Source organism: Herbaspirillum sp. GW821-FHT09A12 (genome assembly GCF_059418325.1).
On record NZ_JBWKPR010000002.1, the window covers coordinates 115,343 to 344,253 of the forward strand.

Sequence of the window (228,911 nt, forward strand, 5' to 3'; positions counted from 1 at the left end):
GGCAGAAGCTGTGGCTGGCAATCAAGTCCGGGGCCCAGGCCCAGTACATCATCACGCTCGGCCTGGTGCCGCTGACGGTATTGCTGTTTGGCCAATATTCGCTGGTCAGCCCGATCGCCAACGCCGTCGCCATCCCGCTGGTGGGGCTGGTGGTCACGCCCTTGTCGCTGCTGGGCAGCATCTTGCCGGCATTTGCCGCCGAATGGGTGCTGCAGGTGCCGCACCAGTTGCTGGTGTGGCTGGCCGGCTTCCTGGGCTGGCTGGAGGCGATGCCGTTCGCGGTATGGGAAGCGCCGTTGCCGAGCTGGTGGATGTTCCTGCTGGCGCTGGGCGGCACGCTGCTGGTGCTGGCGCCGCGCGGCTGGCCGGTCCGCTGGCTGGGGGTGTTCGGCTGGCTGCCGCTGATCCTGAACGCGCCCGGCGCGCCGGCGGACGGCACCATGCGCGTCACCGCCTTCGACATCGGCCAGGGCATGGGGCTGCTGGTGGAAACCCCGGGCCACCGCTTGCTGTATGACACCGGCCCGTACTACACGCCGCAATCCGACGGCGCCACCCGGGTGCTCCTGCCTTACCTGCGCGCGCGCGGCATCGACCGGATCGACCGCATGGTCATCTCGCATAGCGATATCGACCATTCCGGTGGCGCCTTGTCCCTGCTCAAGGGCGTGCGTATCGACAGCGTTTATTCATCGCTGGCCGAGGGCAGCCCCATCGTCAAGGCTTCGCCGTCGCACCAGCGCTGCGTGGCGGGGCAATCGTGGAATTGGGACGGCATCGGTTTCACCATGCTGCATCCGGTGCCTGCCATCTATGAGAGCACCAAGTGGCGGCCCAATGCGCTCAGTTGCGTGCTGAAGGTGCAGATCGGGCGCCAATCGATTCTGCTGGCCGGCGATGCCGAGGCGATACAGGAAGATCAGATGCTCAATGGCGCCATGGCCGAGCAGTTGCCGTCGACCGTGCTGCTGGCGCCGCATCACGGCAGCAAGACTTCCTCGACCGAGCCGTTCCTGCGCGCCGTGCGGCCGGAGGTGGCGATCTTCCAGGTCGGTTACCGCAACCGCTTCAACCATCCCAATCCGGAAGTCTTCGAGCGCTACCAGCGCCTGGGCATCCGCCGTTTGCGTACCGATGAATCGGGGGCGGTGACGCTCACCTTCGGCGACCAGTTGAATGTGGAGGAGTACCGCAAGACGCATGCGCGCTATTGGTATGGGCGTTAGTCCAATATTTCGCGATCCGGGAAAATAGCACGCTCAGGGTGATTGCGGTTTTGCTATGCTGCCATTACCTTTCTCCTATTCCGTTCCATGAGCTTGCCGATCTTGCATTTCGCGCATGCCAACAGTTACCCGGCCGGTACCTATGGCATGTTCTTCGAACAACTGCGCCAGCACTACGACGTGCGCGCGCTGGCCATGCATGCGCACAACCCGCGTTATCCGGTCGATGACGGCTGGCGCAAGCTGGGGCGCGAGCTGGTCGAGGAGCTGGAAAGCAATTACCGCGAACCGGCGATCCTGGTAGGGCATTCGATGGGCGGCATCCTGTCGCTGATGGCCGCGCGCAAGCGTCCCGACCTGGCGCGCTGCGTGGTGCTGCTGGATTCGCCCATCGTGGCGGGCTGGCGCGCGCAGGCCTTGCGCGTGGCCAAATTGCTCAAGCTGGAGGGCAAGCGTTCGCCGGCGGTGGCGTCGGTCAAGCGCCGCAATGTCTGGCCCGACATGGAGAGCGCCTACCAGCATTACGCCGCCAAGGCCATGTTCGCCGCCTGGCCGCAGCGCGTGCTGCGCGACTACGTGGAACATGGCCTGGCGCCGCAGGAGGACGGCAGCGTACGCCTGCGCTTCACGCGCGAGGCGGAAACCGCGGTCTATCGCACCATTCCCCATCACCTTGGATGCCTGACGCGCCGGCCTTATCCGGTGCCGATCGGATTTGTCGGCGGCGTCGATTCGGTCGAATGCCGGCTGGCCGGGCTGGATGCCACCCGGCGCCTGGTGGGCCGCCACTTCCGGCAGATCCCCGGCGGCCACCTGTTTCCCATGGAGTCGCCGCTGCTGGCGGCCCAGGCCACGCACGAGATGATCCAGGCGCTGCTGCAAGCGGGCGGAACGAAGAACTAAGCGGATTCGCGGTTGTCAAGACGGGAGGCCTCGCGGGCCGTGTTTTCTCCACGCAAGTTTCGCTGCGGTGAGACAGATATCGGCGCAAGGGGATTAAAAATACGAGCGCTTTGGGGTATAATTTGAATTTCCCGCATGTGCCGTTCGGCACTCATCTGTAATGACCAAGTTTGTATTTGTCACTGGCGGCGTCGTGTCTTCCCTGGGTAAAGGGATTGCCGCCGCGTCCCTGGCTGCGATCCTCGAATCGCGTGGCCTCAAAGTCACCCTCCTCAAGCTCGATCCCTATATCAACGTCGACCCCGGCACGATGAGCCCGCTGCAGCACGGCGAAGTGTTCGTCACCGACGACGGCGCCGAGACCGACCTCGACCTCGGCCACTACGAGCGTTTCATCTCGGCCAAGATGAAGAAGGTCAACAACTTCACCACCGGGCAGGTGTATGAGTCGGTGATCCGGAAGGAGCGCCGCGGCGAGTACCTGGGCAAGACCGTGCAGGTGATCCCGCACATCACCAACGAGATCCAGGAATTCATCCATCGCGGCGCCGAAGGCTATGAAGTTGCGCTGGTGGAAATCGGCGGCACCGTCGGCGACATCGAGTCGCTGCCTTTCCTCGAAGCCGCGCGCCAATTGAGCCTGCGCTCGGGCCGCAATGCCACCGCCTTCGTCCACCTGACGCTGGTGCCGTTCCTGGCATCGGCCGGCGAACTCAAGACCAAGCCGACCCAGCACAGCGTGCAAAAGCTGCGCGAAATCGGCATTTCGCCGGACGCCTTGCTGTGCCGCGCCGACCGCCGCATCCCGGACGACGAGCGCGACAAGATCTCGCTGTTCTCCAACGTCGCCGTCGACGCCGTCATTTCGGTGTGGGATGCCGATAGCATCTATAAGATTCCGCAGATGCTGCACGACCAGGGTTTGGATACCATCATCTGCGAAAAGCTGGGCCTGTCGCCCAAGCCGGCCGACCTGTCGATGTGGGACAAGCTGATCGACGCGCAGAACAATCCTTCGCACGAAGTGACCATCGGCATGGTCGGCAAGTATGTCGACCTCACCGAGTCGTACAAGTCGCTGACCGAAGCGCTGCGCCACGCCGGCATCCATACCGGCAGCCGCGTGAACATCGAATACCTGGATTCGGAAGAAATCGAAGCCAACGGCACCGGCAGCCTCGCCAAGTACGATGCGATCCTGGTGCCGGGCGGTTTCGGCAAGCGCGGCGTGGAAGGCAAGATCGCCGCGGCCCGCTATGCCCGCGAGAACCAGGTGCCTTACCTGGGCATCTGCCTGGGCATGCAGGTGGCGCTGCTGGAATACGCGCGCAACAAGGCCGGCCTGGCCAAGGCCAACTCGACCGAGTTCGATCCGGATACCGAGCAGCCGGTGGTGGCGCTGATCGACGAGTGGCAAAACCACGACGGTCGTGTCGAGCGCCGCGACGAGAATTCCGACCTGGGCGGCACCATGCGCCTGGGCGCGCAGACTTGCAGCATCAAGCCGGGCACGCTGGCGGCTGAAATTTATGGGGAAACGGTGACCGAGCGTCACCGCCACCGTTACGAAGCAAACAATTTCTATCTCGGCCGGGTGGAAGAGGCCGGCATGGTCGTGTCGGCGCGTACGCCGACCGAAGACCTGTGCGAAATCATGGAGTTGCCGCGCACCGGCGAGAACGCCCACCCGTTCTACATCGGCGTGCAATATCACCCGGAGTTCAAGTCGACCCCGCGTGACGGCCACCCGCTGTTCATTTCGTATATTCGCGCAGCATTGGCCCATCATGCGCTGGTTCACCACGATGCGGCCGCAAAAGGAAAAGCATGAAACTCTGCGGTTTTGAGGTCGGCCTCGACCAGCCGTTCTTCCTGATTGCCGGTACCTGTGTCATCGAGTCCGAACAGATGGCGCTCGATACGGCCGGCGCCTTGAAGCAAATCACCGGCGAACTGGGCATCCCGTTCATCTACAAGTCGTCCTTCGACAAGGCCAACCGCTCGTCGGGCAGTTCGTTCCGCGGGCTGGGCATGGAGAAGGGGCTGGAGATCCTGGCCAAGGTCAGGAAAGAGATCGGCGTGCCGGTGCTGACCGACATCCACGAGATCGACGAGATCAAGCCGGTCGCCGCCGTGGTCGACGTGCTGCAGACGCCGGCCTTCCTGTGCCGCCAGACCGATTTCATCCGCGCCTGCGCGCAGTCGGGCAAGCCGGTCAATATCAAGAAGGGCCAGTTCCTGGCGCCGCACGACATGGTCAACGTGATCGACAAGGCGCGCGCCGCGGCCAAGGAGGCCGGCCTGCCGACCGATAATTTCATGGCCTGCGAGCGCGGCGTGTCCTTCGGTTACAACAACCTGGTCTCGGACATGCGCAGCCTGGCGATCATGCGCGAGACCGGCGCCCCGGTGGTGTTCGACGCCACCCACTCGGTGCAGCTGCCGGGCGGGCAGGGCACGTCTTCGGGCGGCCAGCGCGAGTTTGTTCCCGTGCTGGCGCGCGCGGCGATCGCCACTGGCGTCTCGGGCGTGTTCATGGAAACCCACCCGAACCCGGCCGAAGCCATGTCGGACGGCCCCAATGCCGTGCCGCTGGCGCGCATGAAGGATTTGCTGGGCACGATGATCGAGCTGGACCGCATCGTGAAGAAAGCGGGCTTTTTGGAAAACAACTTTTCCTGATCGCACGTCAAGCGGCCGCCGTCCGGCGGCCGCTTCGTTGTGTGCGCACGCCGGGTTGCAGCAGCCTCCCCGGCAGGCCCGCGCCACCGCCTACAATTTTTAAAACCTTGATGGAGATTTGGAATGAGTGCAATCGTTGATATCATCGGCCGCGAAGTGATCGACTCCCGCGGTAATCCCACCGTTGAATGCGACGTGCTGCTGGAGTCCGGCGTGCTGGGCCGCGCCGCTGTCCCCTCGGGCGCGTCCACCGGTTCGCGCGAGGCGATCGAGCTGCGCGACGGCGACAAGAGCCGCTATTTCGGCAAGGGCGTGCTGCAAGCCTGCGAAAACATCAACACCGAAATCTCCGAAGCCATCATGGGCCTGGACGCCAATGAGCAGGCTTTCCTGGACCGCACCCTGATCGACCTGGACGGCACCGAGAACAAGAGCCGCCTGGGCGCCAACGCCATGCTGGCGGTCTCGATGGCCGTGGCCAAGGCCGCCGCTGAAGAGTCGGGCCTGCCGCTGTACCGTTATTTCGGCGGCAGCGGTTCGATGCAGATGCCGGTGCCGATGATGAACGTCATCAACGGCGGCGCGCACGCCGACAACAACCTGGACCTGCAGGAGTTCATGATCATCCCGGTGGGCGCACCGAGCTTCCGTGAAGCGCTGCGCTACGGCGCCGAAGTGTTCCACACCCTGAAGAAGATCCTGCACGACCGCGGCCTGGCTACTTCGGTCGGTGACGAAGGCGGCTTCGCCCCCAACGTCTCCAGCCACGAAGAAGCCATCAAGCTGATCATCGAAGCCATCGAAAAGGCCGGCTACGAGCCGGGCACCCAGATCGCCCTGGGCCTGGACTGCGCCGCTTCCGAGTACTACAAGGACGGCAACTACCACCTGGCCGGCGAAAACATGGTGCTGACCCCGGCGCAGAAGGTGGGCCTGCTGGCGTCGTGGTGCGACAAGTACCCGATCATCAGCATCGAAGACGGCATGGCCGAGAACGACTGGGCCGGCTGGAAGCTGCTGACCGAAACCCTGGGCAAGAAGGTGCAACTGGTGGGCGACGACCTGTTCGTCACCAACACCAAGATCCTGAAGGAAGGCATCGACAAGGGCATCGCCAACTCGATCCTGATCAAGATCAACCAGATCGGCACCCTGACCGAAACCTTCGCCGCCATCGAAATGGCCAAGCGCGCCGGCTACACCGCCGTGATCTCGCACCGTTCGGGCGAAACCGAAGACTCGACCATCGCCGACATCGCCGTGGGCATGAACGCGCTGCAGATCAAGACCGGCTCGATGTCGCGTTCGGACCGCATGGCCAAGTACAACCAGCTGCTGCGCATCGAAGAGGATCTGGGCGATATCGCCACCTATCCGGGCCGCACTGCGTTCTACAACCTGAAGTAAAAGCGTAGCGGCGCGTGCCTCGCAACCCGAGGCACGCGCCGCGCTGAGAGCTCGCGGCCATGCGCCTGATCATCCTTTGCCTGTCACTGTTGCTGGTGCTGATCCAATACCCGCTTTGGCTGGGCAAGGGCGGCTGGTTCAAGGTCTGGGAGCTCGACCGCCAGGTCCAGCAGGCGCGCAAGAAGAACGATGAGCTCAAGGAGCGCAATGCCAAGCTGGCTTCCGAAGTCGACGACCTGAAGCAGAGCAAGGGCGCGGTCGAAGAGCGCGCGCGTTTCGAACTGGGGATGATCAAGCAGAACGAGGTCTTCATCCAGGTGATCGATGGCGCATCGGGCAAGCCATTCGCGTCGGCCAATCCGAATCCCTACATGCCAGGCTCAGGCCAGCCCAACAGCGTTTCCGTTCCTGTCACGGCGCCGTCGTCGGGCGGGGCGGCCGAAGCGCCCAGGGCCGCGCGCTAGCCGTGCGCTCGGGCAGGCTGAGACGGGGATAAGCCGAAATAAGCCGAACGCAGGCAGGCCTGTCCGACCCTCCCGACCTCCAACCATTTTCCTACCATCCCGGATCCACGCGAATGTCGATCGATACGCCGCTGTCGTTGTCCGGCCTGTCCACCACGCCGCTGGAGCTGGTGTCCTTCCTGCTGGCGCTGCTCACCGTCTGGCTCAACATCCGCCAGAACCATTGGGCCTGGCTGTTTTCCATCCTGTCTTCGCTGCTGTATGCGGCGGTGTTCGTCGATGCCCGCTTGTACGGCGACTCCGGCTTGCAGTTCGTTTTTGTCGCGGTGTCCATCTGGGGCTGGTACCAATGGCTGCGCGGCGGCCAGCAGCACCAGCCGTTGCCGGTGTCGCGCCTGGACCGCGCCGGCTGGGCGTTGATGCTGGCCGCATGGGGCGCCGGCTTTGCGCTGCTGTCCTGGTTCCTGCGCCGCTATACCGATACCGACGTGCCGCACATGGATGCCTTCCTTACCGCCGGCAGCCTGGTGGGGCAACTCCTGCTGTCGCGCAAGAAAATCGAGAACTGGCTGGTGTGGATCCTGGTGGACGTGCTGTATGTCGGCCTCTATCTCTACAAGCATCTGACGCTGACGGCGATACTGTACGGCCTGTTCGTGATCATGGCGATGGCGGGCTGGCGCAGCTGGCGGCGTTCGGAAAAACAAGGCCGGGAAACTGTCCCGGCCTGAGCCGGATGCGGCGGCCTATGCCGCCGGCAGGGCGTCGGGCGCCGGCGGATCGGCGAAGACGATGCGGTTCTTGCCCGCGTTCTTGGCTTTGTAGAGGGCCACGTCGGCGCGCTTGATCAGTTGCGCCTGGCTTTCGCCCTTGTGGTGTTCGGCGACGCCGGCGCTGAAGGTGATCAGCAGGCGCTGGCTGTCATGCATGAAGAGGCGTTTGGTCAGCTCGCGCTGGACCCGGGTGATGATCTGGACGGCGTCCTGCGGTTCGGTTTCCGGCATCATCACGATGAATTCCTCGCCGCCGAAGCGCGCGATCACATCCAGCTTGCGCAAGGTTTCCTTGATGACCTTGACCATGTGGACCAGCACTTCGTCGCCGGTGTCGTGGCCGTGGGTGTCGTTGATGCGCTTGAAGTCGTCCAGGTCCAGCAAGGCGATGCACAACGGCGTATCGCGCCGTTCGGCATTGGCCATTTCGCGGTCCAGCGACTCGTCCATGCCGCGCCGGTTCAGGCTGCCGGTCAGCTGGTCTTCGCGCACCAGTTCGCCCATTTGCACCAGTTGGTTTTCCAGCGCATGGATGCGGGCTTCGGCTTTTTCCACTTCCTGCTGCGCGTCTTCCATGGCATCGCGCGAACGGGTGGTTTCTTCCTGCGCGTTCTGGGTTTCGCGCATGATGTCGCTCAGTACCGAGTTGAGGTCGCTGATGTTGCCGGCCTGGCTGATTTGCTGCGAGAAGCCGCTGATGGTTTTCTGGTAGTTGCTGGTGGTGGAGAGCATCGCCGAGAGGCGGTCGACGAAGGTCAGCATCATGTTCTTGACCACCACTTTTTCCTCGGCCAGCGTGTTCTTCAGCAAGCCTTGCTTGTAGATCACTTCCTTGAGGTTCTTGGTCGCATCGGCCAGCGAGGTCTTGCTGATCGGGCCGGCGATCAGGGCTTGCACGGTTTCGATCTGGCTGGAAAGCCAGGAGCCCTGTTCCAGCAAACCGTTGATGTTTTCCAGCAGCAGCTGGAACAGGCGCATCAGCAACTCCTGCTGCTGCGCCATGTCGTCGGTCTTGAGCTCGATCTGGAAACTCAGTTGCTTGATGCGCGTGATGATCTCGGTGATCGCCTGTTCGGAGAACGCCGTCTTCAGGTCCTGGCCGCTGGATTTCGATTCGTTGGCCAGTTCCGGGGCGCTTTCCAGCAGCGAGGGCAGGTTGAACACCAGCACCCGCGCCAGCACTTCGCGCAGCATTTTTTCCTTCTTGCTGTCGCGGATGAACTGCCGCTCCAGATCCACCGGCATCAGTTCGCCGTGCGGGACGGTAGGGCGTGCGCTCCAGCTCTCTTCGACGAATTCGCCGAGCTGCCGCGCGTATTCGCCCCAATCGCTGTTTTCCTGGGCGCGCACCAGGCGCATTCCCAGGAGGCCGTTTTCACCCGGCTGCCTGGCCAGGTTGGCGGCCAGGTCGATCAGTACCGTTTCTGCGCGTATCTCGGGCTGGCCACCCAGGATTTCCTCATAGGCGATGCGATAGGCTTCCGGGGTGGGGGCGATGCGGCGGGTGCCGAGGCGCTGGAAAGCCTCGCGGGCGATTTCGACGGGACTTAACGTGGACGTTTTCTTGGACATGTCGGCTGACAATATTGTTGGCCGCTTTATATCACTGCGACAAGGAGTACTGTGTCCGCTGGTAACGGCTCATCCGGCCTTTTCCTTTAGGGCCCGTTTCAGGGTCCGTTTGCAATCGCGCCTTGCATGCGCGCGACGGTCGCAATGCTTGCCAACGGTTCGGAAAATGTCGATCCATTTTACGTCAAGCGTTTTGGCTTTGAAGGTTTTTTGTGAGGGCCAAACGGCCAGCCGGAGCCCGGCGGCGGGAATGTCTCTTTTATTCCACCAGGTCGTTTTTCAGGGCGTAGTGGGTGAGTTCGGCGTTGTGGCGCATCTTCATCTTGGCCAGTACCCGGGAGCGGTACATGCTGATGGTTTTTACCGAGAGCGAGAGTTCGGCGGCGATATCGCCGACCGTCTTGCCGGAAGCGATCATGACCATGGTCTGGTATTCGCGGTCCGACAGCGTCTCGTGCAATGGCGTCTCATGGTCGAAGCCGATCTGGTTGGCCAGTTCCTGTGCCAGCGACGGGCTGATGTATTTGCGCCCGGCCGCGGCCTGGCGGATGGCGGCCAGCAGTTCGGACGGCGCCACCTGCTTGTTGAGAAAGCCGGCCGCGCCGGCGCGCAGCGCACGGATCGCATATTGGTCTTCGCGATGGATGGACAGCATCAATACCGGCAACTGGGGATGCTCCTTGCGGATCTGCTTGAGGATGTCGATGCCATTGCGGTCGGGCATGACGATGTCGAGCAGCATCACGTCGCCATTGCCCACGCGCGCCAGCTTGACCGCTTCCAGCCCGTTGGCGGCATTGCCGGCCACGACGATATCCTTGGTGCCGGCGCATATCTGGCGCAAGCCTTCCCGCACGATGGCATGGTCGTCGGCAATGAGGACTTTAATGGCGGCGGTGTTTTTTTTGCTCATGGGCGGGATGCGTCGATCCTCTTTGTGTGGCGAGCCGGTATTCTATAGCGTTCGCTCAGCGCGCGACAGGGATCTCCACCCGGATCGCAGCGCCTTTGCCCGGCGCGCTATCGAGTTGCAGCGTTCCTCCCAGCGCCTGCGCGCGGCGCCGCATGTTGCCCAGCCCGTGGCCGTTGCGCAGGGCGGCGGAGGGATCGAAGCCGCATCCGTCGTCCTCGATGCGCAGCGACAGCACATCGCCTGCGCGCCCGACCGTGACCAGGACATTGTCGGCCTGCGCATACTTGGCGACGTTATTGAGGGCTTCCCGCACGATGCGAAACAGCGTGATCACCGCGAATTCCTCAAGCCCTTCCAGGCCGTCGCCGCAGCGCTGGCGGCAGACGATGCCGGTCTGGCGGGTGAACATGCGGCTCTGCCATTCGAGCGCCTCGGCCAGGCCGAATTCAACGATGGGCGGACACAGGTCATCGATGATGCCGTGCATGGCGTCGCCCGCCTCGTCGACCAGCTTCTCGGCGTAATGCGCCTGCTCATGCTGGTGCGCCATTCCCGCCGCCTGGGCCAGCGATTCGCGCAATTGCCCCAGGGCCATCTTGATGCCGGTCAGGTGGGCGCCAAGCTCATCGTGCAGATCGCGGGCGATGCGCGCACGCTCTTGTTCGCGGATTTTCTCGGTGAGGGACAGGGCTTCCTGGGAACGGTCGCCGGAAATGATTTCCTGGGGCATGTCGGGCGTAGTCGGAATTGAAAACGCCAATCATATCCGGCATGCGCAGCGCGGTCATCAGGCCGGCGCGCAGAATTTTGACGCAGGGCAAGGTGGGCGTCCTGCGTCGAAAAGCCTTGTCGGCATGTCATTGAGACATGAAAAAGAGAAATTTCAGGGAGGGGCTTCCCATTAATGCAAGGCTGGTGCTATAATTTTGTTTTTCGCGGCTGTAGCTCAGCTGGATAGAGTACTTGGCTACGAACCAAGGGGTCGTGGGTTCGATTCCTGCCAGCCGCACCAGATATGAAGGGTCCATCGCAAGATGGGCCCTTTTTTCTTTCTCGCCGTCTTTCTTGCGCCGGCTCTCTTGCCGGAAAAAAGACGGCAGGCCGTATCGAATGGCCTGCCGCTCTTCCTTCCATCGCGTGCGTATTGATATTGGGTATTGATGATGTCCGGGCATGCCGGACATCGGATCACATCCCTGTCAGAACTGTTCCCAGGCATCGCCATCGTCGCCGGCCGTCAATTTCGCATTGGCGCCGGCGGCTGGTTTGGCGGGCAGCACCGCCTTCTTCGGCGTGATGTCTACCGTGTGCTTGCGGGCTGCCGGCGCGGCCGGCCGTGCCGCGCCGGTTTTCAGCGCAGGCGCCGTCCTGGCCGCGCGGGATGGGGACGACACGGCATGCTGGTCGAGCTTGAAGATGCTCACGGTGCCGGTCAGTTTCTCGGCTTGTTCCTGCAATGACTGGGCCGCCGCCGCGGCCTGTTCCACCAGCGCCGCGTTTTGTTGCGTCACTTCATCCATTTGGGAAATGGCGATGTTGACCTGCTCGATGCCGTCGCTCTGTTCCTGGCTGGCCGAGCTGATCTCGGCCACGATGTCGGTCACGCGGCGCACGCTGTTGACCACTTCGTTCATGGTATTGCCGGCTTCCGCAACCAGTTTGCTGCCCAGGTCGACCTGCGCCACCGAGCCTTCGATGAGCCCCTTGATTTCCTTGGCGGCGGCGGCCGAACGTTGCGCCAGGCTGCGCACTTCGGAAGCGACTACCGCGAAGCCGCGGCCCTGCTCGCCGGCGCGCGCGGCTTCCACCGCGGCGTTCAAGGCCAGGATATTGGTTTGGAACGCGATGCCGTCGATGACGCCGATGATGTCGGAAATCTTGCGCGAGGATTCATTGATCGATCCCATGGTGTCGACCACCTTGCCGACCACGTTGCCGCCGGCGACCGCCACTTCCGAGGCGGACGCCGCCAACTGGTTGGCCTGGCGCGCATTGTCGGCGTTCTGCTTGACGGTGGAGGTCAGTTCTTCCATGGCCGAGGCGGTTTCTTCCAGCGAGCTGGCCTGCTGTTCGGTGCGGGAAGAGAGGTCGAGGTTGCCGCTGGCGATTTCAGTCGATGCGACGGTGATGGTGGAGGTGCCCTGGCGCACTTCGGTGACGATGCCCAGCAGGCTGTCGTTCATGCTCCTCAAGGCATCCAGCAACTGGCCGGCTTCATCCTTGCTGGAAGACTGGATGTCCGCGGTCAGGTCGCCGCCGGCTACGCGCCGGGCCACTGAAACGGCTTGCTCCAGCGGCCGGGCGATCAGGCGCGAAACCCAGGTCGCCAGCAGCATGGCCAGCGCGATGCAGATTGTGACGGTGCCCAGGATCATCAGGCGCGCCTCGCTATATATGTTATCCGCCTGCACATTGGAAGAATCCGCGCCCTTGTCGTTGACGGCGATCAGCTTGCCCAGGCCTTGCAGCGCGTTGCGATAGGCGAGCGTGGCATCGCCGCGCTGCAGGTTGCGCGCCTCTTCGCTCTTGCCTTGCCTTGAAATGGCAACGATTTTGTCATGCTCGGACAGAAGGGCGGCGATCTGCTTGTCGACCTCGGGATAGATCGCTTTTTCTTCCGGCTCGGAAATTTGCGTGAGGTATGCGGCCTGCTCTTTCTTCAGGGCGGCGATCTGCGTATTGGTGCTTTGCTCGATTTCATCATATTCCTTGGCCTCCTTGGCGAGGAGGTGCTGCATCTCGAAGCTGCGGATGCGCGACAGGGTCAACTGGATGGTGGACAAGGTGCGGATGCTGGGCAGCCAGTTGGTGGTGATTTCGGTCGAAGCGCTGTTGACCTTGTCCAGTTCGCGTATCGAGAAGGCGCCGAGGGCGGCCACCATGGCCACGATGACCAGGAAAGTAGCGATCAGCTTTTTGGAAATTTTCAGATCATAGAACCATTTCATTTTTATTCTCCTTGTAGGATTGCCTGAGGCCGGCAATGCACTATCACTACGATAAGTATTGTAAAAAAATCAATAAGACTCAAGGGCCAACCGATATAGGCGAGAGTGCAAGAATGGGGATGTCGACGGGGATGATGGTTGATCTGCTTTTTCCGATGTTGTCGTGTTGCTGTAAGTGTAAGTGTAAGGAGACCGCGCGAGAATCAGGATTTTCCCGGTGAAGGGGAAAGTACTTATAATTTTATTGAAATTGCTTGGTGGAAATTTTCAGCGCAAGTCGCGTCTTTGCATAAAAATACTTCCCGCATGGTTAAGCGATGGCCGCTTGTCGCGGGCCCAGCACTTTGTGGCGGGTAAAGATTTTGTAAATCGCGCCTGACCAGCGTCCTTCCTGTCTGCCTGCAGAACCCGGTCCGTCATCAATCGATAATCTGATCGGGGCCAGGCATTACACGTTCGGACGGTAACGCGAAGCCGGCTTCAATGCTCAGTCTTTCGATGGAATACACGCTCTTATGATGCCGGGCGAAACCCCTGACGGAAGGTGGCCGGACTAATGCCGATCTTCCGGCAAAGTCGGACGGCGGTGGCAAGCGGGGCAAATGGAAAGAGGAAAATTCTGCGAGAAAATTATGATAGAGTTTCGCTGCCAAATAAAAATGTGAATAGGGAAGTATGTGCTTTCGACATGGAAGCGCATAAAGGGAAATAAAAAGAAACATCCGCAGTCATCGCTGAATCATCTCAAAAAGAATAGTTTCATCGCGAAAGGTGTCGGGGGAACATGATCAACGCTGCCATAAGTCATCTGGCCATTCAGCTCAACCAGTTTCTCAAGCAGACCTATGCGCTGACCGAAGACATCGTGCTGATGTCCGGTCTGGTGGACGCCGAAGGACACGCAGCCCCCAACACAAACAACAAGCTGGTCGTGTTCCTGACCAATCTGGAAAAAGACACGGTGCCTTACCGCCAGCAGTCTTCAGGCGAAGCCGGCGCCCTGCGCACAGTGGTCAACAGCGCGCCGCTCTACCTCAATCTCTATGTGATGATCGCCGCCAATTTCAATGGCGCCAATTACTCCGAAGCCTTGAAACTTATTTCCGGCGCGATTGCATATTTCCAGCGATTCCCGGTGTTCGACCATCAGGTCACGCCGGAGCTGGATCCCCGCATCGAGAAGCTGGTGCTCGATATCGAGAACCTGAAAATACATGAATTGAGCAATATCTGGACGTTGTTGGGCGGTAAGTATCTGCCGTCGGTGCTGTACAAGGTGCGGATGGTGGCATTCGACGCTGACGACATCGTGGCCCGTGTACCCAACATACGTTCGCCTGCATCGGCCGCCAATCACTAAAAGCCTGATCGAGAATTCGTCTGTCGCCATCGGAGTGCGTCATGTCTCTCTATTCGCCGTTGTTCAGCATTGATGTCGAGCATGACTTTCTGCAGCTGCAAGCGACGGCGTTTATTTGCGTGCCGACGCCCGAGACAGCCGACTGGATTCGCCGTCGCGATTTGCTGGTGCGTGCGCAGCGCAATGGCGTAGCGGTATTTTGCGAAGCTGCGCGGCGCAACGTGTTGCTTGAAGATTGCACGCCAGGCGCGGCGTTGCTGACGTTTAAGTGGTTTGCACAGGATCCGCTGTTTTCTCGATACACGCTGCCGCTGGCGCCAACACCGGAAAGCCTGCTGTATTTGCGCAGCGGCGCCAGCGTGGCCGAAGACAGCGGCCGGCGCCGTCTGCACGCAGGCGAAACGGTTGATGCCGGGATGATGCAGGCGATGACGGCGCCGCCGCTGGCGCGTCATCTCGATCGTCGCGATGTCTTGCGCAAACCTGCTCTGGTGGCGGAAATCGATCTTGCCGACCAGGTCGCGAAGGAGGATGCCGCGGATGCGCATGGCGTGAACTATTACTTGCGATTTTCCGTTCGCAAGAGCATTTGGAAGTACTACTTCATCAGCGATGCCGACGTCGATGCCGTCAATCTGGCCATCGTCGATCTTGATGAAACGATGCGCTTCGTCAACGTGGAACCTGAGCAACTGCCGGGAAACCGGCGCGCGCTGGTGTTCATGAGCGAGGGCGAAATCGAGATGCAGCAAAAATATCCGCAGCGCTTCCAGTTGCGGGAACAAGGCGGGATGGGCGAACGTGTATTGATCCGGCGGCTGCCCAATGCCGATGTGAGCAAGGTAACGCAGGAAATGGCAGGTGGCAGGGCAGTGTTGGTTTCAGAGATTTATATCAATTGAACAATAACTGAGGGTGAAATTATGGCGCAATACAAAACACCGGGTGTTTATGTCGTCGAGAAAAACGCCTTTCCAAACTCTGTCGTAGAAGTCGCGACGGCGGTGCCTGCCTTTATCGGCTATACCGAGTTTTCCGACAACAAGGGAACCTCGCTGGCCCAGAAAGCCTGGCGCATCACCTCCATGGCAGAGTTCATTGCCTACTACGGCGGGCCGCCGCAGAGCAAGTTTTCGATCAATCCGTTGCCGGCTGCCGATCCGAAGGCCGCTCCAGTGACCGGAGATTTCTCGATTACCGATAGCGCCGCCAAGCAGCGCACGGAATACGAACTCAAGGCCGAAGGCACATCTTATATTTTGTATTACAGCATGCTGCTGTTCTTCATGAACGGCGGCGGCCCGTGCTACATCGTTTCGGTCGGCCACTACGGCGACGATCTCGACGCCGACAAGATTTCCGCCGGCATCGATACGCTGCTCAAGGAACAGGAGCCCACCATGGTGCTGGTTCCCGACGCGGTGCGCCTGTCGGCGCAGGATTGCACGACCGTGCAGACCAATGCGCTGATGCACTGCGGATTCAAGATGCGTAACCGCATTGCCTTGCTGGACGTGTATGACGGCTACAAGGATCGCCAGGATCCGGGCGGCGATTGCGTCGGCGCTTTCCGCGAGTCGGTCGGCACCAATTTCCTGGATTTCGGCACCGCTTACTATCCTTGGGTCAATACCTCGATCGTCAAAGAGAAGGACCTGGATTTCACGGCGATCAGCAACCTCGACGTACTGACCGATTTGCTGAAAAAAGAGCTGTCGCCGATCACCGATGCCGCAAATCCGACGCCGGCGGCCAAAGTCAAGATCGACCAGCTCAATGCGGCGTTGGCCGCCATTACTTCCGACTGGACCAAATCGCCGGATCCGGCGACCGACAAGCAGACGCTGAACAAGACGCTGCTGGCGGTCAGCAGCCTGTACCCGCAAATCATCCTGGCAATCCAGAAAAAGCTCAACCTGCTGCCGCCTGCTGCCGGCATGGCCGGTTTGTACACCATGGTGGACAACACGCGCGGCGTCTGGAAAGCGCCGGCCAACATCAGCATGAACGGCGTGGTGTCGCCAACGGTGGCGATCTCCAACGATGAGCAGGAAGATCTCAACGTGACCACCCAGGGCAAATCGATCAATGCGATCCGCTCGTTCATCGGCGAGGGCGTATTGGTCTGGGGCGCGCGCACGCTCGACGGCAACAGCCTCGACTGGCGTTATGTCAGCGTTCGCCGCACCATGATCATGATCGAAGAATCGCTCAAGCAAGCCTGCAAGGCGTATGTCTTCGAACCCAACACGGCCAACACCTGGGTCACGATCAAGAGCATGGCCCGCAATTTCCTGACCAGCGTCTGGAAGCGCGGCGGCCTGGCCGGCGCCAGCCCCGACGATGCCTTCAGCGTATTCGTCGGCCTCGGCGAGACCATGACCGCCGACGATATTCTGGAAGGCTTGCTGAAAGTGTCGATACTGGTCGCCGTCAGCCGTCCCGCCGAGTTCATTGAAATCACGTTCCAGCAGCAAATGCAGAAATCCTGATGCCGACAGCATCGCCCGAACGGTTTTTTAACATTCAATCTTTAGACGAGGTTTGCAATGGCAGATGACGGATCGAAACAATCAACCACCGTGTGGCCGCTTCCGAAATTTTATTTCCAGGTGAAATGGGATTCGCAAGTCATGTCCTTCCAGGAAGTCAGCGGTCTGGACGTGCAATCGGAAGAAATCAAATACCGCCACGGCGACAGCCCGGAATTCTCGGTCATCAAGATGCCGGGCATGAAGAAGGTCGGCAATGTGACCATGAAGAAGGGCACCTTCAAAGGGGATAACAAGTTCTGGGACTGGTTCAACCAGATCAAGATGAACACCATCAAGCGCGTGCCGGTCACCATCAGTTTGCTGGACGAAGCCGGCAAGCCGACCATGGTCTGGACCCTGGCCAACGCATGGCCGACCAAGATCACCGGCACCGATCTCAAGGCCGAAGGCAATGAAGTCGCCATCGAAACCATTGAAATCGTGCACGAGGGCCTGACGATCGCCAATAGCTGACGATTGCCGGGTACGAACGCAGCATTTTCGTGGGTTAAGCGGATGTCTTCTTTGTTTTCGAATGTTTATCCGCCATCGGCGTTTTATTTCAAGGTGGTATTTGGCGCCACGCTGGGCTTGACCGACACCTCCTTTCAGGAGGTGTCGGGCATGTCCGCGGAAATCGAGACCGAAACCGTCGTCGAAGGCGGCGAGAATCGTTACGTCCATACCTTGCCCAAAGGCGTCAAGCATCCGTTCCTCGAACTCAAGCGCGGCATTGCGCCGCTGACCTCGCCCCTGGTGGTCTGGTGCAAGTCGGTGTTTGAACTCGGTTTCATTGCGCCGGTGGTGGCTCAGCCTATCGTCGTGCAATTGCTGGACGAAAAGCAGTTGCCGTTGCGCGTATGGTCGTTCGCCAATGCCTATCCGGTGAAGTGGGAAGTGGAAAACTTCGGTTCCACCAAGAACGAAGTGGCGATCGAGAAAATTGTCTTGAGCTACACGTATTCAAACAGGCTGATATAAGAACCATGTCGATCGAAATAAGACAGTTGAGCATCAAGTCCAATGTGACGCAGCAAGCCGACGGCGGCAGCGGCGCCGGCACAACCGTTGGCCGGCCTCGCGCTGGAGGTTGCGGCGGGTGCGGCGATTCGGAAGACAGCGAGGAAGCCCGCAACGATATGCTGGCCGCATGCAGGGAGATGGTGCTGGACTTGCTGAGCCGTTCGCGGGAGCGGTGAATGGGCATCTCTACCGGCCTGAAGAAAAAATTGAGCATCGCCGCGTGCAAGGTCAGCGATGAGGCCATCACCGTCGATGCCAGCCAGCCGATGTTTGAAGCCCTGATTAATCCGGCAGGCTATAAACGTCAGCTAAGCATCGCTTACAACAAGAAAAAGACGCTGGGCCAATATGGCGCCTTGCCCAAATTCAGCGCCATGTGCGAAGAGAACCTGACGCTGGAAAACCTGGTGCTCGACGGCACCGGCGTGGTCGAGTTGATCGGCATGAAAAGCGTCAAGGAAATGATCAACACCTTGTTCGCCGTGACCAAGTACGATGGGCAGAAGCATGAGCCGAGCTATGTGCGCGTGTTGTGGGGCACGTTCATCTTTTTCGGGCGCATCGAAACGATTTCCATCGACTACACCATGTTCAAGCCCAGCGGCGAGCCGCTGCGCGCCAAGCTCACCCTGGCTTTCGTCGGCTGGATGAGCAACAAGGAAAGCAGCCTGCGCGCCAACCAGAGTTCACCCGACCTGAGCCACCTGGTGGAGGTGACGATGGGCGATACGTTGCCGCTGTTGTGCAGCCGCATCTATAACGATCCGTCGTATTACCGCGAAGTCGCCCGCATCAACAATCTCACCAACTTCCGCAATCTCGAGCCGGGTCTGGTACTCCGCTTTCCTCCGCTGGTCTGACGCCATGGCTGACTCTCCCAAGCTCAACACCAGCGAGGTGCTGAAGATCACCATTACCAGTGACGGCAGCCTCATCGCGGACACCATCAGGATTATTTCCGTGGAGGTGAACAAGGCCGTCAATCGCATTCCGACCGCGCGCATCAGCATCCTCGACGGCGACATGCCCAAGGACGATTTCCCGGTCAGCAACCTTGATGTCTTTGCTCCCGGCAAGGCGATCGTGATCAGCGCCGGCTACGGCAGCAAGGTCGCGGTGGTATTTCAGGGCGTGGTGGTCAGGCACGGCATCAAGATCAGCAACAATAACGAGGCCCGCCTGCAGATCGAATGCAAGCACAAGGCGGTGGCGCTGACCATCGGCAAGAAGAATGCCAATTACGTCGATCTCAAGGACAGCGACATCATCAGCAAGCTGATATCGCCGTGCGGCGCCAGCGCCGATGTCGCGGCGTCCGCCACCCAGCATAAAGAGATTGTCCAGTACTACAGCAGCGATTGGGATTTCCTGGTGTCGCGCGCCGAGGCCAATGGTTTCCTTGTGATTCCCGACGACACCAGCGTAATCGTCAAGCCGCCGCAGACCAGTGCCGCGGCCGTGCTGAAAGTGACTTACGGTATCGACCTGATGGCGTTCCAGGCCGATATCGATGCGCGCACCCAGTTGCAAAGCGTGGTTGGCGCCGCCTGGGACCCGGGCACCCAGGCCGTGGTGCAGCAGACGGCCAAGCCGGCAAGCCTGTATGAACAAGGCAACCTGAAGGCCGACGACCTGGCTAAAGTGGCGGGGCCGGCGACATACCGGCTGCAGACCGCGGCGCCGCTGGAGAGCGACGAGATCAAGGCGTGGACGGCGGCGCGGCAAATGAAGGCGGCGCTGGCCAAGATCCGCGGCAAGATGAAATTCCAGGGCAATGCAAACGCCAAGCCCGGCGCCATGATCGAACTGGTCGGCGTGGGCAAGCGTTTCAGCGGCAAGGTGTTCGTCAGTGCGGTCAATCATGAGATCAGCGACGGCAACTGGATCACCGAGGTGGAATTCGGCATGGCGCCGGAATGGTTCAGCGAGCAACACGGCGGCGATGCCTTGGCTTCGGGCCTGTTGCCCGGCGCCGGAGGATTGCAGATCGGCGTGGTGCAAAAGCTCGACGCCGATCCCGAAGGGCAATACAAGATACAGGTGGCCATTTCAGTGCTCCAAACGGAAACGGCGGGAGTCTGGGCCCGGCTGGCCAGTTTTTACGGTTCGTCCGGGGTCGGGGCTTTTTTTATCCCGGAGATCGGCGATGAAGTGGTGATCGGCTATTTCAACAATGACCCATCGCATCCGGTGGTATTGGGCAGCCTGTATAGCAGCCAGCACAAAATGCCGTATGAGCTCACCGCCGACAACTACACCAAGGCGTTGTGGACCAAGGGCTTGCTCAAGGTGGTGTTCGACGACGAAAAAAAGGTCATCACCATCGTCACGCCGCAAAACAACACCATCGTCCTGAGCGACGACGCCAAATCGATCTGCCTGACCGATCAGAACAGCAACAAGATCGAAATGAACCCCAGCGGCATCTTGCTCGACAGCCCCAAGGACATCGTCATCAACGCCAAGGGCAAGGTCAGCATTTCAGCGGTCGCCAATATCGAAAGCAGCGCACAAGCCGATATCAAAAGCGAAGCCCTCAACATCAACAACACCGCCAAGGTCGGTTTTGTCGCCAAGGGCTCGGCCACGGCGGAACTATCCGCCAGCGGACAGACGACCGTCAAGGGCGCCATGGTGATGATCAATTGATGCCGACGTTGTCCGCCATGAATGGAATTTTCAGGAGTTTTTCATGCCGCTAGCAGCAAGAATTACCGACATGCACGTCTGCCCGATGCAAACGCCGGCATTTCCGGCGCCGATTCCGCACGTCGGCGGGCCGATCATCGGTCCCGGCGTGCCGACTGTCCTGGTCGGGAAATTGCCGGCGTCGGTGGTGACCGACAATTGCGTTTGCGTCGGTCCTCCGGACTCCATCGTGATGGGCTCGAGCACGGTCATGATCGGCGGCAAACCGGCCGCCAGGATGGGCGACAGTTGCGCGCACGGCGGCCAGATTGCGATCGGTTGCCCGACGGTCATGATCGGCGGATGAGGAGCCGGACGTGAACCTCAACAAATCCTTTCTCGGCACCGGCTGGAGCTTTCCGCCGCGCTTCGGCAACCGCGGCGAAGTGGCCATGGTCGAGGAAGAGCGCGACATCCACGAGAGCCTTTTCATCATCCTCTCCACCACCCCCGGCGAACGCATCATGCAGCCGACCTTCGGATGCGGCCTCAAGTCGTATGTGTTCACCGAGCTCAACGAAAGCGTGGCGACCGAGATGCGCGACGCCATCGAACGCGCGATCCTGTTTTTCGAGCCGAGGATCACGGTCGATGCCATTGCCATGGACGAGAGCGCTATCTCTGAAGGGCGGCTGGATATCCTGATCGACTACACGGTGCGCGGGACCAATACCCGCAGCAACATGGTCTATCCCTTCTATTTTCTGGAGGGCAGCAATGTGCCCGACAAATAAGCCGGCGCCAGGGCGCTTCGGGCCGTCGATGGTGGGTCGATGAGAAACCTCATCATCAGGGATGGAACCAGCCAGACGATGCGCGCTTTGCCGGCATTGCAGGACGGCTATTTCAATCTCGATGAAATGTCGTTCCACGACTTGTTGACGATGGTGGCCGAATTCGCCTCCCTGGTGCGCTTCTACAATGCGGAAAACCAGCCGGACGGCGACTGGAAACCATTTTTTCACGCCGACGAAACGGTGGTGATGAGCCGGATCCTGGCGTTTAATCTGGCCAGCGCCGTGGCGCATTTCGACGACTGGTGGCGCGGTACGCCGGAACATACCGGCATCGGCGCAAACGGCCGCAGTCATGCACGGGATATCCAGGCCTTGCCGGTGACGTATCTGGCAACGACGATCGACGGCTGGTACGTGGCGCTGCTGGAAGCGCAAAGCGAAAACGGCCTGGCCCTGCGCATGCTCATCGAGAGCGTCATCGTGCAACTGCGCTCCGACAAGTCCGGTTTTCTGGATTCGTTGCGGCAGGAGGGCGTCAGGCTGCCGCTTGCGCCTCTGTGGTGGGCCGACGCCGATGCCGATGCGGCCATCGTGCCGGACGACGGGCGGCGTCCGCAGGCCTTGCTTACCAAAACGATGGTGCGCACCGACTTCCATGCGTATCTCAAGGCGATCGAGATGATCCGCAAGGAAGCGCTGGCGCGATTGCCGGCGTCGCTGCTGAGCCAGCAACACGATCCGGCGATCGGCATGCTGATCGCCTTTGTCCGGCAATTCCAGAAACTCAAGGTCAAACTGAACCGCTTTACCCAAAACTACCTGGATTTTTATTACGACAAAATGCTCGGCAGCGCGCCGCTGCCGGTCGTGCCGGACCGCACCTGGGTCGTATTGACAAAAAGCCCGGCCGTGCGTGAAGTGCTGGTGCCGGCGCAGACCGGGTTTCTGGCGGGGCTGGATGAGGCCAGCCGCGACATCGTCTATGCCTCGGCCAACGATCTGGTGGTCAACGATGCGCGCGTGATTGCGTTGCAGACCGTGTATTTCGATCACAACCGCTATAGCGCGCCGGAAAACCGTCTCAGCGACGATCGGCCGGCGGCAGCCGCAACGAATGCAACAGCTGCAACCACCGCAACCACCGCCGCCCGTACCTGGTCGACCGCCGCCTGGTTCAACTCGCCGATGATCGAAGGCGTCACGGCCGACCTGCAGCAAGCCTATCCGATCCTGGGCGCGCCCAAGAACAGCAGCGTGCAAAATACCTTCGCCGACGCCCGTATCGGTTTTGCGCTGGCAAGCAAGGTGTTGCTGCTCAAGGAGGGGCTGCGCAAAATCAGCGTCACGATCGCATTCGAGGATGACATGCTGGCGCAGCGCCTCGCGCGCCTGGCGCCTGTCATGAGCGAGGACGACGGCAGCGGCGACGCCGCGCTGGACGAGATCCGCCGGCAAGACGTCTTCCTGAAGGTGTTCCGGCGCATCTTCCAGGTCGCCGTGACCGGCGAACACGGCTGGCTGGAGATACCCGACTACTTGCCGGCCTACGGCGACCGGGCGCTGACGCTGAGCTTTGAGCTGCCGCCTCAGGAGCCGTCGGTGGTGGCCTACGATCCCGCATTGCACGGCGAACAGTATGCCGTCGCGACGCCCATGATACGGTTCATCATCAATCCCGGCGCCTACCTGTACCCTTACGGCATGTTGCGCGACCTGACCATCAGCGGCGCGCATATCGACGTGCAGGTCAACGGTTGCCGCGACCTGGTGCTGCAAAACAATATCGGACAATTGAGCGCGGCGGCGCCGTTCGCGCCATTCGGTCCCTTGCCGAAACTCGGCAGCTATCTGGTGGTCGGCAATACCGAAATGGCGGGCAAGCAGATTTCGGAATTCAGCGTGGAAGTCGAGTGGGCCGACCTGACCAGGCTCAACGGCGGTTTTGCCACTTATTACGATGGTTATGAGGTCGAGGTCGCCAACGACGACTTCCTGGCGACCGTAGGCGTGCTGGCCAAAGGAAGCTGGACGCCGGCCGCCGAACAGACACGGCCGACGGTGCAATTGTTTCGCGCCGATGTGCAACCGGGGCAGGGCGAACGCCTCCACAACCGGGTGACCTGGAACTGCAATCGGGTCGCCCATCTGTTCGAGCCCGACAGCGGGGTATCCATTAAAAAACCGCTGACCTACGGCCCGGGCGCAAAAAACGGTTTTTTCAAGTTCACGCTGGCGGCGCCTGCATTCGGCTTCGGCCATGAGACATACCCGCATCTCCTGTCCGCGACGCTGGTGGCGAATGCCCGCACCAAACGGTTGCGGCGCCAGCGTCCGGTGCCGCGTACTCCCTACACGCCGCAGATCAATTCGATCTCGATCAGCTATCGCGCCGACAGCGCCATTCATATCGACCGCAAGACAGTCGACGGTCCCGAGCACGACGACCAGTTCATCCATCTCTACCCGAGCGGTTGGGAAGCGCTCGGCGTGGCCAGCTATCCGGCTGCGGCCTTGCTGCCGCGCTTCGATTTTGCGGGCAATTTGTATATTGGCATCGCCGCGCAGGCGCTGAGCGGCCAGCTCACGCTGTTTTTCCAGTTGCGGGAAGACTCGCTGCCTTTGCCGTCCGATGCGCCGTTGCTGCGGCAGCCGGGCGGCGTCGAAGCCGGATTGCACTGGTTTTATCTGGCCGGCAATGAATGGAAACCCTTGCCAAAAAACGCGCTGATTTCCGACGGCACGCAGAATTTCATGACCTCGGGCATCGTCACGCTGCTGCTGCCGGCCGATATCAGCGCCGACAACAGCGTCATGCCGGCCGGTTCGTACTGGCTGCGCGTCAGCGCCGATCACGATCTGGAAAAGTATTGCAGCCTGTATGCCGTTCACGCCCAGGCGGTAGAAGTGCGACGCGGCGCCGATGTATCGCCGCAGGTGCCGATGGTATTGCCGGCAACAGCCATCACCCGCAGCCTTAGACCTTTGCCGGGCATCACCGGAATCGGGCAACCGGTTGCATCGACCGGCGGCCGCGCTGCGGAGACGCGCGCACAGTTGCGCACGCGCGTGAGCGAACGGCTGCGCCACAAGGATCGGGCCGTCTCGGCGGCGGACTACGAGGCCTTGATCCTGCAGTATTTTCCAGAGGTCTACAAAGTCAAATGTTTCGCCAATCTGGCAACCGACCGCGGCCCAGATAATTGCATCCGTCCCGGCCATGCGCTGGTGGTGCCGTTGCCGTATTGGCCGGCGGTGACGCACCAGGATCAGATGCCCATGCTCAACGGCAATCTGATGCAGGAGATCCGTCAATTCCTGCAAGAGCTGGCTTCGCCGTGGAGCAGTATTTCGGTGGAAAACCCGGTCTACGAAAAAATACAGGTGCGCTGCAAGGTCAGGTTTGTCGGCGGCATGAGTAACGGCCATCACATCAATCAACTCAACCGGGAAATTTCGGACTTCCTCACGCCCTGGCAGGATGGGCGCGGTTATCGGACGCATTTCGGCTGGCGCATCAGGCAGCACGATCTTGAGGCCTTCATCGGCGACTTGCCTTATGTCGAGAGCCTCTCCGGATTTTCCATGTTGCGTATCGCTTCTTCCGATACGGTGACTTACTCATTGTTCGATACGGCCGCCGCGCCGGATGTCGCTGACGACCATTGCGCCGACATCACGCCGCTGTGTCCATGGAGTATCGCCATTCCGGCGGTGCGGCACGCCATTGAGGCGATCGACGATAGCCTGCTGCACGATCCGGTGCGTACTGCGCTCAGCAATCTGGAAATCGGTTCAACCTTCATCATTCCAAAAAACGAAAATGACCAGCAAATCAATGGCGCGGCGTAATCGCGATACGCTAAGAAGCAAGTTCAAGGATGGCGAAATGCCATCGGCATCGGCTTTTTCGGAATTGATCGATTCCATGCTCAATATTGTCGATGAAGGCTTCGACAAGACGGCGGCGGACGGCTTGAAGGTGTCCCAGCTGAACCAGGGCAAGCTGTTGAGTTTTTACCAGAATATCGATATCAAGAGCCCGATCTGGTCGATCCAGCTCGATGGACCGGAGGGCGGCCTGACTTTCGGCAATGCCGCCAACGCCAACGTACTGACCTTGCGCCAGCTCAAAGTCGAGCGCGACGGCGAGATGGGCGACGGCGATTTCGAATTGGAGATGGCCGGGCGCATCGTCGCCGACGGCCGGCGTGGTCGCGCCGGCCGCCTGAGCGTGCCGGCCGATGGCCGCTGGCACAATATCACCGATACGCTCAAGGGCTGCAATGCCTTTGAAATCACCGCCGGCGTGGGCAAGCCTAACAGCGGCAAATATGCCCTGATGCATGCCTTCGCGATCATGACGTTCAACGGCAAGAGCGAAATCGACTACCGGCAGGCGCATTTCGGCAGCAAATGCAATCGCCTGCAACTGCAATGGGTGCCCGACCCCGATGGCGCGCGCCATGCCTATATCCTGCAAATGCGGGTGGGATGCCCGTACGACAACAGCCGCAACGCCAAGGAAAAGACCTGGGTGTCGTACTACCTGACCAATCTGTGGTTCGATCCATTGATGGAAGACTGCGCCCGCGATCCGGAGCCGAAGGTGAAAGCATGAGCAGGATCGCGGCGCCGGCGGCGCCTGAAACGATGCAAATTGTCCTGACGGCGGAGCAGGGCAATCTGGTGATCGCCGCGCTGGCGGAGTGCCCGTTCAAGCTGGTCTATGAATTGATCGGCAAGCTCAATCGCCAGGCCAACGATGCCGGCGGCCGGGCCGCTGCAGGCAAGTACGCCTGTCTGCTGACGGCGGACGAACTGAAGCTGGTCCTCAATGCGCTGGGCAAGCTGCCGTACCAGCAGGTGCATGCGCTGGTGCATGCCCTGCAATTGCAATTGCAGGTGGGGCAGGAGCGTGTTGCCGGGGCGCTTAAAAAGCGTTCGAAGGGAACTCGCTGAGCGATGAAGACGCCCGACTACATCGATAAGCTGGGACCGGATCCGGACGGTCTCGATTTCGATGCCTTGAGAAAGGCGGGCATTGCCATGCTGCAGGAGTTATGCGGCGAACGCTGGACCGATTACAATCTGCACGACCCCGGCGTCACCATCCTGGAACAGTTCTGCTACGGGCTGACCGATCTCGCATACCGCTCCGAGTTCGCGCCGGAAGATTATCTCGCCGGGCCGTTCGGAAAAATCGATTTCACGCGCCACGGCCTGCATCAGGCCGACAGCATCTTGCCCAGCCAGGTGCTGACCGCGGACGACTACCGCAAGATCATTTACGACCGCATTCCGGAAATAGAAGATGTATGGCTGGCTTCGGCCGATGGCGACGGCAACGATGCCGGGCCGGCCGGCGCCGGACTGTACCGGATATCGCTCAAGATCAGGGAAAGCCTGCAAACCGAGCTCGGATCGGACGAACAGGCCCGCCTGGAGGCGAGCGTGAAGCAGCGCGTCATCGACGTATTCAATGCGCACCGCAACCTCGGCGAGGATTTCGGCGAGATCGTCATCATCGGCACCCAGCCGGTGTTTCTGTGCGGCGATATCCAGATTCACAGCCTGCGCGATCCTGCGGCGATCTTTGCGGATATTTTCTTCCGCTGCGCGCAACAAGTCGTTTCCGGATTCCGTACCGAACGCTACCTCGACGCCCGCGATGGCGGCGCTTCTCTGGAAACCCTGTTTTCCGGACCGAAGACGGTGCACGGCCGCATCCTCAGTACCGGATCCGATACGCCCGGCGCACCGACTCCCATTGCCAGGCTGATTTCGCTGGTGCAGTCGGTCGACGGCGTCACGCACGTCCAGCGACTGGCGCTGTGCGATGAGAGCGGCCGGTTGGTCGCGGGCGAAAGCGCCGACGGCAAGGTCTTGCGCTTGCGGTTTCCGGATAAAGAGCAGAGCACTTTCCTGCGCCTGCATTTCGCCAGCGGCGGAATCGGCCACTATGACATGCCATCGGCCGCGAAGAGTACGCAATTACAGGCGGAAAAAGCGCAGATCGTGCTGGACGACGCGCGCATTGCATTGCGCAAGGCGCGTTTTGAATTCGATACCGTGCGCAATACCGTGCAACCGCTGGAACAGATCGTTCCGGCGCCGCAAGGCGTACATCGGCCCCTGCACGAGTATTACTCGATCCAGCATCAATTTCCCGCCATCTATGGCATCAACCGCTACGGCGTGCCGTCGTCGGCGCCGCTGGCGAACAAGGTCAGCGCCCATCAGTTGAAAGCCTATCTGTTCATGGCCGAGCAATTGATGGCCAATTACCTGGAGAACCTGCAGGCGATTCCCCAGGTGTTTTCCATCGACGATCTCGGACAGACGTATTTTTCCCAGGTCATCGACAACCAGGCCTTGCCGGATATAGAAAAGCTGTACGTCGATGCGCCGCCGCAGATCGGCGCCATGCTGGCGCGCATCGTGGCCCGCATGGACAAGCCGGAAGACCGCCGCAGCCGCCTCATCGATCTGCTGCTGGCCATGTACGGCGAAGAGTTTTCGCAAAAATCCCTGCGCCGCTTCAACTACTACGAAGAACGTCATACGGCGCGCTGGCTGGTCGACAACAAGCTGGCGTTCCTGAAAAATATCGCCGTCCTGAGCCGCGACCGCGCCACTGCTTTCGATTACACCAGAGGCGCGACCCGCGCGGACGGCAGCCCCAATCGTCCCGGCCTTCATGCCAAGATCGCGATTCTGCTGGGCTTGCCGCCGACGCCGGAGAACGATCAATTGAGCGGGCAGTTGTTGCACTACAAACTGCGCCTGAGCGCTGCCGGGCTGTCGCCGGCGGAATATGAGCGCGCCGCCGCCCATCTGGCCTTGCTGGCGCGCAGCGAAGGCGACGGACGCCGCGCCGCGCCGCCGTCGCATGGGGAAATCCTGCCCGTATCCTTGCTGACACAGGGCGTGCGCCTGGAGAACTATATCCTTGAACAGAACGGCGATACGGTTCACGTGCATTTTCAGACGCACGACAGTCGCCTGGGTATCGTCAAGCTGGGCAGTTATGACGACATGGCCGACGCCGATCTCCAGATGCAGCAATTGCGAGGTTTCATCCGCCATCTCAACATGGCGTCGGAAGGGCTGTTCCTGGTGGAGCACCTGCTGCTGCGTCCGCGCGCGCATGAGGCCAATGCTGCCAGTGACGCCAATGACGCCAATGACGCAGGCAAGCCGGCAGATGATGTCGCACCAGATTTTTATGCCAGCCGCATCAGCGTGATCTTCCCCGGCTGGTCCGCGCGTTTCAGCGATCCGGATTTCCGCAGCCTGGCGCAAGAAACGGTGTGCCGCAATTTGCCGGCGCATTTGTATCCGGAATTCTATTGGCTCGATTTCGTTTCGATGCGCGATTTCGAGCAACGCCATCGGATCTGGCTGGACAGCTTGCGCAAAGTCGCCGGCGATGCCCGACTTGGGCCGGAACGCCTGAATACGGCCTCGGCCAGCCTGACGAAATTCCTCCAGCGCCATCGCGGCGCCGGCGACTTGACGTACTGGGTGTAACGGGATGAGCGCCAGACACCGCATTGACGAGCTGCTGTTCGATATCGCGTTTGCCTCGCCGACGCTGGAGATGACGCAGGCCGACGCATTGCGCGCCCTGGTGGTGGAGAAGTTGCTGCCGGTGATGGATCAGGTGTTTGATGAGTATGCCGACAGCGATGCCGTCTGGCAGATCGACGCGCTGGAGATCGATGTCGGCAACGTGAACGAAGCCGATTTTCCGGCGGCGTTGGCGGAAAATCTCAGGATGGCGCTGGAAAAAGTCTTGCAGGGAGATGCCGCGAAACCGCCTGCGGCGCGCCGTATCCCGCGCAGCCGGGCGGATGTGGAAATGCTGCTGGCTTTTCTTGCCGACGGCACGTTGCCATGGCAACTGGAGAACGCTGCTTCCGATGGCGCCGCTTCGGCCGGCGACGCCGCAGCGATCCATCAAAGCTTGCTGCAACGGGTATTGCAGCATAGCGCCGACGTATTGTTGCCGGCCTTGCGCGCATCGTCCCGGCGCAGCGTGCAAGTGGCGCGGTTGGCGCGCCAGTTTCCTGCGGCGCAATTGCAGGCTTTGTTGCAGCATCTGGCGCCTGCCGGCGCCGATGTTCTGGTACGGCGCGTCGCCGCGTTGCAGGCGTTGCTGCAAGAGGCGGGGCTGGAACGCTCCGTGTGGAGCGAGGCCATGTACGCTGTGTGGGAAGAGATTTTCGCCGTGTGCCTGGAACCGCAGGGGGCAACGCCGTCGGCGGCTGCCATCCTGCAGGCGGCGCTGGCCAAGATGGCGGCGCAACGACAACATGCCGTTTTGCAGGTGGCGCGCGAATTGATTCAGCGCATCGAGGCGCGCCGTGGCGGCTTCCCTCAAAATGAGATGGATCGTGCGCTGGCTGTCGTGGCCGATGGCGCTGGCATGGCACGGACGACGGCCGCTTCGGCCGTGTCGGCCAACCTGCCGTCGGACGACGGATTGCCGGCGATGTGGCGCACGCTGGCGGCGCAATGGCCTGACCTCGGCTTATTGAGACATCTGATCGGTCAATCGTCCCCGGACATGTTGCAGGCGTCTTTGCAGCACTTCAACCCGCGCCATGCCGACGCCGCGATCAAACAGCTCGATACTCTGGAACGCCTGCTGGGCCGAACCGGCCTTGCCCGCCAGGCAGTGGCGCAGGCGCTGTCCACGGCCTGGGAGCACGTTTTTGGCGTCAGTCTGACGTCGTCGCCGCAGCCGCCTCGCCTGGCGCAGCTTCTGGAATATGTGGTCGCGACCCTGGTCTTTGCACTGCCGGAACCGGAGCGGCAAACGCGTTCGGCCATCTTGTCGCAACTGCATCAGGCCGCCGTATCGGACGGCCGGATGCAGGAGTTGGCCGCTGCGCTGTCGGCATTGCAGGATATGGGTAACGTCCGAACCGATGCCGCGGCACATGTGAACGGCAGCGCCGGCAATGCCGGCGCCGCATTGATGACGGCAAAATCGGCGAACGTCGCGATTCCTCCGGAGGAACGAGCCGGAATGGCGTACCAGCCGCCGTCTACCGCGGTCACGCTCAGGAACCAGGTGATCGCCGCGCTGATGGGCGGCAATGCGGGCGATATTTATGACGACTGGGGTACGTTTCGTGATAGCCGGCCGGAGATGTTGCGTTCCGCGATGTTGCACTACAGCGGCTACAGCGAAATCCGGGAAAAAATCGCTTCGACTTTTCCGCTTTCCTTGCTGGCCGATATGCTGGCCTTGCTGGCGCCGCAGGCTGCGGAATTGACGGCGCATGTCTGGGCCGATCCTCAACTGCGCGCATGGCTGGATGACGAAGGCCAGGACGGCGCGGCGCGCTGGAACGACTGGCGGCGAAACTGGTGGCGCGGTGCGATTGCGTATCTGCTGCAGGCGGCGCGTGCGCAGGAGCAAACTGCAACGGCTGCATTTGATGCCACGGCGGCGCCATCGGCGTTCGACATGTCGGCATATCTTGCCGCAGGCATGGAACGTGCCGCGCCTGCCGATAAGCATCTGGCAGATTATCTGGCGCAACTGCGACTGCCGGAGAGCGCGGCTGGCATGCCGGCGCAACATGGGCAAAGACATGAACAAGTAAAAGACGGGGAGGACAACGCCAGGCACCCCGGGCATCATCCGCATGATGCTGTCGGCAAGCCTTTCTTGAATGAGCGGCGCAAGGCCGGCGAGGCGCAGCCGTTGCAAGCGTGGACGTTAAGCGTAGCGCAACTGAAACAACTGCTGCATGAGGCGGTGAGCGAGCCGTCCTTCTTCCGGGCCATTGTCGACCATGCGAGCGTTGCGCGCGATCCGCATACCTATTACGTTCAGGTTTTGCATGCGCTGGCGCAGAACCGGATCGTCGATCTTGAAGCGTTTGCCGCAATCGAAGGGGATGCATCGCCGTCGCCGGAGACCCCGCTGGCGCCGATCGGATCGGCCGTATTAGCCGGATCGGATGGGGCCAAGGCCGTTTCCATACCGCATGAACCGGAACATATCGACGAGCGGGACAAGGCGAAATTGATCGGCCGTCTTGCCAAAGCCTTGATGAAGGGGGACCCGGCCCCGCTCTATGCCGACTGGGATGTTCTGCTGCGCAAACATGCGCCGCTGCTGCGCGAGGCATTGCAGCATTACGGTATCCGCGACGATATCCTTGAACGCATCGCCTTGTCTTTTCCGGAAAGCATACTCTACGACATGATCGCGCTGCTGGCGCCGGCAGCGGCGCCGATATGGGCGCTGTTGCGCGATCCGGAGGCCTGGGCTGCGGCGGAGGGTGCGGGAGGAGGGCAGAATTCCGCAGTCGATATGATCGCCACGGATAAAGCGCTCGCAAATAATGCCGCCGTGTCCAACGCAGAACAAACCGGGACCGGAGAAACACCGGGCGCGGCCATGCCGGCCGAGTTCTCCGCCTGGAAGCGCAAATTGTGGCAAGCCGGCTTGCGCCATGTATTGATCCGGGCGCAGGAAGAGAACGATCCGGAGAATCCAGAGAATCCGGCAGCCGGGGAAAATACTTTGCCGGCATTGCTGAAGGATGCAGAAAAAGATGCGATGGCCGAGCCGCCTTATGAGCGTCAGGCAGAAACCTTTTTTGCCATGCTCGCACGCGATGCGGCGCTAAACCAACAGGCTTGGCAACGCCGTTATCTGGCCAACTGGCAGCAGCTGTCGGCTAAGGCACAGGCATCGGCATCGGCCATCATCGCAGCTGTTCCAGGAAATGAAGAAAATGCGGTACACGCAACTGTCATCGGCATAGCTGTAGAGCCGGGCTATCCATCCGCGACAACGGAAAAAACGGCGACTATCTCCGACAATCTTGACGATTTGCGAGAGATTCTGCTGCATCACCGCCGGCTGACGATATCCGGCGAGTCTTCCCTATTGATGTCGCGAGAGAGCATTCCCGACGAGATCGGTATCGATCTTCGGCAACGCTTTGCGCGCCTGAAAAATGTCTCCCTTGGCATAGGCATGCCGATGGCGGCGGCCGACCTGGCGCGCGTGGTGGAAGCGTTCATTGCCGTTCATGGCGAAGCCGCAATTGAGCAGCAACAGACATTCATGCAGGCGATTGCTGCGCAGGCCCCGCAAGCTGCCGGGCACAGCCGCGAACGCTATTTCCGTTCGGTATTGCATGCGCTGCTGCATGAACAGGAACTGGATCTGGATCTGGAGGCGATGGCGGAGCGGAGCGTCGATGGAGAAATCCTTTCGGAAGATGAAGACGGCGCCGGGCCGCATGCTGCGGCATCCACGGAAGCGGCAGCAGCGTCCGGTGTCGCCGAACCACGGAGCGTAGTCGAAACCGTCGTCGATAAAAGCCAGGCATACATTGATTTTTTGCTTTCTCCAGGGTTCGGCTCCGGTACAGGCGCCGCCCCGGACGGTCTGGTCAACTGGCTGTCGCAGGTTCTCGAAACGGGAGCGCCGATGTTTGTACCGGTTCTGGCGAAGTTGTCCGGCAATCCGGCCGCGGTCGAGCGTTTTCTGGCGTTGCTGCCGACCGCTTCGCTTCCTTCATGGTCATCGTGGTCGCGTTTGTTCGCCCTGACGCCGCATTCGCCGACGCAACTGCAACGCATGCGACGCTACGCCGGGGATGTTGCCGACATGTTTGCCGAATTCAACCGGCAATTGACGGCCACGCATCTGGCGCGCCTGGAGTGGGCTTTTCTGTTGCCATACCTGTTTGCGGTCGAGCGCGTGTTTGAGCCTTCGCGCTTTGCCGGCGAATTGCTCGACTTCCTGGCGCATCGGACCGGTACGCCGGTTTCATCCGCATTGACCGCCCGTCTACGCAGTCAGATGGGCATCGCCGTCGATGCGCCGCCGACAGGCGCCGGCCGTGGAGCTGCGACTCATGTCGCCGAGGTTGCCGTCAGCACCGGTGCAGGCAAGCCTGGCGAGGCTGCGCATGTGCCGGCGCCTGCCGCCGGAGAAACCGCTTCAGCTACCCATGCGGAAACGTTTGTGCCCAATGCCGGCGTGGTGCTTTGCTGGCCGTTCCTGTCGCGGGTATGGGAGACGCTGGGATTGACGCAGGCCGATGCCTTCGTCGATGAGGCGGCGGCCCAACGGGCGGCGCTGTTGCTGCAATTCATCGCATACGAGCAAACAGCCGCGCCGGAGTATCAGTTGACGCTCAATAAATTGCTCTGCGGTGTGCATTCGAAAACGCCGATGATATGCGAAATCGAGATCACGGCAGCGGAGAGCGAACTGATCGAGCAAATGCTGTCGGCCATGATTGCGCACTGGAAGATGCTGGGCAATACCTCGATTCGCGGCTTGCGCGAGACCTTTCTGCAACGGCCCGGTTATTTGTCGCTGAAGGAGGATGGCTGGCACTTGCGGGTGCGCAGTGGACCTTTTGACATGTTGATGGAAAAACTTCCCTGGAGCATTTCCACGATCCGCTATCCGTGGATGGAAAAGCTGCTGTGGGTGCAATGGATGTCGTGAATGAAATGGCCGGCAATGGCGGCGTTGAAACGAAGCGGGAACGACGCTGAATGCGCCGGGGCGAGATAAAAAAAGGGAACGGGATGGATGCGTTGACGGCGAATGCAAAGAGTCTGGAGCGAGAAATCGCCTGGTTCAGCGAAGTGCTGGCCACGCGCTTCCACGGCTATTTCATGCACGAAGGCGGCCCTCACGAAATCGAACGGCACCAGCCGCCGGATGTGAGCGATGATCCGTCGATGTTTGCGGGAGCGGTGCGCGAATACGGCATGAATTTCGACGAACGCATGGTCCTGATCCTCACGCTGCTGCCGCATATCCGTCCGCAGGCGCTGGATTTGCTGTTTACCGCCAACAAGAATACCGAGCGCAGCTATACCGAATTCGGCGGCTGGAAGGGAAAGAACCACGCCGGGCTGTTGCCGACTTGCGAAACCGCCGCGTTCATCCTGGCCGGAGACGATCTGGCGCGGCGTTTTGAAGTACTCAAGCTGTTTGACGCCGATCATTTCTTTACCCGCCAGTCCATCCTGAAACTGGAGCAACGTCCCGATGGCGAGCCGTTCCTGAGCGCTTCGCTCAACGTCGAGAACGACTTCCTGGATCGCTGCACGTCCGGGCTCCAGCACAAGCCCGACTATAGCGCCGGCTTTCCGGCCAGGCGCATCACTACGCAACTGGATTGGTCCGACCTGGTGCTGGCGCCCGAAGTGCTGGAAGAAATCGAACACATCAAGATCTGGCTCAAAGGCGGCGCCGCCGTGATGCGGCGCTGGCATCTGGACAAGAGCGTCAAGCCCGGTTATCGCAGCCTGTTTTACGGACCGCCGGGCACCGGCAAGACCTTGACGGCGACCTTGCTGGGCAAGGCGGCGGATGTCGATGTCTATCGCATCGACTTGTCCAAGATCGTCTCCAAGTACATCGGCGAGACTGAAAAGAACATGGCGAATGTGTTCGACCAGGCGCAGAACAAGAACTGGATACTGTTCTTCGACGAAGCCGATGCCCTGTTCGGAAAACGGACGGACGGCAGCAGTTCCAACGACCGCCATGCCAACCAGGAAATCGCCTACCTGCTGCAACGGATAGAGGATTTTCCGGGTGTGGTGATCCTGGCCAGCAATCTCAAGAGCAATATCGACGATGCATTTGCGCGCCGCTTCCAGAGCGCCATTTACTTTCCGATCCCGGACGGTTTGCAGCGCCTGCGTTTATGGCAAAACATTTTTCCGCAGCGGCGCCATCTGGCTGATGACGTCAACCTGGAGAATCTGGCCGAAGAGAACACCCTGTCCGGCGGCGCGTTGCTCAACGTGGTGCGTTATGCCGCCATGCGCGCGGAGCGGCAAGGGCGCGACAAGGTGAGCAAGGATGATCTGCTGCGCGGCGTCAAGAAAGAATTTATCAAGGAAGGGCGGACGATCTGACATGAGGACTTCTTCGATAGCTTGGGACGCCATGACGGCGGCCATTGCGCGCTTGATCGTCGTTGCCGGCTGCACGCTGCTGCCGGCTGCGGCCGGCAACGCCGCTCCGGCTGCGGATGATGCCGCCGTTGCGCCAGGCATGCCAAGTGCGCCTGATGCCCCGGTTGCCCCGGTTACGCCGGTTACGCCGGTTACGGCCACAACCCCCGCCAAGGCCCAAACGAAAGCATCCGCAAGCGTCAAGCAGGAAACGACGCGCCCTCCGTCATGGATGGACAGCAAGCAGATGACGCCGGAGGCGGCCCGGCTGATCGTCAGCAAAGTGGCCTTGCAGCCCGTCGGGCGAGACGGGGCGGCGGTGCAGTTGTTGTCGCAGGATGTCCTGAAAAAATTTACGCCCGCATTGCGCAAGCAGATACAGCAGGCCTTGCTGGAAATCTATGCCGAAGATCCCGCCTACATGCTGGCGTATCGTGAAAGCACGATGCCGCTCTCGGACAATATCGTCGGCCCGATCACCTTGTCATGGCTGAATCGCTTCTGGTTCGAATTCAAGATGGAACCGTCCGGCAACCTGACCAATGCCTCGGTGGCCGCGCTGTTGCACTTTGCCGCCACGGTCAAGGCGCATCCGGAATGGAAAACCGACCTGATCAGCAGCGACCTGGGGCATTGGATCGACGGCTTCGATACCGAGGACCGGGCGCGTTATTACCAGATTCGCCTGGCCGGCACCGACGAGCAAATCGTCGCCATGCTGCGGCTCTATCACTACGAAACCGACAATACCCGGCAACCGGCGCCGGATCCGGACCGGGCCTTGCTGACCATTTACAGTTACAGCCTGACCGAGGGCGACTTCAAACTGCTGGCCTCGAAGTCGCAGGTGATCGCAAAATTGTCGGCGTTGCAGGACGTGGTTTATCTGAACGAACCCTTGTTCGACGCCGCCGTGCTCGATGCGCTCAAGGATCTCGGCGCGCAGGCGGAGTCCTATCTGCCTGCCGCCAGGCTGGCCGCGCATGAGCAAAGTTACCGTCTGACCCTGGGCTCGCTGCAATTGCTCAGGGACGGCAAGCTCGTGCCGGATGCGATCATCAACGAACTGGAGACATTGTCCGGCACTTATCCCAACGAGGCGTTTTTCACCGAGGCGATCCTCGACGCGACGGCAAAAGTCAATGAACCCATCGACCAGTACATGCCGGAGATCGTCAAGGCGGCCGAGACCAGCACCACGTATATCCTGACGGCGCGCGCGCTGGCCGAGCTGAGCGCCAACCGCAAGAACGAGCCGGTGCCGCAAGTGATCCTGGACATGCTCAAGGGATTGCAGGGCCTCGACTATCCGCAGCAATGGCTGTTCGACAAAGCCGTGATGGCGCGCTTGCGCAACGGCGTGGGCGCTTGTCCGAGCGGCACACCGGGCAATGCAAGCTATCGCCGCAAGGTGTCGGCGGAGCAGATGAAGCAGCTTGAGACGGCGATCAGGGATCCCAATCTGTTCGAGCAACTCGACAAGCTGTGGCAAGACAAGGCATGCAGCCCGGCCGAGGCGCTGGCCATGCCGCAGCAGATCGAAGCCTTGTACATCAAGTATCGCGCCTCGATCCGGGAGACCGCGCGCAAGAAACCGGCCTATGATCCCAAAAAACGCGTGCTGTGGGACGGCGACGGTTGCGGTTGCGTGCTCGACGAACTGGACGGGGAAGTTTACGGTTTTTATCCATTCTGGTTGGCCGGCGCCCGGCAAAAGGTGGATTTCAGCACCTTGTCGCGCATTGCCTACTATGGCCCGACCTTCGATGACGGCGGCGAGCTCCGGCAAGCCAACGACGGGCGCGATTTTGTCGCCGCGACAGAGAACGGCGACCTCACGCAGAACGATTTCGTCAACATCGCGCAACGTCACCAGACTGCCGTCGACTGGGTGATTCAGCGCAATGACTGGCGCTCCTGGAGCAAGATGGACAAGGACCGCAAAGAACTGGTATTCCAGCGCCTGACGAACAGCATCGTCAAGCTGATGTCAATCAAGCTCAATAGCTGGAGCGCAACCGTATCGAGCCACTTGCCGTTCGGCGACCGTTTTGTGCCGACCAATGGCGCGGGCGTCACCTTGTTCTTTGACGGCTATCCAGACGACGAAGTCTCGGTCGGCGTGTTCAACAGGTTCGTCGACACATTGCGCACCCGGTTGCGCCAGGCCCGGGCCGGCGACATCATCAACGTGATGATGCGGCACTCGGCGCTGGGCAAAGGCGTCTACGACTATTCCAATCTCTATGGATTGATCACCACCGCCGCGGCCAATCGCAGTGTCGATTTTCTCAAAGCGGTGGAGCGCGATCAGGACCGGCGGCCGCATTTCCTGGTGTTGCTGGAAGAGGAGACCAGCGACTCGAAAAAGCAACTGCGCCTGCGCATGGAGAATTCCCTGCATGGCGAGCAGCGCGCGCTGGTGCTGCGTCAGGTGGTGCCGGTGATTACCTTCGACCATGACAATTGGCAGCAACTGCAAGACGACATCATCTATTTCAAGGACAACTTCGGCGGCATCGGTTTCTGGCCGATGTCGATGACGTTGCCGCCCGCCGCAGGCGACAAAGCCGCGCCGATTGACGAAGTCCTGTCGACCACGGCCGGCGTGCAACAGTGCGACCTCACCCGCGACATCAGCCAGTGCATTGCCGATTTTTACCAGTACGTGCCCGGTGCGCAGGCCTCCCCGGTATGCAAGACCGTATGCGAAAACCTCTACGCTTTCCGCATGGCGACCAAGCTGGCGTTCATGCTGCTGGTCGCCTGCGCGGCGCTGTATTACTGGTCGTGCCTGTGGCGCGAAACCATGGCGCGCTACCGCCACGCCCCGGCGCTGATCGTCGCGGCAGTGTGGATCTTGCTGGCCATGGCCTTGCTGTTCTGCGACCCGTTCCTGCGCTGGCTGGCGCGGGGATACATGATTCCGATTTTTTTGGTGCTGTTTATTATCGGCTTGATTTCCTGGTACCAGTATCTGTTGAAGGCGCGGGATGAGCAGCCTTGAGATGTGACTGAGCGGTTGAGCGTATTCGCAATAAGGACGAAAAACCTGAAAAGGAGTCGTGATGAAAACGAATGCATTGACAAAAAAGAAAGAAATCGCTGCTGTAACGCAGAAGCATGCGATCCGGCCGGTCGGTTTCGTCGACCGTCGCCCCTCCGCCGCCGTGCAGCGCAAGCTGGCGGAGGCTGCCGCCGGGAGCGACAGAAGCATGCCGTTGAGTGCGACTGAAATGGACGTTGCCCAGCGCTGGGAAAATTCGGAGGAAGATGAGTCGACCAAACAGGCCAAATCCATTCATGCCTCTGATAGCTCGGGGACGGCTCAAACAGTGGAGGACGGAGCAGGGGGCGTCAACAATACGGGACTTCCAGATCAGCTCAAGGCAGGTGTCGAATCGATCTCCGGCATGTCGATGGATCACGTCAAGGTCCACTACAACTCGGACAAGCCGGCTCAACTCAACGCACATGCTTATGCGCAAGGCAGCGACATTCATATTGCATCCGGGCAGGAGCGGCATCTTCCGCATGAGGCGTGGCATGTGGTGCAGCAGATGCAGGGACGAGTGAAGCCGACTTTGCAGATGAAAAGCGGTGCGCCGGTCAACGATGACAAGGCACTGGAAAATGAGGCTGACGTCATGGGGAAAAAGGCGTTTACGTCGCCGATACGGAACTCAGGCAGCGGTGCCGTTACTGGCTTTGTCGACAATCGTGCAACTGCCCCGCAAATGCGCGCGATTCAGATAATGATGCACGACGACAGGAGTGCCGGGGTAAAGGATACAAGATTGTTTCAGCGGCAATCCAATCTTGCCACTACCGGCTCGGTATTCTCCGGTGGCATAATTCAACGAGCTGGCTGGGGAAAATGGATCGGCGGCGCAGTATTAGGGGTTGCGGGCGGTATTTTGGGAAGTCTTGGCGGTCCGGCCGGTATTGCGGCAGGCGCGGTATTGGGGGCTGGTGCAGGAGCAGCGATGGGACACTACGCCGAGAAATATTTCGGCGGCGGAAATCAAATCCAAGTCCAGCCTCAGATATTTCGTCATGCCCCGGACCAAGGATCTTTTTTGGCGAATCTTCAGAACCGGATCGCTTATCACCAGGAATTGGAGAATCACGTCAATCAGGGCAGTAATTACGATGCACAGAATCAAACTTTACATGTCTCCAACGCTCGCTTGCAAGAGGCCGCTACCCATCTGAATTTGAGGCATCATGCCCAGACTGGGTATATACAGAATGCACTCCTGGCTGGAGGTGCGCTTGATATATATGATGCGGCCGATCCGCAACGTGCGGCAAAAAATGCATTATGGGGAGGCATGCTTCCTGCCGTGGATGCTGGGTTGAATTTACAGGGCCAGCCGATGAGCGCACCGGTCAAACTGAAAACGAAAACCGCTCTGGCGCAAATAATTTCCACGGCGGAAGGCCTCGACCTCATGAACCAAATTGAGCAGTTGAGTGCTCAGTTGAACGTACCAATCCGTTACGTGGAAGAAGAGACTCAACAAAACTTCAATCTGTACGCATCTCCTCACTATGGTGGAGCTGCCAACGATCAACTGCAATCCTTGACGGTCACGCTACCTCCTGATCATTTGTTTGATGATGCACAATCGTTCAAGCGCGTGAGCAGTCCCAATGGTCTTGGAAATTCCGATTTAAGCCAACTTGGAACACGTATTTCCGTGTCTCCAGTGGATACGGATTTGTTTCATGAAATGGCGCATGCCCTGCATTACCTCATTATGGAGCAACGTCGACAGCAACAAGCCCAACACCATGGCCATGATAGAGCGGACTATGACACACCGCTTCATGGTACGGAGGTGATGGGGTATCAGGACGAAGTTTCGGAGGCCAGAACCATTCATCGGAATCAAAGTTTTGGCGATCTTCACGGCATTGCAGTAGCTTTGCAGGATCAGGGGCAGCAGGATGCATTAGGCCGAACGTCTGCATTTACTCAAAATGCGCCATCCGAAAACGATTACAGGAATCGGCTTGGACTTTCAGCCCGACAAGACCACAGAGCGATGCGCCTGGTTCAGAATGGTTCTTTTCAACAGCAGGGATTCTTTCCTATTACATCCGCATAAAGGAGGATGCAAGATCTGAGTCTTACAGCCCTAGTATCGAACTTTGAAAAAGCTTTTTACGCGGATGACCATTGTTTCCCGGAGCGCATAACTTGTCATGAAAACCAGCGTACCGCATCCGACTCGGAAAGCCAGCGAATCCACCGGCGGTGAGACGGGGCAGGCGCTGAAACTGACAGGGGAGTCCGGCTTCACGGATAACCGGCCTCAGGCGGTTGCCCAGCGTCAGGCCGCCGACATGGCCGGCAACAGTTCTCGCATGCGGCATCAGCAAATGCTGATGAGCTCCCTCGGTCATGGGCCGCGCATGGTTGCGCAGCGGCAGCAGATCAATCAGCTCGGCGCGGCGCGCGGGCTTCAGGATGATGCCGGCATCGAAGAACCGGAAGTCTACGCACCAGCCATACAACGAAAAGCGTCCGCGCCGATCTTGCCCGGCGCCAGCCCATCCGCGCCGGTCGTGCAGCGGATGATTTCCCTGGATGCCCAACGCAGGATGCAATTCACTACGGAGCAGATCATCGCCCAGCTTTCGGCGCAAAAAATTGTGCTCAACGATGAAGGCCGGATGTGTCTGGATATGTGGGATATGGACAATGTCGTCTTCCCGGAAGGCTTGGATGAGTTGATCCGCATGCTTCGGCACAACAAGGGGATTGTCGGCGCGCCGGCGGCGGTATCGGAAAGTCCCTCCGGCAGCGCCGCGGCAACGACCGGCGCCAGTCGCAAGCGCTCCCGTTTTCCGATAGACGGCGACAAAAACAGGGGGGCCATGTACGACCCGGCCGATGCCGATCTGAGTGCGGATAAGCGCTCATCCGATCGGCCTGTGCCTCCTGCTAGCGTGCTCAAATCGATGATTTCGAAGGAGGATGAGGTTCATCGTGGAAGCATCGAAGAACTGGCGCAGTCCAACCAGCAACTGAGCGCTTCCGCGACCAGCGCATGGAGCGGCTATATTGCGCGTCTGGCTGCCGATCTGCATGGTGATCTGCTGTCGGGGGATTCGGATGAGAATGCCGACGTGATTGCCGCGGTCTTGCTCAACCATGCTCACCTGGCTTCGTTTCGGGATTTGCAGCCGTCCATGCATGACGATCGCCCGCGCCGCCAGGTTTCGCCTCTTGATCGCGATGATCCAATGGTTTACTACCGTTCGCAGGACAAGAATCACGGCCAGATCGATCTGTACAAAAGCTTGATGGCGTTGGGTGAATTCCCCAAAAAAAACCTGCTGGCTCCGCATGAACCGGTACTGTACGATTTATATGGCCTCAGCACAAAGGGGACATCTTCCCAAAGCACCGAATCAAGAAAAAAGATTGTCACCAGGCGCCGCGGGCCTCAAGGACGCGCCGGCGATACTTCCGGGCCGACGGGAACGTATCGTGTGTCGGGCAAACATAGTGAAATCTATTCCGCTCATCTGGGCCTGCGCAAAAGCAATGCCACTGCGCTGCCTTCGGCGGTCCAGATAGCGCTGGAGAAAGACCGGGACGGTCTGGAAGCGCTGCTGGCGGAACAATACCGGGCTACCGGAGATGCTGTAGAGATTCCCAAGACGATTCCCTTTACGACCGATGCGCATCTTGATGTGCTCATGAACCGGTTGATCGATCTGCAAGAGCGCTCTGGCGTGCTTAGCCAGCCGCCGGGTCTTGGCCTCGCTCCATCCGCCGCCGCCGCATCGGCAAGTGAGCCGTCAGGCGCGCCGCTCGCCATCGGCGCCGCATCGTCGAAAGAAGGGTTGGTCAGCCGGGATCCTCTGGAGGAGGCGGTCGATCCGTTGATCAGTTCCAGTGTGGAGTTGCGCAAGATCGGCCAGGCCAATACCCGCGGCAGGCGCATGCTGGTCGATTTGCCCAAATTGACGCATCTCAGGGTGGCCGGCCAGCGCGGCAATCCGCAGATCACTGTCGAAGTGGTCCGGCCACTGCCCATTGAAGAACTCACCAATAAAGACTTTTATGTCTTTGTGGATGTCTTGCGCACGTTCTTTGCCGCGCGCGTTGCGGTACATGCGGCGCAAAACGGTATGGAGCTTGGCATTCAACTGCGTCAAAGTTTTGGATTCATGGATGCTTCGGTGACTGACACCGAAGCATCGTTCCGCCTTTCATGGGGAACCGAGCCGCCGGAATATCGCCATGTCATCTGTCTGGCGTTGCAAGATCTTGATCAGCAACTTGTCCTTGAATATACAAAGGCCGCCAGTGAATCCAAGCCCACGCTTGCGGCAAAGACGCTGCTGGGCGTGAGCCATCGCAGCGAGCGGCCCATGCAAGCGATGGCGGGCGGCTCGCATCCGCGCCTGGTGGCCTACCACAAGGCGGTCGTGGCTTCTGCCGGCAGTACGGGCCTTTCACTTGCCGACTATCTGGCATACGCCCGCAGCGAACGGGCATTGCCCGATCCGGCCGCTGCCGGGGTGCGAAGGGGCGGTACCGGTAGCGGCCTGCAAGGTGATATCGCTGCATATCAATCGCGCGACAATTATCTCTCCGCCCTCGAAGCAGGGACCAAGGCAGCGCTCAAGCGCATTGCCGGCAGCAAGATCTCCATTGCGGCGCCATCGGCCGCCAGGGGAGACTTGTTCGATTGGGAGATGCCCATCGTGGAGCCGATGAATAATGCGTTCACCATGCTGATGGCGCTGCTGCATCAGGCGATGGCGCCAGGCGCGTATGATCCAAGAACCTGGATCATTACCCGTCTTGGCGCGTTGGGACAGATCAGCCTGGCGATGACTGCCGCCGATGACGGCTTCACCCGTCTTGAGGCCTTGCATAAGGTCGACGCCGCAAAACCCGAGGGCGTTCGGCAAATTCTTTCGACCCGGTCGCAAGTCCATAATATCCTGCGCAATGCGACGGAAGAGTTATGCGAAGCCATGCTGGTGTTTCTGGTCACGACCAATGTCCACGCCGGCGAACGCACCGAGGATCGTACCCAGGCATTCCTGGGCGAAGCCTTGGGGTTGCCGGTCCAGGTGGCGCGCACCGATAGCGGGGAACAAGCCTCGGCCTATGCGATGGGCTTGCTCAAGGAAGAGCAGCAAAAAGCAGAGGCGCAAGGGAAGGGAAAGAAGAAGGCCAAGGAAACGAAAAGCGACTTTCATCTTTCCTACAGTTCGGCCGAGGCGTATTTCGAGATCGAGAACAATGTCAAGGAGGGCGGTTTGTCGCATACCGATACCGCCCCGCCGAAAGTCAAGGCCAAGGCACCAGCCAAGGCTAAAACCGGATCCAAGGAAGCGCCGCCAGCCCCGCCAACGCCGTCGACTTATCTGGTTGATCCAAGCCCTTATCTCACCACGGTTGAGCCGGCTGAGGACGCGCATATGGTGCATGCGGTGTTCGCGCAGCGGATTGAGGAAGTGCGCAAACGCTTGTCTGCCTCAGCCTCTCCGGCAACCGCGCCGGCGACTGCCACCGGAACTTCGGTGTCAGCATCAACTGCGGCTGCAACGCCGAAGACGCCGGCCGGCACCGGAGCGATGCCGGCGCTATCGACGGCGCCTGCTACGGAATCCGACGCCATCGTGCCCAGGCATCCGATCACCATCATGGCGGACTTGACCAATACCGATATCATGCACCCGCAAATTATGCTCGGCATCAAGAGCATGGAACGCGAGGCTGCTCTGGGCCTGGTGCGCTTTGTCTTGTTCAACAGCGGCGCCAAGCATGCGCAGTCGGGACTCGACAAGCTGCAATTCGGCCATGTGATTGTCGTCGGTAAAGCGCTTGAAGGCTTGATGAGTCTGAATGACAGCATTCTGTGCAACCAATTCCTGGGCCTGTTCGAAGATCTGCGCGCAGCCGAAAGCGATACCTTCGGGGATGGCGATAGCATCACCGGCGCCGCCAATGAAGAATGGGCGCGGCAATTTTTCAAGGCGGCGCCTGACTACAACCTCTTCATGGCCGAACGCGGCAAGACCAAGGAGTGGCTGGAAATGCAGAAGACCCTGGCGGAAACGGGCAAGGCCACCCCTGGCACGAGCGGCGGTGGCAGTGCGGTAAAGGGGGAACTCACAAGGAATGCAAACGCTGCCTATGTCTTGCTCAATAGCGAGATCGATGTCGTTGTCGGTGGACTGGCGAAGGAGTATGGCGATGACAAGGCGAAGGCGGATCCGGCGATCCGAATCGCGCTCAATGCGCTGCCGAAAGCGGAGCAGGCCGACATCCAGGGGCGCGCTCTGGCAAGGGGCGTCAGCGGGCGGGACTCCGCTGGGTCGACCGGCTCGACGGCGTCGAAATCCGCCGGAAAAAGACAGGCAGGCGCCTATCCGCATCAGGCTTCGGTCAATACGGGCGTGATGCGGGTCGGCAACAGTTGTTATCTGGGCGTCGGCCTGACGATGCTGGCGTTTGTCGATACTTATTACAACATTTTTGCGCCCAAGGCGGCCGATACGCCGGCAGACGATGCACCGGAACTGCAACGTGCCGCCGCGCAACGCAGGCGGACGCTGCGCGCGGCGGTCCATGCCATTTTGACCCTCGTGCGCGCGGGCACCCTGGTGGAGGGGCAGGCCATTGCGCAATTACGTCTTCTGCTGGATGAGCGCGGTTTGTTGCCGCAGCCATCGGTGCAAGCGATAGACGCCGGCCAGACCAGCGTGACTGCCCAGCAAGATCCCAGCGAAGCGATCTTCCGCCGGTTGCTTGACTACTTCGAAGCCGATACGGCCGCGGCGCAGATCAGGCAGACCGTGGTAACCGATTTTACCGGCGCCGTCAGAACGGCTGCGGTACATGCCACTCCGGACAGGATCGGACAAATTACCGATCAGGCGATGACCTGGCGCAAGCATGAAAATGAATTGCTGCTTGAATTGCCGATGCCGGCGCCGGCGCCGCAGGGCGCCGCCCTGAGCTTGCAAGGCCTGATCAACCGGCATATGGGCAATGAGCAAATTCCCGGCATTTACGCACGCTATAACGGCGGCATGTACACCGCTACGGCAACGCGCCATATAGAAATCACCAACGTCCCGAGCGTGGTCACGATCACATTAAAACGGGCGCAATTCGGTTTCAAGGATGAGCGGCCGGTCGATACGCCCGAATATTTGCGCATCGGCGATAACTGGTATCGGTTGAAGGTAGTTATTCATCATGTGGGCAAGAACATGAATAGCGGTCACTACACGGCCAGCACACGTCATCCGGTCACCGGCAACTGGCAGTACCGCGACGACCATGCCGTGGTCGCGGCAGACCAGTATTTTGCCGAGCGCAAGAATGAGGGGGTAATGTATACCTACGAATTGGTGCCCGCAAGAAATGACAATCCTGCTGCCGCCAGACTGCCTGTTCCAGCAGGATGACGATCTGTCCGATATCAATGTGCGCATCTGGAAAGAGGCAATTGCCGAAACCGAGAGGCCTCGGCATCATTGAACTCGTACAAGCATGGAAATTGAAACTGGAGCCGCCCTCTCTGTCCAGGAAGGCGGCTCCGGCCGGAGTCCGGATGGCGTGATGCAAGCAGATGGAGAAGAACATGAAGGCACCACAACAAAAAGAAGCAAGGCAAGCCAAACAAGATACCGCGACGGCCAACATTCCGACACGGCGGATCGACGGCAATGCCGTTTTTTCGGATAACCGCCCCGAAGCGATGGGACTGCAAAGGCTTCAGAGTCTGGCTCATGACAGTTCCCGCTCGACAGCACAGCGCAAAACGGGACCGGCCCCCGGAAACCCCGTATCCACGCCAATGCAACTGGCAGGCGCGACGTTGCAAGGGAAAGCCGAACCAAGCGAGGCCAAGCAAGCGCCGTTGGCTTTCGCCAGCAACGACACCGGCCTGCCGGACGGCCTGAAGTCAGGCATCGAGTCGCTGTCCGGCATGTCGATGGATCATGTCAAGGTTCATTACAACTCGGCGCAACCGGCGCAATTGAACGCCCATGCCTACGCTCAGGGCAGTGAAATCCACGTGGGGCCGGGGCAGGAACGGCATTTGCCGCATGAAGCCTGGCATGTGGTGCAACAGGCGCAGGGCCGCGTGGCGCCGACCATGCAGATGAAGGCCGGAACGCCAGTCAACGATGATCGTTCTCTGGAGCAAGAAGCGGATCTTATGGGGGCAAAGGCCCTTCAAGCCAGCGAGCAATTGCATCCGTTGCACGCGACCGAAGACAGCAGCCAACGTGCTGTTTTGCAACGCGACACCGGCGGCATGACGCATGGCGCTCTTGCACCCGTTCAGCGCGTCATTATCGGAACCAACGGCCTCGATATCTGGACGACGGAAATCGCCGGCGCGGTATCAGAAGAACCCGATGAAAGCATCAAAAATGCGGTGCTAAGGTTGCACAAGATAAATGCCGAGATAACGGTAACGAGCTATGCCGAGCTGGTTGAACGCATCCGCGCCGGTCATTATGCGAAAGAACTGGAACAAGCTCCAACGAAAACCCATGTTCCTTCTCTTTCTATCCCTATCCCAAGTCCTATTCCCAGCCTATCGCTCCCCTCCGGTGAAGCGAAATCTACCCGTTTTCTGGATGACATGGAGCCGAATACCAATACCGGTGGATGGAGCAAAGGCCATGACATGGTGAAAGACGCGCATCACAAACTGGGGAAGAACGTGTTGGCCTGGTTGTTCGAGCACATGACAGAAGAACAGCAGAGACGCCTGCAAGATGCACTGCATCTGGATTGGTCTTCAAGAGCATTGGCATTGACCCGCCTGGGTTCCAATCTCATCTCTCCGGACTATATGGGCAGCGGCGGCCGGAGTTCTCGCATTGCGAAGTCCGACAGCCGTACCGACGATCCGATGAATAACCGGGATCAGTCGACTGGCGGCGAAGAATTCATGGACTTGATGCATCACGATGATGGCTCGCTGACGCCGCGCAGCCAGATCTATTCCGATATGGCGCAAGGGGTTGTCAGAGGCATCTATGGCAGATATCTGGTCTGGAGCGCCGAGTCTGCGCAGATGGCCACCACGTCGACCGCCGAGCCACTCCATTTCTTTCTCACGGACGACGAGGTCGAGCAACTCATCGCGCAACTGAGAAGCGCCGAGGCGTTTAACGTCAAGCTGGAGGGGCCTGAACACTTCGGGCGACCGTCGCACTATGCCAACGCCGATGCGTTTGATCTTGTATCCGGCACAGAATCATCAGAAGCAAAAAAGAAATTTACCAAGCGCAGAGGTAAGCCGCTCAATACGAAGTTGACTGAAGGCGACATGGAGAAATACGACATCGTTGGCAGCGAAAACCTCAAGGAAAAACTGGCGTCAAAGAAAGAACAGGCTTCTATAAGACTTCCAAGTTTCGGATACTGGATGGATTTCATTGCAGATCTTGATCCAAAGGTACATATTTCCGAGGATATTTACAGCATGTATGACGAATACGACGCATGGTGCGAACGAGAAAGGAAGCGCAGAGCCGAGCAATAGCCGCTACGTCGGGTGTCGGACAATTCATCGGAATCTACCCGGAAAATACATTCGCGATTATCCAGGCTTGGGCAACCTGTTTCGGCTTGAAATTTCATCTGAAGGGGCAAGAGCGTGATGGAAGGGAATTGTTTAGGATGTAGGCGCGCGGCTGTCCGCCAATGGCAAACGCCCCGATACCGCTAATTTGAAATTCATACAGATGCAGAATAACGACCGTTTCGATGGGATATATGATTTTGTAGCTGCCGTGCGGCTTGGCAGTTTCGCCGCCGTGGCTGTTGAGCGAGGGGTAACTGCATCCGGAGTGGGCAAGAGCGTATCAAGGTTGGAGGCGCGCCTCGGCACCAAGCTTTTGCATCGCACGACCAGACGCTTGACGTTGACCCAGGAGGGCACGGCGTATTACGCAGTGTGTCTTCAAGTGCTGGACGATTTGGGCGAGGCCGAAGATGGAATGGCGACCGGCCAGCATTCTCCCGCAGGCCGGCTTCGGGTAGACCTGCCCGCATTCTTCGGCCGCCGGCACCTTTTGCCCATTTTGATCGCGCTGACGGAAAAGTATCCAAGGATCGATTTATCGGTCACCTTCACTGAACGCAAGGTCGACCTGGTCGATGAGGGGATCGATCTGGCCGTCCGTATCGGAGAGTTGGAAAATGACGCCGACTTGGTGGCGCGGCGCTTGGGAACGCAAAGCCTGGTCATCTGCGCTGCGCCATCCTATCTGGAGAGGAAGGGGACGCCAGCCGCCAAGGATGACTTGCTGCAGTGGGACTGCATTGTGGGGGTGAGGGCCCGGAAGCGCGCTGCCTGGCTGCTGCGTGGGGACGATGGCGCTGTCAGTGAGCAAGCGGTGGCGGGACGCCATGAATTCGGCGATGGCGAGGCGATGCTTGGCGCCGTGCTTGCCGGTTGCGGGCTTTGCCAACTGCCGACCTGGTTGGTGCGCGACCATTTGTTGTCCGGTTCATTGGTCACGGTGCTGAGCCAATTCGAGGGCGCCGAGATGCCAATCAATCTGATTTGGCCTGTCACCCGTTACATCAAACCGAAAATGCGGGTTGCGATCGAAGCGTTTGCTGCCGTTGCCGCGGAACCGGGGTCCATCTTCCAGCCATGATGGCGCATGCCCGGGCGGGGCAGCTTGAACACGCCTTCTGCTCCCTGGCGCCGGAGGCGTGTTCAAGCTGCCGTATGAAACAAATCGAATTCAGGCACTTCGCTTTCTGAAAACCAGCCGGCTCGATAATCGCTCCAGCAGAAGCGCCATTGGCCGTCGTTTTCAAGGCGTGCCCGCAGCTGATAGTGAGCGCCATAGACCGCCCGCCCCGCATCGTCAACGGGTCTTTCAGGAATGATGCGCGCCATGATCATCCTGGCGTGGCGGCCGTCATCCTCGATTTCCACCCGAACCGCATCGGCAAAATGCTGCATCCAGGGCCAATGGCGACGGAAGCTCTTGAGCTGGCCGACAATGGCATGGCGTCCTTGCAGCTGGCCCATGGGCGAGAACCCGCCTGCCGCATCTTCGGTATAACAGTCGCTCAATAAAGCGATATCGCCTTGGTCAATCGCCCATGAATACTTGCTGTATAGCTCCGCTACCGAATCTTCCGGGTTTCCCGCCAGTGTCGACGCTTTCAACTGCGCCCAGGGGGAATCCAGTTCGCTCACCAGAACGGGAGGGGCATCACCCAACTGCCAGCCTTGATTGGCCGGTGGATTTCGCCACGGACCGACAAGCCGGCTATCCCCGCGCTGCCAGTTAATTGAAATCCGGGCCAATGTGAGAAGCCATGCGCCTTCCCTGGACTTTGAGAGCGTCATGACGACGGTCGCGCCGAATAGCAAAGCCGATGTCCCGCGGTTTTTAAGCCCAATGAAATAGGCGCTGGCGACGGCCTTTTCTTCGTGGCCGCCGATATAGTGGTTGCTCGTTCGATGCTGGATACCGCCCGGTTCGATATCGGACGCGAGCGATTGCCTAAATCCCTCGGGGCCGATGCCGTCGGGATGCTGATTGCTGATCAGCCTGCCATGCGGCGCAATGGAGTCGCTTATATCCTTCCAATCCCCTTGAGCCCATCCGAGAAAGAAACCGTCAACGACACGGCGAATGGCTGCCCGTTGTTCCATATTGTTTTTCATGCATCGTCCCCAGTGCCGGCCGGAGCGCCGCCAAACAGCGGAAGTACGTGCTCTCCCATCTCGGCGATGACTTCCTCGGCGGGGCGTTGCGAAGGCTTCATGTTCAGCGTGACGTGCGTGACGCCCAATTCCTGTTGTGCATGCCAACTCTCGATCAGCGCCTTGCGGCCAATACGCACCACATTGTAGAAGCGCCGCGGCGGCGCATCAGGATTCTTGTCCAGGTCAAAGAAGGTAGCGTAGCCATACGACGGCGGCCGTTTGTTGCCGGCATGGGCTTTCAAGCGAGCGACGATATCGGTGATTGCCTGCGCATCGTCAACCGACCATATCCAGGCATCGACATTATTTGCCAGCCATTCGATGGGCTGGCGCGAGCGGCCCACGGCAATCATGGGCAGGGACTTGCGCACCGGCTTGGGCACCAAATCCAAATCCCCGCTCAGCGCTCCATAGTAGGCGGTGTGCGCTTGCGGAAATTTGTTTTCGTGGAGATTGCGGATCAGCTTGAACGCCTCCCGATATCGCGCGTCCCGGTTATCAAAATCGGCGCCGAATGCCGGATATTCCGATGGCCGGTCGCCAGTTGATAGACCCAGGATAAAGCGGCCGCCTGTCAATTGGTCAACGGAGGCCGCCTGCTTGGCCACGATAACGGGGTCCCTGAGGGGGAGGATTATGCCGGTCGTGCCGATGGCAATGCGCTTGGTAACCGATGCCAGAAAACCTGCATAGACAAACGGGTCGATCATCTGCGCGGCGTCGCCAAAGGTCGGATCGAAGAAGGGGACGTCCCGGAGCCAGATGCTGGCGAAGCCCGCATCATCGACCAGCCTGGCCATCCGCTCATGCTCTTTTAACGTCGGGAACGGGGAGTCGGGATAGGCTTCCAGCGGTGTGATAAGGCCGAAGGTCAATTTCCCCGGCGTGAAAACACGATGGAATGGGGCGTGCTCATGCAATGACGAGCCTGATGATTGTTCATTGACGGTTGGTGAGGATTGCATCTTTTGAATTCCCGGATGATTTGGATAGCGTGCTGCGTGAGAGGGCCTGCTCAGGCGTCCGGCAGAACCAGTCCCCGAGCGGGATGCCCGCCGCCGATGTTGCGTGCCGGCCATGCGATATCCAGGCGGGAGCGCGTGATGCGCCAGCGTCCATCGATGCGGCGATATTCATCTGCGTACATCCCGAGCAGAATCCATTGGTCCCGTTGCGGGTTGGCGACGGTGTGCAGGTCAAGCAAATAGCAGCGCCCCTGGGCGGTGTCGGCATCAATGAATTCGACCCATTGGTTAGTCACGGAATGCAAGAACGGGTAGCTGCCGCGTTGTTCGCGGTCGTATTCCGCGAATGCCCGGGCGAGCCCGGCACAGATCGCTTCGCGTCCATGCAAGCTTCCTTGTCCAACGTCGACAACCGCGTCGACCGAGAACAGCTCTCCCAGGTCGGCGATGCTGTTGCTATCCAAGAGGTGGCCATATTTGATGCGGAGGTTTTTGATTTCCTCGATATCGAGGAGCTGTTGCAGTTTGTCGTTCATCTTTTGCCTATGCGTTGAAGTGAGGGAGCGCATGCCGCTCCGTAGTGGCAGCCTCTTGCCGAGGTGCGTATGGGGGATAGTCCGTGTATCCCTTGGCGCCGTGAAGTCCGTAGAAAGTGGCGCGTTCCGCCTCCGCCAGGGGCCATTCGTTTTTCATGCGCTCAACCAGGTCCGGATTGGCGATGAAGGGCCGGCCAAAGGCGACCAGGTCAAGAACGTGATTTTCCAGCGCAGCTTCGGCGCTGGCGCGTTTGAAACCACCGGCCGCAATGAGTGTGCCGTGGAACGCTTGACGGAAGTCGACCCCGAAATCAGGGGGAATGGGTTTTTCGCCTAATGCAAACTGATCGCTCTGGTGTACATAAGCGACACTTCGCGCATTAAGCGCTTTGGCTGCGGTGAGCCATGTTTCAGCCTCATCGGCGAAGGCCTGCATGTCGTACAAACGGCCGAAGGGAGAAATCCTTACTCCCAGGCGATTGGCGCCCACTTCGGAAATGAGGGCGTCGATCGTGTCCAGCATCAGCCGCAGGCGATTATCAATCGAGCCGCCATAAGCATCCGTGCGGGTGTTCAGCTCTGCGTTGATGAACTGCTCGAACAGATATCCATTGGCGCCATGCAGTTCGATGCCGTCGAAGCCGGCGCGTATTGCCATCCGCGCCGCGCGAACGAAGTCGTCGATGATCCTGGAAATTTCGCCCACGGTGAGTTGCCGCGGCTGGCTTGCGGGAACCATGCCGGCGACGCCTGGTTGCGTCCATCCGTAAGCGAATGAGGTTTCTGCCGCGCGCGCGACGGGGCCGACGGGGAGGGCGCCATCCTTTTGCAAGGATGTATGGGAGAGGCGGCCGACGTGCCATAACTGCGCAAAGATGCGCCCGCCCGCATCGTGCACGGCATCGGTGACCTGTCGCCAGCCGGCTGCTTGTTCGTCGGTATAAAGACCCGGATTGAAAAGGAACCCCGTTGCTTCTTGGGAAACAGGGATTCCCTCGCTGATGATCAGGCCCGCCGTGGCGCGTTGTCTGTAATACAGCGCTGTCTGTTCGTTCGGTATGCCATTGGGCGAACGCGCACGCGTCATGGGCGCCATTACCGTACGGTTGGGAAGATGCAGTCCGGCGAGATTGAAGGTGGAAAATAGGATGCTCATTTGAGATTCAAATCGGTTGATGATTTTTAAAATGCCTCGTCGTAGTCTTCTGACTTCTGGTAAAGAGCGACAGCGGGAAAGACCTTCTCGACCAGTTCGGTCATCACGTCTATGTATGGACGCCGGCTGATCTTGGGATTCAATGCGACATGCTCCACGCCAGCTTCAGCGGCCTGGTTGAGAAAGGTGGCCAGCGCCTCGCTTCCGGTGCGAAATCCGCCTCTGATACGTTCGAAGGGGTGGCGTCTGTCCTCAACGAGGTCGAGAAATCCGGCCACGCCTATCGGCTTGTGGATGTTGGCCCCGCATTCCTCTGCCACCGCAACGGCCCAATCCGCGACGAGTCCGCGCAAGTCGCCGGAGGCCGGCGCCGGGACTATCAATCCGTTGGCATGTCTTGCCAGCCAGCTAGCCGACTGGCTGGCGCGTCCAATCGATATGAATGGAATGGGGGCCGCGTATGCCTTGGGAATCAAGTCGTGCGTGCCGGCAGCGCGCCCAAAGCGCGACGATGAGAAGGCGGGAAAGCGTTCCGATGAGACCGCATGAAAGACCTGGTACGCATCCCGGAAGCGTTCGCCCCGCGTTTCGAAGTCGATATCGAATAGCGGATACTCGGCGGGCCTGTCGCCGGAAGAGAGGCCCATCAGCAGGCGGCCGCTGGAGAGCTGGTCGATGGATGTGGCCTGTTTGGCGAGAATCTTTGGCTCGCGCAATGGCAATACGATTCCTGCCGTGCCCAGGGCGATGTATGTTGTCGCCGCTGCCAGGTGAGCCATATAAACCATAGGCTCAAAGACCTGCCCAACGTCTCCATATTTGGGATCGTAGAAGGGCACATCGCGCAGCCACAGCGAGGCAAAGCCCATTTCTTCGGCAAGCCGCGCCATGGCCGCGTGTTGCGCAATGCTGGGCGCGGGCTTGCCAGGGTGCGTTTCTAACGGAAGGATCAGGCCGACGGCAAGTCCGTTCCGAGGAAAGACGCGACGCATGACATCGCGCGATTCTCCAGCGGCATCGGTGCGGACGACGAATGGAAACGAATTTTCGGGGAGGGACACGTCTAGCTCCATGTGTGAGGCATGGGCTAAGTTTATTCACTTCCTGGTCGAAGATAATCGCTTGGCGGGGATGTTGACTCAATCCTGATGGGATTGAATTGGTGCTCTTGGGCAAAGGCTGGAGGGCTCCAGTTAAAAAATCACATCGGCTCCCGCCTGTGGATAAGCCTTGATGTTGACGCCCGTTCCGCCTTCGCAAGACGGCACGGTGTTGTAAACATGGCCGACTGGCTTATCTTAGTTTCCTTACGGCATGATTACAAATGGCTGGTCTTACCGCTGAACGCTCGTTCACTTTTCCTTGTTGGCTATGCCAGGCCAAGCTTATTAAATTTCTGAATGCCTGATATGCGGGAATAAAATCGCGCAGCCTGGGAATCGGAAGTTGCTTTGCGGCTATATTCAGGACGTACGCGATAGTTACGTCGGGAGGCCATGCCTCCCTGAGCAACTTCATGCAGCGCGATGGTGGGGAAACCTGGCGGGCAAACGCGCATACGGGGGAATTTCATGGGTAATTCGCAAGGGCAGGGGAAAAAGGCGCTGGTGATCGGGGGCGGTGCGCCGAATTCGACGCTGATCGCGGGGGCATTGGCGGCATTCCTGTCAGAGGGTGTCGAGTTCGACGTCATTTCGGCGTCCGGCGCCGGGGTCCTGATGGGCTTGCTGTACACCGCGCCGCGCGACGCATCGCCGCGCGAGGCGCTCATGCGTTGGGCCGAGGTCGGCGTGGCCGACAGCATCTACAAGCTGTTCCCGGTCAATTACAAGGTGTTCAAGAAACCCGGATCGCAAGCCGAAAGCTACCGCGATTCGATGATGGCGCAGCTCAAGAGCCTGCCCAGCATGGGGGTGAACCCGTTCGCCGAGATGTTCACCCACCATTTCGCCGAAGCCTCGGCCAAATGGAACGACTGGATGCATCTGCTGATGTCGGCCTTGTCGCCCTCCGATCTCAATTCCGGCAGCCTGGGCTTGTGCGCGCACCTGCCGTTCCTGGAGCAATCCATCGACTTCGACGCCGTCGCCAGGATGGGGCCGGAGTTCTACATCAACGCCTACAACATCGATCGCCATCGCATGCAGGTCTGGGGCAAGCGCGACATTACCGCGGCCCATGTGCGGGCGTCGCTGTCGTTTCCCTTCCTCTATGCGCCGACCGAGATCGACGGCGAGAACTACATCGAAGGCGCGGCGCTCGATACCCTCAACTTCAATCCATTCATCCCGGGCGCCAACGGCGAGCCACCGCTGCACGGCGATGTCGACACGCTGGTGGTGCTGGACATCCTGGGCGAGGATCGCCTGATCCGCAAGCCGCGCAATCTCTACGATGCCTGGGTGCGTTCCATCATCACGCCGCTGGTCAAGATTTCCAAGGCCGAGCAACGCCTGTTCGAACTCGAACACAACACCGATCCGGCCACCGGCAAGCCGCGCCGCAAGATGCTCAAGGTCGACCTGATGAGGGATGTGCCGCAGCAGCATTGGCCGGAGATATTGGACTGGTCATCTTCCAACATGCAATTGCTGTTCGATGTCGGCTACCGCGCCGGCCTCGAATTCTGCCGCACGCATGGCGATGCGCTGGGCGTGCCGGAACGGGCGGCGCCGCTGGCGGCATAAGAACCTGCCGGCGCCCCAGGCATCGCGGAGGCGGAGACAACAACGGCGCCGGGACATGTTCCCGGTTTTGCTCACTCATTTCATGGACTTTTCATCATGACGATCACCAAGCGCCTGATCATTACTTTATCGACCGCCTTGCTGGCGCTGCTGTTCGTCGGCGTCGACGGCCTGTGGCAATTGCAGCGTGCCCAGCAACGGCTGGACACGATCCAGAACCGCATCATTCCCGGCATCGAAAGCCTCAATGCCCTGAAGGGCTATATTGCCGATTCGCGCCTGGCCGGCTATCGCCTGTCGGTGTTTGCCAACCTGCCCGACAAGACCACCCTGCAAAAGGCGGTCGATGCCGCCAATAAATCCCTGGATGACGAATTTGCGCGCTATGACCGCGAGCGCGTGTTCAACGACGATGACCGCAAGCTGATGGAGATCGACAAGGCCAACGTCGAGGCCTACCGCAAGGCGCTGGTGCCGTTCTTCGCCGCCGCTTACGCCAACGACATGGACGCCGTGCGCGCCACCCTGGAAGCCGGCACGCCGCTGGCCGTCACCGCCGCTGCCGCCAAGAAGGGCATCGACGACCACATCGTCGCCAGCGGCAAGCTGATTGCCGCGATACGCGCCGAGAGCGACGAGGCTTACGCCTTCGCCTTTCGCACCATGGTGGCGGTGATCGTCGTTGCGGTGCTGCTGACCGCGTTGCTGGGCTTCCAGACGCTGCGCCATGTGAGCGGCAGCCTGTCCAAGATCCAGCGCACCTTCGAGCATGTCAGCCAGACGCTGGATCTGTCGCGTCCGGTGCCGGTCGAGCGCATGGATGAGATCGGCCGTACCGCCACTGCCTTCAACAAGCTGCTGGCGCGCATCGTGGAAGTCGTGACCACTACCCGCAGCTCGACCGATTCCGTGACCGTCGCCGCACGCCAGATCGCCGCCGGCAATGCCGACCTCTCTTCCCGTACCGAGCAACAGGCGGCGGCGCTGGAAGAAAGCGCGTCGAGCCTGGAGCAGTTGACCTCGGTGGTGCAGCAAAACACCGAGAATGCGCGCGAAGCCAACAAGCTGGCGCTGTCGGCATCGCATATCGCCTCGCAAGGCGGCGATGTGGTGCGCCAGGTGGTCGAGACGATGAACTCGATCAACGACTCCTCGCGCAAGATCGTCGACATCATCGCCGTGATCGACGGCATCGCTTTCCAGACCAACATCCTGGCGCTGAATGCGGCGGTGGAAGCGGCCCGTGCCGGCGAGCAGGGCCGCGGCTTCGCGGTGGTGGCCTCCGAGGTACGTTCGCTGGCGCAGCGTTCGGCGGCGGCCGCCAAGGAAATCAAGATGCTCATCGACGACTCGGTCGACAAAGTGGGCACCGGCAGCAAGCTGGTCGAGCGGGCCGGCGTCACCATGAGCGAGATCGTCGACAGCGTCGAGCGCGTCACCCAGATCGTGGGCGATATCGCGTCAGCCAGCGAAGAGCAGAGTTCGGGCATTGCGCAAGTCAACCAGGCCGTTTCGCAGATGGACCAGACCACGCAGCAAAATGCCGCGCTGGTGGAAGAGGCGGCCGCTGCGGCGCAGGCATTGCAGCAGCAGGCGGAGACGCTGGAACGGGTGGTCGGCGTCTTCAAGCTGGACGCCAACCGCCTGGCCAACCCGGCCGCCGCGGCGCCGTCCATTGCGCGCGGCTCGATCGACATCACCCCGCAAAGTGCGCGCCTCAAGAGCAATGCTTCCACGATGAAGAAGCTGGAAATGGAGTTGGAGGAATTCTGATCCCTCCAGTTGGGCAGCGCGGGGATTGAAACAATCCGTTGTCCCTGCAGCAAGAGAAAGCTCCTCGATGAGGATAATGCCGTTCAGTTAAGCGCTGAACGGCATTTTTGTTTATGGAGTTCAGACTCCGTTCGCCCTGAGTAGCTGCGCAGCAGCGTATCGAAGGGCAGGCAAGACCGCTGACGCTGACACGCTGGCTTCGATACGGCCCTGGCGGGCCTACTCAGCCCGAACGGGCTTCTGTGATGGGTGCCTCAGAATGAGCCTTAACTGAACGGCACTACCTCGATGAGGAGCTTTTTTTATGCCCGGAAGGGCATGGGGCAATCGCGTCGCCTGGTTTCCATCCGGACATGCAGCCGCTATTTATAAATGATACAATTAATGCTAATCATTATCATTTGATTGACCAGGAGAACACTAAGATGATTGGTATCAAGAAACTCGCTGTTGCCGCCGCCTTGATGGCATGTACCGCAGGTGTGGCCATGGCCGCCGAATACCCGATCGGCAAGCCGCAGATCCAGAACGGTTTCGAAGTCAATGCCGTTTACCTGCAGCCGGTCAAGATGGAACCGGACGGCATGATGCGCAAGGCCGAAGAGTCCGATATCCACCTGGAAGCCGACATCCGCGCCGTGGCCAAGAACCCCAACGGCTTCGCCGAAGGCGACTGGATGCCTTACCTGGTGATCAAGTACGAACTGACCAAGGCCGGCTCCACCAAGACCATCAAGGGCGACATGATGCCGATGGTGGCCAACGACGGTCCGCACTATGGCGACAACGTCAAGCTGGAAGGCCCGGGCAAGTACAAGCTGAAGCTGACCATCTCCTCGCCGGCCGCCAACGAGCATGCCCACTTCGGCCGCCACGTCGACAAGGAAACCGGTGTCGGCCCCTGGTTCAAGACGTTCGAATTGACTTACGACTTCACCTTCGCCGGTATCGGCAAGAAGGGCGGTTACTGATCCGTGCCGGTTCCGTGGCGGGAGGGGAGCCTCCTGCCACAGAACCGCGCAGTGCCGCCATTGTGCAGTGTTGAATACCGGCTGCCTGATCGCCAGAGCAGCCGGCTTCCATTGTGAACCTGTTCAAGGTCTCGGCGAGAGTTGAACCGGTTCCCAGAGTTCTGGAGCGCCCATGTTTTTACGCAAAGCCCGGCTGATGCTCGGCGCAGTGCTGCTGTTGGCAGGAGCCTCGCTGGCGTCGGCCTCCGAGTTGCCGACCTTCAAGCTGGAAATGCAGGACGGCAAGCTGATCCCGCCGCGCATCGAAGTGCCGTCCGGCCAGCGCATCAAGATCGAGATCCACAACATCGGCAAATCCGCCGCCGAGTTCGAAAGCATCGAACTGCGCAAGGAAAAGGTATTGGCGCCCGGCGCCCAGTCCTTCGTGGTGATCGCCCCGTTGCGTCCCGGCGAGTACAAGTTCTTCGACGATTTTCACCTGAACATGCCGCAAGGCGTGATCGTCGCCAAATAAACCGGGCGACCTGGAAACCGCACCGGAGCGCGCCCGGATGCGGGGTTGAAAAAAAAGGCGGTGGTATGCCGCCCAAAACAAAGGGCGGTACACCGCCCCAAGCGCGAGACGCGGGGAGCAACGGCGTCGCCCCGGCTGCCATGCGGCCGGGCGCAATGGATTGAACGAAGCAAGTTTTGCAAGGGATGGGTTTCAATGGGACAGGTCATGTTCATCGTCTGGCGCGAAAGCGTCGAGGCGCTTCTGGTGGTCGGCATCCTGTATGCCTGGCTGAAGAACGGCGATATCTCCGCGCGCCGCGGCTTGCCGTACCTGTGGAGCGGCGTGGCGGCAGGCGTGCTGCTGGCGCTGGCGCTGGGCGCGGCGCTGCTGGGCTTTTCCGAATTGCTGGCGGGCGACGCCCAGACGTACTTCCAGATCGCCATCGTGCTGATCGCCTCGGCGCTGATCGTGCAGATGGTGTTCTGGATGCGCAAGCACGGCCGCACGCTCAAGAAGGACATGGAAAGCTCCATGCAGTCCAGCGTGCAGAGCGGCAACTGGTGGGGCGTGTTCGTGCTGGTGGCGCTGGCCATCGCGCGCGAGGGCAGTGAAACCGCGGTGTTCCTGTACGGCATCGGCCTGGGCCAGCAGGATGCCAGCACGGCCTCGCTGGTGCTGGCCGGCATCATCGGTTTCGGCCTGGCCTTCCTGACCTTCTACATCCTGCAACTGGGCGGCAAGATCTTCTCCTGGCGCCGTTTCTTCCAGGTCACCGAAGTGATCCTGCTGCTGCTGGCGGCCGGGCTCCTGGTCACCGGCGTGGAAAAGCTGTTCGACGTGCTGCTGGAAAGTTCCGACGCGCTGGCCTCGGCCGACTGGACCATGACATTGACGGCGCAGGTGTGGGACACCTCCCGCCTGCTGGACGACTCTTCCACCATCGGCAGCCTGCTGTCGACGCTGACCGGCTACCGCGCACGCCCGGCGCTGCTCTCGGTGATCGTCTATGTGGTTTATTGGCTTGTGGTATGCTCGGCGCTTTACCGCAAACCAAAGCCTCAGCCGACGAGGCAAGAAGCCGTCTGAGCCCGCTATGAATACCTGTGCGCAATCGCCGACCCTGCTCTCGCGTACGGGCGATTGGATGCGCCGCAACGGCGCATTCATCCGCGGCTTGCAGTGGATCGTGGTGGCGGTGTACGCCATCCTGATCCTGGTGCCGGTGTTCCTGCCGCTGCCTGACGAAACCGCCCACCTCTGGTCCAACATGACGCTCATCGCCCAGTTCGCCTTCTGGGGCATCTGGTGGCCGTTCGTGCTGGTCAGCATGGTGCTGATGGGGCGCGTATGGTGCGGCGTGCTGTGCCCGGAAGGCGCGCTGACCGAATTCGCCAGCAAGCACGGCCGCGGCCGCGCCATTCCCAAATGGATGCGCTGGGGCGGCTGGCCTTTCGCCGCGTTCGCGCTGACCACGGTCTACGGCCAGATGGTCAGCGTCTACCAATATCCCAAGGCGGTGCTGCTGGTGCTGGGCGGCTCCACCGTCGGCGCCATGATCGTCGGCTACCTGTACGGCCGCGACAAGCGCGTCTGGTGCAAGTACCTGTGCCCGGTCAATGGCGTGTTCGGCCTGCTGGCCAAGCTGGCGCCGCTGCACTACAAGGTCAACGAGGATGCCTGGCGCGCCTCCTATCATCCCCGGCACAAGATCATCCCGATCAATTGCGCGCCGCTGGTGCCGTTGCGCAACATGAAGGGCGCCTCGGACTGCCATATGTGCGGACGCTGCAGCGGCCATCGCGACGCCATCGAACTGAGCTTCCGGGCGCCGACGATCGAAGTGGTCAAGTTCGGCAAGACCCAGAACAACCTGTGGGAAAGCGCCCTGGTGCTCTACGGCCTGCTGGGCATCGCCATCGGCGCCTTTCACTGGACCGCCAGCCCCTGGTTCATCGCCATCAAGCAGGGCATCGCCACCTGGCTGATCGAGCGCGACATCATGTGGCCCTTCGGCACCCAGGCCCCCTGGTGGCTGCTGACCAATTACCCGCAGCAAAGCGACGTCTTCACCTGGCTGGACGGCGCCATGGTGGTGGGTTACATCATGGCGACCGCGCTGGTGCTGGGCACCGGGGTGTCGCTGTTGTTCGCCCTTGGCACGCGCCTCCTGGGCAAGTGGGAATGGAGCCGCTTCAACCACCTGGTGCAGTCGCTGATCCCGCTGGCAGGCTGCGGCGTGTTCGTCGGCTTGTCGGCGACCACCATCAGCCTGCTGCGCGCCGAGCACTGGCCGGTGTACTGGGCCAACGACGTGCGCGCCGCGCTGCTGTCGGCGATGACGCTGTGGAGCCTGGTGCTGGCCTGGAAGGTGGTGGCGCGCTACGCCACGTCCTGGCCGCAGCGCCTGGTCGCCATGGCGCCGCTGGTCGGCGGCCTGGCCCTGGTCAACTATGCCTGGCTGCTGATGTTCTGGCTCTGGTGAGATTGCGGCACTGAATGGCTTGGCAAAACGGCAAATTCTGATCAAGGAATTTGCCGTTTTTTATTGCCCGCCTGAGCTTGCGCAAGGCCCGCCCGGGCCCGGCGCGGTACAATCCCGCCTTTCCATTTTCCGTACAGGAATCCGCCATGAGTACCTTGCCTGCCTGCCCCCAATGCCAATCCGAATTCACGTATGAGGATGGCGGCATGCTGGTCTGCCCGGAATGCGCGCATGAATGGTCGGCGCAGCCAGCCGCGCTTGCCGTCGAAGCCGCCAAGGTCTGGCGCGATGCCGCCGGCAACGTCCTGCAGGATGGCGACACCGTGACCGTGATCAAGGACCTGAAGCTCAAGGGCGGAGGCGGCGTGGTCAAGATGGGCACCAAGGTGAAGAACATTCGCCTGGTCGACGGCGACCATGACATCGATTGCAAGATCGACGGTTTCGGCTCGATGGGACTCAAGACCGAGTTCGTCAAGAAGGTCTGAACCATCCCCGGGCGGCTTTTCGCAAGCCGCCTTCCCGCATCCAGAGCAAGCACCGAGAACCCCGAAACAGTCAACCGAAAAAGTCAACCACAACGCCATGGCCCGCCCGCGCTTCCTACCCGACAACATGACCTTGCTGCTGATCGCCGTGGTGGCGACGGCGTCCATTTTTCCCTGCACGGGCGATGTCGCCGTCGGTTTCGACTGGCTGACCACGTTCATGATCGGGCTGCTGTTTTTCATGCATGGCGCCAAGCTCTCGCGCGAGGCGGTGGTGGCCGGCATGACGCACTGGCGCTTGCATGTCACGGTGCTGCTGTGCACCTTCGCCATCTTCCCGCTGATCGGCCTGGCCGCCAAGCCGCTGCTCGCTTACTTCATCACCCCCGAGCTCTATCTCGGCCTGCTGTTCCTGTGCGTGCTGCCGTCCACCGTGCAGTCGTCCATCGCTTTTACGGCCGTCGCGCGCGGCAATGTGCCGGCGGCGATCTGCGCGGCTTCCGCCTCCAACCTGCTGGGCATTTTCCTCACGCCGCTGCTGGTGGGCATACTGGTGGTGGCGCACAACGGCGACGGCCATGCTTCGCTGGGCTCGATCCTCAAGATCGTCTACCAGCTATTGCTGCCTTTCGTCGCCGGCCAGGTGCTGCGTCCCTGGATCGGCGCCTGGATCGAGCGCAACAAGTCCTGGCTCAAGTTCGTCGACCAGAGCTCCATCCTGCTGGTGGTCTACGTCGCCTTCAGCGAGGCGGTAGCGCAGGGCCTGTGGCGCCAGGTGCCGCCTGCCATGCTGGTGTCGGTGCTGGTGATCAATGTGCTGCTGCTGGCCGCCATCATGCTGATCACCACCTACGGCAGCCGCCGCCTGGGCTTCAACAAGGAAGATGAAATCACCATCGTCTTTTGCGGCTCCAAGAAGAGCCTGGCCAGCGGCGTGCCGATGGCCAAGGTGCTGTTTTCCAGCGGCGCCATCGGCATGGTGCTGCTGCCGCTGATGCTGTTCCATCAATTGCAGCTGATGGTGTGCGCGGTGCTGGCGCAACGCTACGGCGCGCGCAGGGAAGAGGCGCAAGCGGCCGCCGCGACGGAAAGCGGCGGCGATTGAAATGGATGCAATGCCAATGTCATGAGAACAAAACCGGCCATCAGGCCGGTTTTGTTTTTGGTGCGAAGAGTGTGCATCAAGGCATCCGCATCAGGGCGCCGGATTCGGCTGTTCCTTGTGGATGGCTTCGATGCCGGCGATCACTTCATCGCTCAGTTGCACTTGCAGGCTATCCAGGTTGCTGCGCAACTGCTCCAGGGTGGTGGCGCCGATGATGTTGGAGCTCAGGAACGGACGGCTGTTGACGTAGGCCAGCGCCATCTGCGCCGGATCCAGCCCGTGCCGCTCGGCCAGCGCCGCGTATTGGGCGGTGGCGCGTTCGGCTTGCGGGTTGGCATAGCGTACGAAACGCTCGAACAGCGTCAGGCGGCCGGCGGCGGGGCGCGCGCCATTACGGTATTTGCCGCTCAACATGCCGAAGGCCAGCGGCGAGTAGGCCAGCAGGCCGACCTGTTCGCGGTGCGCGAATTCGGCCAGGTTGATCTCGAACGTGCGGTTGAGCAGGTTGTACGGATTCTGGATGGTGACCACGCGTTCCAGCCCATGCTGCTCGGCCGCGCGCAGGAATTGCGCCACGCCCCATGAGGTTTCGTTGGACAGGCCGATATGGCGGATCTTGCCGGCCTGCACGAATTCGGAGAGCACCTTCAGCGTCTCTTCGATCGGCACCGTCTTTTCGTCGGCCACGTGCTGGTAATCGAGTTGGCCGAAGCTGTTGACGCTGCGGTCGGGCCAGTGCAATTGGTAAAGGTCGACGTGCTCCAGTTGCAGCCGTTCCAGGCTGCCGTGCAGCGCATCGGTCAGGCCCTTGCGGTCGAGGTCGTTGACGCCGCCGCGGATGTGGCGCGGGTTGTGCGGCTTGCGCGCGGGGCCGGTGCATTTGGTGGCGATGAGCAGCTTGTCGCGCAGGCCGGATTTCTTCAGCCAGGTGCCCAGGTAGCGTTCGGACAGGCCCTGGGTTTCCGCCTTGGGCGGCACCGGATACATTTCCGCCACGTCGATCAGGTTGACGCCGCGTTCCACCGCCAGGTCGAGCTGGGAATGGGCTTCGGCTTCGGTGTTCTGCTGGCCCCAGGTCATGGTGCCCAGGGTGATCAGGCTGACCTTGGCATCGGTGCGGCCAAGTTGGCGATACTGCATGCATTTCTCCTTGTCATTGTCGGCGCAGGCGCGACGCGCCGGATCGGGTAGTATATCTGCGCCGCTTCTTCATTGCAGGACGCGGCCGGGCCGGCGCCAAGACCGGTCACCGGATACGCCGAAACCCGGCGCCTGCTTCCTGCCGTGAGCAATGCATGGGCAAGGAAAAAGGCTGCCGGCCACAAGAAAATCATTTTCGCCTGCCAGCGCGTTGATCGCTTCATGTCATCCACATCCACTCCCACTTCGGGCCAGGCCGAGGCCGGCCAGCTCTTGCGCCACCATACCGCCTTCAAACTGTTCTGGGGCGCCAGCGTGGCGTCCACCATCGCCTTGCAGATGCAGATCGTCGCCGTCGGTTGGCAGGTCTACCAGCTCACGCACAGCGCCTTCGACCTGGGTATCGTCGGCCTGGTGCAATTCATTCCTTCGCTGATCCTGGTGTTCGTGGTCGGCCATGTGGCCGACAAGCACGATCGCCGCAACGTCGCCCGCCTGAGCGCGCTGGTGGAGGCGCTGGCGGCGGCCACGCTGGCGCTGGGCAGCATCGGCGGCTGGCTCAATCGCGACATCATCTTTTGCATCGTCTTCGTGATCGGCGCCGGGCGCGCCTTTTCCAAGCCCACCATGTCGGCCATGCTGCCCGGCCTGATGCCGCCGTCGCTGTTGCCGCGCGCGGTGGCGGGATCGGCTTCGGCCACCCAGTTCGCCATCATCATCGGCCCGGCGCTGGGCGGTTTCCTTTATGTGGCCGGCCCGGCCGTGGTGTATGCCAGCAGCTGCGTGTTGTTCGCGCTGTGCAGCCTGATGCTGTCGCTGATCAGGCGGCCGCCATCGGCCGCTTCCGCGCCGGCGGCCAAGCCGGCCGGCGCCAGCCTGTCCTCGGTGTTCGCGGGACTGGCCTTCATCCGCAGCAAGCCGGCCATCTTCGGCGCCATCTCGCTGGACATGTTCGCCGTGTTGCTGGGCGGCGCCACCGCGCTGCTGCCGGTGTACGCGCACGACATCCTGCAGACCGGCTCGGCCGGCTTGGGCCTGCTGCGCTCGGCGCCCGCGGTGGGGGCCTTGGCGGTGGCGCTGTTCCTGGCGCGCAATCCCTTGCGCGGGCGGGTGGGGCGCACCATGTTCATCGCGGTGGGCGTGTTCGGCCTGGCGACCGTCGCCTTCGGCCTGTCGCGTTCGTTCGCCTTGTCCTTGCTGGCGCTGGCGGTGCTGGGCGCATCCGACATGATCAGCGTGGTGGTGCGCTCTTCCTTCGTCCAGCTGGAAACGCCGGACAACATGCGCGGGCGCGTGAGCGCGGTCAACTCGGTCTTCATCGGCACCTCCAACCAGTTGGGCGAGTTCGAATCGGGCCTGACGGCGGCCTGGTTCGGCGCGGTGCCGGCGGTGCTGATCGGCGGCATCGGCACCCTCCTGATCGTGCTGTTGTGGATACGCCTGTTCCCGGCGCTCTACCAGGTGGACCGGCTGGCCTCGAAGTAGCCAGGCAAGCGCGCAGCGTTGCTTACAACGGCATCTCCTCCTGCGTGGCAGTCGGTTGCTGCGCCAGCAGCAACTGCAGGAACTGGGCATAGGGGACGGGCTTGCTGAAGTAATAGCCCTGATAGTCGTCCGAGCCGAATTCGCGCAGCGCATTCAACTGTTTTTCGGTTTCCACGCCTTCGGTCACCACCTTCAGGTTCAAGGCATGGCCCATGGCAATGATGGCCTGCACGATGGCGCTGTCGTTGGGGTCGTCCGGGATGTCGCTGATGAAGGACTTGTCGATCTTCAGGGTATTGACCGGAAAGCGCTTCAGGTACGCCAGCGAGGAATAGCCGGTGCCGAAATCGTCGATCGAGATGGTGAAGCCTTCGGCGCGGATGCCGTCCATGATCGCAATGGCCTGGTCGCGGTTGTGCATGACCATGCTCTCGGTGATCTCGAACTCCAGGCAGGAGGGCGGCGTGCCGTGGCGCTCGACCACCCGCTTGATGTCTTCCAGCAGGTTGGCGTCGCCGAACTGGCTGCCGGCCAGGTTGATCGAGATGCGGCCGAATTCCAGCCGGCGCGCCAGCAACTGGCCGACATCGCGGCAGGTGGCGTCCAGCACCGCCAGGCCGATCTGGTCGATCAGGCGGGTTTCTTCGGCCAGCATGATGAATTCCCCCGGCGGCAGCAGGCCGCGCACCGGATGTTGCCAGCGCACCAGCGCTTCGGCGCCGACGATGTGCGCGCCCGCCAGGTTGACCTTGGGCTGGTAATGGACCACGAACTCGCCGCGTTCGATGGCGCGCCGCAGTTCCGATTCCAGGGCGATGCGTTCGACCGTGTTGGTGTTGACCTCGTCGGAGAAGAAGCGGTAGTCGTCCTTGCCGTGGTGCTTGGCGCGGTACATGGCGATGTCGGCGTTCTTGATCAGCGCTTGCGCGTTGTTGCCGTCGCCGGGATAGGTGGCGATGCCGATGCTGGCCGAGAGCGTCGCTTCCTGGCCGGCGATGATGAAAGGCTTGCGCGCTTCGGCCAGCAGTTTTTGCGCGATCTCGCCCAGTTGCAGCGGATCGTCGAAGTCATCCACCAGCACGATGAATTCGTCGCCGCCCACGCGCGCCAGGATATCCAGCTCGCGCAGGCTGTCGCGGAAGCGCTGGGCGATTTCCTGCAACACCGCCTCGCCGGTCTCGTGGCCGAAGGTGTCGTTGATGTTCTTGAAGCGGTCCAGGTCGAGCAGCAGCACCGCCACCATGCCGTCGCGGTGTTCGGCGTGGGTGATCGCATTGCTTACGTGCTGGGTGCACAGGAAGCGGTTGGGCAACCCGGTCAGTTCGTCATAGTGCGCCAGGTGGCGGATGCGCTCGTCGGCGCGGCGGCTTTCGATGGCCACGCAGGCCAGGTCGGCGGCGATGTTGGCCAATTGCAGGTATTCGCTGCTGGGCGCCTGGTTTTCCTTGAGCAGGGCGGAAAACACGCCGAGCAGCTGGCCTTCCTTGCCGATGATGGGCCAGGCGCCGCAGGAAGGATAGGCCGCGGTGTCGATCAACGGACGCAGATGCTCCATCATCGGGTCGCGCGCGATGTCGGTGACGATGCTGGGCGCGCGCCGCAGCGCCGCCTCCGCGGCCACGCCGTTGCCGTGGCGGATGGCCATGCCCTGCAGCATGCGCACGATGCGTTCCGGATGGCGGTGGCTCAGCATCGAGGTGAAATGCGAGGCATGTTCGTTCACCAGCAGGATGCAGCATGCGCTGTAGGGGATCTGCGAATCGGCGAAGCTGACGATCCCGGAGAGGATGGCATCCAGGTCCTCGTCGGCCATCACCATATGCAGCACGCGGTTTTGCTCGTTTTGCAGCAGTTCGGCGCGCTTGCGGGCGGTGATGTCGCGCAGGATGGTGAAGATCGCGTAGCTGCGGTCGAGCTCGGCGCGGTGCAGCGTGACGTCGGTATAGATGATCTTGTTGCGGCGTACCGTCACCCATTCGAACTGCTGGGGTTGGCCGGACAGCGTTTTGGCGACCAGGTCGTCGATGTCCGGCTGGGCGATGTGCAGCGACTTGTGGCGCGAAAACAGCCCGACCTTGCGGCCGATGATGCGTTGCTTGTCCAGCACGCCGAAAAAACGCACCGCGGCCGCGTTGCAATCGAGATAGCGCAGGTCGGCCGAGATCAGCACGATAGGGTCGTTGCCGTCTTCGTACAGCTTGCGGTAGCGATATTCGCTGACCGAGAGCGCATTGTCGATGCGGCGCTGGTAGCGATAGTAGAGCAGGAAGGAAATCAGCGCGATCAGGATGAAGCCGAGGATGCCGGTAGCCAGCAGGATGCGGTTTGCGGTGCGGCTGCGCCACGGGGCCAGCACATCGTCCATGCGGCGCGCGTACACCACCAGCATCGGCCAGTCCTGCAGGCGCTTGTAGGTGAACAGCAGCTGTTCGCCGGTCAGGTAGGAGATTTCCTCGAAACCGCCTTCTTCCGGGCCGCTGCTGATCCTGGCCATGCTCCTGGCGTCCCGCATGCTGGTGTTGAGCCAGCGCTCTTCGAAGGGGGAACGGATCATCATCGCGCCGTCGTCGCTGCGCAGCGAGACGATCGCTTGATAGTTGGTGATGTGCTTGTAGAAGTCGAAGAAGTAGGCCGCGCGCAGTTCGGCCACCAGCATGCCGGCCGGGCGGGCGGCGCTGTCGTACAGGTTCATCGCCACCGGCAGCACCAGTTCCCGGTTGTAATGGCTGCGGGTGAGCTGGCCGACGAACAGGCGCGGACGCGCCGGATCGAGGTCGGCATACTTCAGCTTGAGGTCGTCGGCGACGTTTTCCTGTTCCAGCGGCAACAGGGAGCTGGCGCGGCTGAGCCCGTCGAGGGCGACATAGCGCAGCGCCAGCACCGGCTGCAGCGGCTGCTTTTGCTCGGTAAGCAGGCGGTGCAGGCCGGAGCTGTCGTCGAGCAGGTTGTGGTCGGCGCGATGGATGGCCTCGGAAGTCGCCCGCAGCATGGCGTCGATGTCGCGGAAGGCGCGCTCGGCGTGTTCTTGCACGCTGCGCACGGCGACCATCGAGCTGCTCTTTTCCGCTTCGATGGTCAGAAGGCGATCCTGGCGGATCTCCCACCATGTCTGGATGACGATAAACGAGCCGACGAAGGCGACGAAGATCAACAGGGTCCTGAGGGTGCTGCCGGCTCGTCCGGCGGTCTTTTTCTGTTTTCCCATGTAGACGAATATTGATAACACCTGTGGTCATGCAGCTTCCCGCCGCCAAGCGCCCACTGCCAAGCGTTTGCCGTGCCTGTCGCGACAGGTTGTACCAGCAAGCCCGGAATGCGTCAGCGCGCCCCCATGGCGCGCCGTACGTGCGCATCGGCTGGCGCGCATCTCATGCCCGGGGGCGAAATGCGTTCCGTGCTGATGCCATCAGTTGGCGTAATCGGCCAGGCAGTGTGCCGCTCCCTGTTTCACCCGCCGGATGTTTTGTTGCTGTTGGTTTTGCAGTTCAGTGCGTCTTCCCGTTTGCACCCCTATCCGCTTTTTTCTTTGCATACGGTTTGGTGCTTTTATTTGTTTGAACCTTACCGCATGCGAGAGCCTTTGTCATTATCGCCGCCGGGGAGAATGCGTTCCCGGGGCCATTTCATGGCCGGCGGAAAGTTTTCGCCCAAGAGGGCCGCGCCCCATTTCGGTTGGCGATGCGATAATACCGCCCTGGTTTCGCGCGAACATCCGAAATTCCCCGCCGTTTCCGGCCATCGCGGATCTGGCGCGGAGTTATTTCACCATCATTGACAAAGGACAACATCCCCATGAAAACAAGAGCAGCGGTAGCATGGCAGGCAGGCAAGCCCTTGACCATCGAGGAAGTCGAGCTGGGCGGCCCCAAGGCCGGCGAAGTGCTGGTCGAGATCAAGGCTACCGGCATTTGCCACACCGACTACTACACGCTGTCGGGCGCCGACCCGGAAGGGATCTTTCCCGCCATCCTGGGCCATGAAGGCGCCGGCGTGGTGGTCGATGTCGGCCCCGGCGTGAAGTCGCTGAAGAAGGATGACCACGTCATTCCGCTGTACACCCCGGAATGCCGCGAATGCAAGTTCTGCCTCTCGCAAAAGACCAACCTGTGCCAGGCGATCCGCGCCACCCAGGGCCGCGGCCTGATGCCGGACGCGACCAGCCGCTTCTCGCTGGACGGCAAGCCGCTGTTCCACTACATGGGCACCTCCACCTTCTCCAACTACATCGTGGTGCCCGAGATCGCCCTGGCCAAGATCCGTTCCGACGCCCCTTTCGACAAGGTTTGCTACATCGGCTGCGGCGTCACCACCGGGGTGGGCGCGGTGCTGTTCACCGCCAAGGTGGAGGCGGGCGCCAACGTGGTGGTGTTCGGCCTGGGCGGCATCGGCCTGAACGTGATCCAGGCGGCCAGGATGGTGGGCGCCAACAAGATCATCGGCGTCGACCTGAACCCGGCGCGTGAAGCCATGGCGCGCAAGTTCGGCATGACCGACTTCATCAATCCCAAGGATGTGCCCAACGTGGTCGACGCCATCATCGGCCTGACCGACGGCGGCGCCGACTACAGCTTCGAATGCATCGGCAACACCACCACCATGCGCCAGTCGCTGGAGTGCTGCCACAAGGGCTGGGGCCAGTCCATCATCATCGGCGTGGCGGCCGCCGGCCAGGAGATTTCCACCCGTCCGTTCCAGCTGGTGACCGGCCGCGTCTGGAAGGGCTCGGCCTTCGGCGGCGCGCGCGGCCGCACCGACGTGCCCAAGATCGTCGACTGGTACATGGAAGGCAAGCTCAACATCGACGACCTGATCACCCACAAGCTGCCGCTGGAGCGCATCAATGAAGGCTTCGACCTGATGAAGAGCGGCGAGTCGATCCGCTCGGTGGTCGAGTTCTGATGAAAGGAACGGGCATGCTGGAGACCATCAGCGAGCACGGCTGCTTCGGCGGCGTCCAGGGCTACTACCGCCATGAATCGGCGGAGATCGGCTTGCCGATGCGTTTCTCGGTGTTCGTCCCGCCGCAGGCCAGGGCCGGCGGCAAGCTGCCGGTGCTGTTTTACCTGGCCGGCCTGACCTGCACCGAGGAAACCTTCATGGCCAAGGCCGGCGCGCAGCGCGTGGCGGCCGAGCTGGGGATCATCCTGGTGGCGCCGGACACCAGCCCGCGCGGCGCCGGCATCGAAGGCGAGAGCGACAACTGGGACTTCGGCGTGGGCGCAGGTTTTTACGTCGACGCCACCCAGGCGCCGTGGGAGAAGAACTACCGCATGTATTCGTACGTGGTGCATGGCCTGCGCCAGGTCATCCTGCGCGAATTCCCGGCCGACCCGCAACGCATCGGCATCTTCGGCCATTCGATGGGCGGCCACGGGGCGCTGACCCTGGCGCTGCGCAACCGCAATATCTATCGCTCGGTGTCGGCGTTCGCGCCGATTGCCGCGCCCAGCCAATGCCCGTGGGGCCATAAGGCGTTGGGCAATTACCTGGGCGCCGATCGCCAGGCATGGAAGGCCTACGACGCCAGCGAGCTGATGCGGGGACTGCGTTCGCCATTCCCGCAAGGCATCCTGGTCGACCAGGGGCTGTCCGACAAATTCCTGGCCGAGCAGCAACTGCTGCCGGAAGAGTTCGAAGCCGCCTGCAAGGCCGCATCGCAGCCGCTCACGCTGCGCCGGCATGCAGGCTACGACCACGGCTATTACTTCATCTCGACCTTCATGGAAGATCACCTGCGTTTCCATCACCGGGTATTGATGGCTTAGGGCCTGTATCGGGGCGGATTGATCACATTACATCAATGCGCGGCCGAAGCTTCCGCGGCGCCGGCGCCGCCCTTGGACGGCTTGATGATCCAGATCAGCGGGATGATCGCCAGGAAGATCAGCGCCGACACATAGAAGATGTCGTTGATCCCCAGCATCGCCGCCTGGAACGTGATGGTGCGCTCGATCATGCCGGCGGTCTGCTGCTGGTCCAGGCCCAAGAGGCTGCTGATGCTGTTGACGGTCTGCTGCATCCACGGGCTGTACGGCGTGGCATGCTCGGTCAACTGCGCGTGGTGCATGATGGTGCGGTTGTTCCAGGCGGTGGTCGAGATCGAGGTGCCGACCGCGCCGCAGAACACGCGCACGAAGGAAGACAGGCCGGCCGCCGCCGGGATGCGCTCGGGCGGCAGGCCCGACAGCAGCAGCACCGTCAGCGGCACGAAGAACATCGCCGTCGGGATGCCCTGCAGCAGGGTCGGCATGATCACCGTCCACTGGTCGACATCGAGGTTGTAGCGCGACCGCATCCAGAACACCAGGGCGAAGCCGATGAAGGAGGCGGTCGCCACCTTGCGCGCATCCACCAGCGGCAGGAAGCGCCCGATCAGCGGCATCAGGATCACCGCGAAGATGCCGATCGGCGCGGTCGACAGGCCGGAGTCGATCGAACGGTAGCCCAGGTATTGCTGCAGCCACTGCGGCAGGATCACCAGGTTGCCGAAGAACACGCCATAGCCGATCGAGATGGCGATGGTGCCGCCGGCGAAATTGCGCCGGCCGAACAATCGCAGGTCCACCACCGGGTGGTCGTTGTTGAGCTCCCACACGATGAAGTAGGCGAAGGCCACGGCCGCGATGATGGCCAGGGTGACGATGGTGGACGAGGAGAACCAGTCCAGGTCCTTGCCCTTGTCGAGCATGATCTGGAAGGCCGCCACCCAGGTCACCAGCAGCGCCAGCCCGATCTTGTCGATCGGCAGCTTGTGGGTCGGGGTTTCGCGCGAGCGGTAGATGGCCAGCGTGACGCCGGCCGCGACCAGGCCCACCGGGATATTGATGTAGAAGATCCACGGCCAGGTGTAGCTGTCGGTGATCCAGCCGCCCAGGGCCGGCCCGGCCACCGGCGCCACCACCGCCGTCATGCCCCATAGCGCCAGCGCGAACGAAGACTTGGATTTGGGGTAGGCCCCCAGCAGCAGCGACTGCGACAGCGGCACCATCGGTCCCGCCACCAGGCCCTGCAGCACGCGCGCAGCCAGCAGGATCGGCAGGGTCGGCGCCAGCCCGCACAGCCACGAGGCCAGCACGAACAGCAGCACCGAGGTGACGAACAGGCGCACCGCGCCCACGCGCTGGGTCAGCCAGCCGGTCAGGGGAATGGAAACCGCATTGGCCGCCGCGAACGAAGTGATCACCCAGGTGCCTTCGTCGACGGAAACGCCGAGGTTGCCCGAGATGGTGGGGATCGCCACGTTCGCGATCGACGAATCGAGCACGTTCATGAACACCGCCAGCGATACCGACAGCGTGCCCAGCACCAGATTGGCGCCGGTCAGCGGTGGTGGCGGTGTGTAGGGGGTAGGGCTGTTCGCCATAAATGATTCAGGTACGGTTCAGGTCAGGTCTTGCGGATCAGGTATGCGGCACGGCCACGGCAGCGGCTGCCTTGCTCTTTTTCTGCGCCGGCAGCCCGCTGGCGTTGTCGCTGATGATGCGCTCGACAATGGCGTCGGCCTGCTTGCCCAGATCTTCATAGACGTTGGTCTGGTAGTTGGCCGGGGCGTTTTCCAGCTGCTTGCCGTCGCCATGGATGTCGACGGTGGCGGTGGTGGACAGGCCGATGCGCAGCGGATGCGCGCGCACCTGCTCGGGGTCGAGCGCGATGCGCACCGGCACCCGCTGCACCACCTTGATCCAGTTGCCGGTGGCATTTTGTGCCGGCAGCAGCGAGAACGCGCCGCCGGTGCCGGCCGAGAAGCCGATCACGGTGCCCCGGTACTTCACGTCGGCGCCGTAGACGTCGGCCACCACTTCAACCGGCTGGCCGATGCGGATGTGTTTCAACTGGCCTTCCTTGAAATTGGCGTCGATCCAGATCTGTTCCAGCGGCACGATGGCCATCAGCGGGCTGCCGGCGGCGATGCGCTGGCCGACTTGCACCGAGCGCTTGGAGACGAAGCCCGACACCGGCGCCACGATGTTGACGCGGGCGTAGTTCAGGTAGGCGTTGCGCACGGCGGTGGCGGCTTGCTGCACATTGGGGTGCTCGGTCACGCTGGTGTGGTCGGTCAGCGCGCGGTTGGCGGCGGCGGCGGCGCGCGTCTGGTCGAGGGCGGCGGTGGCGCTCTTGAAGGCGTCGCGGGCGTGCGAGACGTCTTCGACCGATACCGCGCCCGAGGCCAGACCGGCCTGGCGGCGCTGCAAGTCGTCCTTGGCGCGCGCCAGGTTCGATTCGGCGGCGGCGACGTTGGCGGCCAGCGTGTCGTTGTTGAGGAACAGTTGGCGGGTCTGGCGCACGGCCTGGGCCAGCGCGGCTTCGGACTGCGACAGCGCCAGCTTGGTGTCGGCCGCATCCAGCGTCACGAGCTGCTGGCCGGCGCTGACCACCTGGGTATCGTCGGCCTTGATGGCGGTGACGGTGCCGCCGACCTGGGCGGAAATCTGCACGATGTTGCCGCCGACGTAGGCATCGTCGGTCTCTTCGAAGAAGCGGCCGTGCAGGAACCAGTACAGGAAGCAGACGGCGGCGACGATGACCAGGGCCAGCGTCAGCAGGAACAACTGGCGCTTGCGCTTGCCGTTGCCATTTCCGTTGGTCTTGCCATTACCGTTGCCGTTGGCGTTGGCGTTTTGGGTAGTGCTTTCACTCATGGATTACTCCGTTTGATTTTCTTCGTAGCGGTTGTCTGGCTGCGCCGCCTTGGCCGGCACAGCGAGCCTGCCGCCGGCCGGATGGATGAGAGTCCGGCGGCAGGCCATGTCAGGTATGCGTTCAGGGTTGTTGCGGCTGTCCTTGTCCGGGCTTGCCGGCCAGCGCCAGGCCGGCTTGCTGGGCCTCGAAGCCGCCGCCCAGCGCCTTGTACAGCGCCACCTGCTGGTCGCGGCGCGCCGCTTCCAGGCTGACCATGGCCTGGCGTTGCGCCAGCACCCCGGTTTCGGCGGACAGCAGCGTGAGCTGCGACACCAGGCCGATGCGATAGCGTTCCCTGGCCAGGTCGTAGGCGCGTTCGGCCGCTTCCAGCGCTTCGCGGCGGATCGGCAACTGGCGCTCGGTCGAGTGGATCGAGGCGATCTGGCGCGCCACGTCGGCATAGGCGTCGTTGACGGTCTTGTTGTAGGTCGCCACGGCCAGGTCGTAATTGGCGTACTCGCCCTTGAGGCCGGCGCGCAGGGCGCCGCCTTCGAAGATCGGCAAGCTGATGGCCGGTCCGAAGGCGATCGACTTGCTGGCCGCGGTGAACGGATTGGTATTGAGCAGGGTATCGAAGCCGATGGCCGCGCTCAGGTTGATGTCCGGATAAAAGCGCGACTTGGCCACGTCGATGCCCTGGGTCGCGGCCTCCACTTGCCAGCGCGCGGCCACGATGTCGGGACGGCGGCCCAGCAGGTTCAGGGGCAGGTCGGCCGGCAGGCCGGGCGTGGCGAGCCGGGTCATCTGCGGCGCGGCCAGTTGCAGGCCGCGGTCGGGGCCGTGGCCGGTGAGGGCGCCCAGTTGCTGCCGGGTCAGGGTGATCTGGCCTTGGCTTTGCTCAAGCTGGGCGCGGGCGTCGGCGCTGCTGCCGCGCGACTGGTTGCGCTCGATCTGGGTATCCAGGCCGGTGCGCACGCGCTCGATGGTGATCTTTTGCAGCGCCTCGCGCTGGTCGACGGTGCGCTGCAGGATATCTTGCAGCGCATATTGCGCCGCCAGCTGGCTGTAGGCCGAGACGATCGAGGCGGTCAGCGCCAGGCGCGCTTCCTGTTCGCCGGCTTGGGCTGCCTTCTCGCTGGAGATGGCTTGCGCCAGCGCGGCATGGTTCTTGTTCCACAGGTCGAGTTCATAGCCGATGTTGATCATCGCCTTCTTCTCGTTGAACCAGTTGCCGCCATACGGCTCGGGATAGATCGTGGTGTTGGAGAACTGGTTGCGGATCAGCGAGGCGTCGGCGGTGACCGTGGGCAGCAGTGGCGCGCCACGGGCCTCGGCCAGGGCGCCGGCGGCGGCGATGCGCGCCTGCGCCTGCTGCAGGTTGGGGCTGGAGGCCAGCGCTTCTTCGATCAGGGCATTGAGTTGCGGATCGCCGAATTGCCTGACCCAGTCGCTGCCGGGCCATTGGCCCGCATTTTGCTGCTGTGGATCGGACAAGCTGCGTTGCGTGGCAAAATCGCTTGCCTGGGCAATGTGCTTGTCGCTGCCGATGCCGCTGAAACTGGCGCAACCGGACAGGCCCAGCAGGCCGATCATGGCGGCGCAAGCGGCAATCGCCCGCGGCCGGAAGGCGGGCGACATGGTGCGTTTCATAGAATTCTCCACGTTGAAAATGTTGGCGATGCGAGTTTCTTGGGGATCTCGTATAACGGTTTTTTCCTCGCCTGGCCTGGCGTTGCCGGATCTGGCGCCAGGGCAGGCGCGGCGGGGGAATCCGGCGCCGGCAAACATTGACGCGAGTCCGCCGGCGAATGCTGGCGAGTAAAAACTCATTTTTGTATTATACTCTGAGATACGAACAATAACTCATGTTGCGAATTCGCGTCGGAGACCGGCGAATTCTTCACTGAAGCGGAAAATGAAACTGCAACCTCGCAAAGAACCTCGCCAGGCCCGTTCCCGGGCGATGGTCGACACTATCCTTGATGCCATGTCGCGCGTGCTGGTGGAGCGCGGCTATGCCAAGACCAATACCAACCTGGTGGCTGAGTCGGCCGGCATCAGCGTCGGCTCGCTGTATCAGTACTTCCCCAACAAGGACGCCCTGATCTTCGCGCTGCGCGAACGCCATGTGACGCGCATGCTGGCGCTGTTCGAAGACGTGGCCGCGCACATCGACGGCGCCGGCTCGCTGCACAGCGACTTCGAGGCGCTGATCGATGCGCTGGTCGCGGCCCACCTGGTCGAACCCGAGCTCAACCGCATCCTGGAAGAAGAGTTTCCGGCCTATAACCTGCCGGTCTCCACCGAGATCCGCCAGCGCTTCTTCGACGCCATCCGCGGCGTGCTGGAGAAGCATCGCGGCAGCATCACCACGCCCGAGCTGGACGTGGCCACCTTCGTCATCCAGCGCATGCTCAAGGCGCTGATCAACGCGGTCGTGCTGACCGGCCCCGGCGGTCTCTCGGCCGGCAGCGTGCGTCCGGAAATCTTGCCGGCCGTCATCGGCTACCTGACCGCCCCGCGCAAGGACGTGCGCACATAAAAACGCCGGCCAGCCCGGGCGGGCAAAAAATATTTCTGGAATTATCGGGGGCGGTAGGCGTATACCGGAAGACGGGTATGGCAAACCGCGCAACCCGACCAAAAAAGGAAATGACATGAGACTGCTTGCAACTTCCCTGATCGCGCTGGCCTGCAGCGGCGCCTGGTTGACCGCATTCGCGCAAGGCGCCGGCGTGAAAGCCATGGGCGGCGTATTGGTCGACAGCAAGGGGATGACCGTCTACACCTTCGACAAGGATGCCGCCAACAGCGGCAAGAGCGTCTGCAACGGCCCCTGCGCCAAGCTGTGGCCGCCGGTGACGCCGATGGGCACGCCATCGGCGCCGTATTCCACCGTCACCCGCGACGACGGCAGCGCCCAACTGGCCTATGAAGGCAAGCCGCTGTACCTGTACGAGAAAGACAAGAGTCCGGGCGACCGCGACGGCGACAACTTCAAGGACATCTGGCACGTGGTCAAGCCGTGAAGCCGTAAAGCGGCAAAGCCTTGTTCCGGGCCGGGCGGCGCGAGCCGGCCCGGCTGTGCGCCTTGTTATGGTTTTTGCACGTCGTCGGCAGCCGTGCCGGGCGCCTGCGGCGCGTCCTTGGGCGGCCAGAAGAATTCACCCGGCTTTTTCAGGAAACGCTCCGACAAGGCCTTGAGCAGCTTGCCGCCCTGGCGGAAACGCACCTGCCTTGAGCGCAGCGCCACGAACAGCGCCAGCCCGAAACTCACCCACAGGTTGACCGCGCCCACCGCCAGCACGCCCACCGCCGACAGCACGAAAACCTTGACCCCCACGCCCCATTGCAGCGCCTCCATGGCGATGGCCAGATTGGCGGCGGAGAGGGTGATGTGGCGGATATCGATCGGCAGGCCGAGCAGGAAGCCGATGGTGCCGATCGTCCCCAGCATGATGCCGAAGTAGAAATTCCCCATCAGGCCGCCCAGGCCGGTTTCCAGGTAATCCCCCAGCCGCTGCGCGCGGCGCTGGCCGATGGTCGCGGTCAGCCAGCGCGCCCGCACCACGCGCTGCGACATGCGGGTATAGAGCGCCTTGTTGTCGTAGTAGCCCGAGATCAGCCCGGCCAGGAACAGGCAGACGCCGGCGATGGCGGCGTGGAACAGCGCCAGGCTGCCGAAGGGATCGAGGTCGTGCAGCAGGTGGGTGGCCTTGTCGGCGTCGATGAAGTGCGAACCGGTCAGGTGGAGATACCCGGTCACCAGCAGGTAAGCGATCGGGAAGGCCAGCGTCAGGTTGCCCAGCACCGCGATGAACTGGGTGCGAAACACCTGCACGATGATGTCGACCAGGCTTTGGATATCGATGTTGCGGCTGTCGCCGCTGCGGTGCAGGGCGGCGGCGATGCGCGAGGCGGTCATGGCCGGCTGCTTGGTGGCCACGGTGAAATGCAGCACATGGATCAGCATGAAACCCAGCGAATAATTCATGCACAACAGGAAGGCATCCACCAGCGGCGCGGCATGCAGCTTGGAAAACATGATCTTGATCAGCGCCATGAAGCCGATGACGAAGCCGGCGCCGGCGGCCGAGCGGTACATGGCGCTGAATTCGCGGCGGTTCTCGGCGATGTAGTGCTCGCCGGTGCGGCTGGCGTTTTCGGTGATGTTGCGCGCCAGCAGGTTGATGTTGCCGGCCAGCAGTCCGCGGATGGTGTACTTGCGGTTGTGCGCCTCCACCAGTTCCATCGCCAGCGCGAATCCGGTGCGGCGCTTTTTCTGCGCATCGCCGCCGGCGTCGGGTTCGGCCAATGCCAGCAACTGGCGCAGGCGCAGCAGGTTCTGTTCCAGCCGCAGCAGGCGGTAGGTGAGCGACACGCTGGTGCCGATGCGCAGCGCATGCTTGCGGATCTTGTCGACCACCTCCTGGCACTGGTCCAGCAGCACCAGCACATGCAGCGCATCCTCGATCGGCGCGGTCTCATCCTGCAGGCGGCGGCGGTAGCTTTCCATCCAGGCATGCAGCTCCACGTTTTGCATCAGGAACGGCGATTCGAAGGCCTTGACGTCGCTGTAGATGCGGATCAGCTCCGGTTCCATGCCGATGGCGCTGATGCGGTAGGAGAGCACTTGTATCGCCTGCAGCAATTCGGTCAGCGTCTTGCCCCGGTCGGGCTGGCTGGCGTTGTGCGGCAACGCTGGCGTTGGCTCCGCCGCGGCAATGGTTTGCCACAGCGCGTCCCATGCTTCGAACGGCACGGCTTGCAGCCACAGGTGATCGCGCCCATCGGGGAACACGATATCCAGGCAATCCTGCAGGTTGCGGTCATCCAGCGCCGGCGGCAGCACGCGATAGGCGAAGCGCCGGTGCAGCTCATGGAAGAAGCCGTCATTGGAAAGAATGCCGGTATCCGTGTACAGGCTGGTCTGGCGCCGCACCGACAGCAGATGCAGGAGGTAGCTGCGCAGCGCCGCCGCGTAGTGCGGATTGTCATGCAGCAGCAGGGTCAGCGTCTGCACCTGGCCAAGCGCCGAGGCCGGATCGCTATTGCGCCCCGGGCGCAGGAATGCAACCAGTTCGCTGATGCCGGAGAGGTCGCTGGACAGCGGGTCGGCGGCAATTTTTTCGAGGGCAGGCAGCATGAAGTCTTCGTCAGTGAAAAGGGGCAAGTCTAGCGGCGAAGTTTACCGTGCCCGACCCCCGGAGAAATTAACATCTGAAAATTAAGGTAAGGACGATGCAATCGCTGTTAAGACTTCGATGACGCTTGCCGCTAACACATGTGCTCATTGGGTAAAGAACGCGCCTGCCTGCTTGCCGGATAGGGGTGGCGGCAAGCAGGCGGCAGGCAAGCTTTACGCGATGGCATCTTGTTGCACTTCAATCAAGGAGTTCCTATGGAGATAGCAACTATCGCCAGCGGGGCAGCAACTGCCTGGCTGGCCAACAAGGCGGCGCAGTCCGTCGGCGTGGATTTGACCAAGGTCGCCAAGAATGTGGCGAGCGACGTGGTCGATACCGTGGGGGCGGTTCTTAGCCTGCCAGCCAATATCAATATAGGCCGCATCATCAACACCATAGCCTAGGCATGTTGTGCGCAGCAGTTAGGCGCATGCACTTGGATCGCATCCTTCGGGGTGCGATTTTTTTGTCCATTCTTGATGGTTTTTTATTATTTCCTGGTGGAAATGTCGATAGTGTCATGAAAGGAATTCCCCTTATTTCTTTAAAATGATTGATTGATGTAAAGAAACGGGTTTGAATGCCGTTATGCAGATACTGCCTGCCTGAAGTCGGCCGACAGTGATCTTGTTCTCAAAAGGAGTCGTCCATGGATGTTACTCAAATTGCTTCGGTGGCAACCAACCTGGCCTCGGCGCAAACTTCCGATGCGGTCAACATGCTGGTGCTCAAGAAAGCGTTGAACTCGCAGGCGGCGGCTGCAATCGGGCTGCTGCAGGCATTGCCGCAACTGCCGGCAAATCCCAATGTCGGCCGTAACGTGAATACGACCGCCTGAGCGACCGCCTGAGCAGTTGTCATCGGGTTTTCAGAAATCGCAGCCTGCGGGCTGCGATTTTTTTTGTCCATGGTGTTGAGCGGAGCATGCGATGACGCCCACGGGACGGCCCCACCGGCTGCCGGCCAGCCGGGAGCGCGGGCTTTTGGCAAGCTGGCCGGATGTCATGGTCTCGGCGGCGATCTAAAATGACTATCTAATTATTTATTTTTAAAATAAAACATTAAATTAGTCATTTCTTGTTTTGAACAGTTATTTGGGTGAAAATACATGCAACACATTCTCCCCTGAACACGGAGGCACATTTCATGGCCAGCATCCTAGATATTGGAGAGCAGATCCGGCGCGCCCGCAAGGCCCGCAAACTGAGCGCGGTCGAGCTTGCGGCCCAGGCCGGCATCCATCGCAATACGCTGCTGGCGCTGGAAACCGGCAAGGGCAATATCGAACTGGCCAGGTTGCTGGCCATCTGCGGCGAACTGGGCCTGGAACTGGAACTGGTGCCGCAGGCGGTGGCCCGGCTGCGGCGCGCCGATGCCGACGCCGCCGGCGCCGGCAGCATGACCGAGTTGTCCGAACAATTGCACGCACTGATGCATAAGCGGAGCCGTCCATGAGCATGCTGCGTTCCCTGCGCATCCGCCTGGGGCTCGACGATGTCGGCTCGCTGTTTGCCCTGGATGACGGGCGCTGTTATTTCCGTTTTGACGACGCCTATGCCGCCAACGCCGGACGCCCCGTGCTGTCGCAGCTGTACCAGGCCGCCAGCGAAGAGCGCACCGCGGCCCAGCTCCTCAACCCGACCCTGGCAGTCAACCGCGGCGATGGCAAAGGCGGCTTGCCGCCGTTTTTCCAGAACCTGCTGCCCGAAGGCCAACTGCGCAAGCACCTGATACAGCGCGCGGGCTTGCCGCCGGATGATGAGTTCGGCCTGCTGGCCTATTGCGGCCGGGACTTGCCCGGCGATGTCTCGGCGCTGGCCGAGCAGCTCGATGACAGGCACCTGGGGCGCCTGCTCGGCCAGGGACATGACAGCTACGAAATGAGTTCGGGGCAATTGCCGGTGCCGGAGGGCGAATCGCTGTCCGGCGTGCAGCCGAAACTGGCGCTGGTGCAGGAGGGCGGCCGCTATGTGATGCGCTCCAAGGATCGGCAGGGCAGCCATTTCATCGCCAAGCTGCCGGCCTCCGACTATCCCAACATGCCGCAGGTGGAATTCGCTTCGCTGACGCTGGCCGCCGCCGCCGGCGTCGATGTCTGCCAGTTCGCCCTGGAGCCGCTGTCGGCCATTGCCGACCACTTGCCGTTCGGCTTGCGCAACGACGCCAGCCGTTTTTTGCTGGTGCAGCGTTTCGACCGCGATGCGCCCACCCCCACCGGCCGTTTGCACATGGAAGATTTCGCCCAGGTCACCGGCACCGCGCCCGGCGCCAAATACGCCGGCGCCTACGCCGCCATCGGCATGGTGCTGCAGGAGCGCAGCGCGCGCGGCGCCGAGGATGTGTTCGAACTGCTGCGGCGGATCAAGGTGAACGAGCTGCTCGGCAATTTCGATGCGCACCTGAAAAACTTCAGCCTCCTGTACCGCACGCCGCGGCAGGCGGTGCTGTCGCCGGCCTATGACATCGTCGCTTATGCCGCGTATGTCGGCGGCAATGGCCATGCCCTGAATTTCGTGCCGGGGCAAACGGGCAAGCAATTGCTCACGCCGGCGATCCTGCGCCAGCTCGCCAATATCTGGGGTATCCCGGAACCCAAGCTGCAGGCGGTATTGGTGGCGACGGTGGCGCGCGCCATGACGCACTGGCCGGCGCTGATCGCGCAATTGCCGTTCACCGATGCCCAGCGCGGCAAGCTGCTGGCGCATATCGACGCCAATGCCAGCGTGGCCGCGTGGCGGCGGCGCGCGGCGCGCAAGCCGGCCGTGCGGGGAGAAAAGCAGTGAGGCCCACGCCGACCTTGCCGGTGCGCGACGGGCTTGCGCCCAGTTACCTGTGGCTGCAGCCGGGGCCGTGGCCCGACATGCTGTCCTTCCTGGCCGAGCGTTTCACCGCCGTCCCGCCGCCAGTGTGGCGCGAACGCCTGCTGCGCGGCGAGGTGCGCAACCAGCGCGGCGAAGCGTTGCGGCCGGAAACGCCTTACCGCAGCGGCGACTGCATTTTTTATTACCGCCAATTGCCGCAAGGCGAAGCGCGCATTCCGGTGGAGGAAAAGATCCTTCACCTCGACGACCATCTGCTGGTGGCCGACAAGCCGCATTTCCTGCCGGTGATCCCGACCGGGCGTTTCGTGCAGGAGACCTTGCTGGTGCGCCTGAAGAAAACAACCGGGCTGGAGCATCTCACGCCGATCCATCGCCTGGACCGCGAGACGGCCGGCGTGATCGTGTTCTCGCACAATCCGGACAGCCGCGGCAAATACCAGTCAATGTTCCAGCGGCGCACCATGTACAAGGTGTACGAAGCCATCGCCCCCTTGCGCGCGGAGCTGGCATTGCCGCTGGTGCATCGCAGCCGCGTGGAAGAGATCCCGGGGCAGTTCTTCAAGATGCATGAAACGCCGGGCGAGCCCAATTCGGAAACCCATATCTCGCTGCTCGAGCGGCGCGGAGAACTGGGCTTGTATCGCCTGGAGCCGGTGACCGGACGGCGCCACCAACTGCGCGTGCACATGGCCGCGCTGGGCATTCCCATCCTCAACGACCTGTTCTATCCGGAGGCGGTGCCGGTGGGCGTGGCCGATGAGCTCGACAAGCCGTTGAAGCTGCTGGCGCGGTCATTGTTCTTCATCGATCCGCTGGATGGCGGCGAGCGTCATTTCAGCAGCGAACGCACCCTCTGAAAACCCGATAGGTTCTCGGAAGCAATACCGCTACAATCGGTATCCGCAAGACCACGATCCATCCACGAGAGAGACATAGATGACATCTGCTTTCGCACTGCATAAGAAAACCCCTCTGAACATCCTGGCAGCCATGTTGTTCGCGCTCGGTGCGCAATCCGCGCTGGCCGCGCCGCAGGCGCCGTTCTACGACATGGCGCAACAAGAGAAGGCCGGCCTGATCGACACCATGCGCGACCTGGTCGGCATCGAGTCGGGCAGCAAGGATCTGGAAGGCCTGGCGAAGATCGCCGCGCTGATCCGCGACCGCCTGGTCGCACTCGGCGGCAAGGTCGAGCTGCTGGATGCGCCCGAGGTCTACCGCATGGGCGACACGCCGGACAAGATCGGCCAGATCGTGCATGCCGAATTCAAGGGCACCGGCCAGCGCAAGATCATGCTGATCGCGCACATGGATACCGTCTACCTGCGCGGCATGCTGAAAGACCAGCCGTTCCGCGTCGACGGCAACAAGGCCTACGGCCTGGGCATCGCCGACGACAAGCAGGGCATCGCCACCATCCTGCATACCATCGCCATCCTGCAGAAGGCGGGTTTCAAGGACTATGACACGCTGACCGTCCTGATCAACGGCGACGAGGAAATCAGCTCGCCGGGCGGACGCAGCCTGCACACGAAATACGGCGCCGAGCAGGATGTGGTGCTGTCGTTTGAAGGCGGCGGCGCCGACGGCCAGCTGCGCCTGGCCACCAGCGGCATCGGCGCGGCTTACCTGACGGTGGCCGGCAAGTCATCGCACGCGGGCGCGGCGCCGGAGAAGGGCGTCAACGCCCTGTACGAGCTGTCGCACCAGCTGCTGCAACTGGACAAGCTGTCCCAGCCCGAGCGCGGCCTGAAGCTGAACTGGACCGTGGCCCAGGCCGGCACCAACCGCAACGTCATTCCGGCCACCGCCAGTGCGCAGGCCGATGCGCGCGCGCTGAAGGTGAGCGATTTCGATCAGCTGCAGCAGCGCCTGAACGACGGCATTAAGCAGCAGTTGATCCCCGAGGCCAAGGTCAGCATCAAGTTCGAGATGCGGCGTCCGCCGCTGGAAGCCACGCCGGCCTCGCGCAAGGTGTCGGCGCATGCGCGCACCATCTATGAAGAAATCGGCATGCCGCTGAAGGTCGCGGAAGTCGCCACCGGCGGCGGCACCGATGCGGCCTTCGCGGCCCTGAAGAGCCGCGGCGCGGTGATCGAAGGCATGGGCCTGAGCGGCTTCGGCGCGCACTCCAACGATGCCGAATACGTGCTGCTCGATACCATCGTGCCGCGCCTGTACCTGTCGACGCGACTGATCATGGACGTGGCGCAGGATAAGGTGAAGTAAATGCGGAGAAGTGAATGCGGTGAAGCGAAGCTGAATTGAAGCGGCGATAAGCCAGGCAGGACAGGCGGCGGCCCCGATGACGGGCCGCCGTTTTTTTTGCGGGGTCAGGTCCCGAACCGGTTCAGGCCGCCGATTTCAGCTGGTGCAGCGACGCCACCAGATCGGCGAAGCGCTGCCCCTGGATCATGATGTGCTGGCGCAGCACCTCCACCGTCTTTTCCGCATCGCCGGCGATGATGGCGTCGACCGCCGCCTCATGTTCGTCGAAAGACATCTTCAGGCGGTCGCGCACCCGCAACTGCAGGCGCCGATACGGGCGCAGCCGGCGGTGCAGCGCGCGCGCCTGTTCGGCCAGGAAGCTGTTGTGGCTGCCGGCGTAGATGCGCTCGTGGAAGGCTTCGTTGAGGTAGAAATAGGCGTCCGGGTCGGAGGCATCGCGCGCCGCCTTGCAGGCCTGGTGCGCGGCCATCAGCTCGGCATGTTCGGCCGGCGTCATGCGGCGCGCGGCCAGGCGTCCGCACATGGCTTCGAACTCGGCCATGACCTCGAACATTTCAATCAGTTGCTGCGGGCCGATCTCGGCCACGATGGCGCCGCGCCGCGGGCGCATTTCGATGATGCCCATCGAATCCAGCTGGATCAGCGCCTCCCGGATCGGCGTGCGCGAAACCCCGAATTCCTCGGCCAGCGAGGTCTCCTCCAGGTGCTGGCCCGGCGCCAGCTTGCCGACGGCGATCATTTCCTCGATCGATTCGCGCAGGGTTTCAGAGCGTTTCTTGGCGGTCTCCATCTTGGGAATCCTTTTTGGATTGCATACAAGACAATTATTTTATATGAATTTATGCTTGACAATGTATCTGTTTCCTAAGAAATTGTATACACGATGAGAGCATAAAAACACATGTAGCATCCATCAATCCCTAAGGAGGAGACACGAAATGACTTCGAAGACACGTCGGCATTTGCTGGGCGCGCTCGCTGCCGCGCCTTTTTTTGCAGGTACGCAACTGGCCTGGGGCCAGGCTGCGAACCTGAAGATCTCGCACCAGTTCCCCGGCGGCACCATCAATGAAGGCGACTTCCGCGACCGCCTGGTGCGCATGTTCGCCCAGCAGGTCAGCGAGCGCACCAAGGGCAGCCTGAAGTTCGAGATCTATCCCGGCTCTTCGCTGATGAAGACCAATGCGCAGTTCTCGGCCATGCGCAAGGGCGCGCTGGACATGTCGCTGGTGCCGCTGAACTACGCCGGCGGCGAAGTCCCCGAAACCAACATCGGCCTGATGCCCGGCCTGGTGACCTCTTACCAGCAGGGCGCATCGTGGAAGAATGCCGAAGTCGGCAAGGAGCTGGCGCGCATCCTGGGCGAGAAGGGCGTGGTCATCGTCAGCTGGATCTGGCAGGCCGGCGGCGTGGCTTCGCGCGGCAAGCCGATCGTCGATCCGGCCGATGCCAAGGGCATGAAGGTGCGCGGCGGCTCGCGCGAGATGGATCTGATCCTGAAGGAAGCGGGCGCGGCCGTGGTGACGCTGCCTTCCAATGAAATCTACGCGGCGATGCAGACCGGCGCCATGGATGCGGCGATGACTTCGTCGACGTCCTTCATGTCGTTCCGCCTGGAAGAAGTCGCCAAGGCGCTCACCACCGGCCGCGACAAGGCCTACTGGTACATGTTCGAGCCGCTGATGATGTCCAAGGCGGTGTTCGAGCGCCTATCCAAGGAGCAGCAGGCCGTCGTCATGGCGGTCGGCGCCGAGATGGAGCAGTTCGCCATGAAGGCGGCGCAGGCCGACGACATCGCCGTGGCCCAGGTCTACCAGAAGGCCGGCGCCAAGGTGGTCGACCTGAATGCGGAAGTGGTCAAGAAGTGGCAGGACATCGCCCGCAATACCGCCTGGAAGGATTTTGCCGCGCGTAACGCCAGTTGCGCCAACCTGCTGAAGCTGGCGGAGAAAACCCTATGAGCCACGGTTTCGAGATGCCGGGCGCCGCCGCGGCACGTCCGGCGGTGCCGGCCTGGGCGCCGCTGGCGTGGCTGGCCGCGGCGCTGGAGAAGTTCCACAAGCTGGCAGTGTTCCTGGGCATGATCGCGCTGGTGGTGACCTCGTGCATCCTGACCTATTCGGTGGTGGTGCGTTATTTTTTCCACCATCCCACCGACTGGCAGGATGAGGCCTCGGTGTTCATGCTGGTGGGCGTGATCTTCCTGTGCTCGGCCTACGTGCAATCGCTGCGCGGCCATATCGGCATCGAAGCCCTGGCGGGATTTCTTTCGCCGATGGCCAACCGTGTGCGCATGTTCATCGTCGACCTGTTCTCCTTCCTCTTTTGCGCCTTCTTCGCATGGAAATCATGGACGCTGTTCCATGAGGCCTGGGTCGATGGCCAGACCACTTCGTCGACCTTCGCGCCGCCGCTGTGGATTCCCTATTCGATGATGGCGCTGGGCATGAGCATCCTCACGCTGCAACTGCTGGTGCAGGTGCTGGTGCGCATCACCGGCACGGTGGAAGCGAAAGGGGGCGCGCAATGAGCCCGCTCATGCTTGGGGTCCTGTACGGGATCGTCACCATCGTCGTCATGTGTTCCGGCATGCCGATCGCCTTCGCGCTGGGCGTGGTGGCCACCGGTTTCATGTACGTCTTCATGCCGGCCTCTTCGCTGGACACCATCACGCAAAACGTCTACGAAGAGATCGCCTCGATCACGCTGCTGTCGATCCCGCTGTTCATCCTGAAGGGCGCGGCCATCGGCAAATCGCCGGCCGGCAAGGACCTGTATTCGGCCATCCACGCCTGGTTGAACCGGGTGCCGGGCGGGCTGGGCATCGCCAACGTGTTTGCCTGCGCGCTGTTCGCCGCCATGGCCGGTTCCTCGCCGGCGACCTGCTCGGCGATCGGCTCAGCCGGCATTCCTGAAATGCGCCGGCGCGGCTATTCGCCGGGCTTCGCGGCCGGCATCATCGCCGCCGGCGGCACGCTGGGCATCCTGCTGCCGCCGTCGATCACCATGATCCTGTACGCGGTGGCCGCCGAGCAGTCGCTGGGCCGCCTGTTCCTGGCCGGCATCGGCCCGGGCGTGCTGCTGGTGATCCTGTTCGCCGGCTATGCCGTGTTCCGCGCCCGCAAGGAATACAAGCTGGCGCACGCCATCTACAGCGCCGGCGGCGCCAAGTCGGCCTACCTGGACGACGAGCATTTCACGCTGGCGCAGAAGGTGGAAATGCTGCCGCGCGTGCTGCCGTTCCTGGTCCTCTTGATCGGCGTGATGGTGGCGCTGTACGGCGGGCTGGCCACGCCGTCCGAAACCGCCGGCCTGGGCGCGCTCTTGGCGCTGGTGCTGATCGCCATCGTCTACCGCATCTACAAGCCGCGCGAGATCGCGCCGTTCCTCTCCTCGACGATCAAGGAGTCGGGCATGCTGCTGCTGATCATCGGCATGTCGCTGCTGTATTCCTACGTGATGAGCTACCTGCACATCAGCCAGTCGGCGGCGCAATGGGTGGTTGACCTGCACCTGTCGAGGTGGCTGCTGCTGGCGGTGATCCTGTTGATGGTGATCGTGCTGGGCTTCTTCCTGCCGCCGGTCTCGATCATCCTGATGACCGCGCCCATCATCCTGCCGCCGTTGAAGGATGCCGGTTTCGACCTGATCTGGTTCGGCATCGTGATGACGGTGGTGATGGAGATGGGGCTGATCCACCCGCCGGTGGGGCTGAACCTGTTCGTGATCAAGAACATCGCGCCCGACATTCCCCTGGGCGACGTGATCAAGGGCACCATTCCTTTCCTGGCGCTGATGTTCCTGGCGGTCGTGCTGCTGTGCATGTTTCCCGGCATCGCGACCGCATTGCCTGACTTACTGATGGGAGCGAAGTAAATATGAGTGGTAGCGAACGCGTCTGGAACGTGCGCCAGAAGAACCGGGACGACCGGCTGGCGCGCGCCGTGGCGGTGCTGGGCGGAAAACTGCAAGGCAAGATCGCGCCGGCGGCGCAACTGGCCGAGCTGCTGTATGCGGTGATCGAGCCGGGCGACCGGGTCTGCGTCGAGGGCAACAACCAGAAGCAAGCCGACTTCCTGGCCAAGGGCCTGGCCGCGCTCGATCCGGCGCGGGTGCATGACCTGCACATGCTGTTTTCGGTGCTGGCCTTGCCGGAGCATCTGGACGTGTTCGAAAAGGGAATCGCGTCGAAGCTGGATTTTTCCTTCTCCGGCCCGCAGGCCGGGCGGCTGGCGAAACTGGCCTCGGCCGGCAAGCTCAACATCGGCGCGATCCACACCTACCTGGAACTGTTCGGGCGCTACTTCATCGACCTGACGCCGCGTGTGGCGCTGGTGGCGGCGCAGGCGGCGGACCGCCACGGCAACCTGTACACCGGCCCCAACACCGAAGACACGCCGGCGATTGCCGAGGCCACGGCGTTTTCCAGCGGCATCGTGATCGCCCAGGTCAACGAGATCGTGGATGAACTGCCGCGCGTGGACATCCCGGCCGACTGGGTCAGCTTTGCCATCCAGGCGCCCACGCCGCATTACATCGAGCCGCTGTTTACCCGCGATCCGGCGCAGATTTCCGAGATCCAGGTGCTGATGGCGATGATGGCCATCAAGGGCATCTACGCCGAATACGGCGTGCAGCGCCTGAACCACGGCATCGGCTTCGACACCGCCGCCATCGAGCTGATCCTGCCGACCTATGCCGAATCGCTCGGCCTGCGCGGCAAGATCTGCAAGCACTGGGCGCTCAATCCGCATCCGGCATTGATCCCGGCGATCGAGGCCGGCTTCGTCGAGTCGATCCATTCCTTCGGCTCCGAGCTGGGCATGGAGGAATACATCCGCGCCCGGCCCGATATCTTCTTTGTCGGCCCCGACGGCTCCATGCGCAGCAACCGGGCGTTCTCGCAGACCGCCGGCCACTACGGCTGCGACATGTTCATCGGCTCCACGCTGCAGATCGATTTGCAAGGCAACTCTTCCACCGCCACGCTGGGCCGCATCGCCGGCTTCGGCGGCGCGCCCAACATGGGCGCCGATGCGCGCGGCCGGCGCCACGCCAGCCCCGCCTGGTTGAAGGCCGGGCAACAGGCGCGCGCCGGCCGGAACACCATCCCGCGCGGCCAGAAGCTGGTGGTGCAGACGGTGGAAACCTTCCGCGAGCACATGCAGCCGGCCTTCGTCGAACGGCTGGACGCCTGGCAACTGGGCGAGCAGGCCAAGATGCCGATCCCGCCGGTGATGATCTACGGCGACGACGTGACCCACATCCTGACCGAGGAAGGCATCGCCAACCTGTTGCTGTGCCGCACCGACGAGGAGCGCGAGCAAGCCATCCGCGGCGTGGCCGGCTACACGCCGGTAGGCCTGGGGCGCGACCAGCGCATGGTGGAAAACCTGCGCGACCGCGGCGTGATCCGCCGCGCCGAAGACCTGGGCATCGACAAGCGCCTGGCCACCCGCGACCTGCTGGCCGCCAAGAACATGAAGGACCTGGTGCGCGCTTCGGGCGGCTTGTACAACCCGCCCAAGCGGTTCCGCAACTGGTAACCCGATCAGGGGGAAAAGCGTGAGCTACGCAACATTATTTTTCGCGGTGCTGGCGTCTTCGGTTGCCGTCAGTGCGGCCGCCCGGGTGACTGAAATCAAGATCGACAAGGTGGAAAGGATATCGGAGGGCCCCGGCGCCTATGAAAAGATATTGGGAAGGGCGTTTGGCAAGCTCGATCCCAAGGATCGAAGGAACCAGGACATTACCGACATCTCCCTTGGACTGAGCGCCGATGGGATGCTGCACTATGAAGCCAGGTTTACCCTGGTCAAGCCGGTCGATATGCAGGGTTCCAGCGGTTTCCTGTGGCATGACGTGCCCAATCGGGGCGAGGCAGCCCATCCCGGAGGGCTGGAGATGGACGCGGGGGACATGATGCTGTGGTCCGGGTGGCAAGGCGATAACGCCGGCCTGACCGCTATTCCGAAAGATCGAACAACCGGGCTGACGCATTGGGTGGCGTTGCCGATGGCAAGGGTCGATGGCGCGTTGGTCACAGGCAAGGTCATGGCCCGGATCGTCAACCAGGAGGGCAAGGATTCGAAGCCTCTCATCGTCCACCGGTTCCCGGTTCCCTATCCGCCGGCCACGCTGGATACGGCCGCCGCGGTGATGAAAACCCATGTCAAGGAAACGGTGCGCGGGGAAGTGACGGAAGGGCCCGACATCCCAGCATCGGATTGGGCATTCGCGACATGCGATGCGAATCATCCCTTCCCGGGCAAGCCGCTTGATATCACTCCCGGCAAGGCGCAGCTTCCCGTGCAGGTCTGCATGAAGAATGGCTTCGATCCCAAATTGGTTTATCAGCTGGTCTACCCGGCGAGCGGCGCTTATGTGCTGGGAGCGGGCATGGCGGCCTTCAGGGATATCGGATCGTTTTTCAAGTATGAAGCAAAGGACGACGCCGGCGTCGCCAATCCGGTTGCGGGCGCGGTTCGGGGCAGCGCAATCCGGGGCGTTTCCCAGTCGGGCAATATGCTGCGTCAGTTCATCTTCATGGGCATGAATGAAGATGAGCGGGGGCGCCAGGTCTACGACGGCGCGTGGGCCAGGATTGCCGGCCGCCGGGTTGCCGTCAATTCGCGCTTTGCGCAGCCGGATGGAACGCTCGAGCTTTACATGATGGGAAGCGAAGGTCCGCAATGGTGGACCGAGTGGGATGACTCCGCCCGAGGCTTGCCGAAAAAATCCATCTTTTCCCGCTGCGAAAAAAACGGCACTTGTCCGAAGGTGTTCGAAAGCTTTGGATCTGCCGAAGTCTATGCGCTGAAGATGACGCCCGAATGGGTGGGCACCGATGCCAAATCGGATATTCCGCTGCCCGACAATGTGCGCCGGTACTACATTGCATCGACCACGCACGGCGGCGGCAACGGCGGTTTCAACTGGCAGCCGAAGAGCGCCGCCCAACCGACGTGTCCAGGAAACAATTTCGGAACAGGGACGCTTGCCGAGAACCCCATCGCTCACATCGAGATGGAGAACGTGCTGAAGGTCGCCATGCGGGCATGGGTGCTCAGTAATACGCCGCCGCCGGCGAGCCGCTATCCGACCATCAAGGACGGCAACCTGGTGATCGCGAGCAAGGAAAATATCGGTTTCCCTTCGAACGTGCCGGGGATTCCGGACACTATCTTTTCTCCCGATAACTTCATCTTTCCTGTCCTCGATTACAACTGGGGGCCCCAGTTCGACCATAGCGAAGCGTCGGGCATTCCGACGAATCTGCCGCCACCGATCAAAGCGGTGATACCCATGATGGCGCCCAAGGTGGATGCCGACGGCAATGAAATCGGCGGCGTGCCGACGGTTCTTGCGATGGCGCCGCTGGGCACCTACCTGGGCTGGAATATCACGTCCGGCGGATTCCACGCCGGGCAAATCTGCAACTACCTGGGCGGCTACGTGCCTTTTGCGAAAACCAGGCAACAGCGCGCGGCGACCCGCGATCCTCGTTTGTCGCTTGAAGAACGCTACAAGAATCACGCAGGCTACGTGAAAGCGGTGACGGAAGCCGCCAATAAGGCATATGCGGAGGGCTATCTGCTTGGAATCGATCGGGATCGCCTGATCCGGGAGGCGCGCGACAGTCAGGTGCTGCGCTAAAACACGTACCAAACATGTACCAACACGTACTGACAAACAACGACGATATTCTCTATGGAAACTTTAACTTTTCGCTTTGAAAACGGCAGCCGTCGTCTCAAGGCCGCGCCGGAACTGGTCGGCGTGGTCAGCTCCGGCAACCTTGAGGTATTGATCGAGAACGCCGCGCTCAACGGCGCTTGCGCGATCGAGGTCAAGACCGCCGCGCGCGGCTTCGGCGTCATCTGGGAGGCGGTGATGGGCGACTTCTTCCAGCGCTGGCAATTGGCCGACACGCACATTTCCATCAACGACATGGGCGCCACCCCGGCGGTGGTCAGCCTGCGTCTGGACCAGGCGGTGGAAGCCATGGTGGAGGAAACCAAATGAGCGCCAGCTACCTGGAAGCCACCGCACGCGAACGTATCCTGCAAGTGCTCGACGCTGGCAGTTTCACGGAACTGCTGCCGCCCGCGCAGCGCGTGGTCAGCCCGCACCTGGGGCAACTGGATGCGCCGGTTTCGTTCGACGACGGCGTGGTGATCGGTGAAGGCCGGCTCGACGGCCGCGCGGTGATGGCGGCCGCGCAAGAGGGCGGCTTCATGGGCGGCGCGGTGGGCGAGGTGCATGGCGCCAAGCTGGTCGGTTTGTTGAAGCGCGCCATCCGCAAGAAAGCCGCGGGCGTGGTGCTGCTGCTGGAAACCGGCGGCGTGCGCCTGCATGAGGCCAACGCCGGCCTGATCGCGGTATCGGAAGTGATGCGCGCCGTGCTCGATGCGCGCGCGGCGGGCATCCCGGTGATCGTGCTGGTGGGCGGCGCCAACGGCTGCTTCGGCGGCATGGGCATCGTGGCGCGCTGCGCCAGCACGGTGATCATGTCGGAAGAAGGGCGGCTGGCGATGTCCGGGCCCGAGGTGATCGAGACCGCCAACGGCGTCGAGGAATTCGACTCGCGCGACCGTGCGCTGGTCTGGCGCACCACCGGCGGCAAGCACCGCTACCTGATCGGCGATTGCCAGATACTGGTCAATGACGATATTCACGCTTTTCGCGCCGCCGCTGCGCAGGCCCTGGAAAACGCCGGCCCGACCGCGCTGACGCTGCCGGGGCTGGAAGCGGAGCAGGAAGTGCTGCGCCAGCGTATCGCGCGTTTTGGCCAGGCGCACGACCCGATGGAGATCTGGAAAGCGCTGGGCGTGGCCCAACCGGAAGCGGTGCCGATGCTGGAGGCGGAACCCTTCGTGGCCCTGGCCGATGCCCATCGCGTCCGCACCCAAGCATAAGGAATCTACGCATGCAAACCGCAGCCAACACTGCCGCAGACATCAAACAGGCCGACTGGCGCGCGCTCGCGCAGCAGTTGTTTCCGCAAGGGCATGAGATCGCCGAGCAAGACAATTTCCTGTCCGGCACGGCCCAGGTCGATGGCGCCACGGTAACCGTGGTCGGCACCACCGGCCATACGCCCATCGGCATCGAGATCGCGCTGGCGCAGGCGGCCAGCATCCTCGACACCGTGCGCGCACATCCCGGTCGCGCCATCGTCATCCTGGTCGATACGCAAGGCCAGCGCCTGCGCCATCGCGACGAGATGCTGGGCATCAACAGCTACATGGCGCATCTCGGCAAATGCGTGGAACTGGCACGCCGTTCCGGCCATCGCGTGGTCGGGCTGGTCTACGACCAGGCGCTGTCGGGCGGCTTCATCACCAGCGGGCTGATCGCCGATGCCTGCTATGCCTTGCCGGACGCCACCATCCGCGTCATGGGGCTGCCGGCCATGGCGCGCATCACCAAGGTGCCGCAAGAGCGGCTGACCGAACTGGCCCGGAGCAACCCGGTGTTCGCGCCCGGCCCGGAGAACTATCTGCGCATGGGCGGCGTGGCCGGGATCTGGAACGGCGACCTGGCGCAAGCGTTGCGCGAAGCGCTGTCGGTGGACCGCTCGGCTGACCGGCGCGCCGTCGCCGGGCTGGAACGCGGCGGGCGCAAGCTGGCCCAGCGCGTCATCGCCGCTGTGGCCGATGATGTGCCGCTGGATTGAACGGGATTGCCGCATGCATGAACGCCATCACCTGGTCTGGCTGAGCGAAGCGGGCTGGCAGCGCGCGCAGGAGCGCGCGGGCGACGCCCGCCAGCGCGAGGCGATGGCGCACTGGCAGCGCAACCGCTGGCCGGCGGTGCTGCGCCGCGCCGATGCCGATATTGACGCCGATGCCGGCGAGATCTGCGCCGGCATCGCCTTGCCGCCCGACGTGCACGGCAACAAGCCGCGCATCGCCTTGCGCCTGCATGCTTCGGAGGTGGCGTCTCGCCGCGCGCCGTTCCTGCTGCGCGAGATTGCCGCCGCGCGCTTGCCGGGCCTGCCGCCGGCGTGGCAGGAGCAGATGGCGCAATTGCAGGAAAGCATGGCGCGCCAAGGCATTGCATTGGGCGTGTTCGGCTCGCTGGCCTGGCAGGCCATCACCGGGCAGCAATATGTGCGCGGCGGCTCCGACATCGACTTGCTGTTCGAGCCGGCCAGCCAGGCGCAATTGGCGCAGGGCGTGCGCCTGCTGGCCTACCACGCGATGTTTTTGCCGCTGGATGGCGAAATCGTCTTTCCCGGCGGCGCCGCGGTGTCGTGGAAGGAATGGCGGCAGGTCGCCGTCAAGGGCGGCGACCCCGACAACAAGGTGCTGGTCAAGACGCCGGACGCGGTAAAGCTGGAGCGCGTCGGCGCACTCGCGGCAAGCCTGCCGCAATCGGGGGATGAACCACAGGGGAGCCAACGATGCGCGGCCTGAACCGGCCCGCCGGCCAGCCCGGGGACATTTGGCGCGCCGCGCGCGCGCCGGCGCCGCATTACACGCAGAAGCGCCGCGATGTGCGCGACAACCTGGCCTTCAGCCGCACGCTGGCGCGCCTGGCGCTGCGCAGCCTGTACCAGGAACTGGTGCTGTATCCCAAGCCGGGCCTGGTCTCGCTGGTGGATAACGGCAGCCATCGCGATATGGATGCCTCCACTTTCATGCGCAGCCTGTTTTCGCTGCGCCGTTATTTTTTCCTGATCGCCGAAGCCGGCATGCGGGGCGCGCCCTTCACTGAGTTGCAGCGCCTGGCGATTGCCGCGGAACAGCGCATGCTGCGCGCCACCGGCGGCGTCAACACCCATCGCGGCGCCATTTTCGCGCTGGGCATGCTATGCGCGGCGATGGCATATTGCCGCGCGCAGAAGATGCCCCTGTCGGAGGCCACGATACGCGCCACGCTGCTGATCCAATGGGGCGATGCGCTGGCCGGCCATACCCATGCGCAGGCGCCAGGCCGGGCCAGCCACGGCCAGCAAGTGGCGGCGGCCCATGCCGTGGGCGGCGCGCGCGAGGAGGGCGCGCTGGGGTTTCCGTCGGTATTCGAGATCGCGCTGCCGCGCATGCGCCAGACGCTGGAACATGGCCGCGACTGGCAAGCGGCCAAGATCGATGCCTTGTTCGCATTGATGCAGCATGTCAGCGACACCAATGTTTATCACCGTGGCGGTGAGCCGGGAGCCGCGCTGGTGCGTGGGCGCAGCGCCGCTTTCCTGGCCGCCGGCGGCACCGCCCATCCCGGCTGGCATGCGATGGCTCTCGATTGCCACCGGGCCTTCGTGGCGCAACGCCTGTCTCCGGGCGGCGCCGCCGACCTGCTGGCGGCGGCTTGCCTGGTGCATCAGGCGTGTGCGCTGGGCGATGCGTCCGGCTTGCCCCCGTGCGGGAGGGGCTGAGCATGCGGCTGGCGATCCTCTGCCCCGGCCAGGGCGGCCAGCATCCCGCCATGTTCGACATGGCGCGCGCCGATGCGAACGGCGCCGCCTTTCTCGCGCAATGCGGACTGGCGCAGTGGCTGGATGCGCCGCTGGCCGAGGTGCTGGCCGATCCGCAGCAGCTTTATGCCAACCGCCACGCGCAACCGCTGATCGTCGCGGCCCAGCTTGCCGCCTGGCATGCCATTGCTGATGAGCTAGTCGCTATCGTCGGCGCGCCTGCGGTAGTGGCCGGCTATAGCGTCGGCGAATTGTCCGCCTATGCGGTGGCCGGCGTGTTCGCGGCCCAAGAGGCCGTGGGCATCGCGGCCCGGCGTGCCGGCTTGATGGATATTGCCCGGCAGCAGGCGCCGGCCATGCAGCGCGAGCAGGGCTTGATGTCGGTCAGCGGCATGGCCGGCGCCGCGGCGCGTGCGGTGCTGCAACGCCACGGCGCATATGTCGCCATCGATACCGGCGAAGAGTCGCTGATTGCGGGCGGCGCCAGCCGCGACCTGCGCGCCGCCGCTGATGAGCTGGCCGCGATGGGCGCGCGCACCGGCGAACTGCCGGTCGGGCTGGCTTCGCATACGCCGCTGATGCAGGCGGCAGTCGCGCCGTTTTCCGATGTGCTGGCGCAGGCTTCCTGCGCGGCACCGGCGCTGACCTTGCTGGCCGGCGTGACCGGGCAGGCTGTCGACGATGCGGCGCAGGCGCGCAGCTTGCTGGCAAGACAACTGACCGAGACCATCCAGTGGGCCGCCTGCATGGACGCCTGCGCCGAACGCGGCGTCACGGTCGCGCTGGAGCTGGGGCCTTGCTCGGCGCTGTCGCGCATGCTGCGCGAGCGCCATCCACAGATCGAATGCCGCTCCCTGTCCGACTTCCGCAGCTTTTCCGGGGCGCTGGCATGGCTGCGGCGCCAGGCCGATTGAGTCCGATTGAGGCCACCGCCAGCGGCTTGCCGATCCCGCCGCGATGGCCTCATGCAATAGTTGAGCAATAGCTGATCCATACCGGGAACCGGCATCGGGATTACTGGCATCGCCCCTGTGCAAGTGCTATGTTGAAGGCGTGGATGCTGTACACATTCGTGCCTGAACGCATACAACAGGCCCAAGTCGGACCAGCAAGCCGTGTTGCCATGGCACGGCGCGGGCTGTACTTGCCTCGATGCTTGCAGCATTGCGCAAACCGTGTTCAACCCGACCAGGAGCCCACGATGAAAGTCGACGTTTACAAACGCCCGGACAGCGACGGACTGTTTTCCTATTTGCTCATCCCGCACCAAAAGCCATTGCCGCAGGAGGTCACCAATACCGATTGGCAGATGCATGAACGGGGCGCCGATGTCGAGCGGGACGGGCGGCGGCATTTCACGCTGCAGCCGGAAGACGCATTCGTGCAGATCAGCCAAAAGGGCTATGCCATCACCCATCTGGGCGACCGCGCCGGCGACGGCGCTTCATGATGCCCGCGCGCAATGCCACATGAACCAAGGAGGAACCATCATGCCAACCGAACACATGGGCGACTACGATATCGAGTACTCGGGCGTACGCGTGATCGGCGGCGAAGAGTGGGTGGCCAATGTGGCCATCTTTGGGCCGTCGCACAATCCCATGCACCGCAATCCGGTGTTTCCGTCGCAACGGGTGCTGGCCGACCAGACCTTTGGCGATGAAAAATCGGCCGAGCAGGGGGCCTTGCAGGTGGCGCATGCGCTGCTGGAATGCAGCCGGCGCCCGGTGCCGCATCACTGAGCCGATGCCGCTGGCGTCGCTGGCGTTGTTTATGCGCCAGCGGCGCCCGGCCGCAAGCGCGGTGGCATGGAAATCGCATGGGGAGATGGGCGCACCCGACGCGGCAACCGGCGCATACGGTTAGCCGCTTTTCGCCATAAAATGTCGGGCATCGCGATTTTTCAAATTAACGCCCCGACCCTATGAAGCCGCCACTGCTCGTCCTGATCCACCTTTCCGATACCAGCTTCGCCACCATCGGCGAACACTACGACATCCTCTACGCCCCCGACAAGCAGCGCCGGGCCGACATGATCGCCGGCCCGGCCAGGCATGTCGCGGTGGTGCTGACCAATGGCGGCACCGGGCTGAGCGCCGACGAGATGCGCGCCTTGCCGCGCCTGCAACTGGTGTGCGCCTTTGGCGCCGGTTATGAAAACGTCGACGTGGCCCACGCCAAGGCGGCCGGCATCGACATCGCCACCGGCGCCGGCACCAACGAGGATTGCGTGGCCGACCATGCGATGGGCCTGTTGCTGGCCACCGTGCGCCATATCCCGGCGCTGGACCAGGCCACCCGCGCCGGCGGCTGGCGCGACCATCTGCCGCTGCAGCCGCAGGTGGCGGGCAAGCGCCTGGGCATCGTCGGCCTGGGCAACATCGGCAAGAAGATCGCCCGCCGCGCCGCAGGTTTCGACATCGAGGTCGGCTATTGCAACCGCAAGAAGCGCGACGACGTCGATTTCCATTATTTCCCGGACGTGGCGCAACTGGCCGCCTGGGCCGATTTCATCATCGTCGCCGCGCCGGGCGGGGCCGATACCAAGCATCTGGTGTCCGGGCGCGTGATCGATGAGCTGGGCCCGCAAGGCTACCTGGTCAACATCGGCCGCGGCAGCATCGTCGATACCGCCGCGCTGGCGGCCGCCTTGCGCGAGGGCCGCCTGGCCGGCGCCGGGCTGGATGTCTACGAGAGCGAACCGCAGCCGCCACAGGAGCTGGTCGGCCTGTCCAATGTGGTGCTGACGCCGCACATCGCCGGCTGGTCGCCGGAATCGATCGATGCTTCCGTGCAACAGTTCCTGCGCAACTGCGAAGAGCATTTCGCCGCCGCCGAGCCGGCGGTACGGGCCTGAATGGCGGATTTTCGGGTTTTTTTGAGGGCCGGGAGGCGCCTCAGGTTGCCCAAGGCTGGTAATATCTGCGGCCACCGGATTGCGCGGGGACGCGCTCCGGCTTCCATTCATTCCAAACGCTGACAGCAATACAGAGAGAGCCAAGCACCATGGATCTGCCATCTCACCAACTCACCATGACGGTCCTGATGACGCCCGACATGGCCAACTTCGCCGGCAATGTGCACGGGGGCACCATCCTGAAGCTGCTGGACCAGGTCGCCTACGCCTGCGGCAGCCGCTACGCGGGCCAGTACGTGGTGACTTTGTCGGTCGACCAGGTGATGTTCCGCCAGCCCATCCATGTGGGCGAACTGGTGACGTTCCTGGCCAGCGTCAACCACACCGGCACGTCGTCGATGGAGATTGGCGTGAAGGTGGTGGCCGAGAACATCCGCACCCAGGAAACGCGCCACGTCAACAGCTGCTTCTTCACCATGGTGGCGGTGGACGACCAGCGCAAGCCGATCGCCGTGCCGCCGCTGCGGCCGTTCTCCAAGGAAGAGAAGCGCCGCTTCGAAGCCGCGGTGCTGCGCAAGTCGCTGCGCAAGGAACTGGAACGCCGCTTCGAGGAAGTCAAGCCGGGCTGATGGCCGGCCATCGGTTGGCCATCGTCGCGCACCAATGAAAATGGGACAGCTGCCTGGCTGTCCCGTTTTTTATTGCGCTGCGCCTCCGCTTCAGGCGAGCTCGATGGCGACCGTGCCCAGCGGCCCCAGGTCGGCCAGGATGCCTTGGCCGGCGCGCACCGGCAACGGCACGATGGTCGAGCCGCTGGCGACGATCTGGCCTTCGGCCAGCGTCAGTCCATGTTGGGACAGTTCATTGGCCAGCCAGGTCAGCGCGATGCGCGGGTCGCCCAGCACCTGGGCGCCGCTGCCGTCGCGTTGCTCGCCGTCGTTGATGCGGCCGAAGGTCGGGAGCGCGGCCAGGTCGAGCGCGCGCCAGTCGACGTCGGCCGGCGCGCCCAGCACGAATTGGTCGGCGCAGGCGTTGTCGGCGATCAGTTGGGCGGCGCCAACCTGTTTGAAATTGTCGTAACGGGTATCGGGGAGCTCGATGGCGGGGTAGACCGAGCCCACCGCATCGAGCACTTCTTCTTGCGAGTAAGGCGCGCTGCGCGGCGGCAAGGATTTGCGCATGCGGAAGGCGACTTCCACCTCGACCACGCTCATCAGGCTGTTGCCCAGCGAAATGACGGCGCCGTTGCGATGGATGCGCTCGGCCAGCAGGCGGCCGGCCAGCGGCGCATCGATGTTAAGCAAGCCTTGGCCGCCGGGGCCGGTGGCGCCGATCTTCCATCCGGCCAGCGGGGCAAAACTGTGCGCTTCCAGCCGCGCCTGGATGGCATAGGCTTCCCCGCGCTCGGTCGGGCGCAGCTCTTGCGGCAGCTGTGCGATGCGGCGTCCATGCGCCCAGCAGTCCCACAGCAGGTCGGCGGCCTGCTGCCGTTGCGATTCATTCAGCACGTACATTTCCCCCTATTGTCGAATTGTCGGATTGTCGATATGCGGCGATGACGCAGCCATGTTGATGCCGCCGCGCGGAACAGCTTCTCAAGCCATCATCGGCCCCAGCGCGCCGATGGCGATGGTCAGCAGGCCAAGGCACAGGTTGATGCCCACCAGCATGCGGATCTGGCCCAGGGCGCGCGCGGCGCGATCCCAGTCTTGCTGGGCGGCGGCCAGTTTCAGGCGGCGGAACGGCGCGAAGAAGATGTGGCCGAAAATCAGCATCATCAGGATGCCGATGCCGGCCATCGCATGCACATGGGGCGGCATGCGGCCGGCGCCCATCAGCATCATCATGTGCAGCCCGCTGCCCAGCACCAGCGCGATGGAAATCCACACCCAGATAAAGAACGCGCCCAGCGTCGCCGCCATCAGCACCAGGCGCTGCGGCGGCTGCAAAGCCGCCAGCGCCGGACGCAGCGCCATGTGGGCGAAGAACATGCCGCCGACCCAGATGGTCAGCCCAAGCAGATGGAAAAATTTCGCAAGCAGCATTTCAATCCCGTCAGGTAAGCGCAGTTGGAAGAGCGATTGGCGCATTGTCGCATGATGGTGCGGCCCGTGTCGTTGCGCCGGATATCGGCCGCGCCGCCTGTGATAATGTCGTGCCGTAATGGCAACGCCGTATCGCGTCATTAGAACTCATCCAATACGGCGACGATCATCGAGAACAAGGAATGGCATGGCAATACTCAGCGCAATCAATATCTATCCGATCAAGTCGTGCGGCGGCATCGCCCTGGAGCAGGCGTGCATCGGCCCGCTCGGGCTGGCGCTGGACCGCCACTGGATGGTGGTGGACGGCGCCGGGGAATTCCTGACGCAACGCAGCCATGCGCGCATGGCCTGCATCGCTCCCCGTTTCGTGGATAGCGCGCTGCTGCTGTCCGCCCCCGGCATGCCCGAACTGCAACTGGCGGCCGCCGGCGAAGATGGCGCAAGCGTCCAGGTGCAGGTGTGGAAGGATAGGGTGGCCGCCCTGGACCAGGGAGCGCGCGCCCGCCAGTGGTTCTCGGACTATCTGGGTATGGACGCCCGCCTGGTGCGCTTCGACCCGAATGCAACGCGCGCCTGCAGCGCACGCTGGACCGGCGAACACCGTGCGACGACGCAATTTTCGGACGGTTATCCGCTGCTGGTGATCGGCCAGGCATCGCTGGACGACCTGAATGCGCGGCTGGGCGCCAAGGGCGCGCCGGCGTTGCCGATGGAGCGTTTTCGCCCGAACCTGGTAATACAGGGGCTAGAGGCCTACGAGGAAGATTTCATCGATACCATCACCCTGGACGATGGCGATGGCGGCGCCGTGGCGCTCAAGCTGGTGAAACCCTGTGCGCGCTGCCCGGTGCCGGGAATCGACCAGCGCACCGGCCTGCGCGATCCGCAATGGCCGGACGAGCCGCTCGATACGCTGGCAAGCTATCGCGCCAATCCGCGCGTGGATGGCGGCCTGACCTTCGGCCAGAATGCCATCGTCATCGGCGGCATGGGCGGCAGCATACGCGCGGGGCAGGCCTGCGGTTGGGAATTGAATTTCTGAGTTGAGCGACCCCAAGGGAAAAGCGCCGCTCCGACATCATCGGAGCGGCGCTTTTTTTGGGGGGGGGGCGCGGCCCGCTGGCGAGCCACTGCACACCGCAGCGTTCCCTTATTTCTTGGGGCGGCCGACCTTCAGCGGCGTCAGGCTGCTGAGGATGTCCTTCAGATCGGCGATCTTCAGGTTCTTGATCAGCGACACGCCGATACGCAGCAGATCGCTCTTCTTGATCTCGACGCCGGCCTTCAGGCAGGACTTCTTGACTTGCGCCAGCACCGCGTACTCGTTTTCCGGCATGGTGAAGCTGTCGCGCACCTGCTTGACCTTCTTCGGCTTGGCGGCCTTCTTCTCCGCCTTGGTCGGCGCTGCCGGCTTCTGAGCCGGCTTGGCCGGCACGGCGGCGACAGGCTTCTTCGGCGCCGGCGCTACTGCCTTTGCCGCAGCCGCGGGCGCCTTCGGGGCGGGGGCTGCAGCCTTGGGCGCGGCTTTCGCGGCAGAACGTACGGCAGGTTTGGCGGCAGGACGTGCGGCCGGTTTGGCGGCGGGCTTCCTCGCGGCTGGCCGGGCGGCGGGCGCGGCCTTGGCCACGGGCTTTTTGCTTGCGGTTGTTGCGGCTTGAACTCTGGTTGCCATGAACCCTCCTGTGAAAAATTAATATAAACAATATATATTGTTTGAGGCGCTGTCGCAATCCGGGCGGCGGAGTGTGAACGATTCCATCATATTTTGTTGAGGTTGCAAACGTTTACATCGGGTGTTCCTGTGCCGAAAAAAGACAAACCGGATGGAAAAAGCGGTCGCCGCCCAGCGGGGCCGGGAAGCAATGCCCGGGAGCGCGGGCGGGGAAGGGGGGGGCGGAGCAGCGCGAATGCCATGCCGGCGATCCTAGCAAGCCCAGGTTAAAGCATTGTGACAACGCCGGAAAACAATTTACGTCGGGCCGGACGGCAAGGCGGGAGCGAAGAGCAATAAAAAGCAGTCCGGCCGCGAACGGCGGGACTGCTCAAAGGGCTTGCTTCTCTACTGGAGGGTTACATGAAACGGCGGGTTGCCGCCGGCTGGCTGTCGCCAGCCGCAGGCAGCGGGCGGCGCTGTTGCGCCGCGGCGGGGTCGAATTCCTTGACTTCGCCGCTCTTGGCGACGGCAACCTTCAGTTGGGCGGTTTGCTCAAGGCCATGCTCGGCGTTGAAGTCGCGCAGGAAATGCGCGAAGTCGTCGCCGATTTCCTGGTGCTTGATGCCCATCGCCACGGCGGCCTTCAGGTAGCCCAGCTTGGAGCCGCAGTCGAAGCGCCGGCCTTCGTAGCGGTATGCCAGGATCTGTTCTTCCGCCAGCAGGGCCGAGATCGCATCGGTGAGCTGCAGCTCCCCGCCGGCGCCGGGGGTGATGTTTTCCAGGCGCGCGAAGATGGCCGGCGTCAGCACATAGCGGCCGACCACGGCCAGGGTGGAGGGCGCGGTTTCGGGCGTGGGTTTCTCGACGATGCCGCCGACCTGTTCCAGTCGGTCGCGGTAGCGGGTGCCGCTGACGATGCCGTATTGGCGGGTATCCTGGCGCGGCACATCCTGCACGGCCAGGAGGCTCTTGCCTTCGCGCTCGAACATCTCGGTCATCTGTGCCATGACATTTTTGCGGCCGGCATCGATATCCATGAAGTCGTCGGCCAGCAGCACCGCGAAGGGTTCGTTGCCCACCAGCGGCTTGGCCAGCAGCACCGCATGGCCCAGGCCCAGCGGTTCGGCCTGGCGCACGTAGACGCAATTGATATGCTTGGGAATGACATTGCGGATGGTTTCCAGCAGCTTCTGCTTGCCGGCGGCCTCCAGTTCGCTCTCCAGCTCGTAGGCCTTGTCGAAATGGTCTTCGATGGCGCGCTTGTTGCGGCCGGTGACGAAGATCATTTCGGTGATGCCCGCTGCGACGGCTTCTTCCACCGCGTACTGGATCAGGGGCTTGTCGACGATGGGCAGCATTTCCTTGGGTTGCGCCTTGGTGGCGGGCAGGAAACGGCTGCCCAGACCGGCGACAGGAAAGACTGCTTTGGTGATTTTTGTCATGGTAGACCCAAGTAGAGGTTGATTGATGGACGTGGCGTCTCCTCACCCTGCTCCTCACCCATTGCCGCGCAGGCTCCGGGCCTGTTTCTTTTCGATCGCTTTGACTCTCAGGTAGGCCAGGCAGCCATGCAGCAACGGCGCCGCGCCGGCATGCCACAGGCGCTTGCCGGCAACCGGCGCGGGCCGCTCGCCGGATGCGCTGTGGCCGTCGAGGCTGCCGTCATTGAGCAATTCAAGCACCGACGCCAATTGCGGAGCCGTGACCGAAATCCGGCGTCGCAACTGCTCTGACGCTTGCGCATGCGCTTCCATGTTGCCGTTCTCGCTTGCGCGCGCAGCCGACCCCGCGGCCGCAGTGTCTGCGCGGACGGGAACGGGCTGTGATGGCTCCTGGCATCGTGGGGGAGTATGCATGGCGTCGTGGCTTTCGATCTGTACGGCGATTGTCGTGAAGCGATTCGGTGAGGCAGGGCGGTTATCGGGTTATCGGGCGCCCGGCTGGCCGGCCGGTTGCCGATCCGGTTTTTCATGTTTGGCGCAAGCTTAAAAAAAGCCCTGGATGCGGGCTATAGGAAACCCGCTTTTTGATCTGTAGGAAAACAGGAGAACAACGGAACAGCAGCAGGAGAGCAGCAGGCCAAAAGAAGCAGGGGAAAACGCCGCGCTTGTCCTACAAGGAAATCGGCCGCCGTCCGATAGCTGGCGGGGAGGCGGCTGCCTACCATAGCCTCATCTGTGGCTATCGTCCGTACTGCGCCGGCCGCAAGAAGTCCCATCCACAATATCAAACGAAAGGGAACCTCATGGATCATGGAATCATTGCCTGGCTCATTATCGGGGCCATTGCCGGCTGGCTCGCCGGCGTGCTGGTGAAGGGTGGCGGCTTCGGCTTGCTGGCCGATATCCTGATCGGCATCGTCGGCGCCGTGATCGGCGGCTGGCTGGCCGGTTTGCTGGGCATCGCCATCGGCGGCGGCATCCTGGCGTCGATCCTCACCGCCACGCTGGGCGCGATCGTCTTGCTCGTCATCGTGAGGGCGTTTTCCCGGCGCGCATGAGCCTGCGCCGTCGGAAAAAACCAGGAAGCCCCCGGCGCCGGCGCATCGGGTGCGCTGTTTCTGCTTTGTCCGATACGGCAAGCTTGCCCTACAATGCCGTTTCGACAGTGTCACCGTCGCGCTTCTTGAGCATGGCGCGAACGGTGGCTGCCAATACGCCCGACCCTGTTTCCATCCATCAAGAAAAAATATCCCATGAGTAGTAGCGCCAATCCACTGGCCGGCAAACGCGCGGCGCCTTCGGCACTGGTCAACCTGCCAGTCCTGCTCTCCAATTACTACAGCCTGCGCCCCGACATGGGCGAGGCCACCCACCGGGTTGCCTTCGGCACCTCCGGGCATCGCGGCAATGCCAATGCCCACAGCTTCAATGAATGGCATGTGCTGGCCATCACCCAGGCCATTTGCGACTACCGCAACGGGCGGGGCTTCACCGGCCCGCTGTTCCTGGGCATCGATACGCACGCCTTGTCCGAACCGGCCTGGCACAGCGCGCTGGAAGTGCTGGCCGGCAACGAAGTGGTGACCATGCTGGCCGAGGGCAGCCCCTATGCGCCCACGCCCGCGGTGTCGCACGCGATCCTGGCGCACAATCGCGTCAACCGGACGGCGCTGGCCGACGGCATCGTCATCACGCCTTCGCACAATCCGCCGGACAATGGCGGCTTCAAGTACAACATGCCCAATGGCGGCCCGGCCGATTCCGATGTCACGGGATGGGTCGAGCAGCGCGCCAACGCCTATCTCGAGCAGCGCCTGGAGGGCGTCAAGCGCCTGACCTTCGAGCAGGCGCTCAAGGCCGGCACCACGCGCCGCTACGACTATCTCGACAACTATGTCAGCGACCTGCCCAATATCATCGACCTGGCGGCGATCTCCGGCGCCGGCGTCAGGATCGGCGTCGATCCGCTGGGCGGCGCCGGCGTGCATTACTGGCCGGCCATCGCCGAGCGCTACAAGCTCAACCTGGAGGTGGTCAATACCGAGGTCGACCCGGCTTTCCGCTTCGTGCCGCAGGACTGGGACGGGCAGATCCGCATGGACCCGTCTTCGCCGTACGCGATGACCGAGCTGATCGCGCTGAAGGAGCGCTTCGACGTCGCGCTGGCATGCGATACCGACCACGACCGCCACGGCATCATCGCCGGCAGCACCGGCTTGCTGCCGGCCAACAATTACCTCGCCGTCGCCGTCCATTACCTGTTCAGCCACCGCCCGGCATGGCGCGCCGACGCGGCGGTCGGCAAGACCCTGGTGTCGAGCCAGATGATCAACCGCGTGGCCGGCCATCTCGGCCGCAAGCTGCTGGAAATGCCGGTCGGCTTCAAGTGGTTCGTCGACGGCCTGTATGACGGCAGCATCGCCTTCGGCTGCGAAGAGAGCGCCGGCGCCTCCTTCGTGCGTTTCGACGGCCAGCCCTGGAGCACCGACAAGGACGGCATTACCGCCGCCCTGCTCGCCGCCGAGATGACCGCGCGCACCGGCAACGATCCGGGCCGCATCTACCAGGAACTGACGCAGCAGCTCGGCGCGCCGCTCAACGGCCGCATCGAAGCCGCCGCCACGCCGCAGCAGAAGGCGCGCCTGTCCAGGCTCTCGCCGGACGACGTCAGTTCCACCGAACTGGCCGGCGAGCCTATCCGCGAAGTGCTCACCACCGCGCCGGCCAACGGCAAGCCCTTCGGCGGCCTCAAGATAGTCACCGACAACGGCTGGTTCGCCGCGCGCCCCTCCGGCACCGAAAACATCTACAAGATCTACGGCGAAAGCTTCCGCGACCAGGCGCACCTGGAGCGCATCTTCGCCGAGGCGCAGGAGATCGTGACGCGCGCGCTGAAGGCCGGCTGAGCCAGTCTCTTCGCTTGCCTGCAAACGCCGGTTGCCCCAAGGTAACCGGCGTTTGTTCTTCCGGACTTCCTACATGCGATTGCTCCAATGTCCGGTTGCCCGGCCGTTGCCGCATCCCTAGGATGGTCGGGTACATTGAGGCAGGAGGGCCGGATATGAACAAGCAGGCGCCACCGGGCGCGCAAGCCGCCGCAGGCGACACCAGAGGCAAGCGTTTCGGCGGCAATTGCGCGCTGACCGCCAGGCACAAGCGGCCGGCGCCGGAGACTGACGAGTTCCAGGCGCTGGAGCCGGACGGCACCGAAGACCCCGGCGCCAGCGCCGACGATGGGCTGATGTCCGGCCCAGGCAAGGATTGAGGTCCGCCTGAGCCGCCGCGCACCCGGAGACGATCATGCACAAACCCCAGGATGTTCCGCCGGTGGAGCTTCCGCCCCTGGACCCGACGCCGCCGCAGGAGCCGATTCCCCACCAGCATCCCAGCCGGCAATGACGGGACGTGCCGTCGGGCGATGCGCAGCAGGAGGCGCCATTTGAAAAACGCTTTGCATACCCCGCAGGAAACGCCGCCGATTCCCGATCCGCATCTGCCGCCGCCGGAATTGCCCGACGACGACCCGATTCCGGTCGAGGATCCGCCGCTCAACCCGCGCTCTCCGGACCAGCCTATCCGTGTGTAGCAAGAAAGGCAGATAGCCTTGCGTATGGGTTGCATCCGGTTTCGCATAGAGGAGCTTGTCATGCACCAACCTGATTCCCTCATTCCCCATTTCGCCAGGATGCTCACGACCGGCATGGGTTCGCTCATTTCCATGCCGGTGGCGCCGGCGTCGCCGGCCTCCGACGAGCGGGATCGCCGGCGCCGCCACAGTGCGCACGAACCCGCGGTGAAACAAGCCTCGTCCGACAACGAGATCGGCCGCGGCATCGTCGAGGACGATGCGCGCAAGCTGGCCGCGCAAAACAAGACGGTGCGCAACAATGAGCGCAACAAAGAGCACGGCAGGCAAGACCGCAAGCGGGAAGCCGAAATGGACCAGGCATTGGCCGATACCTTCCCGGCCAGCGACGCCATCGACCGCTCCGGCGGGAGCTGAGGGGCGGCCCGACGCCAGGCGCTGCGGTTGCCCTAAGCGGGGCCGGCCTTTATACTGCGCGGCACAAGACAAGGGGAGGCGTCTGTCCGCGAAGCCGACGGCTTCATCCCGCCAGCCCGGAAACCGGCCCGAAGCGAATTCAGGGTTGCATCGCGGAGGGCGATCGTACCGGCAGCTTCCACCATTGCTGTTCAAATCCATCAGGCCGGCATGCACCGGTCGATATATCGTGCGCGAAACAGATTCACGGACTAGGTTCTGCTGCCATTTTCACTTCATTCCCACTCCATTCCCACTCCACCCCCATGAATCGCACGCGAACCACCGCGCGGCCGTTGATGCGCCTACCTGTTTCGATTGGATGAAATGATGTTCGAACACCGCTGGCAAGGAGAACCCACATGAACGCGGAGCAATCGCGGCGCACCCTGGTGTTTGGCGGGGCGCGCTCCGGCAAGAGCGCCTATGCCGAGCAGCAGGCGCTGGCGGCGGCCAGGTCCGGCGCGGACGAGATCGTCTGCATCGCCACCGCCGATCGCAGCGCCAGTGCGGCCGATGCCGAGATGGCCGCGCGCATCGCCCACCATCGCCAACGGCGAGAGGCGCTGGGCAGCCGCTGGCGCACCGTGGAAGAACCGCTGGCGCTGGGCCAGGCATTGCGGGCCCACGCCGGCCCCGGCAAGGTGGTGCTGGTCGATTGCCTGACGGTGTGGCTGTCCAACCTGCTGTTCGCGGCAGGCCATGCGTTTCCCGAGCTGGGGCCGATCGAGGCGCCAGCCGCCTTTGCGCTGCAACGCGAGGACTTTCTCGGCGCGCTGCAAGAGACGCAGGGGACGGTGATCCTGGTGTCCAACGAAGTGGGCATGGGTATCGTGCCCACCGGCGCGGTATCGCGCTGGTTCGTCGACGAGGCCGGGCGCCTGAACCAGTCGGTGGCGGCGATCTGCGAGCGGGTGCAATGGGTGGCTGCGGGCTTGCCCCTGAGCTTCAAGGACGCCTCATGCTGAGCGGCGTGTCCTGGCCCTGGCCCTGGCTGGGCTTGCTAAGCGTCGGAACAAACGCAGCTGCAATGGAGCGCTGATGACCGCTGAATTTCCCTTCCATACCCTGATGATCCAGGGCACCACGTCGGATGCCGGCAAGAGCACCCTGGTCGCGGCGCTGTGCCGCCTGCTCCGGCGCGACGGCATCGCGGTGGCGCCGTTCAAGCCGCAGAACATGGCCTTGAACAGCGCAGTCACCGCCGACGGCGGCGAGATCGGCCGGGCCCAGGCGCTGCAAGCACAGGCCGCCGGCATCGCCCCGCATACCGACATGAACCCGGTGCTGCTCAAACCTTCCAGCGACACCGGAGCGCAAGTGATCGTGCATGGCAAGGTGCGCGCCGACATGCACGCGCGCGACTACCACCGCTACAAGAGCGAGGCCATGCAGGCCGTGTTGGCGTCCTACCATCGCCTGCGCGCGCAGTACCGCGCCATCATCGTCGAAGGCGCCGGCAGCCCGGCCGAGATCAACCTGCGCGCGCGCGATATCGCCAACATGGGCTTCGCCGAGGCGGTCGATTGCCCGGTGATCATCGTCGCCGACATCGACCGTGGCGGCGTGTTCGCGCACCTGACCGGCACGCTGGATTGCCTCTCCGAGAGCGAGCGTGCGCGCGTGGTCGGCTTCGTCATCAACCGTTTCCGCGGCGACCCCGGCCTGCTGCAAGGGGGGCTGGACTGGCTGCAGCAGCGCACCGGCAAGCCGGTGCTGGCGGTGCTGCCTTACCTGCACGGCTTGCAGCTCGATGCGGAGGATGCAATCGCCGCATCGCAGAGCGCGCGAGGGCAATTCCGCGTGGTGGTGCCGGTGCTGCCGCGCATTAGCAACCACACCGATTTCGATGCGCTACGCGCGCATCCCGAGGTGGACCTGCAATTCATCGGGCCGGGCCGGCCGATTCCGCCGGCCGACCTGATCATCCTGCCGGGCAGCAAGAACACCCGCGACGACCTGGCCTGGCTCCGGCAGCAAGGCTGGCCGGAGGCGATCGGCAGGCACCTGCGCTACGGCGGCAAGCTGATCGGCATCTGCGGCGGCTTCCAGATGCTGGGCCAGAGCGTGGACGACCCGCATGGCGTGGAAGGCGCGCCGGGCAGCACGCCCGGCCTGGGCCTGCTGGCCATGCGCACCGAGCTCACGCGCGACAAGCGCCTGCTGCAGGTCAGCGGCCGCTGCGCTTTCGGCGCCGGTGACGCCGGCGTGCGCGGTTACGAAATCCATATGGGCGTATCGCAAGGCGCGGCCTTGCAGCGCCCGGCCTTCGTCATCGATGGCCGCGGCGAAGGGGCGGTGTCGGAAGACGGCCAGATCCTCGGCAGCTACCTGCACGGCATGTTCGACACGCCGCAGGCGTTTTCGGCGCTGCTGGCATGGGCAGGGCTGGATGGTGCTGCCACGGTTGATCTGGACGCGCTGCGCGAGGCCAGCCTGGAGCGGCTGGCGGATGCAGCGCTGCCTTTGTATCAGGCGCTAGGCAGGTATGGGCAGAAATAAGCTGTTTAGCGGTGGAACTGTTCATTAATTTTTAATGTTCATAAAAACTGAACAAAATTAAATATTGAACAAAACTTTATAACTGGCCATTCATTCATCTTCACAGACGAGGCCGTGACGGAGCGCTTGCTCACGCACATGTTCAAGAGGAAGAAGGTCGAAAATCAACAGATGAGCAGGCTGGAGAGGGATGTCCCGGCGCAAGGCCGGGACGGGTTAGGGAGGGCGATGCAGGCTAAGGCTCAGGCCAGCGCTTCCTTGGCCGCTTCTTCCGGCGTCAGGCCATCGTAGAACAGGTCGGTGAACCACTCGACCTGTTCTTCGATATGTTCCTGGGCCTGGTCGAGCGTGGCGCCGCCCTTGACCAGGAACTGCTCGACTTCGGTGCACCATTGGATCAGGGCTTCGGTTTCCGGATCCAGTTTCTCTTTTTTGGGCATGATATTTCCTTGCTTCGTTCAGGTTCAGGTACTGCAGTCGCAAGGATATGCCAAAGCCCGCGGTCGCGCCGGAAAATCTTCCCGCGCGGTCTTTCTGTGCCGGCTATTTATTGCAGCAGGCCGTTGCTGGCCAATACCGCCGCCGCCGAACGCGTTTCAACGCCGAGTTTCACGAAGATGTGCTCCAGGTGCTTGTTCACCGTACGCGGGCTCATGCCCAGGATGTCGGCGATGTCGCGGTTGGTCTTGCCCTTGCCCAGCCACATCAGCACGTCGTTCTCGCGCGGGGTGAGGCGAAAGCCTTCGAAGCAGGGGGCCGCTTCGCCGCCGGCCGGCGCTGCCGCGGCAAGGCGCTTTTCTTCCAGCAGCAGGGTGAGGCCGTGGCCGGCGCCGGCGCCCGAGACGGCGATGCGCAGTTCGCAGTCGCCTTGCCGCAGCGCCAGCGGCGGGATGTCTTCGAGCTTGCCGCCGTCCTGGCGGTGGCGCACCAGGCTTTCGTTGAGCCAGGACTGCAGCGCCGCCGGCAGCTTGTGGCCGGCGCCGTCGAAATACTTCTCCAGCCACAGCGACGCCTTGCTGGTCTGCCACAGGGGCAGGCCGTTGTGGCCGAGCACGATCACCGCGTGCGCGGCATGCTCCAGCACGCCGCGCGTTTGCGACATCATGCGCGCGGTGCGGATGTGGGCGCCGATACGCGCGACGACTTCCTGCGTGCGGATCGGCTTGGTGACGTAGTCGATGCCGCCGACCTCGAAGCCGCGCACCACATGCTCGGTTTCCGACAGGCCGGTCATGAACACCACCGGCACATGGTTGACGCTCCTGATCAGCTTGATGCGGCGGCAGGTCTCAAAGCCGTCGATGCCGGGCATCATGGCGTCGAGCAGGATCAGGTCGGGCGTGATGCGGTCCAGGCGCTCCAGCGCGGACAGGCCATCGGTGGCGACCAGCACGATATGGCCGCTCTCGTCGAGCGAGTCGGACAGCATGGCCAGGTTGTCGGGCATGTCGTCGACGATCAGGACCACGTGCCTATCGAACGTCGTTGAGATCATGGCGGATCAGCTCCTCGATGCGGGTGACATATTCGTTCAGGCGGAATTGCCTGACCAGTTGGCGCAGGTCGGTGGTGAAGGGCAGGTAGGCGGGGGTGTGCCGTTCCAGTTCGTCGAGCTGGCGCAGGATGCCCTTGGCATAGCCGATCGCGCCCAGCTCCAGCAGCGCCTGCAGTTTGTGGCGGGGCGGCACCAGCATCACCGGCTGCGCGGGCGCCGTCGTAGCCGCCGCAGCAGCGGGCGGGGGCGCCACCCACTCCAGGCGCAGATGCAGCCGGATCTTGGCCAGCAGTTCGTTGTACGACACCGGCTTGACGACGAAATCGTCGTACAGCGGCGGGTCGCTGCGCTCGTGCAGGTTCTCGAAGGCATCGGCCGAGACCAGGATCACCGGCAGCTGCGACAGGCCGCGGGCGCGGATGGCGCGCGCGACCGACCAGCCGTCCATCAGCGGCATGGCGATATCCAGCAGCACAAGGTCCGGCACGCGCCGCGCCAACTCTTCCATGCAGGCGATGCCGCTGTCGGCTTCGGCCACCTCGAAGCCCAGCGGCAGCAGCATCTCCTTGAGCAGGCGCCGCTGCGAGGCCTGGTCGTCCACTACCAGCACCCGCCGCGCGGGGCCGGCATAGCCGGTCATCTGGTCTTCCAGCTTCAGGCGCGGGCGCGGCACATGCACTTCCGGCAGGTAGATCTTCAGGTGGAAGCTGCTGCCGCGGCCGACCTCGCTCTTGACCGACAGCTCGCCGCCCATGATGTGCGTGAGCATGCGGCTGATCGCCAGGCCCAGGCCGGTGCCGATGTCTTCGCGCAGGTTGGCGGCATTGCTGCGTTCGAAAGGCAGGAAGATGCGCTCCAGGTCGTCGTCGGCGATGCCGATGCCGGTGTCGATGATGTCGAAGTAGGCGATCTCGCGCATGTAGTGGACCCGCACCGTCACGCTGCCGTGGTCGGTGAACTTGACGGCGTTGCCCAGCAGGTTGATCAGGATCTGGCGCAGTCGCTTCTGGTCGGCGTGCACGATGTGCGGGATGCGGCCGATCTTCTCGAAGCTGAAGGCCATGCCCTTTTGCTCGGCCTGGGGCGCGAACATGCCGGTGATCTGTTCCAGCAGGCCGGCCAGCGCCACCTCGTCGGAGGCCAGGCGCATCTTGCCGGCCTCGATCTTGGCGATGTCGAGCAGGCCGTCGATCAGGCTCAGCAGATGCTCGCCGCTGCGCCGGATGACTGCGATGGCGTCCTTGCGCGCCGGCGGGATGGTGGCGTCGACATGCAGGATCTGCGCATAGCCGAGGATGCTGTTGAGCGGGGTGCGCAGCTCGTGGCTCATGCCGGCCACGAAGCGGCTCTTGGCCAGGTTGGCCGACTCGGCGGCTTCCTTGGCGCGCTGCAGCTCGGCGTCGGTCTGCTTGTGCGCTTCGATCTCCTGCAGCAGCAGGTTGGTCTGGCGCTCGGATTCTTCCTGGGCGACCGCGCGGCTTTCGTTGGTCAGCACCAGCCACCATGAGCCGACCCCGAGCAGCACCAGCAGCATGCAGAACAGCTTGACGAAGATGCTTTTGATGGAGTCGGGCCCGGTCGCGGCCAGGCCGGAAATGTCGGCCATCTGCTGGAAGTACAGCATCCACAGGATGATCGCCAGGCCGCCGGCCAGCGTGCCGAACACGATCAGGTAGTGGCTGATGCGGGTATTGAGCTTGAGCGTGAAGCGCGCCGGCACCAGGCTGCGCAGGGTCTGGAAGATCTGGTTGGGCAGGCGCGCCGCGGGCGCCTTGCAGCGGTCGTTGCAGCGCGCGTCGAGCGAGCAGCACAGCGAGCAGATCGTGCCCTGGTAAGCCGGGCAGTACGCCATGTCGGGCGTCTCGAAACGGTTGCCGCAGATCACGCAGTCGAGCTGGCCCTGGGCGTGGCTGTGGTCCGACAAGGTGTCGCGCCGGGCGATGTAGTAGCGGCTCCTGGTGGCGACGGCGATCAGCGGCGCGCACAGCAGCGCCGTGCCCAGCGCGATGAAGGGCGCCATCGCCGCGGCCAGCTTGCCCAGCACGCCCGACATGGCGATCGCCGACAGCAGCGAGGCGATCGCCATCGCGCCCACGCCCACCGGATTGATGTCGTACAGGTGGGCGCGCTTGAACTCGATATGGGCCGGACTCAGCTTGAGCGGCTTGTTGATGACCAGGTCCGAGACCACCGCGCCGATCCAGGAAATCGCCACCAGGCTGTACAGCGCCAGCACATGCTCCAGCGCGTTGAACACGCCCAGCTCCATCAGCAGCACCGCGATCAGCACGTTGAACACCAGCCACACCACGCGGCCGGGATGGCTGTGGGTCACCCGCGCGAAGAAGTTGGACCAGGCCAGCGAACCGGCGTAGGCGTTGGTGACGTTGATCTTGATCTGCGACACCACCACGAACAGCACCACCGCCCCCAGCGCCAGCGCCGGATTGGAAAATACGTACTGGTAGCCGATCAGGTACATCTGGGTCGGCTCCACCGCCTTGGCCATCGGCACCTCGTGCTGGATGGCGAGGAAGGCCAGCAGCGCGCCGCCCAGCATCTTGGCGCCGCCCAGCAATATCCAGCCGGGCCCGGCCAGCAGCAGGGCGGTCCACCAGCGGCCGCGGTTGGCCGCGGTCTTTTCCGGCAGGAAGCGCAGGAAGTCGACCTGCTCGCCGATCTGCGCGATCAGCGAGAAGGCCACCGTGGCGGCGGCGCCGAAGAGCAGGATGTTGAACGAGCTGCCGTCCTCGGCGCGCCCGGCGAAGGTGAGCAGGTTGGCCAGCGCCTCCGGTTCCTTGTGCAGCACGCAGATGTAGGGCAGGGCCAGCAGCACGATCCACAGCGGCTGCGTCCACATCTGCAGGCGGTTGATCAGGGTAATGCCGTAGGCCACCATGGGGATGATGATCAGCGAGCACAGCACATAGCCGTAGACCAGCGGCAGGCCGAAATAGATCTCGATGGCCTGGGCCATGATGGCCGCCTCCAGCGCGAAGAAGATGAAGGTGAAGCTGGCGTAGATCAGCGAAGTGACGGTGGAGCCGATGTAGCCGAAGCCGGCGCCGCGCGTGAGCAGGTCCATGTCGACCCCGTAGCGGGCGGCGTAATAGCTGATCGGCAGCCCGGTCAGGAAGAACAGCACCACCACGCAGGCGATGGCCCAGAAGGTGTTGGTAAAGCCGTAGCTCAGGGTGATGGCGCCGCTGATGGCCTCCAGCGCCAGGAACGAGGTCGCGCCCAGCGCCGTGTTGGCCAGGCGGAACTCCGACCAGCGCCGGAACGAGCGCGGCGTATAGCGCAGCGCGTAGTCTTCCAGCATCTCGTTGGCGACCCAGGTGTTGTAGTCGCGCCGGACTTTGACGATGCGTTGCGTGGCGGGATTGGTCACATATTGCTCGCGTTGTTGTCAGGGGGCCGGAGGCCGTGCGCGAGAAGCTCGCTCGTGCTGGCGGAGCTTGTCCCATCCTGCGGGACAGCATCTTTCGACGGCGCTGCTTCCTGTGCTTCTTGCTAGCAATTTTCAAACCAATCGGCCGGCGAGGGCATACGTCAAATGACGTATGTCGCCGGGCCATTTCTCGCCGGCCTCACCAAAACATCGCAGGCAGGGGGTTTTGCGCAGGCATGCGCGGCGCGGCGATGGATGCCCGATGCACCAATAACATGCCGCGCGTGTTCGAAACATGTGCGCGCGGGCCTGGCCGGATACGCCCGGCCGTTACGTCGAACAACGTATTGTTGCACTGCATCGCCAACCCTATTCTTCGTCCCAGAACGACGGACAGCGCAGTGCCGGCGGGAACGGCGGGGGAACAGCTCGCATGCCCGCATCCAGGCTGCGGCGCCGTCCGCATTCGTTTCGACCGGCCCGATCCGGCGCCGGCCCGGCAAGGCCACGATCGCATCTACAACATCCAACAAAGCCTCGAAAGGAGTACCGCATGTCGCACCGTTCCTCTTCCAGACCGCCTTCGCCCCAACGCCGCAAGATCCTGGCGGGACTGGCCGCCGGTGCGGCTGCCGCCGCGCTGCCGGGCCTGGCCTCGGCGCAGCAGTTCCCGACCGCCAAGATCAACACCACCAAGCTGGCCATCACCGACACCGAAGTCACCGTCGGCCAGCTGCATTCGGCCACCGGCACCATGGCCATCAGCGAAACCGGTTCGATCCAGGCCGAGCGCCTGGCGATCGACCAGATCAATGCCATGGGCGGCATCCTCGGCCGCAAGATCAAGATCATCCAGGAAGACGGCGCCAGCGACTGGCCGACCTTCGCCGAGAAGGCCAAGAAGCTGCTGGAGAACGACCGCGTCGCGGCCGTCTTCGGCTGCTGGACCTCGGCCTCGCGCAAGGCCGTGCTGCCGGTGTTCGAGAAGGACAATGGCCTGCTGTACTACCCGACCTTCTATGAAGGCCTGGAACAGTCCAAGAACGTGTTCTATACCGGGCAGGAGGCGACACAGCAGGTGCTGGCCGGGCTGAACTGGGTGGCCAAGGAAAAGAAGGCCAAGACCTTCTTCCTGGTCGGCTCGGACTACATCTGGCCGCGCACCTCCAACAAGATCGCGCGCAAGCACATCGAAAACGTGCTCAAGGGCTCGGTGGTGGGCGAGGAGTACTACCCGCTGGGCAATACCCAGTTCGGTTCGCTGATCAACAAGATCAAGCTGAAAAAGCCCGACGTCATCTTCGCCGACGTGGTCGGCGGCAGCAACGTGGCCTTCTACAAGCAGCTCAAGGCGGCCGGCGTCACCGCCAAGACCCAGAACCTGCTGACCATCTCGGTGACCGAGGATGAAATGCTGGGCATCGGCGGCGAGAACGTCGAAGGCTTCTTCGCCTCGATGAAGTACTTCCAGAGCCTGGACAACGCCAACAACAAGAAATTCGTGGCCGAGTTCAAGGCCAAGTTCGGCGCCAACTCGGTGATCGGCGACGTCACCCAGGCCGCCTACCTCGGCCCCTGGCTGTGGAAGGCGGCGGTCGAGAAGGCCGGCAGCTTCGATGTCGACAAGGTGGTCGCGGCCTCGCCCGGCATCGAGCTCAAGACCGCGCCGGAAGGCTACGTCAAGGTCCACGAGAACCATCACCTGTGGAGCAAGACCCGCATCGGCCAGGCGCAGAAGGATGGCCAGTTCAAGGTCGTCTACGAGTCCGAGCTGATCGAGCCCAATCCTTTCCCCAAGGGTTACCAGTAAGCGCTGGTCGTGAATGGTCCCGCGATCGGGCTTTCCCCGTTCGGACTGAGTAGCGGCGCAGCCGCGTATCGAAGGCGATGAACGGCGCGCCTTCGATACGGCCCTGCGGGCCTACTCAGTCCGAACGGCGATCAGTCGATTGCGTGACCGGCTATCAGGCTTCACGGCCGGAGCTGATCCGGCCTCCGAGCAGCAAAGCGGCGGCGCCTGTTGTGACATGCGGGCGCCGCCGCCCCTGTAAATCGTTTCCCAAGGCGGGAGTCAATATGGTTTCTCTATCCGAATTCGGCGCCATCCTCGCCATGCAGGGCTTCAATGGCCTCTCGGTATTTTGCGTCCTGCTGCTGATGGCACTGGGCCTGGCCATCATCTTCGGGCAGATGGGCGTGATCAACATGGCGCATGGCGAGTTCCTGACCATCGGCGCCTACATCACCTACCTGCTGTCGCACCTGACCACCACCTACGCGCCCAGCCTGCAGCCGTTCTACTTTTTCGGCGCGGTGGCGCTGTCCTTCGCGGTGGCCTACGGCGTGGGCTATCTCACCGAGCTGCTGCTGATCAGCCGCCTCTACAAGCGCCCGCTGGACACGCTGCTGGCGACCTGGGGCCTGTCGCTGGCGATGCAGCAGACCTTCCGCTCCATCTTCGGCGCCAAGGAAGTCAGCGCCACCTTGCCGGACTGGCTGCTGGGTTCGTTCAAGCCGACCGACGCCATCGACATCCCGATCAACGGCCTGTTCATGATGGGCCTGACGGTGCTGCTCACCGGCGCCATCTTCGTGCTGCTGTTCCGTTCGCGCTGGGGCTTGCAGGTGCGCGCCACGATGCAGAACCGGGTCATGAGCGGCGCGGTGGGCATCAATACCCGCAAGGTCGACCGCACCACCTTCGCGCTCGGCTGCGGCGTGGCCGGGGTGGCCGGCGCGGCGTTCACCACGATCGGTTCGACCGGCCCCACCAGCGGCTCGCTGTACATCGTCGACACCTTCCTGGTGGTGGTGTTCGGCGGCGCGCAGAGCCTGGTCGGCACCATCGCGTCGGCCTTCTCGATCGCCCAGACCCAGTCCACCGCCGAGTTCTTCCTGACCGGTTCGATGGCCAAGGTGCTGACGCTGTCGGCGGTGATCCTGATCCTGATGCTGCGTCCGCAGGGCCTGTTCTCGTCCAAGGTGCGCAAGTGATGCCGGCGGCCTTTTCCCGACTTACCCACCGCGAGGTTCGACCATGAATGCAGCGTATGAAAAATTATTGGGCGGCAAGTCAGGCCTGATCGGGCTCCTGGTGATGGCGGTCTTGCTGCTGGCGGTGTTCCCGCTGGCGCTGGACATGTTCCGCCTCAACCTGGTCGGCAAGTACCTGTCCTACGCCTTCGTGGCGGTGGGGCTGGTGCTGTGCTGGGGCTACGGCGGCATCCTGAGCCTGGGGCAGGGCGTGTTCTTCGGCGTCGGCGGCTATTGCATGGCGATGTTCCTGAAGCTGGAAGCATCCGACCCCATCAGCACCAAGATCCAGTCGACCCCGGGCATTCCCGACTTCATGGACTGGAACCAACTGACCGAACTGCCGGCCATGTGGCAACCCTTCCACAGCTTCGGTTTCACCGTGCTGGCGGTGCTGGCGGTGCCGATGCTGCTGGCCTTCCTGATCGGCCTGGCGATGTTCAAGCGGCGCGTGGGCGACGTGTATTTCTCCATCGTCACACAGGCCATCGCCGCCATCCTGTCGATCCTGATCATCGGCCAGCAGGGCCTGACCGGCGGCGTCAACGGCATCACCGACCTGAAGACGCTCATGGGCTGGGACATCCGTACCGACAGCGCCAGGCTGATCCTGTACTTCGTCAATGCCGGGCTGCTGTTCGCCTGCATCCTGGCCGGCCGCTACATCCTGTCTTCCAAGCTCGGCCGCCTGCTGGTGGCGATGCGCGATAAGGAAGAGCGCGTGCGCTTTTCCGGCTACGACGTGGCCAGCTTCAAGGTCTTCGTGTTTTGCGCCGCGGCCATGTTCTCGGCCATCGGCGGTGCCATGTTTACGCTGCAGGTGGGCTTCATGTCGCCCTCCTTCGTGGGCATCGTGCCCTCGATCGAGATGGTGATCTACGCCGCGGTGGGCGGGCGCATGTCATTGCTGGGCGCGGTGTACGGCACGCTGCTGGTGAACTTCGGCAAGACCTATTTCTCCGAGACCTTCCCCGAGCTCTGGCTGTTCCTGATGGGCGGCCTGTTCATCGCGGTGGTCATGTACTTTCCCAACGGCCTGGCCGGCCTGTACCAGACCCAGGGCCAGCGGCTGCTGGCGCGCTTGCGCGGCAAGCCGGCGGCCGCGCCGGAACCGGCCAAGCCCAAGGCCGCCATGGCCGAGACTAGCCGCGACGGCATCGAGCCCGTCGCCACCCTGGAGGCCAGCAAATGAGCGACGCACCCATCGGATTCGAATCGGATGCCCACCCGGTATTGGCGATCGAAGACCTCACCGTTTCCTTCGACGGCTTCAAGGCGGTCGACAAGCTGAACCTGTACGTGCAGCGCAACGAGGTGCGGGTGGTGATCGGCCCCAACGGCGCCGGCAAGACCACCGTGCTGGATCTGATCTGCGGCAAGACGCGCGCCACCTCGGGCAGCATCCGCTTCAACAATCATGAACTTACCAAGATGAGCGAGCACGCCATCGTGCGCGCCGGCGTCGGGCGCAAGTTCCAGACGCCGTCGATCTACGAGAACCTTTCCGTGTTCGAGAACCTGGAGATGTCCTTCCCGCGCGGGCGCAAGGTGTTCGGCGCGCTGACCTTCAAGCGTTCGCCGGATGTGGTGGCGCGGGTGGAGGCGGTGGCCGCCGAGATCTTCCTCGAGCGGCAACTGCATACCCAGGCCGACCTGCTCTCGCACGGGCAGAAGCAGTGGCTGGAGATCGGCATGCTGCTGATGCAGGAGCCGGAACTGCTGATGCTGGACGAGCCGGTGGCCGGCATGAGCGTCTCCGAGCGCGAGCAGACCGCGCAACTGCTGGGGCGCATCAGCCAGGGGCGCTCGGTGGTGGTGATCGAGCACGACATGGACTTCGTCAAGAGCATCGCGCACAAGGTCACCGTGCTGCACCAGGGGAAGATCCTGGCCGAGGGCAGCATGGACAAGGTGCAGTCCGACCCCAGGGTGATCGACGTCTATCTCGGCCACTAAACCATCCGGAGCCAGCCATGTTCAACGTCTCGCAACTCGCCTCAGGCTATGGCCAGAGCGCGGTCATCCACGACATCAACCTGTCGGTGGCCAAGGAAGAAATCGTCGCCATCATGGGCCGCAACGGCATGGGCAAGACCACGCTGTTCAAGACCCTGATGGGCATCTTGCCGCTGCGCGGCGGCAGCATCAGCATCGACGGCGTCGAGCTGGGCGGCATGGATAGCTACCAGCGCGTGGCGCGCGGCGTGGCCTATGTGCCGCAGGGGCGCATGATCTTCCCCGGCATGACGGTGCTGGAAAACATCCAGACCGGCCTCGGCCCGGCCGCGCGCGGCAAGGTGCCCGACGAGCTGTACGCGCTGTTCCCGGTGCTCTACGACATGCGTGGCCGCAAGGGCGGCAACCTCTCGGGCGGGCAACAGCAGCAACTGGCGATCGCCCGCGCGCTGGCGACCAATCCGCGCGTGCTGCTGCTGGACGAGCCGACCGAGGGCATCCAGCCGTCCATCATCAAGGACATCGCGCGCAGCCTCAAGGAGATCCGCAAGATCCGCGCGCTGACCATCATCGTGTCGGAGCAGGTGCTCAGCTTCACGCTGGAGATCGCCGACCGTTTCCTGGTGATCGACAAGGGGCGCTTCGTCTACGAGGACACGCGCGACCACGTCGATGCGCCGACCATCAGCAAGTACCTGTCGGTATAAGCAGGTTCTTTGAGCCGATTTTTCACCGCAGTTTTCGCAAAGGAGTGAAGCCATGAGGCATGGAGACATATCGAGCAGCAAGGATGCCGTCGGCGTGGCGGTGGTCAACTACAAGATGCCGCGCCTGCACAACCGCAGCGAAGTGCTGGACAACGCCCGCAAGATCGCCGCCATGCTGGTCGGCATGAAGCAGGGCCTGCCGGGGCTGGACCTGGTGGTGTTTCCCGAATACTCGACCCACGGGATCATGTACGACGAGGCGGAGATGTACGAGACCGCCGCCACCGTGCCGGGCGACGAGACCCGTATCTTCTCCGAGGCTTGCCGCATCGCCGGCGTGTGGGGCGTGTTCTCGCTGACCGGCGAGCGCCACGAGGAGCATCCGCGCAAGGCGCCGTACAACACGCTGGTGCTGATCAACGACCAGGGCGAGATCGTGCAGAAGTACCGCAAGATCATGCCGTGGACGCCGATCGAGGGCTGGTATCCGGGCGACGCGACCTATGTGTGCGAGGGCCCCAAGGGCTTGAAGATCAGCCTGATCATCTGCGACGACGGCAACTACCCGGAGATCTGGCGCGACTGCGCCATGAAGGGGGCCGAGCTGATCGTGCGCTGCCAGGGCTACATGTACCCGGCCAAGGAGCAGCAGGTGCTGGTGGCCAAGGCCATGGCGTGGATGAACAACGTCTACGTCGCCGTGGCCAATGCGACCGGCTTCGACGGCGTGTATTCCTACTTCGGCCACTCGGCCATCGTCGGTTTCGATGGCCGCACGCTGGGCGAATGCGGCACCGAGGAGATGGGCATCCAGTACGCCGAGCTGTCGGTGGGCGCGATCCGCGATGCGCGCCGCAACTGGCAGTCGCAGAACCACCTGTTCAAGCTGCTGCACCGCGGCTACACCGGCAAGATCAACTCCGGCGAATCGCCGGCCGGCGTGGCCGATTGCCCCTTCGATTTCTACAAGACCTGGGTCACCGACCCGCAAGGCGCGCGCAGCCAGGTCGAGGCCATCACGCGCAAGACCGCCGGCACGCCGGAATGCCCGGTGCCGGGTATTCCGGCCGAGCCGGCGGGATGAGCGCGCAACAGCATTCCATTGCCGGAATCCGGAATTCCGTTCGGACTGAGTAGACCCGAAGGGGCGTATCGAAGGCGCACATGCCGTCCGCCAATATCCGGAGCGTCTTCGATACGCCGCGTTGCGGCTACTCAGCCCGAACGGGAGGAGAAAGCAGGGAGACCCTCGGCGAAGGGAGGGTACCGGCCCAGGTGCTTTTCTGCGCACAGCAATCCACGAACCTACTTACCACCAAGGAGATCGCATGCAACACTTCAAGATCAAGCCCGGCGTGCCGCTGGCAGAGCAGCCCGAACTGGGCCACAACCGCTGGCATCCCGACCTGCCGTTCCTGGCGTCGGTCAAGCCGGGCGAATCGATACTGATCGAGTCGCTGGACTTCCTCGACGCCCAGATCAAGGACACCGACGATGTCTCCGACGTCAAGAATGTCGACCTCACGCGCGCGCACCCGCTGACCGGCCCGTTCCACGTCGAAGGCGCCGAGCCGGGCGACCTGCTGGTGATCGACCTGCTGGACATCAAGCCGGTGACGCCGGTCGGATTTTCCGGCGTGTTCGCCAAGGAAAACGGCGGCGGCTTCCTGGCCGACTACTTCCCCGAGGCCGACAAGGCGATCTGGGACCTGAAGGGCCTGTACGCCACCTCGCGCCATATCCCCGGCGTGCGCATCGCCGGCCTGACGCATCCGGGCCTGATGGGCTGCCTGCCGTCGCACGACCTGCTGGCCGAGTGGAACCGCCGCGAGGCGCCGCTGGCGGCCAAGGGCCTGGCCAAGCCGCCTGATCCAAGCACTGCGGTGCTGCGCGGCCTCTCCGGCGCCAAGTTCGACGAGATGGCCAAGGTCGCGGCGCGCACCGTGCCGCCGCGCGAGCATGGCGGCAATACCGACATCAAGGACCTGTCGGCCGGCACGCGCATCTTCTTCCCGGTGTACGTGAAGGGCGCCGGCTTCTCGATGGGCGACCTGCACTTTTCGCAGGGCGACGGCGAGATCGGTTTTTGCGGCGCGATCGAGATGGATGGCGTGAGTCACGTCGGCTTCGACCTGATCAAGGGCGGCATGGCCAAGTACAACATCACCTCGCCGATCTTCATGCCCAGCATCGTCAAGCCGCACTACGAGCAATGGCTGACCTTCGAGGGCATCAGCGTGGAGGACGGCGTCAACTATTACCTGGACGCCACGGTAGCCTATCGCCAGGCTTGCCTGAAGGCGATCGACTACCTGACCCACTTCGGCTACAGCGGTAGCCAGGCCTACATGTTGCTGACGGCGGCACCGGTGGAAGGGCGCATCGGCGGCATCGTCGATATCCCGAACTGCGCCTGCACGGTGGCCTTGCCGACATCCATCTTCGACCAGGACATCACGCCCAAGGGCATGCTCAACGACAAGTCGTATTGGGGGCGAACGCGCTAGCTGCAAGCAAGTGTGGCCGCGCGGCCGCGATCCCATCGCAGCCGCGCGGAATCGAATCCGAACGTCAGAATCCGAACATCATTTTGTCGGGAGTCAGGCATGCCTTTGTACGACATCCGTTGCCGCCACTGCGCGGGCATTTTCGAGAAATTCCTCAGCATGCAGGCGCTGCATGGCGAGGTGGCTTGCCCTTATTGCCAGCAGGAGACGGTTGCCGCGCCCATGCTCACGGGCGGGCGGGTCGGTTTGCAGGTGAAGGAGCGCTGGCGCCCGCGCAACGGGGCCGAGCAGCTGGCCGGACAGGGCACCGCCGGCCCGGGCGCGCACGCGGGGGCGGCGCGCAGCAGCGTGCTGCATAACTGCAAGGGGCACAGCTGCAGCATCTGCGCGACCTGAAGGCGGCGGCCGATTTGCGGCCGCCTTATCTTGTTCCAGCCTTGTTTCAGCCTTATTCCAGCATCGCATCCAGCCCGGCCGACAATTCCTTCAAGGCCGGCATCGCCTGTTCGGCCTGGTCCGGCGCATGGCCGACCAGCAGCGGCGCCCAGGCCGGATCGACGCCCAGTTTCCTGGCCACTTGGGCCGGATAGCTGGCGCGCGCGGCTTCATCGTCGAGCTTCAATACTTCCACCCGGGCGATCCACGCGCCCAGCAGCACCCAGGCGGCGGCGCGGTCGAGCGTGCCGCCGGCCATCGGGTCGGGGATGTTGCGCAGGGCCGAGGCCAGCCCGTCGGGAAAATTCCAGATCCTGGCCAGTTCGGCCGAGACGTCGGCGTAGTGGAAGCCCCAGCGCTCCTTTTCCCGGTCGGCGCGGGCGGCGTCGAGCACATTGAGCTGCTTGTCCAGCGGCGCCACTTCGGATGCGGCCACGGCGTGCAACTGCAATTGGCCGATGCCATGCATCATGCCGATCGTGAACACGGCGTCGCCGTTGTCTTCGCCGTGGATGCCGGCATGCATGGCCAGCCAGCGCGCGGCGCAGGCGGTGTAGAGGTTGTAGCGCCAGAACTGCGGCAGGTCCATGCCCCTGGTGTTCTTGAAGGCGGCCACCATGCCGTTGCCCAGCACCAGGTTGCGCACCATCACGAAACCCAGCATGCGCAGCGCGTCGTCCACCGTGCCGACGGTGCGCGAGACATGGAAGAAGGCGGAGTTGGCCAGCCGCAACAGCTTAGCCGAGAGCGCCGGGTCGGCGGCGATCTGGCGCGCGATATCGGCGGCCGAGACATCTTCCGAATTGAAACTGGCGATCAACTGCCGGACTACCTTGGGGACGGTCGGCAGCTTGCCGGGTTGGTCGACCAGGCCGTGAAGCTCCATGAAGATTCCTCCGCGCAATTGTTGGGCATCAATATCGGGAAATGCGGTTTCATTGTCGCAGAGATCATGCGATCCGATGCGCCATTTCTCCGTATGATGAAGGCCATCGAGCGTTCCTGGGAGGGAGCATGGCAAGCCGCAAGAAACCCGTCGACAGCAGCAGTGCCGTGGCGCCGGCCGGCATGGGCTGGGGCGATCTCAATGCCTACCTGACCGATTCCATGCAGCGTACCTACCTGTTCCTGGATACGCTGTTGGATCGCGGCAACGATTACCTCGAGCACCTGGAGCAGGGCACGCCGCCGCTGCTCAAGTTCGGGCATGAGCTGGTGCTGGACGGCCACGATTTGCCGCAGCCCTGCAATTACGCCCTGTTGCGCCTGCAGCCGCCGCCGGGCTTGCCGGTCAACCCGGCGGCGCGGCCGGTGGTGGTGGTCGATCCGCGCGCCGGCCACGGGCCGGGCATTGGCGGCTTCAAGTTCGATTCCGAAGTGGGCATGGCGATGAAGGCCGGGCATACGGTCTATTTCGTGACCTTCCGGCCGGAGCCTGAAGACGGCCAGACGCTGACCACGGTCATGGAGTCCGAGGCGCGCTTCCTGGAAGAGGTGATGCGCCGCCATCCGCAATGCCGGGCCAAGCCGGTGGTGATCGGCAATTGCCAGGCCGGCTGGGCGATGATGACGCTGGATGCGGTGCGCCCCGAACTGTTCGGCCCGCTGATGATGGTGGGTGCGCCGGCTTCCTACTGGGCCGGCAGTTCCAAGCTCAACCCGATGCGCTACAGCGGCGCCACGCTGGGCGGGACCTGGCTGGCTTCGCTGGCGGCCGACCTCGGCGCCGACCGTTTCGACGGCGCTTACCTGGTCGAGAACTTCGAGAAGCTCAATCCCGCCAATACGTTCTGGAGCAAGTACTACAACCTGTGGTCGGCGGTCGATACCGAGGCCGAGCGCTTCCTGGAATTCGAACGCTGGTGGGGCGGCTTCTTCCGCATGACCGGGGCCGAAATCGAGTCGATCACCGAGAACCTGTTCGTGGGCAACAAGCTGGCGCGCGGCGAACTGGAGATCAAGGGAAAGCCGGTCAACCTGCGCGACATCACGGCGCCGGTCGTGGTGTTCGCCTCGTGGGGCGACAACATCACGCCGCCGCCGCAGGCGCTGAACTGGATCATCGACGCCTGGGGCGACGAGCGCGCCATCGCCGCCGCCGGGCGCACCATCGTCTACGTGCTGCATGAGAGTGTGGGCCATCTCGGCATCTTCGTCGGCGGTTCGGTGGCGCTGAAGGAGCATGACCAACTGGTGAGTTCGCTGGACGTGATCGAGAGCCTGCCGCCCGGCCTCTACGAAATGAAGCTGGATGCGAAAAATCCGCAAGAGACCCGGCGCTGGGATGAGCTGGAACCGGGCGATTACACCGTGCACTACGAGCACCGCACGATGGACGACATCCGCCGGCTCAACCCGGAAGGGCGCGAGGAGGAAGCGGTGTTTTCCACCATCAGCCAGTGGTCGGAGATCAACGCGCACCTGTACAAGACCTGGCTGCGGCCGTGGGTCAGGATGTTTTCCTCGCGCGAGAGCGCCAACACGCTGATGAAATTGAGCCCGCTGCGCATGCAGCGCCAGTTGTTCTCGGACGCGCATCCGGCTGCCGCCTTCATCCGCCGGCAGGCGGCCCAGGCCAGGGCCGCGCGGGCCGAGGTGGGGGAAGACCATCCGCTCAAGCAGTTCGAGCGCCGCATGGCCCAGCGCATCACCGATGAATTGAACGCCTTTCGCGACCGGCGCGATGCCCGCACGGTACGCATGACCAACCAGTTGTTCGGCCCCAACGGCCTGGGCGCCTGGCTGCCGCCGCGCGAACCCGATGCCGAGGTCGCGCAGCGCCGCGCCTTGCAGGAGCTCGGCGCGTATCGCGAGGCGGTGCTCGGCAGCATCGCCGACGGCGGCTTTGCCGAAGCGGTGTGCCGCATCGTGATCGCCGGCATGGTGTCGATCGGCGCCTTCGAGCGCCGCAGCCTGCGCCTGGCGCGTTTGCTGGCGCAACTGCCGCGGATGCATGCCAGCGTCTCGCTGCAGACCAACTGGGTACAGTTGCTCAAGGAGCAGGCGCGCATCGCCGCGGTGGCGCCGGTCGAGGCGCTCAATGCGCTGGAGCGGATGCTGCCCGACACGGCCACCCGCGAACGCGCGCTGGCGGTGTCGGCGGCGGTGATGATGATCGAGCCGACGCTGGCCAACCCACGCTCGGAGATCATCGAATTCCTGATGGGGACGCTGGGTGCCGATCCGGACAAGGTGATCGCCCTGGCGCGCAAGCTGACCTCGGCCATTGGCGAGCATCCGGAGGCTGACAAGCCGCCGGTGAAAAAGGCGCGGGCGGTAAAAACGAGGAAGGTTACCGCCGCAAAGCCGGCAGCGAAAAAAGTTGCGCCCAAAAAGTAATGCGGTTCACAAAAACCCGTCGTCCCGGCGCATGCCGGGACCCAGTGTCTTCCGTTGCGCCGCAACGGTCGTTGAGCGGCGCTGGGCCCTGACTTTCGTCAGGGCGACGAGGATGGGTTCAGAATTCAGGGACGTTCGCCGGCCTTCAGGCGCGCTTCGATCTGCTCCACCACCCCAGGCAAATCCGCCACCGAATCAATCACGTAATGGGCGCCCGCCGTGCGCAGCTTTTGCTCTGCCTGCGCCTTGAGCGCCATCACCTCGGCGGGTTCAAGCCCGGCCAGTTGCCGCTGGGTGTAGCCGACCTCATTGCCGGACAGCGACACCCCCACGCTCCACATGCCGGCGCGGATGCCTTCCTCGATGCCGGGCACGGTGTCGTCGACCTTGATGCAGCCGGCGACGTCGCCGATCTTCAGCGCCAATACGTTGGCCAGCGCCATGTAAGGACCCGGGCGGCCGCCGGCTTGCAGTTCGTCGCCGGCGACCACGTGGTCGGGCGCGATGCCGTCTTGGGCGGCCAGCGGCAGCAGCACATTGAGCACCTCGCGCGGATAGCCCGAGCAGGAACCGACCTTCAGGCCGCGCCCGCGCAGCCAGGCGAGCAGTTGCGCGGCGCCGTCGATGGGCTGCGAATACTCGCCGACCTTGGCGATCTGCATCGGCATGAAGCGCGCGTAGATGGCGTCGACATCCTTGTCGCTTGGGGCATGGCCGGTGTAGCGCTGCCATTGGCCGGCGATGTCGGCGTCGTCCAATAGCGTGCGGATGTGCTGCCACTTGGACAGGCCCATCGGGCCGCGCGCCTGTGGCAGCGTGATGTCGATGTCGAAGCTCTTGAAGGCGTCAACGAAGATCTGGGTCGGCGCCAGCGAGCCGAAGTCGACCAGGGTGCCGGCCCAGTCGAAGATGACGGCTTCGAGGGCGATGGCGGTTTTGTTTGCGGTGGGCATGGGGACTCCTTTATCGATGAATCTGTTTGTTTCAGTGGACGGCGGCGATGAAGTTGCGTCCGCGCGGGCCTTGCAGGGCGCGCTGCACCAGCATGTCCCAGGCATCGGCGATGCCGTAGTGGGCGGGGTCGATCGACACGCCCAGGTTTTCCAGGAAGCCTGACAGGCGGGCCACGGCGCCGTCGCGGTCGGCGGCGCCGAAGATCTGCAGCAGCAGGGCGTCGACCTGGGCGTCGCGGCCGAAGGCCAGGCGCATCACGTGCGGCAGCGAGAACGAACAGGCGATGCCGTGCGCTACGCCGTGGTGCAGCGTGATGTCGTAGGACAGCGAGTGCGCCAGCGCGGTCTTGGTGTTGGAGAAGGCCAGTCCGGCCTGCAGCGCGGCGATGGCCATGCGTTCGCGCAAGGCCAGGTCGGCGGGCTTGCGCATCAGCAGCGGCAGCGTGGCGACGATGGCGCGCGCGGCGGCCGCGGCCAGGCTGGAGGAGACCGGGTTGCGGTTGACGTTCCAGATCGCCTCCAGCGCGTGCGACAGCGCATCCAGGCCGCTGGCCAGGGTGGCGGCGGGCGGCAGGCTCAGCATCAGCTTGGGATCGATGATGGCGGCTTCGGGCCAGGTCCAGTCGCGGTGCAGCGAATATTTGCTGCCGGCGGCGGCATCCCAGAGGGTGGCCCAGGGCGTGACCTCGCTGCCGGTGCCGGCGGTGGTGGGGATGGCGATCAGCGCCTTGGCGCGGCCAGCCGTCAGCGGCGTGCCGTCGCGCAGGTGCGCCAGCAATTCGTCGAAGCGGCCTGAAGGTGTGGGCGCCAGCATCGCCTTGGCGCAGTCGATGACGCTGCCGCCGCCGAAGGCGACCACGCATTGGGCATCGGCATGTTCCGACCAGACGCGCTCATGCATGGCCGACAGCCAGCTGACGTCGGGGTTGGGTTGCACGGCATTCTCGATGCCGGCCAGTTGCGAGCCGAGCAGGTCGGCGATGGATTGCTCCAGGCCCAGCGCGGCGGCCTCCGGGAAGGTCACCAGCAGGGCGCGGCGGCCGGCCAGCAGCGCCGGCAACTGTGCCAGGCTGCCGCTGCCGGCATGGATGGATACCGGGTTGTGATAGGTCCACATAAGCTTTTTTCTCGGGTTCTCGAATATGGGATGGTTCGGGGTTCAGCGGGCGCGGCCGTCCTGGATCAGTTGGCGCAGGCGGCTGGAGATCGTGTCGGCGGCCACCACCATCAGCGTCACCACGACGATGCAGGTGGCGGTGTCCTGGTACTTGAACAGCTTCAGGCTGTTGACCAGTTCGAAGCCCAAGCCGCCGGCGCCGACCATGCCCAGCACGGTGGCCTGGCGCAGGTTGACCTCGAAGCGGTACAGCACGGTGGCGATCCAGGCCGTGATGACCTGCGGCAGCACGCCGAATGCGATCACCTGCAGCGGGCGGGCGCCGGTGGCGCGCAGGGCTTCCAGCGGGCCGTCGTCGATCTCCTCGATGCTTTCGGCGAAGAACTTGCCGACCATGCCCACGCCATGCAGCGCCAATGCCAGCACGCCGGGGAAGGGCCCCAGGCCCACCGCCGAGACGAACACCAGCGCCAGGATCAGTTCGTTGATGCTGCGCGTGACGTTGAGCAACTGGCGCACGCCCTGGTACACGACACGGTTGCGATTCAGGTTGCGGGCGGCGAGAAAGGACACCGGGATGGCGCCCAGCACGCCCAGCAGCGTACCCCACAGCGCGATCTGCACGGTTTCGATGGCCGGGTCGAGCAGGTTGCCGAGGATGCTCCAGTTGGGCGGGAAGGAACGGCTGAGGAAATCGCCGATCTGCGGCAAGCCGTTGGCCAGTTCGCCCCAGGAGAGTTGCGTGCCTTGCGCGCTCCAGGCCAGCACCAGGGCGGCCAGCGCGACAGCCGCTACGCACAGTAGCCAGGAACGCAGGTTCAGCGGGCGCGGGCCGGTCCAGATGTAGTCGTGGTAGCTGCCGCGCGCCTGGGTGGGTTGCATGGGGGGATTCATCACAGGGCTCCTTGCACGGCCAGTTCCGGCGCCGGCTGGTGGGCGGCGCCGGGTTCCGGCTCCTGGAGCTGGTCCAGGCCGGCGTAGATCAGGTTGAGGTGCGACTCGCACAGCTCGTCGCCGCGGCCGTCGAACACCAGCTTGCCGCCGGCCAGGCCGACGATGCGGTCGCCGAATTCGCGGGCGTAGTCGACCTGGTGCAGGTTGCACACCACGGTGATGCCCAGTTCGCGGCAGGCCGCGCGCAGGTATTGCAGCACCAGGCGCGAGGTCTTGGGATCAAGGCTGGCGACCGGCTCGTCGGCCAGGATCACCTGCGGCCGCTGCGCCAGGGCGCGCGCGATGCCCACCCGCTGGCGCTGGCCGCCGGAGAGGGCGTCGGTGCGCTCATGCGCCTTGTGGTCGAGTTCGACCCGGCGCAGGCAATCCATCGCCAGCGCCACATCCTGCCGCGAGAACAGCTGCAGGATGGACGCCAGCGAGGACACCTGGCCGAGGCGGCCGGTCAGCACGTTTTTGAGCACCGACAGGCGCGGCACCACGTTGTGGTGCTGGAAGATCATGGCCACGTTGCGGCGCAGGCGGCGTACGTTGCGCGCTTCGGTGGCGTCGTATCCGGCCGCCACCAGTTCGCCGGAAGTCGGTGCGACCAGGCCGTTGATACAGCGCAGCAGGGTCGACTTGCCGGCGCCCGAAGGGCCCAGCACCACCAGGAACTCGCCGGCGGCGACATCGAGGTCGATGCCGCGCAGCACGGCATTGCTGCCGTATTGCTTGGTGAGCGAACGGATCTTGATCATTTCATTGCCTTGAGGTCGAGATTGAGGATCTTGGCGGTGTCGCGCACGACGTTGTAGGCGGCGTCGCTGGTGGGCACGAAGCCGTTGAGCATGCCCTGGTCGCCCCATTGCACATCCTTGATGTTGGCGAAGGCGGCGGCGATCTTTTGCTTGAGCGCCGGGTCGAGGTCACGGCGCCAGACCATCGGCGACTCGGGGATATCGGGCGAGGTCCACACCACGTTCAGGTCGGACTGCTGCACCACGCCCTTGGCGACGGCGGAGGCCAGGATGCGGTCGGCCACCGCGGCGGCGTCGACCTTCTTGTTGGCTACCGCCAGGATGCTGGCGTCATGCGAGCCGGAGAAGATCACCCGCGAGAAGTACTTGTTGGGATCGATGTTGAGCTTTTGCAGGCCGGCGCTGGGGAACAGGTGGCCGGAGGCGGACGACGGATCGACGAAGGCCATGGTGCGGCCCTTCAACTGCTCCAGGTTCTGGATGCCGCTGTCCTTGCGGCTGATGATCAGGCTCTTGTAGGCGCTCTTGCCGCTCTTCTTGGTTTCGGCCACGGCGAAGGCCTCGACATTGGCGACCGAGCTGGCCAGCACGTAGGAGAAGGGGCCGAGGTAGGCCACGTCGAGCTTCTTGGAGCGCAGCGCTTCGATGATGCCGTTGTAGTCGGTGGCGATGAAGGGCTTGACCGGCATGCCGAGCTGCTTTTGCAGGCTGTCGATGACGGCCTTGCTGTTTTCCAGCATGGCTTGCGAGTCTTCGGCCGGGATCAGTCCCACGGTCAGCGGCTGTACCGCCAGCACCGGCTGGCTCAGCAGCGATGCGGTCAGGGCGCCCAGGCAGAGGGCGAAGAGGGAGCGTCGTTTCATGTTCTATCCTTAATCTTGTGGCGCGGTCGGTAGGCGCCGCCCAAGTGCCCGGGCGGCGGCATGCATTCAGGTATGGCAAGGGGATTCGGTCCGGACAGGGCAAAGATTAAAGGGGCTTTATGACGGCTGTATTATCGATATAATCGAAAAAAAGACCGTTAACTATTGACTGGAGCTATAGGTGACCCCTTCACAACTGCGCGCTTTCCTGGCGGTGGCCCGTCACCGCGGTTTTTCCGCCGCGGCGCGGGCACTGGGCGTGAGCCAGCCGACCCTGACCACCCAGGTGCAATTGCTGGAGCGCGAGCACAATGTGGAGCTGTTCTTCCGCCGTGGGCGCCGGCTGGACCTTTCCGAGACCGCGCAGCGCCTGCTGCCGATCGCGCAGAACATCGCCGAGCTGGAACTGGATGCGCTGAACCTGCTGGTCAATTCCGGCGCGCTGCATGTGGGCCACTTGCGCATTGGCGCGGTCGGGCCGTTCCATGTGATCGAGATGGTGGATGCCTACCGGGCGCGGTTTCCCAAGGTCGAGCTGTCGATCAAGCTGGGCAATTCGGCGCAGTCGCTGGCCGACCTGGAGAACTACGTCACCGATGTGGCGGTGCTGGCCAGCTTCACCGACGATGCGCGTTTTTTCGCGGTGCCTTATGCCGACCACGCGGTGGTGCTGTTCGCGCACCGCAGCCATCCTTTTTACAAGCGCGCATCGGTGACGCTCGCCGAACTGGCCGAGCAGCCGATGCTGATGCGGGAGAAGGGCTCGACCACGCGCCTGGCGCTGGAGAAGGCCATGCAGGATGCCGGCGTGGCGCCGCAGGTGGTGATGGAGATCGGCAGCCGCGAAGCGCTGCGCGAGGCGGTGGCGCGCGGACTGGGGCTGGGGACGGTGTCGGAGGCGGAGTTCGTGCCGGACCCGCGTTTTCGCATGGTGCGCATCGAGGGCGACCCGGTCAGCACGCATACCTATGTGTACTGCCTGGCCGAACGGCGCGAGGGGCGGCTGGTCGGCTCCTTCATGAAGATCGCGGCGCGCGGCTGAGACCCTGTTCCCGGCCGGAAAGAGGGCTTTCGCTTATCATTACGGTTTGCCCAACAAGCCATTGGAGACCGGACGTGATCAAGCATATCGTGATGTGGAAGTTGAAAGAGCAAGCCGAAGGCGCCGACCGCGCGACCAACATCGTCAAGATGAAGGCGCTGCTCGATAGCTGTGCCAACGTGGTGCCCGGCATCCTGAAGTTCGAGGCGATGGTGGCCCAGCCCGGCCTGGAAGCGACCTACGATGTGGTGCTGTACTCCGAGTTCGAGTCGCGCGCGGCGCTGGATGCTTATCAGGAGCATCCCGACCATGTCGCCATCAAGCCTTTCATCGGCGCGGTGCGCGAAGCGCGCCAGTGCATGGATTACGAGATCTGAGCGGCCAGACGATGAGCCTTGCCTTGACCGATGTGTTCCCGCAGGGGAATCCTTATTTGCAGGAACTGGGCGTGGAAGTGCTGGAATACGGCGACGACCGCGCCGTGATGGCGCTGCGCCTGAAGCCGGAATTCATGAACAGCTGGCAGGTGGCCCAGGGCGGCATCTCGATGACGCTGATGGATGTGGCGATGGGCCTGTCGGCGCGCGCCGGCGTGCCGGATGCCAAGTCGTCGGCCACGGTGGAGATGAGCAGCAGCTTCCTGCAGCCGGCCGGCCACGCGGGCGAGACCATCGTCGCGCGCGGGCATACCTACCACCGTTCGACCACCATGTGCTTTTGCCAGGCCGAACTGTGGAACGGCGACAAGCTGGTGGCCAAGGCCATGGGCACCTTCAAGCTGATCCGCCGGCTCGACATTGGCAGGAAGCTCGACCATGAGTAATGCAACCGGCAAGCGCAAGGAGACGCCAATGAAAATCATCGTCGGCAATTGGGAGCAACTGCGCGCGCATGCGCAGCCGATCCGTTTCGAGGTCTTCGTCGACGAGCAGAAAGTGCCGGCCGAGATCGAGCTCGACGAGCTGGATGCGGTATGCGTGCACGCCGTGGCCTATGCCGAGGACGGTACGCCGCTGGCTACCGGCCGCCTGCTGCCGGACGGCCATGTGGGCCGCATGGCGGTATTGAAGGCGGGGCGCGGCCAGGGCGTCGGCGGGGCGGTGTTGCAGGCCCTGATCGGGGCGGCCCGCGCGCGCGGCGACCGGGAGGTCATCCTCAATGCCCAGACCCACGCCGAGCAGTTCTACGTCGCCCATGGCTTTGCCCGCGAAGGGGAAGAGTTCATGGAGGCGGGCATCCCTCACATCACCATGCGCGCCAGCCTGGCGTAAGCATGCGTCGGTAAGCATGCGGGTATGCATGCATCGTTGCCGGCGCCATCGCCCGATGGCGGCCGGCAAACTGCCTTCCAGCCTCAATTCCAATGTGTTTCCGGCCGGGCGCAATAGCCCGGGATGAGCCGTCTTTGGCCGCCGATGTGGTTTCCCACAATACCGGCCAGGGAGGCTCTGATACATACTTGCGCCCGAACCGGGGAGGAGGAGCCTCCCGGACGCGAAATGGCCTGAGCGGGCGACGAACCGCGAAGGGCCGGCGGTTTGCCCGGCGCCTGGACGCCATACCTAGCCGGGGCAGGCCGGAAATTGATGTTTTTTGGAGAATGACAAATGACGGCGAAACAGCCTTTGTATAAGTCGCTTTACTTTCAGGTCCTGGTCGCCATCGTGATCGGCGTGTCGCTGGGCCATTTCTACCCATCCACCGGCGAAGCCATGAAGCCGCTCGGCGACGGTTTCGTCAAGCTGATCAAGATGATCATCGCGCCGGTGATCTTTTGCACCGTCGTGACCGGCATCGCCGGCATGGAAGACATGAAGAAGGTCGGCAAGACCGGCGGCCTGGCCCTGCTGTACTTCGAAATCGTCAGTACCGTGGCGCTGATCATCGGCCTGGTGCTGGTCAATGTGCTCAAGCCGGGCGTCGGCATGAACATCGACCCGGCCTCGCTGGACACCAAGAGCATTGCCGCCTACACCGCGCCGGGCAAGCTGGGCAGCACCACCGACTTCCTCATGAACGTCATTCCCAACAGCATGGTGGATGCCTTCGCCAAGGGCGATGTGCTGCAGGTGCTGCTGGTGGCCGTGCTGTTCGGTTTCGCGCTGCATAAGTTCGGCGGCCGCGGCACCCTGATTTTCGACTTCATCGAAAAGATCTCGCACGTGCTGTTCTCGGTGGTGGGCACCATCATGAAGGTGGCGCCGATCGGCGCGTTTGGCGCAATGGCCTTCACTATCGGCAAGTACGGCGTCGGTTCGCTGTTGTCGCTGGGCAAGCTGATGGGCACCTTCTACCTGACCTGTCTGTTGTTCATCTTCGTGGTGCTGGGCATCATCACCCGCCTGCACGGCTTCTCGATCTGGAAGTTCATCAAGTACATCAAGGAAGAGCTGCTGATCGTGCTGGGCACGTCCTCGTCCGAATCGGTGCTGCCGCGCATGCTGGCCAAGATGGAAAACGCCGGCGCCAAGAAGACCGTGGTCGGCCTGGTGATCCCCACCGGCTACTCGTTCAACCTCGACGGCACCGCGATCTACCTGACCATGGCGGCCGTGTTTATCGCCCAGGCCACTAATACGCCGATGACCTTCGTGCAGGAGTTGACCCTGCTGGCGGTGCTGATGCTGACCTCCAAGGGCGCGGCCGGCATCACCGGCTCCGGCTTCATCGTGCTGGCCGCCTCGCTGTCGGCGGTGGGCCACCTGCCGGTGGCGGGCCTGGCGCTGATCCTGGGCATCGACCGCTTCATGTCCGAAGCGCGCGCGCTGACCAACACTATCGGCAACGGCGTGGCGACCCTGGTCGTGGCGAAATGGAGTGGAGAGCTGGATGAGAAGCGCCTGCAGTCGGTGCTGAACAATGAAACCAGCGAGGAGGCAAGTGCACCGGAAGCCGTGCTGGACCGCACGCAATCCAAGATGCACAACTAAGAAGAGCGATCCCCGGGTGGGCCGGAAACGGCGCCGCCGGGATGGCCGGCAAGCGGAAAAGCGGACTTCGGTCCGCTTTTCTTTTTGGTGCGGCGCCAACAGGTTGCATGCAGGCGAAAAAAAAGCCCACGACCTTGCGGTGTGGGCTTCAATCCAATTCTTTAAGGAGGAAATTGGAGGAGACAGGTGCAACTTTACTGCCGAGCATCAAATCAGGCCAATTTATCTTCCAAATATCAGATATTCGATTTGGTTATTTCTTGTGGGCATTGCGGGACGGCCGGCATTGCCGTCAGGGACTGCCGGCGGCCTTGCCATTGGCCGTTGCATCCTCCGCATCCGCTCGCACGCCGGGTTTGCAAGGGATCTTGCATTTGGCGTCGGTGGGCGGCTCGGCCGCATATTGCACGGCCATCGGGTCGACGACATGTTCGGTCAGCAGCGGCTCGCCCACGATGGGCACGCGCAACACGCTCGAACAGCGGGTGCCGTAGTCCGGCGAGCGGATGAAGATCGGCGAGAGCATGCGCTCCCGGTCCAGGCCGATGCCGGTATCGGGCAGGCGGCAGTCGTTGGCGCGGGTGGCATCGGTCAGCATCTCGAAGAAGGTTTCTTCCGGCGCGCCCTGGCACAGCAGGCTGGCGAACTGCGCCTTGGCCCGCGTGACCTTGGGCCAGGGCGAGTCGAGCAGGGCGTTGGACAGGCCGTAGACGCCATAATCCAGCGGTTTGCCGTTGCGGGCGTCGTCCTGGCCGCGGTTGGAGTACCACAGCATGGTGTCGCGGTCGCCGACCAGCAGGTTGAAGCCGTTGTAGCGCTGGGCGCCGGGTTCGATGTGCTTGAGGTATTCGGCCGGATCCATGTCGCCGGCCAGGTAGTCGGACACCAGCATGCCGCGGGTCGGCGCATCGGCGCGGCGTTCCGACGGCGCGCGCACATTGGTCAAGGCGGCAAAGCGGCCGTCGCGGGTGGTGCCCAGCCAGGTGCCGCCGCCTTGCAGGTCGCGCCCGGCGAACACCTTCGGATAATCGCTCCACCAGCCGGCATCGGCCGCCGGGCGGGCATAGAATTCGTCGCGGTTGGCCGCCAGGATCAGCGGCATGCCGGGGATGACTTTCCAGGCGAAGATGATCAGGCACATAGGGCGACATCCTCGAAGTGTTCCTCATGGCGCGGCCCGTCGATCAGGGCGGGGATGCCGGCATCGGCCAGGGCCTGTTCCAGCGCGCGGCTGAAACCGTCTTCCTGGCCGGATGGGATATCTGCATAGACCTCCATCCAGGTCTGCCTGCCGTCTTGCTCGCCCGGGCGGCGCTTGATGCCGCCGGCCACGCCGAAGCGCTCCAGCAGTGCCGCCTGCACGGCCTTGAGCCTGGCCTGCAGCGCCTGCGTTTGCGCGGACGGGACGCGGTAGTAAATGTAGAGATCCATGGCCTGGGCGTGGGCGCGTGGTCCGCTTATTGCGGATCGGCCAGTTCGTAGGGCAGGTCGTGGAAGTGCAGGGCCGGGCCATCGGCCGAACCCAGGCGGATCTGGCCGTCGGCCGCCGCCAGCTTGATTTCCACCAACGCCAGCGAACGCCCGGCGCCGGCCGTTTCGGCATTGACCACCATGCCGCAGGGTTGCGCCGGATCGGCGCTGGAAAACACCTCGTTGCCGGCTGCCGCCGCATCGCTGTCCACGGTCGCCAGCATGGTGCGGCGCTTGAGTTTGCCGAGGTACTGGCTGCGCGCCACGATTTCCTGGCCGGGGTAGCAGCCCTTCTTGAAATTGACGCCGCCGATCAGCTCGAAGTTGACCATCTGCGGCACGAATTGCTCCTGCGTCGGGGCGGTGATCTGCGGCACCCCGGCGCGGATGTCCGACAGGCGCCAGGCTTGCGGGCCGGCCGGCGTCAGATGCTGGCTCAGCCTGGGCCAGGCGGCAATGGCGATTTCCGGCGTGGTGACCCATTGGTAGCGCGCGCTGCCGCCGGAGTCGGCCAGGCGGATCAGGGTGCCGTTGGCGTTGTCGATCTTGGCGTAAGGTGCGGCCGGCAGCGCCGGATACCACTCGGCCAGCGCATTGTTCGCCGCCGGGCCGGCCAGGCCGATGATGGCGCTGTTGGCGCCCTGGTCGGACAGCTTGGCCTTGGCGCGCAGCACGAACATCTGCAGGCGCTTCTGGATGGCGGCCTGCAGCGGGCGCGGCAGTTGCAGGAAGATGAACTCGGGATTGCGCCACATCAGGAAGCTGGCCAGCAGCCGGCCCTTGGGCGAGCAATATCCGGCCAGGCGGGCGGCCGAGGTGTCCAGGCGCTCGACGTCGTTGGTGAGCTGGCTGTGCAGGAAGCTGGCGGCATCGTCGCCGGCCACGCCGATGAGGCCCAGGCCGGTCAGCGGCGCCATGAAGTTTTCCAGGCTTTCAGGCGCGGGCGCCGCGCCGAAACCGAGCAGTTCGGCGCCGTCGGCGTCGAATTGCGCACCTTGCTGTTTCAGGAAGTCGAGCCAGACGGAGGTCGAGGCGGTCAGTTCTGTCATAAATAATTTACGCACAGTTTACGTGCGTTGGATGTGTTGCTTGCCGGTTGCCGCTGCAATTGTCGCAAATTGTTGGAATCGCAGCCGAAAGACACCGGCGCGGCAGGCAAATTAGGCAACTGCCGTGCCAGCGATTATCATTGATGCCTCGATTATAGTGATGTCCGAAAAAACGCGTCAGGAAACAAGGATTTTGATTTGGTATGAAGAAGTTATTTGTGACATTGCTCTTGTTGGCGGCCCTGGTGGCGACGGCCGGCGTCTATTGGTCCAAGCAGCCCATCGTCGATGCCACGGGGCAGACCATCGCCTTCACCATCACGCCGGGCAGCGGCATGTCGGGCGCCGCGCAGCAGATTGCGGCGGCGGGCGTGCCGATCAACCCCGACCTGTTCGCCATCTACGCGCGCTTGAGCGGCGAGGGCAGCCGCATCAAGGCCGGCAGCTATGAGCTCAAGCCCGGCTACACGCCGCAACGCCTGTTGTTGCAACTGGTGCGCGGCGAGTTCGCGCAGGAGACGCTGACCGTGATCGAAGGCTGGAGCTTCAAGCAGATGCGCCGCGCCATCGCCGAGCAGCCGGCCCTCAAGCACGACACCATCACCTGGACCGACCAGCAGGTGCTGGCCAAGCTGACGACCGAATATACCCAGCCGGAAGGCCTGTTCTTCCCCGATACCTATCTTTTCGCCAAGGGCGCGAGCGACCTGCAGATCTACAGGCAGGCATTCGCCCTGATGGACAAGAAACTGAACGAAGCCTGGAGCAAGCGCGACCTGTCGTTGCCGTACCGCACGCCCTATGAAGCCCTGACCATGGCCTCGATCGTGGAAAAGGAAACCGGCCAGAAGTCCGAGCGCGGCTTGGTGGCCGGGGTGTTCGTCAACCGCCTGCGGGTGGGCATGCTGCTGCAGACCGATCCCACCGTGATCTACGGCATGGGCGAGCGTTACCAGGGCCGCATCCGCAAGGCCGACCTGCTGGCCGATACGCCCTACAACACCTATACCCGCTCGGGCCTGCCGCCCACGCCGATCGCCTTGCCCGGCGCCGCCTCGCTGGCGGCGGCGATGAACCCGGACAAGACCGAGGCCTTGTACTTCGTTGCGCGCGGCGACGGCACCAGCCATTTTTCGAGCAGCCTCAACGAGCATAACCAGGCCGTCAACCGCTACCAGCGTTGATTCCTTCACTTATCCATTCAGCGATCCCTTCATGGCATCAGGCAAATTCATTACCTTCGAAGGCATCGACGGCGCCGGCAAGTCGACGCATATCGCATTCGTCGCCGAGCAGTTGCGCGCGCGCGGCCTGAGCGTGGTCGCCACGCGCGAGCCGGGCGGCACCGAGCTGGGCGAAAAGCTGCGCGAACTGCTGCTGCACCAGAAAATGCACCTGGAAACCGAAGCCTTGCTGATGTTCGCCTCGCGCCGCGAACACCTGGCGCAGGTGATCGAGCCGGCGCTGGCGCGCGGCGACTGGGTGATCTCCGACCGTTTCACCGATGCCAGCTTCGCCTACCAGGGCGGCGGCCGCGCGCTGCCGCTGGACAAGCTGGATGCGCTGGAGCGCTGGGTCCATCCGCATCTGCAGCCAGACCTGACGCTATTGTTCGACGTGCCGCTCGAGGTGGCGCGCGCGCGCCTGGATGCCGAGCGCACGCCGGACAAGTTCGAGCAGGAGAAAACCAACTTCTTCGCCGCCACCCGCGCCGAATACCTGCGCCGCGCCGCGCAATTCCCGGCGCGCTTTCGCATCATCGATTCCACCCGGCCCATCCCCGAGATCCGGGAAGAGCTGCGCGGCATCGTCGCGGCCCTGTGAGCTTGAGATTGAGATTTAGATTGCCATTCCATGAGCACACCCACTGATTCAACGCTGCTGCCCTGGCAGCACGAGAGCTGGACGCAACTGCAGCAGTTGCGCGAACGCCTGCCGCACGCCTTGCTGTTCTATGGCGCGCAAGGCACCGGCAAGACCGTCTTCGTCGAAGCCTTCGCCAAGTCGCTGCTGTGCGAAGCGCCCACGCCCGAGGCGCATGCCTGTGGCGCCTGCGCTTCGTGCAACTGGTTCGCGCAATACAACCACCCCGATTACCGCCGCGTGCGGCCCGAGGCGCTGGAAGACGAGATCGCCGACGATGAAGGCGGCGAGGAAAAGAAAGGCGCCAAGGCCAGCAAGACGCCCTCCAAGGAAATCAAGATCGACCAGATCCGCGCGCTGGCCGACTTCATGAACGTCTCCACCCACCGCTCCGGCCTGCGCGTGGTGATGCTGTACCCGGCCGAAGCGCTTAATACCGCCGCCGCCAACGCCTTGCTCAAGACGCTGGAAGAACCGCCGCCGGGCACCATGTTCCTGCTGCTGTCGAACCGTCTCGACCGCCTGTTGCCGACCATCCTCTCGCGCTGCCGCAAGTTCGCGCTGACGGCGCCGCCGCAGGAGGCCGCGCTGGCCTGGCTCAAGGAGCAGGGCGTCAAGGATGCCGATGCCTGGCTGGCCGAACAGGGCGGCGCGCCGCTGGCGGCGCTGGAAGCGGCCCAGGGCGACAGCCGCGAGGTGTTGGACGAACTGTTGCGCCATCTGGCCCAGCCCGGCGTGGATGGCGCATTGCGCACCGCCGACAAGCTGCAGAAGGCGCCGGTGTCCGAGCTGGTCGGCTGGGTGCAGCGCTGGCTGTACGACCTGTTCTCATTGAAGTCCGCCGGCCACATCCGTTATTACCCGCGTTATGCCAAAGAGCTGGGCCGGCTGGCTGAACGCGCCGACGCCATTGCCATCTCCCGCGCGATCAAAGGCATGGGCGAGCGCCGCGCCATCGCCGACCATCCGTTGTCGGCCAAGCTGTTCATCGAAGAGATGCTGATCGATTACGCCGGGCTGTTCGACTGACCGATGATTGATGACCGATCAGCGGTCATCGCTCATCGATCATCGATTGACGGCCGTACCGATTGGCATTCCTGTTTTTTCCCCTTGTTTTTATCATGAGCGCTTTTCACTACACCCATCGCCTCGCCGTTCAGGGCGACCTGCCGGCCATCGTCGCCATCTACAACAGCACCATCGCCTCGCGCCAGGTCACGGCCGATACCGAACCGGTCACCGTCCAGTCGCGCCAGGCCTGGTTCGACGACCACGAACCGGGCAAGCGCCCGCTGTGGGTGGCCGAGCGCGATGGCGACATCCTCGGCTGGCTGTCCTATTCCAATTTCTATGGCCGCCCGGCGTATGCCGGCACCGCCGAGCTATCGGTCTACATCCATGAAAAGGCACGCGGCCAGGGCCTGGGGCGTTATTTCCTGGAGCAGGCCATCGCCCATGCGCCGCAGGTCGAGGTGCATACGCTGCTGGGCTTCGTCTTCGGCCATAACGCGCCCAGCCTGAAGCTGTTCGACGCCTTCGCTTTCGAACGCTGGGCCCATATGCCGCGCGTGGCGACGCTGGATGGCGTGGAGCGCGACCTGGTGATTTTGGGCAAACGGGTGGGGTGAGCCCGACCGGCTTGCGAGATGCGTGGATGTAAAAAATGCCCGGTCCATGATGGATCGGGCATTTTTATTCGCAGTACAGGATGTGCGGCAAGTCTTAGAACGCGACCGAGACCGAAGTGTTGAACGTGCGCGGGTTGGCCTGCACGAGGTAACCGGAGTTGGAGGCGCCGCCGGCAGATTCCCAGTAGTTGCGGTTCGCCAGGTTCTCGATGGAGGCGCGGAAGGTCACGGCCCGGCCGCCGATATCGGTGAGATAGCGCGCGCCGATATCGTAACGAACCCACGACGGGACGCGCAACTTGTTGGCGGCATCGACATATTGGGTCGAAGTGTAGGCGGCGCGGCCGTTCACGGTCAGGCCGCTCACGCCGGGGATGTCATATTCGAGACCGGCGTTGGCTTGCAGCTTCGGAACGCCGATCGCATAGTTGCCGTTGTTGGCGGGCGTCAGCGTTTGGCGCTGCCGGGCATCCAGGAACGTGACGCCGGAAAGCAAACGTACTCCCCTGGCCAATTCGCCGACGGCGCTCAATTCAATGCCACGGTTGCGCTGCAGGCCATTGGCGGACACGATTTTCGTGGTGGCATCCATGGACTGCAAGGGTTTATCGGTAGTAAAGACCGCAGCGCCCAGGCCCAAGCCGCCGATTTCATATTTGACGCCAATTTCCTTCTGTTTGGCCTTGTAGGGCGGCATGAATACGCCAGGATTGGCCGCGCCGATCGAGGTGCTGACTTGTTCGCCTTGCTGGAGCCCCTGGATGTAGTTCGCATAGAGCGACAGATTGTCGAGAACCTTGAAGACGACGCCGGCCATGGGCGAAGTGGCGCTTTGGTCAATCGTGGTTTGAGCGTGCGTATTGTAGGCGTAAGACTCGGTTCTCAGCTGCTGTTGGCGTATGCCAAGGGTCAGCAGGATGCTGTCGTCGTAGAAGCCCAAGGTGTCCGACACGACCGCGCTAAGAAGTTTGGTCTTCGTCGTGGTCTGCGGATCGCTGAGATTGTTGCCCAGATTCGTCAAGGCAGGCGTTGCGTAGAGGATTGGGTTGTAGATGTTGGTGTTCAGCGCGTAGAAGCTGGAGTAACCGTAGGCATTGCGCGAATCGAGGGAGTAGGCCGAGGCTGAGGCAACTACCTTATGATGCACCGTGCCGGTGGCGAACTGTGTGCGCACGCCGGCTTCGCCGGTGGCGACGTCATCCTGGCGAGCGTTATCGAAGCGGTAGGTGGAGGCAGCGCCAGTGCTTGCGTTGTTCACCCGGATGCCGGAAAGGGAGTTGTTCTCCGTACCCTGGTGCGCGCCGAATGCGGCCCAGGCGGTGGTGCTGTCCGACAGGTCCCATTCGCCCCGGATGGTGCCGAAAATGTCGCGGGCGTTGGAATAGGCCCAGGGCTGCGCATTGTTGCTGGAACCGCTCGGTGCGGCGGGGACGGCGGTGATGGCGCCCACTGCAATGCTGGAACGAATGTTGGTCAGGTTGTTTTCCTGGATGCCCAGGTCGGCAGACAGGCGGAAATTGTTGCCGCGATAGTCCGCCCCCAGCGAGAACATGTTGGTCTCGCGCTTTTCCCGGGAAACTCCGGTGCCGCCGGCATGGCGCGCCGCGTTGATACGGATGCCCAGGCGATCTTCCGGGCCCAGCCGGCGCGAGAAGTCGATGGCGCCATATTTCGAATTGCCGGACTCATAGCCCAGGGTGACATTGGTCAGCGGCTCATTGGATGCGCGCTTGGGAACGATGTTGATGGTGCCGCCCAGGCCGGCACTGCCAGGCGTGGCGCCGTTCAGGAAAGCGCTGGCGCCGTACAGGACTTCCACGCGTTCCATCATTTCCGAGGCGACGTACTGGCGCGGCAGGATGCCAAACAGGCCGTTGTACATCAGGTCGTCGGAGTTGGCGATGAAACCGCGAATCATGTACGACTCCTGGAAGTTGCCGAAGCCGCGAGTGGTGCGCACCACAGGATCGTTCTTCAGGACGTCACCCACGCCATGGGCCTGCTGGTCCTGGATCAATTGCTGGGTATAGGCCATCGAGCGGATCGGACTGTCCAGGTTGTCGACGTTGCCCAGGACGCCGAGGCGGCTGCCGCGCGCCACCTGGCCGCCGGCAAATTCCTTCGGCAAGCCGTCAGCCGAGGCGTCCGCGGAGGCATTGACGGTCACGGTCGGCAGCGGCTGCCCATCCTTCGGATCGGCCGGGGCATTGTTTTCAGTGGATTGCGCAAAAGACGAGAGGGGAGCAATGAATGCAAGCGCCAGGGCGGCGGCGAGCGGAGTGAGGCGAATAGACATGGCTTTTTGTTTGAATGAATGCAGGAACCTGGCGCCCGGTTGAGCGGATTGGATGAAGCGGACTTGTAAATTATAAATGAGAATTATTTATATTTGTAACTTCATTCTCAATTTTGAGCCCTTGAATAAATCGCCACGCTTCGGCCCTTATTCCGGCCCCTATTCCGACCCTTATAATTGCGCCATGCAGTCCACATTCCAATCTGCCGCCTTGTCGACCCCGGATGGGGCTTTGGCCGGGGCGTTGTTCCGGCATCAATTGCTGTCGCGCCTGTTCTGGCTGCGCTGGGCCACTGTCGCCGGCGAGTTGCTGGTGCTGGCCGGGGCCCATTTCTGGCTTGGGATCGCCTTGCCGCTGCCGGCCTTGCTGGCGCTGATCGGCCTACAGGTGCTGATCAACGTCGCCACCTGGGGGCGCATGCGCTGGGTGCAGCCAGCCGGGCAGGGCGAGCTGTTCCTGCAACTGCTGCTGGATATCGCCGTGCTCTCGGCTCTGCTGTTTTTCTCGGGTGGGGCGACCAATCCGTTTGTTTCGTTCTACCTGCCGGCGCTGGCGGCCGGGGCGGCGACGCTGGCCTGGCCGTATGCCCTGGGGTTGGCGCTGTGCGCGCTGGCCGCCTATTCCGGGCTGGTCTACTTCTACGAGCCCTTGCACATCCACGACCACGGGCAGGCGATGGCCTACCACCTGGCCGGGATGTGGATCAATTTCTCGATCTCGGCGCTGCTGATCACCTGGTTCGTCACCCGCATTGCCGCCGCCGTGAGGTCGCGCGACGGCGAGTTGGCGCTGGCGCGCGAGCGCCAGTTGCAGAGCCAGCGCATCCTGGCGCTGGGCACGCAGGCCGCCGGCGCGGCGCATGCATTGAATACGCCGTTGTCCACCGTGGCCGTGATCGCCGGTGAAATGCGGCGCGACATGGCCGGCAATGCCGCGCTGGCGCCGTACCAGGAAGACTTGCGCGTGATCGAGGAACAGATTGCCGTCTGCAAGGCGGCGCTGGAAAACATGCGCCTGGATGCGGATGCCCAAGCCGATCGGACTGCCGCGCTGGGGCCGTGGCTGGCAACGCTGATCGACGGCTGGCGCCTGCGCCATCCGGCCGTGCCGCTGGCCGCCGACCTGCGCTGGGAAGGCGCGGCCGCTGGCCAGTTGCAGGACTTGTCGCAGATCCTGCTGACCTTGCTCGACAATGCCGCGCATGCGATCAAGACGCGCAACGTCGACGGCGAAGTGCGCCTGTCGCTGGCCGCCGGCGACAGCGCTGCCGCCAAGGGGGAGCGAAAGACGGCTATCATTCGGGTTGCCGACAACGGTTGCGGCATCGCCCCCGAATTGCTGGCGCGCCTGGGCCGCATGCCGGTGGACAGCCGTTCCGGCGGGCAAGGCATCGGCCTGATGCTGGCCTTCGCGGCGGCGGCGCAGATGGGCGGCCGCTTGCAATTGCGTTCGGCGGTGGGTGAGGGGACGGTGGCTGAATTGCAGTTTCCCGTATCCTGACGCGGTTTGGTTTTACGTATCGATAACGACGGGTTTCCGATTTTTGATGAGTGCCGCTTTCCTGATCCTCGACGACAACGACGTTTTTGCCGGTACCCTGGCGCGTTCGCTCACGCGCCGGGGTTTCCGCGCGATCGTGGCTCATAGCGGCGAGGAGGCGCTGGCGGCGGCGCGCAAGGAAAGCTTCGACTACGCCACCATCGACCTGCAACTGGAAAAGGATTCCGGCCTGCAATGGGTGTCGCCGCTGCGCCAGGCATTGCCGGATGCGCGCCTGCTGGTGCTGACCGGTTACGCCAGCATTGCCACCACGGTGCAGGCGATCAAGGCGGGCGCCGACAATTACCTGTCCAAGCCGGCCAATGTCGACTCCATCCTGTCGGCGCTGGCCCACGGGGATGCGCGGGAAGAAGCACCCGGTATCGCCCCGCCGGCCGACGAGGCGGCTCCGCTGTCGCTGGAGCGCCTGGAATGGGAGCATATCCAGCGGGTATTGGCCGAGCACGAGGGCAATATCTCTTCCACCGCCCGTGTGCTCAACATGCATCGCCGCACCTTGCAGCGCAAGCTCGCCAAGCGGCCGGTGGCGAAGTAGCGCCCCTCGGCCGGCGGCGGGGGCGACACCTGCGGCGCATCGCTTTACAATAGCGCCATGTACATCGATTCCCATTGCCACATCAATTTTCCCGATCTCGCCACGCGCTTGCCCGAGATTTTCGGCAAGATGGCCGAAAACCAGGTCAGCCATGCCTTGTGCGTATCGGTCGACCTGCCTGACTTCCCGCAAGTGCTGGCGCTGGCCGAGCAATATCCCAATATCTACGCATCGGTCGGCGTGCATCCCGACTATGAAGACACGCCCGAGCCGGATGTCGAGCAACTGGTCAGGCTGGCCGACCATCCGCGCATCGTCGCCATCGGCGAGACCGGGCTGGACTACTACCGCCTGCAAGGCGACCTGGAATGGCAGCGCGAGCGTTTCCGCACGCATATCCGCGCCTCGCGCGCCACGGGCAAGCCGCTGATCATCCATACTCGCTCGGCCTCGGAAGACACCATCCGCATCCTGCGCGAAGAAGGCGCCAGCCCGGCAGCCGGCGGCGCGGCGGGCGTGATGCATTGCTTCACCGAATCGCAGGAAGTGGCCGATGCCGCCATCGAGCTGGGTTTTTACATCTCGTTTTCCGGCATCGTCACCTTCAAGTCGGCCAAGGAGCTGCAGCAGGTGGCGCGCACCATTCCGTTGGAGCGCATGCTGATCGAGACCGATTCGCCCTACCTGGCGCCGGTGCCGTTTCGCGGCAAGACCAACGAACCCGGCTATGTGCGCCACGTCGGCGAATTCATCGCCGACCTGCGCGGCATTTCCGCCGCCGAAGTCGCGCGCCAGACCAGCGACAATTTCTTTAAGTTGTTTGGAATCGCGCCATGACGTCTTTGCTGGAAAAGATCCGTTCCCGCTTCGGCCGTTTCGGCCGCGTATTGCTGTACACCTCCATGCTGTTGCCGGGCGCGGCCCGGGCCGGCGCCTATGAAGACTATTTCCAGGCGATCCGCATGGACAATGTCTATTTCCTCAAGCAGTTGATGCAGCGGGGAATGGGCCCCAACCTGATCGAACCCAGGCGCGGTTATACCGGCCTGATGCTGGCCATCCGCGAGGACTCCATGCAGGCCTTCAGCCTGCTGGTCAACGCGCCTGACGTCAACCTGGAGGCGCAAGCCACCAACGGCGATACGCCGTTGATGCTGGCGGCCTTCTACGGCAACGTGCCGGTGGTGAAGCTGTTGCTGTCGCGTGAGGTCGAGGTCAACCGGCCGGGATGGGCGCCCTTGCATTACGCCGCCATCAACGGCAATGCCGAAATCGTCGGCCTGCTGCTGGAAGCGTCGGCCTACGTCGATGCCGAGTCGCCGGATGAGCAGATGACCCCGGTGATGCTGGCCGCCATGCGCGGCCGGGTGGCGGCGGTCGCGGCATTGCGCGATGGCGGCGCCGACCTCACGCTGAAGAACAAGGATGGCCTGACCGCGCTGGATCTGGCGCGGCGCTATGGGCAGACCGAAGTGATCGAGGTATTGCAGGAAAAACCGCGTTCCTGAACAGCTGCCTTCGGCGCATGAAAAATCCCGGGCCGCCTTGCGACGCCCGGGATTTTTATTGGCTGCGGCCTCTTGCCAGGAATCAGGGCACGAGGATCTGGCGGCCGACGTCCTTGATGTCCTTGGTGCCGGTCAGCGCCATGCTCACGTCCAGTTCCTTGCGCAGGATTTCCAGCATCTGCGAGACGCCTTCGCCGCCCATGGCGCCCAGGCTGTAGAGGAAGGCACGCCCGATCATGGTGCCCTTGGCGCCCAGCGCCACGGCCTTGAGGATGTCCTGGCCGGAACGGATGCCGCCGTCGAACCAGACTTCGATCTGGTCGCCGACCGCTTCGGCAATCGCCGGCAGCGCCTGGATCGACGACATCGCGCCGTCCAGCTGGCGGCCGCCGTGGTTGGAGACCACCAGCGCGTCGGCGCCGGTCTGGGCCGCGATCCTGGCATCTTCGACGTCGAGGATGCCCTTGAGGATCAACTTGCCGCCCCATTGCTCCTTGATCCAGGCGACGTCGTCCCAGTTCAGGGTCGGGTCGAACTGGCTGGCGGTCCACTTGGACAGGGTTTGCACGCCGCTGCCGCTGTTGCCGCCGTTGATGTGGCCGGCCAGGTTGCCGAAAGTCTTGCGGCCGCCCAGCGCGCGTAGCGCCCAGCCGGGCTTGCTGGCCAGGTCCAGCAGGGTGTCCAGGGTCAGCTTGGGCGGCACCGACATGCCGTTCTTCAGGTCCTTGTGGCGCTGGCCGAGGATCTGCAGGTCCAGCGTCAGCACCAGCGCCGAGCACTTGGCGGCCTTGGCGCGGTCGATCATCGACTTGACGAAGCCGCGGTCGCGCATCACGTAAAGCTGGAACCAGAACGGCTTGGTGGTCACGCTGGCGACATCTTCGATGGAGCAGATGCTCATGGTCGACAGGGTGAAGGGGATGCCGAACTTCTCGGCGGCCATGGCGCCCAGCATTTCGCCGTTGGCCCATTGCATGCCGGTCAGGCCGGTCGGCGCGATCGCCACCGGCATGCTGACGTCGTGGCCGATCATGCTGGTGCGGGTGCTGCGCTCGTCGACATTGATCGCCACGCGCTGGCGCAGCTTCAGCGCGGCCAGGTCGTCGTTGTTGGCGCGGTAGGTGCTCTCGGTATAGGAGCCGCTGTCGGCGTAGTCGTAGAAGGCCTTGGGAACCCGTTTTTTCGCCAGCAGGCGAAAGTCTTCGACACAGGTCATGACCGGCATATTGTTTTCTCCGTAAAAATGAAACGCGGCACATGGCCGCGGGGCTGCTCCGAGCTTGTCCGTATGCTAGATCAAAGCGGCGATGCGTAGGGTGAATCCCTTTCCGCCTATCCATGAAAATTTTATATGGCCCCGGGTTCCGGGGCTATTGGCGGAACCTGCGGTGCGCTATGGGTTTTGGATGATGTGGGGGCGGATTTTCCCGGTGCGGCATCCGCGTTGGCATCTGCTTTGGCATCTACCTCAGGCAAGCATGGCCCGGGCGGCTGCGATGCCGCTGCGCACCGCGCCTTCCAGCGTGGCCGGATAGTCGCCCGCCACATAGTCGCCGGCCAGCGCGAGCCCGGGCGGCAAGCCGGCATTGGTCGGCCGTTGCAGCCCCGGCGTGCAGGAAAATGTCGCGCGCTTTTCGGTGATGACCTTGCCCCATTGCGGAACGGACAACTCGGGGCGTCCGAAGTCGGCCGCCAATTGCCGGGCGATGCCGTCGAGCAGCGCCGCGTGGCCGTCGGCGATGGCCTGGCCGGCGGCGCTGACGACGACCGCCAGCAGTCCGGCATCGGCCGCATCGGCGCTCAGTTGCCCGCGGTCGAAGACGAATTGTCCCCAGGCGCGACGCTGCCCGTCGTCGGCCAGCGCGCAGAACGGCAGCGGCAGGCGCAGCGCCGGCGCGTATTGCAGGTAGCAGGTGGTGATCGGTTCGTACGCCAGCGCATGCAAGGCGCCGGTGTCGCAAGCGCCGGCCAGCCCCTGGGCGCCGTCCAGCAATTGCGCGGCGGCATCGGGGCCGGTGGCGACGATGACCCCGGCGAATTCGCCAAGGTTGCCGCCCTGGCGGTCTTGCAGGCGCCAGGCGCCGGCCGCGCCGCTGGCGTGCAGGCCGGCGACCGCGGCGCCGGCGATGGCTTGCCCGCCGCGTTGTTCGATGTAGGCGGCGGCGGCCTGCGGCAAGAGGGCGCTCAGGTCGATGCGCGGAATCAGCATGTCGGATGCCGCGCGGCGCGCGCCCAGGCTGTCGCGCAGCACGTTCAGGAATACCTGGGCCGAGGCCCGTTCCGGGGGCGTGTTCAGGGCCGCGATGCAGAGCGGGTTCCACATCAGCCGGATCAGGCGCGGCGTCTGTTCGAAGCGTTCCAGCAACTCGGCCACGCTGCAGTCCTGGTGCAACTGCCAGCCCATCCAGCGCGCGCTGGTGGAAAAGCGCGCCAGCGCCATCTTGTCTTCCTTGCCCAATCCCTTGGCGCGCAGCAACGCGATGGTCATATGCAGCGGCGCCGGCAGGCGCGGCGCGACGAAGTCCATGCCATCGCCGCCGGCTTGCAGCGGATAGCGCATCTGCAGCGGCAGGCGCAGCAAGGCCGCGGCCGGCTTGACGCCGACTTGCTTCATCAGCTTGAGCGAGGCGCCATAGGCGCCTAGCAGGATGTGCTGGCCGTTGTCCAGCGTGCGGCCGTCGATCTCCACGCGGCGCGCGCGTCCGCCGAGGATCTTGCCGGCCTCGAACAGGCTGACCCGGCGGCCGGCCGCCGCCAGCGTGACGGCCGCCGCGCAGCCGGCCCAGCCGCCGCCGATGACGGCGTAGTGGCGCGCATAGTGGCGCGCGGAGTGGTTGGGCATCAGCCGAATACGTAGGTTTTCCACGCCAGCCACAGCTTGCGGATGGGCGTGAGGGAGATGCGCTGGCTCAGTACCTGGTAGCCGTCGCGCTCGATTTCATCGAGCAGGGTGCGGTAGATCGCCGCCATCATCAGGCCGGGGCGCTGTGCGCGGCGGTCTTCCTTGGGCAGCAGGGCGAAGGCTTCGTCGTAGATGGCCTGGGCGCGCTGCACCTGGAATTTCATCAGTGCCTCGAAGCGATCGCTGTGGCGGCCGTGGAGGATGTCGGCGGCGGTCACGTTGAATTGCTGCAGTTCGTTGACGGGCAGGTAGATGCGGCCGCGGCGGCCGTCTTCGCCGACATCGCGGATGATGTTGGTGAGCTGGAAAGCCAGGCCCAGCTTTTCCGCGTAGAGCAGGGTGCCGCCCTGGGTATGGCCGAAGATGCTGGCCGAGAGGATGCCCACCACGCCGGCCACGTGCCAGCAATAGCGCTGCAGGCCGGGGTAGTCGAGATAGCGGCTTTGGTCGAGGTCCATCTCCATGCCGTCGATGATGGCCTGCAGGTGCTCGCCCTTGAGCTGGTAGACGGCCACGTGCGGATGCAGGGCCTTGGTCACCGGGTGGGTCGGGGCGCCCTCCAGCATGGCGGCGATTTCCTTGCGCCACCACATCAGCTTGGTGCGGGCCACCATCGCATCTTCGATTTCATCGACCGTGTCGTCGACTTCGCGGCAGAAGGCGTACAGCGCCGTGATCGCGCGCCGGCGTTCCGGCGGCAGGAACAGGAAGCTGTAGTAAAAGCTGGAGCCGCTGGCGGCGGCCTTCTGCTGGCAGTATTCGTCTGGAGACATGGGTAGCGGCGGTGGGGTGCGTGGCGTACAAATGCCTTGGATGACCGTTTGGCGCCGGGACGGGCAAAATCCGGCAAAGGCGCTATGCTAGCCGAGTGTGCACGGGAGGGCAAATGCGGCGCGGCCATCGTATTGCGGCGGCCAACGATGTCCATTAAGCTCAAGGCATCGCATTGCCGCTGCAAAAAATGTGCGAAGCCGGTAAAAACAGGACGGCTCCTGCCGATATGGAAGCAACTGGACGGTCGCACGGACAAGGAAGAACGCACGCAGACGGCCTGCTGCCTTGCAGCAGGCCGGCCGAATAACCTGGGAGGCTGGAGACGTCATGGACAGACTGGAAATCTTTCGCAACATCGCATCGCAGGCCGGACGCGGGGAGCTGGTGTTCCCGGCCAACGTCAGCGCATCGATCAAGCTGCAACAGGCATTGTCGGATCCCGACTGCCACCTGGAGCAGGCCGCCAAGCTGGTGATGGCCGAGCCGCTGGTGTCGGCGCGTACCGTCGCCATCGCCAATTCGGCCGCCTACAACCGCTCCGGCGGCGAGATCAACAATGTGCGCGTCGCCGTCATGCGGCTGGGCTTTCGCACCCTCAACACCATTACCACCTCGGTCATCGTGCGCCAGCTGGGCCGCACCATCGGCAACCCGGCCATGCGCATCAAGGCCGCGCAACTGTGGGAACACTGCGCCCACGTGGCGGCCACGGCCCACGTGCTGACCGCCAAGCTGACCAACGGCGACCCGGAAACGGCGATGTTCGCCGGCATCGTCCATGAGGTCGGCGGTTTTTACCTGCTCTCGCGCACCGATGAATTCCCGGATTTGCTGGCGGGCGGCGCCGAGGATTGGGCGGAATATGGCGAGAAGATGATCGGCCGCGCCGTGCTCAAGAAGCTGGGCGTGCCGCAGCCGGTGACGGAGGCGATCGAGTCCCTGTGGCATGGCGTGCGCGTGCTGCCGCCGGTCACCATCGGCGATGTCTTGCTGCTGGCCAAGGAATTGTCGCCGGTGCCTTCGCCGTTCCAGCGCACGGTGGCCGAAGCCGGCATCGGCGGCGAGAGCCTGGTCGACGACTATATCGGCGACCAGTCGCTGCGCGGTCTGCTGGACGATTCGGAAGAGCAGATCCGCTCGCTCACCACGGCCTTGCTGGTCTGATCGACGCGGTTTTCGAGGCTGTTGCGCCCGCCCGGCCGGAATGGCCCGGCGGGCGTTGTCACATGGTGAGGCCGCGCCAGCCTATTGCCAGCCAATCGGCCCGGCCCAGCTTGGGCCGGTGACGAAATACATCGCCGTTGACCCGCCCGATGCGCTCCAGGATGCGCAATCCGCCCTGGACTACCAGCCGCAGCTCCCAGCCGATCCGTCCCGGCAGGCGTTTTGCCAAGGGCGCGCCCGACAGCATCAGCGTGCGCGCGCGTTCCACCTCAAACCGCATCAGCGCTTGCCAGCGGGCATCCGCCCGGGCAGCGGCGATGTCTTGTTCGCTCACGCCGAAGCGCGCCAGGTCTTCCAGCGGCAGGTAGATGCGCGATTTTTGCCAGTCGATGGCGACGTCTTGCCAGAAGTTGATCAGTTGCAGGGCAGTGCAGATGGCGTCGGAGTCGCGCAGGTTCTGTTCGGTCGGGGCGCCGTACAGGTGCAGCATCAGGGCGCCGACCGGATTGGCCGAGCGGCGGCAATAGTCCAGCAGGTCTTCATAGCGCGCATAGCGGGTGGTCACGACATCCTGCTTGAAGGCCGAGAGCAGGTCGCGCATGGGCTGCAGCGGCAACTGGTGTTGGCCGACGGCGTGCTGCAGGCGGCGGAAGATGGGGGCCTCGCAATGCCCGGCGCCGGCGATCAGGTCGAGCTGCTCTTCGTAGGCTTGCAGCGCGGCCAGGCGCTGCGCGGGTTGGGCATCGCCCTCGTCGGCGATATCGTCGGCGCTGCGCGCGAAGCCATAGATGGCGCTCACCGCGGGCCGCAGGCGGGCCGGCAACAGCAGGGAGGCGACAGGAAAGTTTTCGTAGTGGTCGACAGCCATGACGCCGCTTTTCTATTCGCGTTGCAAAATGTGGGGCCGACTATACGCTATGGCATGCAGCGGGCGGAGATGCCTCAGAACTTGTCCTGGAGCAGCGCTTCGATGGTCGCGATGCGGGTTTCGACGGTGTCGAGCAGCGACTGGGGCATGGTGCCCCCGGCCGCCAATTGCGATGCCAGCGAGCGCGCGATGCCCATGGCGCCCTGGGTGAACTGGCGGCCATCCTTGGACAGCACTGCGGCGGCGGTAAACAGCGTCGAGAACAGGATCTGGTCGGCGGTATTGTTTTCGATGAATTTGTTGAGCAAGGCGTTGTGGCTTTGCTTCAAGGCGTCGAATTCTTCCTGGGTCGGCATGATGGTTCCTGGGCGCTGGCCTGAACGGCCTCCGGGCGCCTGGATCGTTCAGGACCGGGAGGCATGCAATATCAAGGGATCGTCTGGTGCGAGGAGGGGGACTCGAACCCCCACACCATTGCTGGCGTCAGGACCTAAACCTGGTGCGTCTACCAATTTCGCCATCCTCGCTGAAGGTGTCGGACATCGGCGCGATAGCAGTCTGGAAGCCGTCTTGCGGCAAGCCTGCCGCTACCGATGCGGGTAGCATTTTCGTAAAGCGCGCTATTGTACTGCATGCCGTTGCGCATGTCTGCGTTTTTCGGAAACGCCCGATGCGCGCCTCGGGCAAGCGGCCGCGCGCGCTTGCGCCTTGTTGTCGGATGTTGCGTTTTGCCGGTTCGGTAGTACCATGCCGGGCCTGGCGTTGCGCCAGTGTTTATCTCACTTTTCGGACATTGCCATGACACGCTATCGCCATTACAAAGGCGGCATCTATGAATTTGTCGGCGAGGCCACGCTGGAGTCGGACCTGACGCCCATGGTCGTCTATCGCGCCGCCAACGGCAGCTTGTGGATACGGCCGCGCGAGGTCTTCCATGAGACAGTCGAAGTCGACGGCAAGCAAGTGCCGCGCTTCGGGCTGATGGCCGACTGATTTGCCGCAGTCTTTTTCTTTCCTCCATTCACAGCAGGTAGACATTCATGAAACTCAACGCACATTCCCTGGCGGGTCTTTTTCTCTGTGTCGGCGCCGTCGTGGCAGGCAGCGCGGCGGCAGATGAGCTGGCGGACGTGAGCACGGCCTTCCGCTGGCTGGGCAAGAACGACCGGGTGGTGATCGAAGCCTATGACGACCCCAAGGTGATCGGCGTGACCTGTTACGTCTCCCGCGCGCGCACCGGCGGCGTCAAGGGGACGGTCGGCCTGGCCGAAGACAAGGCGGAAGCGTCGATCGCCTGCCGCCAGGTTGCGCCCACGGTGCAATTCAACGGCAAGCTGCCGGTGCAGGAGGACGTGTTTACCGAACGCATGTCGATCCTGTTCAAGCGCCTGCATGTGGTGCGGGTGGTGGACGTCAAGCGCAATACCCTGGTCTACCTGACCTATTCGGACAAGTTGATCGACGGCAGCCCGATGAATGCGGTCACGGCCGTGCCGGTGGCGGCGTCGGCGCCGATTCCGGTCAAGTAATCGTGGCGCTGGTCCGGCGCTGCTCGCCGACGCCGGTTGCCTGGCGGAAATCAGCACTCCGCGCGGCGGCCGCCAGGCGCGATGAAATCCTTGCAACTGCCAGCCTTGGCCTGCGTTTCAAGGCAGCGCCGGCACTTTGGATGGGCTTTGCGCGGCCACGCGTCCAATTTTGGACTCCGCGCGGTTTTTGCGTATAAAATAGAGAGCTTTAGCGCGGTCGGGCAGGCCGCTTTTCGTCCGGGCACATCGATGCGGATGGGAAAGCGAATGCTCCGGCTTACGGAATTCTTAATTATTTGGACGATTTAAATGGCAACTGCAGTCGAAACCCTGAGCAAACTCGAACGTCGTATGACCCTGACTTTCCCGCTGGCCGATGTTCAGGCTGAAGTGGAAAAGCGCCTGAAGGTGCGTGCCCGCACTGCCAAGGCGCCGGGCTTCCGTCCAGGTAAAGTGCCGATGAAGATGGTTGCCGCACAGTTCGGCTACCAGGTCGAAACCGAAGTCCTGAACGACAAGGTCGGCCGCGCATTTAACGACGCCGCGGTCGAGAACAACCTGCGCGTGGCCGGTTTCCCGTCGATCGAACCCAAGACCAGCGAAGAAGCCGGCGAAGGCCAACTGGCTTTCAACGCCACCTTCGAAGTGTATCCGGAAGTGGCCATCGGCGACCTGTCCGGCGCGCAAGTGGAGAAGACCACCGCATCGGTTTCCGACGCTGAAATCGACAAGACCATCGACATCCTGCGCAAGCAGCGCGTGCACTACCACGTCAAGGGCGAGCAAGGCGCGCACGGCGACGGCGGCGCCGACCAGTCGGCACAGAACGGCGACCGTGTGACGGTCGACTTCGTGGGCAAGATCGACGGCGTGGAATTCCAGGGCGGCAAGGCTGACGATTTCCCGTTCGTGCTGGGCGAAGGCCGCATGCTGCCGGAATTCGAAGCCGCCACCCTCGGCCTGAAGGTCGGCGAGTCGAAGACCTTCCCGCTGCCGTTCCCCGAGGATTACCACGGCAAGGACGTGGCCGGCAAGACTGCGGAATTCACCATCACCCTGAAGCAGCTCGAATGGGCGCACATGCCTGAAGTCGACGCCGACTTCGCCCAATCGCTGGGCATCGAGGACGGCGACCTGTCCAAGATGCGCGAAGACATCAAGAAGAACCTGGAACGCGAAGTGAGCGCGCGCACCAAGGCCAAGACCAAGGACAGCGTGATGGACGCGCTGATCAAGGCGAGCGACCTGGACGTGCCCAAGGCCCTGGTCGAGCAGGATGTCGAGCGCCTGTCGGAAATGGCCAAGCAAGACATGGCCCAGCGCGGCATGGACCCGAAGGTCATGCAGCTGCCGAAGGAACTGTTTACCGCCCAGGCCGAGCGTCGCGTCCGCCTGGGCCTGATCCTGGCTGAAGTGGTCAAGCAGAACAAGCTGGATGCCACCGAAGAGCAGGTCAAGGCGCAGATCGAAGACTTCGCGCAAAGCTACGAAGATCCGCAGCAAGTGCTGAAGTACTACTTCTCCGACCGCCGCCGCCTGGCCGAAGTCGAAGCTCTTGTTTTGGAAGAAAACGTCGTCAATTACGTTCTCGGCAAGGCCAATGTTTCGGAAAAGCCGGTTTCGTTCGACGAACTGATGGGCAATCAGGCGCAAGCGTAATCCGGTTTTCTCGCGTAGTATCGGAAAACTTTTACGCTAAGGATGCACACATGACAGGTCTGATCAAGGAGTCTGCACTGGACACGCAAATGCTCGGCATGGTGCCGATGGTGATTGAACAGAGCGGCCGCGGCGAGCGCGCGTACGACATTTACTCGCGCCTGTTGAAGGAACGCATCATTTTCCTGGTCGGACCGGTCAACGATGCTTCGGCCAACCTGATCGTCGCCCAGTTGCTGTTCCTGGAAAGCGAAAATCCGGACAAGGACATTTCGCTGTACATCAACTCGCCGGGCGGTTCGGTCTCGGCCGGCATGGCGATCTTCGACACCATGCAGTTCATCAAGCCGCAAGTGTCGACGCTGTGCACCGGCCTGGCCGCGTCGATGGGCGCGTTCCTGCTGGCCGCCGGCGCCAAGGGCAAGCGTTTCTCGCTGCCGAACTCCCGTATCATGATCCACCAACCCCTGGGCGGCGCCCAGGGGCAGGCATCGGATATCGAGATCCAGGCGCGCGAGATCCTGTACCTGCGCGAGCGTTTGAACAATATCCTGGCTGAAAAGACCGGCCGCACGGTCGATCAGATCGGCAAGGATACCGATCGCGACAACTTCATGTCGGCCGATGCCGCAGTGGAGTATGGCCTGATTGACAAGGTATTGCACGAGCGCGCCTGAGTTTGCGTTGCCGTAAAACGCGTAAAAATGCCCGGACGAATTGCCGTCTGGGCATTTTTTTATGAATGTCGCAAAGAACGGCTTTTTCAGCTCTGTTTCCTTGATAAATCGAGGCGGAGATGACATATAAATGTCATGTGGTGGATTGGGGATTGGGCTGAATGGTCGAAAATGACCAAGCCGTGACGAATCCGCATTTCGCAGGTATGATCAGGCCGTAAATTATCTCCTTTAGCTCTATGTCTGAGAAAAAATCTTCTAGCGGCGAAAAGTTGCTTTATTGCTCTTTCTGCGGCAAAAGCCAGCACGAAGTCAAAAAGCTGATCGCCGGCCCTTCGGTATTCATCTGTGACGAATGCATCGATTTGTGCAACGACATCATCCGGGATGAAGCCGCCAGCGTGGAGTCTGTTCCAGGCGCCAAGTCGGATTTGCCGACCCCGCAGGAAATCTGCGACCTGCTGGATCAATATGTGATCGGCCAGTCGACCGCCAAGCGCATCCTGTCGGTGGCGGTGTACAACCACTACAAGCGCTTGAAGCACCTGGGCAAGAAGGACGATATCGAGCTGGCCAAGAGCAACATCCTGCTGGTCGGCCCTACCGGCTCCGGCAAGACGCTGCTGGCGCAGACGCTGGCGCGCATGCTCAACGTGCCCTTCGTGATCGCCGACGCCACCACGCTGACCGAAGCCGGTTATGTGGGCGAGGACGTCGAGAACATCATCCAGAAGCTGCTCCAGAACTGCAATTACGAAGTCGAGAAGGCGCAGCGGGGCATCGTCTACATCGATGAAATCGACAAGATCTCGCGCAAGTCGGACAACCCGTCGATTACCCGCGACGTGTCGGGCGAGGGCGTGCAGCAGGCGCTGCTCAAGCTGATCGAAGGCACCATGGCATCGGTGCCGCCGCAGGGCGGCCGCAAGCATCCGAACCAGGATTTCGTCCAGATCGACACGACCAACATCATGTTCATCTGCGGCGGCGCCTTCGATGGCCTGGCCAAGATCATTTCCGACCGGTCGGAAAAGAGCGGCATCGGCTTCTCGGCCAGCGTCAAGAGCCAGTCCGAGAAGACCGCCTCCGAAGTGCTGCTCAACGCCGAGCCGGAAGACCTGGTGAAGTTCGGCCTGATTCCGGAACTGGTGGGCCGCCTGCCGGTGATTGCGACCTTGAACGAGCTGGACGAGGCCGCCCTGATCGAGATCCTGGTCGAGCCGAAGAATGCCCTGGTCAAGCAATATGCCAAGCTGCTGCAGATGGAAGGCGCCGAACTGGAAATCCGTCCCGCCGCCATGAATGCGATCGCCAAGAAGGCGCTGGCGCGCAAGACCGGCGCGCGCGGTTTGCGCTCCATTCTTGAGCATGCCTTGCTGGACGTGATGTATGAGTTGCCCGGCCAGCAGAATGTGGCCAAGGTGGTGGTCGATGAAAACACCATCACCAACGGCGCCAAGCCGTTGATGATCTACCATGACCAACCCAAGGTTTCCGGCGCCTGAGGGGACGCGGGATTCCCGGGAACGGGTACAGCAGCAAGGGAGCGTCGCGGCATAGTGCGGCGCTCCATGCAGTAACAGGCCGCACAAGTCCGGTATCCGCCAAACGCGGTAAAATAAACCGGCGCAATTCACTCTGGCTTCCATCGCAAAGCCACCCGAGGGCGACTTCGTGTGTGGCTTTTTTATTTTGTTGCGATCATGACATCGGTCTTTCTGCACTGATTTTTTAGCTCAGCCGGACTTGTGTTTTGGTCACTCGTGCCAACATCATTCACAGTATTCATTGATAAGGCCCGCCATGACGACTCCAATACTTACAGAACAATCGCAATTGCCGCTGTTGCCGTTACGGGATGTGGTTGTGTTCCCGCACATGGTGATTCCGCTCTTCGTTGGTCGTCCCAAGTCGATCAAAGCGCTGGAAGCGGCCATGGAGCAAGGCAAGAGCATCATGCTCGCGGCCCAGAAGGCCGCCGCCAAGGATGAGCCTTCCGCCGATGACATTTATGAAATCGGTTGCGTCGCCAATATCCTGCAGATGCTGAAGTTGCCTGATGGCACGGTCAAGGTGCTGGTCGAAGGCGCGCAGCGCGCGCGCATCCACCACATCAGCGAACTCGAGACGCATTTCGTGGCCGACCTGACTCCGGTCGAGTCCGAGCAGGGCGACGAGGCCGAAGTCGAAGCCATGCGCCGCACCATCGTGCAGCAGTTCGACCAGTACGTGAAACTGAACAAGAAGATCCCGCCCGAGATCCTGACCTCGCTGGCCGGTATCGACGATGCCGGCCGCCTGGCCGACACCATTGCCGCGCATCTGCCGCTCAAGCTGGAGCAGAAGCAGGTCATTCTGGAAATCTTCAACGTCGCCAAGCGCTACGAGCACCTGCTCGGCCAGCTGGAAGGCGAACTCGACATCCTGCAGGTGGAAAAGCGCATCCGCGGCCGCGTCAAGCGCCAGATGGAAAAGTCGCAGCGCGAGTACTACCTGAACGAACAGGTCAAGGCCATCCAGAAGGAACTGGGCGAAGGCGAGGACGGCGCGGATCTGGAAGAGCTGGAAAAGAAGATCCTTGCGGCCAAGATGCCCAAGGAAGCGCTGGAAAAGGCCCAGGGCGAACTCAAGAAGCTCAAGCTGATGTCGCCGATGTCGGCCGAGGCGACCGTGGTGCGCAACTATATCGATACGCTGGTGGGCTTGCCCTGGAAGAAGAAGTCCAAGGTCAACAACGACCTCACCAACGCCGAGAAGGTGCTGGAAGGCGACCACTACGGCCTGGACAAGGTCAAGGAACGCATCCTCGAATATCTCGCCGTGCAGCAGCGCGTGGACAAGCTGAAGGCGCCGATCCTGTGCTTCGTCGGTCCTCCGGGCGTTGGCAAGACCTCGCTGGGGCAGTCGATTGCCCGCGCCACCAACCGCAAGTTCGTGCGCATGGCGCTGGGCGGCGTGCGCGACGAAGCCGAGATCCGCGGCCACCGCCGTACCTATATCGGCTCCATGCCGGGCAAGATCCTGCAAAGCCTGTCCAAGGTCGGCGTGCGCAACCCGCTGTTCCTGCTCGACGAAATCGACAAGCTGGGCATGGATTTCCGCGGCGACCCGTCGTCGGCCCTGCTCGAAGTGCTGGATCCGGAACAGAACCACACCTTCTCGGACCACTACATCGAAGTGGACTTCGACCTGTCGGACGTGATGTTCGTGGCCACCTCGAACTCCTTCAACATCCCGCCGGCGCTGCTGGACCGGATGGAAGTCATCCGCCTGTCGGGCTACACCGAGGACGAGAAGACCAGCATTGCGCAGCGTTACCTGCTGCCCAAGCAGATCAAGAACAACGGCTTGAAGGAAGGCGAGATCAGCGTCGCCGAATCGGCGCTGCGCGACATCATCCGCTACTACACCCGCGAAGCCGGCGTGCGCTCGCTGGAACGCGAAGTGTCCAAGATCTGCCGCAAGGTGGTGAAGATGCTGCTGCTGAAAAAGCAGGAGAAGAAGGTCACCGTGACTTCGCGCAACCTGGACAAGTTCCTGGGCGTGCGCCGCTTCGATTTCGGCATCGCCGAAAAGGAAAACCAGATCGGCCAGGTGGTCGGGCTGGCATGGACCGAAGTGGGCGGCGACCTGCTGACGATCGAGGCGGTCAACATGCCCGGCAAGGGGCAGATCATCCGCACCGGCACGCTGGGCGACGTGATGAAGGAATCGATCGAAGCGGCCCGCACCGTCGTGCGCAGCCGTGCCCGCAAGCTGGGCATCAAGAACGAAGTGTTCGAGAAGAGCGATATCCACATTCACGTGCCCGAAGGCGCGACGCCGAAGGACGGCCCGTCCGCGGGTATCGCCATGACGACCGCGCTGGTGTCGATTTTCAGCGGCATCCCGGTGCGCGCCGATGTGGCGATGACGGGCGAAATCACCTTGCGCGGCGAAGTGTTGCCGATCGGCGGCCTGAAGGAAAAGCTGCTGGCGGCGCATCGCGGAGGGATCAAGACCGTATTGATCCCAGAGCAGAACGTGAAGGATCTCGCCGAGATTCCGGACAACGTCAAGAACAAGCTCGAGATCGTCCCGGTGCGCTGGATCGACAAGGTTCTGGAAATCGCGCTGGAGCGTCAGCCGGTTGCGCTGCCGGAAGACGAGGCAATCGTCGAATCGGCGGTCGCGCCCAAGGACGGCGCTGTCGATCCGGTGGTCAAGCACTGATAAAGCACTGCCGCGGACCAGTAGCACGCAAGTTGAAAACGCCTCTTCGGAGGCGTTTTCTCTTTTGGAAGCCGCTTCCGATTTAATTTCCTTCAGGAAAAAGGTTTTGCCAGCCTGAAAATTGCCGCAAAAGCCGGAAACCCGCTTGACACATGGATTTGCGGCTTGTTTAATAGCCGCTGCGGAATTTTTCCGCAAGGCAAGCGACGGTGAAAGGACTCTGTCGTTGAGTCGCAGCGCTGTCACTAATAATCAAACTTATTTGTACAAGGGGCGTAAGTGAATAAAGGCGAACTGATTGAACATATTGCCGGTGCCGCAGACCTCTCCAAGGCCGCTGCCGGCCGCGCAGTGGATGCCTTCATCGGCGCGGTGAAGACCACGCTGAAGAAGAACGGCAGCGTGACCCTGGTTGGCTTCGGCACCTTCGCTGTCGGCAAGCGTGCAGCGCGTACCGGCCGCAACCCGCAGACCGGCGCAGCGATCAAGATCAAGGCAGCGAAAGTGCCCAAATTTAAAGCTGGCAAGGCACTCAAAGATGCTATAAAATAACGGACTTCGCCGCTGGTGACAAAGCGGCAAACTGTTAAGGTATCGGGGTGCTTAGCTCAGTTGGTAGAGCGGAGCCCTTACAAGGCTTAGGTCGGGAGTTCGAGCCTCTCAGCACCCACCATCGGCATCGAGCAGTTAAACAGGTTTAGGAGCGGTAGTTCAGTTGGTTAGAATACCGGCCTGTCACGCCGGGGGTCGCGGGTTCGAGCCCCGTCCGCTCCGCCAGTTAAAAAGGGTCTGCGAAAGCAGGCCCTTTTTTCGTTTTACCGTCACAATCCGCCATGAAGACATGCATTTCCGCTATTGTGAAGGCGTGCCGTCTGGTAACGCGTCAGAGGGCTGTTATAGAATAAATCAACATAAAATCAGGAAAGTACGGAGATGCCTCAGGCGCCCGTTTCAAGCAACTGACGGATGTGCGCAGGCGTGGAGCGTTTCCGAAGCAGGGCAATACGAATCGAATCCAAACGTCGATGTGGATCGGAACTGTTGGAGTTTTCTGCATACCGAAAAAGATGCCCGCCTTCAATCAAACCAGACTAGCCACGGCCAGCACGGCCATCTTCTTCTTTCTGGCATTGCTGCTATCGGTTTGCGTGGCCGGTTTTTCGTATCACTCGGTGCGGGATTTCGAAGAGCGCGCGATCTGGGTGCAGCGCACCCACACGGTGCTCAACGTACTGGAAGAAACGCACTCGACGTTGCGTGACACCGTCAGCAGCGCGCGCGGTTATGCTTTGTCCGGCAATGATGAATACCGGGGCAATTTCGAAGCCGGCGTGCGCCGGCTCAATTCCCTGATGCATGAGCTGCGCCAGCTCATGTACGACAATCCGGTCCAATTGCGGAAACTATCGGCCACGGAAGACCTGGTGACGCAGCGCCTGATATTGGCGCGCAAGTTGCTGGAGCAGGCGCCGAAGACGGCGCAGGCGCAACTGCTGGAAGGCAAGGTCTTGAGCGATGAGATCCGCGCCAATTTCCTGGACATGAAGGGGGCGGAAAATGCATTGCTGGCCACGCGCTCGCAAGAGAGCGCCGCCAGCGCCAGGATCACGATTCTGGCGGTGCTCGGCGGCAGTCTTCTCAGCATCGTTTTGCTGGTGGCGGTGTACCGCAAACTCCGGTTTGAGATGGCCAAGCGCGCAGATGCCCAGCAGAAGACCCAGGCTTACACCAACGAGATCGAGGACTTGTATAACAATGCGCCCTGCGGTTATCACGCGGTCGATGAGACTGACAAGAAAATCATCAAGATCAACGACACCGAACTGAAGTGGCTGGGCTACACGCGCGATCAGGTGGTGGGCAAGATGACCCATGCGGAGCTGCTGGCGCCGGAAAGCGCCGAACGGTATATCCGGGAGCTGTTGCCGCAACTGCTGCTCAAGCGGGAACTCATCAGCCAGGATGTGCAGTACCAGCGCGCGGACGGTTCGGTATTCACGGCATTGCTCAACGCTACCGCGATATTGAATCCGGAAACCGGCCACCTGGTCAGCCGTACCGTGATATACGACATCTCGGAGCGCAAGCGCGCCGAGGACGAGATCGAGGCGCTGAACGCCGACCTCAAGCGCCAGGCCTTGCATCTGCATAACGTGAACAGGGAGCTGGAGAGTTTCTCGTATTCGGTATCGCACGACCTGCGCGCGCCGCTGCGCGCCATTTCCGGCTACGCGATGATTCTCGAGGAGGATTACGCCGCGGTGCTGGAAGACAAGGGCCGCGAGCAATTGCAGGTGATCCGCCGCAACGTCAAGAAGATGGACGAGCTGATCAACGACCTGTTGAAGCTGGCCAAGTCGACCACCGGCGACTTGGCGCCGGAACGTTTTTCCATGGAAGAGCTGGTGATGCAAACGGTCGCCGAGCTGCGGCAGGAAAGTCCGCGCGTGACCTTCGACGTGGCCGCCATGGACAGCGTGGTGGCCAATCGCGGGCTGATCGCCCAGGTCTGGGAGAACCTGTTGAGCAATGCGATCAAGTTCAGCGGCAAAAACGAACAGCCTTTGGTGCGCGTGACGGCCGAGGAGGGCGAGGACGAGATTGTCTATGGCGTGCACGACAATGGCGTAGGATTCGACATGCGTTACGCCCACAAACTCTTCGGCACGTTCCAGCGTTTGCACCGCCAGGAAGATTACGCCGGCACCGGCATCGGGCTGGCGCTGGTGCAACGCATCGTGGTGCGCCATGCCGGCCGTGTCTGGGCCGAAAGCACGCCCAAAGATGGTGCCAGCTTCTACTTCTCCCTGCCGAAAAAGGGCCTGCTGCCCAGCATGGGCGAGCAGCCATGAAGCGCCAGGCGCCAGGGTGGCAAGCGACAAGCCCGCTGGATATCGCCCTGTAATTTTTATTGCCCTGTGTTTTTTATCGTCATCCATTTTTGAGAGCCCGGCGCCATGAGCATTCCGCTTCGCGTTTTGTTGGTCGAGGACATGGAAGAAGATGCCGTGCTGATGGTGCGCGAGCTCAAACGCGCGGGCTTCGAGCCGGCCTGGCTGCGGGTGGACGATGAGCCGGCGCTGCTGGCGGCGCTGCGCGATGCGCGCTGGGATATCGTCATCTCCGACTATTCGATGCCGACCTTCAGCGGCGTGGAGGCCCTGAAGATCGTCAAGCACGACAACGAGCAGACGCCGTTCATCATCGTCTCCGGCGTCATCGGCGAGCAGACCGCGGTCGAGGTGATGAAGGCCGGCGCCCAGGATTATTTTTTGAAGAGCGCCATCGCGCGCTTGCCGCATGCGGTGGAGCGCGAGTTGCGCGATGCCCAGGCGCGGCGCAAGCAACGCGCCAGCGCCCAGGCGCTGCGAGAGATGCAGGCGCGTTTCAACGCCTTTATGAATGCGGCGCCGATGCCGACCTGGATCAAGGATGCGCAGTTGCGCTACAGCTATGTCAACCCGGCGCAATCGGCCTTCTTCGGCATGACGCCCGGCGACATGGATGGCTTGACCGATGTTGACCTGATGTCGAGCGGTGCGGCGCAAGCGTCGCAAGAGAACGACCGCAAAGTGTTGCAAGACCGATGCGAATTGCATACGCAGGAAACCGTGTTCGACCACAACCACAATGCCCGCATCCTGGATGTGGTGCGTTTTCCGATCCACGGCGAAGGCAAGGGCGACATGGTGGCCGGGCTGGCGATCGACGTCACCGAGCGCGAGCAGTCCCGGCGCGAGCTGGAGCTGGCCATCCAGCGCCAGCAATTGCTGTCCTCCCGCGTGATCGAAGTGCAGGAGCGCGAACGCCAGCATCTGGCGCGCGGCTTGCACGATGACGTCGGCCAGTCGCTCACGGCCTTGAAGATCACGCTGGAAACCATCAAGAAGAATGGCTCGCTGGAAGGATCGTCGCTGCAAAACGGCATCGACATCGTCACCGCGGTGCTGGCGCAGGTGCGCAGCCTGTCGCTGGACCTGCGCCCGCCGCAGTTGGACAACCTGGGCCTGATCGCGGCCTTGCGTTCCTATGTCGAACAGAAATCCAGGCTGGCCGGCGTCAACGGCTGGTTCGAAAGCAGCGGCCACGATGGCGGGCTGCACCATGACATTGAAAACACCGCTTTTCGCATCGTCCAGGAAGCCGTCACCAACATCCTGCGCCATGCCAAATGCCAGAATATCCGGGTCAAGGTCGACCGCCAGCAGGATCAGCTTTACGTGTGCATACGCGACGACGGCCAGGGCTTCGACACCGAGACGGCGCGCAGCAATGCCATTTCCGGCAGCAGCTTCGGGTTGCTCAATATGGAGGAACGCGCGGTGCTGGTCGGCGGTTCCATGGATATTTCATCGGCGCCAGGCGAAGGGACGGAAATCGTCATGCATTTGCCGGTCGCGCCTGTCGTGAGGAGGATCTGAACATGCAGACACGAATCGTACTTGCCGACGACCATGCGCTGGTGCGCAGCGGCATCAAGGCGTTGCTGGCGGCCATGCCGGGCGTGGAGGTGGTGGGGGAAGCCGCCGATGGCAGCGAGGCGATCGAGATGATCTCCCGCCTGAAGCCCGACCTGGTGGTGCTGGACATCGCCATGAAAGGGATGAACGGCCTGGAGGCGCTGCGCCGCTTGCGCGGCGATTACCCGGCCACGCGGTTCTTGATGCTCTCGATGTACGGCAGCGAGGAATATGTGATGCAGGCATTGAATGCCGGCGCCAACGGCTACCTGTTCAAGGACTCCGCCGCCACCGAACTGGAAAAGGCGCTGCTCGAACTCAGGCACGGCCGGCAATACCTGGACTCGCACATTTCGCGCGAGGCGCTGGACAACTACATGAAGCGCGTGTCGCAGAACGGCGCGCCGGCGGAGGTATTGACGCCGCGGCAGCGCGAGATCCTGCAGCTGATCGCCGAGGGCAACAACACCAAGGAAATCGCCTACCAGCTCAACGTCAGCGCCAAGACCATCGAGACGCATCGCGCGCAACTGATGGAGCGGCTGGATATCCGCGACGTTCCGGGGCTGGTCCGATATGCGATCCGCACCGGCATCGCGACGTCCGACAAATAATCGATCGATGGCAGCGCCATCGGGCAGGATCAATGGAGATCAGGAAAACCCTGATTTCTTTTGAAATCGCCTATGCAATAATCTGCAGAGGGAAAGCTTGAGTTGGCGTCGGAACCGGCGTCTGTACTGGCTTTCAGGCGGATTGCCAATGGTGCGAACGAAGTGGACACGATGGCGTTGCGGAGGGAGCCGCACCGATGAGGGCGCAGGGCAGTGCATGGGATGGCCGGAAGGTGGTCAGATTAATAACAATAGTTCCAGCTTGAAACTTATTGAAGGAAGCGACCCTTATGGATATCGGGCAATATGACATCATCCTCGTCGACGACAGCCAGGAAGTGGCAGAGTTGACGCGCCTTGCCCTGGGCACCCGCAAGCTGGCCGAAAAAATGACCTGGTTCGCCGATGCCGAACTGGCGCAGGATTTCTTTTTTGCGCAGGGCGGACATGCCGGGCGCAAGGAAACGCACCCCTCCCTGATCCTGCTGGATCTCAACCTGCCGCTGATGAGCGGGCATGATTTCCTGAAGATCATTAAGTCCAATGCCGCCACCGCGCACATCCCGGTCGTGATGTTCTCGTCCTCGGAAGACCCGCGCGATATCGACCAGAGCTACCACCTGGGCGCCAACGGCTATGTGGTGAAGTCTGCCGATCCGAAGGAGTTCATGGGAACGGTGGCCGATACCGGCACTTACTGGCTTAACCGCAACCGTCCCGCGCGCGGGAACGAAGGGTCGCCGCCGGGACGTTCGCCTTCCTCCGCTCGGTAAGCCGATAAAAAAGCTGCCTGCGGGGCTAATGCCGTTCAGTTAAGCGCTGAACGGCATTTGTGTTTGTGGAGGTTTGTGGAGTCCAGACTCCGTTCGCCCTGAGTAGCTGCGCAGCAGCGTATCGAAGGGCAGGCAAGACCGTTAAGGCTGGCACGATGACGCGCTGGCTTCGATACGGCCCTGGCGGGCCTACTCAGCCCGAACGGGCTCTGTGATGCGTGGTTCAGAATTAGCCTTAACTGAACGGCATTACTGCCTGCGGGCAGCTTTTTACATCGATCCTCCAATGCGCATTGACGGTGCGCATCCACGATGCATTTATACGATGCATTTATCCAGGGAATTGGCGCAAGCCATCCAGGTCGTTGATGGTGATGCTGCCGTAATCCACTTTCAGCAAACCGGCCTTTTCCAGCACCTGCAACGCCTGGTTGGCGCGCTGGCGCGAGGTGCCGGAGAGGTTGCCGACTTCCTCCTGGGAAATTTGCAGGTTCAGGCCGATGCCGGGATTCAGGTAGGGATTGAACAGCGCCGCCAGGCAGCGCGCTACGCGCGCATCCGGTTCCAGCATGCGGTCGTATTCCACCAGCGAGATGAACAGCGCCAGGCGCTCATTCAACTGCGTCACCAGGAAGCGGTTGAAGGGGATGCTGTTGTCCAGCAGCCAGATGTAGGTGGCTTTGGGCATGTAGAGCAACTCGCTTTCGCGCAGCGCCACCACGTCATACTTGCGCGGTTCGTCCTTGAGCAGGGAGCCTTCGCCCAGCCAGCCGCCGTTGGCCATGCCGGCGAACGAGACGGTCTTGCCTTCCGGCGAGACGCTGCTCATTTTCAGCAAGCCTTCATGCACGCCGATCCAATGCGTCACCGCATCGCCCTTGCGGCAGACATAGCCGCCGGCGGCAATCTTGCGGCTCGATACCTCGGACTCCACCCGGGCCAACTGAGCTTCAGTCAGTGCTTGCGCCCAGATGCTTTTTGCCAGCATGGTTCTGATCGGTGTCTCCATCATGATGCGTCGCAATATCGAAAGTTTGACAATTGTCGGTGAGATGACATCCGCTGGCAACAACTGACTCTACTATCATCCAAAAAAAGAGCATCTAAATACAGGACGGCTGGCACGCAAGACTTGACGGCGGACGCAGTAAGACCGACGTAAGCAAGGCGGCACAGACTGATCCGACACCGGATATTTCCAGCATCCTGGCAATATCCTCCGAGCCTACAAAAAGAAGGTGGGAAGATGGTGGAGACGAAACAAGAGACGGAAACGCCAACGTTTCCGCAGCTGCTGCTTGCGCATGCGCAGGCACGGCCGCAGCGACCGGCCTTCCGCGAGAAGGATCTGGGCATCTGGCAAGCCACGAGCTGGCAGCAGGTGGCCGACGAAGTGCGCGCCTTCGCCTGCGGGCTGGCGGCGCTGGGGTTCAGGCGCGGCATGAGCCTGGCGATCATCGGCAACAATTGCCCGCGCCTGTATTGGGCGATGTCCGCCGCGCAGGTGCTGGGCGGCATGCCGGTACCGCTGTACCAGGATGCGCCGGCCGCCGACATGGCCTATGTGCTGGCCGACGCCAATGTCGACTTCGTCATGGCCGAAGACCAGGAGCAGGTCGACAAGGTCTTCGAGATCAAGGAAAACCTGCCGCGCATCGCGCATGTCATCTACGACGACGAGCGCGGCATGCGCAACTACCATCAGCCGGAACTGCTGTCGTTTGTCCGCGTCCAGGAACTGGGGCGCGCCTACGAGCGCGTGCATCCCGATTTTTTCATGGAGCAGGTCAAGGCCGGCAAGCCCGACGACGTCGCCATCATCCTCTATACCTCCGGCACCACCGGCAAGCCCAAGGGCGTTTGCCATTCGCACCGCGCGATGATCGCCACCGCGCGCACGCTGGTGGAGTTCGACCGCCTCGACCAAGACGATGACATCCTCTGCTACCTGCCGCTGGCCTGGGTCGGCGACTTCCTGTACTCGTTCGCCCAGCAGCATGTGGCGGGCTTCTGCCTGAATTGTCCGGAGTCGCCCAATACCGTGATGAGCGACCTGCGCGAGATCGGCCCGACCTATTACTTCGCGCCGCCGCGCGTCTATGAAAACATCCTGACCCAGGTGATGATCCGCATCGAGGACGCCGGCTGGATCAAGCGCACGATGTTCCACGGTTTCATGCGCGTGGCGCGCCGCGTCGGCATGCGCATCCTCGACAAGAAGCCCGGCGTCTCGCTGGCCGACCGCCTGCAGTATGCGCTGGGTGACCTGCTGGTGTATGGCCCGCTGAAGAATGTGCTGGGCATGTCGAGATTACGTGTGGCCTATACCGGCGGCGAAGCCATCGGCCCCGACCTGTTCGACTTCTACCGCTCGCTGGGCATCAACCTGAAGCAGCTCTACGGCATGACCGAGACTTGCGTCACCATCTGCATGCAGCCCTCGGGCGACGTCAAGCTCGACAGCGTGGGCCGGCCGATGAAAGGCGTGGAGGTGCGCATCGCCGACAACGGCGAAGTGCTGGTGCGCTCGCCCGGCCTGATGAAGGAATATTTCAAGCGCCCCGACGCCACCGCCGAAGCCATCGATGCCGAAGGTTATTTCCATACCGGCGATGCCGGTTTCTTCGACAGCGACGGCCACCTCAAGATCATCGACCGCGCCAAGGATGTCGGCAAGATGGCAAGCGGCAGCATGTTCGCGCCCAAGTACATCGAGAACAAGCTCAAGTTCTTCCCCTTCATCAAGGAGGCCGTCACCTTCGGCAACGAACGCGACAAGTGCATGGCCTTCATCAACATCGACATGGATGCGGTGGGCAACTGGGCCGAGCGGCGCAACCTGCCGTACAGCGGCTATACCGACCTGGCAGCCAATCCCGCCGTCTACGAGCTGGTGCGCGAATGCGTGGAAAAGGTCAACGCCGATCTCGTCGCCGATCCGTTGCTGGCCGACTCGCAGGTGCACCGCTTCCTGATCCTGCACAAGGAGCTCGACCCCGACGATGAGGAATTGACCCGCACCCGCAAGGTGCGGCGCGGCTTCATCGCCGACAAGTATGGGGTGCTGATCGAGGCGTTGTATGACGGCCGTGCGTCGCAATACATCGAGACGCAGGTGAAGTTCGAGGACGGCCGGCAGGGCATGATCGCAGCCGACCTGAAGATCGCCGAAGCGAAAACCTTCGCGGTGCTGGGACGCGCGGCCTGAACGGCGCGCCGACGCATCATGCAGCCACACGAACCGGGCCGGTCGGTCCGGCCGAACCCAAGCGTATCCTGACCTATCGATGAATACGATCATGAAACGACACATGACTGCAGAAATCCTCCCATCCGGGCTGCCGCCCGTATTGACTCCGGATGCGCCGGCCGAAGGCACGGCCGCCAACGGCCGCCAGATCGGCGGCGTGATCCTCGACTTGCAGAATATTTCGCTGTCCTTCGGCGGCGTCAAGGCGCTGACCGACATCTCCTTCAATGTGCGCGAGCACGAGATCCGCGCCATCATCGGCCCCAATGGCGCCGGCAAGAGTTCGATGATCAACGTCATCAACGGCGTCTACCATCCACAAAAGGGCAACATCGTCTACCGCGGCCAGCAGCGGCGCGGCATGCGTCCGAGCACGATCGCGCGCCAGGGCATCGCGCGCACCTTCCAGAACATCGCGCTGTTCAAGGGCATGACCGTGCTCGACAACATCATGACCGGACGCAACACCAAGATGCGCTCCGGCCTGCTGTCGAACGCGCTGTGGTGGGGCGCCGCCCGCAACGAGGAAATCGAACACCGGCGCAAGGTGGAGGAGGTGATCGACTTCCTCGAGATCCAGCATATCCGCAAGACGCCGGTGGGACGCTTGCCCTACGGCCTGCAAAAGCGTGTGGAGCTGGCGCGCGCGCTGGCGGCCGAGCCCGGCATGCTGCTGCTGGACGAACCGATGGCCGGCATGAACGTGGAAGAGAAGCAGGACATGTGTCGCTTCATCCTCGACGTCAACGACCAGTTCGGCACCACCATCGTGCTGATCGAGCACGACATGGGGGTGGTGATGGATATCTCCGACCGCGTGGTGGTGCTGGACTACGGCAAGAAGATCGGCGACGGCACGCCCGACGAGGTGATGAACAATCCGGAAGTGATCAAGGCCTATCTCGGCACCTCGCATTGAGCGCGCCGGAGATAACAACAGAAGGCGAGCGGGAGACGACATGCAATTCTTTTTCGAAGTGACGCTGAGCGGCTTGCTCTCGGGCCTCATGTATTCGCTGGTGGCGCTGGGCTTCGTGCTGATCTACAAGGCCTCCGGCGTGTTCAATTTCGCCCAGGGCGCGATGGTGTATTTCGCGGCGCTGGCGGTGGTGGGGCTGATGGACAAGGGCATGCCGATGTGGGCGGCGGTGATCGGCGCTTTCGTCGTCATGATCCTGGTCGGCCTGGCGACCGAGCGCTTCGTGCTGCGCAAGCTGGTCAACCAGCCGCCGATCACCCTGTTCATGGCCACCATCGGCCTGACCTTCTTCCTCGAGGGCTTGGGGCCCTTGTTGTTCGGCAACGAAGTGCGCCCGATCGACCTGGGCATCGTCGACGAACCCATCATGTCGGTGATGGACAGCATCGGCATCGGCATTTCCAAGTTCGACCTGTTCGCTTCCGGCATGGTGCTGGCGCTGGTGGCGGTGCTGGCCCTGTTTTTCCAGAAGACCAAGGTCGGCCGCGCGCTGCGCGCCGTGGCCGACGACCACCAGGCGGCATTGTCGCTGGGCATCCCGCTGCAGCACATCTGGGCGGTGGTATGGGGCGTGGCCGGTTTCGTCGCGCTGGTGGCGGGGCTGCTCTGGGGCTCGCGCAACGGGGTGCAGTTCGCGCTCACCATGACCGCGTTGAAGGCGCTGCCGGTGCTGATCCTGGGCGGATTCACCTCGATTCCCGGCGCCATCGTCGGCGGCCTGATCATCGGCGCCTCCGAGAAGCTGGCCGAGATCTATATCCCGCCGGTCATGCAGGACGCCTTCGGCGGCAATTTCGGCGGCATCGAAGGCTGGTTCCCTTATGTGTTCGCGCTGCTGTTCCTGCTGGTGCGGCCGGAGGGATTGTTCGGCGAACGGCATATTGACCGGGTGTGAGGAAAAGGACGGACGCGACACGGCGCCGTTCGCCCTGAGTAGGCCGCAGGCCGTATCGAAGGGCAGTTTCGGAGCGGGACGAAAACACATGTGCGCTGGCTTCGATACGCCGCCGATGGCGGCTACTCAGCCCGAACGGGAAGAGATGAAGCGCAGTGGGCAAGGCATAGGAGAAAAGCATGCTGTACCGTGAAGCAGGACAATTCAAGACAAGCTACATCGCCGACAGCCAGATCTTCCCGATCCGGCAGGATCGTATCGTTTTCGCGCTGTTCATGGCGGTGGCCTTCGTCGCCGTCCCTTTGGTCGGCACCGAGTACTGGTTTTCGGCGATCCTGATCCCGTTCCTGGTGTTCGCGCTGGCCGCGCTCGGGTTGAACGTCCTGACCGGCTATGCCGGCCAGTTGTCGCTCGGCTCGGCCGCCTTCATGGCGGTGGGCGCGTATGCCGCCTACAACTTCCAACTGCGGGTGGAGGGCATTCCCATCCTGCTGAGCTTCATCCTGGCCGGCGGCTGCGCGGCCTTGGTGGGCGTGCTGTTCGGCTTGCCTTCATTGCGCATCAAGGGCTTTTACCTGGCGGTGGCGACGCTGGCGGCGCAGTTCTTCGTGGTGTGGGCGCTGACCAAGTTCGCCTGGTTCTCCAACAACAGCTCCTCGGGCGTGATCAGCGCGCCCAAGATCGACCTGTTCGGCATCGACATCAATACGCCGGTCAAGAAATACCTGTTCGTGCTGGCCATCGTCTGCGTCATGGCGCTGGTGGCCAAGAACCTGGTGCGCTCTTCCACCGGCCGCGCCTGGATGGCGGTGCGCGACATGGACGTGGCGGCCGAGGTGATCGGCATTCCGCTGATGCGCACCAAGCTGACCGCCTTCGCCGTCAGTTCCTTTTACTGCGGCGTGGCCGGCGCGCTCTATGCGTTCTGCTACCTGGGTTCGGTGGAGCCGGACGGCTTTTCGCTGGACCTGTCGTTCCGCATCCTGTTCATGATCATCATCGGCGGCGTCGGCAGCATTCTCGGCTCTTTCCTGGGTTCGGCCTTCATCCTGCTGCTGCCGATCTTCCTCGACAACGTCTTGCCGCCGCTGGCCGCCTTGCTGCATCTGCCGTTCACCAACGCCACCGTGTCGCATATCCAGCTGATGGTGTTCGGCGCGCTGATCATCTTCTTCCTGATCGTCGAGCCGCACGGGCTGGCGCGGCTGTGGCAGATCGCCAAGGAAAAGCTGCGATTGTGGCCGTTCCCGCATTGACGGGCGGCGCAAGAAGGTGCATGAGTTGGAAGGGCCGGCTCACCGGCGCATAAGTCGGAAACGACAACACAAGAGGAGACGAGACCATGAAGAGCATGAAACACCTGATGCTGGCAGCGGCAACCGCCGCCGGCCTGCTGTCCACGGCGCTGCCGGCCGCGGCGCAGGCCAACGACCAGTTCATCGCCATTCCCAGCTACCGCGTGGGGCCGTATGGCACCAACGGCCAGTCCTACTACGGGGGCTATGTCGATTACCTCAATTACGTGAACATGAAGGACGGCGGCATCAACGGCGTCAAGCTGTCGTGGGAAGAATGCGAGACCGAATACAACAACGCCAAGGGCGTGGAGTGCTACGAGCGCATGAAGAACAAGAACCCGGTAACCAAGGGCACCGCGATCAATCCGATGGCGACCGGCATTTCCTACGCGCTGATCGACAAGACCGCCGAAGACAAGGTGCCGCTCTTGATGATCGGCTACGGCCGCACCGATGCGGTGGACGGCTCGGTGTTTCCGTATGCCTTTCCGCTGGTGACCACTTACCAGATGCAGGTCTCGGCCATCGTCAAGTTCCTGGCCGGCAAGAACGGCGGCTCGCTGGCCGGCAAGAAGATCGTGTTCCTGTACCACGACTCGGCCTACGGCAAGGAGCCGATCGTGGCGCTGCAGGCCGAGTCCAGCATCGGCAAGTTCAAGCTGATCGAGATTCCGGTGGCGCATCCCGGCAACGAGCAGGGCGCGCAATGGCTGCGCATCCGCCAGGAGAACCCGGACTACGTGATCTTCTGGGGCTGGGGCGTGATGAACCAGACCGCGCTGAAGGCGGCGCAGAAGGTCGGCTATGCGCGCGACAAGATCATCGGCTCATGGTGGGCCGGTTCCGAGGAAGACACGATCCCCGCGGGTGACGCCGCCAAGGGCTACATGAGCGCGACCTGGAACGTGGCCGGCAAGAACGTGCCGGTGATCGCCGACATCGACAAGGTGGTCTACGGCGCCGGCCGCGGCAACATGCAGGACAAGAACAAGGTCGGCTCGATCCTCTACAACCGCGGCGTCTCGGCTGCCATCGCCACGGTGGAGGCGGTGCGCACCGCGCAGGACAAGTTCGGCAAAGGCAAGGTCATGAGCGGCGAGCAGGTGCGCTGGGGCCTGGAGAACCTGAACATCACCAATGCCCGCCTGCAGCAACTGGGCGCGACCGGCCTGCTGCCGGAGATCAAGACCTCGTGCGACAACCATGAAGGTTCCGGCAAGGTCAAGATCCAGCAGTGGGACGGCAGCAAGTGGGTGCTGGTGTCGGACTGGATCGAAGGCAACAAGAACCTGATCCACCCGTTGTTCAAGGCTTCCGCCGCCAAATACGCAAAAGAAAAAGGCATGACTCCAGCCTGCATGAAGTAGGCGCTTGCGCCGGCGGCCTTGCACGTCTCCCATCCGTCGCCGGCGCTTTTTTGAATTGCGAACGAACATATGAGTACTGCGCTCTCGATCAACAACATCGAAGTCATCTACGACCACGTGATCCTGGTCTTGAAAGGCGTCTCGCTGGACGTCCCGGACGGCAAGATCGTGGCGCTCTTGGGCGCCAACGGCGCCGGCAAGAGCACTACGCTCAAGGCCATCTCCAACCTGCTGCGCGCCGAGCGCGGCGACGTCACCAAGGGCAGCATCGAATTCCGCGGCGAGCGGGTCGACCGCATGACGCCCAACGACCTGGTCAAGCGCGGCGTGATCCAGGTGATGGAGGGGCGGCACTGCTTCGGCCACCTGACGGTGGAGGAAAACCTGCTGACCGGCGCCTACACGCGCGGCATCAGCAACGGCGAAGTGAAACAGGAGCTGGAAAAGATCTACGACTATTTCCCGCGCCTGAAGGTCAGGCGCAAGTCGCAGTCGGGCTATACCTCGGGCGGCGAGCAGCAGATGACGGCGATCGGCCGCGCCATGATGGCCAAGCCGTCGATGATCCTGCTGGACGAACCGTCGATGGGCCTGGCGCCGCAGATCGTGGAAGAGATCTTCGAGATCGTCAGGGACCTCAACACCAGGGAAAAAGTCTCGTTCCTGCTGGCCGAGCAGAACACCATGGTGGCGCTGCGCTACGCCGATTTCGGCTACATCCTGGAAAACGGCCGGGTGGTGATGGAAGGCGCGGCCGGGGAGCTGTCGGATAACGAAGACGTCAAGGAGTTCTACCTCGGCGTGTCGTCGGGCGGGCGCAAGAATTTCCGCGACATGAAGTTCTATCGCCGCCGCAAGCGCTGGCTCGCTTGAGATCGGGAGGCGACATGGCAGACAGCAGGCAAGCCCTCGCGGAACTGGATGCGCTGGAGCGGCGCGACCCGCAGCAGCGTGAAGAACAATTGCTGCGGCGCCTGCCGCAGTTGCTGGCGCGCGCGCAGGCGGCGCCGGGCTGGGCGCGCATCCTGGGCGGTATCGATGCGGCGGCGATAGGCACACGCGCGGAGCTTGCGCAATTGCCGGTCACGCGCAAGTCCGACCTGAAGGAGCTGCAGGCGCGCGAGGCGCCGTTCGGCGGCCTCAACAGTACGCCGGTACGGCAATTGCGGCGGCTGTTCGTGTCGCCCGGGCCGATCTTCGATCCGGAAGGGCATTGCGTCGACTGGTGGCGTTTCGCCAGCCCGATGAAGGCGCTGGGGCTGGAAACCGGCCATATCGTGCAGAACTGCTTCGCCTACCATTTCACGCCGGCTGCCTTCATGGTCGAAGGCGCCGCCGCCAAGCTGGGCTGCGCGGTGATCCCGGCGGGCATCGGCCAGACCGAGTTGCAGGTCAACGCGATGGCGGCCCTGAAACCGGATGCCTATGTCGGCACGCCGTCCTTCCTCAAGATCATCATCGAGAAGGCGCAGGAGATGCATGCCGACATCGGCAGCGTGCGGCGTGCGCTGGTCAGTGCGGAAGCATTGCCGCCGTCGCTGCGGAGCTGGTTCCATGAACATGGCGTGCCGCATGTGCTGCAACTGTACGCCTCGGCCGACATCGGCAACATCGCCTATGAAACCATGAGCGAAGGCGCGGTCAATCCCGGCATGGTGCTGGATGAAGAGCTGATCCTGGAGATCGTGCGCCCCGGCACCGGCGACCCGGTCGCCGCCGGCGAAGTGGGCGAGGTGGTGGTGACCTCGTTCAACCCGGATTATCCGCTGCTGCGTTTCGGCACCGGCGACCTGTCGGCGGTGCTGCCGGGCGCTTCGCCTTGCGGGCGCACCAATACCCGCATCAAGGGCTGGATGGGGCGCGCCGACCAGACCACCAAGGTGCGCGGCATGTTCGTGCATCCGTCCCAGGTGGCCGACGTGCTGCGCCGCCATGGCGATGTGCTCAAGGCGCGGCTGGTGGTGAGCGGCGAGATGGCCAACGACATCATGACCTTGCATTGCGAGGTCGGCGACCCGCAAGATCCCGCCGTCGATGCGGCGGCCGTGGCCGGCAGCCTGCGCGAGCTGACCAAGCTGCGCGGCGAGGTGATGTTCGTGGCGCCGGGCAGCCTGCCCAACGATGGCAAGGTGATCGAGGACGCGCGCAAGTACGAATGAGCGAAGCGCAACGAGATCGGCCGCCGTTACGTCTTGTGCGGCGGTCGGTTCCCGCATAGAATCTTTCGTGGAATATTTGTTCCAACGTCGCTCGGACGGTTCCGGGCGCTAACGTGAAAGTCCAACATGACGCAATCCGCAGATCCGCGCGAGCCTTCGCGCACGCCTGACGTTTCTTCTTCCGCTTCTCTTTCTTCGCCTGTTCCCGACGCCAACGCCATCCCGGTCAGCTTCCCGCGCATCGACCGCCTGCCGCCCTACGTCTTCAACATCACCGCCGAACTGAAAATGGCCGCGCGTCGCCGCGGCGAGGACATCATCGACATGTCGATGGGCAATCCGGATGGCCCTACGCCGCCGCATATCGTGGCCAAGCTGGTGGAAGTCGCGCAGCGGCCCGATACGCACGGCTATTCCTCGTCCAAGGGCATTCCGCGGCTGCGCCGCGCGATCGCGCACTGGTACAAGTCGCGCTATGCGGTGGACTTCGATCCGGACAGCGAGGCCATCGTCACCATCGGTTCCAAGGAAGGCCTGGCGCACCTGATGCTGGCCACGCTGGACAAGGGCGATACCGTGCTGGTGCCCAATCCCAGTTACCCGATCCACATCTACGGCGCGGTCATCGCCGGCGCCAGCATCCGCTCGGTGCGCATGAGCCCGAGCGTGGATTTCTTCGCCGAACTGGAACGCGCGGTGCGCGAAAGCTACCCCAAGCCCAAGATGATGATCTTGGGATTCCCTTCCAACCCCACTGCGCAATGCGTCGAACTGGAGTTCTTCGAGCGCGTGGTGAAGCTGGCGCGCGAGCACAACATCCTGGTGGTGCACGACCTGGCCTACGCCGACATCACCTTCGACGGCTGGCAAGCGCCGTCCATCATGCAGGTGCCCGGCGCGCGCGATGTCGCGGTGGAATTCTTCACGCTCTCCAAGAGCTACAACATGGCCGGCTGGCGGATCGGTTTCATGGTCGGCAACCAGAAACTGGTGGCGGCGCTGGCGCGCATCAAGAGCTACCACGACTACGGCAGCTTCACGCCGGTACAGGTAGCGGCGATCGCCGCGTTGGAAGGCGACCAGTCCTGCGTCGAGGAGATCCGCGCCAATTACGAAAAACGCCGCAACGTGCTGGTCAAGGGCCTGCACGAAGCCGGCTGGATGGTCGACGTGCCCAAGGCCTCGATGTATATCTGGGCGCGCATTCCCGAGCCTTACCGCGCTTTGGGTTCGCTCGAATTTGCCAAGATATTGCTGGAGCAGGCCAAGGTCTGCGTGTCGCCGGGTATCGGCTTCGGCGAATATGGCGACGAGTACGTGCGCTTTGCGCTGATCGAGAACGAGTCCCGCATCCGCCAGGCGGTACGGGGCATCAAGCTCATGTTCAAGGCCGTCCGGGGAAATTGAAGGGTGCTGCCGGCGTATGCGCCGGGAGAGAATGGTGATATTGTTTGACGGCAATGCGATGTGCGGTTCTTCCGGAACGCGTGTCGCATTTGCCGGTCTGAACCACGTCATCTTCCGTTTCACACATCATCATGAAAAAGATAATACTCGCCGCCGTATTCGCCGCCGTTTCCGTGGGGGCCATCCTGCCTGTGGCGCAAGCCCAGGTTTCCGTCAATATCAATATCGGCCCGCCGCCGCTGCGCGCCGAACCGTTGCCGCCGCCGCGCCACGGTTACGTCTGGGCGCCCGGCTATTGGGATTGGAATGGCCATGACCATGTCTGGCGCCAAGGTCGCTGGATGCGCGAGCGTTCCGGTTATGCCTATGCGCCGCCGGTCTGGCGCCAGGGCCCGCGCGGATGGGAGCTGGATCGAGGCGGCTGGCGCGGCAACCCGCATCGCCGCGACGATGACCGGGGCGACGACCGCCGGCGCGGCCGCGGCGATGACCGCGACCATTGCCCTCCGGGGCATGCGAAAAAGGGCGAGTGCTGATTAGGGCCTGTTAACACTTAATTTACGAGTGCGAGTGTCCAGCAAGCGTTGTCTGCCTGGGCGTGGCGACGCGTCGTAGTGGTGCTACGGCAAGGAGCCACAACAACGGCAGGCGACGCTTGCTGGCTGCCAGCAAGAACGGCCGCGACGTGCAACACGTCGCGGCCGTTTTTCATTGTCTTGCGGGTTTCCGGGCGCCGCCGCTTCAGACCCGATCCATCAGCGCCGATACCGCAAACGAGACGATGCCGGCGGTGATGCACCATACCGCGAGGCGGTACTGCGGAATGAATTTGATCACGAAGGGCAGCAGAAAATACAGCGCGACGGCAATCAGGATGCTGGTGATGAGTCTTTTCATTGTCATGGCGATGTTGGTTGAACGCTGGTCGCTATGATAGTGCGATTTTGCCAGGTGGTGGCGCTGGCGTACGCCGGCCGGCCTTGCCGCGCCTAGCGGGCCGGCTGCGCGGGCGCGGCAGGCGCCATGGGCGTTTCCGTTCCCGGCGGCAGATTGCTGTCGGCCGCGTCGTCGGCCGGGCGTTGGCCGCCGTGGCGATTGAAGAATTCGACGATGATGCGCGACGCATCCAGGTTCTGCGAAGCCTTGCCGCCATTGGGCATGGGCGCGGTGCCGCCCGGCCAGTTATGGCCGCCGCCCTTGATCTCATAGAGCACCACTGCCTGCGGGTCGTTCTTGCTGTGGTAGGTGTATTGGCGCACCGAGGTGCCATCGCCTGCGGTGTCGGGGATGTCGTTCACCTCTGGCTTGGGATCGGCGCCGTTGGCCTTGACCCAGGCGTCGATGGTGTTGGCGACCGACAGGCGCGGCACCTGGGTCGCCTCCTTGGGGCCGACCCCGCCCAGGAACGGGATGAACGGATCGTCGCTGCCATGGATGTGCAGCACCGGCACGCCGGCCTTGACCGTCTCGGGCGGCACGTCCAGGACCGCGCTGACCACCGCCACGCCCTTGAACAGCCCAGGCGCTTCGGCCGCCAGGCGGTAGGCCAGCATGCCGCCGTTGGACAAGCCCGCGACATACACCCGGCTGCGGTCGGCCAGGCCCTCGGACACCAGCTTGTCGATCAGGGCGCGGATGAAGGCGACGTCATCCACCTTGTGCATTTGCGCGTAGCCGCAGCAACCGCCGGAATTCCAGGTGCGGGCATCGATGGTCAGGCCGGTGCCGTTGGGATAGGCCACCATGTAGCCGGCCGCCTCGGCGATTTCGGTCAGGCCGGTGTTGCGCGCCAGCAGGGAACCGCTGGAGCCGCTGCCGTGCAGGGCGATGATCAGCGGTTGCGGCACGCCCCGGCCGCCGCGTTCGGAAAAATAGGCGCGCGCCAGGTTGCCCACGCGCATCGACTTGAGCGACAGGTCGACCGCTTGCGCCGCCGGGCTGATGAGGAAAAGGCACAGTCCGGACAGTAAACAAGTCCGGCAGAAAGCGAGAAGGGGAAGTCGGATCGTCATGGGCAAGCGTTCAGAGCATGGCTATCACAAGGCGTTGACGCCATGTTAACGCGTCGATCCGAATGCACAAAGGGGATTTACACCCTCGTTGAATCGTTGAGCGAGGCTCCCCGTCGCCGTTTCCTGCCGCAGCTGCCGCAGACGGGCAGCGCCGCCTGCAACACGGGAAACGGCGCGGGCGCGGCAGCTGGCGGCTATTAGCCGCGGGCCGGGATGTTCAGGCCCTTGACCACGGCCGGGCGCGCCACGAAGGCTTCCAGCGCGCGCGCCACATTGGGGAAGTCCTTGAAACCGACCAGTTCGCCGGCTTCATAGAAGCCGATCAGGTTGCGGATCCACGGGAAGGTGGCGATGTCGGCGATGCTGTATTCGTCGCCGGCCAGCCACTTGCTCTCGGCCAGGCGCTTGTCCATCACCCCCAGCAGGCGCCTGGATTCGTTGACGTAGCGCTCGCGCGGGCGCTTGTCTTCGTATTCCTTGCCGGCGAAGCGGTGGAAGAAGCCGAGCTGGCCGAACATCGGGCCGACGCCGCCCATCTGGAACATGACCCATTGGATCACCTGGTAGCGCGCGGCCGGATCGGCCGGGATGAACTTGCCGGTCTTTTCGGCCAGGTACAACAGGATGGCGCCCGACTCGAACAACGGCAGCGGTTTGCCGCCGGGGCCGTCGGGGTCGATGATGGCGGGGATCTTGTTGTTCGGGTTCAGCGACAGGAACTCCGGCGACATCTGGTCGTTGGTCTCGAAGCTGACCAGGTGCGGCTCGTACGGCAGGCCGGTCTCTTCCAGCATGATCGACACCTTCACGCCGTTGGGCGTGGGCAGCGAATACAGCTGGATGCGGTCGGGGTGCTGGGCCGGCCATTTGTTGTTGATGGCGAAGTTCGACAATGCGTTCATTATGGTATGTCCTATGCAGGCGTGAATCGAGAACCGAATTCCTGCGCGAACTTCTCGAAAGCCTCGATCGCGACCGGGCGGCAGAAGAAATAACCCTGGTAGGCATGGCATCCGGCATCGGCCAGGAAGCTGCGCTGGGCATCGGTTTCCACCCCTTCGGCGATGACCCCCAGGCCCAGGCTTTGGGCCAGGTTGACGATGGTCTTGGCGATCGAGGCATCGTTGGGATCGATCAAGACGTCGCGCACGAAAGACTGGTCGATTTTAAGCTGATTCAGCGGCAGCCGCTTGAGGTAGGACAGCGAGGAGTAGCCGATGCCGAAATCGTCCAGCGAAAACTCCACGCCATAGGCCTTCAGTGCGAACATCTTCTGGATGATGTCTTCGACGTTGTCCACCAGCAGGCTTTCGGTCAGTTCCAGCTTCAGGCGCCGCGGGTTGGCGCCGGTGCGTTCGATCGCATCGAGCACCGTCTGCACGAAATCCGCTTCGCGGAATTGCTGCGCGCTGACGTTGACGGCGATGGTCAGGTGTTCGGTATGCCGGTTCCGCGCCCAGGCGGACAATTGCTTGCAAGCGGTTTCCAGCACCCAGTTGCCCAGCGACAGGATCAGGCCGGTTTCTTCGGCCAGGGGGATGAAGTCGCCCGGCGACACCATGCCGCGCTGCGGATGCTGCCAGCGCACCAGCACTTCGGCGCCCGTCACGCGACCGCCTGCGACCACCTGCGCCTGGTAATGCAGCAGCAGTTGGTCGCCCTCGATGGCCTTGCGCAGGCCGGTTTCCAGGGCGGCGCGCTCCAGCACCACGGTCTGCATCGCCGGGTCGAAGAAGCGCAGGGCGTTGCGCCCGGTTCCCTTGGCTTTGTACATGGCGAGGTCGGCCTGCTTCATCAGCTCGTCCACCGAGGCCTGGCGGCCGCGGAAGAGGGTGGCGCCGACGCTGGCGGTGGTCCGGTATTCGACTTCGTCGAGCTGGTAGGTGTTGCCCAGGGTGGCCAGGATCTTTTCGCCGATCGCCTTGGTCTGGTTGGCGGCTTCCTGCGGGTGTTCGTTCAAGCCTTCCAGCACCACCACGAACTCGTCGCCGCCCACGCGCGCGACGGTATCGTTTTCACGTACGCTGGCCAGCAGGCGTTGCGACACCTGCTTGAGCAGCAAGTCGCCTTTCTCATGGCCGATGGTGTCGTTGAGCGTCTTGAAGTGGTCGAGGTCGATGAACAGCAGCGCCGAGCAAGTCTTGCTGCGCGCGGACAGCGCGATGGCCTGCTTCAGGCGTTCCAGCAGCAAGGCGCGGTTGGGCAGGCGCGTCAGGGCATCGAAGGAGGCCAGTTCGCGGATGCGTTCCTCGGCCAGCTTGCGGTCGCTGATGTCGTGGTGGGTGCTGACGTAATGGGTGACGTGGCCGTCCTTGTTCTTGACCGCGGAGATGGTCAGCCATTCGGGATACACCTCGCCATTCTTGCGGCGGTCCCAGATCTCGCCCTGCCATTTGCCGAAACGGCGGATGCTTTCGCGCATCTCCTGGAAGAAGGCGGGGCCGTGGCGGTCCGAGCGCAGCAGGTTGGGATGCTTGCCGACGATTTCTTCAGACCGGTAGCCGGTGATCTCGGTGAAGGCCTTGTTCACGCGCAGGATCTTGCTGTTGGCGTCGGTGATCAGCATGCCTTCGCGCGAATCGAAGGCCACCGCCGAAATGCGCAGCTCGGCCTCGATCTGCTTGCGGTCGGTGATGTCGCGGCTGCTGGTGCGAAAACCGGTGAAGGTGCCGTGCGGATCGGTAATCGGCGCCGACGACAACGACAGCCAGAACACCGAGCCATCCTTGCGCACGCAGCGGAATTCGACATCTTCGCGCTTCTGGCCGTCCATGCACCTGGACAATTCGGCGCGGATGCGCTGTTCGTCTTCCGGATGCACGATGGTGCCGACGAAGTCCCGCATCGCCAGGCATTCCTCGACCGTGTAGCCGGTATAGTCGCGCACCGCATGGTTGACCCAGCGCGGGCGGCCGTCCAGGCCCCACCAGACTTCCCAGTTGACGGTGCAGTCGGCGATGGCGCGGAACTGTTCCTCGCTGGTGCGCAGCTCGGCCGTCATCTGCTGCGCCAGGCGCACCGCGCGCACGCGGGAAGACATCATCAGCCAGGCCAGCAGCGACAGCGTGATGCTCATGCCGATGCCGGTGGCGGCGATCAGGTGTTCGGCGTTGCGGCCGAATTGCACGGCGAAGCCGTCCAGCGTGCTCATGCTCAGCGTCCAGTTGTGGTTCGCCACCACCAGGTATTCGGTGCTGGTGATGCGCGGCGGCTGCGTTTGCGGGTCGTCATTGCGCGAACGGTAGAGCAGGGCTTGCGGCTCGGCCGCGACGCCGTCGTACAGCGAGAAGGCGATGCCGCGGGTGCTTTCGCCATACAGGCTGGCGATCACGTCGTTCATGCGAAATACCGCATGCACCCAGCCCAGCAGGTTGGCGCGGCGCTCGGCGATGCTGCCTTGCGGCTTGCCGCGTTCGTACAGCGGCAAATACATCAGGAACGAAGGTTCGGTCTTGTTGCCGTTTTCCAGGTCCAGTTCGATCTTGCCGGAGATGGCCGCCATGCCCGAGTCGCGCGCTTTTTCCATGGCCACGCGGCGGATCGGATCGGACCAGTGGTCGAAACCGAAGGGCATGCGGTTGCGGCCCACGTAAGGTTCGCGCAGGGTCAGGGGGGCGTAAGCGTCGCGGCCGCCGGGCGGGCGGATTGCGTAGCCGTCCAGGCCTTGCTTGCGCATGCGCTCCAGATGGGCGTCAAGACGCTCGGCAGGTATCCATTCCTCGATCGAGATGGCCTGGATGCCGGAAAAATTGGCGTCCAGGTTCAGCGAGCCGACGTAATCGCGGAAGCTGCCGCGGTCGATGGCGCCGGTGGCGGAAACCAGCCCTTGCACGCCATGCAGCATCTGCTCGTAGGAGGCCATGCGCTGTTCGATGCGGCTGACCGTCTCGCGCAGCGCCGAGGCGAACTGCGTATGGAGTTCCTTGTTGGAGGCCTGGCGCTCATGATCCCAGGCGACCCAGGTCACGGCCAACCCTGTGAGCAGGATCAGCAGCGGGAGCGCGGTATTGCGGATCCAGTTCACGGTTTGCCCTGGCCGACCATGGAAGCGGCCAGTTCCGGGTTGAAGTATTTTTCGAAGATGCGCAGCACGGTGCCGTCGGCCAGCATGCCGTTGACCAGGGCGCGCCACTTTTCCTGCTCGGCCGGCGGCAGCGCCTTCCTGGACATGATCAGCCCATGCGGTACCGACGGGTCGTTGAAGCCGATGATGGCGGTGACGTCGCGGATGCGTTTTTCCTGCACCGCCGGATAGTCGAAGGGCTCCATGATCATGCCCTGGATGCGGTTGAGCAGCAGGGCTTCATACAAGGGTTCGAGCCCGCCGGCCTGGCTCACGCGGTTGGCGGAGGCCAGCTTGTCGACCAGGCGGTTGGCGTTGGCGCTGTAGCGGAAGCTGCGGATGACGCCGAGCTGGAAACGCTCGTTGCGGGCGAAGTCTTCCAGCCGCGCGATGCCTGAGTCTTTGCGCACCAGCAGGTAGTACTTGTTGCTGAAGTACCAGGCGAAGGCGGCGAACTGCTCGCGCTCGCGGCTGGAGATGCCCGACAGGCTGAAGTCCAGCGCGCCCGACTCGATCAATTGCCAGATGCGCGCGCGCGACATCAGGCTGACGTTGATCTTGCAGCCGCTGCGGCGGACCAGCTCGTCGGCGAAATCCTTGTCGATGCCGCTATCGGTGGCCGACGAGTACAGCAAGCCGTGGTCGTGCAGCGCCAGCGTCAACGGGCGGGCGCAATCGGGGCCGAAAGGGGCGGCAGAAGCGGGTCTGGCGAACGGAAAAAGGGCAATCAGCAGGGCGGCTGTGCAGGCAGAAGAACGCACTGCGCGATTGCGAAAGATATGACTGAAAATACCCGCCCCCTATTTGTACTCCGCCATTGGGACACCTGAACGCAGGAGCGAGGGCGCGGCATGTGCTGCCTGCCTTCGCCGATTGGCCAGTGCCGCTCCCGATCGGCCGCGCAGGCGCAGCCGTGTGTTAATGCGTTGACTTCGGCTCAGGCATAAGAAGCGGTTGGCGCACGCGTCAACCGATCCCGTAAAGTGAGTCGATTTATTGAAAAAATTCTAGCTCAACGCCGAGCGATGTTACCCGAGCACAATGCAATCCGCAACACAATGCATCGACCTTTGCAATCGCCATGGTCGAGCTTGCGCAGGGCATGTGCGGCAAGCGCGGCGCGCCTGCGTGCGCAGGCAAGGGGAGGGGAAATGACGGCGCCCGCAGCGGGCCTTGGGAAATGCGAGTAGCCGCGCGTGGCGCCGCAGGGAGGGCTGGTCCGGGGCGCCAAAGACAGGGCGCGGCGGCGGCTTGCCGCCGGCCGCCGATGGGCATGATCAGATGAACATGATCAGATGAACATGCCGCCCGACACCTCGATGCGCTGGGCGTTGATCCAGCCGTTTTCCGGGCGCAGCAGCGAGGCCACGGCGGCGCCGATGTCATCCGGCCGGCCGGCGCGGCCCAGCGCGGTCTGGCTGGCGACGAAGGCGTTGAGCTCGGCATTGTCGCGCACGCGGCCGCCGCCAAAGTCGGTTTCGATGGCGCCCGGCGCCACGGTGTTGACGGCAATCCCGCGCGCGCCGAATTCCTTGGCCATGTAGCGCGTCATGACTTCCACGCCGCCCTTCATCGCGGCATAGGCCGCATAGCCGGGCAGGGAGAAGCGCGCCAGGCCGCTGGAGGTGTTGATGATGCGCCCGCCATCGGCAATCAGCGGCAGCAGCGCCTGGGTCAGGAAGAAGGTTCCCTTCAGGTGCACGTTGTACAGCTCGTCGAAGACCGCTTCGCTGGTCTCGGCGATGGCGGCGTGCATGCCCATGCCGCCGTTGTTGACCAGGTAGGTGAGGCGTTCGGCGTTCCAGGTCTGCTTGAGCGCGGCGCGCACGGCATCGGCGAAGCCGGGGAAGCTGCGGCTATCGGCCAGATCCAGTTGCAGGGCCACGGCCTTGGCGCCGATAGCCAGGATTTCATCCACGGTCTGTTCGGCGGCGGCGCGGTTGCCGACATAGGTGATGATCACGCCAACGCCGTCGCGCGCCAGGTGCAGCGCCGTGTTCTTGCCCAGGCCGCGGCTGCCGCCGGTGACCAGGGCGATGCGGGGGGATGTGTTGTCTGCTTGGGTCATGCTGGGCTCCTGTCGATGAAATGGGCTAGGGATAGGTCTGATTACGGAGCCCAGTATATTGAGAAGATTTTTATTAATAAATTTCTTATTTAATATTAGACTTTTCAATATTGAATAATAATCGGGGCACACCTTGAACCAGCTCGACACCCTCCAGATCTTCCAGCGCGTGGCCGAACTGGCCAGCTTCAGCGGCGCCGCGCGCCAGCTCGGCCTGCCCAATGCCACCGTCTCGCTGGCGGTGCAGCAGCTGGAGCAGATGCTGGGCACGCGCCTGCTCCAGCGCACCACCAGGCGCGTGCAGATGACCGGCGACGGCGAAGCCTTTTACCGGCGCAGCAAGGAGTTGCTGGATGATTTCGAGTCGCTGCGGGCGATGTTCCGGGGCGGCGGCAAGTCGCTCACCGGCAAGCTGCGGGTGGACATGTCCAGCGCCATGGCGCGCGAAGTGGTGTTGCCGGAATTGCCGGCCTTTCTTGAACAGCATCCGCAGCTGGAGATCGAGCTTTCCGCCAGCGACCGTCGCGTCGACCTGGTCGGCGAGGGTTTCGATTGCGTGCTGCGTACCGGGACGCTGGACGACTCGTCGCTGGTGGCGCGTCCCATCGGGCATCTGGTCCAGGTCAATTGCGCCAGCCCGGCCTATCTGGAGCGGCATGGCGTGCCGCGCACGCTGGCGGATCTGGCGCGCCACAAGCTGGTGCATTACCGCCAGGTGCTGGGCGGCCGTTCGCCGGGCTGGGAATGGTTCGACGGCAAGCAGACCCGCTATGTGCCGATGGCGGGCCGCGTCACCGTCAACAGCACCGAAACCTACGACGCCGCCTGTCTGGCCGGCCTCGGGATGATCCAGCTGCCGCTGGTGGGCGCGCACAAGCGCGGCTTGCTGGAACGGGGCGCATTGGTGGAGGTGCTGCCGCAATACCGGCCGGCGCCGATGCCGATATCGCTGCTCTACGCCAGCCGTCGCCATGTGCCGGCGCGCCTGGCCGGGTTCATGGATTGGCTGCAGGCGCTGATCCTGCCGCTGACGCAGGAGGGGAAGGACGGGCAGGAAGGGCCGGACGCCGGCAAGCCGGCGTAGCGGCCCTGGGCGCAGCTCAGGCCAGCGCGGTGCGTCCGGCCGGATCGATGGTGACGGTGCCGCGGCCGATTTCGATCACGCGGCCGCCGACCTGGATCGCGCCGTTTTCCGATACCGCAAGATGCAGGCGCGAGGGGCGGCCGACTGCCGCGCCCTGGTCGATCGCATAGCGCGCCGGCAGCGCGTGGCCGGTCGCCAGCAGCCAGCCGCCGAGGTTGGCGCAGGCCGAGCCGGTGCCGGGGTCTTCCGCCACGCCGCCGCCTTGCTTGGTGAAGAAATAGCGCGCCAGCACATTGCCCGGTTCCTTGTCATCGAAGGCGAAGACATACGCCGTCTTGCGGCCCAGGCTGCTTTGCGGCCAGCGTTCCAGCGCGCCGCTGTCGGGCTGGGCGCGGCGCACTGCCGCCGGGGACTTGAGCGGGATCAGGAACTGGTCGGCGCCGGTATCGACCCAGATGGGGTCACCCGCGAGATCGTCCTCCTGCAGGCCGACCAGGGCCGCGACCTCGGCCGGCGGCAGCGGCGAGGGGGCGGTCTTCGGGCCGCCGGCGCTGGGCGCGGTGAAGGTCCAGACATCGCCCGCGGCGGTCACCGGCACCACGCCGGCCTTGAATTCCAGGGTCAACTCATCCCCGGTCTTGAACAGTTCGCGCACCACATGCGCGGTGCCCAGCGTGGGATGGCCGGCGAACGGCATCTCGTAGCCGGTGGTGAAGATGCGCACGCGCGCATCGGCCACCGCCGAGGGCAGGATGAAGGTGGTTTCCGACAGGTTGAACTGCAAGGCCAGCGCCTGCATGGTGGCGTCGTCGATGCCGCGCGCGTCTTCGAACACGCACAGGGGATTGCCGCCGAAGGTGGATTCGGCGAACACGTTGAGCAGGCGGTAGGCGTAGGTGGCAGGCATGGCGGTCTCGCGACGATGGAAGGAGCGGCCGATTCTATCGACTGCCCATGCCGCGCGACAGATACAGTTCAATCATCCACGGCGATACAGTTGCGGCCGAGCTGCTTGGCTTTGTACAGATGCTGGTCCACGCGCTCCAGGAATGCGATGCGGTGGTCCTGCGCCGATGGCACGATGGTCGAGACGCCCAGGCTGATGGTGACGATTTCGGCCACCTGCGACCTCTCGTGCGGGATGGCCGCATCGAGCACCAGCTTGCGGCAGCGCTGGGCGATCTGCAGGGCGGCCTTGGCGTCTGCCTCGGGCAGGATCAGCACGAACTCTTCGCCGCCGTAGCGGGCGAAGAAATCGCGCGTGCGCGTGGCCGCCTTGTCCAGCATCCCGGCCACCTGCTTGAGGCATTCGTCGCCGCGGATGTGGCCGTAGTGGTCGTTGTACTGCTTGAAGTAATCGATGTCGAGCATGACCAGGGACAGCGGCATGCGGTTGTTGAGCGCATTGGCCCATTCCACTTCCAGCGCGGAATCGAACATGCGGCGGTTGGCCACGTTGGTCAGGCCGTCGCGGTAGGACAGCGCTTCCAGTTCTTTTTGCAGCTCGACCAGGCGCGCCTCGGTCTTCTTGCGTTCGGTGATGTCGAACATGAAGCCGATCAGGGCGTTCGGGCTGCCGTCGGCATTGCGCACCACATGCACCACGTCGCGGATCCAGATGTGCTCGCCGTCGCGCGTGAGGGCGCGGTAGTCGGCCTCGTGGTCGATGCCGGACTTCGATTGCGAGATGCAGAAATTGACCACCGCTTCGCGGTCTTCCGCATGGATGCGCATGGCCCAGTCCTCGGCGCTGACCCAGCTGTCCGGCGTCCAGCCCAGCAGTTCCTCGATTTGCGGGCCGATGTAGGCGAACTTCATCGTGCTCCAGTCGATTTTCCACGGGATCGCCTTGGTCGATTCGAGCAGCGTCTTGTAGACGGCGCTGTCGGGTTCCATCTGGTCTTCGGTCTGTTCGCCCATGTTGTTATGTGAGTGAATCAAGCGTTGTTGGTGTATGGAAATGCATGGATTGCCTGATGTACAGGGACAAGCATGAAGCATTCCATGTGGAGCCGCATGCGAGCATTGGCTGCGGGCAAGCATACTGCGGATGGATGACCATGGCATGAAATCCAGGGCGAGGAGCCGCCGTGCGGAATCAGCCGACGGCAATGAAGGGGTATCGTTTTTTCTTATGGCCCTATCCCCAATCGGTATTTCCATGTCCTGGCAACACGGGGATAGACTTCAGTCACAGCAGTTTTCGGGACGGAAATTGTTGTGATGACCGCTACCACGGTCGAAGTGTCTGGCAGTGATGCGCCGTACCCGGCGCGGTAATGACAGGCGCTATCTGAATCAAAATTTTGGAGACAAGCAATGCAAATCCGTTCGGCAGCTGAGCCTGTCGGAACGACGGCGCCAACCGTAGAAGGCGTTCGCGATTCCGATCTGGCTGCGACCCAAGTGAGCGCTCACTCGCCGGTCCCCGGCAACATCGAGGGAACCGCCGGCAACCCGGCAACAGGCGGCTTGCATACCGCCGTTGCAAATACTTCGGAATCGATCCCGCTGGCGCCCGTCAGCCTGGACGACAAATACACCGCCACCGCAGGCTCGATTTACCTCTCCGGCATCCAGGCCCTGGTGCGCCTGCCGATGCTGCAGCAATTGCGCGACCAACAGCTCGGCCTGCATACGGCGGGTTTCATCTCGGGCTATCGCGGCTCGCCGCTGGGCGGGCTGGACGAGGCGTTGTGGAAGGCGCAGCCCCATCTGGAGGCGCATCGCGTCAAGTTCCAGCCCGGCGTCAACGAAGACATGGCCGCCACCGCCGTCTGGGGCACCCAGCAGGTCAAGCTGATCGGCCCGTCCGAGTATGACGGCGTATTCGCCATGTGGTACGGCAAGGGGCCGGGCGTGGACCGCTGCGGCGACGTGCTCAAGCACATGAACCATGCCGGCACCTCCGCCCACGGCGGCGTGCTGCTGGTGGCCGGCGACGACCACGGCGCCTATTCCTCGACGCTGCCGCACCAGTCCGACCACATCTTTTCGGCATCGATGATCCCGATGCTCTATCCCTGCAACGTGCAGGAATACCTCGACCTCGGCCTGCACGGCTGGGCCATGTCGCGTTATTCCGGCTGCGTAGTGGGCTTCAAGGCGCTGGCCGACACGGTCGAGTCGAGCGCCTCGGTGGACGCCAATCCGTTCCGCATCGACATCCAATATCCTGCCGACTTCGTCATGCCCGAAGGCGGCCTCAACGCCCGCCTGTCGACCGACACGCTGGGCGTGCAGGCGCGCAAGCAGGAAGCGCTGATGCAGGATTACAAGATCTACGCGGCCCTGGCCTACGCCCGCGCCAACAAGCTCAACCGGGTGATGATCGACAGCCCCAGGGCACGGCTGGGCATCATCGCCTCCGGCAAGTCCTACCTCGACGTGCTGGAGGCGCTATCCGAACTGGGTATCGACGAAGCCTTCGCGGCCGAGATCGGCCTGCGCCTGTTCAAGGTCTCCATGCCCTGGCCGCTGGAGCCGGAGGGCGTGCGCGAATTCGCGCAGGGCCTGGACGAGATCCTGGTGGTGGAAGAAAAGCGCCAGATGGTCGAATACCAGTTGAAGGAGCAGCTCTACAACTGGCGCGACGACGTGCGCCCGCGCGTGATCGGCAAGTTCGACGAGAAGGGCGAATGGGTGGCGCCGCGCGGCGAGTGGCTGCTGACTTCCAAGGCCGATTTCTCGGTGGCGCAGATCGCCCGCGTGATCGCCGCACGTATCGCGCGTTTCCACACCAGTGACCTCATCAAGGCGCGCCTGGCCTTCCTCGACGCCAAGGACGCGGTGCTGTCCAAGGCCGTCAACACGCCGCCGCGCCCGGCTTATTACTGCTCGGGTTGTCCGCACAATACCTCGACCAAGGTGCCGGAAGGCAGCTTCGCGCTGGCCGGCATCGGCTGCCACGTGATGGCCACCGCGATCTATCCCGAATTCAACAAGCTGACCACCCACATGGGCGGCGAGGGCGCGCCCTGGATCGGCCAGGCGCCGTTCTCGCAGGTGCCGCACGTGTTTGCCAACCTGGGCGACGGCACCTATTTCCACTCCGGCTATCTGGCCATTCGCGCGGCGCTGGCGGCCAAGGTCAACATGACCTACAAGATCCTCTACAACGACGCGGTGGCGATGACCGGCGGCCAGCCGGTGGACGGCACGGTATCGGTGCCGATGATCGCGCAGCAGATGGCGGCCGAGGGCGTGCAGCGCATCGCGCTGGTATCCGAAGACATCGCGCGCTACACCGACCGCTCGAACCTGCCGCCGGCGGTCACCGTGCACGACCGCAAGGACATGGACGCCGTGCAGCGCGAACTGCGCGAGCTGCCGGGCGTCACCGTAATCATCTACGACCAGACCTGCGCCGCCGAGAAGCGCCGCCGCCGCAAGAAGGGCGAATTCCCCGACCCCAACCAGCGCCTGTTCATCAACGAAGCGGTGTGCGAAGGCTGCGGCGACTGCGGCGTGCAGTCCAACTGCACCTCGATCCTGCCGCTGGAAACCGAATTCGGCCGCAAGCGTGCCATCGACCAGTCGTCCTGCAACAAGGATTACTCCTGCGTCAAGGGCTTCTGCCCCAGCTTCGTCACCGTCACCGGCGGCAAGCTGAAGAAGTCGAAGGCGGGCATCATCAAGAAGGGCCAGACCGACGATTTCGGCGCGTTGCCGCAGCCGGTGCTGCCGTCCTGCGACACGCCGTTCAACATCCTGATCAACGGTATTGGCGGCACCGGCGTGATCACCATCGGCGCCTTGATGGGCATGGCCGCGCACCTGGAAGGCCGTGGCGCCTCGGTGCTGGACATGACCGGCATGTCGCAAAAGAACGGTTCGGTGACGTCGCATGTGCGCATCGCCGCCACGCGCGACGGCATCCGTGCCCAGCGCATCGCCACCGGCGAGGCCGACCTGATCCTGGGTTGCGACATGCTGACCGCCGGCTCCTTCGACGCCATCTCCAAGATGCGCCCGGGCCGCACGCGCGCCGTGGTCAACGTGCACCAGCAGCCGCCGGGGCAGTTCGCCAGGAATCCGGACTGGCAATTCCCGTTCGAGGAAGTCAAGGCGCTGATCGTCGAATCGGTGGACGGCCAGGCCGATTTCATCGACGCCACCCGCCTGGCCACCGCGCTGATGGGCGACTCGATCGCCACCAACCTGTTCATGCTGGGCTATGCCTGGCAACGCGGCGAATTGCCGCTGACCGAGGCAGCGCTGCTGCGCGCCATCGAGATGAACGGCGTGGCGGTGGAGGCCAACAAGACCGCCTTCCTGTGGGGCCGCCGCGCCGCGGTGGACCTGGCCAAGGTGGAAAAGATCGCCATGCCGGCCCAGCCGGTGCTGCTGCGCATGCCCGAGACGCTGGACAAGCTGCTTAAGCGCCGCATCGCTTTCCTGACCGATTACCAGAACGCCGCCTACGCCGCGCAGTTCGCCGAAGTGGTGGAAGCGGTGCGCGCCGCCGAAGCGCCGCTGGGCGGCGACAAGCTGGCGCTGGCGGTGGCGCGCAACCTGTCCAGGCTGATGGCCTACAAGGACGAGTACGAAGTGGCGCGCCTGTACACCGACGGCAAGTTCATGCAGCAACTGGAGCAGCAATTCGAGGGCGACTTTGCCTTGAGCTTCAATCTGGCGCCGCCGATCTTCGCGAAGAAGGATGCGCAGGGCCGTCTGCTCAAGGCCCGCTACGGCAGTTGGATGTTCAAGGCCTTCAAGCTGCTGGCCAGGATGAAGGGGCTGCGCGGCACGGCGCTGGATGTGTTCGGCTGCACCGAAGAACGGCGCATGGAGCGGCAACTGATCGTCGATTACCGCGAGATGGTGCTGGGCCTGCTGCGCAAGCTGGACGCCTCCAACCATGCGCTCGCCATTGAACTGGCGCAGTTGCCGGATCAGGTGCGGGGTTACGGCCATGTCAAGGACAAGGCGGTAGCGGCGATGCGGGAGCGTCAGGCGAGTTTGCTTGCTGCGTTCGGCAAGGTTGGCACCGGCAGTCCTGCATTGGATGCGGCCGCTTGAAGCGGCTGGATAAGCCACTGGATCCTGACATTCGTCAGGATGACGGAGCGTAGTTTGTACGCCGTCATCCCGGCACAGGCCGGGATCCGGTGGCGTTGCCGTTTTCGGTAAGACAATGCCCTCAATGTCGCGCCAGCGACAACCCCATTTCCCAAATTCCATTAATCTAGACCCATATCAAGACCAAAACAGGAGATAAGCATGGACTTTGAACTCAATGAAGATCAACAGGCCTTCCAGCAAAGCGCGCGCGACTTCGCCGCCGGCGAGATGGCGCCGTTCGCCGCCAAGTGGGACGAGGAAGCGCATTTCCCGCTGGACGTGATCGCCAAGGCCGGCGAGCTGGGCTTTTGCGGCCTGTATACGCCGGAAGAGGTGGGCGGCCTGGGCCTGACGCGGCTGGACGCTACCGTGGTGTTCGAGGAACTGGCGCGCGCCTGTCCTTCCACCGCCGCCTATCTGACCATCCACAACATGGTGAGCTGGATGATCGCTTCCTGGGGCACTGCCGCCATCAAGGCTGAATGGTGCGAAAAGCTGGCGGCCGGCCGCAAGATCGGCTCCTACTGCCTGACCGAACCGGGTTCCGGTTCGGATGCGGCTTCGCTCAAGACCACCGCCAGGCTGGTGGACGGCCACTATGTGCTCAACGGTTCCAAGGCCTTCATCTCCGGCGCCGGTTCGACCGATGTGCTGGTAGTGATGGCGCGCACCGGAGGCGAGGGCGCCCGCGGCGTTTCCGCCATCGTGGTGCCGGGCAATGCCCCCGGCATCGGCTACGGCAAGAAGGAAAGCAAGATGGGCTGGAACAGCCAGCCTACGCGCACCATCAGCTTCGACAACGTCAAGGTGCCGGCCAACCATCTGCTGGGCAACGAGGGCGAGGGTTTCGTGTTCGCCATGAAGGGCCTGGACGGCGGGCGCATCAACATCGCCACCTGTTCGGTCGGCGCGGCGCAGGCGGCGCTGGACGCGGCGCACGCCTACATGAAGGAGCGCAAGCAGTTCGGCCGCCCGATCGCCGACTTCCAGGCGCTGCAGTTCAAGCTGGCCGACATGCAGACCGAGCTGGTCGCGGCGCGCCAGATGGTGCGGCTGGCGGCGGTCAAGCTGGACAACCAGGCGCCCGGCGCCACCACCTATTGCGCGATGGCCAAGCGCCTGGCGACCGACCTGGGTTTTCGCATCTGCAACGAGGCGCTGCAGATCCACGGCGGCTACGGCTACATCCGCGAATACCCGTTGGAACGCTATTTCCGCGACGTGCGCGTGCACCAGATCCTGGAAGGCACCAACGAGATCATGCGCGTGATCGTCTCGCGCCATTTGCTGAACAGCGACAACCTGGACGACATCCGATAAGCGATTCCCCGAAAGGCATTCATGCATACCTATACCAATCTCAAGCTGGAAAAGATCGGCCACACGGCGGTCCTGACATTGTCCAACCCGCCGGCCAATACCTGGACGCGCGATGCGCTGGCCAGCCTGACGCAACTGGTCGGCGACCTCAACGCCGACCGCGACATCTACACGCTGGTGGTGACCGGCGAGGGCGAGAAGTTCTTTTCCGCCGGCGCCGACCTGAAGCTGTTCGCCGACGGCGACCGCGCCATGGCGCGCGAGATGGCGCGCCGTTTCGGCGAGGCGTTTGAGACGCTGTCCAATTTCCGCGGCGTCTCGATCGCCGCCATCAATGGCTATGCCATGGGCGGCGGGCTGGAATGCGCGCTGGCCTGCGACATCCGCATCGCCGAGGAGCAGGCGCAGATGGCCTTGCCGGAGGCGGCCGTGGGCCTGCTGCCCTGCGCCGGCGGCACGCAGAATTTGCCGTGGCTGGTGGGCGAGGGCTGGGCCAAGCGCATGATCCTGTGCGGCGAACGCGTCAATGCCGAGACCGCATTGCGCATCGGCCTGGTGGAAGAGGTGGTGGCCAGGGGCCAGGCCCGTGCGCGGGCGCTGGAACTGGCGCTGCAAGCCGAGAAGCAAAGCCCGTCATCGGTGGCGGCCAGCAAGAAGCTGATCCAGGGCGCGCGCCACAATCCGCTGGGCACCATCCTGCAGACCGAGCGCGAACTGTTCATCGACCTGTTCGATACGCAGGACCAGAAGGAGGGCGTCAATGCCTTCCTGGAAAAACGCAGCCCGCTGTGGAAGAACGGCTGAAGATGCCGATTTGATTCCGATGTCGCGAGTCATCCATCGCCGGCCTTGCGCCGGCGATTTTGTTTGCGGCGGCCGCGTCCGAACAGTCGCTCTCTGTTTCGGTATCATGCTGGCTTTAGCTTTAGCCCGCCTGCCGCCATGACCATCACATACAAGACCGACGCCGTCCTCAGCGTCGAGCAGTTCATCGATATCCTTTCGCGCACCTCGCTGGGGCCGCGCCGTCCGCTGGACGACCTGGCATGCATGCAGGGCATGGTCGAGAACGCCAACCTGCTCGCCACCGCCTGGGACGGCGAACTGCTGGTCGGCGTGGCGCGCTGCGTGACCGATTTCACCTATGCCTGCTTCATGTCTGATCTGGCGGTCGATGAACATTACCAGCGCCGCGGCATCGGCAAGGAACTGATCCGCCATGCCCGCAGCCGGCTCGGCCCGCGCTGCCGCCTGCGCTTGCTGGCCGCGCCCGAGGCGGCGGATTACTACGGGCATATCGGCTTCGCCCACAGCCCGCGCTGCTGGGAGCTGATGCCGGGCAATGAACTCAAGTGAAATTTTTTGGACATCGACAAGACCATGATTGAAATCCAGCCGTTTTCTTCCGAACATTCCGCCGGCGTCGTCGACGTCATCCTGCCGATCCAGCAACAGGAATTCGGCATTCCCATCACGCTGGAAGGCCAGCCCGACCTGAACGACATCCCTGGTTTCTACCAGAAGGGCAACGGCAATTTCTGGGTGGCGCTGGATGGCGCAAAAGTCGTCGGCACCGTCTCGCTGCTGGATATCGGCAACGGCCAGGTAGCGCTGCGCAAGATGTTCGTCGCCGCCAGCCATCGCGGCAAGGAGCATGGCGCCGCCAAGCGCTTGTTGGACGGCGCGATCGGCTGGGCCAAGGAGAAGGGGGTGAGGCAGATCTATCTGGGCACCACCGCCAAGTTCCTGGCGGCGCACCGCTTCTATGAGAAGAACGGTTTCGCGCTGGTCGAGAAAACCGCGCTGCCGCCTGCGTTTCCGGTGATGGTGGTGGACACGCGCTTCTATGTGCTGGATTGCGGCTGATCGTTGCGGCTGACCGATAGGCTTACAGCTTGCGCCCGCTTTTCACGCCGAAGTAGAACCATTCATTGCCGGCCAGCGCCTTGGGATTGGGGAAGACGATGTAGCCGTCATCCGGCGCCGTCACTGCCGCGCCGCCGTGGCGATGGCCGATGGTTTGGCCCTTGGTCACGCGGTCGAAGCTGGCCCATTCGCGGGTGAAGGCATCGGCCGGATGCTCCATGTCGATCACGTCGACCAGGCGGATGATCTCGATGTTTTCCCGAGGCGGCTCCAGCGGCACATCGATCATATCCAACAGCGCCAGTGTTTGCCGGATCGCCTGGTAGGCCACTTCCGGTGCGCGCGGGTCGTCATGCTGCCCGCATTCCAGCGTGATGCCATAGACGCCCTGGGTGCGGGCGAATTCGGTGGTGCCTACGCCATAGTTGCGGTCCAGCAGGTCGGGCGCGCTGACTTTGCCTTCCTGGCGGCGGCGTTCCACGCCGCGCGCATAGGTAGCCATCCATCCTTCCACGATGCGGGTCGTCCCCAGGTGGGCGGCCATGCGCTGTTCCGCCTGGGCATGGGCGAAGGGTTCGATGTCGCCATGGTTGTCTTCCGGCCCCAGCATGGCGAAAGGCACGCCGGCGGTATGGAAGGAGTGCAGGTCGAGCAGCACATCGTGTTCGGCGATCCACGGGCACAGCAGGTTGGATATCCGGTCTTCGAAATTGGCGGGAGCGGCATTGATCCGCATGTTGCGGTTAAGGTTGCGTTCGCCCTGGCGCTGTTGCTTGCGGTAGGCGAGGGGATTGGTGACCGGCACCAAGGTCAGCAGGCCGCGCGCGATGGCGAGGTCGCCGTTGTCCAGTTCGCGCAGCAGTCGTTCGATGGCGCGCGTGCCGCAAGTTTCATTGCCGTGTACCGCGCCCAGCACCAGCAGGCGCGGGCCGGGTTCAAGCGCGGCGAATTGGTGGCGTTGCAAGGTGCTGGGGGTGCGGCTGGAAATCATGAGGGGATCTGTCGTTCTGGCAATAGGGTGAAAGATACTCCGGTTCGCGCCGGCGCGCATCCTTCGCTCTTCTTTAATCGATGCGCTCCCAGCCGGGCGTCGCACAAGAGGCGACCGCATCATGCGGATGCAGGCTTTCATGGTGGCTGACGGTGACCGAGCAGGCGCCGAAATGCTGTTCCAATGCCTGCCGCAGGCGACGCGCGGCATCTTCCACGTACATCAGGTTGGCGCCGTTGAGCAGAGCGAACGCCTGTTCGTCGGCGCGCTTGACGGCGGTCTGCACCGGCGTGGCCAAGGCGGTTTCGGCGCAGTCGATCAGTGCCGAGATCGGCAACGCATCGGCAGCGGGGGAAAGCCTGATGCGCACCTCGGCTTCGCTGCGCTGGCTGTGCGGCGTGGCCAGGCTGGCCCTGTCGGAAATCCAGTCGAGCGCGTCGCCGCGCGCGACGAGTGCGGTATCGCTGAAGTCTGCCGCAAAGGCATCGCGCACCGCCTGGCGCGACAGGGCGGCCGAACAGGGGCAGGTGGAGGAATACTGGATGCGCACCGCAAGTTCCACCTGCGTGGCGTGGCCGCGCTGCACGGCCTGCACGCTGGCCGGATAACTCTTCCAGCCTGCCAGGTCGGGCGTGCGCAGCGCCGGCCGTTGTTGCAGCAAGCCGAACGCCAGCCCGATGCGCGCCGCGCGTGACCCGCAGTCGGCGTGGCTTGCGATCATGTCGCGCAGCAGCTGTTGCAGCGCGCGCGGCGACCATTCCCCATGCCGGGCGAACTCGCCCAATAAACGGTACAGGCGCGACATGTGGATGCCTTTGGCGTGCGGATCGGGCAAGTCCACGGCAAGCTCGGCCGTGGCCGCCAGCGGTGCGCCTGCTCCGCTTTCCCGGCCGCCCGGCGACAGCGGGATGGCGATGCCGCGCATGCCGACCCAATCCAGCGCCAGGGGAATGGCCGAGCTTTCGTGGCGGGCCACATCGGGCAGCGCGGATGCCACGCTCAGCCCCATAGCGGAAACGGATCGGCCATGCGCGCCCAGCCCAGCGGGCCTTGCGCCATCTCGGCAGCGTCCAGCAGGCAGGCATCCAGTCTGGCGCGCAGCATGGCCTGATCCAGCTCCATGCCGATGAGCACCAGCTCCTGGCGCGCATCGCCGACGTTTTCATCCCATTGCGCCATGATGAAATCGACCGATTCCTGGTCTTGCGGCCATTGCTCGCGCGCCACGGCGGCCCACCATTTGCCCGCCAGCCCGTGGCGGCATACGCCGCCCGCCTGCGACCAGGAACCGGCCTGCGCCGGCCGGCTGGCCAGCCAGAAGAAACCCTTGGAGCGCACCACGCCCGGCCATTCGGTATTGATCAGGTCGAAGAATCGCTGCGGGTGGAAGGGGCGGCGCGCGCGGTAGGCGAAGCTGGAGATGCCGTACTGTTCGGATTCGGGAACATGTTCGCCGCGCAGCTCCTGCAACCAGCCCGGCGCCTGCTGTGCCTGTTCGAAGTCGAACAGGCCGGTATGCAAGACCTTGTCCAGCGCCACGCTGCCGAAGGTCGCGGTCTCGATACGGGCGCGCGGATTGAGGCTGCGCAGGATGGCGGTCAGCCGTTCCAGCTCCTGCGGCGACACCAGGTCCAGCTTGTTGAGCACCAGCACGTCGCAAAACTCGATCTGTTCGATGAGCAGGTCGACCACGGTGCGGGTGTCTTCCTCTCCCAGCGATTGGCCGCGTTCTTCCAGGCTGTCTTGCGAGCTGTAGTCCTTGAGGAAATTGTAGGCATCGACGACGGTGACCATGGTGTCCAGCCGTGCCACATCGGACAGGCTGGCGCCGTCTTCGCCGGTGAAGGTGAACGTCTCGGCCACCGGCAGCGGTTCGGAAATGCCGGTGGATTCGATCACCAGTTGGTCGAAGCGTCGTTCGCGCGCCAGCTTGCGCACTTCCAGCAGCAAATCCTCGCGCAGCGTGCAGCAGATGCAGCCATTGCTCATTTCCACCAGCTTTTCATCGGTGCGCGACAGTTCGGCGCCGCCGTTCCTGACCAAGGCGGCATCGATATTGATTTCCGACATGTCGTTGACGATGACGGCCACGCGACGGCCTTCGCGGTTATTGAGGATGTGGTTGAGCAGGGTGGTTTTGCCGGCGCCGAGAAAGCCCGAGAGCACGGTCACGGGAAGCCTGCCGTCGGCAGGTCGCAGGGTAGTGGTTGGCATGGGAATAGGAGTGTGGGCGTCAAAAGGGAGTGATGGAAATTGCCTGAATTAAATGCAACAGAGTTGCGTAATATCCCATAAATGCAACTAAGTTGCAAATATGCCAGGCGATGGGCCTCCCTGAGAAAAAAGCCGCTTCGTGCTAGCATTGCGCCTCGCAATCAGGAGGCTTTTTGATGTCCAATCTCTTTCCTTACAAGGGAAATTCCGTCATTCCACAGGTTCAAAAAATGGACAATGGGAAATTCATGGCCTGCTTCGTGATCCACGAAGGCAAGGACAGCAACGGCAAGTTGCGCTATCAACGCAAGTCGCCGACCAATGAGTTCGATTCCGAAGATGAGGCGGTTGCCTACATCCTGGATTTCTCGGGCGACTGGATCGACCAGAACCCCCTCTAAGCCAACGTCGCCGGCAACACGCCAGGCACGGGCCATACGGAAGAGCCGCGTATTGCGGCTCTTTTTCATTTCGCCCCCATCCTTTGGGCCGGTTTCGCCCGGCCCGTGCGACAAATTGCCACATTCGCAGCGCCTGGCGCGCGGCCTACAATTGGCCGCTTGTTCTTGCCACTTATTCTGCCGCTCCATGCGTCCCGCCGGGACGAGCGCTTTCCTGCCATGACCACAAATACCTACCAGCCGGCCGCCAGCGTGGCCGGCCAGCGCAAGAGCGCATCGGCGCTGGCGGCTTTGCTGCTGCGCCTGCATTTCTACATCGGCCTGTTCGTCGGCCCGTTCATCCTGGTGGCCGCCGTCACCGGCACGCTGTTCGTGGTGACGCCGCAGATCGAGGCGCGCTGGTATGCCGACCAGTTGTTGAACCACTCGCAAGGTGCCGCGCAGCCGCTGGCGGCGCAGGTGACGGCGGCACAAAGTTATATCGGCGAAGGGCCGCGCCTGTTTGCGGTGCGGCCGGGCAAGGAGCCGGGCTGGAATACGCGCGTGATGTTCAGCCAGGAAGGGCTGGGCGACTCAGAAAGCCGCGCGATCTTCATCGACCCCGTGAGCCTGGAAGTCAAGGGCGACCTGATCGTCTATGGCACCAGCGGCACGCTGCCTTTTCGCACCGCGCTGGATTACCTGCACCGCAACCTGATGCTGGGCAGCCTGGGCCGCAACTATAGCGAGCTGGCGGCATCGTGGCTGTGGCTGGGCGCGCTGGGCGGCCTCTGGCTGTGGTGGAGTACGCGGCGCAAGGCGCGTCCTGCCGCGCGCCGGCCGATCAACGCGCGCCGCCTGCATGCGCTGCTGGGGCTGTGGATCGTGGTCGGGCTGGTGTTTTTCTCGGCGACCGGACTGACCTGGTCGAAGTGGGCCGGCGGGCACGTCAACATGCTGCGCGCTTCCATGGGATGGGTGACGCCTTCGGCCTCGATGCAATTGCAGCACTCCGGCACTGGCGCTGGCGCCGATGCCGGCATGGGCGAGCATGCCGGGCACATGGGGCACCACGGACAGGGCGGCATGGCCATGCCGATGCCGGCGGTGGGCGATCTGGCGCGGTTCGACCTGGTGCAATCGATCGCGCGCCAGGGCGGCATCGATGCCGGCGAGATCGAGATCCGTCCTCCGCGTGCGCAGAACCAGGCGTGGATGGTGCGCGAAGTCGACCGCTCCTGGCCGACCCAGGTCGATACGGTGGCAGTCGATCCGGAGCGCATGGCCATTACCAGCCGCGCCGATTTCGAGACGTTTCCGCTGGTGGCCAAACTGATCCGCTGGGGCGTCGATGCGCACATGGGCATCCTGTTCGGCGTGTGGAACCAGATCCTGATGGCCGCCTTCGGCATTGCGCTCACGGCCATGATCGTGCTTGGCTATGTGATGTGGTGGCGCCGCCGCCCGGCTGCCGGATCCGCCCTGGCGCCGCTGTCCGAGGCCTTCATGCGGCTGCCGCCGGCGCAGCGCACGGCGGTCGGCGCGCTGGCCATCGCCCTGGGGTGGAGCCTGCCGCTGATGGGGTTCAGCCTGTTGCTGTTCTTGCTGGCCGATGTGCTGCGCTGGCGCTTATCCCGTCGCTTGGCTCGTCGCTGAGGTCATCCGTCTCGAACCATTCGCTGCCGCGTTGCACGAAAGACTGCGACGCCGCCAGCGAGAAGCTGTTCTCCCCGGGCTCCCAGCACAGCCTGTGCACCGCGATCCGGTGCGCCTCAATCCGCAATACATTGAATGAATTGGCTTCGCCGCGCCCGCGGGTGGACGTGGCCGTGCCGGCCTGCACCACCAGCGCCGAATAGCCGGGGATGTCGTAGCGCCCGGCGCTGCTGACGGCCGAGCTGGTATGCGCATGGCCTGCCAGCAGCAGGTCGGCGCCGCAGAGCGCGAAGGCGCGCATGGCGGGCGCCGCCTTGCCGACCAGGCTGTGGTGTTGCGGCCCGGGCGGCAGGTCGAAGGGATGGTGGGTGACGATGATCTTGACCATGTGGTCGCCGACGGCGGCCAACTGGCGGCGCGTGATTTCGATCTGGCGGTCGTTGACGCGGCCATCCTTGATGGTCAGCGAGCGCGCGGTGTTGATGCCGACCACCACCATCTCCTCATCCATGAAGACCGGGTGCAAGTCGGCGCCGATATAGCGGCGGTATTTGCGCAACGGCTGCAGCAGGCGCGCGGCGATGTTGAACAGCGGCACATCGTGGTTGCCCGGCACCACCAGTTGCGGCTGCGGCAGGGCATCGAGGAAGCGGCGCGCTTGCTTGAACTGGGCGCTGCGCGCACGCTGGGTCAGGTCGCCGGACACCACCACCAGGTCGGGCTTGAGTTCATGTACCTGCGCGATCAGCGGCGCGATGATGGCGGCGTTGATGCGGCCGAAATGCAGGTCCGAGAGGTGGATGATGGTGCGCATCAGTCGTCCTTTCTCCATGTCGGCGCGATGGCCGCCGGGGCTGGCCCGGGGATGGGCCGGGTTGCGCGATCCGGCACGATCACTTCCAGCGAGGCCGGGCGGATGCGGTATTGCAGCGGCGTCTGCATGATCGTGACTTCGCCGTCGGTGGCCACCAGCATGCGTTTCTTGTGGGTTTCGATCAGGATTTCGCTGGCCGTGAGGGCATCGAAGTCGTGCGCCTCGCGCAGGCGTCCGAACAAGGCGTTGACGGCCAGGCGCAGGAGGCCGAGGCGGCCGGTGCGGTGGCAGACGTAGAGGCTGAGCTTGCCGCCGGTCAGCGAGGAGCGCTTGCCGATATCCAGCCCGCGCATCAGGTATTCGTTGTTGCCGATGAAGACCAGGGGCGTATGCCGCCAGTGGTCGCGGCCGCCGATATGCAGGCGCACCCGCAGGAAGGGATAGCGCCGCAGCGCGCCCATGGCGGCCCAGCTGAAGGCCAGCCATTTTCCGCGCCCCAGGCGGGATTGCTGTTTCTCGCGTTCGCGCACGATATCGGGGTACAGGCCGAGGCTGGAATTGTTGATGAAGGGGATGCCGTTGACTTCGCCGCTGTCGACGCGGATGCGCCGGCCGTTGGCGATCGCGGCGATGGCCTCGTCCAGCGCCAGCGGGATGTCGAGGTCCTTGGCGAAATGATTGAGCGTGCCCAGCGGCAGCACGCCCAGGGCGCTGCTGCAAGCGGTATCGGCCATCAGCACCGAGGCCACCGCGTTGACGCTGCCGTCGCCGCCGCCCACGGCGACGATCCCGATCTTGTCGCGCACCGCCTGGCGCGCGACGGCCAGCATGTCGTCGCCGCTGGCCGCAAGGCACACGCTGGCGCGCAAGCCATGCCTGGCGAACTCGGCGGCGATGTGTTCGGCCAGTTCCTGCGCATGGCCGCCGCCGGCCGTGGCGTTGATGGCGGCGACCACGTCGGGGCGGCCCAGGTTGGCATCCTGTTGCTGCTTGCCTGCCGGAAATCCGGCAGGGTTGGTTTTTTCTGGGGTCTGATGTGTCGTCATAGGCGGCATCGCAAAAGGGCCGGCCATGCGCCGGCAATCAGTTGGAGCGCGCCCGCGCCCGATAGTGCCGGCGCAGCGTGAAAATTGCCGTGGTGCACAAGGCGAACCAGGCCGTGCCCAGCAGCATCGCGCCCAGCACATCGCTGAGGAAATGGGCGCCGAGATAGACCCGGCTGAAGGCGGTCAGCAGTACCAGCAGCAAGGCTGTGCAGACGATGGCGGCCTGCGTGCCGCGCCCGGCCAGCGCCGGCTGCCGGAGCAGGTAAGCCGCCAGCATCGCATACAGCAAGGTGGCGCCGATTGTGTGGCCGCTGGGAAAGCTGTAGCTGTGCAGCACCAGGATGGGATCGTCGAAATGCGGGCGCAGCCGCATGAAGACATGCTTCAAACCGACATTGAGCAGCATGCCGCCCGGCAGCACCAGCAACAGGTCGGCCGCCCAATGCCACTGCCGCTGGCGCAGCATGTGCCACAACAGCAGCGTACCCATGGCCAGCACGCCGATGGCGCCGTGCAAGTGGGTATAGCCGAGCAGCAGCTCCGTCAGGGGCGAGAAGGCGTGGCGGTTGAACCAGTCGGCCAGTTGCTGGTCGAGCCGCACCAGGGCGCCATGGGTAGTGACTTCACAGGCGACCAGGGCAAACAGCAGGAGGGTGGTCGCCACGGCCAGTACGGCGGTGACGAGTCGTGCCTGAAGGAATCCGCGATGGGAGGGAGAGGCGTTGCGTGTCCGATATGTCATCCGGACATTCTAGCGCGGCCGAAGCACGCGCGACGCATGTGAACAGTCAGCTCAGGCGCAGGGATCGCTGCCCAGCGCGATGGCGCGCAGCGATGGCAGGTCAAGCAATGCCACGTCGCGGTGATTGACGTCGATGACGCCGGTTTTCTTGAACGCGGACAGCAGGCGGCTCACGCTTTCCACCGCCAGCCCGAGATAGTTGCCGATTTCCTCGCGCGTCATGCGCAGCTGGAAGCGGGTCGAGGAGTAGCCGCGGCTCACGTAGCGCGACGACAGGTTGACCAGGAAGGCCGCCATCTTCTGCTGCGCGGTCATGCTGCCCAGGGTCAGCATCACGCGTTGCTCGCGCGAGATTTCCAGGCTCATCATGCGATGGAACTGGCGCAGCAGGACCGGCATGTCGCGGAACAGGTCTTCCAGGCTGGCGAAGGGAATCTCGCAGACCTCGCTGTCTTCCAGCGCCACCGCCTCGCACAGGTGGTGGCCGGCGCCGATGGCATCCATGCCGAGCAATTCGCCGGCCATCTGGAAACCGGTGATCTGCTGGCCGCCATTGGGGTTGTGCTGGAACGTCTTGAAGTGGCCCAGCCGGATCGCGTACAGCATGTCGAACTTGTCGTTGACGCGGTACAGCGTCTCGTCGCGCCTGAGCCTGCGGCGGCGGTTGATCACTTGCTCCAGCCGTTGCATGTCGCTCTGGTCCAGCCCCATCGGCAGGCACAGCTGGTGCATGCCGCAAGCCGAGCAACTGGCGCGCAGTGCCTGCACGGTAGCGCCGGACGAAGGGCGGGGCAAGGCGGAGGGCGATAAGCTGGACATAAGTGTTTCGGATATCTTCTTCATGTTTGCGGCGCCGCCGGGATTGTCGTTTTGCAATCAGGCGGCGAGGGATCTCTGTTCTTGTACCACAGTTCCAGGACGGGGATGTTGCCCGGGCAAGCCGTCGGGAAATTTTCATCTGTTGCATGTCGCACGGATGCGTTTGCTTATCTGATGGCTTATTTGATGAGTTTGAGCACATCCCGAAACAGCGCATGCCTGGCGTCGCGCAGCCATTCATACGCCACCATTTCCACCGTCACCGGCACCGCGCCCGCATGCCGCAGCCGCGCGAAGGCGGCCTCGCGGTCGCCGGGCTTGCGCGATCCGCAGGCGTCCAGCAGCGGCAGCACCTGATAACCGTGTTCCAGCAGCGAGAGCGCTGTCTGCAGCATGCAGATGTGCGCCTCGCAACCGGCGATGACGATCTGGCGCGCGGACGCCGGCAGGATTGGCAGCAGGCCTTCGGCGCAGGCGTCGAAGTGGCTCTTGGCCAGTGTCTGGCCGCACAGGGGGCGGATATCGGGATGGTTGGGGCCGAGCTTGTCGGGGATCTGTTCGGTGCCGATCACGGGCACGCCGAGCAGGCCGGCAATGGTGGCCATGCGCACGGCCTGCGTCAGGATGGCCTGGTTGTCATGGATCGCCGGCAGCAGTTTTTGCTGCAGGTCGACCACCAGCAGTACGGATTGGCTCGCATCGATCAGCATGGGCAGGGTTCTTGTCAGGTGGCTGGAATGGTGGGGCCGGGTGGATTGGCAGGAATTGAATGGTTTGTGTCATTGACGCCATATCGGGCCAAATCGACAATTTTTCCTCCGACAACATACCAGAGCGACAAACCATGACAACACCGCCGACAGGCCATCCCGGGCAGCAATCCGCCCATGTTAAGGCGCTTTCCTTACCGCCTGCTGATGCCGCGGGAAGATACAACCCGGCGGTGCTGGCGGTATGCCAGGGCCTGTTTACCTGCGCCATTTCCATCGACCTGACGCTGACCGCGCTGACCGGCTGGCAACTGGCGCCGGACAAAGCGCTGGCGACCTTGCCGTTCGCCCTGATCACCGTTGCCGGCGCGCTCGTGACCTGGTTCGCCGCCTTCCTGATCCAGCGCCTGGGGCGGCGCTTGTCGTTCGCATTGGGCGCCGCCAGTTGCTGCGTGGGCGGGCTGGTGTCGGTATGGTCGGTATGGCATGGCGACTTCTGGATCTTTTGCGCAGGCACCGCGCTGGTGGGCGTATTCCAGGCCTTCGCCCAGTATTACCGGCTGGCCGCGGCCGATGCCGTCTCCGACGAATTCAAGAGCCGCGCCATCTCCACGGTGCTGGCCGGCGGCGTGATCGCGGCCATCGCCGGGCCGGCGCTGGCGGCATGGAGCAAGGACCTGTTTCCGTCGGCCCTGTTCGCCGGGGCCTATCTGGTGGTGGCTGTCATGGGGGCGCTGTCGGTGCTGGTCCTGCTGCTGTTTTACCGCGATGCCGCGCCTTCGCCGGCAGCGGCCGATGCCGCAGCGCAGGCCCCGGCGCCGGCACGCACGCTGGGCCGGATAGCGCGCACGCCGGTCTTCATCGCATCGGTGGCCAACAACGTGGCGGGGTCGATGGTGATGATGTTGATCATGACCGCGGCCCCGTTGGCGGCAGTGGCTTGCCACTATCGCATCGATGACGGCGCGGCCATCATCCAGTGGCACCTGGTGGGCATGTATGCGCCATCCTTTTTCGCCGGCCGCCTGATCAAGCGTTTCGGCCTGGGGGCGGTGCTGATGGCCGGGCTGGCGCTGAACCTGGCCTGCGCCGTGACCGCGATGGCTTCCACCAGCCTGCCGGCTTTCTACGCGGCGCTGCTGTTTCTGGGGATCGGCTGGAATTTCATGTTCGTCGGCGGCACCACCTTGCTCGCGCGTTCCTATGCGCCATCCGAACAGGCCAAGACCCAGGGCTTTTCCGAACTGCTGCGCTACGCCGCTACGGCACTGGCCACGCTGGGCGCAGGCCCCTTGCTGGCGCGGTTCGGTTGGCAGACGCTTAACGCGGCGATCCTGCCGATCCTGCTGCTCAGTGCGCTGGCGACCGCATACTGGATGCTTTCGCAGCGCGTCGGCCAGGCGCGTCCGGCTTGAGTGGCGCATGGGATAACATCGGCAGATACCAACCAGATTTTTGCGAGACAGACCGTGAGCCCCAGTGCACCGAAGAAAAACGCATCCGTCCAGCCCAGGCGCGTGGTGCTGCTGGCCTACGAAGGCATGAACCTGCTCGACCTGTCCGGTCCGCTGCAGGTGTTCGCCACCACCAACCGGCTTGCCGGCGAGGTCGGCCCGTACCGTCTGCATGTGGTGTCGGCCAGCGGCGGCAGCATTGTCACCGGCGCCGGCTTGCCGGTGGCCACGCAATCGCTGGCGGCGCTGGATGCCGAGCTGGACTCCGGGCCCGGCATCCATACGCTGATTTCTCCCGGCGGCAGCACCGGCGAGACCTTCGCCACCGACGCCGCGCTGGTGCAATGGATACGCCGCCGCGCATCGCAGGCGCAGCGGGTGTGTTCGGTCTGCACCGGCGTCTTCCATTTGGCCGAGGCGGGCATATTGGATGGCTTGCGCGTGACCACGCACTGGGATTGGGCGGCCCAATTGCAGCGGCAATATCCGCGCCTGGAAGTGGATGCGGAACCGATTTTCATCCGCCAAGGGCATATCTGGACCTCGGCCGGCGTGACTGCCGGTATCGACCTGGCGCTGGCCCTGGTGGAGCAGGATTGCGGGCACCGGCAAGCCATCGCCACGGCGCGCCAGCTGGTGATGTTCATCAAGCGCCCGGGCGGGCAATCCCAGTTCAGCATGCCGCTGGCCTCGCAATCGGCGGGCGCGGGGCGCTTTGCCGAGCTGCATGCCTGGATTGCCGCGCATCTCGGCGATGACCTGCGGGTGGAAAACCTGGCGGGCTACGTCAACATGAGCCCGCGCACCTTTGCCCGCGCCTACGTCGCCGAGCTTGGCCGTACGCCGGCGCGCACGGTGGAACTGATGCGGCTGGAAGCCGCCCGGCGCGCGCTGGAGGAAACCTCGTTGCCGCTCAAGCGCATCGCCACCGATGCCGGGTATGGCGAAGAACAGAACCTGCGCCGCGTGTTCCAGCGCCAGCTGGGCGTGAGCCCGGCGCAGTACCGCGAGCGGTTTTCAGCGCATTGAGCGCGATCAAGCGGATCATGGCTTGAGCGGCTCCAGCGTGTTGAGCGCCGCCAATGAATCGAGCCACCACGACAGCGCCGGCCCGGCGCGGTAGTCGGGCTTGTAGACGCATTGCACCGGCAGTTCGGAGCCCTGCGGCGGATGGTGGATAGTGGCGATGCTCACCAGCCGGCCGCTAGCGATGTCGTCCTGCACCACATGCAGCGGCATGTTGCCCCAGCCCATGCCGGCGCGCAGCAGCGCATGCTTGGTGCCGAGGTCGCTCATGCGCCAGGTCAGCCGCGAATGCACCGAGAAATCCTGGCGCGCGGTCATCTCGCTGCGGTCCGACAGCACCAGTTGGGTCTGCTGCAACAGCAGCTTTTCGGATATCCGCCCCTTGACCTGCGCCAGCGGGTGGTGCGGCGCCACGACCGCCACCAGCTTCACGCTGGGCAGGGTGATGCGCAGCAGGTTGGGCGGAGTGGTCGGCAAGGTGCCGAGGATACCCAGCATGGCGCGCCCGTCCAGCACGCGTTCGGCCACCGCGCCCAGGGCTTCGATATCCAGCCGCACCGTGACCGCCGGAAAGGCATCGCGGAAACGCCGCAGCAAATCCACCAGGCAAGCGGTGGGGAAGAACACGTCGACCGCCAGCGCCACTTCCAGCTCTTGTCCCTTGGCATACGAGCTGGCGCGCACTTGCAGCGAATCGACATGGTCCAGCACCTGGCGCGAGTCGGCCAGCAGCGCCATGCCGGGGGCGGTCAGTTGCGGCCGATAGCCGCTGCGGTCGAACAAGGCGACGCCCAGTTGTTCTTCCAGCGTGGCGATGGCATAGCTGACCGCCGATTGCGCGCGCGCCAGCTTGCGGGCCGCCGCCAGGAAGCTGCCGCTGTCGGCGACCTGGGCGAAGACCCGCAACTGGTCCAGGGAGAGGCGTTCGATGTTCATGCAAGCGGCTCCAAACTATATCTAATAATTAGATATTGATTATATAAAGATAATCTGTTTTGTTTGTCGGGGATTTTGCTTATTCTGTCGCTACCGGTTGCAGCAAGACAGGCCGCCGGGAAAAACGACAACCGGCGGAGCAACGCCCCTAAGCATTGCAAACCACATCCAATACGGAGAGGAACATCATGATCACCAATATCAACATCTATCGCATCGGCCGCATCCTGCTGGCATCGCTGTTCGTCATTTCCGGCATCTTCAAGATCCTCGGTTTTTCCGGCACGGTCGGCTACTTCACCAGCCTGGGCCTGCCGGTGCCCACGTTGGCGGTAATTGTGACCATCCTGGTCGAAGTCGGCGGCGGCCTGTTGTTGATGTTCGGCCGCGGCGTCAAGCCGGTGTCGCTGGTGATCGCGCTGTTCACGGTCGGCGCGACCGTGTCGGCCCACCATTTCTGGAACATGGAAGGCGCTGCCGCACAGGCGCAACTGACCCAGTTCCTGAAGAACCTGTCGCTGATCGGCGCCTTGCTGCTGGTGTCGTCGATCGATCCGGAAGCCCAGCCTGAACGACCACATTAAACCGTCACCTGCGCCTGGCGCATCGCCGGCCGGGCGCAGGAAACTGCATTGCATGAAATTGAATCACCCAGGCAGCCGTCCATGCGTCCATGACATGGGCGCATGAAGTGGACGCCACCAAGCGGACGCCCCAAGGAGAAAGCACCATGAACACCCCCTATACCCGCCAGATCGAACGACTCGTCAACGGCATCCCGACCCAGGATGGCGCCGGCGTCAGCCTCACCCGCGTGCTGACCCATGACCTGCAACGCCGCCTGGATCCGTTCCTGATGCTGGACGCTTTCCACTCGGACGAGCCCGGCGACTACCAGGCCGGTTTTCCCGACCATCCGCACCGCGGCTTCGAGACCGTGACCTACATGCTGGCCGGCCGCATGCGCCATCGCGACAACGCCGGCAATGAAGGTTTGCTGGAACCGGGCGGCATGCAGTGGATGACCGCCGGTCGCGGCCTGGTGCACTCCGAGTTGCCGGAGCAGGAAAACGGCCTGATGAGCGGTTTCCAGCTGTGGGTCAACCTGGCCGGCCGCGACAAGATGACCGATCCCGGCTACAGCGACATCCCGTCCGCCGGCATCCCCGAGGTATCGCCGCAGCCCGGCGCGAAGGTACACGTGCTGGCGGGCGACGCGTTCGGCACGGCCGGCGCGATCCAGCGCGACACCACCGAGCCGCTGTACCTGGACATCGCGCTGGAGGCGGGCGTGGCCATCGACCTGCCGATCCCGGCCACGCACAATGCCTTCCTGTATGTGTATGAAGGCCAGTTGGCCGTCGGCGCGGAAGGCGGAGAACGCGGTGAGCGCCGGATGGCCGATGCCGGCCGCATGGCGGTGCTCAGCAATGCCGCCGGCGCGGCCGGGGTGTCGGTGCAGGCGGAGCAGGGCAGCCGTTTCCTGCTGATTGCAGGCAAGCCCCTGAATGAGCCGATTGCGCAATGGGGGCCGTTCGTGATGAATACCCGCGAGCAGGTCGAGCAAGCCATCGAGGATTTCCGCGCCGGCCGTTTTTAAGCGGATTGCCGAACGGCTATTCCGCCTCCGACAACATCCGCGGGCGCCCCGAGCGGGCGTCCGCCATCCGTCATCTGCCATCAGGGAGTACAGCATGAGCAACATCCGCCACAAGATCCACGGCCTGACCCGCGACATCGGCTTTCCCGTACGCCGCCTGCTGCCGTCGGCCGCCGCCCGCACCGTCGGCCCCTTCGTGTTCTTCGATCACATGGGGCCGGTCGAATTCGATGCCGGCACCACCGAAGGCGATGTCCGCCCGCACCCGCACATCGGCCTGGCCACCGTGACCTACCTGTTCTCCGGCGCCATGATGCACCGCGACAGCCTGGGCGTGGTCCAGCGCATCACGCCGGGGGCGGTGAACTGGATGGCTTCCGGGTGCGGCATCGTCCATTCCGAGCGTGTGCCCGACGATATCCGCGAGCAGAAAGTGCCGGTGCACGGCCTGCAGATGTGGGTGGCCCTGCCGGCCGATCAGGAAGACAGCGCGCCGCTGTTCCACCACTATGCTCCCGAAGATATGCCGGTGGCCGAAGTCGGCGGCGCCAAACTGCATGTGCTGGCCGGCTCGGCCTTCGGCGTTACTTCGCCGGTGGCGACCGCCAGCCCGACGCTGTACGTGGCCGCCAGTGTGGAGAAGGGCGCTGAGCTGGAGATTGCGGCTGCTGTCGCCGAGCGCGCCGTCTACGTAGTCAAGGGCGACGTGTCGCTGGATGGCGAGCCCCTGGAGGCCGGCACCCTGGCCATCCTGGAGCCGGGCGCTGCGGTCGCGCTCAAGGCCGGCAGCGGTGCGGTCTTCATGTTGCTGGGCGGCGAGCCGCTGGATGGCCCGCGTTTCGTGTGGTGGAATTTCGTCGCCACCTCGAAAGACAAGATCGAAGCCGCCAAAACGGCCTGGAATGCGCGCGACAAGAGCGTGTTCCCGGACATCCCCGGCGAGACCGAATGGATTCCGCTGCCGGCGCATTGAACGGATTGGTCGCGCACAAAGGGAAACCGCCTGCCGCATTGACTGCGGCAGGCGGTTTTTCATTGGAAAAAGGAATTACATCAGGCCGATGATGCGGCCCATCTCGGCGATGTAGGGGCTGTCTTTCAATACCGCGTTTTCCACGCTGTCGGCGGCCCGGCGCAGCGATTGCCAGGAGTCGCGCACCGAGCCGGTGTGCGGTTGCGGTGCCGACAAGTGTTCCTTCAGGCGCGCGATATCTTCGCGCAGTTGTTGCGCGCCAAGGCTGTCGGCAGGCTGCTTCTGCAATTCCAGTTCAAATTCGTTCGCCATCTGCAGCAAGCGCTGGTGGTCGAAGTCCGGCGTATCCGTTTGCGTGTCGCTCATCTTTTCTCCTTCGGTTGTTGGCCGTTCCCCATCATAGCCAGAATGTGGCAGTGCCGGCGAAAAAAGCTGCCGGGAGTTTGCCCGGCATCAAATGCCGTCGATTGGTTGGTTGCCGCCTGAAAAGGCAAGTTCCCCAAGCGCTGCGGCAGTACGCTTGCTACACTGGCGGCTGTTTCCGGCGGGGCCCTCATGGCGCCGCCATTCTTATTGCCAACTAATGACCTTATCCCAAGATTTAGCTCCTCACATCGCATGGCAGGCCGACGGCGTGCAGCACACGCTGCCCTGGCACTCGGAAGCCGGCAACGGCCCGCCCAAACGCGTGGTGGAGGCGGATGACCAGATCCCGGCCGACACTGCCTACAAGCTGGCCTGCGAAGGCACCGGCCTGTTGTGGCGCGGCGATTTCCAGAACGCGCGCCTGTTGCTGCAGGCCCTGGGCCGCCGCGTCGACCGCGCACGCGAGCGGGCCGATGCCAAAAAGAAGGCCGCCGACAAGGACAGCGCAGCGCAGCCGGCCCAGGCCTTCCACCACCAGCGGCAGATGCAGGCGCAGCGCGCGCGCATCCTGGGCATGCTGCTGGTTCCCTTCGATCCCGGTTTCAGCATCCCGCTGCGGCGCGCGCCCGATGTGCACGCTGCCTGCGCCGAAGCCTATGGGCCGCAATTGGGCGAGCAGCCGTTCGCCGCCTCGCTGCGCGAACTGCAGGGCCTGATCGGCGCCCATGAGTGGCGCAAGAAGGGGGTTGAGATCGCTCCGTTGGGCGCACGCATCCATCCTTACTACGGCGTGTTCTCGCCGGTGCGCGGGGAATACATCGAGCTGGTGGCGCAGGCGCCGCTGCCGTCGACCGCGCTGGCGTTCGATATCGGCGTGGGCACCGGCGTCTTGTCGGCGGTGCTGGCCCGGCGCGGTGTGCGCAAGGTGGTGGCAACCGACATGGATGAGCGCGCATTGGCATGCGCGCGCGAAAACCTGAAAAACCTGGGTTTGCTGGCGCAGGTGCAATTGCACCAGGCCGACCTGTTTCCGGAAGGCCGCGCGCCGCTGATCGTCTGCAATCCGCCCTGGCTGCCGGCGCGCCCCAGTTCGCCCATCGAGCACGCCGTCTACGATCCGGACAGCCGCATGCTGCTGGGCTTCCTCAACGGCCTGGCCCGGCATCTGGAGCCGGGCGGCGAAGGCTGGCTGATCATGTCCGATTTCGCCGAACACCTGGGTTTGCGCGCCCCCGGCATGCTGGCCGAAGCGATCGCCGCCGCCGGCCTGGAAGTGGCCGGCCGCATCGACACCAAGCCGCGCCACGGCAAGGCCGCCGACCGCGACGATCCGCTGTACGCGGCGCGCAGCAAGGAGACTACTTCGCTGTGGCGCCTCAAGGCGCGCGCCTGACTATCCAAACCAAGGGAGCCGATGATGAACGCCAATGCCATCCATTCAGTATTCCTGCGTTGCGCGGCCATTGCGCTGGCGCTGGCTTGCGCGGGGCCGGCATCGGCCCAGGTGACCACACGCGACCTGGGCGGCAGCTACGGCACGCATCATCAGGCGATTCCTGTCCCGGTACCGATCCCGGTGCCCGATCCGCTGAACCGCAACCAGCAGCCGAGCGAGCCGATCACCACTTCCGGCAACAGCTGCACTTGCCAGGTGGCCCAGACCAGCGGCAGCGCCTGCATGATTTTCCTGCGCACCAATGCGGCTGACTGGATCGCCAGGAACGCGCCGCAGACCGCCATGCGCTCATCGGCCGGCGGCCGTTTCTACGACGCCCCGTTCAGCCTTGCGGCCAGCGCCTGCGCCGGGCGCAAGGTGGCGCCGGGCGGCATCAAGGTGCATTGGCTGGATCGCAGCAATGCGATCCTGGAGTGGAAGTAAGTTGGCGGCCACGCGGGGGCTAAGCCATGCCGCCTTCAACGTTCGGCAAATTCCCGCGCCAGTTTGAGAAAGTTTTGCTGCGTCGGTTCGCTCGCCTCGCTGCGGCACACCAGGTTGATCGGCGCCAGCAGCGCCGGCTTGGCATCCTTCACGCGGCAATACACCACGCTCTCGCGGTGAAAGCTCTTCATCGAAGCCGGCACCACCGACACGCCCACGCCCGCCGCCACCAGGCTGATGTTGGTCAGCATGCGATCGATTTCCAGCGCGATCTTCGGGCTGAAACCGGCGTTTTCGCAGGCAGCGATCAGGTTGGAGTACATGCCCGGCGCGCCGTGGCGGCGCACCAGGATGAATTCCTCCGCTGCCAGCGCGTTCAACGGGATCGAGGGCAGGTTGTCGGCGGCCGCCGATGTATTGCGTTGGCCCGCCAGCAGCGGGTGGCCGGCGGGCAGGATCAGCAGCATTTCCTCCTCCAGCAATTCGTGGAATGCGATGCCTTGCGGCCGGGCCACGGGCTGGCGCAGGAAGCCGATATCGACCTTGCCGTGCATGATGTCTTCGGTCAGTTCCGCCGCATTGGCTTCGGTCAGCGCCATATGCACGCCGGGATAGGCCTCGCGGTAGGCGCGGATGATGCCGGGGATCAGGGGATGCGCCGCCGCCGAACTGGTGAAGCCGATGGCGATGGTGCCGGCAAAGCCTTGCGCGGCGCGCGCGGCTTTTTGCGAGGCCAATTCCACGCTGTGCAGGATGGCCTTGGCTTCTTCCAGGAAGACCCGCCCGCCGGCGGTCAGGTCGGCGCCCTTGGGATGGCGGCGCAACAGCTCGAAGCCCAGCTCCTGTTCCAGCAGGCGGATCTGGTGGCTCAGCGGCGGCTGTTGCATGCCCAGCCGTTCGGCGGCGCGGGTAAAGTGCTGTTCTTCGGCGACCACCAGGAAGTAGCGGAGATGGCGCAATTCCATTCTGTCTCCATATTTTGTTTATCTGGGAATATTATTTTCGATATATTTTACAGATCCCATCCGCTTTGTGTGCCGCCGGCAATGACGGATATCCCTTAGCGTGCGCGGCAAGCTTGGCCGGTAAACTCCGTGCTGCGAGCCATTGCCAGGATGGCCGGGAAAACAAGACACAAGACATAACACCCACGCAATACACCAAGAGGGAGACAGCGCCGTTTCGACGGCGTCCAGCATCGATGGCGGGGAAGATATTGAGGAACGGCCTGGTCCAGATGGCGGCGGCGATTGCCGCCGGCATCGCCCTGGGCCAATGGCAGCCCGACCTGGCGGTGCAGATGAAGCCGTTGAGCGATGGTTTCGTCAAGCTGATCGGCATGCTGATCGGCGTGATCATGTTCGCGCTGGTGGTGTCGGGCATTGCCGGCATGCAGGGGCGGGCCCAGACCGCCAAGGTCGGCGGCAAGGCGGTGCTGTATTTCGAGACGATGGCCTTGCTTTCGCTGGCACTTGGCATTGCCGCCGCAGTGCTGCTGCAGCCGGGCGGCGGTTACCATCTCGATTTGTCGGCCACGGCGGCGGAGGCGGCGGGCGGCGGTGCACAGATGGTGTCGGGCTACATACGCCGGGCCGAAGACTTCCGCTTCGACCAGTTCGCCCTGGGGCTGATTCCCGACAGTTTCGCCGGCGCCTTCGTGCACAACAACAGCCTGCAGATCCTGCTGCTGGCGGTGTTCTTCGGCGTCGCGCTGGGGCGCCTGTCGGCGGCCAATCCCCGCATGGCGCAACTGCGCGACTTCATCGACGCCATCCTCGGCGTGCTGTTCGGGATGGTCAGCCTGATCCTGCGGCTGGCGCCGCTGGCGGCTTTCGGCGCCATGGCCTTTACCATCGGCCGTTACGGCCCGGCTTCGATGCTGCCGTTGCTGCGCTTCGTCGGCGCGATCTACCTGGCCAGCATGGTCTTCGTCGCGGTGGTGATGGCGCTGGTGGCGCGCGCGGTCGGCGTGAACCTGTTCCGGGTGATCGCCTATGTGCGCGACGAGCTGCTGCTGGTGATTTTCACCGCCTCCTCGCTGGCGGCGTTGCCGGGGCTGATCGAGAAGATGGAAAAGATCGGCTGCTCGCGCAATGTGGTGCGCCTGGTGCTGCCGGCCGGCTACAGCTTCAACCTTTCCGGCACCAATCTCTACCTGGCGATGGCGACCCTGTTCCTGGCGCAGGCCTCGGGCGTGCACTTCGGCGCCTGGCAGTTGCTGACGCTGCTGGCGGTCGCCATGCTGACCTCCAAGGGCGCCACCAGCGTGGCCGGCTCCGGCTTCATCGCGCTGGCGGCGACGCTGGCCGCGCTGCAGATGGTGCCGGTAGGCGGGATTGTGCTGCTGCTGGGCGTGGAGCGGCTGATGAAATGCCGTTCGCTGACCAATGTGGTCGGCAATTGCCTGGCCTGCGTGGTGATCGCGGTATGGGAGCGCGAGTTCGACTATACGGCGATGCGGCGCGAGCTGGGCGGCAGGTAAAGAATCCGTTCAAGCCGGCTCGTCGGCAGTCGCCTGCCATGCCGGGAAATCCAGCGCCACCGAAAAATGGCCTTGCGCCGTATGTTCGAAACGCATGCCGCCGGCATGCGCGCGCATCACTTCTTCCACGATCGACAAGCCCAGGCTGGCGCCCATGCGGCCTTCGCCGCGCGGCGAAAAGGGCTTGCGCAGCCGCTCCCAGTCGGCGGCGGGGATGCCGGGGCCGTCATCGATGAAGCGCAGTACATAACGCCCTTCATTGCGCACTTCCTCCGCCTCGAGCCGCACATGCAACAGGCCGGGGGAGCCGTATTGCAGCGCATTGTTGAGGATGTTCTTGATGGCCTCGCCCAGGCTGATGGCATCGCCGCGGATGAAGCAGGGCGCTTCCGGCATGTCCAGCGCCAGGTCGGGCGTGCGTTCGCGGTTGGACAGCACATCGGTCATCTGCGAGCGCACCAGTTCACCGAGGTCGATGCGTTGCCGCAGGCTGATGTCGCTGCGGTGCTGCACCATCGCGTGGTTGATCAACTGGTTCACCAGCGCACCCAGGCTGCGCGTGCGCTGGCGCAACTGGTCCAGATGGCGCTGGCGCTTTTCCTCGCTGGTCTGGGTTTCCAGCAATTCCATTTGCGAGACCAGGGCCGTGACCGGCGTGCGCAGCTGGTGGGCGGCGTCGCCGATCACCCGCCGCATGGTGGCGCGGTGTATCGCCAGGCGCTGCATGAAGGCATTGATGGCCGAAACCAGCGCATGGGTCTCGGCCGGCACGGTCAGGTTCAGCGGCGAGAGGTCGTTGAGGTCGCGTTCGCGGATGGCGGCTTCGATGCGTTTCAAGGGCGCCAGCGCCTGGTACAGCGTGAACATGGCCGCCACCAGCGTCAGCACGCTCATGGCGATGATCACCAGCAGCGCCTTGCTGCCCAGGCTGTGCGCGAACGACATGCGGGCATTGTTGGTCTGCGCCAGCACGATCACCGCCCACGGATGCGGGCCGTCGACCGGCATGCGGCGGCCGATGATGGCCATGCGCACCGGCGTGCCGAGATATTCGCCGTCGCGCAGCAGCGGGCCTTGCTCCAGTAGTTCCCACGGGATATCGGGGCGGAATTCGCCGTCGCCGGCGATCACCCGGCCTTGCGGATCGAGCACGACGTAGATCGCATGGTCGCCGGTGCCCAGCATCGACAGCGCGGCCAGCGGCACGTCGACGTTGACGGCGCCGTTCTCGTACCAGGTATTTTCCGCGATCTGCAGCGCGCTGCCGGAAAGGATGCGGTCGTAGGCCTCGTTGGCCGCCAGCTGGGTCGAGATCCAGATGGCGATCAGCAGGGCGGCGGCGCTGACGACGAGCACCGCGCCCACGCGGGTGACCAGCCGGGTATAGAGCGAGCGTCCGGCGACGACGTGCTGGGTGCGCGGCTGCATCAGTGGAGCGCGCCGCCGTCGGCCGGGGCATGCAGCACCAACTGGTAGCCCAGGCCGCGCAAGGTGCGGATCTCGAAGGCGGCGCCGGCCAGCTTCTTGCGCAGGCGGGCGACGTATTGTTCGACGGTATTGGCGTTGGGCGTATCGTCCACCGTGAACAGGCGGTCCATCAGTTCGTCCTTGTTGAAGATGCGCCCCGGGCGGGCGGCGATGATCTCCAGCAGCGTCACCTCGCGCCGGGTCAGCTCGATCGGCGCGCCGTCCAGCGTGGCGCTGCGGCTCTTGCGGTCGATGCTGACGTTGGCGCAATGGATCAGATTGGTCGATTCGCCGCCGCTGCGGCGCAGCAGCACACGGATGCGCGCGTCCAGTTCGCGGAAATCGAAGGGCTTGATCAGGTAGTCGTCGGCGCCCAGGTCGAGCGCGCGCACGCGCTCCTCGATCTCGGCGCAGGCGGTCAGCATCAGCACCGGCGTTTTCTGGCCGCGCCCGCGCAATTGCTCCAGCAGGGAAAAACCGTCCTGCTGCGGCAGCATCACATCCAGGATCACCAGGTCGAAGGAATCGGCCATGCGGCGGCCGGCGGCGGCGCCGTTGCTTTCCCACTCCACGGTATGGCCGATGCGCGCGAGGTGGGAGACGATGGCTTCGGCCACGTCGGAGGTGTCTTCAACTAGCAGGATGCGCATGGGGATCTCCGGTCTTGTTGTTGCGGTGCCGCAGCTGTGGGCGCTGCTTGGGCAGGCTGAATTGTATGCTCGCTGCCTCGAAAAAGAGTGAAAAAATCCGGATGTCAGGATTTAGTCAGATTCGTTACAGCTTCACGCCCTAGCATCCGTTTCAATCATTAAAAACAAACTGGAGACTTGCATGAGCAATCCTGCCCATGGTGCGCCGGCCGCCGATCCATCCGTGCCGCTGCTGGAAATCGAGAATGTCACCCTGCAATACAAGACCAGCGATTCGCTGGTCACCGCGACCCAGCAGGTCAGCTTCAACGTCCATCCGTCCGACCGCTACATCCTGCTCGGCCCTTCGGGCTGCGGCAAGTCGACGCTGTTGAAGGCCATCGGCGGCTACCTGCAGCCGACCGGCGGCGCCATCCGCCTGAAGGGGCGTGAAGTGCACGAGCCGGGGCCGGACCGCATGATGGTGTTCCAGGAGTTCGACCAGTTGCTGCCCTGGAAGACCGTGCGCCAGAACGTCGAATTCGCGCTCAACGCCAGCGGCCGCCTGCACGGCAAGGAAGCCGCCGAGCGCGCGGCGTACTACATCGAGAAGGTCGGCCTGGCCAAGTTCATCGACAGTTACCCGCACATGCTCTCGGGCGGCATGAAGCAGCGCGTCTCGATCGCGCGCGGCATGGCGATGGAGCCGGACGTGCTGCTGATGGACGAACCGTTCGCCGCGCTGGACGCGCTCACGCGCCGCAAGATGCAGGACGAGCTGTTGCGCCTGTGGGACGACACCCGCTTCACCGTGCTGTTCGTGACGCACTCGATCGAAGAGGCGATCCGCATCGGCACCCGCATCCTGCTGCTCACGCCGCATCCCGGCCAGGTGCGCGCCGAATTGAACAGCATCGACCCGCAACAGATGGGCACCGCGGCCCAGGCCGAGCTCGAAACCCGCATCAACGACATGTTGTTCGCCCATCACTGACCAGCGGTCAATCAACAGGCGACAACCAGGAGACACGCATGAACAACAATACCTTGCCCTTCGTCCGCCCGGAAATCGTGGTGGAACCCAACCGCAACGCCAGCGCTGAAGTGCAGCGCCCGTTGTCGGCCTTTGAATCGCTTTATCGCCTGGGCTGGCTGCGCAAGACGGTGATTTTGCTGGTGCTGGCGGCGATCTGGGAAATCTACGGCCGCTGGCTGGACAACGCATTGCTGTTCCCCAGCTTTAGCCAGACGCTGGAGGCTTTCCTGCAGGGCATCGCCAGCGGCGTGCTGCTGGAGCGCGCCGCGGTGTCGCTGCAGACGCTGCTGGTGGGCTATGGCCTGGGCATCCTGCTGGCGGGCCTGCTGACCACGGTAGCCATCAGCTCGCGCATCGGCAACGACTTGCTGGAGACGCTCACCTCCATGTTCAACCCGCTGCCGGCGATCGCCTTGCTGCCGCTGGCGCTGATCTGGTTCGGCCTGGGCACCGGCAGCATCATCTTCGTGCTGGTGCACTCGGTGCTGTGGGCCGTGGCGCTGAATACCCACGGCGGTTTCCGCGCGGTGTCCAACACCCTGCGCATGGTGGGGCAGAACTACGGCCTGCGCCGTTTCTCGCTGGTGAAGTCGATCCTGATCCCGGCCGCCTTCCCGAGCATCCTGACCGGCTTGAAGGTGGGTTGGGCCTTCGCCTGGCGCACGTTGATCGCGGCCGAACTGGTGTTCGGCGTGTCCTCCGGAACCGGCGGCCTGGGCTGGTACATTTTTGAGAATCGCAACCAATTGGAAACCGCCAACGTGTTTTCGGGCCTGTTCTTCGTGATCATCATCGGCCTGGTGGTAGAGAACCTGATCTTCGCCCAGATCGAGAAACGCACCATCCGCCGCTGGGGCATGGCCCACTAAGCGACCGGCGCAAGCAGGCGCAATACCGATAAACTGATAATCCAAGGAGACAAGAATGAAACGCCGTACCTTTTCAAGCATGATGATCGCCGCCACGCTGGCGCTGTCCAGCGTCACCGGCGCCGCCCGCGCCGAAGCGCCCGAGGTGCGCATTTCGCACGGCTATGGCCTGCTGTACCTGCCGCTGATGGTGATCCGCGACCAGGGCCTGCTCGAGAAGCACGCCAAGGCGCTCGGCCTGGGCGACGTCAAGACCAAGTGGGTGCTGCTTGACGGCGGCAACGTGATCAACGACGCCATGCTGGCCGGCAACCTCGACATCGCCGGCACCGGCGCGCCCGGTTTCGTGACGCTGTGGTCCAAGGCGCGCGGCATCCCGCGTTCGGAAGTGGTGGGCCTGGGCGCGTTGTCGACCTCGCCGCTGTGGCTCAACACCAATAACCCCAACGTCAAGTCCCTGAAGGATTTCACCTCCAAGGACAAGATCGCCATCCCCGGCATCAAGACCTCGCTGTCGGCGGTGCTGCTGCAAATGGCCGCGGCCAAGACCTTCGGCATCGAGAACTACGCCAAGATGGATCCGCTGACCGTCGGCCTGTCGCACCCGGAGGCGATGGGGTCGCTGTTGTCGGGCAAGACCGAGATCACCGCCCACTTCACCTCGCCGCCATTCTCCTATCAGGAAGCCAAGGAGCCGCACATCAGCCGTGTGTTGAACACCTCCGACGTACTGGGCCACATCACCATGGACGTGGTGTTCGCGCTGAAGTCTTTCACCGAGAAAAACCCCAAGCTGACCCAGGCCTTCATGGCAGCGCAGGAAGAAGCCAACGCCTACATTGCCAAGAACCGCAAAGGCGCGGCCGAGACCTTCCTGCGCGTGTCCAAGATGAAGCTGCCGCAGGAGGAAGTGGAGCAGATGCTGGCCGACCCCGGCACCGAGTTCTCGACCACGCCGGTGGACATCATGCAATACGTGCTGTTCATGAGCAAAGCCGGCACCATCAAGACCAAGCCGGCAGTGTGGAACGAGCTGTTCGTGCCGGCATTCAAGGATCGCAAGGGCAGTTGATTTGCGGATTTGCGTTGCGGCGCATGTCCAATCCTGAAACAGGTTGACAGATTTTATTGCAACACCGACGCCCGATGCATCGCATCGGGCGTTTTGTATTCGGCGCGACCTCGGCACCGAACTTTGTTGAACTACGCCAAAAGTCGATGCGGCAGGTTCATCAAGGACTTGGCTTGAATCAACATATCTCCCCGATGTTTTCTGAAATGCGGCCTGAATTTCCAGTTGCCGGAAATTTGGGCTTTGCCAGGAGATTGGTATGTTGAAAACCATGCCCATTTTGGGTATAGTCAGGGGGCCGAGATGACTTGTATCTTCAAGCGGAAAGACTTTGCGCGATGGCAGGCGAGTGAGAAATTATCGGATGCGGTCTTGTGCAAGGCGGTGATGGAGATGGAACATGGCCTGATCGATGCGGAGTTGGGCGGTTGTCTCTACAAGAAGCGGGTAGCGCGTCCGGGTAGCGGCAAAAGCGGCGGTTATCGCACGTTGCTGTCGGCCCGGATCGGCGGCCGCTATGTGTTTCTGCACGGGTTCCCAAAGAGCGACAAGGCGAACATCACGCAGGACGAGAAGAAGGCATTGCAATTCGCGGGCAAGGTATTCCTGGAACTGCATTCGGAAGCCTTGTCGCATGCGTTGCATGCAGGTGTTTTAGTGGAGGTTCGTTGTGAGCAAGATCATTGAATCATTGCGAGGCGATCTAGCCGAGCTTCATGAAGCGGGAGCCATCGGCAAGGTGACGATGCGCGAGTTCGACGCAATCTGTCCGCCGCCAGTCCGGGAATTCAGCGCCAACGATGTCAAGCGTCTGCGCGAAAGATTGAAATTCAGCCAGCCGGTATTTGCGCATCACTTGCACACGTCGGCCTCTACCGTGCGCAAGTGGGAGCAAGGGGAAAGCCGGCCGGCCGGCCCCGCGCTCAAATTGCTGAACCTGATTGCCGACAAGGGCCTGCAGGCCATCATTTAATTTTCCGTTGCCGCCGGGCGCCTCAGAACGCGTCGCCCGGCACCCGCACCCAGCCTTCCATCAGCACCCGCGCGCTGCGGCTCATGATGGCCTTGGTCACGACCCACTGGCCGTTTTCCAGCTTGGCCTCGGCGCCTACCCGCAAGGTGCCGGAGGGATGGCCGAAGCGCACGTTGTTGCGCTCGCCGCCGCCGGCGGCCAGGTTCACCAGCGTGCCGGGGATCGCCGCCGCGGTGCCGATGGCGACGGCGGCGGTGCCCATCATCGCGTGGTGCAGCTTGCCCATCGACATCGCGCGCACCAATACGTCGGCATCCTTGACGGTCACCGGCTTGCCGCTGGACGAGATGTAATCCCGCGGCTTGGCCACGAACGCCACCTTGGGCGTGTGCTGGCGGGTGGCGGCTTCTTCTACCTTGGTAATCAATCCCATGCGGATGGCGCCATGCGCGCGGATGGTCTCGAAGCGCGCCAGCGCGGCCGGGTCGCCGTTGATGGCGTCCTGCAGCTCGGCGCCGGTGTAGCCGATGTCTTCGGCGTTGAGGAAGATGGTGGGAATGCCGGCGTTGATCATGGTGGCCTGGAAGCTGCCGATGCCGGGCACCTCCAGCGTGTCGACCACGTTCCCGGTCGGGAACATGGCGCCGCCGGCGCCGTCTTCGTCGGCGGCCGGATCCATGAATTCCAGTTGCACTTCGGCCGCCGGGAAGGTCACGCCGTCCAGTTCGAAGTCGCCGGTTTCCTGCACCTGGCCGTTGGTGATGGGGACGTGGGCGACGATGGTCTTGCCGATGTTGGCCTGCCAGATGCGCACCACGGCGATGCCGTCTTGCGGCACCTTCTCTGCCGCGACCAAACCGGCGGCGATGGCGAACGGGCCGACCGCGGCCGACAGGTTGCCGCAATTGCCGCTCCAGTCGACGAAGTCCTGGTCGATCGAGACCTGGCCGAACAGGTAATCGACATCGTGGCCGGGGCGCGTGCTTTTTGAAATGATCACCGTCTTGCTGGTGCTGGAGGTGGCGGCGCCCATGCCGTCGATCTGCTTGCCGTAGGGGTCGGGGCTGCCGATCACGCGCTGCAGCAGCTTGTCGCGCGCGCGGCCGGGCACGCGCGCGGCTTCGGGCAGGTCATCCAGCTTGAAGAACACGCCCTTGCTGGTACCGCCGCGCAGATAGGTGGCGGGGATGCGGATTTGGGGGACTTGGCTCATGCTTGCATTCCTTTTCTTTCGCCCGTTCGGGCTGAGTAGCCGCTTTGGCGGCGTATCGAAGCCAGCGCACCGAAGCTGCCCTTCGATACGCGCTGCGCGCTACTCAGGGCGAACGGCGTCACTACTTCAGAGATCCATCAAACCGACTTGCGGCCGTTCTTGCCGTCATTGGCCGAGGCTTCCAGGAAATCTTGCGCAAAGCGCTGCAGTACGCCGCCGGCCTCATAGATTGACACTTCTTCCGCGGTATCCAGGCGGCAGGTCACCGGCACTTCCACACGTTCGCCGTTCTTGCGGTGGATCACCAGCGTCAGGTCGGCGCGCGGGCGGCGTTGGCCAATCACGTCATACATCTCGGTGCCGTCGATGCCATAGGTATTGCGGTTCTCGCCGGGCTTGAACTCCAGCGGCAGCACGCCCATGCCGATCAGGTTGGTGCGGTGGATGCGTTCGAAGCCTTCGGCCGCGATGGCTTCCACGCCGGCCAGGCGCACGCCCTTGGCGGCCCAGTCGCGCGAGGAGCCCTGGCCGTAGTCGGCGCCGGCGATGATGATCAGCGGTTGCTTGCGTTCCATGTAGGCTTCGATGGTCTCCCACATGCGCATGACCTTGCCCTCCGGCTCCAGGCGCGCCAGCGAGCCTTGCTGCACGCTGCCGTCTTCCTTCTTTACCATTTCGTTGAACAGCTTGGGGTTGGCGAAGGTGGCGCGCTGCGCGGTGAGGTGGTCGCCGCGGTGGGTGGCGTAGGAGTTGAAGTCTTCCTCCGGCAAGCCCATCTTGTGCAGGTATTCGCCGGCCGCGCTGTCGAGCAGGATGGCGTTGGACGGCGACAGGTGGTCGGTGGTGATGTTGTCGCCCAGCACGGCCAGGGGGCGCATGCCTTGCAGGCTGCGTTCGCCGGCCAAGGCGCCTTCCCAGTAGGGCGGGCGGCGGATGTAGGTGCTCTGCGCGCGCCAGTCGTACAAGGGGCTGACCTTGGCGCCGCGGTCGACGCGGGCGGCGAACATCGGCGTGTAGACATTGCGGAATTGCTGCGGCTTGACGGCGGCCTTGACCACTTCATCGATCTCTTCGTCGGAGGGCCAGATGTCTTTGAGGCGGATTTCTTTGCCGTCGGCAGTGGTGCCCAGCACATCCTGCTCGATGTCGAAGCGGATGGTGCCGGCAATGGCATAGGCCACCACCAGCGGCGGCGAAGCCAGGAAGGCCTGCTTGGCGTACGGGTGGATGCGGCCGTCGAAGTTGCGGTTGCCCGACAGCACGGCGGTGCTGTACAGGTCGCGCTCGATGATTTCCTGCTGGATCTTCGGATCGAGCGCGCCCGACATGCCGTTGCAGGTGGTGCAGGCGAAGGCGACGATGCCGAAGCCCAGTTTTTCCAGGTCGCCGGTCAGGCCGGCTTCGTCCAGGTACAGTTCGACCGCCTTCGATCCCGGCGCCAGCGAGCTCTTCACCCACGGCTTGCGCTGCAGGCCCAGGCGGTTGGCATTGCGCGCCAGCAGGGCGGCGGCGATCACGTTGCGCGGGTTGCTGGTGTTGGTGCAGCTGGTGATGGCGGCGATGATCACGGCGCCGTCGGGCATCTTGCCCGGCTCGTTTTCGACCTTGCCGGCGATGCCTTGCGCGGCCAGTTCGGATACCGGCAGGCGCTTGTGCGGGTTGCTCGGGCCCGCCAGCGTGCGCACCACGGTCGAGAGGTCGAAGCGCAGCACGCGCTCGTACTCGACATTCTTCAGGCTGTCGGACCACAGCCCGGTTTCCCTGGCATAGGTTTCCACCAGCTTGACTTGCTCATCTTCGCGGCCGGTCAGCTTCAGGTAGTCGATGGTTTGCTGGTCGATCGAGAACATGGCGGCGGTGGCGCCGTATTCCGGCGCCATGTTGGAGATCGTGGCGCGGTCGCCCAGGGTCAGGCTGGAAGCGCCGTCGCCATAGAACTCCAGGTAGGCGCCGACCACTTTCTGCTTGCGCAGGAACTCGGTCAGCGACAGCACGATGTCGGTGGCGGTGATGCCGGGTTGGCGGCGGCCGGAGAGTTCGACGCCGACGATGTCGGGCAGGCGCATCCACGAGGCGCGGCCCAGCATCACGTTCTCGGCTTCCAGGCCGCCCACGCCGATGGCGATCACGCCCAGCGCGTCCACGTGCGGGGTGTGGCTGTCGGTGCCGACCAGGGTGTCGGGGAAGGCCACGCCGTCCTTGATGTAGATCACCGGCGACATTTTCTCCAGGTTGATCTGGTGCATGATGCCGTTGCCGGGCGGGATCACGTCGACGTTCTCGAAGGCCAGCTTGGTCCAGTCGATGAAGTGGAAGCGGTCCTCGTTGCGGCGGTCTTCGATGGCGCGGTTCTTCTCGAAGGCTTGCGGGTCGTCGCCGCCGCACTCCACCGCCAGCGAGTGGTCCACGATCAGTTGCACCGGCACCACCGGGTTGACCTTGGCCGGGTCGCCGCCCATGTCGGCGATCGCGTCGCGCAGGCCGGCCAGGTCGACCAGCGCGGTCTGGCCCAGGATGTCATGGCACACCACGCGCGCCGGGAACCAGGGGAAATCCAGGTCGCGACGGCGCTCGATCAGTTGCCGCAGCGAGTCGGTCAGCGTGGCCGGATCGCAGCGGCGCACCAGGTTCTCGGCCAGCACGCGCGAAGTGTAGGGCAGGCCATCCCAAGCGCCGGGCTGGATGGCGTTGACGGCGGCGCGGGCGTCGAAATAGTCCAGTTTGGCGCCGGGCAGTTGCTTGCGATATTGAGTGTTCATGGCGGATGGCTCGTGGTTGTCTCGGTAAATGGTTGTCGTTGTCAGGCTTGATCGCGCTGTGTGTTGGCCTGTGCGATCTGGTGTTCGATATTGCGGCGCGAGGCGCCGATGTGCCGGCGCATCAGCAGGTCGGCCAGTTCGCCGTCGCCGTCGGCCAGCGCATCGAGGATGCGGTGGTGTTCGGCAAAGGCCTGGCGCGGGCGGTTGGGGGTGGCGGAATACTGGATGCGGTACATGCGCGCCAACTGGTACAGCTCGCCGCACAGGATGCGCGTGAGGATTGCGTTGCCGCTGGCCTGGATGATCTTGTAGTGGAAGTCGTAGTCGCCTTCCTGCTGGTAGTAGCCGCGCCCGGCCTGGAAGGCTTCATCTTTCTCGTGCATGTCCAGCACGCGGCGCAGTTCATCGAGCTCGGCGCGGCTCATGCGTTCGGCCGCCAGCCGGCAGGCCATGCCTTCCAGCGATTCGCGGATCTGGAACAGTTCGACCAGGCCTTCCAGGGTCAGCGACACCACGCGCGCGCCGACGTGCGGCACGCGCACCAGCAGGTTCTGGCCTTCCAGGCGATGGATCGCCTCGCGCAGCGGGCCGCGGCTGATGCCGTAGGTGCGCGCCAGTTCCGGCTCGGAAATCTTGCTGCCGGGGGCGATGTCGCCCTGGACGATGGCGGTCTGGATTTTCCGGAAGACGTGTTCCGAAAGTGTCTCCCCATCTCGCTCCGAACCCGGCAAAGTGATCAATTCGCTCATGGTGTCGACAATGTTGGCTATTTTCTTTGTTTAATCATAGCACTTTGCCGGAAATGTTTTGCAAGTGTCGACAATGATTAAATATTTTTATCTTGATCCGGTTAAAAAATAGCATGAGTCAATTTGCCTTGCAGGTGGGAAAATTTGCCGCGATTTGAGAAAAATGAATGCGCTCTTCAAATTTCTAAAGAAAATTTCTCGATGGGCGGGAAATTAAATCCAAAACTGAGAATTTAAACTTATATTGTGTCCATGGACTCTCCTCAAACCTCGACCATCGTCGACCGCGTACTTCATGTTCTGACTGGCGTGGCGCGCGCAGGCAAGCCTGTCAGCGCCAAGCAAATCGCCGCCATGGTGCAGCAGCCGGTCAGCACCGTTTATCGTCATCTGGCCTCGCTCAAGAAGTGGGGCCTGTTGCAGGAACACATGAATTCCGGCACCTTCGAGCCCGGGCCGACGGGAGTGCAACTGGCCTGGGGCTTCGACCAGAACTCCAACCTGATCAGCCAAAGCCGGGAAGAGATCAGCGCGCTGGTCGAGCGCAGCGGCGAGAGCGTGGGCCTGCTGGTCTATATCAATGGCGAGATGGTTTGCATCGCCATGGAAGAAAGCACCCAGCCGTTGCGTTGCTCCTTCACCAAGGGCCGTGCCCATACACTGCACAAGGGCGCATCGGCCAGGAGTTTGCTGGCGTTCATGCCGCGCAAGCTGCAGCAAAAGCTGCTGGCCGACCAGTTGGGCGACAAGCCGGAAGAGGCGGCCGCACTGGAGGCGCAACTCGAAGAGATCCGCCGTCGCGGCTATTCCATCAGCGAGAGCGAGGTCGACATGGGCGTTTGGGGCGTTTCGGTGCCGATCACCACATCCAACGGCCGCCTGGAAGGCACGATCACGCTGATGGCGCCGGCATTGCGCGTGGGCACACGCGAACAGGAGCTGATCCGCATGACCGTGGACGCGGCGCAACGTATTTGCAATCGTTTTTAAGCCAGGGCGACAGGAAGCCATGCTGAAAAGGCATGGGGAGCGGCCCGAGAGTTTTGTTGTTGTCATCCCGCCAGGAAATCATCCTGCGCCAGTCCGATCCGCCGTTTTCACCGAGGAACACATGATGAAATTTTCCAAGCTGCTCTGCGCCTGTACGGCAGTCTTCACCCTGTTCGCCGCGGCCG

Annotated in this window: 200 protein-coding genes and 4 tRNA genes (2 of these 204 running past the window's edge); 139 read left to right on the forward strand and 65 right to left on the reverse strand. The window is 63.2% G+C overall.

The window, feature by feature from the left end; translation table 11 throughout:
• The 7 genes from AC07N6_RS05675 to pnuC form a co-directional block, all read left to right on the forward strand.
• On the forward strand, nt 1-1,226 hold the final stretch of the coding sequence (locus AC07N6_RS05675; protein WP_494779346.1) for a DNA internalization-related competence protein ComEC/Rec2. 1,273 nt of this gene lie to the left of the window's left edge; only the last 1,226 of its 2,499 coding nucleotides appear in the window; its start codon lies beyond the left edge, outside the window; the stop codon is at nt 1,224-1,226.
• 87 nt (nt 1,227-1,313) lie between these two features.
• Nucleotides 1,314-2,129: an alpha/beta fold hydrolase gene (locus AC07N6_RS05680; protein WP_494779347.1), complete on the forward strand. Its 816-nt coding sequence runs from the start codon at nt 1,314-1,316 to the stop codon at nt 2,127-2,129.
• Between the two features lie 160 nt (nt 2,130-2,289).
• Nucleotides 2,290-3,960, forward strand: a complete 1,671-nt coding sequence (pyrG, locus tag AC07N6_RS05685; RefSeq protein ID WP_494779348.1) for a CTP synthase — start codon at nt 2,290-2,292, stop codon at nt 3,958-3,960.
• Entirely contained in the window at nt 3,957-4,811 is an 855-nt protein-coding gene (kdsA, locus tag AC07N6_RS05690; protein ID WP_494779349.1) for a 3-deoxy-8-phosphooctulonate synthase, read from the forward strand. Before pyrG ends, kdsA begins: the two co-directional genes overlap by 4 nt.
• A gap of 123 nt (nt 4,812-4,934) precedes the next feature.
• The gene (gene eno / locus AC07N6_RS05695) at nt 4,935-6,218 is read left to right on the forward strand and encodes a phosphopyruvate hydratase (RefSeq protein WP_494779350.1); all 1,284 of its coding nucleotides are present in this window, start codon (nt 4,935-4,937) and stop codon (nt 6,216-6,218) included.
• A gap of 59 nt (nt 6,219-6,277) precedes the next feature.
• The gene (ftsB, locus tag AC07N6_RS05700; protein ID WP_494779351.1) at nt 6,278-6,682 is read left to right on the forward strand and encodes a cell division protein FtsB; all 405 of its coding nucleotides are present in this window, start codon (nt 6,278-6,280) and stop codon (nt 6,680-6,682) included.
• Between the two features lie 113 nt (nt 6,683-6,795).
• On the forward strand, nt 6,796-7,413 hold the full coding sequence (pnuC, locus tag AC07N6_RS05705; protein WP_494779352.1) for a nicotinamide riboside transporter PnuC: 618 nt from the start codon (nt 6,796-6,798) through the stop codon (nt 7,411-7,413).
• Nucleotides 7,414-7,428: 15 nt separating this feature from the next.
• Here the strand turns inward: pnuC and AC07N6_RS05710 are convergent, their stop codons facing one another.
• The 3 genes from AC07N6_RS05710 to AC07N6_RS05720 form a co-directional block, all read right to left on the reverse strand.
• Nucleotides 7,429-9,027, reverse strand: coding sequence for a GGDEF domain-containing protein (locus tag AC07N6_RS05710; RefSeq protein ID WP_494779353.1), 1,599 nt, complete (start codon nt 9,025-9,027; stop codon nt 7,429-7,431).
• Between the two features lie 259 nt (nt 9,028-9,286).
• Nucleotides 9,287-9,940: a response regulator gene (locus tag AC07N6_RS05715; RefSeq protein ID WP_494779354.1), complete on the reverse strand. Its 654-nt coding sequence runs from the start codon at nt 9,938-9,940 to the stop codon at nt 9,287-9,289.
• Nucleotides 9,941-9,995: 55 nt separating this feature from the next.
• On the reverse strand, nt 9,996-10,700 hold the full coding sequence (locus tag AC07N6_RS05720) for a sensor histidine kinase (RefSeq protein ID WP_494779355.1): 705 nt from the start codon (nt 10,698-10,700) through the stop codon (nt 9,996-9,998).
• Nucleotides 10,701-10,875: 175 nt separating this feature from the next.
• On the opposite strand from AC07N6_RS05720, the gene AC07N6_RS05725 reads away from it, so the two are divergent.
• Nucleotides 10,876-10,952 (forward strand) — tRNA-Arg (locus AC07N6_RS05725).
• A 187-nt stretch (nt 10,953-11,139) separates the two neighbouring features.
• On the opposite strand, the gene AC07N6_RS05730 is transcribed toward AC07N6_RS05725, so the two are convergent.
• The gene (locus tag AC07N6_RS05730; RefSeq protein ID WP_494779356.1) at nt 11,140-12,888 is read right to left on the reverse strand and encodes a methyl-accepting chemotaxis protein; all 1,749 of its coding nucleotides are present in this window, start codon (nt 12,886-12,888) and stop codon (nt 11,140-11,142) included.
• Nucleotides 12,889-13,672: 784 nt separating this feature from the next.
• Between AC07N6_RS05730 and AC07N6_RS05735 the strand changes: the two genes are divergently transcribed.
• The 21 genes from AC07N6_RS05735 (at nt 13,673) to AC07N6_RS05835 (ending at nt 48,869) form a co-directional block, all read left to right on the forward strand.
• The gene (locus AC07N6_RS05735; protein WP_494779357.1) at nt 13,673-14,248 is read left to right on the forward strand and encodes a Pvc16 family protein; all 576 of its coding nucleotides are present in this window, start codon (nt 13,673-13,675) and stop codon (nt 14,246-14,248) included.
• 41 nt (nt 14,249-14,289) lie between these two features.
• Nucleotides 14,290-15,150: a hypothetical protein gene (locus AC07N6_RS05740; RefSeq protein ID WP_494779358.1), complete on the forward strand. Its 861-nt coding sequence runs from the start codon at nt 14,290-14,292 to the stop codon at nt 15,148-15,150.
• 102 nt (nt 15,151-15,252) lie between these two features.
• Nucleotides 15,253-16,740, forward strand: a complete 1,488-nt coding sequence (locus AC07N6_RS05745; RefSeq protein WP_494779359.1) for a phage tail sheath family protein — start codon at nt 15,253-15,255, stop codon at nt 16,738-16,740.
• A 57-nt stretch (nt 16,741-16,797) separates the two neighbouring features.
• Nucleotides 16,798-17,256, forward strand: a complete 459-nt coding sequence (locus AC07N6_RS05750; RefSeq protein WP_050468262.1) for a phage tail protein — start codon at nt 16,798-16,800, stop codon at nt 17,254-17,256.
• A 42-nt stretch (nt 17,257-17,298) separates the two neighbouring features.
• Nucleotides 17,299-17,763, forward strand: coding sequence for a phage tail protein (locus tag AC07N6_RS05755; RefSeq protein WP_494779360.1), 465 nt, complete (start codon nt 17,299-17,301; stop codon nt 17,761-17,763).
• Nucleotides 17,764-17,768: 5 nt separating this feature from the next.
• Complete coding sequence (locus AC07N6_RS05760) at nt 17,769-17,981, forward strand: DUF5908 family protein (RefSeq protein WP_494779361.1); 213 nt, start codon at nt 17,769-17,771, stop codon at nt 17,979-17,981.
• The gene (locus AC07N6_RS05765) at nt 17,982-18,665 is read left to right on the forward strand and encodes a CIS tube protein (protein WP_494779362.1); all 684 of its coding nucleotides are present in this window, start codon (nt 17,982-17,984) and stop codon (nt 18,663-18,665) included.
• A 4-nt stretch (nt 18,666-18,669) separates the two neighbouring features.
• Nucleotides 18,670-20,454, forward strand: a complete 1,785-nt coding sequence (vgrG, locus tag AC07N6_RS05770) for a type VI secretion system tip protein VgrG (protein WP_494779363.1) — start codon at nt 18,670-18,672, stop codon at nt 20,452-20,454.
• 43 nt (nt 20,455-20,497) lie between these two features.
• The gene (locus tag AC07N6_RS05775; protein ID WP_494779364.1) at nt 20,498-20,800 is read left to right on the forward strand and encodes a PAAR domain-containing protein; all 303 of its coding nucleotides are present in this window, start codon (nt 20,498-20,500) and stop codon (nt 20,798-20,800) included.
• A 10-nt stretch (nt 20,801-20,810) separates the two neighbouring features.
• Complete coding sequence (locus tag AC07N6_RS05780) at nt 20,811-21,227, forward strand: GPW/gp25 family protein (RefSeq protein WP_494779365.1); 417 nt, start codon at nt 20,811-20,813, stop codon at nt 21,225-21,227.
• 39 nt (nt 21,228-21,266) lie between these two features.
• A complete protein-coding gene (locus tag AC07N6_RS05785) occupies nt 21,267-25,079 on the forward strand; it encodes a baseplate J/gp47 family protein (protein ID WP_494779366.1) in 3,813 nt (1,270 codons plus the stop codon).
• Between the two features lie 37 nt (nt 25,080-25,116).
• Complete coding sequence (locus AC07N6_RS05790) at nt 25,117-25,848, forward strand: hypothetical protein (RefSeq protein WP_494779367.1); 732 nt, start codon at nt 25,117-25,119, stop codon at nt 25,846-25,848.
• Entirely contained in the window at nt 25,845-26,189 is a 345-nt protein-coding gene (locus AC07N6_RS05795) for a hypothetical protein (protein WP_494779368.1), read from the forward strand. Before AC07N6_RS05790 ends, AC07N6_RS05795 begins: the two co-directional genes overlap by 4 nt.
• A gap of 3 nt (nt 26,190-26,192) precedes the next feature.
• Entirely contained in the window at nt 26,193-28,760 is a 2,568-nt protein-coding gene (locus tag AC07N6_RS05800) for a hypothetical protein (RefSeq protein WP_494779369.1), read from the forward strand.
• Nucleotides 28,761-28,764: 4 nt separating this feature from the next.
• Nucleotides 28,765-33,726, forward strand: a complete 4,962-nt coding sequence (locus tag AC07N6_RS05805; RefSeq protein ID WP_494779370.1) for a contractile injection system tape measure protein — start codon at nt 28,765-28,767, stop codon at nt 33,724-33,726.
• An 83-nt stretch (nt 33,727-33,809) separates the two neighbouring features.
• Complete coding sequence (locus AC07N6_RS05810) at nt 33,810-35,156, forward strand: ATP-binding protein (RefSeq protein WP_494779371.1); 1,347 nt, start codon at nt 33,810-33,812, stop codon at nt 35,154-35,156.
• Between the two features lie 271 nt (nt 35,157-35,427).
• Nucleotides 35,428-38,202 carry a hypothetical protein gene (locus tag AC07N6_RS05815; RefSeq protein WP_494779372.1) on the forward strand — a complete coding sequence of 925 codons (2,775 nt, stop codon included), beginning with the start codon at nt 35,428-35,430 and terminating at the stop codon, nt 38,200-38,202.
• 61 nt (nt 38,203-38,263) lie between these two features.
• Complete coding sequence (locus tag AC07N6_RS05820) at nt 38,264-40,309, forward strand: eCIS core domain-containing protein (RefSeq protein ID WP_494779373.1); 2,046 nt, start codon at nt 38,264-38,266, stop codon at nt 40,307-40,309.
• A gap of 97 nt (nt 40,310-40,406) precedes the next feature.
• Nucleotides 40,407-45,647, forward strand: coding sequence for a ubiquitin carboxyl-terminal hydrolase (locus AC07N6_RS05825; RefSeq protein WP_494779374.1), 5,241 nt, complete (start codon nt 40,407-40,409; stop codon nt 45,645-45,647).
• 176 nt (nt 45,648-45,823) lie between these two features.
• Nucleotides 45,824-47,746: an eCIS core domain-containing protein gene (locus AC07N6_RS05830; RefSeq protein WP_494779375.1), complete on the forward strand. Its 1,923-nt coding sequence runs from the start codon at nt 45,824-45,826 to the stop codon at nt 47,744-47,746.
• A 202-nt stretch (nt 47,747-47,948) separates the two neighbouring features.
• On the forward strand, nt 47,949-48,869 hold the full coding sequence (locus AC07N6_RS05835) for a LysR family transcriptional regulator (protein ID WP_494779376.1): 921 nt from the start codon (nt 47,949-47,951) through the stop codon (nt 48,867-48,869).
• A gap of 62 nt (nt 48,870-48,931) precedes the next feature.
• Here AC07N6_RS05835 and AC07N6_RS05840 read toward each other — a convergent pair whose 3' ends face one another.
• The 5 genes from AC07N6_RS05840 to AC07N6_RS05860 are packed head-to-tail and all read right to left on the reverse strand — an operon-like array spanning nt 48,932 to nt 53,657.
• Entirely contained in the window at nt 48,932-49,897 is a 966-nt protein-coding gene (locus AC07N6_RS05840; protein ID WP_494779377.1) for a nuclear transport factor 2 family protein, read from the reverse strand.
• Nucleotides 49,894-50,904, reverse strand: coding sequence for an LLM class oxidoreductase (locus AC07N6_RS05845; RefSeq protein WP_494779378.1), 1,011 nt, complete (start codon nt 50,902-50,904; stop codon nt 49,894-49,896). Before AC07N6_RS05845 ends, AC07N6_RS05840 begins: the two co-directional genes overlap by 4 nt.
• A 50-nt stretch (nt 50,905-50,954) precedes the next feature.
• Nucleotides 50,955-51,440, reverse strand: coding sequence for a nuclear transport factor 2 family protein (locus AC07N6_RS05850; protein ID WP_494779379.1), 486 nt, complete (start codon nt 51,438-51,440; stop codon nt 50,955-50,957).
• 7 nt (nt 51,441-51,447) lie between these two features.
• A complete protein-coding gene (locus tag AC07N6_RS05855; protein ID WP_494779380.1) occupies nt 51,448-52,596 on the reverse strand; it encodes an alkene reductase in 1,149 nt (382 codons plus the stop codon).
• A 26-nt stretch (nt 52,597-52,622) separates the two neighbouring features.
• Nucleotides 52,623-53,657 carry a TIGR03571 family LLM class oxidoreductase gene (locus tag AC07N6_RS05860; RefSeq protein WP_494779381.1) on the reverse strand — a complete coding sequence of 345 codons (1,035 nt, stop codon included), beginning with the start codon at nt 53,655-53,657 and terminating at the stop codon, nt 52,623-52,625.
• A gap of 510 nt (nt 53,658-54,167) precedes the next feature.
• On the opposite strand from AC07N6_RS05860, the gene AC07N6_RS05865 reads away from it, so the two are divergent.
• From AC07N6_RS05865 to AC07N6_RS05900, 8 genes are all read left to right on the forward strand, one after another.
• Complete coding sequence (locus tag AC07N6_RS05865) at nt 54,168-55,283, forward strand: patatin-like phospholipase family protein (protein WP_494779382.1); 1,116 nt, start codon at nt 54,168-54,170, stop codon at nt 55,281-55,283.
• 96 nt (nt 55,284-55,379) lie between these two features.
• Complete coding sequence (locus tag AC07N6_RS05870; protein ID WP_494779383.1) at nt 55,380-57,056, forward strand: methyl-accepting chemotaxis protein; 1,677 nt, start codon at nt 55,380-55,382, stop codon at nt 57,054-57,056.
• Nucleotides 57,057-57,481: 425 nt separating this feature from the next.
• Nucleotides 57,482-58,027 (forward strand): iron transporter, encoded by a 546-nt coding sequence (locus AC07N6_RS05875; protein WP_494779384.1) that lies wholly within the window; start codon nt 57,482-57,484, stop codon nt 58,025-58,027.
• A 172-nt stretch (nt 58,028-58,199) separates the two neighbouring features.
• Nucleotides 58,200-58,541: a cupredoxin domain-containing protein gene (locus tag AC07N6_RS05880; protein WP_494779385.1), complete on the forward strand. Its 342-nt coding sequence runs from the start codon at nt 58,200-58,202 to the stop codon at nt 58,539-58,541.
• A 195-nt stretch (nt 58,542-58,736) separates the two neighbouring features.
• Entirely contained in the window at nt 58,737-59,609 is an 873-nt protein-coding gene (locus AC07N6_RS05885) for an FTR1 family iron permease (RefSeq protein WP_494779386.1), read from the forward strand.
• A 58-nt stretch (nt 59,610-59,667) separates the two neighbouring features.
• Nucleotides 59,668-61,005: a 4Fe-4S binding protein gene (locus tag AC07N6_RS05890; protein ID WP_494780245.1), complete on the forward strand. Its 1,338-nt coding sequence runs from the start codon at nt 59,668-59,670 to the stop codon at nt 61,003-61,005.
• A 146-nt stretch (nt 61,006-61,151) separates the two neighbouring features.
• Nucleotides 61,152-61,493, forward strand: coding sequence for a zinc ribbon domain-containing protein YjdM (locus AC07N6_RS05895; RefSeq protein ID WP_494779387.1), 342 nt, complete (start codon nt 61,152-61,154; stop codon nt 61,491-61,493).
• Between the two features lie 97 nt (nt 61,494-61,590).
• Nucleotides 61,591-62,598, forward strand: a complete 1,008-nt coding sequence (locus AC07N6_RS05900) for a bile acid:sodium symporter family protein (RefSeq protein ID WP_494779388.1) — start codon at nt 61,591-61,593, stop codon at nt 62,596-62,598.
• A 90-nt stretch (nt 62,599-62,688) separates the two neighbouring features.
• On the opposite strand, the gene AC07N6_RS05905 is transcribed toward AC07N6_RS05900, so the two are convergent.
• Complete coding sequence (locus AC07N6_RS05905; RefSeq protein WP_494779389.1) at nt 62,689-63,738, reverse strand: NADP(H)-dependent aldo-keto reductase; 1,050 nt, start codon at nt 63,736-63,738, stop codon at nt 62,689-62,691.
• Between the two features lie 222 nt (nt 63,739-63,960).
• On the opposite strand from AC07N6_RS05905, the gene AC07N6_RS05910 reads away from it, so the two are divergent.
• A complete protein-coding gene (locus tag AC07N6_RS05910) occupies nt 63,961-65,223 on the forward strand; it encodes an MFS transporter (RefSeq protein ID WP_494779390.1) in 1,263 nt (420 codons plus the stop codon).
• A gap of 22 nt (nt 65,224-65,245) precedes the next feature.
• Here the strand turns inward: AC07N6_RS05910 and AC07N6_RS05915 are convergent, their stop codons facing one another.
• Nucleotides 65,246-68,428, reverse strand: a complete 3,183-nt coding sequence (locus tag AC07N6_RS05915) for an EAL domain-containing protein (protein WP_494779391.1) — start codon at nt 68,426-68,428, stop codon at nt 65,246-65,248.
• 587 nt (nt 68,429-69,015) lie between these two features.
• Between AC07N6_RS05915 and AC07N6_RS05920 the strand changes: the two genes are divergently transcribed.
• On the forward strand, nt 69,016-70,122 hold the full coding sequence (locus AC07N6_RS05920) for an S-(hydroxymethyl)glutathione dehydrogenase/class III alcohol dehydrogenase (protein WP_144768140.1): 1,107 nt from the start codon (nt 69,016-69,018) through the stop codon (nt 70,120-70,122).
• 14 nt (nt 70,123-70,136) lie between these two features.
• A complete protein-coding gene (fghA, locus tag AC07N6_RS05925; RefSeq protein WP_494779392.1) occupies nt 70,137-70,988 on the forward strand; it encodes an S-formylglutathione hydrolase in 852 nt (283 codons plus the stop codon).
• Between the two features lie 32 nt (nt 70,989-71,020).
• Here the strand turns inward: fghA and AC07N6_RS05930 are convergent, their stop codons facing one another.
• The 3 genes from AC07N6_RS05930 to AC07N6_RS05940 all read right to left on the reverse strand — a co-directional run bounded on the left by AC07N6_RS05930 (nt 71,021) and on the right by AC07N6_RS05940 (nt 75,492).
• Nucleotides 71,021-72,586 (reverse strand): DHA2 family efflux MFS transporter permease subunit, encoded by a 1,566-nt coding sequence (locus AC07N6_RS05930; protein WP_494779393.1) that lies wholly within the window; start codon nt 72,584-72,586, stop codon nt 71,021-71,023.
• A 37-nt stretch (nt 72,587-72,623) separates the two neighbouring features.
• The gene (locus tag AC07N6_RS05935; RefSeq protein ID WP_494779394.1) at nt 72,624-73,862 is read right to left on the reverse strand and encodes an HlyD family secretion protein; all 1,239 of its coding nucleotides are present in this window, start codon (nt 73,860-73,862) and stop codon (nt 72,624-72,626) included.
• Nucleotides 73,863-73,983: 121 nt separating this feature from the next.
• On the reverse strand, nt 73,984-75,492 hold the full coding sequence (locus tag AC07N6_RS05940) for an efflux transporter outer membrane subunit (protein WP_494779395.1): 1,509 nt from the start codon (nt 75,490-75,492) through the stop codon (nt 73,984-73,986).
• A 265-nt stretch (nt 75,493-75,757) separates the two neighbouring features.
• On the opposite strand from AC07N6_RS05940, the gene AC07N6_RS05945 reads away from it, so the two are divergent.
• Both AC07N6_RS05945 and AC07N6_RS05950 read left to right on the forward strand, forming a co-directional pair.
• Entirely contained in the window at nt 75,758-76,384 is a 627-nt protein-coding gene (locus tag AC07N6_RS05945; protein ID WP_494779396.1) for a TetR/AcrR family transcriptional regulator, read from the forward strand.
• A 115-nt stretch (nt 76,385-76,499) separates the two neighbouring features.
• On the forward strand, nt 76,500-76,871 hold the full coding sequence (locus tag AC07N6_RS05950; protein WP_494779397.1) for a COG4315 family predicted lipoprotein: 372 nt from the start codon (nt 76,500-76,502) through the stop codon (nt 76,869-76,871).
• A gap of 65 nt (nt 76,872-76,936) precedes the next feature.
• On the opposite strand, the gene AC07N6_RS05955 is transcribed toward AC07N6_RS05950, so the two are convergent.
• Nucleotides 76,937-78,988 (reverse strand): site-specific recombinase, encoded by a 2,052-nt coding sequence (locus tag AC07N6_RS05955; RefSeq protein WP_494779398.1) that lies wholly within the window; start codon nt 78,986-78,988, stop codon nt 76,937-76,939.
• Between the two features lie 255 nt (nt 78,989-79,243).
• On the opposite strand from AC07N6_RS05955, the gene AC07N6_RS05960 reads away from it, so the two are divergent.
• From AC07N6_RS05960 to AC07N6_RS05985, 6 genes are all read left to right on the forward strand, one after another.
• Nucleotides 79,244-79,432: a hypothetical protein gene (locus tag AC07N6_RS05960; protein ID WP_494779399.1), complete on the forward strand. Its 189-nt coding sequence runs from the start codon at nt 79,244-79,246 to the stop codon at nt 79,430-79,432.
• A 245-nt stretch (nt 79,433-79,677) separates the two neighbouring features.
• Entirely contained in the window at nt 79,678-79,866 is a 189-nt protein-coding gene (locus AC07N6_RS05965) for a YjfB family protein (protein ID WP_494779400.1), read from the forward strand.
• A gap of 308 nt (nt 79,867-80,174) precedes the next feature.
• The gene (locus tag AC07N6_RS05970) at nt 80,175-80,483 is read left to right on the forward strand and encodes a helix-turn-helix domain-containing protein (protein ID WP_494779401.1); all 309 of its coding nucleotides are present in this window, start codon (nt 80,175-80,177) and stop codon (nt 80,481-80,483) included.
• Entirely contained in the window at nt 80,480-81,811 is a 1,332-nt protein-coding gene (locus tag AC07N6_RS05975) for a type II toxin-antitoxin system HipA family toxin (RefSeq protein ID WP_494779402.1), read from the forward strand. The genes AC07N6_RS05970 and AC07N6_RS05975 overlap by 4 nt, the downstream gene beginning before the upstream one ends.
• A complete protein-coding gene (locus tag AC07N6_RS05980) occupies nt 81,808-82,707 on the forward strand; it encodes a pseudouridine synthase (protein WP_494779403.1) in 900 nt (299 codons plus the stop codon). Before AC07N6_RS05975 ends, AC07N6_RS05980 begins: the two co-directional genes overlap by 4 nt.
• A 79-nt stretch (nt 82,708-82,786) precedes the next feature.
• On the forward strand, nt 82,787-84,079 hold the full coding sequence (locus AC07N6_RS05985; protein WP_494779404.1) for a M20/M25/M40 family metallo-hydrolase: 1,293 nt from the start codon (nt 82,787-82,789) through the stop codon (nt 84,077-84,079).
• A 121-nt stretch (nt 84,080-84,200) separates the two neighbouring features.
• Here AC07N6_RS05985 and AC07N6_RS05990 read toward each other — a convergent pair whose 3' ends face one another.
• Nucleotides 84,201-84,869, reverse strand: coding sequence for a GntR family transcriptional regulator (locus AC07N6_RS05990; protein WP_494779405.1), 669 nt, complete (start codon nt 84,867-84,869; stop codon nt 84,201-84,203).
• 148 nt (nt 84,870-85,017) lie between these two features.
• On the opposite strand from AC07N6_RS05990, the gene dctP reads away from it, so the two are divergent.
• The 15 genes from dctP (at nt 85,018) to AC07N6_RS06065 (ending at nt 98,984) form a co-directional block, all read left to right on the forward strand.
• Complete coding sequence (dctP, locus tag AC07N6_RS05995) at nt 85,018-86,040, forward strand: TRAP transporter substrate-binding protein DctP (protein ID WP_494779406.1); 1,023 nt, start codon at nt 85,018-85,020, stop codon at nt 86,038-86,040.
• Complete coding sequence (locus AC07N6_RS06000) at nt 86,037-86,609, forward strand: TRAP transporter small permease (protein ID WP_494779407.1); 573 nt, start codon at nt 86,037-86,039, stop codon at nt 86,607-86,609. The genes dctP and AC07N6_RS06000 overlap by 4 nt, the downstream gene beginning before the upstream one ends.
• Nucleotides 86,606-87,955, forward strand: a complete 1,350-nt coding sequence (locus AC07N6_RS06005) for a TRAP transporter large permease (RefSeq protein ID WP_494779408.1) — start codon at nt 86,606-86,608, stop codon at nt 87,953-87,955. The genes AC07N6_RS06000 and AC07N6_RS06005 overlap by 4 nt, the downstream gene beginning before the upstream one ends.
• 2 nt (nt 87,956-87,957) lie before the next feature.
• The gene (gene mdcA, locus AC07N6_RS06010) at nt 87,958-89,625 is read left to right on the forward strand and encodes a malonate decarboxylase subunit alpha (protein ID WP_494779409.1); all 1,668 of its coding nucleotides are present in this window, start codon (nt 87,958-87,960) and stop codon (nt 89,623-89,625) included.
• A 19-nt stretch (nt 89,626-89,644) separates the two neighbouring features.
• Nucleotides 89,645-91,735, forward strand: coding sequence for an alpha/beta hydrolase domain-containing protein (locus AC07N6_RS06015; RefSeq protein WP_494779410.1), 2,091 nt, complete (start codon nt 89,645-89,647; stop codon nt 91,733-91,735).
• 54 nt (nt 91,736-91,789) lie between these two features.
• Nucleotides 91,790-92,104 (forward strand): malonate decarboxylase acyl carrier protein, encoded by a 315-nt coding sequence (gene mdcC, locus AC07N6_RS06020; RefSeq protein WP_494779411.1) that lies wholly within the window; start codon nt 91,790-91,792, stop codon nt 92,102-92,104.
• The gene (locus AC07N6_RS06025) at nt 92,101-92,997 is read left to right on the forward strand and encodes a biotin-independent malonate decarboxylase subunit beta (RefSeq protein WP_494779412.1); all 897 of its coding nucleotides are present in this window, start codon (nt 92,101-92,103) and stop codon (nt 92,995-92,997) included. Before mdcC ends, AC07N6_RS06025 begins: the two co-directional genes overlap by 4 nt.
• Before the next feature lie 11 nt (nt 92,998-93,008).
• Entirely contained in the window at nt 93,009-93,758 is a 750-nt protein-coding gene (gene mdcE, locus AC07N6_RS06030) for a biotin-independent malonate decarboxylase subunit gamma (protein WP_494779413.1), read from the forward strand.
• Between the two features lie 13 nt (nt 93,759-93,771).
• Entirely contained in the window at nt 93,772-94,500 is a 729-nt protein-coding gene (gene mdcG, locus AC07N6_RS06035) for a malonate decarboxylase holo-[acyl-carrier-protein] synthase (protein WP_494779414.1), read from the forward strand.
• Complete coding sequence (gene mdcB / locus AC07N6_RS06040) at nt 94,488-95,459, forward strand: triphosphoribosyl-dephospho-CoA synthase MdcB (protein WP_494779415.1); 972 nt, start codon at nt 94,488-94,490, stop codon at nt 95,457-95,459. Before mdcG ends, mdcB begins: the two co-directional genes overlap by 13 nt.
• The gene (locus AC07N6_RS06045; protein ID WP_494780246.1) at nt 95,456-96,412 is read left to right on the forward strand and encodes an ACP S-malonyltransferase; all 957 of its coding nucleotides are present in this window, start codon (nt 95,456-95,458) and stop codon (nt 96,410-96,412) included. The genes mdcB and AC07N6_RS06045 overlap by 4 nt, the downstream gene beginning before the upstream one ends.
• Nucleotides 96,413-96,699: 287 nt before the next feature.
• Nucleotides 96,700-96,948, forward strand: a complete 249-nt coding sequence (locus AC07N6_RS06050; RefSeq protein WP_494779416.1) for a DUF6139 family protein — start codon at nt 96,700-96,702, stop codon at nt 96,946-96,948.
• 40 nt (nt 96,949-96,988) lie between these two features.
• A complete protein-coding gene (locus AC07N6_RS06055) occupies nt 96,989-97,240 on the forward strand; it encodes a hypothetical protein (protein ID WP_494779417.1) in 252 nt (83 codons plus the stop codon).
• Between the two features lie 182 nt (nt 97,241-97,422).
• Nucleotides 97,423-98,355, forward strand: a complete 933-nt coding sequence (locus tag AC07N6_RS06060) for a 2-hydroxyacid dehydrogenase (RefSeq protein ID WP_494779418.1) — start codon at nt 97,423-97,425, stop codon at nt 98,353-98,355.
• 149 nt (nt 98,356-98,504) lie between these two features.
• On the forward strand, nt 98,505-98,984 hold the full coding sequence (locus AC07N6_RS06065) for an acyl-CoA thioesterase (protein ID WP_494779419.1): 480 nt from the start codon (nt 98,505-98,507) through the stop codon (nt 98,982-98,984).
• A 90-nt stretch (nt 98,985-99,074) separates the two neighbouring features.
• Here the strand turns inward: AC07N6_RS06065 and AC07N6_RS06070 are convergent, their stop codons facing one another.
• Nucleotides 99,075-99,863 carry a 2-keto-4-pentenoate hydratase gene (locus AC07N6_RS06070; protein WP_494779420.1) on the reverse strand — a complete coding sequence of 263 codons (789 nt, stop codon included), beginning with the start codon at nt 99,861-99,863 and terminating at the stop codon, nt 99,075-99,077.
• A gap of 87 nt (nt 99,864-99,950) precedes the next feature.
• Entirely contained in the window at nt 99,951-100,400 is a 450-nt protein-coding gene (locus AC07N6_RS06075; protein ID WP_494779421.1) for a CopD family protein, read from the reverse strand.
• A gap of 187 nt (nt 100,401-100,587) precedes the next feature.
• On the opposite strand from AC07N6_RS06075, the gene AC07N6_RS06080 reads away from it, so the two are divergent.
• Nucleotides 100,588-101,445 (forward strand): MOSC domain-containing protein, encoded by an 858-nt coding sequence (locus AC07N6_RS06080; protein ID WP_494779422.1) that lies wholly within the window; start codon nt 100,588-100,590, stop codon nt 101,443-101,445.
• Between the two features lie 108 nt (nt 101,446-101,553).
• Here AC07N6_RS06080 and AC07N6_RS06085 read toward each other — a convergent pair whose 3' ends face one another.
• The 3 genes from AC07N6_RS06085 to AC07N6_RS06095 all read right to left on the reverse strand — a co-directional run bounded on the left by AC07N6_RS06085 (nt 101,554) and on the right by AC07N6_RS06095 (nt 103,811).
• Entirely contained in the window at nt 101,554-102,075 is a 522-nt protein-coding gene (locus tag AC07N6_RS06085) for a hypothetical protein (protein ID WP_494779423.1), read from the reverse strand.
• 398 nt (nt 102,076-102,473) lie between these two features.
• A complete protein-coding gene (gene galU / locus AC07N6_RS06090) occupies nt 102,474-103,499 on the reverse strand; it encodes a UTP--glucose-1-phosphate uridylyltransferase GalU (RefSeq protein WP_494779424.1) in 1,026 nt (341 codons plus the stop codon).
• 54 nt (nt 103,500-103,553) lie between these two features.
• Nucleotides 103,554-103,811: a hypothetical protein gene (locus AC07N6_RS06095; RefSeq protein ID WP_494779425.1), complete on the reverse strand. Its 258-nt coding sequence runs from the start codon at nt 103,809-103,811 to the stop codon at nt 103,554-103,556.
• A 491-nt stretch (nt 103,812-104,302) separates the two neighbouring features.
• Between AC07N6_RS06095 and AC07N6_RS06100 the strand changes: the two genes are divergently transcribed.
• From AC07N6_RS06100 to AC07N6_RS06130, 7 genes are all read left to right on the forward strand, one after another.
• A complete protein-coding gene (locus tag AC07N6_RS06100; protein WP_494779426.1) occupies nt 104,303-104,557 on the forward strand; it encodes a GlsB/YeaQ/YmgE family stress response membrane protein in 255 nt (84 codons plus the stop codon).
• A 195-nt stretch (nt 104,558-104,752) separates the two neighbouring features.
• The gene (gene pgm / locus AC07N6_RS06105; RefSeq protein WP_494779427.1) at nt 104,753-106,405 is read left to right on the forward strand and encodes a phosphoglucomutase (alpha-D-glucose-1,6-bisphosphate-dependent); all 1,653 of its coding nucleotides are present in this window, start codon (nt 104,753-104,755) and stop codon (nt 106,403-106,405) included.
• A 155-nt stretch (nt 106,406-106,560) separates the two neighbouring features.
• Nucleotides 106,561-106,764 carry a hypothetical protein gene (locus tag AC07N6_RS06110; RefSeq protein WP_494779428.1) on the forward strand — a complete coding sequence of 68 codons (204 nt, stop codon included), beginning with the start codon at nt 106,561-106,563 and terminating at the stop codon, nt 106,762-106,764.
• A 174-nt stretch (nt 106,765-106,938) separates the two neighbouring features.
• Nucleotides 106,939-107,085 (forward strand): hypothetical protein, encoded by a 147-nt coding sequence (locus AC07N6_RS06115; RefSeq protein WP_494779429.1) that lies wholly within the window; start codon nt 106,939-106,941, stop codon nt 107,083-107,085.
• A gap of 60 nt (nt 107,086-107,145) precedes the next feature.
• Nucleotides 107,146-107,502 (forward strand): hypothetical protein, encoded by a 357-nt coding sequence (locus tag AC07N6_RS06120; protein ID WP_494779430.1) that lies wholly within the window; start codon nt 107,146-107,148, stop codon nt 107,500-107,502.
• A gap of 401 nt (nt 107,503-107,903) precedes the next feature.
• On the forward strand, nt 107,904-108,509 hold the full coding sequence (cobU, locus tag AC07N6_RS06125; RefSeq protein ID WP_494779431.1) for a bifunctional adenosylcobinamide kinase/adenosylcobinamide-phosphate guanylyltransferase: 606 nt from the start codon (nt 107,904-107,906) through the stop codon (nt 108,507-108,509).
• 73 nt (nt 108,510-108,582) lie between these two features.
• Nucleotides 108,583-110,043 (forward strand): cobyric acid synthase, encoded by a 1,461-nt coding sequence (locus tag AC07N6_RS06130; protein WP_494779432.1) that lies wholly within the window; start codon nt 108,583-108,585, stop codon nt 110,041-110,043.
• 242 nt (nt 110,044-110,285) lie between these two features.
• Here AC07N6_RS06130 and AC07N6_RS06135 read toward each other — a convergent pair whose 3' ends face one another.
• The 3 genes from AC07N6_RS06135 to AC07N6_RS06145 form a co-directional block, all read right to left on the reverse strand.
• Nucleotides 110,286-110,483 carry a hypothetical protein gene (locus AC07N6_RS06135; RefSeq protein ID WP_006713029.1) on the reverse strand — a complete coding sequence of 66 codons (198 nt, stop codon included), beginning with the start codon at nt 110,481-110,483 and terminating at the stop codon, nt 110,286-110,288.
• A 107-nt stretch (nt 110,484-110,590) separates the two neighbouring features.
• Entirely contained in the window at nt 110,591-111,538 is a 948-nt protein-coding gene (locus AC07N6_RS06140) for a response regulator (RefSeq protein WP_494779433.1), read from the reverse strand.
• Nucleotides 111,516-114,929: an ATP-binding protein gene (locus tag AC07N6_RS06145; RefSeq protein WP_494779434.1), complete on the reverse strand. Its 3,414-nt coding sequence runs from the start codon at nt 114,927-114,929 to the stop codon at nt 111,516-111,518. The genes AC07N6_RS06140 and AC07N6_RS06145 overlap by 23 nt, the downstream gene beginning before the upstream one ends.
• Before the next feature lie 553 nt (nt 114,930-115,482).
• Between AC07N6_RS06145 and urtA the strand changes: the two genes are divergently transcribed.
• The 8 genes from urtA (at nt 115,483) to AC07N6_RS06185 (ending at nt 123,528) form a co-directional block, all read left to right on the forward strand.
• Nucleotides 115,483-116,739: an urea ABC transporter substrate-binding protein gene (urtA, locus tag AC07N6_RS06150; RefSeq protein ID WP_494779435.1), complete on the forward strand. Its 1,257-nt coding sequence runs from the start codon at nt 115,483-115,485 to the stop codon at nt 116,737-116,739.
• A 266-nt stretch (nt 116,740-117,005) separates the two neighbouring features.
• Nucleotides 117,006-117,923: an urea ABC transporter permease subunit UrtB gene (gene urtB / locus AC07N6_RS06155; RefSeq protein WP_494779436.1), complete on the forward strand. Its 918-nt coding sequence runs from the start codon at nt 117,006-117,008 to the stop codon at nt 117,921-117,923.
• Nucleotides 117,924-117,966: 43 nt separating this feature from the next.
• Nucleotides 117,967-119,154, forward strand: coding sequence for an urea ABC transporter permease subunit UrtC (gene urtC / locus AC07N6_RS06160; protein ID WP_494779437.1), 1,188 nt, complete (start codon nt 117,967-117,969; stop codon nt 119,152-119,154).
• Nucleotides 119,151-119,918: an urea ABC transporter ATP-binding protein UrtD gene (urtD, locus tag AC07N6_RS06165; protein ID WP_141916629.1), complete on the forward strand. Its 768-nt coding sequence runs from the start codon at nt 119,151-119,153 to the stop codon at nt 119,916-119,918. The genes urtC and urtD overlap by 4 nt, the downstream gene beginning before the upstream one ends.
• A gap of 17 nt (nt 119,919-119,935) precedes the next feature.
• Nucleotides 119,936-120,625: an urea ABC transporter ATP-binding subunit UrtE gene (gene urtE / locus AC07N6_RS06170; protein ID WP_494779438.1), complete on the forward strand. Its 690-nt coding sequence runs from the start codon at nt 119,936-119,938 to the stop codon at nt 120,623-120,625.
• Between the two features lie 52 nt (nt 120,626-120,677).
• The gene (locus AC07N6_RS06175; RefSeq protein ID WP_494779439.1) at nt 120,678-121,709 is read left to right on the forward strand and encodes an aliphatic amidase; all 1,032 of its coding nucleotides are present in this window, start codon (nt 120,678-120,680) and stop codon (nt 121,707-121,709) included.
• 244 nt (nt 121,710-121,953) lie between these two features.
• Entirely contained in the window at nt 121,954-123,132 is a 1,179-nt protein-coding gene (gene fmdA, locus AC07N6_RS06180) for a formamidase (protein WP_494779440.1), read from the forward strand.
• 99 nt (nt 123,133-123,231) lie between these two features.
• Nucleotides 123,232-123,528, forward strand: coding sequence for an FmdB family zinc ribbon protein (locus AC07N6_RS06185; protein ID WP_494779441.1), 297 nt, complete (start codon nt 123,232-123,234; stop codon nt 123,526-123,528).
• A 52-nt stretch (nt 123,529-123,580) separates the two neighbouring features.
• On the opposite strand, the gene AC07N6_RS06190 is transcribed toward AC07N6_RS06185, so the two are convergent.
• Entirely contained in the window at nt 123,581-124,453 is an 873-nt protein-coding gene (locus tag AC07N6_RS06190) for an HDOD domain-containing protein (protein ID WP_494779442.1), read from the reverse strand.
• 128 nt (nt 124,454-124,581) lie between these two features.
• On the opposite strand from AC07N6_RS06190, the gene AC07N6_RS06195 reads away from it, so the two are divergent.
• Nucleotides 124,582-126,906 (forward strand): DUF3141 domain-containing protein, encoded by a 2,325-nt coding sequence (locus tag AC07N6_RS06195; protein ID WP_494779443.1) that lies wholly within the window; start codon nt 124,582-124,584, stop codon nt 126,904-126,906.
• Between the two features lie 125 nt (nt 126,907-127,031).
• On the opposite strand, the gene phnX is transcribed toward AC07N6_RS06195, so the two are convergent.
• The 5 genes from phnX to phnD are packed head-to-tail and all read right to left on the reverse strand — an operon-like array spanning nt 127,032 to nt 131,533.
• Nucleotides 127,032-127,859: a phosphonoacetaldehyde hydrolase gene (gene phnX / locus AC07N6_RS06200; protein WP_494779444.1), complete on the reverse strand. Its 828-nt coding sequence runs from the start codon at nt 127,857-127,859 to the stop codon at nt 127,032-127,034.
• Nucleotides 127,860-127,890: 31 nt separating this feature from the next.
• On the reverse strand, nt 127,891-128,976 hold the full coding sequence (gene psrA, locus AC07N6_RS06205) for an iron-containing alcohol dehydrogenase PsrA (RefSeq protein ID WP_494779445.1): 1,086 nt from the start codon (nt 128,974-128,976) through the stop codon (nt 127,891-127,893).
• Nucleotides 128,977-129,018: 42 nt separating this feature from the next.
• A complete protein-coding gene (phnE, locus tag AC07N6_RS06210; RefSeq protein WP_494779446.1) occupies nt 129,019-129,870 on the reverse strand; it encodes a phosphonate ABC transporter, permease protein PhnE in 852 nt (283 codons plus the stop codon).
• Complete coding sequence (gene phnC / locus AC07N6_RS06215) at nt 129,870-130,670, reverse strand: phosphonate ABC transporter ATP-binding protein (RefSeq protein WP_494779447.1); 801 nt, start codon at nt 130,668-130,670, stop codon at nt 129,870-129,872. The genes phnE and phnC overlap by 1 nt, the downstream gene beginning before the upstream one ends.
• Entirely contained in the window at nt 130,667-131,533 is an 867-nt protein-coding gene (gene phnD, locus AC07N6_RS06220) for a phosphonate ABC transporter substrate-binding protein (RefSeq protein WP_494779448.1), read from the reverse strand. Before phnD ends, phnC begins: the two co-directional genes overlap by 4 nt.
• Nucleotides 131,534-131,714: 181 nt before the next feature.
• Here phnD and AC07N6_RS06225 point away from each other — a divergent pair, with 181 nt between their 5' ends.
• From AC07N6_RS06225 to AC07N6_RS06245, 5 genes are all read left to right on the forward strand, one after another.
• Nucleotides 131,715-132,575, forward strand: coding sequence for a LysR substrate-binding domain-containing protein (locus tag AC07N6_RS06225; protein ID WP_494779449.1), 861 nt, complete (start codon nt 131,715-131,717; stop codon nt 132,573-132,575).
• A 74-nt stretch (nt 132,576-132,649) separates the two neighbouring features.
• Nucleotides 132,650-132,952 carry a Dabb family protein gene (locus tag AC07N6_RS06230; RefSeq protein ID WP_144768236.1) on the forward strand — a complete coding sequence of 101 codons (303 nt, stop codon included), beginning with the start codon at nt 132,650-132,652 and terminating at the stop codon, nt 132,950-132,952.
• Between the two features lie 11 nt (nt 132,953-132,963).
• Entirely contained in the window at nt 132,964-133,398 is a 435-nt protein-coding gene (locus AC07N6_RS06235) for a PaaI family thioesterase (RefSeq protein WP_494779450.1), read from the forward strand.
• 28 nt (nt 133,399-133,426) lie between these two features.
• A complete protein-coding gene (locus AC07N6_RS06240; protein WP_494780247.1) occupies nt 133,427-133,846 on the forward strand; it encodes a GNAT family N-acetyltransferase in 420 nt (139 codons plus the stop codon).
• Between the two features lie 336 nt (nt 133,847-134,182).
• A complete protein-coding gene (locus tag AC07N6_RS06245; RefSeq protein ID WP_494779451.1) occupies nt 134,183-135,505 on the forward strand; it encodes a dicarboxylate/amino acid:cation symporter in 1,323 nt (440 codons plus the stop codon).
• A gap of 292 nt (nt 135,506-135,797) precedes the next feature.
• Here AC07N6_RS06245 and AC07N6_RS06250 read toward each other — a convergent pair whose 3' ends face one another.
• The 3 genes from AC07N6_RS06250 to ygfZ are packed head-to-tail and all read right to left on the reverse strand — an operon-like array spanning nt 135,798 to nt 138,024.
• Entirely contained in the window at nt 135,798-136,646 is an 849-nt protein-coding gene (locus AC07N6_RS06250) for an NRDE family protein (protein WP_494779452.1), read from the reverse strand.
• On the reverse strand, nt 136,637-136,936 hold the full coding sequence (locus AC07N6_RS06255; RefSeq protein WP_494779453.1) for a DUF4936 family protein: 300 nt from the start codon (nt 136,934-136,936) through the stop codon (nt 136,637-136,639). Before AC07N6_RS06255 ends, AC07N6_RS06250 begins: the two co-directional genes overlap by 10 nt.
• A 26-nt stretch (nt 136,937-136,962) precedes the next feature.
• Nucleotides 136,963-138,024, reverse strand: a complete 1,062-nt coding sequence (gene ygfZ, locus AC07N6_RS06260) for a CAF17-like 4Fe-4S cluster assembly/insertion protein YgfZ (RefSeq protein ID WP_494779454.1) — start codon at nt 138,022-138,024, stop codon at nt 136,963-136,965.
• A gap of 203 nt (nt 138,025-138,227) precedes the next feature.
• Here ygfZ and mltG point away from each other — a divergent pair, with 203 nt between their 5' ends.
• From mltG to AC07N6_RS06280, 4 genes are all read left to right on the forward strand, one after another.
• Nucleotides 138,228-139,208 (forward strand): endolytic transglycosylase MltG, encoded by a 981-nt coding sequence (gene mltG, locus AC07N6_RS06265; RefSeq protein ID WP_494779455.1) that lies wholly within the window; start codon nt 138,228-138,230, stop codon nt 139,206-139,208.
• Nucleotides 139,209-139,239: 31 nt separating this feature from the next.
• A complete protein-coding gene (tmk, locus tag AC07N6_RS06270) occupies nt 139,240-139,848 on the forward strand; it encodes a dTMP kinase (protein WP_494779456.1) in 609 nt (202 codons plus the stop codon).
• A 30-nt stretch (nt 139,849-139,878) separates the two neighbouring features.
• On the forward strand, nt 139,879-140,916 hold the full coding sequence (locus AC07N6_RS06275; protein WP_494779457.1) for a DNA polymerase III subunit delta': 1,038 nt from the start codon (nt 139,879-139,881) through the stop codon (nt 140,914-140,916).
• Nucleotides 140,917-141,011: 95 nt separating this feature from the next.
• Nucleotides 141,012-141,518 carry a GNAT family N-acetyltransferase gene (locus AC07N6_RS06280; RefSeq protein ID WP_494779458.1) on the forward strand — a complete coding sequence of 169 codons (507 nt, stop codon included), beginning with the start codon at nt 141,012-141,014 and terminating at the stop codon, nt 141,516-141,518.
• Between the two features lie 94 nt (nt 141,519-141,612).
• On the opposite strand, the gene AC07N6_RS06285 is transcribed toward AC07N6_RS06280, so the two are convergent.
• Nucleotides 141,613-143,814, reverse strand: a complete 2,202-nt coding sequence (locus AC07N6_RS06285; RefSeq protein ID WP_494779459.1) for a TonB-dependent receptor — start codon at nt 143,812-143,814, stop codon at nt 141,613-141,615.
• A gap of 184 nt (nt 143,815-143,998) precedes the next feature.
• Here AC07N6_RS06285 and AC07N6_RS06290 point away from each other — a divergent pair, with 184 nt between their 5' ends.
• From AC07N6_RS06290 to AC07N6_RS06305, 4 genes are read left to right on the forward strand one after another with little or no spacing between them, the layout of a single operon-like run.
• Complete coding sequence (locus tag AC07N6_RS06290; RefSeq protein ID WP_494779460.1) at nt 143,999-145,315, forward strand: ATP-binding protein; 1,317 nt, start codon at nt 143,999-144,001, stop codon at nt 145,313-145,315.
• Nucleotides 145,316-145,361: 46 nt separating this feature from the next.
• Complete coding sequence (locus tag AC07N6_RS06295; RefSeq protein ID WP_494779461.1) at nt 145,362-145,910, forward strand: response regulator transcription factor; 549 nt, start codon at nt 145,362-145,364, stop codon at nt 145,908-145,910.
• A 57-nt stretch (nt 145,911-145,967) separates the two neighbouring features.
• Nucleotides 145,968-146,747, forward strand: coding sequence for a TatD family hydrolase (locus tag AC07N6_RS06300; RefSeq protein ID WP_494779462.1), 780 nt, complete (start codon nt 145,968-145,970; stop codon nt 146,745-146,747).
• Nucleotides 146,744-147,418: an ankyrin repeat domain-containing protein gene (locus AC07N6_RS06305; RefSeq protein WP_494779463.1), complete on the forward strand. Its 675-nt coding sequence runs from the start codon at nt 146,744-146,746 to the stop codon at nt 147,416-147,418. Before AC07N6_RS06300 ends, AC07N6_RS06305 begins: the two co-directional genes overlap by 4 nt.
• Before the next feature lie 82 nt (nt 147,419-147,500).
• On the opposite strand, the gene AC07N6_RS06310 is transcribed toward AC07N6_RS06305, so the two are convergent.
• The 3 genes from AC07N6_RS06310 to hpnD all read right to left on the reverse strand — a co-directional run bounded on the left by AC07N6_RS06310 (nt 147,501) and on the right by hpnD (nt 151,093).
• The gene (locus AC07N6_RS06310; RefSeq protein WP_494779464.1) at nt 147,501-148,643 is read right to left on the reverse strand and encodes an alpha-hydroxy acid oxidase; all 1,143 of its coding nucleotides are present in this window, start codon (nt 148,641-148,643) and stop codon (nt 147,501-147,503) included.
• A gap of 243 nt (nt 148,644-148,886) precedes the next feature.
• Nucleotides 148,887-150,260 (reverse strand): hydroxysqualene dehydroxylase HpnE, encoded by a 1,374-nt coding sequence (gene hpnE, locus AC07N6_RS06315; RefSeq protein ID WP_494779465.1) that lies wholly within the window; start codon nt 150,258-150,260, stop codon nt 148,887-148,889.
• On the reverse strand, nt 150,260-151,093 hold the full coding sequence (gene hpnD / locus AC07N6_RS06320) for a presqualene diphosphate synthase HpnD (RefSeq protein WP_141916696.1): 834 nt from the start codon (nt 151,091-151,093) through the stop codon (nt 150,260-150,262). The genes hpnE and hpnD overlap by 1 nt, the downstream gene beginning before the upstream one ends.
• Before the next feature lie 328 nt (nt 151,094-151,421).
• Here hpnD and AC07N6_RS06325 point away from each other — a divergent pair, with 328 nt between their 5' ends.
• On the forward strand, nt 151,422-152,258 hold the full coding sequence (locus tag AC07N6_RS06325; protein WP_141916699.1) for an HDOD domain-containing protein: 837 nt from the start codon (nt 151,422-151,424) through the stop codon (nt 152,256-152,258).
• Nucleotides 152,259-152,316: 58 nt separating this feature from the next.
• Here the strand turns inward: AC07N6_RS06325 and hpnC are convergent, their stop codons facing one another.
• From hpnC to AC07N6_RS06340, 3 genes are all read right to left on the reverse strand, one after another.
• On the reverse strand, nt 152,317-153,126 hold the full coding sequence (hpnC, locus tag AC07N6_RS06330) for a squalene synthase HpnC (protein ID WP_494779466.1): 810 nt from the start codon (nt 153,124-153,126) through the stop codon (nt 152,317-152,319).
• A 74-nt stretch (nt 153,127-153,200) separates the two neighbouring features.
• Nucleotides 153,201-153,482: a hypothetical protein gene (locus AC07N6_RS06335; RefSeq protein WP_494779467.1), complete on the reverse strand. Its 282-nt coding sequence runs from the start codon at nt 153,480-153,482 to the stop codon at nt 153,201-153,203.
• An 84-nt stretch (nt 153,483-153,566) separates the two neighbouring features.
• Nucleotides 153,567-153,653, reverse strand: a tRNA-Leu gene (locus AC07N6_RS06340).
• 271 nt (nt 153,654-153,924) lie between these two features.
• Here AC07N6_RS06340 and AC07N6_RS06345 point away from each other — a divergent pair.
• From AC07N6_RS06345 to AC07N6_RS06405, 13 genes are all read left to right on the forward strand, one after another.
• Complete coding sequence (locus AC07N6_RS06345; protein WP_494779468.1) at nt 153,925-154,119, forward strand: DUF1653 domain-containing protein; 195 nt, start codon at nt 153,925-153,927, stop codon at nt 154,117-154,119.
• A 47-nt stretch (nt 154,120-154,166) separates the two neighbouring features.
• Nucleotides 154,167-154,655 carry a CreA family protein gene (locus AC07N6_RS06350; RefSeq protein WP_494779469.1) on the forward strand — a complete coding sequence of 163 codons (489 nt, stop codon included), beginning with the start codon at nt 154,167-154,169 and terminating at the stop codon, nt 154,653-154,655.
• Between the two features lie 309 nt (nt 154,656-154,964).
• On the forward strand, nt 154,965-156,314 hold the full coding sequence (gene tig, locus AC07N6_RS06355) for a trigger factor (RefSeq protein ID WP_494779470.1): 1,350 nt from the start codon (nt 154,965-154,967) through the stop codon (nt 156,312-156,314).
• A gap of 50 nt (nt 156,315-156,364) precedes the next feature.
• Complete coding sequence (gene clpP, locus AC07N6_RS06360) at nt 156,365-156,991, forward strand: ATP-dependent Clp endopeptidase proteolytic subunit ClpP (RefSeq protein ID WP_494779471.1); 627 nt, start codon at nt 156,365-156,367, stop codon at nt 156,989-156,991.
• A 239-nt stretch (nt 156,992-157,230) separates the two neighbouring features.
• Nucleotides 157,231-158,496, forward strand: a complete 1,266-nt coding sequence (clpX, locus tag AC07N6_RS06365) for an ATP-dependent Clp protease ATP-binding subunit ClpX (protein ID WP_494779472.1) — start codon at nt 157,231-157,233, stop codon at nt 158,494-158,496.
• Nucleotides 158,497-158,794: 298 nt separating this feature from the next.
• On the forward strand, nt 158,795-161,203 hold the full coding sequence (gene lon, locus AC07N6_RS06370; RefSeq protein WP_494779473.1) for an endopeptidase La: 2,409 nt from the start codon (nt 158,795-158,797) through the stop codon (nt 161,201-161,203).
• A gap of 279 nt (nt 161,204-161,482) precedes the next feature.
• Nucleotides 161,483-161,755: an HU family DNA-binding protein gene (locus AC07N6_RS06375; RefSeq protein WP_494779474.1), complete on the forward strand. Its 273-nt coding sequence runs from the start codon at nt 161,483-161,485 to the stop codon at nt 161,753-161,755.
• Nucleotides 161,756-161,800: 45 nt separating this feature from the next.
• Nucleotides 161,801-161,876, forward strand: a tRNA-Val gene (locus tag AC07N6_RS06380).
• 27 nt (nt 161,877-161,903) lie between these two features.
• Nucleotides 161,904-161,980: transfer RNA gene (locus AC07N6_RS06385), tRNA-Asp, on the forward strand.
• A gap of 290 nt (nt 161,981-162,270) precedes the next feature.
• Nucleotides 162,271-164,055, forward strand: coding sequence for a sensor histidine kinase (locus AC07N6_RS06390; protein ID WP_494779475.1), 1,785 nt, complete (start codon nt 162,271-162,273; stop codon nt 164,053-164,055).
• Between the two features lie 105 nt (nt 164,056-164,160).
• Nucleotides 164,161-165,624 carry a hybrid sensor histidine kinase/response regulator gene (locus AC07N6_RS06395; protein ID WP_494779476.1) on the forward strand — a complete coding sequence of 488 codons (1,464 nt, stop codon included), beginning with the start codon at nt 164,161-164,163 and terminating at the stop codon, nt 165,622-165,624.
• A 2-nt stretch (nt 165,625-165,626) separates the two neighbouring features.
• Complete coding sequence (locus AC07N6_RS06400; protein WP_494779477.1) at nt 165,627-166,277, forward strand: response regulator; 651 nt, start codon at nt 165,627-165,629, stop codon at nt 166,275-166,277.
• A gap of 290 nt (nt 166,278-166,567) precedes the next feature.
• Nucleotides 166,568-167,050, forward strand: coding sequence for a response regulator (locus AC07N6_RS06405; protein ID WP_494779478.1), 483 nt, complete (start codon nt 166,568-166,570; stop codon nt 167,048-167,050).
• 331 nt (nt 167,051-167,381) lie between these two features.
• Here the strand turns inward: AC07N6_RS06405 and AC07N6_RS06410 are convergent, their stop codons facing one another.
• Complete coding sequence (locus tag AC07N6_RS06410; RefSeq protein WP_494779479.1) at nt 167,382-168,038, reverse strand: Crp/Fnr family transcriptional regulator; 657 nt, start codon at nt 168,036-168,038, stop codon at nt 167,382-167,384.
• Nucleotides 168,039-168,296: 258 nt separating this feature from the next.
• Here AC07N6_RS06410 and AC07N6_RS06415 point away from each other — a divergent pair, with 258 nt between their 5' ends.
• The 9 genes from AC07N6_RS06415 (at nt 168,297) to AC07N6_RS06455 (ending at nt 178,941) form a co-directional block, all read left to right on the forward strand.
• Nucleotides 168,297-170,258 carry an AMP-dependent synthetase/ligase gene (locus tag AC07N6_RS06415; RefSeq protein WP_494779480.1) on the forward strand — a complete coding sequence of 654 codons (1,962 nt, stop codon included), beginning with the start codon at nt 168,297-168,299 and terminating at the stop codon, nt 170,256-170,258.
• 79 nt (nt 170,259-170,337) lie between these two features.
• A complete protein-coding gene (locus AC07N6_RS06420; RefSeq protein WP_494779481.1) occupies nt 170,338-171,219 on the forward strand; it encodes an ABC transporter ATP-binding protein in 882 nt (293 codons plus the stop codon).
• A gap of 40 nt (nt 171,220-171,259) precedes the next feature.
• Nucleotides 171,260-172,174, forward strand: a complete 915-nt coding sequence (locus tag AC07N6_RS06425) for a branched-chain amino acid ABC transporter permease (RefSeq protein WP_494779482.1) — start codon at nt 171,260-171,262, stop codon at nt 172,172-172,174.
• Nucleotides 172,175-172,353: 179 nt separating this feature from the next.
• The gene (locus AC07N6_RS06430) at nt 172,354-173,430 is read left to right on the forward strand and encodes a branched-chain amino acid ABC transporter permease (RefSeq protein WP_494779483.1); all 1,077 of its coding nucleotides are present in this window, start codon (nt 172,354-172,356) and stop codon (nt 173,428-173,430) included.
• 86 nt (nt 173,431-173,516) lie between these two features.
• Nucleotides 173,517-174,839 carry an ABC transporter substrate-binding protein gene (locus AC07N6_RS06435; protein ID WP_494779484.1) on the forward strand — a complete coding sequence of 441 codons (1,323 nt, stop codon included), beginning with the start codon at nt 173,517-173,519 and terminating at the stop codon, nt 174,837-174,839.
• Between the two features lie 69 nt (nt 174,840-174,908).
• Complete coding sequence (locus AC07N6_RS06440; protein WP_494779485.1) at nt 174,909-175,712, forward strand: ABC transporter ATP-binding protein; 804 nt, start codon at nt 174,909-174,911, stop codon at nt 175,710-175,712.
• Nucleotides 175,713-175,726: 14 nt separating this feature from the next.
• A complete protein-coding gene (locus AC07N6_RS06445) occupies nt 175,727-176,998 on the forward strand; it encodes a phenylacetate--CoA ligase family protein (protein ID WP_494779486.1) in 1,272 nt (423 codons plus the stop codon).
• Between the two features lie 126 nt (nt 176,999-177,124).
• Nucleotides 177,125-178,405 (forward strand): alanine transaminase, encoded by a 1,281-nt coding sequence (alaC, locus tag AC07N6_RS06450; protein ID WP_494779487.1) that lies wholly within the window; start codon nt 177,125-177,127, stop codon nt 178,403-178,405.
• A gap of 131 nt (nt 178,406-178,536) precedes the next feature.
• Nucleotides 178,537-178,941, forward strand: a complete 405-nt coding sequence (locus AC07N6_RS06455) for a YXWGXW repeat-containing protein (RefSeq protein ID WP_494779488.1) — start codon at nt 178,537-178,539, stop codon at nt 178,939-178,941.
• Nucleotides 178,942-179,146: 205 nt separating this feature from the next.
• Here AC07N6_RS06455 and AC07N6_RS06460 read toward each other — a convergent pair whose 3' ends face one another.
• From AC07N6_RS06460 to AC07N6_RS06485, 6 genes are all read right to left on the reverse strand, one after another.
• Entirely contained in the window at nt 179,147-179,302 is a 156-nt protein-coding gene (locus AC07N6_RS06460) for a hypothetical protein (RefSeq protein ID WP_494779489.1), read from the reverse strand.
• 92 nt (nt 179,303-179,394) lie between these two features.
• On the reverse strand, nt 179,395-180,417 hold the full coding sequence (locus tag AC07N6_RS06465) for a CE1 family esterase (protein ID WP_494779490.1): 1,023 nt from the start codon (nt 180,415-180,417) through the stop codon (nt 179,395-179,397).
• Nucleotides 180,418-180,614: 197 nt separating this feature from the next.
• Entirely contained in the window at nt 180,615-181,319 is a 705-nt protein-coding gene (locus AC07N6_RS06470) for a glutathione S-transferase N-terminal domain-containing protein (protein ID WP_494779491.1), read from the reverse strand.
• 11 nt (nt 181,320-181,330) lie between these two features.
• Nucleotides 181,331-184,441: a bifunctional diguanylate cyclase/phosphodiesterase gene (locus tag AC07N6_RS06475; protein ID WP_494779492.1), complete on the reverse strand. Its 3,111-nt coding sequence runs from the start codon at nt 184,439-184,441 to the stop codon at nt 181,331-181,333.
• Entirely contained in the window at nt 184,438-185,214 is a 777-nt protein-coding gene (locus AC07N6_RS06480; RefSeq protein ID WP_494780248.1) for a substrate-binding periplasmic protein, read from the reverse strand. The genes AC07N6_RS06475 and AC07N6_RS06480 overlap by 4 nt, the downstream gene beginning before the upstream one ends.
• Before the next feature lie 557 nt (nt 185,215-185,771).
• Nucleotides 185,772-186,548, reverse strand: coding sequence for an SDR family NAD(P)-dependent oxidoreductase (locus AC07N6_RS06485; RefSeq protein ID WP_494779493.1), 777 nt, complete (start codon nt 186,546-186,548; stop codon nt 185,772-185,774).
• Between the two features lie 133 nt (nt 186,549-186,681).
• Between AC07N6_RS06485 and AC07N6_RS06490 the strand changes: the two genes are divergently transcribed.
• Complete coding sequence (locus tag AC07N6_RS06490) at nt 186,682-187,632, forward strand: LysR family transcriptional regulator (RefSeq protein ID WP_494779494.1); 951 nt, start codon at nt 186,682-186,684, stop codon at nt 187,630-187,632.
• A 16-nt stretch (nt 187,633-187,648) separates the two neighbouring features.
• Here AC07N6_RS06490 and AC07N6_RS06495 read toward each other — a convergent pair whose 3' ends face one another.
• Entirely contained in the window at nt 187,649-188,539 is an 891-nt protein-coding gene (locus AC07N6_RS06495) for a PhzF family phenazine biosynthesis protein (RefSeq protein ID WP_494779495.1), read from the reverse strand.
• Between the two features lie 68 nt (nt 188,540-188,607).
• Complete coding sequence (locus AC07N6_RS06500) at nt 188,608-189,528, reverse strand: GGDEF domain-containing protein (RefSeq protein WP_494780249.1); 921 nt, start codon at nt 189,526-189,528, stop codon at nt 188,608-188,610.
• Between the two features lie 423 nt (nt 189,529-189,951).
• Between AC07N6_RS06500 and AC07N6_RS06505 the strand changes: the two genes are divergently transcribed.
• From AC07N6_RS06505 to AC07N6_RS06525, 5 genes are all read left to right on the forward strand, one after another.
• Nucleotides 189,952-193,653, forward strand: a complete 3,702-nt coding sequence (locus AC07N6_RS06505; protein ID WP_494779496.1) for an indolepyruvate ferredoxin oxidoreductase family protein — start codon at nt 189,952-189,954, stop codon at nt 193,651-193,653.
• Between the two features lie 201 nt (nt 193,654-193,854).
• Nucleotides 193,855-195,015 carry an acyl-CoA dehydrogenase family protein gene (locus tag AC07N6_RS06510; RefSeq protein WP_494779497.1) on the forward strand — a complete coding sequence of 387 codons (1,161 nt, stop codon included), beginning with the start codon at nt 193,855-193,857 and terminating at the stop codon, nt 195,013-195,015.
• Between the two features lie 21 nt (nt 195,016-195,036).
• Complete coding sequence (locus AC07N6_RS06515) at nt 195,037-195,819, forward strand: enoyl-CoA hydratase (protein ID WP_494779498.1); 783 nt, start codon at nt 195,037-195,039, stop codon at nt 195,817-195,819.
• A gap of 138 nt (nt 195,820-195,957) precedes the next feature.
• Nucleotides 195,958-196,371 (forward strand): GNAT family N-acetyltransferase, encoded by a 414-nt coding sequence (locus AC07N6_RS06520; RefSeq protein WP_494779499.1) that lies wholly within the window; start codon nt 195,958-195,960, stop codon nt 196,369-196,371.
• Nucleotides 196,372-196,395: 24 nt separating this feature from the next.
• On the forward strand, nt 196,396-196,881 hold the full coding sequence (locus tag AC07N6_RS06525; RefSeq protein ID WP_494780250.1) for a GNAT family N-acetyltransferase: 486 nt from the start codon (nt 196,396-196,398) through the stop codon (nt 196,879-196,881).
• Between the two features lie 22 nt (nt 196,882-196,903).
• Here the strand turns inward: AC07N6_RS06525 and AC07N6_RS06530 are convergent, their stop codons facing one another.
• The 3 genes from AC07N6_RS06530 to zigA all read right to left on the reverse strand — a co-directional run bounded on the left by AC07N6_RS06530 (nt 196,904) and on the right by zigA (nt 200,086).
• Nucleotides 196,904-197,869 carry a M14 family metallopeptidase gene (locus AC07N6_RS06530; protein ID WP_494780251.1) on the reverse strand — a complete coding sequence of 322 codons (966 nt, stop codon included), beginning with the start codon at nt 197,867-197,869 and terminating at the stop codon, nt 196,904-196,906.
• A gap of 76 nt (nt 197,870-197,945) precedes the next feature.
• A complete protein-coding gene (folE2, locus tag AC07N6_RS06535) occupies nt 197,946-198,869 on the reverse strand; it encodes a GTP cyclohydrolase FolE2 (protein ID WP_494779500.1) in 924 nt (307 codons plus the stop codon).
• A gap of 2 nt (nt 198,870-198,871) precedes the next feature.
• A complete protein-coding gene (gene zigA, locus AC07N6_RS06540) occupies nt 198,872-200,086 on the reverse strand; it encodes a zinc metallochaperone GTPase ZigA (protein ID WP_494779501.1) in 1,215 nt (404 codons plus the stop codon).
• A gap of 230 nt (nt 200,087-200,316) precedes the next feature.
• Here zigA and AC07N6_RS06545 point away from each other — a divergent pair, with 230 nt between their 5' ends.
• Together AC07N6_RS06545 and AC07N6_RS06550 are read left to right on the forward strand one after the other, a co-directional pair.
• Nucleotides 200,317-200,487: a hypothetical protein gene (locus AC07N6_RS06545; protein ID WP_402700799.1), complete on the forward strand. Its 171-nt coding sequence runs from the start codon at nt 200,317-200,319 to the stop codon at nt 200,485-200,487.
• 219 nt (nt 200,488-200,706) lie between these two features.
• Nucleotides 200,707-202,122 (forward strand): PepSY-associated TM helix domain-containing protein, encoded by a 1,416-nt coding sequence (locus AC07N6_RS06550; protein WP_494779502.1) that lies wholly within the window; start codon nt 200,707-200,709, stop codon nt 202,120-202,122.
• Here AC07N6_RS06550 and AC07N6_RS06555 read toward each other — a convergent pair.
• The 5 genes from AC07N6_RS06555 to AC07N6_RS06575 all read right to left on the reverse strand — a co-directional run bounded on the left by AC07N6_RS06555 (nt 202,052) and on the right by AC07N6_RS06575 (nt 206,253).
• Nucleotides 202,052-202,936 (reverse strand): metallophosphoesterase family protein, encoded by an 885-nt coding sequence (locus AC07N6_RS06555; protein ID WP_494779503.1) that lies wholly within the window; start codon nt 202,934-202,936, stop codon nt 202,052-202,054. The two genes, AC07N6_RS06550 and AC07N6_RS06555, sit on opposite strands and share 71 nt — an antisense overlap.
• Nucleotides 202,936-203,982, reverse strand: a complete 1,047-nt coding sequence (locus AC07N6_RS06560; protein ID WP_494779504.1) for a diacylglycerol/lipid kinase family protein — start codon at nt 203,980-203,982, stop codon at nt 202,936-202,938. Before AC07N6_RS06560 ends, AC07N6_RS06555 begins: the two co-directional genes overlap by 1 nt.
• A 37-nt stretch (nt 203,983-204,019) precedes the next feature.
• Nucleotides 204,020-204,646, reverse strand: a complete 627-nt coding sequence (locus AC07N6_RS06565; protein ID WP_494779505.1) for a phosphatase PAP2 family protein — start codon at nt 204,644-204,646, stop codon at nt 204,020-204,022.
• 129 nt (nt 204,647-204,775) lie between these two features.
• On the reverse strand, nt 204,776-205,543 hold the full coding sequence (gene fnr / locus AC07N6_RS06570; protein ID WP_494779506.1) for a fumarate/nitrate reduction transcriptional regulator Fnr: 768 nt from the start codon (nt 205,541-205,543) through the stop codon (nt 204,776-204,778).
• 179 nt (nt 205,544-205,722) lie between these two features.
• Nucleotides 205,723-206,253, reverse strand: coding sequence for an isochorismatase family protein (locus AC07N6_RS06575; RefSeq protein ID WP_494779507.1), 531 nt, complete (start codon nt 206,251-206,253; stop codon nt 205,723-205,725).
• Nucleotides 206,254-206,486: 233 nt separating this feature from the next.
• On the opposite strand from AC07N6_RS06575, the gene AC07N6_RS06580 reads away from it, so the two are divergent.
• Together AC07N6_RS06580 and AC07N6_RS06585 are read left to right on the forward strand one after the other, a co-directional pair.
• Entirely contained in the window at nt 206,487-207,668 is a 1,182-nt protein-coding gene (locus AC07N6_RS06580; RefSeq protein ID WP_494779508.1) for an MFS transporter, read from the forward strand.
• A gap of 54 nt (nt 207,669-207,722) precedes the next feature.
• Complete coding sequence (locus AC07N6_RS06585) at nt 207,723-208,736, forward strand: GlxA family transcriptional regulator (RefSeq protein WP_494779509.1); 1,014 nt, start codon at nt 207,723-207,725, stop codon at nt 208,734-208,736.
• 15 nt (nt 208,737-208,751) lie between these two features.
• Here AC07N6_RS06585 and AC07N6_RS06590 read toward each other — a convergent pair whose 3' ends face one another.
• The gene (locus tag AC07N6_RS06590; protein WP_494779510.1) at nt 208,752-209,669 is read right to left on the reverse strand and encodes a LysR family transcriptional regulator; all 918 of its coding nucleotides are present in this window, start codon (nt 209,667-209,669) and stop codon (nt 208,752-208,754) included.
• A 188-nt stretch (nt 209,670-209,857) separates the two neighbouring features.
• Between AC07N6_RS06590 and AC07N6_RS06595 the strand changes: the two genes are divergently transcribed.
• The 3 genes from AC07N6_RS06595 (at nt 209,858) to AC07N6_RS06605 (ending at nt 212,242) form a co-directional block, all read left to right on the forward strand.
• A complete protein-coding gene (locus AC07N6_RS06595) occupies nt 209,858-210,253 on the forward strand; it encodes a DoxX family protein (RefSeq protein ID WP_494779511.1) in 396 nt (131 codons plus the stop codon).
• A 146-nt stretch (nt 210,254-210,399) separates the two neighbouring features.
• Nucleotides 210,400-211,269, forward strand: a complete 870-nt coding sequence (locus AC07N6_RS06600; RefSeq protein WP_494779512.1) for a pirin family protein — start codon at nt 210,400-210,402, stop codon at nt 211,267-211,269.
• Nucleotides 211,270-211,363: 94 nt separating this feature from the next.
• On the forward strand, nt 211,364-212,242 hold the full coding sequence (locus tag AC07N6_RS06605; protein WP_494779513.1) for a pirin family protein: 879 nt from the start codon (nt 211,364-211,366) through the stop codon (nt 212,240-212,242).
• A 75-nt stretch (nt 212,243-212,317) separates the two neighbouring features.
• Here AC07N6_RS06605 and AC07N6_RS06610 read toward each other — a convergent pair whose 3' ends face one another.
• A complete protein-coding gene (locus AC07N6_RS06610) occupies nt 212,318-212,608 on the reverse strand; it encodes a hypothetical protein (protein ID WP_494779514.1) in 291 nt (96 codons plus the stop codon).
• A gap of 217 nt (nt 212,609-212,825) precedes the next feature.
• Here AC07N6_RS06610 and AC07N6_RS06615 point away from each other — a divergent pair, with 217 nt between their 5' ends.
• On the forward strand, nt 212,826-214,001 hold the full coding sequence (locus tag AC07N6_RS06615) for a methyltransferase (protein ID WP_494779515.1): 1,176 nt from the start codon (nt 212,826-212,828) through the stop codon (nt 213,999-214,001).
• 24 nt (nt 214,002-214,025) lie between these two features.
• Entirely contained in the window at nt 214,026-214,487 is a 462-nt protein-coding gene (locus AC07N6_RS06620) for a hypothetical protein (RefSeq protein ID WP_494779516.1), read from the forward strand.
• 35 nt (nt 214,488-214,522) lie between these two features.
• Here AC07N6_RS06620 and AC07N6_RS06625 read toward each other — a convergent pair whose 3' ends face one another.
• Nucleotides 214,523-215,452, reverse strand: coding sequence for a LysR family transcriptional regulator (locus tag AC07N6_RS06625; RefSeq protein ID WP_494779517.1), 930 nt, complete (start codon nt 215,450-215,452; stop codon nt 214,523-214,525).
• A gap of 236 nt (nt 215,453-215,688) precedes the next feature.
• On the opposite strand from AC07N6_RS06625, the gene AC07N6_RS06630 reads away from it, so the two are divergent.
• Nucleotides 215,689-216,969, forward strand: coding sequence for a cation:dicarboxylate symporter family transporter (locus AC07N6_RS06630; protein ID WP_494779518.1), 1,281 nt, complete (start codon nt 215,689-215,691; stop codon nt 216,967-216,969).
• A gap of 9 nt (nt 216,970-216,978) precedes the next feature.
• On the opposite strand, the gene AC07N6_RS06635 is transcribed toward AC07N6_RS06630, so the two are convergent.
• On the reverse strand, nt 216,979-218,397 hold the full coding sequence (locus tag AC07N6_RS06635; protein ID WP_494779519.1) for a sensor histidine kinase: 1,419 nt from the start codon (nt 218,395-218,397) through the stop codon (nt 216,979-216,981).
• Nucleotides 218,397-219,086, reverse strand: coding sequence for a response regulator transcription factor (locus AC07N6_RS06640; RefSeq protein WP_494779520.1), 690 nt, complete (start codon nt 219,084-219,086; stop codon nt 218,397-218,399). Before AC07N6_RS06640 ends, AC07N6_RS06635 begins: the two co-directional genes overlap by 1 nt.
• A 181-nt stretch (nt 219,087-219,267) precedes the next feature.
• Here AC07N6_RS06640 and AC07N6_RS06645 point away from each other — a divergent pair, with 181 nt between their 5' ends.
• The 5 genes from AC07N6_RS06645 to AC07N6_RS06665 all read left to right on the forward strand — a co-directional run bounded on the left by AC07N6_RS06645 (nt 219,268) and on the right by AC07N6_RS06665 (nt 223,015).
• Nucleotides 219,268-220,059: an ABC transporter ATP-binding protein gene (locus AC07N6_RS06645; protein WP_494779521.1), complete on the forward strand. Its 792-nt coding sequence runs from the start codon at nt 219,268-219,270 to the stop codon at nt 220,057-220,059.
• Nucleotides 220,060-220,097: 38 nt separating this feature from the next.
• Nucleotides 220,098-220,970, forward strand: coding sequence for an ABC transporter permease (locus AC07N6_RS06650; RefSeq protein ID WP_494779522.1), 873 nt, complete (start codon nt 220,098-220,100; stop codon nt 220,968-220,970).
• A 55-nt stretch (nt 220,971-221,025) separates the two neighbouring features.
• Nucleotides 221,026-222,042: an ABC transporter substrate-binding protein gene (locus tag AC07N6_RS06655; protein ID WP_494779523.1), complete on the forward strand. Its 1,017-nt coding sequence runs from the start codon at nt 221,026-221,028 to the stop codon at nt 222,040-222,042.
• Between the two features lie 303 nt (nt 222,043-222,345).
• On the forward strand, nt 222,346-222,729 hold the full coding sequence (locus AC07N6_RS06660) for a type II toxin-antitoxin system RelE/ParE family toxin (RefSeq protein ID WP_494779524.1): 384 nt from the start codon (nt 222,346-222,348) through the stop codon (nt 222,727-222,729).
• Nucleotides 222,713-223,015: a helix-turn-helix domain-containing protein gene (locus tag AC07N6_RS06665; protein WP_494779525.1), complete on the forward strand. Its 303-nt coding sequence runs from the start codon at nt 222,713-222,715 to the stop codon at nt 223,013-223,015. Before AC07N6_RS06660 ends, AC07N6_RS06665 begins: the two co-directional genes overlap by 17 nt.
• 22 nt (nt 223,016-223,037) lie before the next feature.
• Here the strand turns inward: AC07N6_RS06665 and prpF are convergent, their stop codons facing one another.
• The 3 genes from prpF to AC07N6_RS06680 all read right to left on the reverse strand — a co-directional run bounded on the left by prpF (nt 223,038) and on the right by AC07N6_RS06680 (nt 227,736).
• Nucleotides 223,038-224,228: a 2-methylaconitate cis-trans isomerase PrpF gene (gene prpF / locus AC07N6_RS06670; protein ID WP_494779526.1), complete on the reverse strand. Its 1,191-nt coding sequence runs from the start codon at nt 224,226-224,228 to the stop codon at nt 223,038-223,040.
• 137 nt (nt 224,229-224,365) lie between these two features.
• Nucleotides 224,366-226,987: a Fe/S-dependent 2-methylisocitrate dehydratase AcnD gene (gene acnD, locus AC07N6_RS06675; RefSeq protein ID WP_494779527.1), complete on the reverse strand. Its 2,622-nt coding sequence runs from the start codon at nt 226,985-226,987 to the stop codon at nt 224,366-224,368.
• Nucleotides 226,988-227,028: 41 nt separating this feature from the next.
• A complete protein-coding gene (locus tag AC07N6_RS06680) occupies nt 227,029-227,736 on the reverse strand; it encodes a GntR family transcriptional regulator (protein WP_494779528.1) in 708 nt (235 codons plus the stop codon).
• 252 nt (nt 227,737-227,988) lie between these two features.
• On the opposite strand from AC07N6_RS06680, the gene AC07N6_RS06685 reads away from it, so the two are divergent.
• Together AC07N6_RS06685 and AC07N6_RS06690 are read left to right on the forward strand one after the other, a co-directional pair.
• Nucleotides 227,989-228,726, forward strand: coding sequence for an IclR family transcriptional regulator (locus AC07N6_RS06685; protein ID WP_494779529.1), 738 nt, complete (start codon nt 227,989-227,991; stop codon nt 228,724-228,726).
• Nucleotides 228,727-228,850: 124 nt separating this feature from the next.
• Nucleotides 228,851-228,911, forward strand: partial view of a glutamine ABC transporter substrate-binding protein gene (locus AC07N6_RS06690; protein ID WP_494779530.1) — the beginning only. 692 nt of this gene lie beyond the right edge of the window; 61 of the gene's 753 nt are visible here — the first part of the coding sequence; it begins with the start codon at nt 228,851-228,853; the stop codon falls past the right edge of the window.

What these genes read in the sequence shown, in the direction of transcription:
- AC07N6_RS06635 (WP_494779519.1), bottom strand. Translation starts at nt 218,397, where the DNA reads ATGCAGCCGCGCACCCAGCACGTCGTCGCCGGACGCTCGCTCTATACC.
- AC07N6_RS05960 (WP_494779399.1), top strand. Translation starts at nt 79,244, where the DNA reads ATGGAGATAGCAACTATCGCCAGCGGGGCAGCAACTGCCTGGCTGGCC.
- AC07N6_RS06415 (WP_494779480.1), top strand. Translation starts at nt 168,297, where the DNA reads ATGGTGGAGACGAAACAAGAGACGGAAACGCCAACGTTTCCGCAGCTG.
- prpF (WP_494779526.1), bottom strand. Translation starts at nt 224,228, where the DNA reads ATGAGCCAAGTCCCCCAAATCCGCATCCCCGCCACCTATCTGCGCGGC.
- AC07N6_RS06655 (WP_494779523.1), top strand. Translation starts at nt 221,026, where the DNA reads ATGAAACGCCGTACCTTTTCAAGCATGATGATCGCCGCCACGCTGGCG.
- AC07N6_RS06500 (WP_494780249.1), bottom strand. Translation starts at nt 189,528, where the DNA reads ATGGAACCCGACAGCGCCGTCTACAAGACGCTGCTCGAATCGACCAAG.
- AC07N6_RS06325 (WP_141916699.1), top strand. Translation starts at nt 151,422, where the DNA reads ATGGACAGACTGGAAATCTTTCGCAACATCGCATCGCAGGCCGGACGC.
- AC07N6_RS06430 (WP_494779483.1), top strand. Translation starts at nt 172,354, where the DNA reads ATGCTGTACCGTGAAGCAGGACAATTCAAGACAAGCTACATCGCCGAC.
- AC07N6_RS05900 (WP_494779388.1), top strand. Translation starts at nt 61,591, where the DNA reads ATGGCCCGCCCGCGCTTCCTACCCGACAACATGACCTTGCTGCTGATC.
- AC07N6_RS06345 (WP_494779468.1), top strand. Translation starts at nt 153,925, where the DNA reads ATGACACGCTATCGCCATTACAAAGGCGGCATCTATGAATTTGTCGGC.
- galU (WP_494779424.1), bottom strand. Translation starts at nt 103,499, where the DNA reads ATGACAAAAATCACCAAAGCAGTCTTTCCTGTCGCCGGTCTGGGCAGC.
- AC07N6_RS05750 (WP_050468262.1), top strand. Translation starts at nt 16,798, where the DNA reads ATGGCAGATGACGGATCGAAACAATCAACCACCGTGTGGCCGCTTCCG.
- AC07N6_RS06110 (WP_494779428.1), top strand. Translation starts at nt 106,561, where the DNA reads ATGAACAAGCAGGCGCCACCGGGCGCGCAAGCCGCCGCAGGCGACACC.
- AC07N6_RS05710 (WP_494779353.1), bottom strand. Translation starts at nt 9,027, where the DNA reads ATGTCCAAGAAAACGTCCACGTTAAGTCCCGTCGAAATCGCCCGCGAG.
- AC07N6_RS06595 (WP_494779511.1), top strand. Translation starts at nt 209,858, where the DNA reads ATGATCACCAATATCAACATCTATCGCATCGGCCGCATCCTGCTGGCA.
- AC07N6_RS05795 (WP_494779368.1), top strand. Translation starts at nt 25,845, where the DNA reads ATGAGCAGGATCGCGGCGCCGGCGGCGCCTGAAACGATGCAAATTGTC.
- AC07N6_RS05855 (WP_494779380.1), bottom strand. Translation starts at nt 52,596, where the DNA reads ATGAGCATCCTATTTTCCACCTTCAATCTCGCCGGACTGCATCTTCCC.
- fghA (WP_494779392.1), top strand. Translation starts at nt 70,137, where the DNA reads ATGCTGGAGACCATCAGCGAGCACGGCTGCTTCGGCGGCGTCCAGGGC.
- AC07N6_RS06130 (WP_494779432.1), top strand. Translation starts at nt 108,583, where the DNA reads ATGACCGCTGAATTTCCCTTCCATACCCTGATGATCCAGGGCACCACG.
- AC07N6_RS05990 (WP_494779405.1), bottom strand. Translation starts at nt 84,869, where the DNA reads ATGGAGACCGCCAAGAAACGCTCTGAAACCCTGCGCGAATCGATCGAG.
- AC07N6_RS06120 (WP_494779430.1), top strand. Translation starts at nt 107,146, where the DNA reads ATGCACCAACCTGATTCCCTCATTCCCCATTTCGCCAGGATGCTCACG.
- AC07N6_RS05890 (WP_494780245.1), top strand. Translation starts at nt 59,668, where the DNA reads ATGCGCCGCAACGGCGCATTCATCCGCGGCTTGCAGTGGATCGTGGTG.
- AC07N6_RS05830 (WP_494779375.1), top strand. Translation starts at nt 45,824, where the DNA reads ATGAAGGCACCACAACAAAAAGAAGCAAGGCAAGCCAAACAAGATACC.
- alaC (WP_494779487.1), top strand. Translation starts at nt 177,125, where the DNA reads ATGACGCAATCCGCAGATCCGCGCGAGCCTTCGCGCACGCCTGACGTT.
- AC07N6_RS06255 (WP_494779453.1), bottom strand. Translation starts at nt 136,936, where the DNA reads ATGGATCTCTACATTTACTACCGCGTCCCGTCCGCGCAAACGCAGGCG.
- AC07N6_RS06190 (WP_494779442.1), bottom strand. Translation starts at nt 124,453, where the DNA reads ATGGAGCTTCACGGCCTGGTCGACCAACCCGGCAAGCTGCCGACCGTC.
- AC07N6_RS06055 (WP_494779417.1), top strand. Translation starts at nt 96,989, where the DNA reads ATGCCAACCGAACACATGGGCGACTACGATATCGAGTACTCGGGCGTA.
- AC07N6_RS05735 (WP_494779357.1), top strand. Translation starts at nt 13,673, where the DNA reads ATGATCAACGCTGCCATAAGTCATCTGGCCATTCAGCTCAACCAGTTT.
- AC07N6_RS06515 (WP_494779498.1), top strand. Translation starts at nt 195,037, where the DNA reads ATGCATACCTATACCAATCTCAAGCTGGAAAAGATCGGCCACACGGCG.
- AC07N6_RS06285 (WP_494779459.1), bottom strand. Translation starts at nt 143,814, where the DNA reads ATGTCTATTCGCCTCACTCCGCTCGCCGCCGCCCTGGCGCTTGCATTC.
- AC07N6_RS05810 (WP_494779371.1), top strand. Translation starts at nt 33,810, where the DNA reads ATGGATGCGTTGACGGCGAATGCAAAGAGTCTGGAGCGAGAAATCGCC.
- AC07N6_RS05760 (WP_494779361.1), top strand. Translation starts at nt 17,769, where the DNA reads ATGTCGATCGAAATAAGACAGTTGAGCATCAAGTCCAATGTGACGCAG.
- AC07N6_RS05975 (WP_494779402.1), top strand. Translation starts at nt 80,480, where the DNA reads ATGAGCATGCTGCGTTCCCTGCGCATCCGCCTGGGGCTCGACGATGTC.
- AC07N6_RS06295 (WP_494779461.1), top strand. Translation starts at nt 145,362, where the DNA reads ATGAGTGCCGCTTTCCTGATCCTCGACGACAACGACGTTTTTGCCGGT.
- eno (WP_494779350.1), top strand. Translation starts at nt 4,935, where the DNA reads ATGAGTGCAATCGTTGATATCATCGGCCGCGAAGTGATCGACTCCCGC.
- AC07N6_RS06575 (WP_494779507.1), bottom strand. Translation starts at nt 206,253, where the DNA reads ATGCTGATCGATGCGAGCCAATCCGTACTGCTGGTGGTCGACCTGCAG.
- hpnC (WP_494779466.1), bottom strand. Translation starts at nt 153,126, where the DNA reads ATGGCTGTCGACCACTACGAAAACTTTCCTGTCGCCTCCCTGCTGTTG.
- AC07N6_RS06390 (WP_494779475.1), top strand. Translation starts at nt 162,271, where the DNA reads ATGCCCGCCTTCAATCAAACCAGACTAGCCACGGCCAGCACGGCCATC.
- AC07N6_RS06085 (WP_494779423.1), bottom strand. Translation starts at nt 102,075, where the DNA reads ATGGCAACCAGAGTTCAAGCCGCAACAACCGCAAGCAAAAAGCCCGTG.
- mdcG (WP_494779414.1), top strand. Translation starts at nt 93,772, where the DNA reads ATGCATGAACGCCATCACCTGGTCTGGCTGAGCGAAGCGGGCTGGCAG.
- AC07N6_RS06025 (WP_494779412.1), top strand. Translation starts at nt 92,101, where the DNA reads ATGAGCGCCAGCTACCTGGAAGCCACCGCACGCGAACGTATCCTGCAA.
- AC07N6_RS06440 (WP_494779485.1), top strand. Translation starts at nt 174,909, where the DNA reads ATGAGTACTGCGCTCTCGATCAACAACATCGAAGTCATCTACGACCAC.
- AC07N6_RS06615 (WP_494779515.1), top strand. Translation starts at nt 212,826, where the DNA reads ATGACCTTATCCCAAGATTTAGCTCCTCACATCGCATGGCAGGCCGAC.
- urtE (WP_494779438.1), top strand. Translation starts at nt 119,936, where the DNA reads ATGTTCAACGTCTCGCAACTCGCCTCAGGCTATGGCCAGAGCGCGGTC.
- mltG (WP_494779455.1), top strand. Translation starts at nt 138,228, where the DNA reads ATGAAGAAGTTATTTGTGACATTGCTCTTGTTGGCGGCCCTGGTGGCG.
- AC07N6_RS06625 (WP_494779517.1), bottom strand. Translation starts at nt 215,452, where the DNA reads ATGGAATTGCGCCATCTCCGCTACTTCCTGGTGGTCGCCGAAGAACAG.
- AC07N6_RS06680 (WP_494779528.1), bottom strand. Translation starts at nt 227,736, where the DNA reads ATGAGCGAATTGATCACTTTGCCGGGTTCGGAGCGAGATGGGGAGACA.
- AC07N6_RS06465 (WP_494779490.1), bottom strand. Translation starts at nt 180,417, where the DNA reads ATGACGATCCGACTTCCCCTTCTCGCTTTCTGCCGGACTTGTTTACTG.
- AC07N6_RS06095 (WP_494779425.1), bottom strand. Translation starts at nt 103,811, where the DNA reads ATGGAAGCGCATGCGCAAGCGTCAGAGCAGTTGCGACGCCGGATTTCG.
- AC07N6_RS06280 (WP_494779458.1), top strand. Translation starts at nt 141,012, where the DNA reads ATGAGCGCTTTTCACTACACCCATCGCCTCGCCGTTCAGGGCGACCTG.
- AC07N6_RS05825 (WP_494779374.1), top strand. Translation starts at nt 40,407, where the DNA reads ATGAAAACCAGCGTACCGCATCCGACTCGGAAAGCCAGCGAATCCACC.
- AC07N6_RS05845 (WP_494779378.1), bottom strand. Translation starts at nt 50,904, where the DNA reads ATGCAATCCTCACCAACCGTCAATGAACAATCATCAGGCTCGTCATTG.
- AC07N6_RS05680 (WP_494779347.1), top strand. Translation starts at nt 1,314, where the DNA reads ATGAGCTTGCCGATCTTGCATTTCGCGCATGCCAACAGTTACCCGGCC.
- urtC (WP_494779437.1), top strand. Translation starts at nt 117,967, where the DNA reads ATGAATGCAGCGTATGAAAAATTATTGGGCGGCAAGTCAGGCCTGATC.
- AC07N6_RS06175 (WP_494779439.1), top strand. Translation starts at nt 120,678, where the DNA reads ATGAGGCATGGAGACATATCGAGCAGCAAGGATGCCGTCGGCGTGGCG.
- AC07N6_RS06610 (WP_494779514.1), bottom strand. Translation starts at nt 212,608, where the DNA reads ATGAGCGACACGCAAACGGATACGCCGGACTTCGACCACCAGCGCTTG.
- AC07N6_RS06050 (WP_494779416.1), top strand. Translation starts at nt 96,700, where the DNA reads ATGAAAGTCGACGTTTACAAACGCCCGGACAGCGACGGACTGTTTTCC.
- AC07N6_RS05840 (WP_494779377.1), bottom strand. Translation starts at nt 49,897, where the DNA reads ATGAAAAACAATATGGAACAACGGGCAGCCATTCGCCGTGTCGTTGAC.
- AC07N6_RS06395 (WP_494779476.1), top strand. Translation starts at nt 164,161, where the DNA reads ATGAGCATTCCGCTTCGCGTTTTGTTGGTCGAGGACATGGAAGAAGAT.
- AC07N6_RS06245 (WP_494779451.1), top strand. Translation starts at nt 134,183, where the DNA reads ATGACGGCGAAACAGCCTTTGTATAAGTCGCTTTACTTTCAGGTCCTG.
- AC07N6_RS06650 (WP_494779522.1), top strand. Translation starts at nt 220,098, where the DNA reads ATGAACAACAATACCTTGCCCTTCGTCCGCCCGGAAATCGTGGTGGAA.
- AC07N6_RS06605 (WP_494779513.1), top strand. Translation starts at nt 211,364, where the DNA reads ATGAGCAACATCCGCCACAAGATCCACGGCCTGACCCGCGACATCGGC.
- AC07N6_RS06510 (WP_494779497.1), top strand. Translation starts at nt 193,855, where the DNA reads ATGGACTTTGAACTCAATGAAGATCAACAGGCCTTCCAGCAAAGCGCG.
- AC07N6_RS06520 (WP_494779499.1), top strand. Translation starts at nt 195,958, where the DNA reads ATGACCATCACATACAAGACCGACGCCGTCCTCAGCGTCGAGCAGTTC.
- acnD (WP_494779527.1), bottom strand. Translation starts at nt 226,987, where the DNA reads ATGAACACTCAATATCGCAAGCAACTGCCCGGCGCCAAACTGGACTAT.
- AC07N6_RS06140 (WP_494779433.1), bottom strand. Translation starts at nt 111,538, where the DNA reads ATGATCTCAACGACGTTCGATAGGCACGTGGTCCTGATCGTCGACGAC.
- ygfZ (WP_494779454.1), bottom strand. Translation starts at nt 138,024, where the DNA reads ATGACAGAACTGACCGCCTCGACCTCCGTCTGGCTCGACTTCCTGAAA.
- AC07N6_RS06545 (WP_402700799.1), top strand. Translation starts at nt 200,317, where the DNA reads ATGGACAATGGGAAATTCATGGCCTGCTTCGTGATCCACGAAGGCAAG.
- AC07N6_RS05920 (WP_144768140.1), top strand. Translation starts at nt 69,016, where the DNA reads ATGAAAACAAGAGCAGCGGTAGCATGGCAGGCAGGCAAGCCCTTGACC.
- AC07N6_RS06410 (WP_494779479.1), bottom strand. Translation starts at nt 168,038, where the DNA reads ATGCTGGCAAAAAGCATCTGGGCGCAAGCACTGACTGAAGCTCAGTTG.
- AC07N6_RS06460 (WP_494779489.1), bottom strand. Translation starts at nt 179,302, where the DNA reads ATGAAAAGACTCATCACCAGCATCCTGATTGCCGTCGCGCTGTATTTT.
- AC07N6_RS05885 (WP_494779386.1), top strand. Translation starts at nt 58,737, where the DNA reads ATGGGACAGGTCATGTTCATCGTCTGGCGCGAAAGCGTCGAGGCGCTT.
- AC07N6_RS06080 (WP_494779422.1), top strand. Translation starts at nt 100,588, where the DNA reads ATGGCAATACTCAGCGCAATCAATATCTATCCGATCAAGTCGTGCGGC.
- urtD (WP_141916629.1), top strand. Translation starts at nt 119,151, where the DNA reads ATGAGCGACGCACCCATCGGATTCGAATCGGATGCCCACCCGGTATTG.
- hpnE (WP_494779465.1), bottom strand. Translation starts at nt 150,260, where the DNA reads ATGCCCAACCACTCCGCGCGCCACTATGCGCGCCACTACGCCGTCATC.
- AC07N6_RS06445 (WP_494779486.1), top strand. Translation starts at nt 175,727, where the DNA reads ATGGCAGACAGCAGGCAAGCCCTCGCGGAACTGGATGCGCTGGAGCGG.
- AC07N6_RS06350 (WP_494779469.1), top strand. Translation starts at nt 154,167, where the DNA reads ATGAAACTCAACGCACATTCCCTGGCGGGTCTTTTTCTCTGTGTCGGC.
- hpnD (WP_141916696.1), bottom strand. Translation starts at nt 151,093, where the DNA reads ATGTCTCCAGACGAATACTGCCAGCAGAAGGCCGCCGCCAGCGGCTCC.
- AC07N6_RS05985 (WP_494779404.1), top strand. Translation starts at nt 82,787, where the DNA reads ATGACATCTGCTTTCGCACTGCATAAGAAAACCCCTCTGAACATCCTG.
- clpP (WP_494779471.1), top strand. Translation starts at nt 156,365, where the DNA reads ATGACAGGTCTGATCAAGGAGTCTGCACTGGACACGCAAATGCTCGGC.
- urtB (WP_494779436.1), top strand. Translation starts at nt 117,006, where the DNA reads ATGGTTTCTCTATCCGAATTCGGCGCCATCCTCGCCATGCAGGGCTTC.
- AC07N6_RS06000 (WP_494779407.1), top strand. Translation starts at nt 86,037, where the DNA reads ATGAGCCACGGTTTCGAGATGCCGGGCGCCGCCGCGGCACGTCCGGCG.
- AC07N6_RS05955 (WP_494779398.1), bottom strand. Translation starts at nt 78,988, where the DNA reads ATGCTGCCTGCCCTCGAAAAAATTGCCGCCGACCCGCTGTCCAGCGAC.
- AC07N6_RS06305 (WP_494779463.1), top strand. Translation starts at nt 146,744, where the DNA reads ATGACGTCTTTGCTGGAAAAGATCCGTTCCCGCTTCGGCCGTTTCGGC.
- mdcE (WP_494779413.1), top strand. Translation starts at nt 93,009, where the DNA reads ATGCAAACCGCAGCCAACACTGCCGCAGACATCAAACAGGCCGACTGG.
- AC07N6_RS06425 (WP_494779482.1), top strand. Translation starts at nt 171,260, where the DNA reads ATGCAATTCTTTTTCGAAGTGACGCTGAGCGGCTTGCTCTCGGGCCTC.
- tig (WP_494779470.1), top strand. Translation starts at nt 154,965, where the DNA reads ATGGCAACTGCAGTCGAAACCCTGAGCAAACTCGAACGTCGTATGACC.
- AC07N6_RS05950 (WP_494779397.1), top strand. Translation starts at nt 76,500, where the DNA reads ATGAGACTGCTTGCAACTTCCCTGATCGCGCTGGCCTGCAGCGGCGCC.
- AC07N6_RS06550 (WP_494779502.1), top strand. Translation starts at nt 200,707, where the DNA reads ATGACCACAAATACCTACCAGCCGGCCGCCAGCGTGGCCGGCCAGCGC.
- AC07N6_RS05935 (WP_494779394.1), bottom strand. Translation starts at nt 73,862, where the DNA reads ATGAGTGAAAGCACTACCCAAAACGCCAACGCCAACGGCAACGGTAAT.
- AC07N6_RS06455 (WP_494779488.1), top strand. Translation starts at nt 178,537, where the DNA reads ATGAAAAAGATAATACTCGCCGCCGTATTCGCCGCCGTTTCCGTGGGG.
- zigA (WP_494779501.1), bottom strand. Translation starts at nt 200,086, where the DNA reads ATGCCAACCACTACCCTGCGACCTGCCGACGGCAGGCTTCCCGTGACC.
- pyrG (WP_494779348.1), top strand. Translation starts at nt 2,290, where the DNA reads ATGACCAAGTTTGTATTTGTCACTGGCGGCGTCGTGTCTTCCCTGGGT.
- AC07N6_RS05895 (WP_494779387.1), top strand. Translation starts at nt 61,152, where the DNA reads ATGAGTACCTTGCCTGCCTGCCCCCAATGCCAATCCGAATTCACGTAT.
- psrA (WP_494779445.1), bottom strand. Translation starts at nt 128,976, where the DNA reads ATGTGGACCTATCACAACCCGGTATCCATCCATGCCGGCAGCGGCAGC.
- AC07N6_RS05800 (WP_494779369.1), top strand. Translation starts at nt 26,193, where the DNA reads ATGAAGACGCCCGACTACATCGATAAGCTGGGACCGGATCCGGACGGT.
- AC07N6_RS06640 (WP_494779520.1), bottom strand. Translation starts at nt 219,086, where the DNA reads ATGCGCATCCTGCTAGTTGAAGACACCTCCGACGTGGCCGAAGCCATC.
- AC07N6_RS06060 (WP_494779418.1), top strand. Translation starts at nt 97,423, where the DNA reads ATGAAGCCGCCACTGCTCGTCCTGATCCACCTTTCCGATACCAGCTTC.
- fmdA (WP_494779440.1), top strand. Translation starts at nt 121,954, where the DNA reads ATGCAACACTTCAAGATCAAGCCCGGCGTGCCGCTGGCAGAGCAGCCC.
- AC07N6_RS05730 (WP_494779356.1), bottom strand. Translation starts at nt 12,888, where the DNA reads ATGAAATGGTTCTATGATCTGAAAATTTCCAAAAAGCTGATCGCTACT.
- AC07N6_RS06290 (WP_494779460.1), top strand. Translation starts at nt 143,999, where the DNA reads ATGCAGTCCACATTCCAATCTGCCGCCTTGTCGACCCCGGATGGGGCT.
- fnr (WP_494779506.1), bottom strand. Translation starts at nt 205,543, where the DNA reads ATGTCCAGCTTATCGCCCTCCGCCTTGCCCCGCCCTTCGTCCGGCGCT.
- dctP (WP_494779406.1), top strand. Translation starts at nt 85,018, where the DNA reads ATGACTTCGAAGACACGTCGGCATTTGCTGGGCGCGCTCGCTGCCGCG.
- AC07N6_RS05790 (WP_494779367.1), top strand. Translation starts at nt 25,117, where the DNA reads ATGCCATCGGCATCGGCTTTTTCGGAATTGATCGATTCCATGCTCAAT.
- vgrG (WP_494779363.1), top strand. Translation starts at nt 18,670, where the DNA reads ATGGCTGACTCTCCCAAGCTCAACACCAGCGAGGTGCTGAAGATCACC.
- AC07N6_RS05870 (WP_494779383.1), top strand. Translation starts at nt 55,380, where the DNA reads ATGACGATCACCAAGCGCCTGATCATTACTTTATCGACCGCCTTGCTG.
- AC07N6_RS05715 (WP_494779354.1), bottom strand. Translation starts at nt 9,940, where the DNA reads ATGAGCAAAAAAAACACCGCCGCCATTAAAGTCCTCATTGCCGACGAC.
- AC07N6_RS05970 (WP_494779401.1), top strand. Translation starts at nt 80,175, where the DNA reads ATGGCCAGCATCCTAGATATTGGAGAGCAGATCCGGCGCGCCCGCAAG.
- AC07N6_RS05850 (WP_494779379.1), bottom strand. Translation starts at nt 51,440, where the DNA reads ATGAACGACAAACTGCAACAGCTCCTCGATATCGAGGAAATCAAAAAC.
- AC07N6_RS05910 (WP_494779390.1), top strand. Translation starts at nt 63,961, where the DNA reads ATGTCATCCACATCCACTCCCACTTCGGGCCAGGCCGAGGCCGGCCAG.
- phnX (WP_494779444.1), bottom strand. Translation starts at nt 127,859, where the DNA reads ATGCCCACCGCAAACAAAACCGCCATCGCCCTCGAAGCCGTCATCTTC.
- AC07N6_RS05945 (WP_494779396.1), top strand. Translation starts at nt 75,758, where the DNA reads ATGAAACTGCAACCTCGCAAAGAACCTCGCCAGGCCCGTTCCCGGGCG.
- AC07N6_RS06400 (WP_494779477.1), top strand. Translation starts at nt 165,627, where the DNA reads ATGCAGACACGAATCGTACTTGCCGACGACCATGCGCTGGTGCGCAGC.
- AC07N6_RS05835 (WP_494779376.1), top strand. Translation starts at nt 47,949, where the DNA reads ATGCAGAATAACGACCGTTTCGATGGGATATATGATTTTGTAGCTGCC.
- lon (WP_494779473.1), top strand. Translation starts at nt 158,795, where the DNA reads ATGACGACTCCAATACTTACAGAACAATCGCAATTGCCGCTGTTGCCG.
- AC07N6_RS06495 (WP_494779495.1), bottom strand. Translation starts at nt 188,539, where the DNA reads ATGCCTGCCACCTACGCCTACCGCCTGCTCAACGTGTTCGCCGAATCC.
- AC07N6_RS06645 (WP_494779521.1), top strand. Translation starts at nt 219,268, where the DNA reads ATGAGCAATCCTGCCCATGGTGCGCCGGCCGCCGATCCATCCGTGCCG.
- AC07N6_RS06590 (WP_494779510.1), bottom strand. Translation starts at nt 209,669, where the DNA reads ATGAACATCGAACGCCTCTCCCTGGACCAGTTGCGGGTCTTCGCCCAG.
- mdcB (WP_494779415.1), top strand. Translation starts at nt 94,488, where the DNA reads ATGCGCGGCCTGAACCGGCCCGCCGGCCAGCCCGGGGACATTTGGCGC.
- AC07N6_RS05930 (WP_494779393.1), bottom strand. Translation starts at nt 72,586, where the DNA reads ATGGCGAACAGCCCTACCCCCTACACACCGCCACCACCGCTGACCGGC.
- AC07N6_RS06300 (WP_494779462.1), top strand. Translation starts at nt 145,968, where the DNA reads ATGTACATCGATTCCCATTGCCACATCAATTTTCCCGATCTCGCCACG.
- AC07N6_RS06135 (WP_006713029.1), bottom strand. Translation starts at nt 110,483, where the DNA reads ATGCCCAAAAAAGAGAAACTGGATCCGGAAACCGAAGCCCTGATCCAA.
- AC07N6_RS06505 (WP_494779496.1), top strand. Translation starts at nt 189,952, where the DNA reads ATGCAAATCCGTTCGGCAGCTGAGCCTGTCGGAACGACGGCGCCAACC.
- AC07N6_RS06075 (WP_494779421.1), bottom strand. Translation starts at nt 100,400, where the DNA reads ATGCTGCTTGCGAAATTTTTCCATCTGCTTGGGCTGACCATCTGGGTC.
- phnD (WP_494779448.1), bottom strand. Translation starts at nt 131,533, where the DNA reads ATGAAACGACGCTCCCTCTTCGCCCTCTGCCTGGGCGCCCTGACCGCA.
- AC07N6_RS05865 (WP_494779382.1), top strand. Translation starts at nt 54,168, where the DNA reads ATGGGTAATTCGCAAGGGCAGGGGAAAAAGGCGCTGGTGATCGGGGGC.
- AC07N6_RS06435 (WP_494779484.1), top strand. Translation starts at nt 173,517, where the DNA reads ATGAAGAGCATGAAACACCTGATGCTGGCAGCGGCAACCGCCGCCGGC.
- AC07N6_RS06005 (WP_494779408.1), top strand. Translation starts at nt 86,606, where the DNA reads ATGAGCCCGCTCATGCTTGGGGTCCTGTACGGGATCGTCACCATCGTC.
- AC07N6_RS06335 (WP_494779467.1), bottom strand. Translation starts at nt 153,482, where the DNA reads ATGCCGACCCAGGAAGAATTCGACGCCTTGAAGCAAAGCCACAACGCC.
- AC07N6_RS05805 (WP_494779370.1), top strand. Translation starts at nt 28,765, where the DNA reads ATGAGCGCCAGACACCGCATTGACGAGCTGCTGTTCGATATCGCGTTT.
- phnC (WP_494779447.1), bottom strand. Translation starts at nt 130,670, where the DNA reads ATGATCAAGATCCGTTCGCTCACCAAGCAATACGGCAGCAATGCCGTG.
- urtA (WP_494779435.1), top strand. Translation starts at nt 115,483, where the DNA reads ATGTCGCACCGTTCCTCTTCCAGACCGCCTTCGCCCCAACGCCGCAAG.
- AC07N6_RS06310 (WP_494779464.1), bottom strand. Translation starts at nt 148,643, where the DNA reads ATGCCGGTCATGACCTGTGTCGAAGACTTTCGCCTGCTGGCGAAAAAA.
- AC07N6_RS05765 (WP_494779362.1), top strand. Translation starts at nt 17,982, where the DNA reads ATGGGCATCTCTACCGGCCTGAAGAAAAAATTGAGCATCGCCGCGTGC.
- AC07N6_RS06405 (WP_494779478.1), top strand. Translation starts at nt 166,568, where the DNA reads ATGGATATCGGGCAATATGACATCATCCTCGTCGACGACAGCCAGGAA.
- AC07N6_RS05940 (WP_494779395.1), bottom strand. Translation starts at nt 75,492, where the DNA reads ATGAAACGCACCATGTCGCCCGCCTTCCGGCCGCGGGCGATTGCCGCT.
- AC07N6_RS06100 (WP_494779426.1), top strand. Translation starts at nt 104,303, where the DNA reads ATGGATCATGGAATCATTGCCTGGCTCATTATCGGGGCCATTGCCGGC.
- AC07N6_RS06420 (WP_494779481.1), top strand. Translation starts at nt 170,338, where the DNA reads ATGAATACGATCATGAAACGACACATGACTGCAGAAATCCTCCCATCC.
- mdcA (WP_494779409.1), top strand. Translation starts at nt 87,958, where the DNA reads ATGAGTGGTAGCGAACGCGTCTGGAACGTGCGCCAGAAGAACCGGGAC.
- AC07N6_RS06560 (WP_494779504.1), bottom strand. Translation starts at nt 203,982, where the DNA reads ATGACGACACATCAGACCCCAGAAAAAACCAACCCTGCCGGATTTCCG.
- clpX (WP_494779472.1), top strand. Translation starts at nt 157,231, where the DNA reads ATGTCTGAGAAAAAATCTTCTAGCGGCGAAAAGTTGCTTTATTGCTCT.
- AC07N6_RS06660 (WP_494779524.1), top strand. Translation starts at nt 222,346, where the DNA reads ATGACTTGTATCTTCAAGCGGAAAGACTTTGCGCGATGGCAGGCGAGT.
- AC07N6_RS06485 (WP_494779493.1), bottom strand. Translation starts at nt 186,548, where the DNA reads ATGACCCAAGCAGACAACACATCCCCCCGCATCGCCCTGGTCACCGGC.
- AC07N6_RS06620 (WP_494779516.1), top strand. Translation starts at nt 214,026, where the DNA reads ATGAACGCCAATGCCATCCATTCAGTATTCCTGCGTTGCGCGGCCATT.
- AC07N6_RS05915 (WP_494779391.1), bottom strand. Translation starts at nt 68,428, where the DNA reads ATGGGAAAACAGAAAAAGACCGCCGGACGAGCCGGCAGCACCCTCAGG.
- AC07N6_RS06630 (WP_494779518.1), top strand. Translation starts at nt 215,689, where the DNA reads ATGGCGGGGAAGATATTGAGGAACGGCCTGGTCCAGATGGCGGCGGCG.
- ftsB (WP_494779351.1), top strand. Translation starts at nt 6,278, where the DNA reads ATGCGCCTGATCATCCTTTGCCTGTCACTGTTGCTGGTGCTGATCCAA.
- AC07N6_RS05755 (WP_494779360.1), top strand. Translation starts at nt 17,299, where the DNA reads ATGTCTTCTTTGTTTTCGAATGTTTATCCGCCATCGGCGTTTTATTTC.
- AC07N6_RS06555 (WP_494779503.1), bottom strand. Translation starts at nt 202,936, where the DNA reads ATGCGCACCATCATCCACCTCTCGGACCTGCATTTCGGCCGCATCAAC.
- AC07N6_RS06250 (WP_494779452.1), bottom strand. Translation starts at nt 136,646, where the DNA reads ATGTGCCTGATCATCTTCGCCTGGAAAGTCATCCCCGGCATGCCGCTG.
- AC07N6_RS06240 (WP_494780247.1), top strand. Translation starts at nt 133,427, where the DNA reads ATGAAAATCATCGTCGGCAATTGGGAGCAACTGCGCGCGCATGCGCAG.
- AC07N6_RS05740 (WP_494779358.1), top strand. Translation starts at nt 14,290, where the DNA reads ATGTCTCTCTATTCGCCGTTGTTCAGCATTGATGTCGAGCATGACTTT.
- mdcC (WP_494779411.1), top strand. Translation starts at nt 91,790, where the DNA reads ATGGAAACTTTAACTTTTCGCTTTGAAAACGGCAGCCGTCGTCTCAAG.
- AC07N6_RS06275 (WP_494779457.1), top strand. Translation starts at nt 139,879, where the DNA reads ATGAGCACACCCACTGATTCAACGCTGCTGCCCTGGCAGCACGAGAGC.
- AC07N6_RS05785 (WP_494779366.1), top strand. Translation starts at nt 21,267, where the DNA reads ATGAGAAACCTCATCATCAGGGATGGAACCAGCCAGACGATGCGCGCT.
- AC07N6_RS05875 (WP_494779384.1), top strand. Translation starts at nt 57,482, where the DNA reads ATGATTGGTATCAAGAAACTCGCTGTTGCCGCCGCCTTGATGGCATGT.
- phnE (WP_494779446.1), bottom strand. Translation starts at nt 129,870, where the DNA reads ATGAATCCCCCCATGCAACCCACCCAGGCGCGCGGCAGCTACCACGAC.
- AC07N6_RS06195 (WP_494779443.1), top strand. Translation starts at nt 124,582, where the DNA reads ATGGCAAGCCGCAAGAAACCCGTCGACAGCAGCAGTGCCGTGGCGCCG.
- AC07N6_RS05880 (WP_494779385.1), top strand. Translation starts at nt 58,200, where the DNA reads ATGTTTTTACGCAAAGCCCGGCTGATGCTCGGCGCAGTGCTGCTGTTG.
- cobU (WP_494779431.1), top strand. Translation starts at nt 107,904, where the DNA reads ATGAACGCGGAGCAATCGCGGCGCACCCTGGTGTTTGGCGGGGCGCGC.
- AC07N6_RS06600 (WP_494779512.1), top strand. Translation starts at nt 210,400, where the DNA reads ATGAACACCCCCTATACCCGCCAGATCGAACGACTCGTCAACGGCATC.
- tmk (WP_494779456.1), top strand. Translation starts at nt 139,240, where the DNA reads ATGGCATCAGGCAAATTCATTACCTTCGAAGGCATCGACGGCGCCGGC.
- AC07N6_RS06065 (WP_494779419.1), top strand. Translation starts at nt 98,505, where the DNA reads ATGGATCTGCCATCTCACCAACTCACCATGACGGTCCTGATGACGCCC.
- AC07N6_RS05965 (WP_494779400.1), top strand. Translation starts at nt 79,678, where the DNA reads ATGGATGTTACTCAAATTGCTTCGGTGGCAACCAACCTGGCCTCGGCG.
- kdsA (WP_494779349.1), top strand. Translation starts at nt 3,957, where the DNA reads ATGAAACTCTGCGGTTTTGAGGTCGGCCTCGACCAGCCGTTCTTCCTG.
- AC07N6_RS05775 (WP_494779364.1), top strand. Translation starts at nt 20,498, where the DNA reads ATGCCGCTAGCAGCAAGAATTACCGACATGCACGTCTGCCCGATGCAA.
- AC07N6_RS06185 (WP_494779441.1), top strand. Translation starts at nt 123,232, where the DNA reads ATGCCTTTGTACGACATCCGTTGCCGCCACTGCGCGGGCATTTTCGAG.
- pnuC (WP_494779352.1), top strand. Translation starts at nt 6,796, where the DNA reads ATGTCGATCGATACGCCGCTGTCGTTGTCCGGCCTGTCCACCACGCCG.
- AC07N6_RS05815 (WP_494779372.1), top strand. Translation starts at nt 35,428, where the DNA reads ATGGACAGCAAGCAGATGACGCCGGAGGCGGCCCGGCTGATCGTCAGC.
- AC07N6_RS05820 (WP_494779373.1), top strand. Translation starts at nt 38,264, where the DNA reads ATGAAAACGAATGCATTGACAAAAAAGAAAGAAATCGCTGCTGTAACG.
- AC07N6_RS06525 (WP_494780250.1), top strand. Translation starts at nt 196,396, where the DNA reads ATGATTGAAATCCAGCCGTTTTCTTCCGAACATTCCGCCGGCGTCGTC.
- AC07N6_RS06470 (WP_494779491.1), bottom strand. Translation starts at nt 181,319, where the DNA reads ATGAACGCATTGTCGAACTTCGCCATCAACAACAAATGGCCGGCCCAG.
- pgm (WP_494779427.1), top strand. Translation starts at nt 104,753, where the DNA reads ATGAGTAGTAGCGCCAATCCACTGGCCGGCAAACGCGCGGCGCCTTCG.
- AC07N6_RS06685 (WP_494779529.1), top strand. Translation starts at nt 227,989, where the DNA reads ATGGACTCTCCTCAAACCTCGACCATCGTCGACCGCGTACTTCATGTT.
- AC07N6_RS05905 (WP_494779389.1), bottom strand. Translation starts at nt 63,738, where the DNA reads ATGCAGTATCGCCAACTTGGCCGCACCGATGCCAAGGTCAGCCTGATC.
- AC07N6_RS06235 (WP_494779450.1), top strand. Translation starts at nt 132,964, where the DNA reads ATGAGCCTTGCCTTGACCGATGTGTTCCCGCAGGGGAATCCTTATTTG.